We start from the raw sequence: 219,693 nt of genomic DNA on the forward strand, positions 1-219,693 counted from the left end.
AAAAAAACTTCATAACTCATCAGCAGCATCCTTTTTCAATTGTTTTGTAATTTTTGTGCCGTGTCGCCACACGATTAAATTGTGATCCATCTTTCATAAATCTACCGTTTTTTGAAAAAAATACAAAACCGTTTATCTGTTTTCAGCACATTAATTTCGAGGCATTTTTTTGCTACAATAGATGCAATTTTTTATGCATATTCGATCTAAGCTACTATGACTGACGCTCAAACCGCTCAAAATATTGCAACCACATACGATCCAACCGAGATCGAAAAGAAGTGGTACAAAACGTGGGAAGAACAAGGTTACTTTAAACCTTCTGGTCACGGTGAATCATTCTGTATCATGATTCCGCCACCAAACGTCACTGGTAGTTTGCACATGGGCCATGGTTTTAACAATGCCATTATGGATGCCCTCACCCGTTATAACCGCATGATGGGTAAAAACACGTTGTGGCAACCAGGTACAGACCATGCTGGTATTGCAACTCAAATGGTTGTTGAGCGTCAACTTGGCTTACAAGGTGTAACTCGTCACGACTTAGGCCGTGATAAGTTCATCGAAAAAGTTTGGGAATGGAAAGAACAATCTGGCGGCACAATTACGAAACAAATTCGTCGCTTAGGTTCTTCGGTAGATTGGTCACGTGAACGCTTCACGATGGACGAAGGTTTATCAAACGCAGTTAAAGAAGTATTCGTTCGTTTGCACGAAGACGGTTTAATTTACCGCGGTAAGCGCCTAGTAAACTGGGACCCTAAACTTCAAACAGCACTTTCTGACCTTGAAGTAGAAAGCAAAGAAGAAAAAGGCTCACTTTGGCACTTTAAATATTTCTTTGAAGACAAATCAGTTAAAACTCAAGACGGCAAAGACTATTTAGTCGTTGCAACAACTCGTCCTGAAACTTTACTTGGTGATACTGCTGTTGCTGTTCACCCTGAAGATGATCGTTATGCGCACCTTGTTGGTAAAAATATTGTATTACCAATTACTGGTCGTTTAATTCCGATCGTTGCAGATGACTACGTTGAAAAAGACTTCGGTACTGGCTGTGTAAAAATCACGCCTGCTCACGACTTCAATGACTATGACCTAGGTAAACGCAATAGCTTACCAATCATTAATATCTTCAACAAAAATGCCGAAGTTTTAGGTGAGTTTGAATATATTGCAAAAGCTGGCGAACAAATTTCTAAAACGATTACTGCACCTGCGGAATACGCTGGTTTAGAGCGTTTTGAAGCACGTAAAAAATTAGTTGCTCAAGCTGAAGCTGAAGGCTGGTTAGATCAAATCCAACCGTATGACTTAAAAGCGCCACGTGGAGACCGTTCAGGCGTGATCATTGAGCCGTTACTGACTGACCAATGGTATGTAAAAATTGCTCCACTTGCTGAACCTGCAATTGAAGCAGTTCAAGATGGCCGTATTAAGTTTGTTCCAGAGCAGTACAGCAACATGTACATGGCGTGGATGCGTGATATTCAAGACTGGTGTATTTCACGTCAGCTTTGGTGGGGTCACCGTATTCCAGCTTGGTACGATGCAAATGGCAACATCTATGTTGGCCGTAACGAAGAAGAAGTACGCGCGAAAAACAACATCGCGGCTGACGTTGAACTTAAACAAGACGAAGACGTTCTTGATACATGGTTCTCATCTGCACTTTGGACATTCTCAACTTTAGGTTGGACTGGCGATGCACAAAAAGATGCAGCAAATGATTTCTTAAAAACTTTCCACCCTACAGATGTGTTGGTGACTGGTTTTGACATCATTTTCTTCTGGGTTGCCCGCATGATCATGATGACCCTACACTTCATGAAAAATGAAGATGGTTCATCTCAAGTTCCATTTAAGACTGTTTACGTTCACGGCTTGGTACGTGATGGTGAAGGTCAAAAAATGTCGAAGTCTAAAGGTAACGTACTTGACCCATTAGACTTGATTGACGGTATTGATTTAGAAAGCTTAGTTGCAAAACGTACAACTGGCCTAATGAACCCGAAAGATGCAGCGAAGATTGAAAAATCAACGCGCAAAGAGTTCCCAGAAGGCATTAATGCTTACGGTACTGACGCAGTTCGTTTCACATTCTGTGCCCTTGCAAACACTGGTCGTGACATCAAGTTCGACTTAAAACGTGTTGAAGGCTACCGTAACTTCTGTAACAAAATCTGGAACGCAACTCGTTTCGTTCTCATGAATGTTGAAGGTCAAACTGTTGGTCAACAAGCTCGCCCTGATCTATGGGAACTTCCAGAACAATGGATTATCAGCCGTCTGCAAAAAGCTGAAGCTGCTGTACATCAAGCGTTCGCAACTTACCGTTTAGACCTTGCTGCTCAAGCAATTTACGACTTTATCTGGAATGAATACTGTGACTGGTACGTTGAGTTAACTAAACCAGTTCTGAACGATGCAGAAGTTTCAGAAGAGCGTAAAGCTGAAGTACGTCGTGTATTACTTGCAGTCATGGAAGCTTCTTTACGCTTGGCTCATCCGTTAATGCCGTATTTGACAGAAGAAATCTGGCAGACTCTTGCACCAATGCTTGGTCAAGGTGGCCCAACCATTATGACTGCTCAATACCCTATTCCTGAGCAAGCAAAAATCAATGAACAAGCTGAAGCAGACATGCAATGGCTTCAAGGTTTGATTGGTGCAGTACGTAACATTCGTGGTGAGTTGGGCTTAGGTAATGCACGCTTGTTGCCAGTATTACTTCAAAACACTTCTGATGCTGAACGTGAACAAATTATTCGTATTGAAGCGTTGTTCAAAGCATTGGCTAAAGTTGAAAGCATTGAGTTCTTGAATAAAGACCAAGAACCACCTTTGTCTTGCTCTAGTGTTGTTAGCCATGCATCGGTATTTGTACCAATGAAAGGCTTAATTGACCCTAAAGCTGAGCTTGCTCGTTTGCAAAAAGACTTGGATAAAATCCAAAAGCAACACGACCAAATCGCGGGCAAACTTGCAAATGAAGGCTTTGTTTCTAAAGCACCAGCAGCTGTTGTTGAAGGTGAAAAAGCCAAGCTTGCTGAGTTTGCTGCTCAATTAGAGAAAGTTAAAGCGAACATGGAGCAAATTGCTGCGCTTTAAGCTTTTTTAGTCGAATACACCCAGAATCTGTGCAAGCAGGTTCTGGGTTTTTCTATATTTAGAAATTACTTTTTTTGTAGAATCAGCATATGAAGATGCCATGATTTTATATAACCACTCAGCAAAGGTAATTTTTCATCAATTTCTTTATGAAACAATAAATTAAAATCGCATAAAAACAAATCGCCTATATCTTGGTACGTAAAACCTATAAATTTTTTAGGTTCTCTAATAACCCATTCATCTTGAGTCCCCAATAAATCAACTACCAGAATTCCGCCATCAGGAAGTGCATTTATAATTCGTTTAATTACACTATAAAAATAGCTTGGCTCACAAAAGAATAGACTTGATGAAGCAATAATTAAGCTTGCAGACGGGAAATTAAAGTCTTCAAAAGATTCATGATAGAAAGTAAATTTAGAGTCATCTTTGAATCGCTCAGCACAGACTTTTTGTGCATCAATTGAAATATCAAAAGCATGAACATTAAATCCCTTTGAGAGTAGATAAGCAGATTCATTGCCAGCGCCACAGCCGCAATCTATAGCAATTAAAGGTAAGTTAGGAAAATGACCTAAAGCCTTCTCTAAAATAGGTCTATGTTTAAGTTCTCTTGATAATTGAATAAATTTTTCATTCATAAATCCGATCTTTTAATTTTTATAATTCCCACACTATATTTTATAAAAAATCCAATCTCAACGATTTCTTATTTCAGAAGCTACTCTCTCACAACCTCATCACTAGTATGGTTATGGCAGCAAATAAAGTATAAATCTAATTATTGCTGCCATAAGTTGAATACGCCAATAGGCTTATCAAAGATAATTAAAGCGCCCCATGCCCCAACAACATCTCTAACCCACTCACCTTTTTCATATGCTTTAAACGCTCTTTTTCCCACTTCAACTGTTGTTTTAACTCAGCACAATCAGCATCGACAGCTTTATAAACATCACTGATATGCACATGCTCTGCTTTTACATTCTTGGCTAACTGAAAAGAATCTAAAATCTCAGCTATTTGACTTTCAAGCTGCTGACTTTGTGCATCTAAAGCCAGTTTATAAAACCTCAATTGCTCGGCAGATAAGTCTTTAGCACCTAGCCCTTTATTCTGTTCAAGCTGTAACTGGAGTTTGAGTAAATAAAACAAATCCTGCTTTTCATAGGCCTGACTGGCTTGTTGAAACAGCTCGGTTTTTTCTAATTTTTTAGTTTCATCTTGCTCACGGTCTGGGTGAATCATCGCGGCAATTTTTAAATAAACTGTTTTGAGTGACTGCGCTGCCATTTGCTCAGCTTGTTCACGTTTCTGTTGCTGTTTTTGCCGTTTGGCTTGTTCACGCGCTTGTTGTTGCTCAGCCGCATACCGTTCAAAGTCTTCTTCTAAATCTGCACTTTGATCAGCACTTTCTTCGTATTCAAATTTTATTAACTGAACTTTTTTATTCTTTTTTGCCGACTCCCCCGCATGTTGCTGATAAAAAGTATCAATCTGCTTCACCAACTCTAACTGTTCAGCAGATAGCATTTTGGAGCGCTTCAACGTTTGTGCAAGTTGGGCAATTTTTTCATCTAGTTGTTGCATATCTGCTTTAGAAAACTCATGGCTATGCAACATATTCCAAAGTTGGTCCAACTGCTGAAATAAGACCTCATGCAAATCGCTATACACAGGCATCAGTTTTTGCCGAATGTGCTGTTGAATCTCGGCTTGTGCATTTTGCCATGTGCTCAGGCTAACTTTTTGCTGTTCTATTTTATCAATCAGGCGGTTCAGTTTTTTCTGCTGTGCAGATGGCTCAGACCTTTGCTGCAAGCTCACTTTGAGATCAAAGGACATACTCATCCACCTGTAAAAGAAAAAAGTGTAGCAATAATCAGATGAGGAAGGTAGCAAAGCATTCTTTAAATACGAGTCAGTCTAAAGATTTATATCTTAAGAAATCCACCAAATCACTAGTGGCAAAGTCACGGCAGCACATAAGGTTTGAAAGCTAATTACAGCTGCCATGAGCTGACTATCTCCACCCAAAACTTTGGTTAAAATGTATGAAGCAGAAGCCGTCGGCAACGCAAAGAAAATAACTAAAATTTGTGTTTGTAAGCTTGGTAAACCAAACCACGTACAGACCGCGTAAGCCAAAGCAGGTACTGCTAAAAGTCGAGCAAACGTGTCTGCTGCCAATACCACAATGTCTTTTTTAATTTGCATAAACTGTAAAGCTGCGCCAACACATAATAAACCTAACGGCAAACTCGACACTGAAAAAAGCTTAATAAACTGAGTAAAGCCTTCCCAAGTCGGGATTTGAAGTGCATTGACTGCTGCCCCGACCGCACAAGATACAATTAAAGGATTTTTAAGAAGTGCAATTAAAATAGGTTTAATTGCCATGTGTTCTTTAGATGTTAAAGCAAGCACCGAAATAACGTTCACAAGTGGAATGCAAAGCGCCAATAAAATTGCCAGTATTGCCATCCCTTCGCTTTTAAAAAGCGAAGTCACTAATGCCAAACCAATATAGGTATTAAAGCGAACCATACTTTGTACATGTACACCAAAACGTGCAGGTGGTATGTGGCAAAACATTCGGAGGATATATAAAAATGCAGTTACTGCTAAAACCACAACCAACATCGCAATGATGGCTGTACTCAAGCTTTGTAAGTCAATTTTTGCGGTCGATAATGTACTGAAAAGCAAAGCAGGAAATAAAATATAGTAATTCAGCTTTTCTGCCCCAGCCCAAAACTCATCGCTAAAAAAACGATATTTTTTAAATAAGTATCCCGATGCAATTAATGCAACTAAAGGAAAAAGAGATAAAACAATATTATTCATTTCTTTACTCGAGTTTTGTTAGGGCTTGCTGTTTGGCAACTACCTTGGCTTACTCATATATTAAAGATAATAAAAACTCATGATAAAATGAGTTTTTACTCATAATAAATACAACATGACCTTTACCCAACTTGAAATTTTCGCACTCATTGCCGAACTGAAAAGCTTTACAGCTACCGCAGAAAAATTGGGAATTTCTCAGTCAGCAGTTTCTCATGCGCTTAAATCATTAGAACAACAATGGGGCATTAACCTCATTTCACGAACTCAAAGCGATATTGAGCTGACTACGACAGGTCAGCAGTTATTGACTCATGTAAAAGAGCTATTGAGTATTTCCGATACATTAGAAAAAGAAGTGGCTGCTATCCACGGTTTAAATGAAGGCACATTACGTATTGGTTCGTTTGGGGCGTCATCCTCTATTTATTTACTGCCTGAAATTTTAGAAACCTTTCGGCAGCGTTACCCCAAAATCGAAATTTTTATCGATGAAGGTGAAGATAAAGAAGTTGCTCAGTGGTTATTGGAACGGCGCATAGAGGTTGGTTTTTTGATTATGCCAGATGAGCGTTTTGATACATTCCGATTAATTGAAGATCGTTTTGTTGCCTTAATTCCCAATCAATTTCCACTCGCACAACAACTCTATATTGATCCAGCCCAGCTAGAAAATTGCCCTTTTATTATGACAATGGCGGGTAGTCGACATCAGGTCGAATTAATTTTAAAAAACTTTAATGTGAAACCAGACATCAAATTTTATGTTTCACAAATTCTAAGTATCGTTAGCATGGTTCACAATCAATTAGGGATTTCAATTGTCTCTGATATGGTGCTCACCAAAGAGTTACTCTCACTCTATCCAAATGTAGTTAAACGTCCTTTTAAACCGAACCTTAAACGTTCTATTGGCCTCGCAGTCAAAAATAAAAAGCACATGAGCCCCGCTGCGAAAGCTTTTATTGAAGTCGCGCAATCGGTTTGGTCTGATCATTAATTGAATATAGATAATTTTTAAAAAATTTAATAACGATCTCTTTCAGGACAATTTATAAGCGTATTAGATGACTTGTAACGTAAAAAGCGCCAAAACTGCTCCTCTTTAACCAAATCAACGCACCATTTATCGCCAAAAACCCCTTACTTAATCCAAATTGGTGCGCTTATTGCATATTCACTTTTATGCAATTGAGTTTGTTTCGACAAACTTAGGTTTTTAGATTCCTTAAATCTATTTTGGTGCAATTTACAGACCCAGATTTGTTCCAAAATGGAATTTAGCACTTTTTTCGAGCATGCTATGCAAAATGTAGATCTATTTTTCTTATTACTTGGTGCAGTTTTGGTTCTTGCCATGCACGCAGGTTTTGCATTCTTGGAACTTGGTACGGTTCGCCATAAAAATCAGGTGAACGCACTTAGTAAAATTCTGACTGACTTTGCCCTTTCTGCAATCGCATATTTCTTTGTTGGCTACTACATCTCTTATGGCCAGCACTTCTTCCATGATGGTACGGTTTTATCAAGTGATCATGGCTATAACCTTATGCGTTGCTTCTTTTTACTCACTTTTGCTGCGGCAATTCCTGCCATTATTTCGGGTGGTATTGCTGAACGCGCAAAAATGCGTTCACAAGCAATTGCCACACTCGCTTTAGTTGCGCTGGTATATCCATTTTTCGAAGGTATGGTCTGGAATGGTAACTACGGTCTGCAAAAGTGGTTAGAAACAACCTTTGGCGCAGCTTTTCACGACTTTGCGGGTTCAGTCGTAGTTCATGCCATGGGCGGTTGGATTGCACTTGCTGCTGTCATTTTATTGGGGGCGCGTTCTGGTCGTTATAAGAAAGATGGTCGTGTAAGTGCTCATCCCCCTTCTTCTATTCCATTTTTGGCGCTTGGTTCATGGATTTTGATTGTAGGCTGGTTTGGCTTTAACGTCATGAGTGCTCAGCGTGTTGATGCAATTTCTGGCTTAGTTGCCATTAACTCACTTATGGCTATGGTTGGCGGTACGATTACAGCTAATGCGATTGGGAAAAATGACCCTGGTTTCTTACACAACGGTCCACTTGCAGGTTTAGTCGCAATCTGTGCAGGCTCTGACATTGTTCATCCAATCAGTGCACTTGTTATTGGTGGTGCAGCTGGGGCTATGTTTGTATATCTATTCACTTATACTCAAAACAAACTTAAAGTTGACGATGTGTTAGGTGTATGGCCTTTACACGGCGTATGTGGCGCATTTGGTGGTATTGCAGTAGGTTTATTTGGTCAACAATGGCTGGGTGGCTTAGGCGGCGTATCTTTTGCCTCACAACTCATCGGGACAGCGCTCGCGATCGCTATAGCGCTTGCTGGCGGCTTTATTGTTTACGGTTTACTTAAAGCGACCATTGGCATTCGTTTATCTCAAGAAGACGAGTTTCGTGGTGCAGATTTGTCTATTCATAAAATTTCGGCAAACTCTGAAGAGGGTATGTTTTAATACTTTCTAAAGTGCTCAGGGCGACGATACCTCTCGTCGCTTTTTTATTTTTAAGGAAAATTGAACTTATTTCTTCAGTATAGTTTAAGAGCAATTTAAGTTTTATTTTATGTAATGCCTTTACTCACAATCTAATTGATGTTGCATGGCATGAATCAACAAAAACAATTTTTCCAGATTAATATCATTCTTCTGTTTTTCAGTTTTTTCCTGCTTTTAATCGTTTTTCCAGTGGGTGGGAAAATTGATATGTACCTCATCCAGCCTTGGATTGATTCAACAGGTCATTTTTTCAATCGAGACAATTGGTATCTAGAAAGACTTAATCATGAAATTGTAAAACAGATCATTACTGGTATTTATGTCATCTTTTTTGGCCTATGGCTTGCGTCATTTAAAATTGAGAAATTAAAGCTTTATCGCTGGCAATATGGTTATATGTTTTTTGTGAGCATGATTGGTAGCGCACTGGTTGGTCTCTTAAAATCACAATCTGCTCATGCGTGTCCTTGGAATATGATTCATCCTAACAGCTTAGGTGGCTATATTTGGGACTTTACTGCGAAACATGGGCATTGCTTTCCGGGTGGACATGCAAGCGCTGGCTTTATTTTAATGACAGGTTATTTTGTTTATCGTCTTGAGCAACCGAAACGTGCCTATTTTTATCTCATTTCAGGCATTTTATTAGGCTTTATGATGGGATGGGCACAAATGATGCGTGGAGCACATTTCCTGAGTCATAATTTATGGACTGGTTGGGTCATTTGGGCGGTAAATATCTTATTTTATGCCGTTTGTATTCACCGCTTTGAGTTTGAAAAACGAATCAAACAAGAACTTGTCTAACTCAAGTCCTTGTTTCGTGAACATGTAAAATCTTCGGAAGCTTAACCAAAACCGAAAGTCCACCAAGCTCTAAACTTCTGTCTAGTGTCAAAGTCCCACCTAAACGTTGAGTTGCTCGGTCAACAATGGATAGACCTAAACCACTCCCCACTTCAAGATGATGATGTACACGATAAAAACGCTTTAGGACTTTATCATAATGTTCTGGGTCGATCCCCGCGCCGCTATCTTCAATTTGTATACACGCATCGCCATCTGTAGCAGTGAAAACAGAAATATTAATCATCCCCTCATGAGGCGTATATTTGATAGCGTTATCAATTAAGTTAAAAATAATTGAATGAACTGTTGGCTCAACACTATGCATTTCAATTGGCTCGTTACGAACAAAGCCCAAGTCGATTTCTTTTTGCATAGCTAAATTGACAAGCTGCTCAACACAATTCAAAGCGACATCATTAAGCTGAAAAGCCCTCGTCGGTTCAATCACACTTAAAGAAACATCCTGCTTAGCCAGCGCTAAAAGCTGTGTCACCAAATGCTGAATACGTGCTAATCCTTTACTCAAATTTTGCAGCGATTCCTGCTCAGGAAATTGGCTAATTAAAATTTTAGTTTGTAAATTCAGAGCAGTCACAGGAGTTCGAAGTTCATGGGCTGCATCTGCAATAAACTGTTTCTGCTCGTTTTGTGCCTTAGAAATGCGCTCAAAAAGTCGGTTCATTTCATCAATTGTGGGTAACAATTCTTGAGGATAATCTACAACTTCAATAGGTGTTAGTTCTTCTGAATCACGATGAGTCAGTTCATTTTTAAAGTCATCGATCGGCTTCAGCCCACGACGAATAATTGCAGCTAAAGCAAAAATCGCAAATGGTAAGATAATCAAATATGGAATAAACATACTGCCCGCAAGCTCCCAAGCAAAAGCTTCACGGACTTTTTCTTGTTGGCTAATCTGGATTTGATAATCCTTTAATGGCAAAACATAGGTACGGATTAAACCTTGACTAGTTTTATGCGAATAAAAACCTGCTTGTGTAACGGGTGGAACCAATAAATGGAGGTGATGAGATAAATGAGCTTGGTCTTTATAAGCCCAAATATCTACAAATAGATCCTCTTCATGATAAGTTTTATGAAAATCAAACTCACTGCTTACCGTTTTCAATGGATATTCAGCTGTTCGCTCAGCTAAATAACGCATTTGGGTATCTAAAATTTCATCAACTTCTTGCAGTGCAACTTTATACGCACTAAAAATTAATATACAACCTAAGATGACACTGAAAATTGAGGTGCCCCAAATCAGTCGTTTTTTTAATGAATAATGCACTGTTATGAAGTTCCAAAATTAAGTTACGATTGCCCTAAACGGTAACCCAATCCTCGAATCGTTCGGATAAAGTCTTTCCCGAGTTTAGCTCTCAGGTGATGCACATATACTTCAATCGTATTACTGGTTACATCACTATCGAAATCATATAACTTATCTTCAAGATTTGCTTTAGAAAAGATTTTATTTGGGTGACTCATTAAAGGAATCAGAATTGCCCATTCACGATTAGACAAATCAATACGCTGTCCTTTAAACGTTGCAATATGTTGTTCAACATTTAAAACCAGATCACCACTTTGTAATAGTTGCTCATGGTTCGCAAGCTGAGCCTCTACGCCACTACGGCGTAATAGCGCATGAATACGAGCAAGTAACTCATCAAACTCGTATGGTTTGATCAAGTAATCATCTGCACCATGGTTTAAGCCATCAACACGGTTTTGTAACTGATCTCGCGCTGAAATAATTAAAACGGGAGTTGCTGCTCTTTGGCGAATTTGCTTTAAGACCTGCATGCCATCCATCATAGGTAGCCCTAAGTCCAAAAGAATTAAATCGAATTTATTTTTAGCCAACTGAGCCAGACCGTCTAAGCCATTATTGACCCACTCCACTTCAAATTGATGATATTGCAGCAACGTTATTGTTGACTCTGCAATCATAAAATCATCTTCAATCATCAAGATTTTTGTCATGTTCTAGGCTCGCTTTAATTCACATGGGCACAAGAGTGCAGCATATCCAGTTGAGGGTTGATGACCTGAGTTTTTACACCTAACAAACTCAGTAAGCTTGGGAATAAATTATCCTGACTTAACTTTTCTTTAGTTTGTTGGCCTAAACAACTCACTTGTGCAAGGTTGTGTTGTTTCCAGCTATCAGAAAACCACATCATCATTGGTACATGCGTTTGTTGGGTCGGTGCAATTGCATATGGTGAACCATGTAAATATAAACCATGTTCACCCGTTGATTCACCATGATCAGATAAATACCATAAACCTGTTTGATATTTCGATAATTCTTTTAGGTTATTAATGATCTGACTTAACACATGGTCTGTATATACAATAGTGTCATCATAACTATTTAATAACTCTGTTTGAGAACAACCCTGTATCGCATTAGTATCACAAGTCGGTTTAAACGGTTGATATTGGGCAGGTGCACGCTTGTAATAGGCTGGACCATGACTTCCGACTTGGTGTAAAACAATTAGACGCGGACGAGTATCTTCTTTAGGAATAGTCGCTAAATAATCATTTAAGCTATCGATTAAAATATCGTCATAGCATTCGCCATCTTTACACCATTTTTGCTTTAACTTTTCAGGTATTTTGTACTGTTCAACACGATCACAAGTGCCCTTACAGCCAGAGTTATTATCAATCCAAGTTACTTGGTAACCCGCACGTTTAGCAATGTCCAATAGACCTTCACGATGGCTTGCTAGTTGTTCATCATAGTCAACGCGAGGCATTCCAGAGAACATACATGGAACCGACACAGCAGTTGCTGTACCACATGAGCTGACTTGGGAAAAATTCAAAATATCTTTTTTAGAAAGTTCCGGATTCGTATTTTTCGAATAACCATTTAATGCAAAACTTTCCGCACGAGCTGTCTCACCAACAACGAGAACCATTAATTTAGGCAAGTTGCTTTGTACTTGCTGAACTTGATGAGCATCTTCTCCATAATGTATAAGTGGCAAGTTCTTCTTAGGCGCCATTTTGTGATAATAAGACATTAAAGATGAAATACTATTTTGTGGTGAGATCATACCTTTCAAATCACGATGCTCACGAAAAATAGATGCAAAATCAACATAATAAACAAATAGTAAAACACCCACGATTGCACATGAGGCTACAATCGAACCAAGCTTTTTCATCAATAGATAAGATACTTTTTCTCGTTTAAGCTTTACCTGAGTAATTAAAATAATAGGCAAAACAACAAAGAAAACTGTCCAAAGCCCGAAACGTAATGAAATTAAATCAGAAACTTCAGATACATCAGTTTGTATCATATTTTGAATCTGATCAGGTGAGATAATTACACCTAATGTATTGACGAAATAAGAGCTAAAACCACCAATCACGACCAGTAAAATTGCAAAAATTTTAGCGGTCCATTTCCAGTTTAAAATCTGTAAAACCGCATAATAAGCAGCAACCACAATAACTACAGTAGCAGCTAAAAATAGAATAGCCTTTATTCCAAAATATGGAGTTAAAATATGGACTTGGTGATAAAAACCAATATTTAGAATTGCCCCTAACCAAATGGCTATAATCAAATTAAACATAAACAGTGAAATCTGTTTATGTTTTAAAGTAGAAAAAAAATTCAGCATCTTGGGTGACTACAATCTTTTTATGATGCTCTAATGTAGAAATTGAAACTTAAAAATGACTTAAATAAAAAATGATCTAATTCTGAAGCTTTAAAGCAAGCTAATTCTTTTAATTTATATAAAAAAAGACGAGATTAGATTTAACCTCGTCTTTTGAGCTTTTAACTAAATATTGTTTTTAGAAACTATATTTAGCCATTAAACCAACACGGTTGTCTTTGTAAGACTTACCATCAAATGTATCACGTTTACCGTTAACGTATTCAACGCCTAAATCAATTGGTTTAACTGGTGTATAGATGAAGTTAATCCATGCTTGCTGAACTTTTTCATTCCCTGCTGCATATGCTTTAGCATAATCAGTACCATCATCAGAGAACTGAGCACCGTACGCTAATGTAGAACGTAAGTTAGGCAAAATCTTATACGTTCCACCCACTTGTACAGCTACAAATTCATTTTGTTCAATATCACCATCTACGATTGTATAGGCCTTATTACTACCGTATAGATAGTTACTATTACCTACCACATAAGATGCATCAGCAAATAGTTTTAAAGGATCAGATACTTTAAAGTCGGTACCAACAGCAACACCCCAACCAGTTTGGTTGTCACCACCAGCTTTTGATTTATAGTTTTCAACTAATGCACGAGCTGAAGCATTACCTTTTCCATCAGCATAACCTTGAGTTACTTTGGCAGTTAAGACTGGTAGGCTATATTTAATACTGTCATTTACCCAAGCACCATCTTCATCTTTTTTACCAGTAAGGCCAGTGCTATCGCCCTCTTCAGCCGCTACAAACAATTGAGTTGTTGGTCCAAGTTTATAGTTATAACGTACTTGTGGAACACGCGTTGTACCACCACCAATGTTTGTCGAGAAGTCGATCATTTCTGGTGCATGGTTAGACAAGAAGTTTGAAGTTGTTTGACCGAATAACCAATTGTTATAAGTTAAGAAAGCATGACGAATACGTAATCCATCATTCGTACCCGCAAAGTCAACTTCGATTTTACCGCCAACTTTGGCATCATTTACTGGAGCAGTAAAATCTAAACCAAGACGAGTTGTTTTAGGTGTTGCACGAATTTTATCAGTCGCCTCACCTTTTGATTCAGCTACTTTACCAAAGTCGTTATCCGCACCTTCGATAATATAGTTAGCATCGCCACGAACAAAACCATAGAGGTTCACATCAGCACCCGCTTTAGATTTTAATGATGCTAAAGGTGAAACTGGCGCAGCAGCTTGGGGTTGTGCCTTAACTTCTGCTAACTGCACTTGCTGTTGTTGCTGTACTTGCTGTTGTTGTTGCTGAACTTGACGTTGTTCTTGAATTAAAGCTTTTAACGCTTCAACTTCTTTACGAAGCTGTTGAATTTCCGCTTTGTCGGAAGTCGCAGCATGTGCCCCACTCATCATTAAAGCTGTAACTGTAAGAGCTAAACTTTTAATAACGAAAGATTTACGATTAAGGAATAGATCCATCAAAAACTCCTAAAAATATATTTTATGTTGCCTATCCATGCCAAGTTGATTTACGCCATTAAATTAGGGGCTAAAAAATCAACTCTCCTCCACATTGGTTACATTAATTTTATTACCGCAACCAAAACCAATTTCAACGTTGTGCAAGACTAAAACCTATAAACAAAGACATAAAAAACATACTTTGATTTACAGATTTTTACCTTAACTTCATGTTGTAACGAATCCTACACAACTCTCTTATCTTATAGAATGATTAAATCGTTATTTCATTATTCTTTTTTAGACTTTAGGCTAATAACCAATCTAATTGAACATTTTTCTGCCCATTTTGATTGATTCACATGATTTTTCTTGTTATCCAAATCCATTTTTTCTCCATTTAGCTTCCATTTGCTACCCACACAAGATGGCACAATTAATTGAGCATTTAAATAGCTAAAAATATACATTTTTAAAAACATAGACAAAGGTAGTAGATAAAGCTTAGATCACTGCTTGAGCAATATTAAAGTTCTTTATTTCATTTAGTTAACATTATTTTTCCTGTAGTTTCTTATGTTTCCAGAGGAAAATAGGCAGTAAACTGATCACTGCAATAATGACAATAGCTATCAAATAATGGAAATAACCGAGTACATCTCCAATCACACCGCTAAAACTATAAAGAAGACCGCTAACAGTCGCCATGACTGAAACCTGAAAGGTAAAATCTGTCCCCGCATATTCTTTTCGACTGTAATGCATGACTAGAGTCAACATAGCTACCAATAGCATTGCCGAGAATGCATCTTCTAAAGCATTGACTGTATATATAACCCAGACATTCAACTGAATTTTTTGTTCATAGGCATAGGCTAAATAAGTATAGGCTCCTAGACTCATAATTTTAAAAATTGAAAAGCCAATTAATGCTGCTGGTCTTGAAAAGTATTTAAGCACTCCTCCTGCTATTGCCGCCCCAGCGAGTGCTGCTACTGCACCGAGCATCGTGATGTAAACACCAATTTGAGTAAAACTTAATCCTATATCCACCATTAAAGGTTTAAGTAATGGTCCAGCTAAGCCGTCTGCTACTTTAAAAGTGATCAGTACCATTAACCAAGAGCGGAGTTCTTTATTTTGAGAGAAATATCTTAGGTAAGCTTTAATTTTTAGGACTAAATTTTGCTGATCAAGCTTGAGTTCGCGACTCGCATGAGAAGTATGTTGAGGCTCTTTAAATAACCAAACTGGTAGAGTATTTAAAAATACTATGGTCGCTAATAGCAAAAAAGTGGGTTGCCATGTTAACCAGTCTAAGCACCAAAGTACGGCACCTCCCCCAACAATAAAACCTAACCGCGAACCAATGACCTGAAATGTATTGCCCCAATGCTGCTGATCATGTTTTAACAAGTTGACTGCTAAAGCATCGGTAGCAATGTCTTGTGTTGCTCCAGTTAAGTTCATAAAAAGAAGTGAAATAAAAAAGGCAAATAAATAAATAGGTTGATCTAAAGCTTGAACTGGGAAAAAAGACAAAATACACAGTACACCTACCGTCAAAAACTGAGTAGGTAATATCCAACTACTATAATGTCCTAAACGGGAAAGTGCGTGTCGGTCGACCCACGGCGCCCAAAAAATCTTGATTGACCAAGGCAACATTAATAAGCCAAAACCACCAATATGGGCGAGTGACACACCTTGTGCCCTTAAAATCACGGGTAAAGCATGGGTCATAAACCCGACAGGCAGTCCTTGTGCCCAATATAGAGAAAATAGCAGAAGATAAAGATTTTGCTGCCGCAACATAGAAACCTACTTTTTATTTGTTTAATGAGGAATAACATCAAATGTCATGTTGTTCTTACATTTTGCCAATGAAGCATATATTTCAAAAGATTAAGATAAAACTAGGACAAGTTAAAATTTAAAAAAATATGGATCAACATTTCCCTAATTTACCTGATTTAGTACCTCAACGCGGTACTGCTTTAAGCCGAGCGCTATTTAAAAAACTTTTTTTAGCGCAAGGTTGGACAATTGAAGGTGAAGTTCCTAATTTGCCAAAAGCAGTGGCGATTATTTCCCCCCATACTTCCAATATTGATGGATGGTATGGATTTCTTGCGATTTTCGGATTAGGTATCCAAATTACGGTGTTAGGTAAAGATGCTCTTTTTAAACCACCATTTAAACGAGCTTTAGATTGGGCTGGGGTCATTCCAGTTAAACGTGACACAGCCAATGGACTTACTGAGCAAGTCGTTGCAACCATTCAAAAATATGACAAGATCTGGATTGGAATGGCGCCCGAAGGTACACGTAAGAAAGCAAAAAAAATGAAAAGTGGTTTTTACCATATTGCTGCAAAAGCTCATATTCCCATTGTCATGTTTTCTTTTGATTATGATCATAAGACGATTCACTGTTTAGGTCACCTAAATCCAAGTGGCAATTACGATGAAGATCTCACCAAGATTTTTGAGCGTTATGAAGGAAAAATTTCACCTAAAAATCGTAATTGGCTTGCTGAACCTTTACAAAATCTAGTGAAAAAAACCTAGCAAAAATTGAGCAAATCTGGTCTCATGAGCCCTCTTAATTTATCTCGACGTAGATTATTTTTAAAGATGAAAATTGCTCAATTTGCCAGTATTGGATTTATCTCTCTAGCACTATTTGGCTGTGATAAATTTAGCAAAACACCAACACCGACAACCTCAATGAAAGCCCGTGAACCTGTGATTGCACTTGCTTTAGGTGGCGGTGGAGCAAAAGGATTTTCACATATTGGTGTAATTAAGGTTTTAGAGTCTCACGGAATTAAACCTAAAATTGTCACAGGTACCAGTGCCGGTAGCTTTGTTGGAAGTATCTACGCAAGTGGACAAACGCCTTATCAATTGCAAAGTCTGGCTCTAAAGTTACAAGAGTCAGATATCCGCGATTTAACACTTAATCGTCAGGGTATTATTCTTGGACAAAAGTTACAGGACTACGTGAACCGTAATGTAGGCAATAAACCGATTGAGAAGTTCCCAATCCGTTTTGCTGCCGTGGCAACACGCCTTGATAATGGTCAAAAAGCTGACTTCATTAAAGGTAATGCAGGCCAAGCCGTACGTGCATCTTGTAGTATTCCAAATGTGTTTGTACCAGCGACAATTGGCAAGCAGAAATATGTAGATGGTGGATTGGTTAGCCCAATTCCTGTTAAAACTGCTCGTGATATGGGTGCGGATATTGTGATTGCAGTCGATATTTCTGCGCGTCCAGCAGGAAATCGCCCAGCAAATATGTGGGGATTACTTGATCAAACCATTAATATCATGGGTCAACAAAGTATTAATGAAGAGCTCAAGCAGGCCAATGTTGTCATTCAACCTAAAGTTGGTCATCTAGGTACTCTTGATCTCAAATCAAGTAACCAAGCAATTTTGGAAGGCGAAAAAGCAGCTCAAGCGCAAATACGCCAAGTTGAAACTGCAATTGCAAACTTCAAAAAATCTCCAGCTGCGTTTAAGCCTGCACCACGCCCTAAATTCTAATTGAGGTGGTTTTTTTCTATCCACACTCCCCATCATCTGCTACAGTGGTAAAAGTGATATTGAGTCACTTTTACCCATCATAAAGATATATAAAAGAGCAGATCTATGGAGTTTGTTATACAACCTTGGCACTGGTTTGTATTGGGTATCTTACTTATTCTTTCTGAACTGATTCTACCCGCCTTTGCCGCGCTTTGGTTTGGTATTGCCGCCATTATGGTGTGCTTTCTCTACTGGTTATTTCCAGATATTAGCCTCACAACGCAAATTGTATTGTGGATAGTTCTGTCAGTGCTATGCACCATTCTTTGGTTCAAATTTATTAAACCATTATCAATTGATAAAACAAAAGCGGGATTACCCCGTGAAGCGACTATTGGTCAAATTGGTATGGTGATCCAAACCGGTCTCGACCATGATCAAATTATCGTTCGCTTTCCAATGCCCATTTTAGGGGCCGATGAGTGGAACTGTCGAAGCACCACACCAGTCAGAGTTGGTGATCGGGTTAGAGTTATTGATATTTCGGGTAACGACTTAATTGTCCAGTCCCATGGTACTTCATAAACATTAAAGATAAAGAGAGGGTATTTTCATGCCAGTCGGTACTATTATTGTTTTAGCCTTTTTGGCTTTTGTGGCTGTCACCATTTTTAAAGGGGTTCGTATTGTTCCTCAGGGTTATAAGTGGATTGTTCAACGTTTAGGGAAATATCATTCTACCCTTAATCCCGGGCTTAATTTTGTGATTCCCTATGTTGATGAAGTGGCTTATAAAGTTACCACTAAAGATATTGTGTTAGATATCCCATCTCAAGAAGTGATTACGCGCGACAATGCTGTATTACTTATGAATGCTGTGGCATATATTAATTTAACCACACCAGAGAAAGCGGTCTATGGTATTGAAAACTATACATGGGCAATTCAAAACCTTGTACAAACTTCACTGCGTTCTATTGTCGGTGAAATGGATCTAGATGATGCTTTGTCTTCACGAGATCATATTAAAGCGAAGCTCAAAGCTGCGATTTCTGATGATATTTCAGATTGGGGCATCACTTTAAAAACTGTTGAAATTCAAGACATTCAGCCCTCTTCCACCATGCAAGCTGCCATGGAAGCTCAAGCTGCCGCAGAACGTCAACGCCGTGCTACAGTAACGAGAGCTGATGGTGAAAAACAAGCTGCAATTTTAGAAGCTGATGGTCGCTTAGAAGCATCTCGCCGTGATGCAGAAGCACAAGTTGTTTTGGCTGAAGCTTCGCAAAAAGCCATTGAGATGGTGACAAGTGCAGTGGGTGATAAAGAAACGCCAGTTGCCTACCTATTAGGTGAACAGTATGTCAAAGCAATGCAAGATATGGCGAAATCAAGCAATGCTAAAACTGTGGTTTTACCTGCCGATGTTTTAAATACAATTCGCGGAATTATGGGAAAACATAATTAATTTAGTTACTTTCAATACGTAATTGAAATCAAAACGGCGACTACTATGTCGCCGTTTTATTATGTTTTATATTATTGGTTTTTTAATTTTTTCTGATCTTTCAAAGGGAGTTTTTTTACAACCAAATCATAAGAGTCGCTAATTAAATCTTGAAGTAAATCGGTTGTTAAGTTCTTATGCGGTGTAATCGAAACCCAGTGTTTTTTATTCATGTGATATCCCGGAACAATAAATGAATAGAGTTCTTGATATTCCTGACTTTTATAAGGATCACATTTGATATTAATCATTTTGACGCCAGCTACTTCTGCGGTCAGCATGAATATTTTTTCTAAAATTTTAAAAACTTCATAGTCTGGACCAAAAGGATGGGACTGTTGACTAAAGGGAAGATTGCGAGCGATTTCAATTGCAGCTTGATGAAGCTGAGCACCATTCATTCTTTTCTCCCTTATTCATTGAATATGAATAGAAGTTATGAATATTGATTTAATATTATTAATTAGTACGCGCTAAAAGGAATTGTGAGATATCTACTAATTCTTTTGCATCATCACCAAAATGAGCTAAAGCCTCAAAAGCTTGATCATGCAACTCTTTAGCATACGACTTTGCTTGTTCGAGCCCCATTAAGGCTGGGTACGTCGATTTTTGTACTTGTTCATCCTTACCTGCAGTTTTACCCAAGGTTTCAGTACTCGAAGTAATATCGAGAATATCGTCTAATACCTGAAAAGCCAAACCAATGGTCTGCCCATATTGACGCAACTTTGGAATTGCTTGATCTGTTCCAGAGAAAATGGTCACGGCACCCATCATAATGGCAGCCTGAATGAGCGCACCAGTTTTATTGCGATGGATATTTTCAAGTTCGTCTTGAGTAATTTGCTTACCTTCAGCTTGCAAATCTAATACCTGTCCAGAGACCATTTTGGAGCTGGCAGTTGCTAAAATCTGCATTTGTTTTAATACAATCGCGGCATCGGTACCCTGCCCTTGTTCATCGAACAAACGGCTCCCTAAAACCTCAAAAGCCATTGATTGTAAAATGTCGCCTGCAAGCAAAGCCGTATCTTCACCAAACGCAACATGACAAGTCGGCTGACCACGACGCAGTAAATCATTATCCATACAAGGCAAGTCATCATGCGCTAGTGAGTAACAATGAATAAGTTCAACTGCAACCGCAGCACGGCGAGCCGCAGCAAAATTCGGATTTGGCTGTAAAGAAGCCGTGGCATAACATAAAGCTGGACGCACACGTTTTCCACCAAGCATGACTGCATGGTGTACTGCACTTTTTAAAGGTTCTGGAATTGAAAATGCGGCCAGTGTCGTCAATAAATCTTGTTGAATACGTTGTTGAGCTTGTTTTAAAACATCCGCATTAACTTGAGAGAGTGATGACACAGTCGCCTCGATAAAATCAGTAGAGAAATTTTATTGAATGTCATGAAGCATTCATGCGCTACATCATACACGATTCACTATGAAAAGTGCGTGATGAGTTTTCGAAGGCCCATGTAAAAAAGCCTCTACAAAATGGAGAGGCTTTTTTCATTTTTAAGTGACTTTTAGAAACTGTCACCTGGAACGCGTACCCAACCTTCCATTAACACACGTGCACTACGACTCATAATCGCCTTTTTAACAATCCACTGGCCATTTGTGAGTTCAGCTTGAGCACCAACACGTAATGTCCCAGATGGATGACCAAAGCGTACTGCTTCACGTTCACCACCGCCAGCTGCTAAATTTACTAATGTACCCGGAATGGCAGCTGCCGTACCAATCGCTACTGCTGCTGTTCCCATCATTGCATGGTGTAATTTACCCATCGACAAAGCACGAACCAGTAAATCAACATCACTCTCTGAAACGTTTTTACCGCTTGATGCCGTATAGCTCTTCGGTTTAGAAACAAAAGCAATTTTGGGTGTGTGCTGACGCGCAGCCGCTTCTGAAATATCTTTAATCAAACCCATCTGTACCGCACCATAGGCACGGATTTTTTCAAAACGTGCTAGTGCTGCTGCATCACTATTAATATGATCTTGTAGCTCTGTACCTTGGTAACCCAAATCTTCTGCATTTAAGAAAATAGTTGGAATACCTGCATTAATGAATGTCGCTTGGAAACGGCCAATATCAGGAACATCTAATTGGTCAACAACATTCCCTGTTGGGAACATATCACCGCCTTCTTCACCATCATCGGCAGGATCTAAGAACTCAATTTGAACTTCAGCAGCAGGAAACGTCACCCCATCCAGTTCAAAGTCTCCAGTTTCTTGAACCTGTCCATTGGTAATAGGCACATGCGCAATAATCGTTTTTTGAATATTTTTTTGCCAGATTCGAACCGTACATAGGCCATTTTCTGGAATACGATCTGCATCTACTAAACCATTTGAAATCGCAAAAGAACCAACAGCCGCAGTCAAATTACCGCAGTTACCACTCCAATCTACAAAAGCTTGATCAATTGAAACCTGACCAAATAAATAATCGACATCATGATCTGGCTGAGTGCTTTTAGCGAGAATAACAGTTTTGCTGGTACTCGAAGTGGCTCCACCCATTCCATCAATTTGTTTCCCATAGGGGTCTGGGCTACCGATGACACGTAGTAAGAGCTGATCTCTTGCTTGTCCTGCAACTTGGGCTTTTTCCGGCAAATCATCAAGCTTAAAAAAGACACCTTTACTCGTTCCACCACGCATATAAGTTGCTGGAATTTTAATTTGCGGTACTGAGCTCATATCAACTGTTATCCTTACTATTATGTTCTTCTATATCAAAACAAGCATTCTTGTTTTACCCTTCTCTTCATCTTAAATTGTTTTAAGGTCAAGAGATAGCGATCTGCTTTATACATCAATCGTATTGACGTGAGCATATTTTGTGAATTTAACAATGCTCTTGCAATGACTTAATCTAAGCAAAATCTAAGAAAAAAAGTCTATCCGAAATTATATTTTTTAGAGTACTTTTCACTCGAAATAGAAATATTAAAAGCAAGATTATGATTTTAAATAGTTTTTACAATTACTTTTCAGTCACTGCTTATTAATTTGTAGTCTAGGCTAAAATAACTCCATCTATTAGAATAATTTACTTATTCATAGTGAGTGAAGACCTTTGACCAACGAATCTTCTACACTTCAACGAGGACTAAAAAATCGACATATCCAATTAATTGCTATGGGTGGAGCAATTGGTACCGGATTATTTTTAGGCTCGGCACAAGTGATTCAATCTGCGGGACCATCCATTATTTTAGGATATGCCATTGGTGGCTTAATTGCTTTTTTAATTATGCGCCACCTGGGAGAAATGATTGTTGAAGAACCTGTTGCAGGATCGTTCAGCCATTTTGCGTATAAATACTGGGGGAAATTTCCTGGATTTTTAACTGGATGGAATTATTGGATACTCTACGTTCTGGTTGCGATGAGCGAACTCACCGCAGTGGCCAAATATATTAATTATTGGTGGCCTCATATTCCAGCGTGGACGTCTGTCTTATTTTTCTTTGTCGTGATTACGGCAATTAACCTAACAAACGTCAAATTTTATGGTGAGTCCGAATTCTGGCTCGCTATTATTAAAGTTGCTGCGGTCATCTCTATGATTGTTTTTGGGCTTTATTTGCTATTTACAGCAGATGTAGGCTCAAATATTTCATTTAGTAACCTTTGGTCTCATGGTGGATTTTTTCCAAATGGCTTTAGCGGCCTCTTCTATATGTTGGCTTTCTTGATGTTCGCCTTTGGTGGTATTGAACTGATTGGTATGGCCGCAGCAGAAGCAAAAGATCCGAAAAAAACGATTCCAAAAGCAATTAACCAAGTCGTTTTCCGTATTTTGATTTTCTATATCGGTTCACTAGCGATCTTACTTTCATTAGTGCCATGGAACCAATTAGATCTTGGCGGTCTCGACAAAAGTCCATTTGTTATGATTTTTAGCCAAATGGGAATTGGTTGGGCTGCACACTTACTGAACTTTATTATTTTAACTGCTGCTCTATCTGTTTATAACAGTGGGATGTTTGCAAATAGCCGTATGCTATACAGTCTCGCTCAACAAGGGAATGCACCAAAAGTTTTTGCAAAAACCAATAAACAGGGGGTTCCTATTCCCGCTGTTCTGCTTTCTGCTTTATTAATCTTTGGTTGCGTTCTTTTAAATTACTTTGTACCTGAAGATGCTCTTGGACATCTTATGTACGTTGTGGTTGGCGCACTTGTTCTAAACTGGGCAATGATATCAATTACACATTTGAAGTATAGACGCTTTGTTAAGCACGCGAATATTAAGACATCTTTTCCAGCGTTATGGTCACCTTTTAGTAATTACTTAGTTTTAGCGTTTATTGCTGTGGTTCTCTATATTATGTGGACTCAAGGCTTCAAAGAGTCAGTAATGATGATCCCTATTTGGATTACGGCAATGCTTATACTTTTTGACTATTTAAATCCTAAAAAACTAGATTCCATTGAGAATCCTGAAGAATAAATAAATCTAAAAAGCCATTGTCTAGACAATGGCTTTTTTTATTCATCATTAGAAAATTACGCGTTGTAAGTATTAAAATTTCATCGACAATAAAATTAGAAGTTATGCATATTTATACTGACGAGAACAGTAAGCTCGTTCAACCTCTGGTGAACGTAATTGCTGATGCTTAGTTTTACGCCCTGCCATACGTTTACGCCAAAGTTTAAAACTATTGGTTTTTAGGTTGTATCTCATTAAACGAATAACTTCGCTTTCGCTTAAGCCATACTCTCGCTCAATTGCTTCAAATGGAGTGCGATCTTCCCATGCCATTTCAATAATTCTAGATAAGTCCTGTTCATCAATTTTTTTCATGCTCTGCCCTTTTGAATTATAGGTAGCTAAATCTGATTTTTAACAAACAACCTTTCGGGAATAGTTTCATCTACTGAATTGCTTGTCTTAAACCTTTTCGTGTTTTACTTCAGATCATAGAAAGATCAACATGAAGTTTTTGTGATTTTTTAGCTTTATAAACTGTTTTTCTACAGACATAAGTGTTCGAAACCGTTGAATGGTTCAACTTTATCTTTATTGGCCACTCTGGCAAAAGTTTTAATAACTAAAACGTAAAAAAGCCATTGCCTTCGCAATAGCTTTTTTGTTTATAATCATAAAATTATGCGCCCTTAGCTTAACTGGATAGAGCAGTTGCCTCCTAAGCGACCGACGTGGGTTCGAGTCCCGCAGGGCGCACATACTTAATACGTTAATCCTTCACTTCAGCCAACAATGTTTCAGCTGCAAGTTTTCCTAAATTATTAGAAGCAAGCGGACTATCGCCAGTTAGCAATTTACGGTCTCTATGACATTGGCCTGTAATGCCCTTATTTAAAATTTCGACACCGAGCTTTTCAAGGTTTTCACCCACTAGCCAAGGTAAAGCCCCCGGCATATAACCAATATCAATATTTGCTCCCTTATCTAAGGAATCAGGGAATACACAAATTTGATAATCTTTAAAAATATAGTTTTCTGGCTGTTCATCTACTGCGGCAGCCAGTAACGAAGCTGGACCATGACATAACGTAATAATAAATTTATCTTGTTCAACCGCCCATTTAAGAACTTTTTTCACCTCAAGGCTATGTGGAATCTTAGCTAATGCGCCATGCCCACCTGGAATAAATACAGCCGCATATGGTGAGTTTTCCCCCACTGCGTTTTCTAAAATATCAGCCAGCTTTAATGGATTTTTTAATTTATCTGCATATTTCTGAAAAGTGTCTAATACCACTTGTTCTTGTTTTGGCATTGCCCACATTTCAAGCTTGGTTGGATTACCTGAAAGTGTCGCAATATCAATTTCGAAGCCTGCATTATCTAAATGAAACATCGGTAAAAGCATTTCTACAGGATGGTTACCTGTTGAAAAGAACTTACCGTTTTGCATCTGAATATAACGTTCATCAGTTGCAATCATTAAAACTTTTTTATTGCCCGCATACGGCGTTGAATAAGTCGTGCCATCGTAATCGGTTTTAGGAGCAGTATATTGACTTAGTGAATAAGGTGATGGGAAAAAGGCATTATCTTCAGCCAAATCTGGAGTAGGATTTTTATCATCAATATTTGCGGTATTCATTGTTACTATCCTTTTTCATCAGTATGGAAAGAAATAATAAGGTAAGAACCCATTTTTATTTCTTACTCAATTTATAGGTGAAGTTATGGAACTGGTGCAATCTGCCAATAGAATTTGGCAATTTTTATAGAGAAATAGGCAGAATCTAGAATTATAAAATTCAGTTTAGGCGAATCTGTCGTTCGCCCAAACTTCAATGATTACAGTGTTACGCATTCATTTCTAAAACGATCTTTCCAATATGATCACCTTGTTCCATACATGCGTGAGCACTTTGTACATCTGAAAAAGCATACGTTTTATAGATTTGCGGTAAACATTTACCTTGAGCCAATAATGGCCACACATGCTCATGCAAAGATTGGGCAATCTGGGCTTTTTCTTGGCTATTACGTGCTCGCATCGTTGAGCCCGTAATTGTGGCACGCTTTAAAATCAGTTTTTGTAAATCAAATTCTTTTGCGATTCGTCCACCCATAAAACCAATAATGACCAGTCGGCCATCACGTTTTAATAGATTTAAATTTTTTGTGAAATAAGAACCGCCCACAATGTCCAAAATAACATCAACACCTTGATCTTGAGTATGTTTCAAAATTTCTTGCTCAAAATCTTGGGTTTTATAGTTAATTGCTGTCGTTAAACTTGAGAGCGCTTCAACTTTATCTTCACTACCAACCGTAGCAAAAGTTTTAATCCCCAAAGCATGGCAAATGGCTAAAGCTGTGGTCCCAATACCACTTGCCCCACCATGAATCAGTGCGGTTTCATCTTTCTTTAAACGGCCAATATCAAATAGATTTGCCCAAACTGTAAAAAATGTTTCCGGAATCGCAGCAGCTTGAGTAAATGATAAATTTTCAGGTATTGGTAATACTTGAGTTGCGGTTACCGCACAATATTCTGCATAACCGCCGCCATTTGTTAGGGCGCAAACTTTATCGCCAACCTTGAATTGATCTACTTGTTCACCTACAGCAACCACAACACCAGCGACTTCAAGTCCGGGTATTTGAGTAACACCTTTAGGCATTGGATATAAACCCATACGCTGCAATACATCAGGGCGGTTAATTCCAGCAGCCTTTACCTCAATTAAGACTTCATCTGCTTGAGGTTTTGGAATATTAGCATCTTGAACTTTTAGAACCTCAGGTCCACCAGGAGCCGTAATTTCAATAATTTTCATGGTTGTTGGAAGGGTCATAAAATGCTCCATGTTTGATTTATATTTCAAATACTAATCTACGTTAAATAATTGAGGACTTGGGTGGAACGCCAAACAGTCGTTTAAATTCTCGGCTAAATTGTGAAGCACTAACATATCCAACTTCATAGGCGGCTTCTGCGACTCCCATTTTATTGTTCATGATTAACTCACGTGCCTTATGTAACCGAGTAATTTTGATGTACTGTAAGGGCGAATAATTCGTCACCTTTTTAAAAGTTTGATGAAAAAGCGAGATGCTCATGCCTGCTTGTTTCGCCAACTCTTGAACCGTTAAGTTATGATAATAATCACGCTGAATAATTTCACAAATGGTGTAAATCACGCCATTTCGACTTGCCATAGCAGATAAGCTTTCGACTAGATTGCCACCTGAAGCCTGCACCACACGATAAACTAATTCTCTTTTAACTTGCTCACCCAATATGAAAGTATCTTGTTTAGAACGAAGTAAATTGAGTAATCTGAAAGCAACCTCTGAAATAGTCTCATTCATGTCAATCACTCTAAGCCCGCAGCTTAATTTTAAATCTTCTGAATGAGCATCTTCAGTAACCACTTGTTGCTGTTTATCCATTTTAGTAATGAGATCAGTCATCATTTGTGGTTCAAATTTTATGGCTATCGCTAGCATTGGTTCATTATTTTCAACCACAGTATCGCAATCAAACGGTATTGCAATTGAGATAAATAAACACTGACCTTGTTGAAACTGAAAGATTTCTTTACCAATATATCCACGCTTTAACCCCTGTATCACTAAAACAATTGAGGGTTCTTGCAGCACGGCAACAGGTGGTGTGGAATGATCTACCCGCATTAAGGTGATGTTAGAAATAAAAGTAGGATAGAGGCCTTCTGCTGGAGCCAAGTGCAAAAATGCATCGACCAAATGTTCTGTAAGATGATTTTGCGGCATAGTTTTATTGTGAGAGGTAATCTAATAATCAATATAACAATGAACCTAAAATGAAAACATCTGTCTTACGTTTACTTTGTATAAATAGGCAATTCAAATCAATTTTTAGGCATAAAAAAACCTAGAGCATTCTAGGTTTTTCACTTTATTAGGCTATTTAAGCCGATAAATTAAAGAACATTGCTGCAATCAAAATGATTACACCGAGTGCAATTCGGTACCAAGCAAATACACGTAACGTGTGACGTTCTACAAACAGTACCAATGCTTTTACAACAAACAGCGCAGCAATAAAAGCAGCAACGAAACCTACCCCAATATTAACCATATTGTCTGAGGTAAGTACGTCAGCATTTTTAATCAAGTCAAAAGTCGCAGCCCCCAACATGGTCGGCATAGCAAGGAAGAAAGAAAATTCTGTAGCAGCTTTACGTGATAAACCTGCAAACATTCCGCCTACAATTGTTGCGCCTGAACGTGAAGTTCCCGGAATCATCGCCACACACTGAGCAAGACCTACTAAAAGCGCTTGTTTAAAAGTAATTTTAGTCGCATCGAGTGTCTTATGTTCAAACTGTCTAGATTCCACCCAGAAAATAATAAGAGCACCGACAATCAAAGCAATCGCAACCACAATTGGGCTAAATAGAACACTTTTAATAAAGTCGACAGCTAGAACACCAATAATGACTGCTGGAAAGAATGCAATAAGCACACTGATCGCAAAATGACGTGACTCCACATCACCGCTAAAAAATCCCTTAATCAAGTTAATAATTTTTTGTCGGTATAACCAGCACACTGCCAAAATAGCACCTAACTGGATTACGACCTCAAATACACGACCGCCGTCTGAGTGGAAATCGATAATATGACCAAATAAAATTAAATGGCCTGTACTCGAGATGGGTAAAAATTCAGTTAAGCCTTCGACAAAGCCTAAAAACAGTGCTTTTATAACTTCAAAATTTTCCATAACTTGCTCAAAGAAAGTTAATCATTAGAACGACCTAAAATTTGTTTTATCGAAATTGGTAAGTCCCAAATTAGACTTAACACAAGTTCAATATCAGATCATTTCTAACGTTTGTGGTTATTGCCCCTAGTTAAAGGCAGTTTATTTAAAGTGCGATAATGTATCACATCATGATGACAAACTTGGGTTAACTATCGTAAAAAGATAAAACTTGGTTAAGAACTGCCAAAGTTTTTCTTGTTATAGACAAAGCTTTTTACCTTTACTTACTCTACAAAATGATCTTAAAAAGTCCTTAAAAAAACATGATATTATTCTGATCAAATGCAGGTCATCTCAAAAATTCAATCTGAATGAAAAATACCAAAATTAATGCACGCCATCTCATTATCGATTTATTTCTTTCCTCTGCTTACCCTCAGCTCACGATTAGACAAATATTAATTGCTGCTAAACTTTTTAATATGAGTGACAACGGTATACGTGTGGCTACGACTCGGCTATTAAATGAAGGGATGATAGAAAGTGTAGAACGCGGTATTTATCAACTTTCGCCATCAACCAAAGAATGGGCAAAAGTCATTTTGAATCGTAAAAATGGCATTAAGCAGACTAAAGAATGGCAACAACACTATCTGGCAGTATTTACGGGGACATTAGGTCGTATTGATCGAACCGCTTTAAAAAAGAGAGAACACGCTTTACGTCAATTTGGTTTTAGAGAACTCGAAACTGGAATTTATATACGTCCAGATAATTTAGCGTATAGCTTTGAAAAAACATGTGAAGAGCTCATTTTAGCGGGTCTTGAAAATGAAGCTAAAATTTCTATTATTCAAAAATTTGACGCAAAAACAGTTTCGTTAATTCCTTCTTTGTGGGATACCAAACAGCTTGAAAAGAACTATGAAATGTATAGTCAAGATATTCAAGAATGGCTTTTGAACTATAAAAATCTATCCTTAAATGAGACTGCTACCCAAGCTTTGTTATTAGGACGTGAAACAATTACCTTACTCATGAATGATCCTCTACTGCCTTCTCCATTTGTTGATGAACATGCCCGCAATCAGTTTGCTCAAAATGTACAACAGCTCGATTCGATTGGACAAAAGCTATGGCAGAAACTTTATGAAAATGAATTAGCCCACTAAAGGGCGATTTATTTTTTTACAAACAAATATTTCACTTTTTAAAATTTTATGATTATATTTGTAATATAAGATATGGATACCAAAATCTGATTGGGAGAATAAAAATGAATGCACAAGTGAGTGTGACCGATCTATTTAGCAGAGAAGAAATACAAGAACTCACACAACCCTCAGACATATACGGTGCTTGGGCTGTTGCAAGTACGTGGGCTGTTATTGGCGGAACATTTGCAAGCTTAATCATGATGTGGGATTACTTACCTAGCTGGGGCAAATTACTTGCTTGTATGCTAGCTTTGGCCATATTGGCGGGTCGCCAGTTATGCCTTGCAATTTTGATGCATGATGCATCTCATAAAAGCTTGTTCAAAAATAAGAAAATAAATGACTTTGTAGGTGAATGGCTATGCGCCCGTCCAATCTGGAATGATTTACAAAAATACCGCGTACATCATGTCCGTCATCATGCAAAAACCTCTACTCCAGATGACCCCGATCTTTCGTTAGTTTCTGGTTTTCCTGTAAATAAAAAATCGCTTACTCGTAAATTTTTACGCGACTTAACAGGTATGACAGGATTAAAGTTTAGCTTTGGTCGAGTGTTAATGGATCTAGATCTAATGAAATGGACTGTTGCCAATGATCAGGTCTGGTTAGATCGAAGCAATAAAGATTTCGTTGACTATGCCAAAAGTCTTATAAAAAACAGTAGTGGTGCCATTGCAACCAATGTAGCTCTTTATGGTGTTTTAAAAGCTTTTGGTCAACAACGGTTTTATTGGTTATGGCCCCTAGCTTATTTAACACCGTTTCCATTATTTTTAAGAATTCGCTCAATGGCCGAACATGCAGGTATGCAAACGAGTAATACGGCTTTAACCAATACACGAACAACACGTGCAGGTTGGATTGCTAGAAGTTTTGTGGCGCCTATTCATGTCAATTACCACATGGAACACCATTTAATGGCTTCGGTGCCCTACTTCAAACTGCCGCGTATGCATCGTCTATTGAGAGCGCGCGGCCATGTTCCAGCACCACCTAGCTATTTTGAAGTGATTGATTCACTCTCATCTAAGCCAGAACAATCTAATTAATTGACTCAAATCATAAATGAAAGGCCATGAAATTAAATTTGTGGCCTTTTAACTTAAATCATCCATCTTATGTTTGGTTTGGAAATATTTAGGCGTCACTCCCATCCAGCGCTTAAACGCACGAGTGAAGTGAGAAGTCTCGGCATAACCTAGCATTAAAGCCACTTTTTCAACCGACATATTATTTTGAGTTAAAAGTTTCTGGGCATACTCCTTTTTCAGTGAGTCTACCAAGAGCGTAAAGCTAGTATCATCAAGAGCTAAATAGCGTTGCAAAGTTCGCTCTGACATATTCATGATATGAGCCACTTGCCCAACTTTTAATGCGTTAATATTCCCATTTAAAAGCAATTTTTCGGCAACTTGTTTGACCTGGCCTTTCCAACCACTTTTTAAGTTTAATTTCTCTATATCCCGCTTACATTGCGCATTTAATAACGGCGCTAGCATTGGGTCTGCCGTTAATACAGGTTGTGCTAAATACTCTTTTGGAAATATCCAACGATTACGCTTTTGGTTAAATAAACAAGTTACAGCCAGTTGATGACTGATTTGGCCAAAACCTATCGGCTCTGGCATTGGTAATTCAACTTTTCCCAAATGAGAAAGCCCTGTTAATTTTTTGGCAATTTGAACAAAACCGACTAACAAAAAAATGTTGGCATTTGGGCTCAGCTGAAATGCATTGACAGGCTGATGAATTGACCAATATGCATCATTATTTTCTTGTTTTAATTCCGGTTTAAAAACCTTACAACGTGAACCAATGAATTGTTCAAGTATTTTCAGTGCTTCTCCTAAATTTGGAGAAACTATGGCAGCCATTCCGACTGAACCATAACATGAAGCCGTCATGCTTAAAGCTAAATACCCTGCTAGTGCTGGCTCTTTGCATAACTCGATCGCCCGTTCAATAAGCTGATTTAAGATGTTGAATTCAACATACCAGTAAGGCTTTTCTAATTGGTCTAAAGTTATTCCGCTTCCATTTAAAAGCTGCTCACCAGAGACACCCCACCGCTTAACAGTCTCGACGATTAAATTAATATAAGTTCCGGGTAATTCTGGATTCATGAGCAACCCATATGAGCAAAATAAAATGGCGCGAAATGGTAAAAACTGTCAGTTCATGAACTATGCCATGCTTTTAAATTGATGCATAGTTATTCAAAACAAAATCCGCTGAATTGCACTAGACAGCACAATTTATAAAAAAGAATACAGGTCCTCCCCTATGAACATTCTGATTGTCCATGCTCATCCAGAACCCCAGTCTTTCACCACTGCTCTAAAAAGTACAGCTAAGCAAACCTTAGAAGAATTGGGGCACAGCGTAGAAATTTCAGATTTATATGCGATGCAATTTAACCCGGTTGCATCCAAAGAAGATTTTTTAGAGCTTAACCAACCTGATTATTTTAACTATGCACTTGAACAAAGAAATGCCAGCAAAAATCAGCTTCTAGCTCCAGATATTCAAGCAGAAATTGAAAAGATAAAAAAAGCTGATCTCGTCATTTTAAATTTCCCACTTTATTGGACATCTGTTCCAGCAATTTTAAAGGGCTGGATTGATCGTGTGTTTGTATCTGGACTTTTTTATGGGGGTAAACGGTTTTACAATCATGGTGGCATGGCAGGAAAAAAAGCGATGTTGTGTTTAACACTCGGTGGTAGAACACACATGTTTGGAGAAAACTCAATTCACGGACCAATCGAAAATTATTTATCCCCGATTCAACGTGGTACTTTGGCATATGCTGGTTTTGAAGTCTTACCTCCATTCATTGCTTATCATGTGCCGTATATTAGCCAAGAAGCACGACAAACCCTTCTTGAAGACTATGTAATCTACCTTACTCATCTGGACCAGCTCGAGTCATTAAAATTTCCCAAACTTGAGCAATTTGATGAAAAACTCTATCCACTCTAATACTCTGTTTTAGCTCTTAAAATTGAATAACCGAATTTAGATCATTATTTTCGGTTTTTTATTACACATAACTTTCAAATATAGAATCCAAATTTGCTCAAAAAATAGATCAAATGGTAAAAAAATTAAGGTAAACTTTTTCATAAAATGAATAATATAAAATTTAATCAATAATATACAGGTGTAGAGAAACTAGACTTATCAACTAAAAATGACTACCAATACTCATTTCATAATCACTTAATTCATATTTTTACAAAAAAATCTTTGACCATTTTTCTTGGATTTGTGACAAAAATGTCATAAAAACAAAGGCCACCACTAATAGATAAAAAATATAAATATCAATTAATTAAATTAATTTAACAACGCAAATATTCCTTCATATTTCATCCATTATTGGCATTATTTGTATAAAAAGTGAGTACTCCTCAGTTCATATAACAGATTTACTCTTATTGTAATTATGCTATTTTTGTTACATGGAGTTATCAAAGCTTCTATTACTTGTAATTAGGAGCTTTGAAGGCAACACAGTTTAAACGGTTTAACTCTGTTACTTTTAAAAAAATGTCTTGAAGTTCAAGGAAAGATTAAAATGAAATTAAAACATCTGAGCACTGCAATGATTTTAGCAACGCTGCCTGCAACTGGGGTTTTTGCAGCAGCATTGGATCGCTCTGGACAGTCAATGTCTGCATTCTTACAACCTGGTAACTACTTTGAAGCTGGTATTTCTATTCTAGACCCAGATGTAGCAGGTAAAGAAGCAGGATCAAGCACAACAAGTCGTAACATTGGCGATATGGCTGATGATTATTTTTTCCCAAGCGCAGCCTTAAAACTACAACTTAACGATAAATTCTCTTTTGGTTTACTTTATGACCAACCATTTGGTTCTGATGCTGAATACTCAGGTAATAATGCATTTGTTTCAAACCCAGGGTCTGACTCAGTTTTATCAGCTGGTGCAATTGACGGGATTGTTACTAAAAAAGCAAAAGAAGCTTTAGAAGCTAAAGGATTGCCTGTAAATGATCAAACTTTAGCAATAGCAAAAGGCCAAGTTTTAGCAAGTCCTCAATTTCAACAACTTGCTGGTGCTCTTGCTGTAGCCAATAATTATTTAGGTACTGGCGGAACTAAAGTAGAGGTAGATACACAAAACTTATCTTTTGTTTTTGGCTTCCAACCAAACCAAAACTTTAACTTCTATGCTGGTCCAGTATTACAAACAGTTAAAGGTAATGTAAGTCTTCGAGGTCAAGCTTATAGCCTTTACAATGGTTATGATGCGAATATTAAAGAAACTACTGGTGTAGGTTGGTTAGCAGGTGCAGCTTATCAAATTCCAGAAATTGCGCTTAAAGCATCTTTAACTTATCGTTCTGAAATCGACCATAAAACCAATATTAATGAAGACTTATCTTTATTAAATTTCCCTGGTCTTACTTCTGTGCTCGCTGGTTTAGATGTTCCTGCATCTAAGCTTCAAGCTATTAATTCAGAAGGCAAAACTACAATTACTACCCCTCAATCTGTAAACCTTGATTTCCAAACAGGTATCATGGCAAATACAGTGGCATTCGCGAATGTACGATGGGTAAACTGGAAAGACTTCTCTATCCAACCATATAAATTCGGCAAAGTATCGGAAGCTGTAGGTGGGCTTGTTGGGCGTCCAAATGGTTTTAACTTAGTTGAATACTCTGATGACCAATGGTCTGTTAATGCCGGTGTTGGCCGTAAACTTAGTGACAAGTGGGCGGGTAACGTTTCTGTGGGCTGGGACTCTGGCGCGGGTAATCCTGTAACAACCTTAGGCCCAACTGAAGGTTACTGGAACGTAGGCTTAGGTCTTCAATATAGTCCTACTCCACAAACTTTCCTTGCTGGCGGTGTAAAATACTTCTGGTTGGGTGATGCTAAAGCTCAAACTGGCGCACAAGCTGGTAGTGATCAATATGTTGCAGACTTCTCTGACAACAATGCCATCGCTTATGGTTTAAAACTTGGTTATAAATTCTAAGTTTTAAAACTGATTTATATAAAGAAGGCGCTTAAAGCGCCTTCTTTATTCTTAAGCTGGGATTGTACGCTGTGAAACTGAACGGATTGCTTCTTTTAATGCATCATATCCGTGAATAGCTGGAAACTGAGGAAACTCAGCAATCACATTTGCAGGCGCATCAAATAAGAAACCATGGTCCGCTTCACCAAGCATGGTTGTATCGTTATACGAATCACCTGCAGCGATTACACGGAAATTCAAGCCATGCAGTGCTTTAACAGACTCACGTTTTTGATCTGGTTGACGTAGTTTATAAGCGGTAATCATACCTTCTTCATCTGTCTCTAACTTATGACAGAAAATTGTTGGCCACCCTAATTGCTTCATTAAAGGATGGGCAAACTCATAGAAGGTATCTGATAAGATCACGAGTTGGAAATGCGTACTCACCCATTCAACAAACTCTTTTGCCCCCGGTAATGGCCCCATCTCAGCAATGACTTCTTGAATATCATTTAAGCCTAAACCGTGTTGTTTTAAGATATTAAGGCGCTGAGTCATTAAAACATCATAATCCGGAATATCACGAGTTGTTGCTTCGAGTTCTTTAATCCCTGTTTTTTTAGCGAAATTGATCCAGATTTCAGGAACTAAAACCCCTTCAAGATCTAGGCATACGATTTCCATGAATGCTTCCAACGTTGGTTAAAAATTGCTGTATCATACCATTAAGATTTTCAGTTTTGCGTTGTTATTGATCAAATCAATTTTATTCATAAGGATCGAAATTAAAGTGCTAAGCACTTTATCAACTATCCTTTAGAATATTTTTCATAACTCAATGCGCCCAAGCCTTTTGCCAGGAACACACATGACCGTTATTCCGACTATTGATATCGTAGATGCTCTTGCTGCTGAATATGCAACCAAAAGCCCTCGAGAAATTTTAGAACTTGCCTTAAGCCAACAAGGTGAAATTGCAATTTCGTTTTCGGGAGCAGAAGATGTTGTGTTAATTGATATTGCTTCACGCTTAGGCAAACCTTTCCGTGTATTTAGTCTCGACACAGGCCGCCTGCATGCCGAAACTTATCAATTTATTGAAACTGTCCGTAAACACTACAATATCAATATCGAAATTTGTTTCCCTGAATCTGAAGCTGTTCAAAACATGGTAAACGAAAAAGGTTTATTCAGCTTTTTTACAGATGGGCATCAAGAATGTTGCGGTATTCGAAAAGTTCAGCCTTTACGTAAAAAACTTGCGACTTTAGATGGCTGGATTACGGGTCAACGTAAAGATCAAAGTCCTGGTACACGTACAGAAATTCCGGTAGTACAAGCTGATGCAGGTTTCTCGGGTCCAGGTAAGCAACTTATTAAATATAATCCTCTAGCGAACTGGACAAGTGCTGAGGTATGGAGCTACATCCGTATGATGGAAATTCCATATAATCCTCTTCATGAGCGCGGTTTTGTTTCTATTGGCTGTGAACCATGTACGCGACCTGTATTACCAAATCAACATGAGCGTGAAGGACGCTGGTGGTGGGAAGAAGCCACTCAAAAAGAGTGTGGCTTACACGCTGGTAATATGAAAAAGTAATTGGATATCAAAAAACCACTGGCAAATCAGTGGTTTTTTTTATGTCATGTTCCGTACACAAAGTCATATTTTCTCTACTCTAAACGCTATATACTTAATTTTACGGTTCTATAATTCTAATAAGAGCTCATATAAGGGCTTCTTAGAAAAATGCATGAGGCACAATGATTTATGCGTCCATTACACCCAATTGATTTCATTTTTCTGTCACTCGAAAAAAGACAGCAACCCATGCATGTCGGTGGATTATTTTTATTTGAAATTCCTGAAAATGCACCAGAAACCTTTGTACATGATTTAGTAGAAGATATTAAACGCTCAAAGAGCATTCCTATTCCGCCCTTCAATAACCGTTTAAGTGGTTTATTTTGGGATGAAGATGAAGAGTTCGATATCGATCATCACTTTCGCCACATTGCTTTGCCTCATCCTGGCCGTATTCGTGAACTTCTGGTGTATATTTCACAGCAGCATAGCTCACTAATTGATCGCGCAAAGCCACTTTGGACTTGTGACATTATTGAAGGAATCGAAGGCAATCGTTTTGCCATGTATTTTAAAATCCATCATGCAATGGTAGATGGTGTTGCTGGTATGCGTTTGATCGAGAAATCTCTGTCAAAAACGCCGGAAGAGAAACATGTTGTTCCTTTATGGTGTGTTGAGAGTAAAAGAGCTAAGCGTCTAAAAGTACCAACTCCAAGTACTAGTAAAATTAAGAGTATTTTAGGCGGTATTAAATCTCAACTCGACATAGCTCCAAAAGTTATGCACGAGCTATCTCAAACAATATTCAAGGAAATGGGTAAAAATCCTGATTATGTTTCTACTTTTCAGGCACCAGTTTCTATTTTGAACCAAAGAGTTAGTGCTTCACGTCGTTTTGCGGCCCAATCATTTGAATTAAGCCGCCTTAGAAAAATTTCAAAAGCATTAGGCGTAACGATTAATGATGTTGTGCTGGCTGTATGTTCAGGCGCTTTACGTGAATATTTGATTAGCCAAAACAGCTTACCAAAAAAGCCACTGATTGCCATGGTTCCAGCTTCATTACGTACAGATGATTCTGACATGAGTAACCGAATTACCATGATTTTGGCAAATTTAGGGACGCATAAAGATCAACCGTTAGAACGCCTAGAAATCATTCGTCGTAGCATGCAAAATTCAAAGCAACGCTTTAGCCGTATGACAGCGAATGAAATTTTAAACTATAGTGCGGTAGTTTATGGTCCGGCAGGATTAAACATCATGTCAGGAATGCTTCCTAAGCGTCAGGCGTTCAATTTAGTGATTTCCAATGTACCAGGACCACGTGAGCCACTTTATTGGAATGGCGCGAAATTAGATGCGCTCTACCCTGCTTCGATTGTCATGGATGGACAAGCTCTAAACATTACCATGACCAGTTATTTAGATAAGCTTGAAGTTGGATTAACAGCTTGTCGAAATGCTTTGCCAAAAATGCAAAACCTTTTGACTCATTTAGAAGATGAGATTCAACGTTTTGAAGAAATTATTGCAGAGAAACAACTGAAACATCATTCAGCAAGTTAAAAAAAGTTAAGGGGCTTTGAATTGGCCCCTTATTTTTTGATTGTGCGGCACTGGTTAAGCAACTGATGACATACTGAACGAATCATTGCAGTTGTGATTGGTACTTCTTTACCTTGGTCATTCAACATATAGCAGCTATTTACTGGCGTGCTTTCTAAAACATGTTTAAGACCGTTGCTAATTAAGTTTTCACTTACATTCATGGGTTATACCTCTTATTGTTTGCTAAGACGTTTAATAGGGAGAACGTCTAGGGCTACTGTATGTAAGTAGTATTTAAAATTCATGAATGAAAGTAAAATTTCAGTTGTAACAAGGATTAAGCGATATCTTGTTACAACTTTAACTTAAAATGATATCGTATTGCTCTTGCGTATATAAATTTTCGACCTGAAATTTAATAACGCGGTTAATAAAATGCTCTAAATCGGCTACTGCTGGTGCTTCTGCTGTTAATAATCGGTCAATCACAGAAGGATGCGCAACAACAGTAAAGCCACTCGTTGACTCAAATGCACGGGTATAACGCAATATCTCACGAAATATTTCGTAACACACTGTCTCCGCTGTTTTGACAAAACCACGCCCTTGGCATGTTGGACATGATTCACATAACAAGTGTTCTAATGATTCACGAGTTCGTTTACGCGTCATTTCGACCAGACCAAGTTCTGACACTTGAGTAATTTTGGTCTTCGCGTGATCTCGCTCAAGCATTTTCTCAAACTGACGCATCACCTCTTCACGGTGAGTTGCTTCTTGCATGTCAATAAAATCAATAATGAGAATACCCCCCAAATTACGCAGTCTAAGTTGACGCGCGATAACTTGAGTCGCCTCCATATTGGTTTTAAAAACCGTATCCTCAAGACTACGACCACCTACATATGAACCTGTATTAACGTCAATCGTTGTCATGGCTTCAGTCTGGTCAATCATCAGATAACCGCCCGACTTCAAAGCTACGCGAGTTTGTAAGGCTTTTTGAATATCTTCTTCAACATTATAAAGATCAAATAGTGGCCGCTCACCCGGATAATGGATGAGGCGACTCTTCATATTCGGGACAAATTCATCTACAAACTCAAGCAGTTTTGCATGAATCTCTCGCGAATCTACATAAATCTTTGCAGTTTCTTCGCTTGCTAAGTCGCGAATAATACGTTGAGGTAATGGAAGTTCTTCAAAAATTAAAGAAGGAACAGCAACGTCAGTCTGCTTACGCTGGATGTACTCCCACAATTTGCTCAGATAACACATGTCCTGTGCAATTTCTGCCTCATCCACACCTTCTGCAGCCGTACGGACAATCACGCTACCGGGTAAATTATGCTCAGATTGAATACCTTCAATAATATTACGCAGTCGATCTCGCTCTTCTTCAGACTCAATACGCTGCGAAACACCAATATGGTTGCCATACGGCATTAAAACCAAATAGCGAGAAGGGATTGAAAGATCTGTACTTAGACGTGCACCTTTTGTGCCCAACATATCTTTCATTACTTGGACAGTAAGGGTTTGCCCAGGATGTAATAGCTCAAAGACATTTGGGGTAGGCTGCGAACGAGGCCAAACCATATCATTGATATGTAAAAAGGCTGTTCGAGACAAACCAATATCAACAAAGGCAGCTTGCATGCCCGGAAGCACTCGTACAACTTTACCCTTGTAGATATTGCCGACTAGACCACGTTTAACTGTACGCTCGACATACAGTTCATTAACAGTTCCATTTTCGATTAATGCCACCCGACACTCCATAGGCGTGACATTAATAAGTAGTTCTTCTGACATACATAAACTCAAAGCATTATAAAATTTTTTATTAAAGAGTCAGAGAAGCTGTTAACTTTAACGTTGTCTAATGTTCATCGACAATGCTATTCAATGAAGAATGATAACAACCCCTTATGTCTTTACTCTTTTGAATAACTGTGCAAATTCGTATAAAGGAAGTCCTACCACATTACTATAACTTCCTTGAATTTGGGGAATATATTGCGAGGCAATTCCTTGAATTGCATAACCACCCGCTTTTCCAACAGGCTCACCCGTGGTCCAATAATCTTCCATATCCTGTGTAGTCAGGCGCTGAAACTCAACTTGTGTTTGCACTACCTGACTTAACATCTGTTGTTGAGTCGCAACGCACAGTCCAGAAAACACATCATGCCAACGTCCAGATAATTGTTTCCAGATTTCAAAGGCATGATTTTTCGATTCAGGCTTACCAATAATTTGACCATCAAGTCCCAGACTTGTATCGGCAGCAATAACAATTGCTTCTGGAAAAAGCTTCAATACAGTCTGAGCTTTTTCTCTAGCCAACCGTTCAACATAATGATGAACCAGCTCATTTTCATGAACAGACTCATCAATGTCAGGACTATAGATTTCAAAATCTAAGCCTAGCTGTTGTAACAGCTCCTTCCGACGAGGAGAGCTAGATGCTAAAACTATATGCGCCATTTTGCCAAACAATAATAGACGACTGGCCACGTAATGATACTTGTCATCAAAGGTTGCCAATGTCTAGCAATCGAAAAATGAATTCCGCCCATCGTCTGTGTTACCCACATAAATGCTAAATGGGCAATAATGACTAGCGTTGCTATCGTCCATAAATTAACAAAAGTTAAAATACGGCGTTCCCGAATTAAAAAACGGGTAAGAAAAGTCACTATTACAAAACTTAAGGCATTGAGTCCTAAAGGCGCATCAAGCAGTAAGTCTGTAAAAATCCCCATCCCGAATGCAAACCAGACCCCACACCATGTTGGCTGACATACCACCCAAAATAGCATGATCATTAACATGAACAGTGGCCGCCATCCTGAAATATCATAGGATAGCGGATAAACCATAAGTACAGAACCGACAATAACGGAGAGAATAATTCCCCATAATGGATCTTTACGCTTTTCTCGTTTAAGTTTAGCGATCGGCATATGGCTGCTCCTTCGCTAATGATTCAGAGAACAGTACAACTACATGATGGCCTGTTGCCAATTGTGCTGATGGTGTTACATCAATTTCAGCAAATTCACCTGAATTATGGCGTTTTATTTTGGCAACTGTACCCACTGCGTAACCTGCTGGGAAATGTTCACCCAAGCCTGAGCTAAACACTTTATCACCCACCTGAATATTCGCACTGGTCGGGACATATTCCATTTTTAAACGGCCCAAATCACCTATACCAGAAACAATCGCCCGCATTCCTGTACGTTCAAGACGTACCGACAGTGAATGTTCTTTATCTGATAACAACATCACACGTGAGCTATGAGGATATACATTAATAATCTGCCCCATAATCCCCTTATCATCCAGAACCGTTTGACCGACCTTTAGATGGTCCGTAGAGCCTCGGTTAATAATGATGATATGACGTAATGGATCTGCATCTGTCCCAATCACTTCGGCAATTTCCATACGACCATCAATAATTAATGGTGTATCAAGAAGTCCTCGTAAACGGGTATTTTCAGCTGACAGTTCAGAAAGTTTCTGTAAGCGGACTTGAGCTTGTAAAAGCTCAGCCTGCATCGCGGTATTTTCACGACGCAGTTGTGCTTCAGATTTTGTTTGTTGATTCAGCCATTCTCTCGACAGTACCGGATAACTAGCCAATGCATAAATTGGGTTATATGCAGCGTACAAGACATCCCTTGCTGGCTGAATTACATAAGGCATGCGCCAATCAAAGAACAGCACAACCAAACATGTAATGACCGCAATAATGAACGAGCGGAAAGATGGCGGCTGTCTTGAAAAAATATTCGGTTGCACCGCCTAATCCTTAAACTTAACCGACGAAAAGCATGTCATGGTTCGGGTTGTCGAAGAATTCTAATACTTTACCACCACCACGGGTTACGCAAGTAAGAGGATCTTCAGCAACAACAACTGGTAAACCAGTTTCTTGAGCCAATAACTTGTCAAGGTTACGAAGTAGCGCACCACCACCTGTCAACACAATACCGCGCTCAGCAATATCAGAAGAAAGTTCAGGAGGAGTTTGCTCAAGAGCAGATTTCACAGCGCTTACAATGCTTTGTAACGGATCAGAAATGGCTTGAGTAATTTCGTCAGAAGTTACGGTAATTGCACGAGGCACACCTTCTGCAAGGTTACGGCCACGTACTTCGATTTCTAATGTTGTACCATCAGAAACAGCCATACCTACTTCTTTTTTAATAATTTCAGCAGTGGTTTCACCAATCACACAACCGTGAGCTTTACGAACATAATTGATGATTTGCTCATCAAAAACATCGCCGCCGATGCGTAAAGAGTCAGCATAGACACAACCTTGCAATGAAATAATTGCAATTTCTGTTGTACCGCCACCAACATCCACAACCATAGAACCACATGCTTGTTCAACTGGCATACCTGCGCCAATTGCTGCTGCCATAGGCTCTTCAATCAAACGAACATCACGGGCACCAGCATTAAATACTGCTTCGCGAATCGCACGACGCTCGACCAAAGTTGATTTACATGGTACACATACAACTACACGAGGTGCAGGTGGGAACAAACGTTTTTCGTGAACTTTACCAATAAACTGATTCAACATGGTTTCAGTCACTTCAAAATCCGCAATTACACCGTCTTTCATTGGACGAATTGCAGAAATATTCGCAGGCGTACGGCCCAGCATTTGCTTAGCATCTAGACCTACAGCAGCAACAATTTTTTGTGAACCACTGTGACGAATTGCCACAACTGTTGGTTCATTTAATATAATGCCGCGGCCTGGTGCATAAATAAGTGTATTTGCTGTACCTAAATCAATGGCTAGATCCGGCGAAAACAAGCCAATTAGTCGTTTTAGAATCACGGTTCGTTCTCAGTTAAACTTTCATGTGGATGCAAGGTGGCAACTTTAAACTAAATGTGATGATTTGAACAAGTCAATCGCTTATTATAACGCACGATATTTTGAAAATTTTTAATACTGATTAGGTGATGTTATGTCTACATCGGATGCACAGCATTCAGCAGATTTAAATGCACAAACAGTTTCAGCAATCGCCAATCTTGCTCGATTGTCGCTCAATGATACGCAATCTGCTGAATATGCTCAAAGTCTAAATAAAATTTTAGGCATGATGGAAACCTTAAAAGGCATTGATACGGAAGGCGTAGAACCTTTGAAAAGTCCTTTTGACAATCCTCAACCTTTACGTGCTGATGTGGTAACTGAAAGCAATCATCGAGATGAATACCAAGCAGTTGCGCCTGCAACTCAAGATGGTTTGTATCTTGTTCCTCGCGTGATTGAATAACTTTTACTCAATTAACCCATCTTCCCTATTTTGAATGTAAAGAAATTTTACTCATGACTGATTTACATCGCTTATCAATTCGTGAACTTGCTGAGGGCTTAAGCCAAGCGAAGTTTTCATCTCGCGAACTGACTGAACACTATTTAAAACGTATTGCTAAAATTGACCCACTGGTAAAAAGCTACGTGACGGTTACGCCTGAACAAGCGCTTGCTGAAGCCGACGCTGCCGATGCTGCATTAAAAGCAGGTAATGCAACCGCTTTAACGGGTATTCCTCTTGCGCATAAAGATATCTTTTGTACCAAAGGCATTAAAACAACTGCCGGTTCAAAAATACTAGACAACTTCATCTCTCCATACGACGCAACTGTTGTTGAAAAAACTAAAGCAGCTGGTCTGGTCACTTTAGGTAAAGTGAACATGGACGAGTTTGCAATGGGTTCAACTTCAGAAAGCTCGTATGTTGGTGCAACAAGTAACCCATGGGCACTCGACCACGTTCCTGGTGGCTCATCAGGTGGTTCTGCTGCGGCTGTAGCGGCTGATCTTGCCCCTTTTGCTACAGGTACTGATACAGGCGGCTCAATTCGCCAACCTGCGTCATTCTGCGGTTTAACAGGCTTAAAACCAACCTATGGTCGTGTGTCTCGTTTCGGCATCATCGCTTATGCATCATCTTTAGACCAAGCGGGTCCAATGGCACGCTCTGCTGAAGACTGTGCCTACCTCATGAATGTAATTGCAGGTCATGATGCAAAAGACTCGACTTCGGTTAAAAAAGAAGTTGATGACTACGTTGCAAACTTAAACAACACATCTGTAAAAGGTTTACGCATTGGTATTCCTAAACAGTACTTTAACGTTGCAGGTTTAGATGCCGACGTAAAAGCTCGTGTTGAAGAATCATTGAAAAAGCTTGAAGAAATGGGTGCAACGCTTGTTGAGATCGACCTCAACATGACTGAAGCCTATGTTCCAACGTATTACCTCATCGCGCCAGCAGAAGCATCTTCTAACTTGTCACGTTATGATGGTGTTCGTTACGGCTACCGCTGTGAAAACCCTGCTGATTTGATGGATCTTTACAAGCGCTCTCGTTCAGAAGGTTTTGGTCCAGAAGTTCAACGTCGTATTCTCATTGGTACTTACGCGCTTTCTGCGGGTTACTACGATGCTTACTATGTGAAAGCACAAAAAGTACGTCGTTTAATTCAACAAGACTTCTTAAAAGCATTTGAAAATGTAGATGTGATTGCTGCTCCTGCTGCGCCAACAACTGCATATAAAATTGGTGCGAACTTAAGCCCAACAGAAATGTATTTAGGCGATATTTATACACTTGCAGTGAACTTGGCAGGCTTACCAGCGATTAATGCTCCTGTTGGTTTTGATAAAGACAGCTTACCTGTAGGCTTACAGTTGATTGGTAACTATTGGTCAGAATCACAATTATTGTCGATTGTTCATCAATACCAACAAAACACCGATTTCCATACTCAACGTGCGGCAATTGCTGAGGAGAATGCATAATGGCTGAAGCTCAAAAGTTGAAATTGATTGACGGTTGGGAAGTCGTTATTGGTATCGAGATTCACACTCAGCTTGCAACCAATTCTAAAATTTTCTCTGGTTCATCGACTGAATTTGGTCAAGACCCAAACACGCAAGCGAGCCTTGTAGACTTGGCAATGCCGGGTGTACTCCCAGTTTTGAATGAAAAAGTAGTTGATCTTGCAATTCGCTTTGGTTTGGGTATCGATGCATACATCGACCAAGCTTCAGTATTTGCGCGTAAAAACTACTTCTACCCAGACTCTCCAAAAGGCTACCAAATTAGCCAAATGGATAACCCAATTGTGGGCTTGGGTCACATCGACATTCAACTTGAAGATGGTACGACTAAACGTATTGGTGTAACTCGTGCTCACCTTGAAGAAGATGCGGGTAAATCTGTACATGACCAATTTGAAGGTATGTCTGGCATTGACTTAAACCGTGCTGGTACCCCTTTGCTTGAAATCGTTTCTGAACCTGACATGCGTTCGGTTGAAGAAGCGGTTGCTTACATTAAAGCGATTCACACATTAGTACGTTGGTTAGGTATTTCTGACGGTAACATGGCAGAAGGTTCATTTCGTGCGGACTGTAACGTATCTTTACGTCGTCCGGACCAACCTTTTGGTACGCGCTGTGAACTTAAAAACCTCAATTCATTCCGTTTCATTGAGCAAGCGATCAATGTTGAAATTGAACGCCAAATGGAAATTTTGGAATACGGCGGAAGTATCGACCAAGAAACTCGTTTGTTCGATCCAAACAAAATGGAAACGCGCTCTATGCGTTCTAAAGAAGAAGCGAATGACTACCGCTACTTCCCCGATCCAGATTTGTTACCTGTGATTATTGCTGATGAGCAAATTGAAGCTGCTCGCGCTGCACTTCCAGAGCTCCCTGCTGCTCGCCGTGCGCGCTTTATCGCAGACTTTGGTGTAACTGAGTACGATGCACATGTACTTACGCTCTCACGCGAAATGGCAGACTTCTATGAAGCTGTTGTGGCTGCTGCTGGCGGTGCGAAGCAAGGTAAAGTATCAGCAAACTGGGTAATGGGTGAATTCTCAGGTGCGTTAAACAAAGCTGGCCTAGACTTAGCAGACTCTCCTGTTTCTGCTGAACAACTTGGCGGCATGATTGCACGCATTATTGACAACACCATTAGCGGTAAGATTGCTAAACAAGTCTTTGGCTTTATGTGGGAATCGGAAGGTAAATCTGCCGATGACATTATTGCGGAAAAAGGCTTAAAGCAAGAAACTGACACTGGTGCAATTGAAGCGATCATTAAAGAAGTACTTGCAGCCAATGAAAAAATGGTTGAAGAGTACAAGTCTGGTAAAGAAAAAGCCTTTAATGGTCTTGTTGGTCAAGTTATGAAAGCTTCGAAGGGTAAAGCCAACCCTGCTCAAGTAAATGAATTAATGAAAAAGTTGATTGGTTAATTTCATTAGCTAACTCAACAAAAAAGCCTCGATTTATCGGGGCTTTTTTATATCCTTTTAAAGCACATTTCGACTAAAGAATGCGCTTTTTCTGAAAAATGACATACCGACTATGCTAATTTAAATTAAGAATTTAGATAAATTACATTTAAAAAAGAGAGATAAATCATGTCTAAAAAGATTCTAATGTTGGTCGGTGACTATGCCGAAGACTATGAAACTATGGTTCCTTTTCAGTTCTTAACAGGTTTAGGTTATACCGTGCATGCTGTTTGCCCAAATAAAAAGAACGGTGATCATATTGCGACGGCTATTCATGATTTTGAAGGCGAACAAACTTATAGTGAAAAACGTGGCCACAACTTTGCCATTAATTATGATTTTGATGCCATTAATACCGAAGACTATGTAGGTCTAGTGATTCCTGGTGGCCGTGCACCAGAGTATTTACGCATGAATGAACGTATTATCGAAATTGTGCGTGAGTTTGATCGAGTGAAAAAACCAATAGCAGCCGTATGCCATGGCGCTCAGTTACTCGCAGCGGCAGATGTATTACAAGGTCGCCTCTGCTCCGCTTATCCAGCATGTGCTGCCGAAGTAAAATTGGCAGGTGGGCAATATGCAGATATTGCTGTGACTGAAGCAGTTACAGATGGTCATTTAGTGACTGCCCCAGCTTGGCCTGCACATCCAGCTTGGTTAGCTCAATTTGTGAAAGTTTTAGGGGCTACAATTACGATCTAAAGAGATCTCTTTATCCCAAATACAATAAAGCCTGCTGTTAGATAGCAGGCTTTATTACTAAAATAGAAAACTAGATTTTTATCTTGTAATCCCTAATTTATTCCAAATTTCTGGTGTTAAAAACGTCGTCACTAATTTATTTAAATCGATATAACGCAATGTACCTTGTAACTGCTGTTTAACAGCTGGGTCCTTAACAATATCTTCACCCGCACTTTGACCTAACTGTTGAAATGCCTCTCCAACAGCCTTCACACCTTCTGCTTGAATTACAGCTTTGGTCTGAGCAGAACATTGCTCCACAATCACACGTTGTAAAACCTGAGCCAGTTTTTGGTCTAACTGATCTTTTTGCTCAGGCGTTACATTACTAAATGCTTTTAAATCTGGATGAGCAGCTAAAGCCGTAAATGTCCATTGAAGTACAGTAGTTTTGTCTGAAGCCGTTGTAGCCTTAACTAAACAATCACTGAGCTGATCAACCGTTGGTCCAGCCATCGCAATTTGAGTAGTCCCCAACACAGCAGCAGCCACACATATTGAACGGCTCAGGTGTGAAAACTTACGGCGAACAATAGCGTAAAGATGATGTGACATAGGTCTGGCTCCAATAAACAATCTGTTCTTTTTATCACAGAGTCACTAAAGTTACCTGTTATGACTCTGTAACCACAAAATACTTATTTCACCACAGACTCTATTCGATCAAGCTCCCACACTCCACCCGCTGCCAAGCCTTTACACATACCCGTCCACATATCCTTAGTATGTACAAAACTCTTACCATCCCACACCCATTCTTCACTTGCCCAGCAGTCTCCAATGCCTCTTCCCTTTTGAGCACTACTGATAATACCGCTATCAAAATCTGAAGCGGACTCAGTCACAAATGTTGCCTTACCATTTAAAGACTCATCTAACACCCAAGCACCATATCCTTCGTTATAAGCCCCTATCCAGCATAACGTAGTCGCCAGAACTTTCTTATTGGTTAGTTTATATAGCTCAATTTTCTGTGGTTCAGCCCCATTGCTATTAGCGCCATAAACGCCTTCACAAAAGTCATCTTCTTTCGGATTCGGTTTAGCAGCCATCAAACTACGGTGTATTGCTTGGTACTGTTTACTTTTAGGCTGTAAAGTTAAATAAGGTTTGTTTGAAGTCTTAATACGTTTAACAAGTAGTTTTGGCTCAGGCATAAGCACTTTGGTTTCATTGGTGCTGCCCTTTTTAACCAAAGCACCAACAGTTCCGATACGCTTCTGAAAATCATCCATTTTTAATAACACAGCGGTCATTCCAGCATCAGAAATTTTCCATTCATTGTGCGCATTTTTAAATAAAATTTCAGTCTTCTGTTTGGACTGTTGTAGTAAAGCATTGACTTGCGAGCTGTTGAGTTTACCCATAAGTGGTAACTCAGTACTATTTACAGTCACAACGCCTAAGTCTTTTCCATTTATATAAAAATGGATATTTTTAAGCTGGTTTGCTGGCATGCTTTGTTCATAGTCAGACAAAGCAAATTCAGTCTGCACAGATTGTTTTGGGCCTGCTTTACGTGTTAATAAAATTGAAGCTGGATTGTCACCATTTTCCTCGTTTTGATAACCTGCTGCCTTACAGGTGCCTGTATTACTGCAAGAGATTTCCCACTCTTGGTGAGAAAATGAAATACCTTTTATATCTTGAGCAAAACTATAAGAACTTATTACTGCCAAACAACCAATTGAAAGTATATTTTTCATTTTTTCATGTCTCTACACGTCTGTTTTATTATGAAGTTAACAATAGCGTTAAATTTTGAGTTACCGTCTAGTTTAAAAGAATATGTTAGATTTATATAAGATTTAAATTGATTACTTTCTAAAAATGAAAAAACTGAATTTTTTATTATTTACTGCATTTACCTGTCTAACCTCATCTGCTTATGCAGAAGTAAAAAGCTTTACTCCCCATTTCCCCAAATTTTATAGCTCTGCTGCAACCCGCAAAGCAGACAATCAGTTCTACACTCTAGGAGAGGCAAAATTTTTAAACGGCGTTACAGTTCCGTTTTATGGTGTTACTGCACAGAACCCAATGGAGGATGGTTTACTTAAAGATTTTGAAAAATGCACGCCTAAAAGCTGCCGTTTTAATTTTCAACTCGATGCTCAACATGCCAAGCAACTCAAGCTTCTTGCATTACCTGAAACAGGTTTAGTGCTCGTTCCAAGAAACTGGCAAGATGTGCAAGCAAATGCAGGTGCGAATGGAACTGGTTTTGCTCTAATAATGAGTCCAGATCAGAAGCAAGCAATAGAACTTTACGACTCTTCATTTTGCGTTGGATGTGGCTTACCCAATGCAACGCTTTACTTTCCCCAGCTATTAAAAGAAAGTCTGGAAAATGAATTTGGCGGATTTAAATATCCTAAAAAACTCATCCATATTGTTCACCCTTCTAAAAAAGTGGCTTTTTTTAGTTATCAAATTCCACAAGTGAACAATAAAACCCATGGTATTGCTAAATATTATGATGAAGACACTTTTAACTATAAAGAGATTCAAGTCACTTTAGATAAATCGCAGCAGTCTTTAGTTGGCTCTATCCTTAATTTTTATAATGCAACGCACTAATCCAATACTTATAAAAAAACCCGCTTTCGCGGGTTTTCTTAATCACCAAATAGTTACCCGCTTCTCTGGTGGTAAATACATCTGATCATCTTCGTTTATTTTAAAAGCCTCATAAAATGGTTTTTGATTCATTAAAGCTCCATTGCCACGTACTTTATCAGGAGAGTGAGGATCTGTTTTTAAATAGATAATCGCTTGAGCTTCGCGGGTTTTCGCACGCCAAACTTGAGCCCATCCCATATAAAAACGTTGCTCACCAGTCCGTCCATCAATTACAGGGGCTGGCTTACCATCTAATGCAATTTGATAAGCCTTATAGGCAATTGCCAACCCGGAGTTATCTGCAATATTTTCCCCTAATGTTAATTCACCATTAACATGATAACCAGCAATCGGTTCGTAACGGTTATATTGTTCAATCAATGCTTGTGTTTTAGCTTTAAAACGCTGGTGATCTTCAGCATTCCACCAGTTTCTCATATTGCCCAATTCATCAAACTGACTCCCCTGATCATCAAAGCCATGACTAATTTCATGGCCAATCACAGCACCTATACCACCATAGTTCACTGCATCATCTGCGTTTATATTAAAAAAAGGTGGTTGTAATATCGCTGCTGGAAATACAATTTCATTCAATGATGGATTGTAATAAGCATTCACCGTTTGTGGTTTCATATACCATTCATCACGATCAACCGGCTTACCCAATTTATTAAGTTCATATTGGTATCTAAACTCACTTGCGCGAATTATATTTCCAACTAAATCATTTTTAGCGATGTGCAGACCAGAATAATTACGCCACTTTTTTGGATAACCGATCTTTATTGACATGTGAGAAAGCTTTTTACGAGCTTGTATTTTCGTCGCAGGACTCATCCAGTCCAATTCTGTAATGCTTTGGTCATAAGCACGAATCAGATTTTGAACCAATAATTCCATCCGTTGTTTTTTCTCAGCAGGAAAGTATTTTTCAACATACAGTTTGCCAATACCATCTCCTAGAATCTTATCAACAAGCTGTACACCCCGCTTCCAACGTGTTTCTTGTTCAGTAATATCTCGAAGTGTCTTGTTATAAAAATCAAATTTATTATCTACAAAAGCGCTATTTAATAATGGAGAAAAATTATTTATCAAATGCAATTTAAAATAAGCTTTCCATATATCTAAGGGTGTATCTTGAATAATTGTATTTAAGCCCTGAAAGTAGTCTGGCTGATTTACCTGAATAGTATCAATTTTTCCTTTTAATTCAGTTGCAGTTAGATAACCTTGCCAATCAAATGCAGGGGTCAATTTATACAAATCTGCGAGTTTATATTTATTGTAGCGTTTTGCAAGATCGCGGTTTTGAACGTTGCTCCACTGTATTCGTGCTAACTGAGTTTCAAGTTTTAAGATTTCCTGAGCATGTTGCGCGGCTTGCGAGTCTCCAGCAAGTGTTAAAGTTTTTTCAATATACTTTAAATACTGTGCACGAGTTTCAATAAATTTTTTATCATCTTTCAAATAATAATCACGGTCAGGTAGACCCAAACCACTTTGCTCCAACCCAGCCACCATTTCAGTAGATTGTTTCATATCCTGTTCAATGCTTAGACGGATTGGGCTATTGACATCAATACGAGCAAAATGTGCCATTAAAATTGCAATTTGATTCTTATTTTTTAATTTATCAATTTGATTTATCTCATTTTTTAGAGAACTAACACCTTGCTTCTCAATACTTTTTTCATCCATAAAGCTAGCATATAGAGTAGCTATTTTCTGCTCTAAACTACCATCCACCCACTTTTGACCAGATAGCTCTTCTACAATTCCATGTACTTGGGTGATTGATAACTCACGGAGCTGATTAAAAGCTCCCCAACTTGCTTTATCAGCTGGGATTTCAGTATTTTTTAACCAAATACCATTTACATGTGAATAAAAATCGTTCTTTTCATTAATAGAGTAATCAATATATTGTTGATCTATACCTGATATTTTTTTGATTTGAGAATTTGTTACTAATTCCGCACGTACTAAATTAGCAGAAGTCATAAGTGCAATAGTAAAAGCACTTTTAAGTAAAATAGATTTCAAAGACTTAACCTCATATTTAAATATTTAATGATCTAAAACAATAGCTTAAAGTGATTATTTTTTATTAATTAAGCGAATGGCAAAATTAAAACCAATATAGAAGCAAGTTTTATACCGCGAAAATATAATATTTTCAAAAATATATTTTTATATAAATCAAAATTATAAACGAAGAAACTTACCAAATCTTTTATTCTACTAAATACTTAATATTCTAAAGATGCCATGGCTTGAACCAAGGCATCTTTCAGAGATATGATTACTTTTTAATCTAAAATTTTCTCAAATATTCTTAAACGCTTATAAATTGAAAGCAGTTCAATAATCGTTTTCCATGAACTAATTAAATATTGGAATGATTCACGGACTTTATCAAAAACATTACCTATTTGCGTAATTAAACCCAATGTCATTTTACCTGCGGCAATAGAAGGGAATAAAACAACTAGACTATATAAAATATCTAATTGGATATACCAAATACTAACTAAATTAAAATAAGAGTAATGCAGATATAAACGGAAATAATTCAGCCTAACACTTGAGAACAATTCTCTTAATGTTTTTGGCTGTGCACGCTCCTCATGATCCTCACCATAGACAAGTTCTTTACGATAGGCAGCTTCTACTTTTTGATTATTAAACTGTAAACCAGGTAATTTAATACCAACCACCATTAATAGAACAGTACCAAAAACAGCCCATACAATTGCAGCCCAGACCAATGAATGATCAATTTCACCTACAATAGGCAGTACTCTAACTTGTTTAGAAAGTTCAAAAAGAATAGGTAAAAAGGCAATTAAAACCATTATAGCCTTAACAAAATTTACTCCGAGGTCTTCTAAAACAGAGGCGAAACGCATGGTATCTTCTTGAACACGCTGTGAAGCCCCCTCGATATGACGAAGCTTTTCCCAATGCTCTGTGTAATATTCATTCATTGCTGTACGCCAGCGGAATACATAATGACTAGCAAAAAAAGCATTAATAACAGCTAAAGTCACACCGACCATCGCAATTAAAAGAAATGTAACTGTTCCCATATAAAGTTTATTAATATCACCACCACCGTGATCCAACATACTTTGAATGAGATTATAAAAAGGCCCATACCATGCATTAACAGCTACACTAACCTGAACACTAAACCAGATATTGAATAAAATAAACGCCGAGCCCCACACAGACCAACGTTGCCAAGGGTTATTCGATATAGTCCTCCAGAAACCAGCAAAAAGCGCAGTAGAGACTAAAAACCAAACATAAAACCATAAGAAAGTGGGAGACCAAAAACGGCTCACACCTAATGGTGGTTGAACATCATGGTAGCCCTTAGCAAAGCCGATAAAAGTTCCCCATGTGTTCCCACCTGAGTACCAGAGCACCATATTGAGCGCGATCCAAATGACCGCAGATATAAAGAAATACCTTGGTGATGGAAAAAATGATTTGAACATTGAGCGTGGATATCCCTATATTTCTTCAAATTTACAATGAAAGGAATACTAAAACCTAAACCTTAAAATTGTGAAGGGTAAAGTTTAGAGAATTGTCAGTTTTTCCTGTTCCATTGAAGGATTTGATCGTTTTTTTGTAAATTAATCCCTTTTTTGGCAATTTAATCCATTTAAATTACCTTGTATATGACTCTTGATAGAGCCATATACAGCTTTTATAACACAGTGATATCAGAGATTAAATCTCTTCTTTACGAACAATATAGCCTTCCAATTGCATTGCTTGAATGAGCAAATCTAGGTCTGAGGCACTCTTTAACTCTACATCAACGCTCACAGCGCTTTCTTTGGCACGGCTTGTTGCCGCAAAGCGTTCATGACGCAGCTCATAAATATTACCCCCCTGCTCAGCAATAATGGCCGTCAAACGAGCTAAAGCACCCGGATTATCTGGTAATTCAACTCGAATACGAACCATACGGCCAGTACGGGTCAAGTGACGCTGCAATACTGAAACCATTACACGTGTATCAATATTTCCACCAGATAACACCACGCCAACTTTATGACCTAAAAATAGATCTGGTCGAGACATAATTGCAGCAATTCCAGTCGCGCCAGCCCCCTCACATACTGTTTTTTCAATATTGAGTAATAGTGCAATAGCCTCTTCAATCATGTCTTCAGTGACAACGACAATGTCATCAACATATTCTTTAGCAACTTGGGTCGTAAGCTCACCTGGAGTTTTTACCGCAATACCCTCAGCAACAGTAGAGCCCATTGAAACCGCATGTTGATAATTACAAAGTAGTTTTGCCATACTTGGGTATACAACTGATTGCACCCCAATAATTTTAATTTTTGGATTGATCACTTTAGCAGCAATTGCAATACCAGAAATTAAACCTCCACCACCAATTGGCACAACCAAAATATCCAGATCAGGCACAGCCGCAAGCATTTCAAGTGCAATAGTTCCTTGACCAGCAATAATTTCAGCATCATCAAATGGGTGGATAATCGTTAAAGATTCTTCTTGTGCAACACGGTGCATTTCAGCAGCAGCTTCTGAAAAGTCCTGCCCATGCAAAATAACACGCGCACCGTACTCACGTACTCGTTGCACCTTAACGTTTGGCGTAGATTTCGGCATTACAATAGTTGCAGTCACACCTGTCCGCTGAGCATGGTAGGCTACACCTTGGGCGTGGTTGCCTGCCGAAGCTGCAATAACACCATGTTGCTTTTCTTGCTCAGATAAACACAACAGTTTATTTAGAGCCCCCCGCTCTTTAAATGAAGCTGTAAATTGTAAGTTTTCAAATTTCAACCACATCTCAGCCCCTAAGGTTTTAGAAATGGTTTCTGAGAAAACAAAGGGAGTTTTTACAACTAAACCTTCCAAACGCTCTGCGGCAGCATGAACATCATCTAATGTTGGAAAGCCATTTTTAACCTGTTGCTGTATCATTTATCCAGTCAGCCTCAATACACTACAAATCAATTATTTTAAAAAAAACGGCAACAATATTTCATATTAACCATTAGAGTTTTCAGCATATCCAACATGTCTCTAATATACAAAAAATTTTATTCCAAAAATTGAAGATTTAGACTTCCATAAAAAAAGCCCTTTGTGGGCTTTTTATTTAATTTTCAGAATATTAACGTTTATTTATTGGCTTTGAGCACTCAAACCTTCCGTAGACATATTTTGTTCAGCTATTTTTTCATCAATAGCAAACTGAATATCAGAAAGCTTGGCATTAGCTGCATCTATACCAGATTTCATAGTAGCTTCACGGCCTTTGACATCAAAAATATGTGCTTTTTCTCTTAAATCTGGCTGAATAACAACATCTGCATATTGCAATTCTTCTGCTGCCAAACGCCCTTGCATGATATTAATATTCTGGTTAAACAGCCCCCAGACATTCGAAGTTTCTGTGTAAATAGGTTGAGCTAGAATATCAACTGCAATAATGACATCAGCACCTAAATCACGAGCCACTTCAACTGGCACAGGACTCACCAAGCCGCCATCAACATATTCAGATTTACCAATTTTAGTTGGCACAAACATACTCGGAATCGAAGCAGAAGCTCTCACGGCTTGCCCAGTATTGCCATAGTTAAATACGGGCTTAGTCCCATGCTTTAGTTCAGTTGCCACCACATACATCGGAATCTTCATTTTTTCGAGTGGCATGTTATTTACTTGCTGGTTAACGTAATTCTCTACTTTTTTGCCATCAAAAAAACCTTTTAGACCGATACTAATGTCACGGACATCGCCAGCTTTCATTTTTAAAGCAGTATCACGCAGCTCAGCAGGTGTTTTACCACTCGCATAAATTGCCCCAACAATACTACCCGCACTCGTACCCACAATAAAATCCGGGCGAATACCATGTTGTTCTAAAACTTCAATCACCCCAATATGAGCATAGCCTCGTGCCCCACCGCTACCCAATACAAGCGCAACAACAGGACGTTTTTGCATTTTTTTAATTCTTGCAAAAGGTTGATCGACAGGACGAGCATAAGCTTCTGTCGTTTGCGGTTTTAGAGCAGCAGACAAGTGTGTGGTGGTCTGGCATCCCACCAGCACCATAGAGAGTCCGAGAACCCACAATTTAAGCTGTTTCATGGCCCATCTTCGTACTATGAGGTTTAAGTTCGGATTGCAATTTTAGTTGCTACTTTAGTGAAAAGCTGTAGTGAATTTATTTAATTTGTCATGTTTAAAATTTAGACTCAAGTATTTTATTTATCCCCTATATGAAAAAGGCCCCTTATGTATAAGAGGCCTTTTGAAACTTACCAGATATCTGAATCAACTTTTTTCTTCAATTCCGGATACTTGTCAATTTTAAACTCAGGCTCTTTAATGCCTCGTTTCAATTGCTCACGGTAATCTTTTAACAAAGTACGTGCCATTGGCGTTAATAGTAAAATTGCAATCAAGTTAATGGTTGCCATGATACCCATAAATAAATCAGCCATTGACCAAACGAGTGGAACACTACCGATTGCACCGAAGTACACCATCACCAATACGAAAATACGGAAGATGAACATGACTTTCGGGTTGTTATTAATAAACTGTACATTACCTTCTGCATAAGCATAGTTACCTAATACAGCTGAATAACAGAATAAGAATAATAGAACCGCTAGGAAATCAGATCCCCAATGTCCAACTTGAGTTTCTAAGGCACGTTGTGTTAATTCAACACCAACAAAACCTGCGTCTTGGTAAACGCCAGAAACTAAGATGATGATTGCCGTACTTGTACATACAATGAACGTATCTACGAATACACCAAGCATCTGTACTAAACCTTGGTTTACAGGATGTTTTACATCAGATGCAGCAGCTGCGTTTGGCGCAGACCCCATACCTGCTTCGTTTGAGAACAAACCACGCTTAATACCTTGCATCATTGCCATTGACACTGCCGCACCGAAGAAACCACCTGCCGCAGCATTGAAGTGGAAAGCTTCAGTCACAATCAGCTTTAAAATATCAGGCAAAATTGCATAGTTACTTAATGCGATATAGAGAGCAACAGATAAGTAAAGACCAGCTTTTAAAGGTACAAACATCTCTGCAAATTTAGCGATACGTTTAATACCACCAAAAATTGCCAATGCAACCATAACAACAAGCGCAAGGCCAACCCATGAAATTTCTAGATCAACACCACCTAAATGAGCAACAAGATTAGCTTTGTCCCAACCCCAAGCATGTGAAGAAGCATTAGCAATCGCATTAATTTGGACTGAGTTGAATACGAAACCGTAGGTAAAAATGAGTGCTAGTGCGAAAACCACACCAAAGGTTTTACTGCGTAAACCTTGGGTAATATAGTAAGCTGGTCCACCGCGGAACTGTTTAGTCTTGTTATCTCGAACTTTAAAAAGCTGAGCAAGTGTAGACTCAATAAAAGCAGAGCTCATACCAAGTACAGCAGTTACCCACATCCAGAACACAGCGCCAGGGCCACCAATTGCAATCGCAATTGCCACACCTGCAATGTTACCCACCCCAACACGGCTCGCAAGACCCGTTACAAAAGCTTGGAAAGGTGTAAGTCCATGCTCATCTTCGCCTTCTGTACGGCTGCTTTTCATGACACGGATACTTTGCAAGAACATGCGGATCTGCACTGCCCCTGTTAAGACCGTATAAAAAATACCGACAGCCAGCAAGAAAATAACCAGAAAATCCCATAAAGGATCATTAAAAAATTGTACCCACGACATCAGTGTGGCATTGAGTTGTTCATTCATACTCGGTCCGCTTACGTTCTTGCTAATGTGCTAATAGCACAAGCCAAAATACTGCAATAAACAAAAAAGCCCCTCAAAATAGGGACTTCTTCAGTACATTTAAGGAAAAACTTTTAATGTCACTTGAATAGCAATTAACGTCACAAGTTTAAGCAACATAATGCCCAGCACTAAGCCTTTGAAGGTCGCATGAGAGAAAGCACCCTTCAGATAAAATGAATTCATCGCACCACTGAACATATTCCCATTTGGGTGAACAGAATGCATCGACTCGGCTACAAACTTGGAAACTAACAAATGACCACCGCTAAATCAGCTCGTTTAATGATTCCCATCAATTAATCGAGTTATAAAAATCTGGATTTAAGCCAATAAGCATATTTACATATACTTGAGAGCGAATGTCTAAAATGGATATGAATTTCAAAGACTGTAACGAGCCATCGCCATAACGCGGCTATCTGCGCCCTTTTCCCTCTGATTGGAGAAGAGTGCATTTAGATCTGTACCAAGCTGTTGTATTTCTTGTGGCTCAGTAGTTGCGTGAGTTACGTTCATTTTCATGGTTGCAATGGTAATCGCCAATCCTTGTTTCATGAACTGCTTGTTGATGAGCGGTAAACTCATGTAAAGCTCCTTATTCCTCGTGTATTTCTCCATTTCTACATTCAAATCCTTTTTGTAAAGGGATTTTGTATGCAGCCATTTCTTTCCTAACATGAGTATGGAGAAATCATACCTGCGTAAAAAAGTCGGTATTATGCAGAAATTTAAAATTTTGTGTATGTTTTTCATTAAAAATTTATGTTATTTCTGATTATTTTTTATCCAAAACCATCTGTTTTGTACTGTTTTTAAACATATTATACCTTTTTTTCAATTGAGTGATTTTTAATCCAACTGATGCTATAAATTTATTTTTATAGTCAAAAACATCATACTTTTTTGTCTATTTAGATCTAAAATGGCATATTCACATTAGAGTTAATTAGACATTATATCCAAACTAAACACATCATCATATCTTTAAGGATATCCCTTTTCTAATATTTTTTGCTTATAAATGAAGTACTTTCAAAACATGAAATTAAACTTCAAAAAAGTATTAAGTATTTAAGAAAAGATATAGGAGTACGCATGAATCTGGAACAAGTTCGTCTCGTTGATGAAGCTATCACTTCTCGACATTCTGTCCGCGCTTTTTTAAATACTCCAATTGAGCCAGAAGTCATTAAAGATATATTACGAGTCGCAAGTCGAGCACCTTCTGGAACGAACACCCAACCATGGAAAGTCTATGTGGTCACAGGTAAAAAGCGTGATGAAATGGTTGAACGTGTCTGTGCTGCACAAATTGAAGTTTCAAAAAATCCTGAACTAGCAGAACAATATAAAGAAACTTTTGCCTATTACCCTGAAAAATGGATATCCCCTTTTATTGACCGCCGCCGCGAGAATGGTTGGGGACTCTACGGTTTACTCGAAATCAAAAAGGGCGAAAAAGAAAAAATGGCTGAACAGCAGCTACGTAATTTTAAATTGTTCGATGCACCAGTCGGCCTTTTCTTTACCGTAAATAAAACGATGGGAATCGGCTCTAAAATGGATATCGCAATGATGATCCAAAACGTGATGGTCGCTGCCAAGGCACGTGGTTTAGATACATGCCCACAAGCAGCTTGGAATCATTTTCACCCTATTGTTTTAGATATAGTAGGTGCATCAGATGACGAAGAACTGGTATGTGCAATTGCATTAGGTCATGCTGACCCTGATCATATTGTAAATACCTTTATTACGCCTAGAGAACCTGTTGAAAATTTCACAGTTTTTCTAGACGAATAAGCTATAAGTTGCCATTCTCGTCAAGTTATGAGAATGGCTTGGTTTTGACCTGTTGTGTCGCTTTCAAGACGACAATAAAACCACTTAGTGTAAATAACACCATCATCACGCCCATATTGAGCGATGCAGACCAAATCAGGAAGTTAAGAAGCACGCCACCTAAAAGGCCACAAGCGAATTGCATACTGCCCATAATTGCACTTGCTGTTCCAGCGCGAGCACCTTGTTTGGACATTGCTAACGCCATTGCATTTGGGCCTGTTAAACCAATGCCCGAAATAGCTAAAAATACCCCTACCATAACTAGCCATAAAGGCGCCGCAGGAATTAAACCCGCAATAAATACAATGAGGGCTCCAGTCACTTGCACAAGTGAACCCGATTTTAAGCGTTTGGTAATTTCAACACGTGTTGTTAAATGCTTGTTTAAAGAAGACATCAACATAATGCCAAAAGCATTTAGTCCAAATACGTAAGCAAACTCTTGCTGATTAAGTCCGTACTGATCCATAAACACGGCAGGTGCTGAGCTGATATAGCAAAATAATGCTGCCCCCGTTAAACAGCCTGCAAACATAGGTAAGCGGAAACTCGCATCTTTGAAAATAGCTCCATATAAAGTCACCACTTGATAGAGCGATAGCTTAAGCCTTTTATCATTTGCCAAAGTTTCTTTAAAAAAGAAATGTACGCACAGCCAACACAGCGCACCCACAATTGAAAGCGCAATAAAAATAGCCTGCCACGGAAACCAAATTAAAATCCATGCTCCGATCATAGGAGCCAAAATTGGTGCAAGTCCCATGACAATCATCATGCTTGAGAAAGCTTGTGCAGAGCCTTGAACATCCAATTTATCGCGTATTGCTGCACGAGCCATGACTACGCCAACACAACCACCTAAAGCTTGTAAAATACGGGCCGCAATCAAGCTCCATTCATTAGTAGCCATTACACAAAATAAGCTTGCGACTGCATAAAGCGCGAGGCCAAAGTAAAGTGGTTTCTTTCTACCGATACGATCGCTTAAAGGACCATAAACCAACTGCCCAATGGCTAAACCAAAAAAATAAGCTGGTAGTGTATTTGCCACCATTTGCGTACTTACCCCAAAATCATGGGCCATTTGTGGTAGCGCAGGTAAGTACATATCAATGGATAACGGCCCTAAAGCCGTAAGTAAAGCGAGCAACATAATCCAGCCAATAGAGTATTGACGCTGGGCTGTTTGTTCAGACATAACGATATTTCATTTTTCACTCATTTGCATACAGACAAGCTTACACTGTCTATCGTATGATTTGTGCAACATTGGTGTAGAAATACACAAATCCTTTATCACTCAGGTTGATCAGCAAGGACTTCATTTGAAATCTTGGTTTAAACGCCTAAAAAGAGCGACTTATAACACCACATTTATGTATAACGTGCGAATGCTGATAGCCTTTTCAGGAACTGCTTTCGTGCCTTATTTTTTAGGCTATCAATTAGCAACTATTCCACTCACTTTAGGTGTAGTCGCAGCAGGTTTGAGTGATATTGATGATCGCTTTTCCGTGCGAATCATGAACCTAATTTATACTTATATTGGGTTCTTCGTTACCGCAGCTTCTGTACAACTACTTTTCCCCTACCCAATGGCTTTTGCCTTAGGGTTGATTGCTTCATGTATTGGCTGGATTTTACTAGGTTCGTTAGGACGTCGTTACGCCACCATTTCTTATGGCTGTTTGGTTGTTTCGGTCTATACCATGTTGGGTGTTCACCTTTTCGATCACTGGTATATTCAACCGGCTCTTTTAGTTGCAGGTGCTGCGTGGTATGGCCTCATTGCAACGATTAGTTTTTTATTATTTCCGGTTCGCCAACTTCAAGACAAACTCGCAGCGTCTTATGCCTCTCTAGGTGATTTTCTATTTGCAAAATCAAACTTATTTGATGTAGATATGACTCCTGCCAGCTATCAGCAAAGTATGATTGAGCTGTCATTAGAAAATGGTAAGTTAATTACGATTTTTAATGACTTAAAAACAGCTTTATTGACTCGTTTAAAAGGAGACCGTGGGCAAAAAGATACACGCCGAAGCTTACATTATTATTTTGTCGCTCAAGACATTCATGAGCGTGCTGACTCAGCCCATATCGACTATCAAAAGTTAGCCAAAATTTTTCAGCACAGTGATATTTTATTTAGATTTCAACGAATTTTGGCGGTTCAAGGCAAAGCTTGCCAAGAGTTAAACGAATGTATTTTACAACGTAAACCTTATAACCATAACAAACGTTTCAAGCAGAGTTTTGAGAACTTAAGATTATCTTTAGAGAAGCTAAGACGTGATCAGCATTATGATCTGTTATGGGTAAATGCTCTCTTCGCTTTATACCAAAACTTAAAATCTATCGACTCTCAGTTACTCAACTTAGAAACGGAACAACACATTCAATCCGATAAAGTAAAACAAGCTGAAAATCAGCTTAAAGACGATGATTTACAAGGATGGAATGATATTGTCATCCGAATAAAACAAAATCTAACTCCTGAATCTGTACTTTTCCGCCATGCAATTCGCGTCTCAATTGTTCTTTTTATTGGGTATGTGCTGATTCAAATGACCAATATCGAGTACGGGTATTGGATTATGCTTACAGCCCTATTTGTAAGCCAGCCTAACTTCAACGCAACCAAACGTCGCTTACGCTTACGAATTGTCGGAACATTAGTCGGAATTATTGTTGGTCTTACCATTGTATTTCTCGTACCTTCTGTCGAAGGACAACTATTAATGTTAATCCTAAGCGGGGTATTGTTTTTTGAGTTACGCAGTAAGCAATATGCTCAAGCAACCGCTTTTATTACAATTTTGGCATTAATTAACTTTAATCTAGATGGTTCGGCAATGGCTGCTGCTATTCCGCGATTTGTAGATACTTTAATTGGATGTGCCCTAGCTTGGTTTGGAGTGACATTTATTTGGCCTGACTGGAAATTCCGACGCTTACCTCGCAACATCAGACGTTCATTACAAGCTCAATGCAATTATTTAGCTGAAGTTGTTAAACAATATCATGAAGGTCGCAATCATGCGCTAAATTATCGTATTGTAAGACGTGCTGCCCATAACACTGATGCCGAGGTTGCTTCACTTATTTCAACTTTAGCAACAGAGCCAGACTTTGACCCTACCCGCAAATCCGATATCTTTGAATTTTTATGTTTAAACCATACATTTTTAAGTTATATCGCAGCACTTGGAGCACATCGAGAAAGCATTCAAGATCAAGCTGTTCTTAAACTCTTAGATCAAGCACTGGATGATATTCAGGGGGCTTTATTGAGAGATGAGATGCCTGATCTTACAGCACAAAATATGCTCCAGACGATACGTCAACGTTTGAGCCAAAATAATGAAGAGGATCAAAAATCACTCATCATTTTACAGCAGCTATCACTCATGCTTGGTGTATTGAACCGTTTTAGTATGCTAAAACAACGCCTAAGTCATGATCTTGATAATGATGCCAGCGAGCTTGCATCGTTATAAATTTGAGTCGGAAATTAGTATGAAATTGGCATAATATCCTTTCCTGACTTATGCCAATTAATGCTAAACTTAAAACAGTTTACAATTTGTTATTTGCACTATGACCGCGAAAACTTTATACGCTTATACGCTTCAGCCTGTTCCCTACGATGTGTCAGAAGCTGAACAACGTAATGCACAGCTTCTTATCTGGCGCAGCACCAATAAAATCAGCACAAAAATTTGGGCAATTATGGGTGTGGTTTTAGCCCTAGCTATATTAGGTCTTATTTTTATTAAGAACTACTCTACTGTTTTTTGCTGGGTTGCTATTGTTGCTGTAGTACTTTACTACCTAGGTCGTAAATACGGATTAGAGTGGTACGTTAAACGCAAAATGAATGAATTTCCGGTACAGGAAATCAAAGGTATTCGTTTAGGTGTGCAGCCTCATGGTATTGTGATGCGTCAACAAATGGGCTTACAAGAAGGCGTAGGTACTATTGGATGGAAAAATATCTACGAATGGTACAATACACCTGATTTTATTTTGGTCAATTTCAAAGTAAAAGATCCAAAAGGCCAAGAACAACAAGGTGCTTATATCCTACCTAAGCGCATGGATTCTAAAAACTTCTCGTTCAACACAATTCGCACACACTTAAAAGAATCTGTAGGCGAACCAAAAACCTTGTAATTCCAGATTCTATAAAAAGCCTCCTCATGGAGGTTTTTTATTAAGCTAAAAATAAATGATAATGAAAATTAATATTATCTCCAAAATCCATATTATCTCCCCAATCTTCGGCTATACTTCGTTACAAGATCTCCATCATATTTACATTTTCGACCATGTTTAAAAAAATTTTATTTCAAATTCATTGGTTTCTGGGTATTACTGCTGGCCTAATCTTATCCATTATGGGTGTTACAGGTGCAATTTATTCTTATGACCAACAAATTTTAAAATGGGTGAATTCTGATAGTTATGTTGTTCAAGCTGAAAACACTCCAAAATTAACTCCTGCTCAGCTTTACCAGCATTTCAATACAACCCAACCTGAAATCAAAATTAATAGCATTACGATCGCCAAGGACCCCACCTCTTCTTCTGTGGTGAATATTGAAAAAGAAGGTGAACGCCGTGGCTATAATATGATGGTGAACCCTTATAACGCTGAGATTCTTCCAGATGTTAAAGGCCGAAAGTTGTTGTTACTCATACAACAAATTCATCGTAATTTAACAGCAGGTGAAGTTGGTAAACAAATTACTGGTGCCTGCGCACTCATGCTAATTTACTTCGTACTCAGTGGCTTATATTTACGTTGGCCTAAAAAGCATTCTGCTCGTCAATGGTTGGCTGTTAAACCGAAACTCAAAGGCCGGAATTTTATTTGGGATCTACATGCTGTTGTCGGTACATGGGTCATTGTTTTTTATCTTCTTTTCGCATGTACAGGACTATATTGGTCTTATGATTGGTGGCGTAGTGGCATGTTCAAAGTGATGGGAGTTGAACAACCTAAACGACAAGATCATGGCGCTACTCCTCAAAATCAAAATCGTGGAATACAGCAAGGTAAACAATCTGACAGTAATACTAATAAACAATCAGATCCTCAATTAGATAATACTCAACTCATTACAGCACTTAATCAAACATGGAGTGGCTTCAATAGTCAGGTTGGACGTGATTATTCGACTCTAACATTAAGCTTACCGAAAAAAGATGATGGAAAAATTGAGTTAAGCTTTGTCGATGCTACTCCACAACATGAACGGGCACGTAACCAAGCCATCTATAATTATCAAACTGGCAACATCGAAAAGATGGAGCTTTACGAAGACAAAAAGCTTAATCAAAAGATTATGAGCAGCATGTTACCCGTACACCGCGGTAGCTTCTTTGGACCAATTTATCAATTCGTTGCGATGCTTGCTTCTCTAGCAATGCCTTTGTTCTTAGTTACTGGGTGGATGCTTTACCTTAAACGCCGTAAACAGAAAAAATTAACACAGGCGGCTCGTCAGTCTTTAGCAGGACAATACATTGATCCAAATGCAAAGCCTTGGCTTATTACTTATGCAACTCAAACAGGCGTAGCTGAACAACTCGCTTGGAGTACGACAACAAGTTTACAAGAGGCTCATCAACCTGTTCAGGTAAAACCTGTACAGCAGCTAACACAAACTGATTTAGAGCAACATCAGCAGGTTTTATTTGTGATCAGTACTTATGGTACTGGTGATGCTCCTGATCTCGCGACAAGCTTTGCTAAGAAACTTTTAAAATTGAATGTGGATCTTAAGCACATCAACTATGCTGTTCTAGCGCTAGGCTCTAAAGAATATCCAGACACTTACTGTAGTTTTGGCCATGCCGTGGATGCTTGGCTTAAAGCAAATGGTGCTCATGCTCTCTTCAATACAATTGAAGTTGATAATGCAAACCCATCGGATATTCAAAATTGGAATCAATCTCTCGCTAAAGCAACCAAATTAGATTTACATGCTGTAAATCTGGAAAAAGTATTTGATAGTTGGACATTACAACAACGTGATTTACTCAACCCAAATAGCTTAGGTCAGCCTGCTTATAATATTGAACTTAAAGCAAATCATGAGGCGATATGGCAAGCGGGTGATATTGCTGAAATCCAGCCTAGTAATAGTCCTGAACGTATTCATGCTTTTTTGCAAAAGCATCATATTCTTAAAAATTCAAAAGTTGATTCACTACAGATTTCAATCGAAAAAGCGCTTTGGAATAAAGATTTAACTGGTGAAATTGAACCATTTGCTAATCTGGATCATTTATTAGAGCAGCTCCCTACTCTACCAACGCGAGAGTATTCGATTGCGAGCATTCCGTCTCAGCAAATCCTTCGCTTAGTTGTTCGTCAACAATATGATGCGTCTGGTAACTTAGGTTTAGGTTCGGGTTGGCTGACTCAACATACGCAAGTTAATAATGAAGTTGCTTTGCGTATTCGTACCAATGAATCATTCCATCTTATTGATGATAACCGCCCTATTATTTGTATTGGTAATGGAACAGGTATTGCTGGCTTAATGAGCCTATTACACACCCGTACGCGTCATGATTACACGGAAAACTGGTTAATCTTTGGTGAACGTCAAAGAGCATGTGATTTCTTCTATGAATCAACTATTGAGGCATGGAAAACCACAGGAATGTTAAAACGCCTCGATTTAGCATTTTCGAGAGATCAAGAACAACGCATGTATGTTCAAGATGTAATCCGTCAGAATGCAGCAGAATTAGTAAGCTGGGTAGAACGGGGTGCTGTTCTGTATGTATGCGGTAGTATTGATGGTATGGCAAGTGGAGTCGATCAAGCACTTATCGAAATTCTGGGTGAAGAACAGGTAGATGATTTAAGACAACAAGGCCGTTACCGCCGTGATGTTTATTAAAGATCAATAAAAACTAAAACCGAGTAATAGCTTAAATGCTTTACTCGGTTTTTTATTGCATTCAGAATGATTTTGCATACACTGTCTGCAATTTAAATTGCAACTCTAAGCACAATGCAAGTCAGTAAGTGGATCCGTATTTTCCTAGCAATCATTGGTTCGATTTTATTTCTAGATGGATTAGTTTTAATTTGTCTCAATAAAATTAATGTAGGCACCGTTATTCCTTTAATTTTAGGTGCTTTCCTCTGCCTATATTCCTTATTTTATTATCATTTAGAACGCTTTTTCTTCTATCACTATCGCTTACACACACTTTGGCGTTTTGGATGGTTATGCTTCTGGATATGGCTAATTGGCTTAGGCTATTTTTTTAGCTTTATTAAAGAAAATAAAGATACTTCAAATAATATTCCTCCAGTAAAAGCAATTATTGTCTTAGGAAGCGGTGTTGAGAATGGTCAGCCATCTACAATTCTTGCAAAACGTTTAGATACGGCCGCTCCTCTAGCCCTAAAACAGCAGCAAGCACAGATTGTTCTAACAGGTGGTCTTGATTTTTCAGAAAAAGAAAGCGAAGCATTGGTTATGTCTCGTTATCTTGAACAAAAGTATCATATCGCAAGAGATCAAATGATCCTTGAAGATAAAAGCACTAGCACAGAGCTTAACTTAAAAAATAGTAAACCCTTATTAGAACAGCACCACATTACCTTAGAGCAGCCAATCGCTATTGTGACAAGTGATTTTCATATTCCTAGAGCAATAGCAATTGCAAAGAAACAGGGCTATACCCAAGTTTATGGGGTAGCGGCAGAAACACCATTAGCTACTCGTTACAATGCATGGTTACGTGAATATTTCGCATATGCAAGTGGATGGATTTTAAACGAATATTAAAAAATAATTTAATCGGAAAACTGCTATTTAAAAAAATAGCAGTTTTTTTTGTGAAAATATTAGTGATCGGTACAAATACAAAGTTGATATTAGCTAGAACTAGTAATTACAGGCTAGATACTTATCTTTAACCACTAGTAACGCAATTTAATGAGGTTGAGGAATCCCATCAAAAGCATGAAGAAACACCAATGCTAAAAAATTAAAAAACTAGCGATCAATAAAAAGAATAACTTAAAGATATAAGGACTTTAATTTTAGAATAGAAAAGTTGTATCTACACTGAGTCACATAGTAAATAAATTTACATGTAAGTATAAGATATTTATAGATGAGTATAAATTTAGGGAATTTTAAATTTCTGATAGAAATTATGGTGGGCGCTGACGGGATCGAACCGCCGACATTCTGCTTGTAAGGCAGACGCTCTACCAACTGAGCTAAGCGCCCTTAATGAGAAAAGATAACGAATGTATCTTCATACTCTACATTCTCTAGACAAGGGAATCAAGAGAATGGCGCAGCGGACGGGGCTCGAACCCGCGACCCCCGGCGTGACAGGCCGGTATTCTAACCAACTGAACTACCGCTGCACTACAATACTTTAAAATAAAGTATGGTCACATATATGGTGGGCGCTGACGGGATCGAACCGCCGACATTCTGCTTGTAAGGCAGACGCTCTACCAACTGAGCTAAGCGCCCCAAGAAGAAAAAACTAATAAATTATTAATTTTTCGATTTAAAACTTTTACATCTCAAATCTTCTTCCAAACACAACCCGAACTGAAAAGTGGCGCAGCGGACGGGGCTCGAACCCGCGACCCCCGGCGTGACAGGCCGGTATTCTAACCAACTGAACTACCGCTGCACTTTCACAATGTCGAAATTGTGGGGTAAACGATGTTAAGTCTTAAGTGGCGCAGCGGACGGGGCTCGAACCCGCGACCCCCGGCGTGACAGGCCGGTATTCTAACCAACTGAACTACCGCTGCACTTTCACAATGTCGAAATTGTGGGGTAAACGATGTTAAGTCTTAAGTGGCGCAGCGGACGGGGCTCGAACCCGCGACCCCCGGCGTGACAGGCCGGTATTCTAACCAACTGAACTACCGCTGCACTTGAGAGCTTAACGTAAAGGCTTGGTGGGCGCTGACGGGATCGAACCGCCGACATTCTGCTTGTAAGGCAGACGCTCTACCAACTGAGCTAAGCGCCCTTAACGTCTTCATCGTTTGTGAGGTGCATTATAGAGAATCTTTAACAGGTGTCAAACGCTTTTCGACAACTTTTCAAAAAAATGCGAATGAATGATTAAAAATAAGTCATTATTAAGTAAAAAACAATTTTTTGTATTTTATTTAAGCACTTATTTTAATATTTTGATCATTCAGCTAATTAAATAAAAATTTTTAAAATCTTATTTTAGGTTAAAGATTGCTCAGACAAATAAACCAATGCATCTTCAGCGACTAAATCAAACAGTTCAATGATTTCTTCATTACGCATTCGAATACAGCCATGTGACATGGGAACGCCCATCGGTTCTTTATCAGGAGTGCCATGAATATAGATATAACGCTGCATGGTGTCATGACCTTCGCCTTTATTAAAGCCTTCTTCTAAGCCATCTAACCAAAGAATACGTGACAATATCCAATCTCTTTCAGGGAATTGTGCTGCTAGTTCACTACTATAGACCTCCCCTGTTGGCTTACGTGCAATAAAAACCGCATTTTGAGGAGATTGTGCACCTATTTTTTTTGCAACCCTATGCCATCCACGTGGAGTCCTACCAGTATTCTCTTGCTCACCGATTCCGTTCTTTCCGGTAGAAATGACATAAAACTTATTATGTTTAGGCAAAGTTAATGTTTGATTTGCTAAATCGATGAGGACGTCTGCTTCTTCGAGCTTAAATTGAGACATTGAACTTATTCTCTTATATCAACTCAAATACCTTGAGTTTAAGTAAAAATTTATATGAAGAACTTGTCTTGAGCCAAAATTAAAAGATTATCAATCTTTTAATTTTGGCTCAGGGCGTAGCCATAACCAAAGTGCAACGATGAACATGGTAGTATCAGTAAAAACCTTGACCCAAAGCGGTGCTGAAGTAAATAGCATTATAAGGCCACTGATTGCCATCATTATGCTTGCAATCCATTTGGCTTTACGTGGTACTGTACCATTGGCTCGCCAATCACGTAATGTTGGGCCGTATTTGGGATGGTTTAATAACCAATCATCCATTTGTGGCCATCCTTTTGAAGCTGCCCATGCAGCTAGAATCAAAAACACTGTTGTGGGCATACCTGGTAAAATTGCTCCAATAATGCCTAGCGTGATAAAAATCACGACCAAAGAGCGCCAGAACAATGTTCGCATATATAAACCTTAACCTGCTGTTAGCGTTAGTATAAAGTGTTTTTCTAATATTGTTTGTTGATCCCTTATGAAATTAGGATGAATTACTTCGAGTATTAAATATATGAATATTGCCTCAGTGAAAACTTCCTATTTCGAACCATGGCTTCAATTTCAACATCCTATAGTGCGACAGCTGGCTTTTTGTATTGCTAGTCCAAATTTACTTTGCCAATTACCAAAAAGTTTTTCTATACAACACGACTTTAAGCTGCACCCAACCGAAGTATGGGAAGAGCATTTACAAAATTATTTACCACGGTTAAAAGAGCTCGATCAGTCACCAGAGCCTTTAATCCAGTTTTTATCTCAACTTAAAAGTACACGCTTAGGTTTACGCTTTGAGAATTTACTTTGGTTCTGGCTACAAGAGGATAATTATCATCCTTACCAACTATTAGGTCATAGTATTCAAAAAATTGATGGGGCAAAAACTTTAGGTGAGATAGATTTTTTAATTTTAAATAAAGAAACTCAACAAATTGAACATTGGGAGGTCGCGTTAAAATACTATTTGGGCGAGGCAGACTTACATTTAGAACAATGGATTGGATTGAATCGTCAAGATACTTTAAGCAAGAAACTTTATCATTTTACGAATAAGCAATTTCAATTTTCTGAAGCATTAAATTTTAAGATTCAACAACGTTTTGCGGTTTTAAAAGGACAACTCTCCCTGCCACTTCAGTTAAATTCTCAAAAATCGCTACCAGACTGGATAAATTTAAAGCGTCGTTTGGGATATTGGGGGACTACCATTCCCCATTCTTCTTTTTATCGATTGCAAAGACACGAATGGTTGTGTCCAAATAAAGAGCAGACTTCAAATCGGGCACATTGGTGGACAGACGGTTTATATTGTAAAAATAGTGAAGAGGTTTTGTTTTATATGTTTAGACATCCTTCGTACTTAAACATTAAGCCTCACCTGCAAAAATTAAGCTAATTAACAATAAGTTTTAAGCTTGTAGAAACATTTTATAACGTTTTTACTATTAAACAGTCATGTTTCTTTTTCCGTTTGTTTTTTAATCTAAATTTACTTCATTATTAAATTTAAACGGAGAAAATGATGAAAAAAGTTTTAGCTGCGTCTGTAATGGTTGCTGTTATTTTAACAGGGTGTAATACGTTTAAAGGTTTTGGGCAAGATGTTTCTAAAGCAGGTGATGCTGTAACAAATACTGCTGAAAAAACACAAGATAAAATGTAAGTTAGAGTTGTTACTTCAAAAACCTTATCATTCCGATAAGGTTTTTTTATTTTTACGTACCCATCCCCTAGAGATTCGCCTATTATATCGGACTATATTTCACCTGATCAGCACGCAATTTTCGGTATGAACCATTCAGACACTCTCTCGCTTAGCTTAGAACTGTTACAACAACCTTCTGTTACTCCTATTGATCATACATGCCAAACCATCATGGCAGACCGTTTAGCCAAAATTGGTTTTCATATTGAACCGATGCGTTTTGGTGAAGTTGACAATCTTTGGGCGCGTCGCGGAACTGAAGAACCTGTATTTTGTTTTGCCGGTCATACTGACGTAGTTCCGACAGGCAAGTTAGAAGCATGGAATTCAGATCCGTTTGCACCTGAAATTCGCGATGGAAAATTATATGGTCGTGGTTCGGCCGATATGAAAACAGCACTTGCAGCTATGGTCGTTGCATCTGAACGTTTTGTCGCAAAACATCCTGATCACAAGGGTTCGATTGCTTTTCTAATTACTTCTGATGAAGAAGGACCTGCTATTAACGGTACGGTTAAAGTGATTGAGACTCTTGAAAAACGTAACGAAAAGATGACATGGTGTTTGGTAGGCGAACCTTCTAGTACTCATAAATTGGGTGATATTGTTAAAAATGGTCGTCGTGGTTCACTTAATGCCGTATTAAAAGTTCAAGGTAAGCAAGGTCATGTGGCTTACCCACATTTGGCGCGTAATCCGATTCATGAAGCATCACCAGCTTTAGCAGAACTGTGCCAAACTGTTTGGGATAATGGAAATGAATATTTCCCAGCAACATCATTTCAGATTTCAAATATTCATGCTGGCACTGGCGCAACAAATGTCATTCCTGGTGTACTAGAAGTTACTTTTAACTTCCGTTATTCAACAGAAGTAACAGCAGAACAACTTAAACAACGTGTGCATGAGATTTTAGATAAACACGGTTTACAGTACGAAATCGTTTGGAATCTTTCTGGTTTACCATTCCTAACACCTGTGGGTGAACTCGTTAATGCAGCGCAAACTGCTATTTTGAACGTAACGGGTACTGAAACTGAGCTTTCAACGAGTGGCGGTACTTCTGATGGCCGTTTTATTGCTCCAACAGGCGCACAGGTATTGGAATTAGGTGTTCTAAACGCAACAATTCATCAAATTAACGAACATGTTGATGTACAAGACCTTGATCCACTAACTGATATTTATGAGCAAATTTTGGAAAATTTGTTAGCTAAGTAAAAGTTAAGATCTAACGAATTGAAAAAGCGCCCTTTTGGGGGCGTTTTTTATATTTAAAGTATCAATACATTCTTTTAAAATTTTAAAGATTATTTATATTCAATAAACTAGAAAATTAGTTTTAATAGAAATAGCTTAAAAAGCTGCTTTTGAATTCTTATCTATCCATTGCAATATAGTTGGCCAGACTTCTTTAGCAGCATTTTGGCTAAGTACAATTCGACTATGAGAATAATTTTCCAAGTTACTATTGGAATAGCCAAATTCTCGAAATATATTATTTTCATTTTCAAAAGCTTGCAAATATTTATAGCATCCTTTAGCAGGGGCAATAAATTTATCGCCAGTCCCGCAAATAGAATATATTGGAACTCTAATAGAGCTCATAAATTTTTTATAATCTATATCTTTAAATTCACTTATAAAATTTTCCTTTAAGTTCCAATTAAACCATGGACGCATCGTGTAATAAGTTTCATTTATTCGCCCCAACTTAAATTTATTAGCAGGAATCTGACCTAGACCTTTTACAACTAATTTTGCAGAAAACAATTTAATAAAATCAAAGGAATTATTTACTGCTCCAAATGCTTGGCAAGCAACAAAAGTAATACTTTGAATATTTTTTAAATATTCAGGATAATTAATTAAGAACATGGTTAAGCATAGCCCTCCACCACTGTGTGTTACACAGTGCAAGGAGGTTATATTAAAATGATGGTGAATATAATTAAATGCAGTTTTATATTCATATAATGCAATAGTTTCAAAATTAAATGGTATATCTGTTTTTGGGCTAGTACCATGCCCTCGCCACTCTAAAATAAAACAAATATAACCATGATTTGCCAAATAATCTGCAATTCCTATACAAATAGTTTTATCCGAAAATGCACCATGAGATAAGAAAATTGCTTCTTTTTTTATTAGAGAATTATTTCTTTTAGAAATTTCCCATAAAGCAAATTCACCATGATCATCTGTTTTTAAAATATGTAGCTCTTTATGAATTGACATTTATTTTCTACTGTTACAAAGATTTTATTCTAGGTTGACTTAACAATGCCTGAATAAGTGGAGTATAAAACTCACCTTCATTAATAAGTTTAATATATTCATCATTATGCTCTACCCAACCTTCTTCGGCTAATACATCCCAAATAGGCTTATAATCGAGTTTAATATCACTATTAAAAATTTTCTCGTACTTTTTGGTATTAATTTTCATTTCCTGTAATGCTTGAAATATCCAAATTAACTTTACGTCTTCAGTATCATGAACAAACATACGTTCAACAGGAAGTTTATTTAAAGATATTGCATTGTAGTATTCAGTTAGGTTTCGATGATTCATTGCTGAAACAGATTTAATGCTTGATGAGTTAGGTTGTAGTCTCATATTAACTGCTGCATAACCCAATCCACTCATTGTGGTCATTTTACTTTGCCCATTGGCATCTAAGCAGTCTCTAAGGTTATCTTCATATAAATATTTCTCTGAAATTGATTGGTTGTTATCTTCTTTTTCCCAATCATATACTGTTTTTTGTTTATAGCCTTTGCTTATTAAGAACTGTTTAGCAATGTTATACATTTCAATTTTCTTCTCAATAGAAGGCGTATTTTGCTTTTGTTTTGTCGCAAAGTCAGAACGACCAGCGATATTAAGCTCATAGTGAGTAATATGTTTTATTCCTGATTGAACAATACTTTCCAAGTCTCCTAGCATTGCCTCAACTGTTTGATTTGGCCAGCCATAGATCAAATCGACGTTACAAGATAAAGAATACTTATGGAACAATTCAATTGCATCAAAAACCTGCTTTCTCGTTTGTTTTCGACCGCTTGTAGCGATTAACTCATCATTAACCTGTTGTACTCCCATACTGACACGGTTAAAACCTGCATCTTTAATTGCTCTTATTTTATCTTCATTAAAAAGTTGAGGTATACCTTCTAATGTCATTTCTATAGGGCTAGATATACCAGCATCGGGAAAAAGAGAAGATACAACCTTAGTCAGTTTTATATAATCATTAGGCTGAAGTAAATTAGGTGTACCTCCCCCTACATACAAACTTTCAAGCTTAGCTCCTTGATAAAATTCTTTATATAAGTAGGCTTCCCTACTTAAAAAACCCAGATAATAGTCCATTTCCCGCTTACCTTTATAGTCTTGTGTTGGGAAAAGACAAAATCCACAATGAGGTGGATCAGTAGGAATACAATATGGAATACCTAAATACAAATTTATAGACTTATATTGAGCATCTGTATTTAATAAAAAGTAATTATTTTCTTCTTCCTTTAAATCTGTTTTCCACATTTTAGGTGAGGGATGGGTATGTAAAACTTTATTTGATAAATGTCTTACTTTATTTTTTTTGATGAAATTTTTAATTGAAGCAATATCCATAGTCACTATATATTTACTTATATACCAATAAATATATTGTATTTAAATATAATAAATTACGCAAATTAATTTAATTCTTCCAACCATAATAATTTTTATTTTATCAATTTAATCTAGAGCATAAATTTAGATATTTTTAAAAATACAAATTCATCTTTTAGTATTGTTAATATATTATTTAGTCATCATAAAAAAAGGAACTCATTTGAGTTCCTTTTTTCTTTATAAACCTAGCGTTTTTTCAATATATTCTAGATTCGGTATATGGTAGCGTTGATTGTCCATACGAACATATTTAAATACTGTTGGGTGCTTCAAAGACTCTTGTATATCTTCATTTTCATCTACGACTTCCGAAATACGCAGACGAACTGAAACTGGCATCGATTTACACATAAGTGCAAAACGTTGACTAATGTCTTCGCTTTCAATGACTAAAGCTACTGCTCGAGAATCTATTTCGTTGTGAACCAAATAAACAGGGAGTTTTACATCATGCCATTCAATATGCTTGATACCATTTTTAACATCCATAGCAGATAACACTATATTTTGTGGCAATAGCATCGGCACTTGCTGATGGCATTCAATAATATATGCATCAATAAAACCAGTTGAGACAGTAATTAAATGCTGAAGCTCTTGCTGGTCCATTTCATTAATTAAGGATGTACTTATATTACTTTTCATTAGGCAAGTCCCCCTTCAAATGTCATGAATAACGCATCAATATTGTGAAGTAAGTCTTCTTCTTGGAAAGGTTTACCCATGTATTGGTTCACACCTAAAGTAAATGCTCGTTCACGGTGTTTTTCACCAGTTCGTGATGTAATCATAATCACTGGCATATCTTGATGTAGATCATGATGTCGAACGAGGTTAAGTACCTCAAAGCCATCCATTCGTGGCATTTCAATATCAAGTAACATGAGATCTGGTTTAATATTTTCCAATTGCTCAATGGCGTCAACCCCATCTTTAGCTGTGACTACATCATAGCCCTGACGTTCAAGTAAGCGAGACGTCACCTTACGTACAGTTACCGAGTCATCTACAATCATGATAAGACGTCGTTCGTCAGACTCGCGTTGTCTATAGATAGTTTCATTAAGCGATTTATGTCGGCGAGTAGATTGAATTTGGCGAGCAATATTTTGTCCATCTAAAATTAGACAAACTTGGCCATCACCTAAAATAGTTGCTCCTGCAATCGCACCAATGCTAGAGAATTGTTGTCCTATTGGCTTAACTACAATCTGTGCGCGTGAGCCAATTAGTTGGTCAACTAATAATGCGACGGTTTGTCCATTATTTGCCTTAATCATTAATACTGGTAATGAATACATCATTCCACTTAAGCGCGGAATTGGTTGATTACCAACAAACTCAGATAAATAACGTAATGGATAACGCTTATTTTCAAATTCAAAGAGCTCTTGTGCACTTCCGAAATATTGTTCTAATGATGCTGGTGATACTCGTACAATTCGATCAATCTGAGCCAGTGGGATTGCAAATTGCTGATCAGCAACTTTAACCATTAAAGCATCACTAACAGCTACTGTCGTTGGAACACGTATGGTAAAGACAGTTCCCTGCCCATATACAGAGTCGACACTCACATGGCCACCTAAGGCCTTAATATCACTTTGCACTACATCCAGCCCTACGCCACGACCTGAGATCTGAGTGACTTGATCGGCTGTACTTAAACCAGGGTGGAAAATCAGCTGTAAAATATCTTGATGTTCTAATACTTGCTCTGGATTAATCAAACCAGACATTAACGCCTTTTGACGAACCTTCTCGATATCAATACCTTGCCCATCATCCTTAAATGTAACTACAACATCTGTACCTTGACGATGAATATTGAGTTCAATGCGTCCCGTTTCTGGTTTTTTAGCTTGTTCACGTTGCGCACGGTCTTCTAGTCCATGGTCAATTGCATTTCTAAGCATGTGCTCAAGTGGCGTAACCAAACGTTCTAACATTGTCCGGTCCAGCTCGCCTTCTGTATTATTAACAAAAAGCTCTGCTGGTCGATTTAACGCGGTAGAAGTCTGCCTCACAATTCTTTGCAGACGAGGCAACAATCGAGAAAATGGTACTAAGCGTGTTCGCATAAGACCTTCTTGAATTTCAGCCTGAATACGCGATTGCTGTACCAATAAACCTTCAGTGTCTCTGATCTTTTCAGATAATGTATTTTTAAAATCTACTAAATCCGATGCAGACTCGGCAAGAGACTTTGATAACTGATTTAATGAAGAATATTGGTCCATCTCTAAAGGATCAAATTCCGTATAACGTGAGTTCTCAATACCGTGTTTTGCAATAATTTGGGTTTCTAATTCGCCTTCCATTCGACGCAACTGATCTGCAAGTCGCTGAATAGCCAATTCCATTTCCGCTAAGGTATGACCAAATTGGCTTAAATCCATTTCAATTCGCGAACGGTTAATCGAATTTTCACCAGACAGATCAATCATTTTTTCAATTAAATCTGCCGAGACTCGAATCATCTCATTATTTTGATCAAGGCGTTGTGCTTGTTCCCATTCACCCATCATTGGCGGTGGTTCTGTACCGTCACCTTGCACAAAACTCATTACAGGTTCCGTGCTGAATAGATCAGTTCTAGTTAACTTACTAGGAATTTGAATTGCTGTTTCAATGAACTGGATATTTTCCAGACTTTGTTGTAAACCATCGAAGTGTTGATAATTTTGTTTAAAAATTGCCTCTTTTAACCAGACAATTGCACTCTCTAATAAGTTGTCATAAATATTTGAGCTGAAATGATGAAGCGCAAATTGTTCAAAAGCATTCTCAAGTTGATAAGCAATCGCTTGCACGGTTTCAAGTCCCAACATACGGGAACCGCCTTTCAAGCTGTGCACTGCCCTTTGTAGTTGAAGCAAGATACTACGGTTAGTACGTTGTTCGAACCATTGTTTTAATAGATGATCGGCCATTTCTAATAGTTCGGCCGCTTCCTCCATAAACGTCTGCTCGACAACAGTATTAATATCTTGATCTGGGATACTCTCTGTATGATTGTGATCAGCATAAAGAACTTGTAATTCGGTTTGCTCAACAAGTTGATTATTAGACTTAGCAATCTGCTCAGAACCAGAAGTTAACTCACTGAGGTTTGACGCCGTATTATTTATCGCTTCTTGTTGTAATACTTCAAAATTTAATTCAGGTATAACATACGTTTCAGGTTCTGTTTTGCTCTCTTTAATATGAGAATCAAATACCTGACCTGCATTTTTAAGTGCTTGAATAGTATGAGAAGCAGCATAATCTAGGTGCTGTTCACGCACTATTTGAAGACGGTCAGCCAAGTCATCTTGAACTAGTCGAATAAAATCAATGAGAGCAGACGAAGCTATCAACTGTTTTTGAATTAAACGCTCATAAATACTTTCTAACTCATGTGCAATTAAACCAATATAAGTTGCCTGAATCATATTTGCCCCACCTTTTAAGGTATGCAAATAACGCATCAGATTATTGAGAGCGGCAAAGTTTTCTTGATCATTAACCCAAATATTAAGATCTGTATCTATTCCTTCAAGCAACTCATCGGCTTCTTCAAGAAAAATATCTAAAAGATCTGGATCAAAATGACGGTTTACATGCTCAGACGAAATGAATTGTCGATCTAGTTGTACACTCTGCCCTATGGTGACCTGATCAGTGAATACATTTTCTATCAGAGGTTCATTCGCCGTTTGTTCAACTTCAGCATTAAACAATGGTTCAAAAACGTCTTGATGAGTTTCTAATGATTCGGAATTAAGATTTGGAATATATTGAGTATATAGTTTTAGCTCGTCCAAGACATTTTGGTGTTGCTCAATGATACTTACTCTTTGTCCTGCGGCTAATGCATCAAATAACTGAATTAATTGTTGGTGCGCTTTTTGATAAATTTCAAAAACATAATCTGATTGCAATAAATCAGGTCGATCAAGCAATATGTCGTAGCTTTCTTTCAACTGGTTAGTATATTCATATAAACCAATCATTGCCTGCGACTGAGTGTGTTGCAGCAAAACATCTGCTTGTTCACATAAACGTTCAAGATAATGAGGAAACTCTGTACGTATTCCCTTCTCAAAGTCTAATTCCGCATCAAGTAATTCAGCAACATTTAGCTGTAATAGCTGAGACACTAAACCATGTGGAGGCATAAGTGGGCTTGAATGCTCACCATGCTGCTCCATGTAAGTATCCCAAACCTGATTAAATTTCTGTAAATCAGATTCCAATTGCTCAGTAGAGCAATGTGCAGCCAATAGATCTAAACTATTTCGAATAAACTGACGATAATCACGGAGTAATGAAATTTCTTCAGAGTGAGAAGAAAGCTCTTCTTGTAATAGTATTTTAAATAAATGCTCAACTTTGGTACTGGCTTCAAAGATTGGTTCTACATGAGCCATGGCAGAGCTGCCACGTAATGTATGTAACGCACGTATTAGAGCATTATAACTTTCATGCTGATGTATTTCTTTTTCCAAAAACTGATCAATTGTCGCTAAGTGCTCTTCTGCTTCCTCCATAAATAAAATTAAGGTTTCAGCAAGAGTCTGTTCAGTTTCTATAGCAACTTCTGGAGTCGAAATAGCTAAAACTTCTGTTGATTCTGGTTCTAAGTCATTCGCTTCTAAACCAGTTTGAGTTTCAGCAGTAAGAATATCTGATAATAATAAAAGTTCGTCTAACGCGGGTTCTACACTTTGCTGTTGTTGTAATTGTTGTCCCAATAAAATTAGGGGGCTAAAGTCTAAGGTATGATCTTTTTTAGATTTGAAGTCATCTACTAACTTAAAGAAATAGAACTTAAATACCAACTGAACATATTGTTGGATGTCAGGAGTTAATCCGAGACTCTGATTGATTACCCGATTAAGCGTATCTTCTACAGTCCAAGCAAGCTCAGCAGAAGATTTGGCACCAATCATTCGCCCAGAACCTTTCAATGTATGAAAATGACGGCGGATTTCAGTAAGCGTAGCAATATTTTTAGATTGCATCCATTCGTGAATCAAAGATTGTAATTCAACAAAAATTTCTTCAATTTCTTCGACAAATATTTCAAGAAATTCATCGTCTTGTTGAGAGTAGCTATCTTCCGGTAGCATCATTGCTTCAGTTAAAGTTTTTAATATTTCTTTCATAGCAAAGGCTTCTTTTGCTTGTCTCCAAAATGGAGAAAAACGACAGAGTCAACACCAGAAAAATAGCTGTTTCCCCAATATTTATCTGGTGTTGTTAATACTTTTTAGAAGAATAGCGGTACAGAAACAGCTATTCTCATCCCCAATTTAATCAGGTAATTTAAAGTCCGTTACCGATTCACGTAATGACTCTGCCATGTTTGCTAGTTCAGAAACAGAGCGTGCTGTATCAAAAGTTGCAGTTGTCGTTTGTGAAGTAATTTCTTGTACGACTGTCATGGTGGTAGCAATGTGGCTGGCAGATGCAGATTGAAGTTTTGCTGCATCAGAAATGCTGGCAATTAAGTTTGCCAAATCACCCGATACTTTTTGAATTTCATCCAAGGCAATACCCGCGTCTTTTGCCAAGTTTGCACCACGCACAACTTCAGTGGTGGTTTGTTCCATCGAAATAACAGCTTCATTTGTATCGGTCTGAATTGTTTTAACCAGAGTTTCGATCTGTTTAGTTGCCGATGCAGAACGCTCTGCAAGACGCTGTACTTCATCAGCAACTACGGCGAAACCACGACCTGCTTCACCAGCCATAGATGCTTGAATTGCTGCGTTTAATGCAAGAATGTTAGTTTGGTCGGCAATATCGTTAATGAGTGATACGATGTTACCAATTTCTTGTGAAGACTCACCCAATCGCTTAATACGTTTAGATGTTTCTTGAATCTGTTCACGGATTGTGTCCATACCTTCAATTGAACGGTTTACCACTTGTGCACCATTAGAGGCAATTTGTACCGAACGCTCAGCTACCTCAGCAGACTCAGATGCATTTGAAGATACTTGGTCAATCGATTGCGCCATTTCATTCATTGCTGTTGATGCACCAGCAATTTCTTGAGCCTGATGCTCAGACGCCTCTGCTAATTGGTTCGTAATACTCTGCGTATCTTGCGTATAGCGAGCAACTTCTTGAGAGGTTTCATGAATACGGGATACAAGGTCACGTAGTTGGTCAATCGCAAAGTTAATCGAGTCGGCAATCGCTCCCGTAAAATCCTCAGATACGGTTGCATATGAACGTAAGTCACCATCTGCAAGATCGGCAATTTCATCAAGTAAACGTAAAATCGCGTTTTGGTTACGGTCATACTCGTCTTGTAATCGAGTAACACGTTGCTTATCCATCACACTACGTAATGTGATCAATTTAAATACAGAGAAGATTAAGCCTGCTAAAGAACTGATTAGCACCGCACCTAACAATAAAGTAAGCCAGTTCTTTCTTGCTACATCAGATAAATGCCCCAAGTTATCTAACATCACATCTGATTTAGAGAAGATCTGAGAAGATGCCTGACGAACATTGACAATCTGGTTACCATTTTTTAATACCGTGGCAGCAGCAGATTTTAAGACTTTGTCATATTCAGATTTAATACTTTCTAATGATTCACGTAAAGCCGGATCAGCAATACGATCAACACCCAATTCAGCATTACCATTAAGTTCAGCATTTAAATACGTACCAAACGTATCAATGTCTACACCAAAATCGCTAGTCGATACATTACCATCAGTACCACTTAATACCGAGTTAATAGAACGTAAAATACGTTCGGCAATAAACACCTGGTTTTTAGCAATAATTACCTGACTACTTGGCAAACCTTGACGCGCCATTTGGTCAACCATCAAGTTATATTCTGCCTGAATCTCAGGAACGGTTTCGCTAATAGAGATGTTGGTGTCATATAGCTGGTTAAGGACTTTTTGATGTGCTGAAATCAAATCGATGTTTTTTGACAGTTCAGTCCACATAACTTGAACTTTTTGATATTCATCAGTCGACTTACCGTGAATATTTTCAATCTCAAGTAAGTTTTCATTAAAGTCTTTTTGAGACTGCTGTAGCTTGGTGATTGCCTCTTGAGAGCCAGACTCAGTTGCTTCAGTTGCTTGTTTAGAAATCGTTTGAGATAACAAACGTAACTCACCGAGACTTCGAATTAACTGGTTATGACGTGGAACGTTATAGAACAGATAGGCTAGAGAAACTAATGCAAGCACAAAACATAAAAGTGCTGCATATAGGATTGGCTTGGACTTTTCACTTTCCCCAAATAAACTGGCAAATTGCTCAATTTTTGACTGGATTGTTGCAATAAAATTGACACCCGATTTTTCGGACGCAACTCGACTACTGCCTTTCTTTTTAAGCTTAAAGCCCATAGCTTTTCCCCAGAAAAATACTCTGTTTTCACAGCGTAAAAATTAGTTTATAAATTTTGTCGATGCATTCATGTAATGTGAGTTTTGCAATAAACGACTAAATAAAAAGACATGCCAATGCTGGTTATGTTGATGAAAATAACCTTGGCAATATTCTTTTAGATTTTCCTCTAAGTCTAAGCTTTGAGAAAAAAAGCTTTTTTTATTAAAGTGCTGAATCCCCAAAACCTGATCCACGACCAACCCCACATACTGGTCGCGATGGCTAATACACAATACTTTTTGAGTTGACGAAAATGAACTTCGTTGCCCTAAAATAAAATGCGCCAAATCAGACACTGAAAGTAGTCTTCCTCGAATATTTGCCAATCCCTTTACCCAACTTTGGGTATTTGGAACTGGTGTATATTTTGGTGGATAGATTACTTCTGACACTTCCCCAAGTGGTGCGACGAAGTATTGCCCTCTCATTTCAAAAGCAATTCCTGACCATCGCTGTGCTTCATTTTGAACTGAAGCGTAATTCTTATTACCCCGTTTAGACAAACGAAGTAACTCGATAAATCCATTCGCTGCCATACTCGATCCTATAAAACGGGTACAAAATGCCCGTTATTTATGTTTTTATGGATGGATGAGTTAATTTAGAAATTGTTTAATTACATCAATCAATTGATTTTCTTCGATTGGCTTAATCAAATAATCGATTGCACCTTGACGCTTGCCCCATACACGGTCAGTTGCCTGATCTTTAGTACTCACAATCACAACAGGGATATGCTTAGTGTCTTCATCACGAGTAATCTGACGTGTTGCCTGAAAACCATTTACACCCGGCATTACAACATCCATCAATACAAGATCTGGTTGCTCTGCTTTTGCAAGAGTTACACCATCTGCACCATTTGATGCTTCAAGCACGTCATAACCATGTTTAGTTAGGATTTCTTTAAAACGAAAAGTTTCTGTTGGTGAATCATCTACAATGAGAATACGTGCCATTTTTTTGCCCTCAAATTATTGTTTATGAACTTACATGATTACGAATCGCGTTTAACAATTCATCTTTGCTAAAAGGTTTCGTCAAGTATTCATCTGAACCTACCACACGCCCTTTTGCCTGATCAAATAAACCATCTTTACTAGAGAGCATGATAACGGGAATGTTCTGATAATTTTGAGAGTTTTTTATCAAAGCACAAGTTTGATAACCATCTAAACGAGGCATCATGATATCGACAAAAACAATATCCGGATTTGCTTCTGCAATTTTGGACAAAGCTTCAAACCCATCCACAGCAGTAATGACTTCACAGCCTTCACGCTGTAATAAGGTTTCTGCTGTACGGCGAATGGTTTTTGAGTCATCAATCACCATTACTTTCAGATTTTGGAATGCATCTTCCATTTAATCTTCCATCCCCATAAAAATAAAATATAAATGCAATTTAACTTAAATTTGTTTTTACACATTTATACGCATTTTTAACATATCTCATGTTCTATTTTCAATGAGGCATTTTTGTCTACTTTCTCATTTATAAACAATAACTTTTAACCTCATCACACTTTAATTAAAATTATCATTTTTTTTATAATGACTATATTTTTATTCAGCTAAATAATAATTAATATAATGAAGATTAAATATTTAAAAATAAGCGACTTAGCTATCTTTTTTGGGGATTTTCAATGAATGACAGGATGAAATATGCCTTTTACAGGAACTGTTTGTCTGTATCTATAGGCATTATTTCCTTCGGATCACTCTTTTTCTTACCCTCTGGTGTTGCTATTGCCGATACGCCTAAAGCGGTTTGGTATCGTTATTATGATCAACATGGTATTGCCAATATTAGTACATCGGTCACACCCGCTCATATTCGTTATGGCTATGAAGCTCTAGATCGTAATATGCAAGTGATAAAAAGAAACCATTCTTATAATGCTGAAGCTGATTTAAATCAATCAAGTCAACGGGCATTATTGGCGCGACATAAAGAACAAGATATCAAATTAAAAAAAGCTTATAGCAATAGTAAGACAGCTTCGATTAAAAGAGATCAGGCATTAGTGTCTATAAAAAAGCAAATTAATTATCAGCAGGAACAACTTAATCAATTACAACAAGACAAAATTTTATTTAAGCGTCAGGAAATGGAGTATTTCAGAAAAGGAGAACCGATTCCTGAGCGTCATAAGGCTTTGATTGAAAACAATCTAAATAATATTAATCGGGTTAAACAAACACTTGAAACACTTTCCAAGACCTATAACCGAACCAACAATGAGTATGAAAATATTATCGATCGTTTAAAAAAGCTTGAATAACTGCAAAGGTTTATCAAGAATAGGGGCAAAATAAAATTTGAATTATAGGATGATGCTGTATGCACAGGATGCATCTCACCCCTTCTACTTTTTTTAAACTGAGTATTATTAGTTTATGTTTAATTTTAGCTGCATGTAATCAGCAGGAAACAACCAAAACTACTGAATCAGCTCCTGTCAAAATTGAGCTTATTCCTCAAGACCTTATTGCAGTTAAACAAGGAGCACTTGACTCTCAAACTGCATTTACAGGAACTATTCGAGCGGTTCAGCAAAGTTCCATTCAGGCACAAGTGAGTGCAACGGCGACGAATGTCACTGCAAATGTGGGTCAACAGGTACAAAAAGGCCAAGTTCTAGTCAGATTAAATAATCAGGACAATGTTGCACGATTAGCACAAGCACGAGCTAACCTTGCATCAGCTCAGTCACAAGCTGAACTTGCTCGTAATTTGATGAACCGAAAACAAAGATTATTTAATCAAGGTTTTATTGCTCGTGTCGAGTTTGAACAAAGTCAGGTTGACTATAAAGGCCAGCTTGAAAGTGTAAAAGCACAACAAGCCAATGTTGATATTGCTAAAAAAGCGGATCAAGACGGAATTATTACTAGTCCAATTTCAGGTGTGATTACTAAACGCCAAGTTGAACCCGGCCAAACTGTTTCAGTTGGACAAACACTATTTGAAATCGTAAATCCAGATCAACTTGAAATACAGGCCAAGTTGCCAATTGAACAGCAAGCTGCACTTAAGGTCGGTAGTAACATTCAATATCAAATTCAGGGCAATTCAAAACAATTAAATGCAACGCTAACTCGCATTTCACCTGTTGCAGATCAAGATAGTCGACAAATTGAGTTCTTTGCTGCTCCTAAAGAAAAAATTGATTCGTTAAGCATTGGAGCTTTCATTAATGGAAACATTCTGCGCAATGACACTCATCAAGGCCAAACGATTCCTTTAGATAGCATTCAAAATATGCAACATGACCCGTTTGTATGGGTGATACGCAATCACACTATTCAAAAAGTTAAAATTCGGGTGGTTGAACAGCGTTATAACGACAATATTGCTTTAGTCGAAGGTTTACAAAGCACAGATCTGGTCAGCCGTATTCAATTTGAAGATTCCGACATTAATAAAAAAGTGACAGTTACAACCGACAAAAATAAATAAGGTAGCAAATAGCGTATGTGGTTTACTCGAATCAGTGTGAAATACCCCGTTTTTACCATTATGATGATGCTCAGCTTAATGGTACTCGGGTTGGCCTCTTGGAAACGTATGACTGTCGAAGAGTTTCCAAATATAGATTTCCCATTCGTAGTGGTCACTACGCAATATGCGGGTGCGTCGCCTGAAGCGGTTGAGTCAGATATTACAAAAAAACTTGAAGATCAAATCAATACAATTTCAGGAATTAAACAGATTACCTCACGCTCAAGTGAAGGCCTTTCAATGGTGATTGCCGAGTTTAATCTTGATACTTCTTCGGCGATTGCTGCTCAGGATGTTCGTGACAAAATTGCACCCGTCACAGCGCAGTTCCGTGATGAAATTGATACACCGATTGTGCAACGCTATGACCCCTCTTCTAGCCCAATCATGTCAGTCGTATTTGAATCAAACAGCATGAGTTTGGCGCAATTAAGTTCGTATGTAGATAAAAAAATCGTACCTCAGCTTAAAACGGTTTCGGGTGTCGGTAATGTGAATTTATTGGGCGACGCTAAACGGCAAATACGAATAAAGGTTATTCCTGCACAATTGCAAAGCTACGGCATTGGTATTGATCAGGTCATTAACACGCTAAAAAATGAAAATATTGAAGTGCCTGCAGGGACCTTACAGCAAAAAAATTCTGAACTGGTTGTACAGATTCAATCAAAAGTTATTCATCCCCTTGCATTTGGTGATTTGGTCATTGCCAATAAAAATGGTTCACCCATTTTTTTAAAGCAAGTGGCAACTGTTGAGGACACACAAGCCGAACTACAATCGAGTGCCTTTTATAATGGAAGAACTGCGGTCTCAGTCGATATCTTAAAAAGTTCCGATGCCAATGTAATTAAAGTCGTCGATCAGACTTATCAAACGTTAGAGAAATTAAAAGATCAAATGCCTGCGGGTTTAGATTACAAAGTCGTAGCTGATAGCTCTAAAGGTATTCGCGCTTCAATCAAAGATGTTGTTCGAACCATTATTGAAGGTGCTGCTTTAGCAGTTCTCATTGTTTTACTCTTTTTAGGCTCTTTCCGCTCTACAGTTATTACTGGTTTAACCTTACCGATTACTTTGCTCGGAACCTTAACTTTTATTTGGGCATTTGGGTTTAGCATTAACATGATGACGCTGTTAGCTTTATCACTCAGTATTGGTTTACTCATTGATGACGCAATTGTAGTTCGCGAAAATATCGTCCGACATACTGAACTGGGCAAAGACCATGTGACCGCTGCTCTTGAAGGGACAAAAGAAATTGGTTTAGCTGTACTCGCAACCACGCTTACTATTGTCGCAGTCTTTCTACCCGTAGCCTTTATGGGTGGTCTGATTGGACGCTTCTTTTATCAATTTGGTGTAACTGTCAGTACGGCTGTTTTAATTTCAATGTTTATTAGCTTTACGCTTGATCCAATGCTTTCAGCTCATTGGAAAGATCCTGTAAAGAAAAAAGATAATTGGCTACAACGTTTTTTTAACCATATTTCTAATTTGCTAGATCGGCTTACTCATGTTTATGAAAAGCTATTAAAGCTTGCTCTACGCTTTCGTTTTATTACCGTCATCGTTGCAATCGCTTCATTATTTGCTGCATTAGGACTATCTAAACTCATCGGTACCGAATTTGTACCTACACCAGATAAAGGTGAAGTCCGTATCCAGTTCGAGACTCCTGTAGATTCTTCTTTAGAATATACCCAAGCCAAATTACATCAGGTCGATCAAATTATTAGACAATTCCCCGATGTGGTTTCTACTTATGGCGTGGTTAACAGTGAAGTAGACTCTGGTAAAAATCATGCTGGTTTAGGGGTGACCTTAAAACCGAAACAAGAACGTAGCTCAGATCTGAATACTCTCAACAATGAGTTCCGTGATCGTTTGCAAACTGTAGCGGGTATTCGAGTGACCTCTGTTGCCGCAGCACAAGACTCTGTCTCTGGCGGACAAAAGCCAATCATGATTTCTATTAAAGGATCTGACCTAAATGAACTACAGAAAATTTCAGATCGCTTTATTGCTGAAATGGAAAAAATTAAAGGCGTAGTTGATTTAGAAAGCTCATTGAAAGAACCTAAACCGACTTTAGGTGTTCATATTAATCGCGTGCTAGCAAGTGATTTGGGCTTATCTGTTTCCCAAATTGCGAATGCCATTAGACCATTAATTGCGGGCGATAATGTCACCACTTGGGAAGACCGCGACGGCGAAACTTATGATGTAAATTTACGTTTAAATGAAAATAAACGTATGCTTCCGCAAGATGTTCAAAATTTATATATCAACTCTAATAAAACCAATGCAGCTGGACAAAATATATTAGTTCCATTGAGTGCCGTCGCAACGACCGAAGAAAAGCTTGGGGCTTCGCAAATTAACAGACGTGATCTTGAACGTGAGGTTCTTATTGAAGCAAATACCTCAGGTCGCCCGAGTGGAGATATTGGTCAAGACATCGACAAAATGCAAAAGGCGTTTAAGCTACCTGCAGGCTATACATTTGATACTCAAGGAGCAAACGCCGATATGGCTGAATCTGCGGGATACGCATTAACAGCCATTACCCTATCGATTGTATTTATTTATATCGTGTTAGGTTCTCAGTTTAATAGCTTTATTCATCCCGCAGCAATTATGGCGTCTTTACCTTTGTCATTGATTGGTGTTTTTCTTGCCCTATTCTTGTTCCAAAGCACCCTAAATCTGTTTTCGATTATTGGTATTATCATGCTGATGGGACTTGTCACTAAAAATGCGATTTTGCTGATCGATTTTATTAAGAAAGCGATGGATCAGGGTGTGAGCCGTTATGACGCTATTTTACAAGCTGGTAAGACCCGTTTACGTCCAATTTTGATGACCACAAGTGCTATGGTGATGGGGATGGTTCCCTTAGCTTTAGGTCTCGGCGAAGGCGGTGAGCAAAGCGCACCAATGGCTCATGCGGTTATTGGTGGTGTGATAACCTCTACTCTGTTGACTCTTGTGGTTGTACCCGTCATTTTCACTTATCTGGATGACTTGAAAAACTTTATGCTGCGTCAAACACGACGATTCATGTCATAATGCAGCGATTATCGTATAATCTGCGTTTTTATAACGCTTAACTTTTAGGACTTTTTCCATGCGCGCAAGCCGCTTTTTATTTGCAACGTTGAGAGAAACCCCAAATGATGCTGAAGTGATTTCACACCAGCTCATGTTACGTGCGGGGATGATTCGTAAATTGGCATCTGGTTTATATACATGGCTGCCGATGGGAACACGTGTGCTTAAAAAAGTAGATGCGATTGTTCGTGAAGAAATGAACCGTTCAGGCGCAATGGAAGTATTCATGCCCGTGACTCAACCCGCAAGTCTTTGGGAAGAATCAGGTCGATATGAACAATATGGCCCTGAGTTATTACGTTTTAAAGATCGTCATACGAACCCATTTGTACTTGGGCCAACGCATGAAGAAGTTATTACTGATATGGCGCGTAACGAATTAAAAAGTTATAAGCAGCTTCCTGTAAATTTCTATCAAATTCAAACTAAATTCCGTGATGAAATCCGTCCACGTTTTGGTGTAATGCGTTCACGTGAGTTCATCATGAAAGATGCTTATTCTTTCCATGCAACTCAAGAATCATTACAAGAAACTTATGATGTGATGTACGACACTTATAGCCGTATTTTCACTCGTTTAGGTTTAGATTTCCGTCCTGTACAAGCTGATACAGGTTCTATCGGTGGTTCAGCTTCCCACGAATTCCACGTATTGGCTGCTAGTGGTGAAGATGACATCGCATTTTCAACTGAATCTGATTATGCAGCAAACGTTGAAATGGCTGAGGCTGTTTTGGTGGGTGAACGCGCAGCACCGACACAAGAATTTAAATTGGTTGAAACGCCAAACCAAAAAACGATTGATGATGTCTGCCAATTCTTAAATGCTGATCCAAAGCAATCTGTTAAAGCATTATTGGTTCAAGGCATTGCTGATGAAAAAGGTAATGTTCCTGTCGTTGCTCTATTTGTACGTGGTGACCACGAACTTAATGAGATTAAAGCTGAGAAGCATCCTTTAGTTGCTGCGCCTCTTACTTTTGCAACTGAAGAACAACTTCAAGCATTTGGTTTAACTGCTGGCTTTACAGGTCCACAAGGTTTAGTCGAAAAAGGCTTAACCGTAATTGTTGACCGTGCTGCATCGGTTCTTTCTGACTTCGTTGCTGGTGCAAATGAAGCGGACAAACATGCGGTTGGCGTAAACTGGGAACGTGATGCGCAAATTAGCGAAATTTTTGACTTACGTAATGTGGTTGAAGGCGATCCATCTCCAGATGGCAAAGGTACACTACAAATTAAACGTGGTATCGAAGTAGGTCATATTTTCCAGCTAGGTACTAAATACTCTGAAGCTTTAGGCTGTAAAGTTCTAGGTGAAGATGGCAAACCATTTACAGTAACTATGGGATGCTACGGTATTGGTGTAACTCGTGTTGTTGCAGCTGCAATTGAACAAAACTACGACGACAAAGGTATTATCTGGCCTCAAGCCATTGCACCTTTTGAAATTGCAATTGTTCCAATGAATGCGCACAAATCACCACGTACTCTTGAAGCAGCAGAGTCTCTGTATGCAGAACTTCAAGCTCAAGGTTTTGATGTATTACTTGATGATCGTAACGAACGCCCAGGCGTTAAATTCTCTGACCTTGAATTAATGGGTATTCCGCACCGTATTGTGATTGGTGAAAAAGGTCTTGATGCGGGTACTTTTGAATATAAAGGCCGTCGCGATGCTGAAGCGAGCAATTTAACTAAAGAAGAACTTTTAGTTAAGTTAGCGCGTTAATAAATACCTAAATAAAAAAGCAGCTTTTCGAAGCTGCTTTTTTTAACTCAATTTTTATGCCTGAACCGTTAAGTCCTTAACAGTCGTTGATGAACCATTGTTTTTAACCGACTCAATTCCTTTATCTCGTGAAGCTTCACTCGCATAAAACTGACTCGTACCAATAATCTGATGATTTGCAGCTTTCAAATTGAAATAAGGTTTCCCATTCTTTGCAGTTAAACGCTCATATCGGGCGTCATCACCACTGTTTTTCTGAATTGACTCAATACCATTTACAGCAGAGGCTTTTGCCTTATATAGCTCGCTATTTAAAATAGGCTCACCATTTCCTGCCTTTAAGATAAAGCGATATTGTCCATCCCTCGCTTGTGAAATTTCGTACCATCCTGCCATAAAAACCTCATTTTTTTGTTGGTGTGGGTATGACTTTCGTTATTATTCTGGACGAAAGTTATTTGTTATTAATGACAATATAAAGGCGTAAATATCCCTTGAACAGTCCATTTTTTATACTTTTTCGTAATAAAATTATAATGATGTTAGGAATTTAAAAAGCAGAGATATAAACGTATATCTCTGCTGAAATGTAATAATAATTAACAGTTTAAGCTTTTTTTACAAATTCAGATTTAAGTTTCATCTGACCAATACCATCAATTTTGCAATCAATATTGTGGCCATCACTTGCATCTGGAACTAAACGAATCGTTTTTACCTTTGTCCCTACTTTAACGACTGAAGAAGAGCCTTTAATTTTTAAGTCTTTAATTACAGTGACGCTATCACCGTCTGCCAAGACATTTCCATTTGCATCTTTAATAATTTCTTGTTCTTCAGTTGCTGATGCTTCTCCTTCTTTCCACTCATGTGAACATTCAGGACAAATCAATAAGTCGCCATCTTGGTAAGTATATTCTGATTGGCATTTTGGGCAGTTTGGCAATGACATGAAAAAAATCTCAAAAAGTATATTATGCGAGATATGACTCATTTTTTAAAGTTTTAAATAATAGACTTTTACCAAAAAAAAATTTATATATTCATTTTAAGTTTTTACTTAATAAATATTCTTTCAAAATAATTGCATGGTTATTTTCAACATCTTTTGCTGAATATAAAAGCGTAACTGTATGTTTTGCTATGATGTGTTGTAGCTCTTCAACGGCGGAATTGGTTTCAAGCTCTTTTAAATAACGCTGTTTAAACTCTTGCCAATGATCTGGCGTTGCAGCATGAAACCATTTTCTAAGTTCTGTCGAGGGTGCTATTTCTTTTAGCCACAAATCCAAATGAGCATTTTCCTTACTAATTCCCCTACTCCATAAACGGTCAACCAAAATTCGCTTTCCATCACTGGGCTCAGCAGTTTCATAAATTCTTTTAATATGTATATCCATTTCTGACACCTACTCAGCTCAATCTAAATATCATTGGCTTAATCATCACATTGATTTGCCTTCCTCTACAATCTAAATCTTTTGTGCTAAATATTGTCTCAATTTGCCATTACTGATTAATTCAGGCATATAAATTGCTTTTGAATTTTTCATTATTTTATCAAATGGTAAAAAATGAAATATTATATTTATCCGTGTTCATCTCAAAAAGATGCCCCTTATTTGATTTTCTCATCTGGGTTAGGTGGTCATGCTAGTTTTTGGAGCCCACAACTTGAATCGTTGAGTACGCATTTCAACATTGTGACTTATGACCAAGAAGGCTGTCATCAAGACAGTGCTTTATTACCTTCACATTACCATATGTGTGACATGGCCAATCAAGTACTACATTTATTAGAACATCTTCAAATTCATGAATTCCATATGATCGGGCATGCTTTGGGTGGCATCATCGGAATGGAACTCGCAAAGCAACTACAATCTAGCTCAATTACCATGCTCAGCCTGACACTGATTAATGCGTGGGATGAGCTAGATGCCCATACACAAAAATGTTTTGATGCCCGTATCGCATTATTAGCGTCAGCAGGTGCTGAAGCCTATGTGCGTGCACAGGCATTATTTTTGTATCCTCCAGCATGGATTTCTCAGAATCATAGCCACATTAAAAGTACCGAAGATATTCAGCTCCAAGGTTTTCCGCCCAAGACAAATGTATTTGCACGACTCAAAGCATTGATGCGCTTTCAATTACAATCAGAGCACGTACAAGCACTACAAGACACTGCAATTCATATCGTTGCCAATCAAGATGATTTTTTAGTTCCAGCACATAAATCACAAGATCTTTTTACCAAACTTGGTCATGGTCAACTCTGCATTTTACCCTCTGGTGCCCATGCTTCCACAGTGATCGAATCTCAACAACTAAATCAAACTTTCATTCAATTTTTCCATAGCATTAAGGCCTTATCATGAATGCAAAAACATTAAATATGTTAGATCAACTCTTTTTAGAAGCTAGAACCCACAGCACGTGGTTAGATAAAGCCGTCAGCCCCGAGCAAATTCAACAAATTTATGATCTGGTCAAAATGGCACCGACTTCTGCCAACTGTAGTCCTGCTCGTTTTGTATTTTTAACAACCCCTGAAGCTAAACAAAAACTCAAGCCAGCATTGTCGTCTGGCAATGTAGAAAAGACGATAACAGCTCCTGTCACTGTTTTGGTTGCAACCGATGCAAGATTTTATGACAAACTGCCAGAACTATTTCCGTATGCCGATGCAAAATCATGGTTTACATCAAGTGATGCCGTAGCACATGAAACTGCCTTTCGTAATAGTTCATTGCAAGCTGCATATTTAATTATGGCATGCCGTAGTTTAGGTTTAGATACGGGTCCAATGTCTGGTTTTGATGCGAAACAAGTTGATGAGCTATTTTTTGCAGGGACAAATCATCATATTAATCTCATCATTAACATCGGCTATGGCGACCCTCAGAAAGTTTATACACGCCTTCCTCGTTTAAATTTTGAAGAGGCTTGTCGAGTGGAATGAGTTAAGTCCATAACACCCTCTTCAATCTCAAAAGAGAAATACTTTAGTCCTACACGGCGACTTCAATGTCGCCTTTTTTTGTTCTGCTGTTTTATAAAATTGGATGTAATACACACTCCAAAAGTAAAATTGATCAAATGATGCACAATGAAGCAAGTTAGTTCCTCCTTGGTGCACAATCGCATTATTTTTTACCATTTGATAAAAATTATACCAAACAATAAACTCAATACATTGATAAATATATAAATATTAAAGTTGGCACGCGCTATGCATTATTAAAAATACAAACAAATACTGAAAATTATATCGTTTATAGCTTTCAGTTCGACTTCCTAAACTCACGATGGGGAATCAAGATGAAGATCGGCGTTTTTTGTCCAATTGGAAATAATGGCTGGCTGCTTTCAGAAAATGCACCGCAATATAAACCTACCTTTGAATTAAACAAACAAATTGTACAGCGTGCTGAACACTACGGTTTTGACTTTGCCCTTTCCATGATTAAGTTACGTGGTTTTGGCGGAAAAACTGAGTTTTGGGACTATAACCTGGAAACATTTACCCTCATGGCAGGTCTCGCCGCTGTCACCAGTAAAATCCAAATTTATGCAACCGCTGCAACACTAGTCATGCCTCCTGCAATTGTGGCACGTATGGCATCGACCATAGATTCGATTTCCAACGGTCGCTTTGGACTAAACGTCGTGACGGGATGGCAAATGCCTGAATATTCCCAAATGGGTATGTGGCCTGGCGATGAATATTTTGCTAAGCGCTATGACTACTTATCTGAGTATGTCGAAGTTTTGCGTGAACTTTGGGCAACCGGAAAATCAGACCTAAAAGGCGAGTTCTTCCAGATGAATGATTGTCAGGTCAAACCACAGCCTCAAGCTGATATGAAAATTATCTGTGCAGGACAATCAGATGCTGGTTTAGCTTTTTCCGCAAAATATGCTGACTACAACTTTGTTTTCGGAAAAGGTTTAAACACACCGACAGCGTATGCCGAAATTAATGATCGTTTAAAAGCTCAAACTGACAAAACTGGACGCAATGTACAGACCTATGTGTTGTTTATGGTAATTACTGCCGAAACAGATGAAGCTGCAATGCAGAAGTGGCAACACTATAACGACGGTGCGGACATGGAAGCTATCCGTTGGTTACAAGACCAAGGTGCAAAAGATAAAGTGTCTGGCACTGACACCAATATTCGCCACATGGCCTCTAGCGTTTCTCCCGTCAATATCAATATGGGCACCATTGTTGGCTCTTTTAAAAATGTCGCAAAAATGCTCGATCAAATTTCCGAGATTAAAGGGACAGAGGGAATTTTGTTGACCTTTGATGACTTTTTACAAGGCGTAGAAGATTTTGGTCAACGCATTCAACCGCTCATGAAATGTCGTGAAAGTGTCGTTACCGAACTGGCAGAGCAAGCCGAACCAACTGTTTTGGAGAAAAGCGCATGAATGAAATGTCTAATATTGTATGTGCAGAATTCACGGCACAGATTGGTACAGGCAAAGTGTTGAAAGCCGAACCTGAACATATTCAATTAGCACCAGAACAAACTGCGCTTATTGTGATTGATATGCAAAATGCCTACACCTCTTTAGGTGGGTATTTAGATTTAGCAGGTTTTGATGTCTCAAAGACTAAACCCGTAGTCGAAAATATTAAAAAGGCGATTGATGCTGCACACAGTGCAGGGATTCAGGTCATCTATTTTCAAAATGGCTGGGATAAAAACTACGTCGAAGCTGGTGGTCTAGGCTCACCAAATTTTCATAAATCCAATGCCTTAAAAACCATGCGTAAATGCCCCGAATTACAAGGCCAACTTTTATCTAAAGGCGGTTGGGACTTTGCTTTAATTGATGAGTTACAACCTCTTCCACAAGACATCATTATTGAAAAGCCACGTTATAGCGGTTTCTTTAACACAGCGCTCGACAGCATTTTACGTGCTCGTGGCATTCGTAATTTGGTCTTTGTAGGCATTGCCACCAATGTCTGTGTCGAGTCGACCTTACGTGATGGTTTCTTTTTGGAATATTTCGGTGTTGCACTTAAAGATGCTTGCTATCAAGCCGGACCTCAAGAGGCTCATGACGCAGCCCTATATAACATTAAAACTTTTTTTGGCTGGGTATCTGACACCAATAGTTTTATTGAAACCTTTAGTTCGGCATCAACATTGCTACAGCAATCTGCCTAATTCATACATTTAATTTTATCTAAATTTTTTGATTTGGAGCATCTTATGTCTAAACAAGTTGTTATTCCTGAAGGAACATCGGCACCACTTGCACCCTATGTTCCTGCAACCAAAGCAGACAATATTGTGTATGTCTCAGGCACATTGGCTTTTGATGAAAATAATAATGTGGTCTGTATTGGTGATGCCGCAGGACAGACTCGCCATATTTTAGAAACGATCAAAAAAGTGATTGAAACTGCGGGCGGTACCATGGGTGACGTAACGTTCAATTCCATTTTCATTAAAGATTGGGCGGACTATAGCGCAGTAAATACGGTATATGCAGAATATTTTCCGGGTGACAAACCTGCTCGCTTTTGTATCCAGTGCGGCTTGGTAAAACCCGATGCCTTAATTGAAATTGCATCGATTGCCCATGTGGGATAAACGATGTCACTGATAAAAACCTTCAGCATCATAACTGATGTGATGTTTTAGCCTCGATTCATTGTAATGATCATGCATTGGGGTTGGAGAGCAATCATGCAAAAAAGAGAAGAGAAACAGGTTTTAACTCCATCTGCTATTCAGCAGGCTCAAACATGCTCAACACACTTAGAAGTAGATCAGCATACTTTTAGACAAGGCATGACCAATCTTGGAGCAGCAGTGAATGTCATCACGACAGATGGACCTGCGGGACAGGCTGGCTTTACAGCCTCCGCTGTATGTAGCGTAACCGATACACCACCGACACTATTGGTTTGTCTCAATCGCTCAGCATCTGTGTTTAATACTTTTAAACAAAACGAGGTGCTTTGTGTCAATACTTTAGCTGCCCATCAAAGTACGCTATCTACAATATTCGGCGGAAAAACACCAATGTCAGAACGCTTTGCTCATGGGGAATGGAGCAAGCTAATCACTGGTTCTCCGATTTTGAATGAGGCCTTGGTGTCATTTGATTGTGAAATTGTACAAAGCATGAGTATCGGTAGTCATGATGTCTTGTTTTGTGCGGTCAAAGCAATGAAACACCAAAGTGGACTTAATGCACTTATGTACTTCAACCGCAATTATTGCGAATTACAAACAGCATGCTAATGCAGATAAAAAATGAAAAAGAGGATCTGTTATGCGAACAAAAGAATCTTGGTTTCCTAAATTTAAGCCGCACACAGGTAATTTAGAAACTCCCGTACAAATTGATGAATATCTCCCTCCCGGTAAAAGTATTGTTTTGGGGTTACAACATGCTTTTGCTATGTTCGGAGCAACTGTTTTAGCTCCGTTACTCATGGGCTTTGATCCGAACCTCACCATTTTTATTACTGGTATTGGCACCATCTTGTTCTTTTTAATTACAGGTGGGCGTATGCCTAGCTATCTCGGATCAAGCTTCGCCTTTATTGGCGCAGTCGCAGCAGCAACAGGCTATGCAGGGGTCGGATCAAATCCAAATTTAGCTGTGGCGCTGGGCGGTACAATCATTTGCGGTTTGATTTATGCATGCATCGGTTTAATTGTAATGAAAACTGGAACTGCATGGATTGAAAAACTCATGCCCCCCGTGGTCACTGGTGCAATTGTCATGATTATTGGTTTAAACCTTGCACCTGTAACAATTAAAAGTGTTTCGACAAATAGCTTTGACACGTGGATGGCAGTCATTACCATTTTATGCATTAGTGCCGTTGCTGTTTTTACAAGAGGTATGATTCGCCGCCTTTTATTACTCATCGGGCTCATCAGTGCTTATTTTATTTATTTTCTACTCACCAATATCTTAGGGTTAGGCAAACCCATCGATTTTAATGCAATCAGTCAAGCTGCATGGTTTGGCCTACCCACTTTTCACTCACCTGTTTTTAATGCCAAAGCTATTTTATTGATTGCACCTGTTGCGCTTATTTTAGTCGCTGAAAACTTGGGACATTTTAAAGCGGTTTCTGCCATGACAGAACGTAATTTATCGCCATATATGGGGCGTGCTTTTTTTGCAGATGGTATCTGTACAAGTTTATCAGCTTCTGTTGGTGGTACAGGGATGACGACTTATGCTGAAAATATTGGAGTAATGGCTGTAACTAAAGTCTATTCAACGACTATTTTTGTGATTGCGGGACTATTTGCAATTCTACTCGGTCTATCTCCTAAATTTGGAGCAATCATTAGTACCATCCCTGTTGCTCTATTAGGCGGTGCGTCCATTGTTGTCTTTGGCTTAATTACTGTAGCTGGAGCAAAAATTTGGATCGATAACAAAGTTGATTTCACCAAAAATAGTACTTTAATCATTGCAGCAGTCAGCCTGATTATGGGTGCTGGTAATTTAAGTCTACATATTGGGCCATTTGACCTAGGGGGTATTGGAACTGCGACACTTGCAGCAATTGTGCTTAACCTATTACTCAACAGAACGGAAAAATCCGAAAGCCAATCTATTGAAAAATCAGTAGAACCGCTTAATTCTGTCCCACATCTCTAGTTCTGGAGAAACTCCTTGATTCAAAGTGTTTCATTTATCGGTTTAGGTGCAATGGGATGGCACATGGCTTCCCATTTAACCCAAGTATGCAGCCAAGTCTATGTTTGGAATCGTACTTTTGCTAAAGCAAAGCAACATGAACAAACCTTTGGTACGCAGGCTGTAGACCTGACACAAGCTCTACAAGCAGATATTATCTTTTCATGCCTACCGACTAGCCAAGATGTAGAAAATTTAATTGCGGATTCTCAACTAAAACAAGGCTGTATTTGGGTGGATTGCACTAGCGGTGTGCCAGAGACTGCAAGAAAACTCAGCCAACAGCTCAAAGTAAATGGAGTTGATTATTTAGATGCACCAGTTTCAGGACAAACGATTGGAGCTGAACGAGGAACTCTCACGGTAATGGTCGGAGGTGACGAGTCTGCTTTTAAAAGAGCAAAACCAATCATTCAAGCATTTGCTAATTTAGTTGAATATGTCGGCGAAAGTGGTGCTGCCTTTGCAGTAAAAGCCATCAATAACACATTAATGGCAACACATCTTTGGGCGTTGGCAGAGGGATTAAGTATCCTTAAATCTCAAGGCGTAAATTTACACTCCGCAATGAACTGTATTAACCACTCTAGTGGCAAAAGTAATGTTTCAGAACACATCATGATGCAACGTGTTTTAAACCGCAAATTTGAAAAAACTTTTGCATTAGATTTATTACAAAAGGATATTGGAATTGCACTAAATCTCGTTACTCAAAATAATTTGGAACTTCCAGCTTTTAGTCTTATTCAGCAACAGTTTAATCAGGTTTCCAAACCCGATGCACAACAAGTCGATTTTTCAGCCATAGTTAAGCTATTGGAACAACAAAACCAATTAGAACTATGTTAAGAGTAGGTCATACGACCTACTCTTTTTTATAAGAAAAGCAGAGTAACTTTATTGATCTGGAATTTCAGCTTCAATCAATAAGGTAAGCAAAGATAGGGATTCTTGCCACCCTAAATAACAAGCTTCTACAGGAATAACTTCCGGTATTCCTTCTTGCGTAATATGCACTTCTGTACCTACCAATACGCTTTTTAATGTAATAGTAACCTGCATAGTCCCAGGTAAATTTGGATCATCGAATTGATCGTTGTAGCGAATTAGTTCATTTGGAACTAATTCCACATATGTTCCGCCAAAAGCATGGGTTGAACCTGTTGAAAAATTGGTAAAACTCATTTTGTATAAGCCACCAACATTTGCATCAAAACTATGAACTTTCGCAGTAAAACCGTGGGGCGGTAACCACTTGACTAAAGCATCTGGATCTAAAAATGCACGATAGACTCGCTCGGCTGGTGCCTTAAATACGCGATGAAATTTCACTGTACCTGTTGCCATCATATTCTCCTTATTTTAATTTCCTTAAAATTATTGAAATTATGGCTATTAGCTTAAACCTTCCGATTTATCCGAACGTATATTTTTGGTGTTTTTTTAAACAAAAAAGCCAACTTAAGGACAAAATCAAATTACGAAAACTATGGCTGATTTTTTAGTAAAAATGGAGCAAAATAGTCAGCAATCATAAAGAAACATATTGAATTTGAGATTAATCATGAGTCTGCTCGCTTTCTCCTCATATGCTTTAAACGGTGTAGATGCACAAAAGTTTTTACAAGGCCAAGTTACTGTAGATACTGAACGTTTAGCTGAAAATGAAACTCGCTATACAGCTATTTGTGATCTTAAAGGTCGTATTCACTTTGGCTTATGGCTAAAGAAGATTAATCCTGAAAGTTTTGAAATTGTAGTTACTCAAGATCAAGCTGAAGAGTTTGCCAAACATATTAAAAAGTATGGTGCCTTTTCAAAAATGACCTTAAGTGAACAAGGCATTGTGTTCCCAAAAGTTGTGAATCATCAAACTGAATTCACTACTGTTGAAACTGATATTTCAGAATGGCAAAAACAAGCTATTATGACTGGTCAAGCTTGGATTACACAGGCAACTGAACATGAATTCCAGCCACAAGAATTACGTTTACATCAACGTGAAGGTGTAAATTACGATAAAGGTTGTTACTTAGGTCAGGAAATTGTGGCGCGTCTTTGGTTTAAAGCAAAACCAAAACACTGGTTACATCTCGTACAAGGTACAGGTGAAGCACCTGCGTCAGCAACTCAATTAAATAACGATGTTGAAGTCGTTAATAGTATTGCAAATGATCAAGGTTATCTTGCTTTAGTTGTTGCGAAACCTGCTTCTCTACAAGAGTTAGGGCTTCAAGTTCTTGAGTTACCTGAAGCTTTAAGTGGCGACGTTGCAAGACCACAATAATAATTTTTATTAGTCCAAACTGCCCACTGCTAAGTTAGTGGGCTTTTTTATAGATACAAAACACTAATGATTTCATTAGATTAGAACGTCAATTTTTTAAGCTTTATATGCCATCATTAGCCCTGTTGAAATTAAAGAGAAAAAAGATGAAAACTAAACTTGCTACGCTCATGTTGAGTCTGGCTATTTTCGGTTCTGCTCATGCTGATGTTAAAACACTTGAACAAAATCTTAAGACGAATTATCCGGATTTGCCTATAAAAGGTGTTTATCAATCGCCTGTGCAAGGTATTTATGAAGTCTATACAAGCGGCCGCATTGTTTATACTAATCAAGATGCGAAGTACTTTTTTGTTGGTAATTTAGTCGACATCAAACAACAAAAAAACATGACTGAAGAACGTATTGCCGAATTGGGCAAGATTGACGTTAAAAGTTTGCCATTAAATCAGGCGATTAAATATGTAAAAGGTAAAGGCGAACGTACGCTCTATGTCTTTAGTGACCCAGATTGCCCATATTGCCAGCGCCTAGAACAAAATATGGTTGGGGTTGATAACGTAACCGTATATGTGTTCCTTTATCCTCTTACTAGTTTGCATCCAAATGCTGAAAAAGTTTCAAATCAAATCTGGTGTTCAAAAAATCCGGCAGAAGCTTGGACAAACTATATGCTTAATCGCAAATTGCCGACTAATAGCAAAAGTTGCTCAAGCCCAATTCAGAAAAATATTGCTTTAGGTCAAAAATTAAATATCGATGGAACACCTACCCTGTTTTTGCAAGATGGCCAAAGACTCTCTGGTGTACCAAGTGATGCCAAGCAAATCGAAGCATTACTTCAGTCAGCAAAATAATAATATTACCCACTGCATTATATGAATGTGAGTGGGTATTTTTTCTCCACAATTTGCCCAAAGTGCAGTGCTTTATATACAAATCGGCTGTTTACTTTCAGCAATCAATATTTATGATGAGAAATTGAAACTCTTTCATGCATCAATGGATTGATGTAGCTACGAAGTAAAAGGTTAAAAAGAAATGAAGAAATTACTAATCGCAAGCCTAATCACCCTTTCAAGTGCATCAATTTTTGCAGCTGATAACACAGCGACTGCTGCTAAAACCGATGTTTTTAAACAAGCTGAACAACTCTACGCAGCAAAAAACTACTCCGCTGCATTTCAAGAAATGCAACGCCTCGCCCAAACAGGTAATGCCCAAGCTATCTATAACTTAGGCTATATGACTCAAATGGGCCAAGGTACAGCAAAAGACTCTTCTAAAGCTCTTAAATATTATGAGGATGCTTCAAATAAGGGTTATGCTCAAGCGAGTTACACACTTGCACAAATTTATGAGACTGGTGAATTAGGGGTTGCCAAAGACAGCAACAAATTCAGTCAATATGTTCAAAAGGCATCGGCTCAAGGTTCTGATGATGCAACTGTGAAAATTGCGACAATTTTATTTGCTCAGAAAAAACCGCAGTCACATCAAATTGCCCTTCAAAAATTGGCGCCTTTAATTCGAAAAGGTAACTACCCTGCTATTCAGGTCAAAGCACTCTATGACATTAGCCAAGGTGTGGAAAATAAAAATCCTTTAATGAAACGCCAAGGTATCGAAGCTTTACAGTCAATTGCGCAAAAAGGCTATGCGCCTGCGTCGATGGCTTTAGCAACCATGATGGCGAATGGCAATATCATTCCGCAAAACCTACCGCAGGCTAAAAAGATCTTTACTGAACTTGCCAATCAAAATGTGCCTAACGCTAAAGAATCGTTAGCTTCGGTTGATAAAATTATTGCAGAAAAGAGCAAACAGGCTGCAAATGCTCCCGCACAGCCAGCGCCTAAAAAATAGTAAGTAATTAGCCCCTTATGGGGCTTTTCTTTTACCACCACAAAGCAATAAGCCAGCTCACACCAATAAAACCAACAATTGTACTAATCATAAGTGGTGTTAACGCCTTTTCATTTAAGCCATAGGCTTGTCCAAAAATGCCGAAAGCAATCGGCATCGGTAAAGCAGCGATTAATGTTCCTGCGTAAAGCATTTCACGGCTTACATTTGGAGTTATTAAAAAAAGTGTAAAAATAACAGATGGCATTAGTACAACTTTAAAGGTCGCTAACAAAACACTTTCTATATTTACCGTTGTTATTCCAATACCTACTAAACTTCCGCCAATTGCAAACAAGGCCAAAGGCGAAGCTGTACGCCCAAGTAACTCTAAAGATTGGTCAAGCGTTGCAGGAAGATTAACATCTAAAAGAATGCATCCCATCCCAACCAAAATAGCGATAATGACAGGGTTCTTGAGTAAGTTTAAAAAAGTCTGTTTTAACAGCGGTAAAAGATTTTGCTGTTGATGTAAACCAGCTTCGGCCAAAATGAGCATCAGCGCCACAATCAATAAATTCTCAATGATGAGTGTTAAAGAAATATAGATCGCAGCGTGATTACCTATCAACATGGTTAGAATAGCTGTTCCCATAAATCCAGTATTCGACATAGATGCCCCCATCGATATGACGGCGCTATGGGTTAAGCTATTTTTAAAATATTTTCTATAGAGAATAAAAGCAAAGAAAAATAAAATTAAAGCCCCGCCACCATAAGCAAGAAAATAAGCTGGGTGCCAAATGTCTTGTAAGTTTTTATTTGCCAATGAGTGAATTAAAAAAGCCGGTAAGGAAATTTTAATTACAAATGCGCTAAGAGCCCTGATCTGTTCAGGTGTTACCAATTTGATGAGGACACAGACATAGCCCATCAATAGCAATATCAAGATAGGTAAAATAACCTGAAAAACCACTGACCGTCCTCACTTCACGAAAGAAAAATGGGCAAAGATAACTTTGCCCAATACAATTAAAAAGAGTTAAAAAGCTGTTTTAATCCATGAGGTTGGCAACGTAAATACTGAGGTGAAATTTTAACTTCTGCCCCTAAAGCCGCTGCTGCATGCCAAGGCCATCTTGGGTCATATAACATTGCACGAGCAAGACCAATAGCATCAGCTTGCTGGTTTTCCAGAATTTGTTCAGCATGTTCTGGCTCAGTAATTAGCCCTACAGCAATGACTGGAATAGACACATGCTTTTTAACTTGTTCAGCAAATGGAACTTGGTAACCAGCCCCAATCGTAATAGATTGGTGCTCATGCAAACCGCCACTAGACACATGCACATAGGCTGCGCCCAATTGCTCTAAAGCTTTTGATAAGCCCACTGTAGATTCAACGTCCCAATGCTCAATGCTCTCCAACCAATCGGTCGCAGATAACCTAACACCTACAGGATAACCTTCTGGTACAGCGAGTTTAATTGCCTGAAGAACCTCAAGAGTCATACGCATACGGTTTTCTAAAGAACCGCCATATTCATCAGTACGCTGATTGGCAATTGGCGATAAGAATTGATGTAGTAAATAACCATGCGCAGCATGAACTTCAATCAACTCAAACCCAGCTTCTACAGCACGTTTTGCAGCCGCTGCAAAGTCTTGTTGAACTTGTTTAATCTCAGCAATGGTCAAAGCATGTGGTGCAGCATCATGCACTGAAAAGGTACTTTCACTTGGAGCAACCGTTTGCCAACCATGAGGCTGATCTTTTGCAATCTGACCTTTACCTAACCACGGCTTTTCAGTAGATGCTTTACGTCCTGCATGTGCTAACTGAATCCCAAATGGCATTGGTGAAAGTGTATGAACCTTAGCTAACAACGCTTTGATTTGGTCACGTTGCTGATCATTCCAAAGCCCAAGGTCAGCATAGCTAATCCGACCTTCAGGTTGTACAGCAGTCGCCTCTACAATACAAAGTCCTGCACCAGATAATGCATAATTTGCCCATTGCTGTTCATGCCAATAGGTAATTTCACCATCATCTGTTGCCGAATATTGGCACATCGGAGCAATTACAATTCTATTGACCAGTTGTAGTGAACCAAAGTTAACCGTTTCAAATAATTTTGCCATTTTCAATTCCTAGAATTGCTTAATTACACGTAAACCTGCACTCCAGTTACGTCCATCCGCTGGTTCAAAGTAACGTCCATTACCATCATTTACGATCACTGAACCTGCATAGTTTTTATCAAATAGGTTATCTACACGGGCAAAGCTATTCACTTTCCAGTCACCCATTACCCATGCATAACCCACATTAGCTGAGGTTACACTGTAGCTTGGTGCTGCGTCACTGTTGGTATCATTCACGTATACTTTATCCATATACTGTACATCTACACCGCCATATAGACCGTGTGATGGCTGCCAAGCTAAAGAAGCATAAGCTTGGTTTTTAGCAATTCCAGGAATAGCATTGCCTGATGGGATTTGAGCAATACTTCCTAAAGCTGGAATATCAGCATCAAAAGTTGCATCTAAATATGTATAGCTAGCAGTCGCTGTTAAATCTCGCCACAACTTTTTATTCCATGCAAACTCTAAGCCTTCACGTAAGGTTTTATCTGCATTGCGGAAGGTTGATCGGCCATTTGAGTTACCTGCAGAAACGATGTCATCTTTGGTTTTAGTCTGGAATACTGCCAAAGTAAAATCACCTAATTGGTTTTGTGATTTTAAGCCTGTTTCATAGGTATCGCTTGTAGAGGCAGTTAAATCAAAATTAAAACCACTTTCTCCATCTGGGCGATATGCCATTTCAGTAAAAGTTGGCGTTTCAAAACCTTTTGCATAACTCACATAAGCCATAAGCTCAGGTACAATTTGCCAGCTTAAAGCAGCCGAAGGCAAAACTTTACTGTAATCAGTCTTACCACTATCGTCGCCATTACTTAAATAGTTATCTTTAGATTTGTAATGGACATTGCTATAGCGTACGCCTGTATCTAAACGCCACGTTGGTAAGAACTGCCATGACGCTTGTAAATAGGGATCGATATTCCACAAAGTATTATCTTCATCACGGCGCAAATTACCTTTGACACCATAAGAAGGTTGACCATTTACCAAATTAAAGTTTTCAAAACCTTTACGATCTTCATCCATTGCATCTAATGCAACACCAACACTTACAGTGGTATTTGGAAGTAACTCCTTGCCCGTCCAACGGAAATCAGCGCCATAATAATCACGCTCAAAATCAATCACCCCGCCTGCATGATTGATGCTGGCATCTTGTGTGGATTTAGGAATAGATTGATATTGAGTAACTTGGCGATTACCTAAATATGCCATGGCATAGAGTTCATTTTTATCATTAATCGGTTTAGACCACGTCACACCCGTTTGAGTTTGTTCAATATCTTTACGGACATTAAATTGCTTTAAAAATGGAACTTGTTGCTTTGGATTTGCATTCCACTGGTCACGGGTTAAACCCTGCGGATCGTCTGCATGGATTTTGACATAGTTGGTTACCCAATTGATTTTACTTCCATCATCAAGACTCCAACTGAGCTTTGCATTATTTAGTACTTTTTCTGCACCGCTATGTTCTCGGTAACCATCAGTATCGAAATACGATGAACTAATAACATAGCTTGGTTCATTCGCACCCTTTGCTCCACCTTGTAGCACGAGCCCTGCTCGGCTTTTATCGTGACTGCCTCCCGAATAGCTCAGCTCAATTGAATCTTTGCCTTGCCCTTCTTTAGTAGAAGTTAAAATTGTCCCACCCGATGAGTTTCCATAAAGTGAAGAAAAAGGTCCTGTTAGAACTTCAACATGGTCCAGACTACTTAAATCGATATTAGACGTTTGGCCTTGTCCATCCGGCATTGTTGCAGGAATCCCGTCTACATAAAGGCGAATACCACGGACACCAAAAGTAGAACGTGCACCAAAACCACGCATAGAGAGCTGTAAATCTTGTGCATAATTTTCACGATTGCGAAGCTGTAAACTCGGTATACCCTTTACAACTTCGGTTAAATTTACTTGTGAAGAAGTATCAACTTGAGGTGCATCTATTCTAAAAACCGAGGCCGGTGTCTGCAAATAGGTTGTATCGGTACGGGTTGCTTCCACATGTAATGTTGGCAATACAGTTACGTCTTGTGTTAAATCTTCTGCCCAAACAAGTGGGCTAGAAATACAGCCCATACTCATCAAAATACAGTAATGAAGTCGGTCTAAGCGTAATAAGGACATGCTTATTTCCTTTATTTATATTGTAGTTATGATAACAAAAAGCGGTGTCTTGTCTGGATATTGAATTCGATCTGCATTGTTGTAAATCTGGAACACTCTTCCTCGATATCTAAAAACTGATTTCCAGATTAAAATTATCGACTCAAAGATGGATGATCTTTCCAGCAATATCGTTCAGGCCAATGTTTTGCTTCTTCGGCATAATCAATTCCAATCCGTGGCGTTAGAACTACTTCTGGTTGCGTTGATGCCGCTTCAACCCATAGTCCAGATTCCTCTCCCAAGGTTTGTCCTTTTAAAGTCCGATCAATCCCTAAATAGCGTGTCAATTTGCCGGGTCCAGCTAAAAGCTTATAGTCTTTTTTAGTTGAAGCACCATTTAAAAATGCAGAACGAATCATTACCCCTTCAGGCACACCTTCTGTCTGAGTAATAAGATTGAGCATTTCATACATGCCATAAATTAAATAGACGTAAATTGTGCCACCAGGGCAATACATTACCTCTGTTCGAGCGGTGCGTTTGTTATTGTAACTATGGCAAGCTTTATCACGAACGCCCAAATAAGCTTCAGTTTCACTAATTGTACAGCGGATCACTTGGCCATCAGGTTGTCGCTTACACAATACGCAGCCGATTAAATCATAAGCTACTTCTGAGGTTTCTCGTTGAAACCAGCTTAATGGTAAAATATCTGACATAGTAATCTCTGAAATATTACATACCACACGTTATACTTGATTAATCCAGTATATCTGTTAATTCTGCGAGTTGGCATGCCTGAGTTACCCGAAGTCGAAACCACCAAAACCAGTTTATTTCCCTTATTGAATCAAAAAGTTCTAAGTGTTGAAGTACGCAATCCTAGCTTACGCTGGCCTATACCAGATGATGTTCAGAAACTTGTTGGGCAACGTCTCATTGGGTTAAATCGACGTTCAAAATATATTTTGGCAGAGTTTGAACAAGATCAAATGCTTTGGCATTTAGGCATGTCAGGAAGCTTTCGTCTAACCGAGCCAAATGACGAACTGAGAAAGCATGACCATCTAATTATTCAATTTGAAGATCAGCAATTACGTTACCATGACCCTCGCCGTTTTGGTTGTATTCTTTGGCTTAATCCCGAGACTCAAGGCAAACTCATAGATACTTTAGGGCCTGAACCTTTAAGTACTGATTTTCATGCAGAATATTTAGCTTCTAAGCTCAAGAATAAGTCTGTCGGCATAAAAATTGCACTCATGGATAATCATGTAGTGGTTGGTGTAGGCAATATCTATGCAACTGAAAGCTTATTTAACGTAGGCATTCACCCAGCTCAGCCTGCTGGCGATTTGACTATGCAACAAATTGAAAAACTCGTTGTCGAGATTAAACGCATTTTAAAGTCGGCAATTGATTTAGGTGGCTCGACATTACGAGACTACAGCAATGCCATGGGAGAAAATGGTTATTTTCAGCAAACATTGCTCGCGTATGGTCGTGCTGGAGAAATGTGTGTTAACTGTGAAACCACATTAGAAAACTTAAAACTTGGTCAGCGTGCCAGCGTATTTTGCCCACAGTGCCAACCGCTTAAAAAGCTGAGAAAGCCTTAATTTTTTGGAGGAAGACAACATGCAAACAGCAATTGTCCGACATATTTTAGTCAAAGATAAAGACTTAGCTGAGCAGCTAAAAAAGAAGCTTCAAAGTGGCGCTGACTTTGCCAAACTTGCCAAGCAATACTCTACCTGTAATTCGGCAAAACGTGGTGGTGAACTTGGTGAAGTCAAAAAAGGGCAATTGGTGCCCGTCATCGACAAAGTTGTTTTTACAGCTGCTGAACGTGTGTTACAAGGTCCGATCAAAAGTCAGTTTGGCTATCATCTTTTAGAAGTTAAATTCAGAATGGGGAGCTTAAGATAAGCCCCCTCACAAGTTAATTTAAATTCATAAACAATAGCGCAGTTACTCAATAAAAGAGGTCATTACCGACCTCTTTTATTTTTTAAATTTACCACCAATATTCTAGTTGCATACCAAAATTTGACCCATGTCCTGTGTTATAAAAATCACTATCAGGATATAAATTGTCTCTCAAATTCTGTTCATCCTTGTTCCAAAAGGCATAGGTGTAATACAAGCGAAGTTCAGGTCTGTCGTAATATCCCATTCCTTTTAGTGACCAAGTTGGTGCAATAGTCAATTTTGTTAGGCTTCGATTTTGATCATTGCTATCTATCCGGTCATAGCCAATTTCAGTCGATATTTTAAAATGGTCTTGTACAACATAAGCCATTCTGGAGCCTATCGAAAACCATTCGCTATCATTCTGATTCTTAAATTTATCTTTTTGATATATAAATTGAGCCTGTCCATTGAAAACTTTATTTTCAGATTCCCAATCTAAAACTTCAATGAATCTTAAAGAAGAATTATCTCGGTCCAACTCAGGGTTGCCAGTATAACTTAGCCCCATACCTGCTCCTTCGCCATATTGCAAAGCAACTGTATTCTTACCATTTAAGACATCGGAAGTTATATTCTGCAATGTTAAGGCCCAACCTGTATGATCTGCATCAATAATAGATAAGCCTGTATTGAGTTTATTTGTATCGTTTAGCTGAATGTCTTTTATGGTAAGGTCATGTCTATTAATATATTTTTTCTGAAATACATTATCTTTTCTAGAAAAAACATAACTTAATGACAGGTCATTAATTTTATAATTATCGATCCCGAACCCTGTTCCGCTTTGGTTCCAATAGAATAAATCAGACATATGAATATCATTTCGATTATAAAATCTTCTTCCAAACCAAAGATTTGCTCCATTTAAATAAGAAATATTTTTCCAGTCTAGATAGATCTGGTTTAAGCGCGTATAGCCATCGTCACCACTAAAATTTAAACTTTGACCATACTGGTTATAAAATTGAAGCATTCCATTGATACTAATCTCAGAATTATCATTCAATTTTAGAAGATTCTGTTTGGCAAATAGCTCCGCATATTGTTCACATTCATTTCCAAGACGATATTTTGAAGGTGCGCCAGTGAGCTGAAAACATTCTTGTAATTCCCTGCTCTCTGTAACTCCTATACCTGTACGTACATATCCTCCAATTTCAGTAGCGAAAGTAATTTGCGATATGGCATAAAACGTAGTTCCAATAATCCAAGGAGACTTCTTCATTTAAAATTCCTTTTTAAGTGTGAGTTTTCCACACTCACTTATATTCCAAGCAAGGTTGGATAAAAGGACTAATGGTTATTAGAAAGAAAACGAAGACTATTTGATTGATTTGAAAAGGCTCAAACAAGAGCCTCTATATATTATTTTTAAAATTAGATCTAAAAGAGAAAAATTGAGTTCGTGAAGTCAGCTTTTGTATTTAAATATTTTTAGCATGGGCATTCATTTGATATGTCCAAGCTTTAACAGCCTCCCCTGATTCAAGCATTACATCTACTATAACTCGTTCATATTGAAAGCCTTCAAAATCATCAAGCATCTGCCAGTTTTCAGTAAGTTTTTCTGTGCTAAATAGATAGCCTTCTACCCACTCTGCCTGAGGATCTAACACAATTGCTTTTAAGCCTTGATCTGGTCCCCAATCTAAAATATGTATGATTCCTCTTACCGAAGCTTTGGTCCACGTCCCTCCAATCTGTTCGAGAATATGAGCATTTGCTTTATTTGGACATAATGTTCCATACACAAAAAGCTGATTCATTCATCTATCCCTTTTTCAATATTCATAGTTGGTCTGATCTGCGATCTTGCAATTTTATCAATATCTTGATTCCAATATAAAATATGAAGTAATAAAAAACGGCACTCAAGGTACCGTTTTTATTTCAAATCTTATTAGGCTTGCTTTTTCAACTCATCACGAATTTCACGTAATAATTGAATATCTTCAGGAGTTGCAGCTGGAGCTTCTGGTTCATTTTTATCACGGCGAAGTCTATTTAATAATTTCACCATTAAGAACACAACCCAAGCCAAAATAATGAAGTTAATTAAAATGGTGAGGAAATTACCATAAGTTAAGACATTAACACCTGCTTTTTGCAAAGCATCTAAAGATTGTAAATTGTTAGGGTTTGCACCTAATACAATGAATTTTTGTGAAAAATCAACACCACCACCAGTAATCACACTGATAAGTGGCATGATAATATCTTTTACTAAAGAGTCTACGATTTTGCCAAAAGCACCACCAATAATCACACCGATGGCTAAATCCATCATATTGCCTTTAATGGCAAATTCTTTAAATTCTTGAATAATACTCATCTAAACATCTCCAGATGTCGGGGGGCCGAAACACGTCATATTTTTCTTTTTCATTGGCATCTTATCGAATTAGATAGTACTCGCCATGATATTGATAATTTAATATTTTTATCAAAAAAAGAAAGTTATTTCACACTTTAACAACATATTCTCTTACAACAAAAATATGATTTTAAGCTCACTTTAATTTCAAATATAACGATTAAAAAAACCGCTAAATTAATTTAGCGGTTTTTTCTTTTTCATTTAAGAAAAATTATTTATCACGGTTACGTTTACGTTCATTTTCAGTCAAATAACGCTTACGGATACGGATTGATTTAGGTGTTACTTCTACTAACTCATCATCTTCAATGAATTCAAGCGCTTGTTCAAGCGTATATTCAATTGCAGGTACTAAAGTTAAAGCATCATCTGTACCAGACGCACGAACGTTAGTTAATTGTTTCGCTTTAGTCGGGTTTACAACCATATCGTCTGAACGAGAGTTAATACCCACGATCATACCTTCGTAAACTTCTAACTGTGGTTTAGCGAACAAACGACCACGGTCTTGTAAACTGAACAATGCATAGCCCAAGCAAGTACCTTGAACCATAGAGATCAACACACCGTTTTGACGTTTCGCAACAGTACCTTGTTTAACAGGACCATAATGCGAGAAGCTTGAAGTCATGATCCCTGTACCAGAAGTCATGGTCAAGAATTCAGAACGGAAACCAATCAAACCACGTGAAGGTACAGTTGCTTCAATACGGATACGGCCTTTACCGTCAACTTCCATATTGGTCATCTCGCCTTTACGGTGACCCATTTGTTCCATTACAGCACCTTGATGCTGTTCTTCAACGTCAAAAGTTACGTTTTCATAAGGCTCTTGTCTTTCACCATCAATTTCTTTGATGATTACTTGTGGACGAGAGACGCCCATTTCGAAGCCTTCACGACGCATGTTTTCAATTAAAACTGAAAGATGAAGTTCACCACGGCCAGATACCTTGAAACGGTCTGGACTGTCAGTGTCTTCAACACGTAAAGCTACGTTATGAATTAATTCACGATCAAGACGTTCACGGATATTACGTGAAGTTACAAACTTACCTTCTTTACCAGCAAACGGAGAGTTGTTTACTTGGAAAGTCATAGATACTGTAGGTTCATCTACAGATAAAGCCGGTAATGCTTCAACATTTTTCGGATCACAAATGGTATCAGAAATGTTAAGTGCGTCGATACCAGTAATACATACGATATCACCAGCAGATGCTGATTCAACATCAATACGCTCTAAACCATGGTAACCCATGATTTTTAAGATACGACCGTTACGTGTATTGCCTTCTTTGTCAATTACAGTAACAGGAGTATTTAATTTTACTGAACCACGTTGAATACGACCAACACCGATAACACCTACGAAGCTGTTATAGTCAAGTGATGAAATCTGCATTTGGAATGGACCATCAACGTCAACTGCTGGTGGTTCAACGATGTCTACAATCGTTTCGAACAACGGAGTCATGTCTTCTGCAAGTTCTTCTGGAGCAGGACCCGCTACACCACGTAAACCTGATGCATAAACGATTGGGAAATCTAATTGCTCATCAGTTGCACCAAGGTTATCAAATAAATCAAATACTTGATCAATAACCCAATCTGGACGTGCACTTGGTTTGTCAACTTTGTTAATAATAACAATTGGTTTTAAACCACGAGCAAAGGCTTTTTGTGTCACAAAGCGAGTTTGTGGCATTGGGCCTTCTTGAGAGTCAACTAAAAGTAATACGCAGTCAACCATCGACATTACACGTTCTACTTCACCACCGAAGTCGGCGTGTCCCGGGGTATCCACGATGTTGATACGGTAAGTTGTATCAGTACGTTTATCTAACCAAGTAATAGAAGTGTTCTTTGCAAGAATGGTAATACCACGTTCACTTTCAAGCGCATTTGAGTCCATGACACGCTCAATCTCGCCTGCTCGTTCACCGAGAGCACCAGATTGCTGAAGTAGTTTATCGACAAGTGTGGTTTTCCCGTGGTCGACGTGCGCAATAATTGCGATATTACGGAGATTTTTGATATCTGACATGAAAATTCGAAACGCCTGAAATTTGAGGGCAAATTATACAGAAAAACACTACTCTTGAGTAGTGACAGTTTATTGACATTGACAAAAAAAATTTCCAATAGCCTGTATTTCGTTTTGTAAAGATAGGTATCTCGATTAGAATAGCGCCAATTTGCAAAATTGCGGCGGACCTACACCCATGTCCAATCAACACTCTCAAGACCATCTTGACCTCGTTTATGGCTTAGATGATCGACCAAAACCTCTGATCGCTTTTTTAGCAGCTTTCCAGCATTTGCTTGCGATTATTGTACCAATTGTTACACCAGGGCTTTTAATTTGTTTAGCTTTAGGTGTGTCACGTACCGAAACCAACATGATTTTATCGATGTCTTTGGTGATTTCGGGTATTGCTACATTTCTTCAATGTAAAAAAGTCGGCCCATTTGGTGCTGGCCTTCTGATTGTACAAGGCACAAGCTTTAACTTTATTGGCCCAATTATTGGTATTGGTAGTGCAATGGTGGCTGCTGGAACGCCAGTAAACCAAGTTATGGCTGCAATTTTTGGTGTAGTAATTGCTGGTTCCTTTATTGAAATGGGTGTTTCGCAAATTCTTCCATGGGTAAAAAGATTAATTACTCCCTTGGTGACTGGTATTGTTGTTCTATTAATTGGCTTAACGCTTATTAAGGAAGGCTTGATTAGTATGGGTGGTGGCTACCAAGCCATGCAAGACCATACTTTTGCAAGTGCAGACAACCTGATTATGTCATGTACCGTACTTGCGATTATTATTGTGCTAAACCGCATTCGGGTGGTGTGGATTAAAAGTTCAGCCATTTTAATTGCTTTAGTGATTGGTTACATTCTTGCAGGATTTATGGGTTACCTAGATTTCTCAGGTATTAAAGATGCGCCTCTTGTACAGATTCCAACACCGATGCACTTTGGTTTAAGCTTTTCTTGGGGCTTATTCATTCCAATGGCTTTTATTTATTTAGTCACATCTTTAGAAGCGATTGGTGACGTGACTGCAACGAGTAAACTTTCAAACCAACCCGTTAATGGTCCAGAATGGATGAAACGCATTAAAGGTGGTGTTTTAGTGAATGGTGCAAACTCTTTACTTGCAGGCTTATTTAATACTTTCCCTAGTTCTGTTTTTGCTCAAAATAATGGTGTAATCCAACTCACTGGGGTTGCAAGTCGTTATGTGGGTATCTGGATTGCTGCTTTACTTATTTTATTAGGTTTATTTCCAGCAGTAGCTGGTGTAATACAAGCCGTACCACAGGCGGTATTAGGTGGTGCTGTGATGGTAATGTTCGGTGCCGTAGCTGCATCAGGTATTAACATTCTCTCATCTATTCACCTTGATCGCCGAGCACTTTTAATTATCGCAATTTCACTTGCATTAGGTTTGGGTGTTGCTCAAGTTCCTCAAATTTTGGAACACCTTCCAGCATTATTTAAAAATATTTTTAGCTCTGGCGTAGCGACAGGTGGTATAGCAGCATTAATTTTAAATGTTGTACTTCCTGAAACACATAAATAACTATTTTTTAATTTTGATTATTGCCCAGTTCCCACTGGGCATTCTTCTTCATGAGAGATGTACATGGATCCTAGAAGTGAAGTGGTATTAAGACAGCAAGACTATTTAAAAGGTAGAATCTTGTTCATTAATGCACCGAATGATGCCTTAGTTAGTCAACTACCAGCTGATATTGATGCGTCAGTCTGGACATGGAACCATGCTGACTATCAGAGCTTTATAAATAGTGGAACAAATGCGCATTTCTCAGTTGAGTTTCCATTACAAGAATTCGATCAAGCCGTCATTTTTGTTCCCAAATCTAAAGAACTATTAAATTACATACTGCATGTCGTAATGAGCAATCTTAAAACTGCTCAGTCTGTTTTTTTAGTAGGTGAAAAAAAAGGTGGTGTTGAACGCGCTGCCAAACAACTACAAAGCTTCGGCAAAGTACTTAAACTCGATAGTGCACGCCACTGTCAGCTATGGCACTTAAAGATTGAAAAAACAGAACAAATTAAACCTCTCGAAAGGTGGCTTAAAACTTACACTGTTCATGTTAATGAACAAGAGCTTACGATTTGTGCCCTTCCCGGTGTATTTAGCCAAAATCATCTAGATGTCGGAACTGCTGTTTTACTCCCTTATCTTAATCAGGTGAAATCAGGTAGAATTGCCGACTTCGGGTGTGGTGCTGGAATTATCAGTTGCTATTTGGCAAAAATAAATTCAAGTAATATTATTCATGCCCTAGATATTGATGCTTTCGCTTTACGGTCAACGGAAATGACTTTTAGTCGAAATGGAATAGGTTCAGACCAGTTGAGATTGCAGCCTGTTACAGGAATTGCAGACGCTCCAACAGAACTCGATGCCATTGTCAGTAATCCCCCTTTCCATCAAGGTATTCATACCAACTATGATGCAAGTGAAGGACTCTGCCAGAACGCTAAAAAACATTTAAAGGCATCAGGTGAGCTATGGATTGTAGCAAACCGTTTTTTAAACTATCCGATCTTAATTGAGAAGCACTTTGGTCAGTGCCAGATTAAAACTGATCATCAAGGCTTTAAGGTGTTATATGCCTGTGCATAACAAACTATGTAAGGAATCTCCATGAGCGAAACACATGCTCCTGAAAAACTCCAGCGTAAGCTTGGGGCTCGTCATCTGAATATGATCGCCATTGGTGGTTCCATTGGTACAGGCCTCTTCCTTGCTTCTGGATCAACCATTGCAAACGCTGGCCCTGGTGGAGCGCTACTCGCCTACTCACTCATTGGCATTATGATTTACTTCTTAATGACCAGCTTAGGTGAGCTTGCAACTCATACACCAACATCCGGCGCCTTTTTTACTTACGGCAGTCGTTATGTCGAAGAAGGCTTTGGTTTCGCTCTAGGCTGGAACTATTGGTATAACTGGGCAATTACGGTTGCATTCGAACTTGTTGCGGTTCAGTTTATTATGAAGTTCTGGTTCCCTGATATTCCAGGATTCTATTGGAGTGCCCTGTTCCTTATCGTTATCTTTCTGATCAATGCCATGACAGTAAAGGGATTTGGGGAAAGCGAATTCTGGTTTTCGATGGTTAAAGTAATTGCGATTGTTGCATTTATTATTATTGGCTTAGCCATGATCATCAAGATTATGCTAACTCCAGGTGTTGCAACCTTTGGGAACTGGACCTATAAAGAGGCACCTTTTGTAGGCGGTTTACAAGCCATGATTGGTGTAGCAATGATTGCTGGATTCTCTTTCCAAGGAACTGAAATGGTTGGAGTTGCTGCTGGCGAATCAAAAGATCCAAAGAAGACAATTCCACTTGCAATCAAACAGATTTTCTGGCGAATCTTATTATTCTATATCCTATGTATTTTCATTATCGGCACTCTGATTGCCTATGATGACCCGAATTTACTGCAAGCAGCTGCCACTGAAGATATCGCACTATCTCCATTTACATTGCTTTATGAAAGAGTAGGTTTTGCTTTTGCTGCGAGTTTAATGAATGCTGTCATTCTTACTGCTATTTTATCAGCAGGTAATTCAGGCATGTATTCCTCAACTCGTATGTTGTTTAAAATGGCTCAAGAAGGCCGTGCACCAAAGTGGTTTGCAAAACTTGATGGTCGTGGCGTTCCAATGAACGCGCTATATGCAACGACGTTTATTGCTGCATTCTGTTTCTTAACGACATTTATTGGTGAAAAACAAGTATTTAACTGGCTACTCAATATGTCTGGTATGTGCGGTTTTATTGTTTGGTTAGGAATCGCGATTTCACACTATCGTTTCCGTAAAGGATACATTGCTCAAGGCTATAAATTAGAAGATTTAGCATATCGTGCCAAATTTTTCCCATTTGCACCTTGGTTTGCATTTATTCTCTGTTCAATCATTATCTTAGGACAGAACTACCAAGCCATTTTAGGTGGAAAAATTGATTGGTTAGGCTTACTTTCAACTTATATTAGCTTGCCACTGTTCTTGATCATTTGGTTAGGTTATAAGTGGAAAAATAAAACCAAATTGATCTCTTACGATCAAATGAACGTCAAACCTGAGCAAGATTAAAACTGGTCATTAAAGTAAATCAAAGATCAAAAGCTTGATCTTTGATTTAAAAAGCGTAAAATGCCGTTCAGATTTTCAACGGCACTTTTAAATAAGGAGGACATCATGCCAACAGTACAAGGTAAAACAGATTAAATAATTTGGCACGATGTCAGCTCACGGACAAGTGTACAAATTCACACTACTTGTCCGAATGCTTAAATTTAAAACCTAGCATTCGCTAGGTTTTTTTATGCCTGCTCGGACAAAAATAAGAGAAAAAATTATGGGCATACAAAAAATATTAAACAAGGAGGCACTCTATGGTGTCCCTGTTAAAATTTTCACTCAAGACATAGATAGTGAAAGTATCGAACAACTCAAGAAAATGGCACAACTGCAATTCATCTATTCTCATATTGCTGTTATGCCCGATGTTCACCTAGGAAAAGGTGCAACTGTAGGTAGTGTTATTCCAACTAAACACGCCATTATTCCTGCTGCTGTAGGAGTTGACATTGGATGTGGAATGAATGCAATTCGCTTGAGTTTAAAGGCTTCACAATTACCTGACAACTTAAGCCGTTTGCGTGATGCGATCGAACGTAAAGTACCGGTTGGCTTTGCTTTGCATAAACAAGTCAAAGCGAAAGCTTCTAGCATTATTCCACTCGAAAAATGCTTAGAACCAATTATCAAAAAGCATCCTGGTCTTGTCCGAATGCTTCGGCAATTTGATGCAACATGGCAAAAACAACTTGGGACCTTGGGTGGTGGTAATCACTTTATAGAGTTATGTATTGATGAGAATCAAGATGTATGGGTAATGCTACACTCAGGTAGCAGAGGGCTCGGCAATGTTATTGGTACTTACTTTATTGAGTTAGCCAAAAAAGAAGCTCAGCATCGCTTTGGCCATGTACCAGATAAAGACTTAAGTTATTTTGCTGAAGGCTCAAAAAGTTTTGATGATTATGTAGAAGCTGTAGAGTGGGCACAAGAATATGCTTTTGAAAATCGTAAAGAGATGATGCGATTAATTTTAGAAGCGATCCGCCCTCTTCTACCTTCTTTTCAAATGACAAAAGAAGCGATTAATTGTCATCATAATTATGTAAGCCGTGAAATGCATTTTGGTGAAAATCTATTGATTACCCGAAAAGGTGCAATTAGAGCAGGTTTAGATGAGCTAGGTATTATTCCAGGTTCAATGGGAGCACGATCTTATATTGTTAAAGGCAAAGCAAATCCTGAATCATTTTGTTCTTGTTCTCATGGAGCTGGGCGTAAGATGAGCAGAAGTAAAGCAAAAGTTCTTTTTAATCAGCAAGATCTTATTGAACAAACCCAAGGTATTGAATGCCGTAAAGACAGTGGCGTTGTCGATGAAATTCCAAGCGCCTATAAAGACATTGATGAAGTCATGGCGAATCAGTCAGACCTCATTAAAGTCGTTCATACTCTAAAACAAGTTTTATGTATTAAAGGTTAAAGCATGAAAATTAAAGAAATGCCAAAGATCAAACTCCGTAATCAAGTAGCTCTATCCCCTTTACTCCACAAAGGTGGTATGCACGAAACGGAAAAACCTCGCGCTCAACATCGTAGAGATAGACAAGATGCTAAACAGCAATTGAGAAAAGGTAATTGGTAACTAATTTAATCCAAGATCGAAAGTAATTATTAAGGAGACACAGAAATGACTAAATATTTTAAAAATCGCCATAAAAAAAGCGACTCTAACGAGTCGCTTTTTTACTGTTCAAGAACTCAAATTATTGAGCTGCTGCAGGAGCTGCCGCTTCTTGACCAGGTTGAACAACTACAGTACGGCTACCAGTGATTGTCGCGAATACACGACGGTTCATAGCACGACCTTCTTTAGTTTTGTTGTCAGCAATCGGTTGATCCCAAGCGAAACCTTGAGTAGACAAACGAGATGCATCAACGTTGTATTCGTTTACAAGAGCTGATTTAACAGAGTTAGCACGAGCTAAAGATAAACGTTCGTTCAACTTACGTGGACCAGTGTTATCTGTGTGACCTTCGATACGTGCAGTAGCGTTAGGGTATTCAGTTAACTTCTCAGCAACTTTAGCGATTTCTGGCTTGTATTGGTCTTTGATGTTTGATTTGTTAGTATCAAAGAACACACGAAGTTCCATGTTAAGGTCTTCAGTTAACTCTTGTGGTTGTGGAGCAACTGGAGTTGGTTCAACTGGAGCAACTTCTACTACAGGAGCAGCAGGCTTCAAGTGACCACCAAGAACTACGTTTAAACCAGCAAGAGCTGTATAACGCCAGTATTTTTCGTCAAAATCATAAGTACCACGAGCTTCTGTACGAAGTGATAGTGCGTCGTTCAAACGGTAGAAAGCACCAACACCGGCATTACCGATAGTGTCTTTCTTGTCTTCATAGATACCATCAAACTCAGTTTTAGTTTGACCTGCACCTAATAATACATACGGCTTGAATTTGCTGTCGTAGTTCTTAGTGATTAAGTCTGAAGTTGCGTAGAAGTTACCAGCAATAGTTTTTTGCTTATATTCAGAACCAGCTACGCCAGTACCTTCAAGATCGCCTTTAACTTGGTTATATTCAGCTTCAAAACCTAACCAAGGAGTTAACTCAACACCTAGTGCAGCACCAACGAATAAATCATCTTGTAATTCAGCATGACTTGTTAATTTATCGTTGTTGTGGTCACTATCCTGCCAAGTATAACCTACTAGTAAAGGAGTAACAGTTACGCCCGCATTAGCAGCAGCTAATGGAGCAGCGACAAGCATAGCAAGTGCAATACGACTCAATTTCATGGATATCCTCCAGAGATAACAATTGTTGTTCAAGCTCAGCCTAAATTTATTGGCCCCTGAGATATTTTCACCCCAGTATTATTTTTAAGCTATTCACATTTGAATCATACAAACACTTGATAGACTTTCCAAGTGCTTGATAATTTTAATCAAGTAAATTATTGACAAAATTACTTACAATTTCCGTTGTAATTCGGTAATTTTTCACTCAACTAGCAAATATGAACAACTTCTTTCTTTCGCTTACGGTGATTTTACCAGTATTCTAGCATCCTGATAACCTTTATTTAATTTTGTGTTTCCTCACTATAAAAATCATTATAAATCATTGATAGAAAGCATAAAATCAAAATATTTCTTTATATATTAAGGAATTTTAATGTTTAAATCTCCCGGTTTCACGTTGTTGGAACTCACTATAACGCTCGCAATTCTTATGATTATGGTCACTATAGCGCTTCCTTTATATCATCAATTTATGGCTTCTGTAGAATTAAAAAATTCGTCTCGACTACTCACAATTCATATACAAAAAGCCAAATACGACGCAATTCTACGACATAAGAGTGTCGTACTTTGCCCAAGTGTTGATTTGTCTACATGTAATAGTAACTGGGATACAAGTCTTATAAGCTTTGTAGACACAAATCAGAATCTACAAAGAGAAAACAATGAAGAAGTATTAACCAATGTTGAACTTGCTCATCGCTACGGTTCTTTAAAATTTCAAAAGTTTGGAAAAAAACTAAATAGTATCGTATTTCAGGGAGATACCGGACTTCCGCGTGAGTCTAACGGCAGTTTTACTTATTGTTCTTATAACCAGCTTAAAAACTTTAAATTAGTCCTCAGCAAAATGGGACACACCCGTTTAGAAGAACTTCAAAATTGTTAGAACTCTACAGTCTAATACAGAATCCAAGCCATCCCCAATTTTGCAATATACTGCTTAAGTTTTAATGTTTTCTTAATTTGAGATAAAGAACAATCGGAGATTACAACAATGACTGATATCGTAATTGTTAATGGTGCTCGTACTGCCATGGGTGGTTTTCAAGGATCACTATCAGGACTTACAGCGCCTGAATTAGGTGCTGTAACGATTAAAGAAGCAATCGCACGAGCAGGTTTACAATCTACTGATGTCGAAGAAGTCATTATGGGTTGTGTTCTTCCTGCTGGCTTAAAACAAGGTCCAGCACGTCAAGCGATGCGTAAAGCTGGCTTACCTGATTCTACAGGTGCTGTGACGATTAATAAGCTTTGTGGCTCTGGTATGAAAGCCGTGATGCAAGCAACCGACATGATTAAAGCAAGGAGTGCTGAAATTGTTGTTGCCGGCGGCATGGAGTCTATGACAAATGCACCTTATGTTTTACCAAAAGCACGTGCTGGCTATCGTATGGGCCATGGTGAAATTAAGGATCATATGTTTCTTGATGGACTTGAAGATGCTGAAACTGGTCGCTTAATGGGTTCTTTTGCTCAAGATATGGCCAATACTCGTGGCTATACACGCGAGCAAATGGATGACTTTGCGATTCGCTCTTTGAAACGTGCTCAAACAGCAATTACCGAAGGTTATTTCAAAGATGAAATTGTTTCGGTTACCGTGCCTAGTCGCAAAGGTGATGTTATTGTTGATCAAGATGAACAACCTTTAAATGCAAAGATCGACAAAATTCCTTCACTTAAACCAGCTTTTGCAAAAGACGGTACAATTACCGCAGCAAACGCAAGCTCTATTTCAGATGGCGCATCTGCATTAGTATTAACCTCAAGTGAGGTTGCTACTCAACGTGGTTTACAGCCACTGGCAAAAATTATTGCAACAGCTTCAAACTCTCAGCATCCTTCAGAATTTACAATTGCCCCTGTTGGTGCTATTGAAAAAGTTCTTAAAAAAGCGGGCTGGAATGCTCAAGATGTTGACCTGTGGGAAATTAACGAAGCTTTTGCCATGGTTACCATGTGCCCAATTGATGATTTCAAACTTGATGCTGAAAAAGTCAATATTAATGGTGGTGCTTGTGCCCTAGGTCATCCAGTAGGTTCTACAGGTTCTCGTATTATTCTTACGCTGATTCATGCACTAAAACGTACTGGCGGTAAAAAAGGTATTGCTGCACTCTGTATTGGTGGTGGTGAGGCAACAGCAGTTGCAATTGAACTCATTTAATCCAAATTCATTATTTTAAAATCCCACTTCGGTGGGATTTTTTATGAAAAAACTACAAAAAATGACCCACAACATCACTTTTAAGTTTTAACTTATTCCTTTAAACGAAAACAACAATGGACAATAACAATGCAACTCAATCACTATCTCAATTTCCAAGGTCAAGCAGAACAAGCCTTTAACTTTTATAAATCAGTATTTGGCGGTGAATTCGGTATGTTAAGCCGTTATGGTGATATGCCAGCGCCTGAAGGTGTGACGTTATCGGAAGCCGACAAAAATCTGGTTCTACATGTTTCTTTACCAATTAATGAGTACACTGTGCTTATGGCTTCAGATACAAATGATCAGTTCTGTGCCCCAAACAGCGTTTTTACCCAAGGAAATAATCACTACATCTCGATCAACCTTGAAAAAGATGAGCAAGAAAAAGCAAAACAACTTTTTGATGCTTTATCTGTGAATGGTCAAATTGAAATGCCTTTAGAGAAAACGTTCTGGGGTGCATTGTACGGCGCATTTACCGATCAGTTCGGTATAAAGTGGATGGTTAACTGCCAGCTCGATACCTAATATTTTCAATATTTAGCCCTTATAGAGATACCTACTATTTCTATAAGGGCTTTAAACATCGATATTGGAATATTGCGCAATAATCATCAAACCTACAGTAATAAAACCAATTCCCACCCATCCTGCCACATCAATATTCTGACCAAGAAAAATCTTTGCCAAAAAAGCTGTTGCTAATACACCTATCCCAGACCAAAGCACATATAAGATTCCAGCTTGCATATATTTCAAAGCAATAGCAGCGCATGCAAAAGAAATAATATACAAAACCAGAGCAATGCCCTGAGCTGTTTTATTGACTAAGCCATTCCCCTTAGCAGAATAAAATGTTGAGAGTACATCTGTCGCAATAGCAAAAAGTAGCCACCAAGCACCAGGATTTATTTTTGAAATTAAACCTAACATTGTTGTTCTTCAGTTGAGTCATTTAAAAATTATTCATAAAAAAAGCTGAACCTGAGTTCAGCCTTTATATTTAAAAACTATTTAAGCACCAGTTTGATAACTTGCTTGCGGTACGGCTGTTGAAGCTTGGTACGGGTTGGTAAAGTCTTGCAAACCAGCTGCCGCTTCTTGCACATCTTTACCTTCTTTAATCACAAAACTATCAAAACCTGAACGTTTTAAGTAGTTTAAGACATCCTTAAACACATCACCAGTTGCACGCAATTCACCTTGGAAACCTTGACGACGTAGTAGTGCAGCGAATGAATAACCACGACCATCGCCAAAGCCTGCAAACTCAATGAAGATTGCATCAAGTTCATTTAATGGAAATGTGTGCTCTTCAGGTGAATCATTTACGGTCACATACAAAGCTTTTTTGCCTTGAACGTTAGCTAATTGATCCAGTTGAGCTGTTGTTACAACAACATCACCTTGGGGAATAGCACCATCTTCAGCAATGATTTGATAAGTATTATCTGCAATCGTGCCATCTTTATAAAGCACTGGTAGAGCTGTATTAAGCATATGCACGCTCCTTAAATGGTTGAATTCCTACACGGCGATATGTATCAACAAAACGCTCACCTTCAGTACGTAAATCAAGATAAGTATTCAATACTTCTTCAATGACATCTGGCACCGCATCTGCTGCAAATGAAGGCCCTAAGATGTCACCGATTGATGCATCATGGTCAGAATTACCACCTAATGTAATTTGGTAAAATTCAGCGCCTTTCTTATCTACACCTAAAATACCGATGTTACCTACGTGGTGGTGACCACAAGCATTCATACAACCAGAAATATTTAGATCTAAATGACCAAGATCATAAACTTTGTCTAAGTCATCAAAACGACGTGTAATCGCTTCAGCAATTGGAATTGATTTCGCATTTGCAAGTGAACAAAAATCACCGCCTGGGCAACTAATCATATCGGTAATAAAGCCGATATGTGCACGCGCCATATTTTGTTGTTCAAGCGCTTGCCATACATCGAACAAGTCTTTTTGAGGCACATCTGCCAAAGCAATGTTTTGTTCGTGAGTCGTGCGAAGTTCACCAAACGTATATTTATCAGCAAGGTCTGCAATAAAATTCATTTCTTCAGTGGTCATATCACCCGGCGCAATACCTGCGCGTTTTAGAGAAATCGTAACAATACGATAGCCCTTCACTTTATGCGCATGCGTGTTGATATTGAACCATTGTTTGAATTTTGGATGCTCAGCAAATAAAGCTGTGAAATCTTCATCTTCTAAATCTTGATAATCAAACGGTGTGAATTCTTCATCCAGTTTTTTCAAGATTTCTGGCTGAATTTTCAGTGCTTCACGTGTATGTTCAAATTCAGCTTCAACTTTCTGTGCAAATACTTCAGGTGTTAATGCTTTAACTAGAATCTTGATACGCGCTTTATATTTGTTATCACGACGGCCATGCAAGTTATAAACACGTAAAACCGCTTCTAAGTAAGCAATTAAATCTTCACGTGGTAAAAACTCACGAATCACACTACCGATGATTGGGGTACGGCCTAAACCACCCCCAGCCATAATTTTGTAGCCGATCTCGCCTGCTTCATTACGCACGATATAAACACCAATATCGTGGAATGCAGTTGCCGCACGATCTTTTTCTTCAAGTGCAGAAACAGCGATTTTGAACTTACGTGGCAAGAATGCAAATTCTGGGTGGAATGTACTCCACTGACGAATCAACTCACATGTTGGACGTGGGTCTGCAATTTCACCAGCAACCACACCTGCATATTGGTCAGTTGTGGTGTTACGAATACAGTTACCACTGGTTTGAATGGCATGCATTTGTACAGTTGCAAGTTCAGCCAAAATATCTGGCACATCTTCAAGCGCAGGCCAGTTCAACTGGATGTTCTGACGTGTAGATACATGTGCATAACCACGGTCATAAGCAGTTGAAACTTCAGCAACTTTACGTAATTGTTTAGAATTCATTAAGCCATACGGCACAGCAATACGCAGCATAGGCGCATAACGTTGCACATATAAACCATTTTGCAAACGTAATGGACGATATTCGTCTTCAGAAAGTTTGCCAGCTAAATAGCGTTCTGTTTGATCACGGAACTGAGCAACTCGTTCATTAACCAGCTGCTGGTCGAAATCGGTATATAAATACATGGCGTATGGCTAGTAGATTCATTATTAAGGCGGATAGCATAGCGAGCTTTTATTCATCAATAAAATGCTTTTTTTGCATATTTAATAACGGTTTTATTGATAAGCTTTAATATAAATCGACATAAAAAAAGCCCGGATAAATCCAGGCCCTTTCTATAAAAGCTTTTTATTTGTTATCTGGTAAGGCATAAGCCACTAAATAGTCGCCCATTTTCGTACCAAATGAACCATGACCACCAGCCATGATCACAACATATTGCTTACCATTGATTTCATAAGTCATTGGTGTTGCTTGTCCACCTGCTGGTAAACGCGCTTCCCAAAGTTTCTTACCGTTAGTAACGTTAAACGCACGTAAGTAGTTATCTTGAGTTGCACCAACAAACATGACATTACCGGCAGTAGAAATTGAACCACCTAAACCAGGCACACCAATTTTCACAGCTGGTAACTGGAACAAGTTCGGCAAGCTATCACGGATTGTACCAATACGTTTTTTCCATACCACTTCATGAGTTTTCAAATCAACGCCAGCTACATAGCCCCAAGCCGGTTGTTTACAAGGTAAACCAAGCGGAGATAAGAATGCGCTAATTTCAACACCATACGGTACGCCGTACATCGGTTGTACGCCCTGCTCAGTTCCCGCACCTTTTGCAGTTTGTGCACGGTTTGGATCAGCAGGAATTAACCGACTTACGAATGGCAGACCAATCGGGTTCATTACAGCAACCTGACGATCAGGGTTAACTGACATACCGCCCCATTCAAATACACCCAAGTTACCAGGGAAAACTAAAGTACCGTTTTCAGATGGTGGAGTATAAATACCATCGTAATTTAGACGTTTGAAAGATACACGACACATGAGCTGATCAAGCATAGTGGCACCCCACATGTCTTTATCAGTCAATTTATCTTGTGGTGCCAAGTTCAAGTCAGAGAATGGCTGAGTTTTTGAATAGAACTCACCTTTAGTTTGTGGTCCACGTTTAACTGTTTGTGGAACCGGTTTCTCAGTTACAGGAACAATCGGTTGACCATTACGGCGATCAAGCACAAAGGCATTACCTGTTTTCGTCAATACATAGATTGCAGGAACAGTTTGGCCGGCTTTGTTTTTGATATCAGCTAAAGATGGTTGTGATGGTACGTCCATATCCCATAAATCGTGATGGGTTGTCTGGAAGTTCCACACTAATTTACCAGTAGAAGCATTAATCGCTAACATTGAGTTTGCATAACGCTCTTTCAGCTCGGTACGGTCACCACCCCAGATATCTGGTGTACCTACACCTGTTGGTACATAAACGATATCAAGTTTGGCATCGTATGCTAAAGGTGCCCACGCATTTGGTGAGTTATGAACAAAAGTAGTACCTTCGCCCGGCATTGCATTTGGATCTGCTGCGCCAGTATCAAATACCCAAAGAAGTTTACCAGTGTTAACATCGTATCCACGAATCACACCAGATGGCTCTTTATTGGAGTAGTTATCTGTTACAGAACCAGCAATAACAACAGTTGAACCAGTCACGATACCAGGAGATGTCGGGTTATAACCGCCTGGATAAGCATATGGCATGAACTCTTGTAAGTTCACTTGACCATTTTGACCAAAGTCAGTACATGCTTTACCAGTGTCAGCATTTACAGCCACTAAACGGCCATCATTGACTGGTACAAATACCTTACGTGGACATTGTGTAGAGCTAGATTTCTTGCTTTGAAGACTCGTTGCAAACTCAGTTGTATTGTTTGCATCGTAGTACATCACACCACGACAAGTTAAATGCTGGAACGATTTATCCGTTTTAAGTTTCGGATCAAAACGCCATTTTTCTTTACCTGTAGCAGGATCAATCGCAATTAACTGCTGGTGAGCTGTACAGATAAACATGTTATTACCGATTTTAATCGGTGTAACCTGATTGGTCGTTTCACCAGAATCGTTATCTGTCTTAAGATCGCCAGTACGTAAAGTCCAAGCAACTTTCAAGTCTTTTACGTTTTGGTCATTAATCTGTTTCAATGGAGAATAACGCACACCTGCTTGAGTACGGCCATAAGCTGGCCAATCACTTTCAGCAACACCAGGCACGGCTTGGGCTGTTTCTGGTTGAGGTGTTTTGATTTCACCATTAATTTCTTGCGGATCATTGAAGATAGAATAAACCATCAACACGATTGCAATTGCTAAAGTTGAAGATAAGGCAACTTTACTTGATCCAAGGTTGTTGATTCCACGAGTTACAGCCGGAACCAATAACCATAAACCAAGAATACCTAAAATATCTAAACGTGGTGCAAGCGCCCAAAAGTCTGTTCCAACTTCCCAGACACTCCAGATAATAGTTCCTAGCATTAATGCAGCATAAACCCACAAAGCAGTAGAAGCACGCTTGTAGAGTTGCCATGCAACAATGAGGAGTAATACTCCAGCTATAATGTAGTAAATTGAACCGCCTAGTGTAGCGAGCCAAATACCTCCAATTAACAGGAATAACGCCAGTAACCCAATAATAATTACGGTAAAAGTCGTTAAACCTGATCTTGAAGTAGGTTGATTCATAAACCACCTCTTATCAATCATCATTTTTATAGGAAAGATGTGCCAAGAACCTTATAGAAAAATGGCATCACCAATACATCTAAAACAAATTCAGGCATCAAGAAAAAACGGAAGGTCAGGTTAATTCAATCAATGATTTAGCCCTCGACAATCCGTTTTTCGGAGTAATTACGCTTAGAATGCAGTTGAGAATTTAATACCGCCAACCCAAGTGTTATCACCATTTTTTAATGCACCAACATGACGAACATATTGCACATTTGGACGAATAGTTAACCAGTTAGTGGCATGAATACCGTAGTAAAGCTCGGTATTGTATTCAGTGTCATATTCTTTAGTTTGAACATCGTTCCAATCATCATTGATATGGATACGAGCCACACCGAGTGCCAACTCATCTTGAGGACGTTGATTGAGCAAACCTTTATAGACCAACCCTACATTTTGCATGTTATCAATTTTGTTGGTATCAGAGTCGTGGAAAGTCAGGTTCACAAAACCTGTCAAACCGCGATCTGTTTGATCAGCAGGCTGGAATAATTTTTGTTTTGCAGTTACCCACACCCCTTGTTTATGAGATGTTTGGGCCTTATTCGTAATTTCTTCAGCGTCAGCAGTGCTGTAGTAATAACCTAAACGGTATTCACCAGCCATACTTTGAGCGCCTAATTTAGGTGACCAAACTACTTCGGCAGGAATAATTGCACCGTGAGAACCATCAGTACTTAAGTTAAAACCTTTGCCTCGATCCAGATTTTCTGGGTTGTATTCATATACACCAATTTGGGTATATAAGTCAGGTTGCAAGTTATATTTAACACGCATTGCCCATTGGCTTACTGGCCAGTTATACCACTGATCACCCACCCAGTTACCGACTTGTGAACCACAAAGCGCTAAATTCTGGAAATCACAGTCAAAACTGTTAAAGTCTTCACCTTCACCAAAACGACCGACTTTCACATCTAACTTCTGATCAAGGAATTTCTTCTTGATCCACAAATCTGTTAAACGCCAAGTTTGCTCACGCCCCCACACTTCTTGCACCGAGCTTAAGTGCCCTGCTAAAGCTGGTGAATGTTCAGAAAGCGACTGCCCATCACGATATGTTAATGTGATTTGAGCTTCCGTATCTTGCCAACCTAAAATTTTATTTAGGTCAAAATGAGTTCCTAGTGCAAGTTGCCCCGTATAAGCACTACCATGCGTAGACGTATTTTTTGAATCTAAAATACCGGCATATTCGCCGGTATATCCAAAAGAAAAATCATAACCTTGTGCTTGTAACGCGGTGCGTTGACCGTTCCAATCACCCAACATCCAAGGACTATTTGGGTCGAATGCAGCAGCAGCTTGTGCATGCTGTATAAAAAGAGTAATTGATAAAACGGATAAACAGGAAGCCATCAAGGATTTATGTGTTTTCATGTTTACATACCTTTTATGTCTTTGTTTATAAAGGGTACGCTAATTTTATGTAAAGAAATTATTCAAAATGTTAATCGATTGATTAATCTAATAATAATCTTAATACACATTGTATGAAAAATGGCCCCAGCTCTTTACCACTGCCCTTCACCAAGTTTTTGACCTATAAAGGAATATCTCATTTTCGATCTTGAAAACTTAATTGGACAAGCCAATTGTGGTTCTGTATCCGCTGTATTATTTTGCAAAGGTACATCCACAATCCATCCACGTTCTTGTGCTAAAGGCGAGTTTAAGGACTCTGTTAGGCTTAAAACAGGTTCTACACACACATCAAGATTTGCAAAAATTTCATGCCATTCTTTAAATGATTTCGTTTTAATTTTCTCTTGAATAGCTTGTTTAACTTCCTGTCGGTCTTCGACATCTAAGGAAGCACCTTTTTGTAATAATAAAGGCAAATCAAGCGCCACTGATAAACCAGACATAAATTGTGGCTCAAGACTACCTATTGAAAGATAACGACCATCTTGAGTCATATAATAGTCATAAAAAATACCGCCATTGAGCATGCCATGCTCTGGAGCCTGTTCAACTTGTGCCGCAAGTGTAGCGGATGCGGCCATACTATTGAGGCTAGCAACACAATCGGTCATGGAAATATCAATATATTGTCCCATTCCACTACATCCACGTTCGACAACCGCCGCTAAAATTGCAATGACAGCATGAAGTGAACCACCTGCAATGTCTGCAACTTGAATACCGAGCGGTGGAGGACCACTGTCTTGTCGGCCACTATATCCAGCAATACCAGCTAAAGCTAAATAGTTAATGTCGTGTCCAGCCCTGTCTTTATAACTTCCTGTTTGTCCATAACCTGTAATTGAACAATAAATGAGACGTGGGTTAATTTCGGCAAGTGTCGCGTAGTCTAATCCGAGACGACGCATGACATCAGGTCGGAACTGCTCTATAACAATATCAAACTCAGAAATTTTGGCTTTAATCAGATCAATACTCGTCTTATCCTTTAAATCGAGAACAATCGACTGTTTATTTCGGTTTAGATAACTATGTGCCGTTGCTTGACCATTTGCGTATGGTGGCATGATTCGGATTAAATCAGGACGTGATGGAGATTCGATATGGATGACTTCTGCTCCCATATCAGCCAAATACATTGTGGCAAAAGGGCCAGGTAAGAGCGTCGAGAAATCGAGAACTTTAAGTCCATTTAATGCTGTCGTCATCGTATTTTTAACCACTATTATTCGAATTTTCTTTTATATTAGTTAAGCAAATATACTAAAACAATGTCATGTTCAGCCATTTACCTTGATCATTTCGGCAATTTAACATGTAAAAAGTGCTTTTACTCTGTTGTAAATCGCCAATTTATTTTTTTAGACGGTCATTTAGGTCAATTTAAAGTGAACATCAAAGAGACTGAAGGATTCAATATGAGTCGCGATACGATTAGCATCCACTTCGTGAATGCGGCTTTGACAGGCGTAAAACGCCTTGGCATGGATGTTGAAATGCTCCTTTCACATGTGGGTATTGAAGCGGAATTATTACGTCAACCTAAAGCTCGAATCTCACCAGAACAATACACTCGATTTATAAAAATGTTGTGGATGGTCACACAGGATGAACACGTTGGATTTGACGTACAACCGCGTCGTCTGGGCACTTTTGCCATTATGTGTCAGTTGATTATTCACGCAAAAACATTGGGCCAAGCCCTTGAACTGTCATCTCAATTCTACAAATTATTTGGCGATGAATGGTCAGTAACTCTAGAGCGTGACAAACATGAAGCACGTCTAGTTCCTCTCATTCCGAAAACTTTAGATCCAGACCATTTCATTACTGAAAGTATGCTGATGATTTGGCACGGTCTAGCATCATGGTTGATTGAACGTCGTTTGCCATTAGAGCGCGTTCATTTTAGCTATCCACGTCCTGCACATGCAGATGAATATGATGCATTATTTTTTGCACCAGTCATGCAATTTGATGCACCACGTACTGAAATTACCTTTGCAGCTGATTATCTTGATTTACCAATCCGCCAAGATGAAAAAACGCTAGAAGAATTCTTAAAAGCAGCTCCTGCCCAGCTTTTAGTGAAATTCAAAAACACCAACTCGCTAACTTCTCGTATTCGTGAAGTACTCAAAAGCCAAATTGGTGAAGAAATGCCAACGCTTAATGACGTTGCATCAATGTTATATTTATCTCCTCAAACCTTACGCCGCCGCTTGGCTGCTGAAGGTAAAAGCTATCAAGGCGTAAAAGATGCTTTACGCCGAGATGCTGCAATTCACTTGTTACTCAACCCTGAGTTAACACTTGAAGATGTTGCTCAACAAGTTGGTTTTAGTGAAACCAGTACCTTCCACCGCGCATTTAAAAAGTGGACGGGTGTAACACCTGGCCTATATCGCCAGCTACATGGTTATCACTAATTCTTAAATCTATTTAAGTTTCACATTTAGCCCAAGTTCAACTTGGGCTTTTTTGTATTTCTATTGGCAAAAATCATCACCTGACTGGTGCGCTTATCGTCATTGCGTTGCCTTTTAAAACCAGTACACTCAAAACACAACAAAGTTTAAGTAATAAAAAAGGAACTGTTATGAGCGAGGCTTATATTATTGATGCCATTCGCACCCCACGCGGAAAAGGAAAAAAAGATGGCTCTCTTTACGAAGTAAAACCAATTACATTATTGACCACCTTATTAAATGAATTACAACAACGCCATCAACTCGATACGTCTAAAGTCGATGACATTGTTTTGGGCTGCGTAACACCAATTGGCGATCAAGGTGGCGATATTGCCAAAACAGCAGCGATTGCAGCAGGTTGGAATGATGATGTTGCTGGGGTGCAAATCAATCGCTTTTGTGCATCAGGTTTAGAAGCAGTCAACATGGCAGCCATGAAAGTCCGCTCTGGTTGGGAAGATTTAGTAGTTGCTGGTGGCGTTGAATCAATGTCACGCATTCCAATGGGCTCGGATGGCGGACCGTGGGCGTTAGACCCTGAAACAAACCTTAAGTCATCATTTGTTCCGCAAGGCATTGGAGCCGACCTCATTGCAACCTTAGATGGCTATAGCCGTGAAGATGTTGATAATTTCGCTGTGAAATCACAACAAAAAGCTGCGGCAGCACAATCAAATGGTTATTTCGACCAATCAGTTGTACCGGTAAAAGATCATGCAGGTGTGGTGATTTTAGAGAAAGATGAATTTATTAAAGGCAATACCACACTCGAAGGTCTAACGAAGCTCAACCCAAGTTTTGAAATGATGGGACAAATGGGCTTTGATGCTGTTGCTTTACAAAAATATCCAGAAGCACAAAAAATCAATCATGTTCACCATGCAGGTAACTCATCAGGCATTGTCGATGGAGCAGCTGTAGTTTTATTAGCTTCTGAAAAAGCGGTAAAAGAACAAAACTTAAAACCACGCGCTAAAGTTTTAGCGACTGCACTGGTTGGTACCGACCCAACCATCATGCTGACTGGCCCTGCTCCTGCTGCACGTAAAGCTTTAGAAAAAGCTGGGCTGACGATTGATGATATTGACCTGTTTGAAGTCAATGAAGCATTCGCGGCAGTTGTTATGCGTTTTATTAATGAACTCAACGTCCCAGCTGAGAAAGTCAACGTAAATGGCGGTGCGATTGCTTTAGGTCATCCATTAGGAGCAACAGGTGCCATGATTTTAGGCACTTTGCTTGATGAGCTTGAACGACAAGATAAAAAGCGCGGTTTAGCGACGCTCTGTGTTGGCGGTGGAATGGGTATTGCCACCATTATTGAACGCGTATAAAAATTAGGGATATCAAAGATGAGTGCAATTCAATACGAAAAGAATGCCGACAATATTGTCATTTTAACGCTTGATTCAACTGGTCAATCTGCGAACACCATGAATGCCGAGTTTCGTGACTCGCTCGATGAAGCGACTCAGAAACTTAAAGCAGAAACAGAACTTTCAGGGGTTATTTTCCGCTCGGCTAAAAAAACTTTCTTTGCAGGCGGTGATCTAGATGAACTAATTCAGGTTCAGCCTGAACACGCAACTGACTTTTTCAACATGGTTGAAAAGCTAAAAGGTCATTTACGTACAATTGAAACGCTTGGTATTCCAGTCGTTGCAGCATTAAATGGCACAGCACTTGGCGGTGGTTGGGAAATCGCATTAAGTTGCCATCACCGTATTGCAATCAATGACCCGAAAAGCAAATTTGGTCTCCCAGAAGTCACTTTAGGTTTACTACCAGGCGGCGGTGGTATTGTACGTATGGTACGTTTGCTTGGGCTTCAAAATGCGTTCCCATTTTTAATGGAAGGCAAACAGTTCGGTGTTGATAAAGCAAAATCTTTAGGCTTAATTCATGACACTGCCGAAAATGAGCAAGAACTTTTAGATAAAGCAATTGCTTGGATCAAGGCCAATCCAAAATCTCAGCAGCCTTTTGATGTGAAGGGTTATAAAATTCCAGGCGGTGATCCAAAAACTCCAGCAGTTGCACAAGTTCTTGCAATTGCACCAGCCATGTTAAAAGACAAAACCAAAGGTTGTTACCCTGCCCCTGAAGCAATTATGGCTGCCGCAGTTGAAGGTGCTCAAGTCGATGTCGATACTGCTCTGCGTATTGAGTCTCGCTACTTTACTCAGCTTACCACAGGCCAAATTTCTAAAAATATGATCGGCACTTTCTGGCATGGTCTAAATGCAATTAAGTCTGGTGCGAGCCGCCCTGCCGACGTTGCAAAATGGCAAGCCACGAAAGTGGGTGTTTTGGGTGCAGGCATGATGGGTGCAGGGATTGCATATTCAACAGCCATAAAAGGCATTCCAGTTGTACTTAAAGATGTATCTGTTGAAAATGCTGAGAAAGGCAAAGCATATTCACAAAAGCTCTTAGATAAACGTGTATCACAAGGCCGCATGACCGCAGAAAAACGTGATCAGGTTTTATCGCTCATTACGGCTACAGCTTCTGCCGAAGACTTACAAGGTTGTGATTTAATTATTGAAGCCGTATTTGAGAATCAAGAACTTAAAGCTAAAGTCACTCAAGAAGCCGAGCAATATCTAGCGCCTAACGGTGTGATGGCATCAAACACCTCAACCCTGCCAATTACAGGTTTAGCGCAAGCAAGTAAGGATGATAAAGCTTTTATCGGTCTGCATTTCTTTAGCCCTGTCGACAAAATGCAGTTGGTTGAAATTATCAAAGGTAAAAACACCTCCGCAGAGACACTTGCCAAAGCTTATGACTTTGTACAACAAATTGGAAAAACACCGATTGTTGTTAATGATAGCCGTGGTTTCTTTACCAGTCGTGTGTTTGGTACGTTCATTCAAGAAGGTATGCGCTTGCTTGCCGAAGGTGTCCACCCAGCGCGTATTGAAATGGTAGCACTGAAAGCTGGTATGCCAGTTGGCCCCCTCGCTATTCAAGATGAAGTATCTTTAACATTAACCGAACATGTTGCTAGTGAAGCACGCAAAGCTCTACAAGCCGAAGGAAAAGATTTACCTAAAACTTCTGTAGATGAAGTGGTGCACACCATGATTCATGAGTTAAACCGTAAAGGTAAAGCTGCTGGAGCTGGTTTTTATGAATACCCAGAAAATGGCAAAAAGCATCTATGGGAAGGCTTAAACCGCTGGAACAAAGATCATGATATTTCTGAACAAGATATGATTGATCGCATTCTGTTTGTACAGGCCTTAGATACTTTACGTTGTTATGAAGAAGGCGTATTGGAGTCTGTAATTGATGCCAATGTCGGTTCTATCTTTGGGATTGGTTATGCACCTTGGACTGGAGGAGCAATTCAATTCCTAAATCAGTATGGTACTGATAAAGCACAAAAACGTGCCGAAGAATTAGCTGCCAAATATGGTGAACGTTTCACACCGCCAGCTTTACTAAAAACCAAAGCTGAGCAGAAACAAAATATTCAGTAATTTAGTCTTATTGAATATTTAAAAAACTGCATAAACCTTACCCATATAAATATATTTTATTTATATGGGTTTTTCTTTATGACCTTTAAGATTTCAGCCCCCTGCCTAAATATGCTATAAATAGACTTCATTTTTGTGCTTCTACAGCACATTCGAGAAATTCTTATGTCCGATAAAAATTCTTCCGAGTCAGCAGTTCTAGGCTGGAAATTTGTTCTGATCGTTGGTGTTTTAAGTGCGATTTTCCTTGGCTTTTTCTATTTAGCAATGAGTAATGAACCTGACTATATGCCAGGTGCACAGCGCAAAGCACAACAAGAGCAAATGCAGCAAAAGGCTGAGCACTCTACAGAGCAACACGCTCAACATAGTGACAACATGCCTGAAATGGATATGCAAGAACATAAGCAATCAACTCAGTAATCAGATATTTTTCAAATGACAGATTTTTCCCGCAACGCACTGGTTGTAGAGGGTGGAGGCATGCGTGGTGCCTTTACCAGTGGTGTACTTGACGCGTTTTTACAACAACAGTTCAACCCATTCGATTTATATGTTGGTGTATCGTCTGGTTCAACTAATGTCGCCAACTACCTAGCAGGCCAGCAAGGCCGCACTTTAACATTTTATATTGATCATTCACTGCGTCCTGAATTTATCGATTACAAGCGCTTTTTTAAGGGCGGCGATTTACTTGATTTAAAATGGATGTGGGAAATTGGTGAGCAAGAGCATCCTCTTGATCAACAGAGTCTTTTTGCCAAAAATCCTGATTTTTATATGGTGTTGACGCATGCCAAAACAGGTCATGCAGAATATCTTCGTGCGGGTAAAGACAATTTACTCAATGCGCTTCGTGCTTCTAGCTCAATTCCAGTTTTAACGCGTCATCCCGTCGATATTATGGGTGAACCTTATTTTGATGGTGGTGTTGCAGATGCCCTACCCGTTCGCTGGACGGCTCAGCAAAGCGGCGTCAAAAAACTGTTAGTTTTACGTACTCGTCCGAAAAACTATTTCAAAGCAAGTAGTCGAGGTGATCAATTCCTCGCAAAATATGCGTTTAAACATCATTATGGTTTCGCTAGTAGCTTGCGTAGCCGCTGTGCTCGTTATAACGCTTCGGTCGATTTTGTTCGTGGTGAAAATCCAGACCAGCAAATTTTAGAAGTGTGTCCACCGCCTCTTAAAAATATGGCTGGCCGTTTAACTACCAATCCAAAAAAGCTTCGCTACAGTTATGAAGTCGGTTTAGAAACAGGTCTACAGGCAATTGAAAGTTGGAATGCAATGAAATAAATTAAAATTGAGATTTCTAAAAAGAAGTCTCAATTTAACTTCAAAACCATATCAATATGTGGAATGCCACAGTCTTCGTAAACTTCACCTTGTACTTTAAAGCCTAAAGCTTCGTAAAAAGCTGTCACATAGGTTTGCGCTGAAAGCTTTAAGTAAGGCAGTTTATGACGACGTGCATAGTCAATAATATGCTGCATTAAAATTTTACCTATACCCTGCTTTCGATAAGGCATTAAAACAGCAACACGCCCTACGCTATGCTGCGGCAACAAACGTGCTGTAGCGATAGGCTGCTCTTTGTCATAGACAATAAAATGTAGAACTGTGGCATCCAAGTCGTCCCATTCATCTTCAGGTGCAATTCCCTGTTCTTGGATAAAGACTTGTTCACGGATGTATTTGGCATCTTGCTCAAGCTGTTCCCAACCACCCTCTACAATTTTATACATCCATTCACCTTCCTAGCACTTACAGCCGATATTTTCGATCGGCAACTGATCTTGCAATAATAATTCCAACGATTGTTTTTTAATTCCGTACATTTCTTTCAATGCTTGGATTTGAGCCATAATCTTCGCATCAGGTTGTGAAACGTTTTTGCGTTTTGTCGCCAAAATCATTTTATTTTTGCTGGTATGTTCAAGCGATACAAACTCAAAAACTTTGGTTTCATAACCATAAGCTTTTAAAAGTAACGCACGTAAGGTATCGGTCAACATCTCGGCTTGTTGTCCCGCATGAATACCAAACTGTAGCATGGGTTGTAAAACTTCAGGACTATGTAATTGTGGACGCAACTCTTTGTGACAGCATGGCGCGCACATAATCATCGAAGCATTTAAGCGAATTCCAGTATGGATAGCAAAGTCAGTCGCAATATCACAAGCATGTAAAGCAATCATAACGTCCAGCTTTTCCGGCTGATAACTACGAACGTCACCTTCAAAAAAGTCTAAATGATTAAAATGTACTTTTTCTGCAACGTTCTGGCAAAACTCCACTAAGTTACGGCGCAGCTCTACACCAGTAATGAGCGGAACCTTTTGTTGTTCTTGTAAATAATCATACAAGGCAAAAGTTAAATAACCTTTTCCTGAACCAAAATCGACAATATTTAACTCTTTTTGCTCAGCATCAATTTGTTCGTATGCACTCGCAAAAATTTCGATAAATTTATTAATCTGCTTCCATTTACGAGCCATGCTTGGAATGATTTGAGCTTTCTCATCGGTAATGCCAAGCTCTTTTAAAAATGCACTACCCTGCTGTACATAACGCTGTTTCTCACGATCATGTGCTTGTACAGTTGGAGCGGTAGTCACGCTGTGTTTTTTACCCATATTAAGCATGGCTTTTTTCTTATTTTTTTTAAGCTGGATTTCTTGATGAGTGGAAAATAAATTCGCTTGTTTACATTGCGTAATCAGCACTGCAATCTGTTCTAAGCCATCTTCGAATGAATAATTTTTAGTCACATCTTGGGTGGTATGATGATATAGCGCGGAAAGTTGTTTTTTTCCATGTAGCTCCACAACACGGAAAGTAATTTTTTCCAGCTGTGTCAACTCTCCTTTATATTGGCTCAAAATCAAACGCTCAAAAGTCTGCTGATCAAGCATTTGTTTGATTTCATGAAAAAATTGCTGTTCTTGCTCAAAGGAGAAAACCGACACTGATATACCTAAAAAATGGTGACTCATATAAAGTGAAAGTTTAAAGGGTATAGGATTAAAAATAAAATAACTTTACGGCTGTTTTGTATTTCTATACATTTGTATTTTTAATCAAAAAATAAACTTATGAGTAAATCGGTGTTAGAAACCTACGACCCAAAAGAAGAACTTTTTAATGCCTACAGCCATGGCGCTGGTGTGGTTATGGCAGTAATTGCCTCTGTCTTTTTAATTATAAAAGGATCTTATCTTTCCACTGCCCAGTGGATAGGTTTATGGGTATATGCTTTTAGCTTAATTCTCGTGTTTACTAGTTCGACTCTCTATCATTTTGCACAAACACAAAATTTACGTTACTGGTATAAAAAACTCGATCACACGGCTATTTATTATTTAATTGCTGGAACATATACCCCGTTCTTAAGCATTGCTATACCTACACAAAAAGCTCATATTTTACTTATTGCGCTCTGGAGCATTGCTGCAATTGGTACACTTTTCAAGTTAGTTTTTATTCACCGTTTTCAGAAAATTTCGCTACTTGCTTATGTCCTTATGGGTTGGCTTGCCGTTTTTGTAATGGATGATATGCGAACCTATTTAAGCAAAGATACTTTGATGTTATTGATTACTGGAGGTTTAGCTTACACCGTTGGAGCATTGTTTTACGCGTTAAAAAAGGTAAGATATACCCATGCGATATGGCATATTTTTGTGCTTTTAGGTGCAGGTGCACACTTTCTTGCTATCTATTGGTACGTTGTTTAGTCCATTTTTCACTCATATTCAGTGATCCTGAAAGAGTCATGGATGATGTTCTTTCACGCTATTCTTTTAAGAAAAATATGCCTTTAAAGAGAATAGTAAATTAAAAATAAATTTTAACTGATATAAGGACTTATATGGAGTCAACCTCTGCGACTGCTGCTCCTGTAGTAGCCACCAATTCGAAAACACGGGTTTTGTTTGCAAGTTTAGTCGGTACAACCATTGAGTTCTTCGACTTTTATATCTATGCAACTGCTGCCGTTATCATTTTTCCACACCTATTTTTCCCTGCCAGTAGTGGTAGTGCCGCAGTCTTACAATCACTTGCAACTTTTGCAATCGCCTTTATTGCCCGTCCTATCGGTGCAGCACTATTTGGGCATTTAGGAGATCGTATAGGTCGTAAAGCAACATTGGTGGCAGCATTGCTCACTATGGGTATCTCAACCGTATGTATTGGCTTATTACCAACCTATGCTCAGATTGGAATTGTCGCGCCTTTATTGCTCGCCTTATGTCGTTTAGGACAAGGCTTAGGCTTAGGTGGTGAATGGAGTGGCGCAGTATTATTAGCGACTGAAAATGCCCCAGAAGGTAAAAGAGCATGGTACGGCATGTTTCCGCAGCTAGGTGCTCCAATCGGCTTTATTCTGGCAACAGGTTCATTCTTATTATTGAGTGCAGTTATTCCTGAGCAAGCATTCATGCAATGGGGTTGGCGTATTCCATTCATTGCCAGTGCTGTATTAGTTATTGTTGGCTTATATATCCGTTTAAAACTTCATGAAACTCCAGCTTTCCAGAAAGTCTTAGATAAGCAAAAAGAAGTTAACATTCCATTTAAAGAAGTTTTAACCAAACATACAGGTAAGCTTATTCTTGGTACAGTTGCAGCCATTTGTACCTTTGTCGTGTTCTATCTTACTACCGTATTTGCTTTAAACTGGGGAACCACAAAGCTTGGATATGCGCGTGGTGAATTCTTAGAACTTCAACTCTTTGCCACACTTTGCTTCGCCGCATTCATTCCTTTATCGGCTATTTTTGCAGAAAAATTTGGTCGAAAAACAACTTCTATTGGTGTCTGTATCGCTGCTGCGATTTTCGGCTTGTTCTTCTCTAGTATGTTAGAGTCTGGAAATACTTTAATCGTTTTCCTTTTCTTATGTACTGGCTTGGCGATTATGGGATTGACCTACGGTCCGATCGGTACAGTTCTTTCTGAACTTTTCCCAACTTCAGTTCGATATACAGGTTCAGCATTAACTTTTAACTTGGCTGGTATTTTTGGTGCATCTTTTGCCCCACTCATTGCGACTAAGCTTGCTGAAACTTATGGTTTATATGCGGTTGGTTATTATCTTACTGCTGCATCACTTTTATCATTAGTTGCCTTCTTACTTATTCGTGAAACAAAAAATGATGATGTAAATAATCAGATTTAAAGTTTTAAAGACACCCCCATAAAAAAGCCAGTTCAATTTGAACTGGCTTTTTTATACGTATATGAATTAATTCATTGATGCAGGATTTGCTGGAGCAACACTATTTGTTGCAGCTGGCGCTGTTACATTGCTTGCTGCAACTGCTGCTGGTCCTGCTACAGCTGCTTCACCGATTAAAGCAACTTTTGCTTTTTCTTGGCTTTTTGCAGAAAGAGCTGGGTTACTTGCCACAATACGATTAATGTTTGCTGAGTTTGCTGGAGCAATCGCAGTAGTTTGTAAAATAATTGGGCGATTACCTGTGTTACCCAAGGTATAGCGAATACCGGTACGTGGACTAATCACTGTAGTATTTTCTTGCTTCACTACAGCTTGAGCCGAAGTTGGGCCTTTTGCTGCAAGAACTTTGTCAACCGTTGTCGTTTGAGGGGCTGAAGCTGCTTCTGCTGCAAAAACAAAACTTGGTACAGCAAGAACAGTTAAAAATAAAGGTTGTAATACTTTTTTCATTGTCTTTCCAACATACACTCTGGATGAGAAGTAAATAGCATTTAATGCTTAAAACTGCAAACATTATTCACAGGCTTACTACAAACATAAAAAAAGCAGAACAATTGTTCTGCTTTTTTTGTGAAGGCAGATTAGATCTTACCGTGACATTGCTTATATTTTAGTCCCGAACCACATGGGCATGGGGCATTACGGCTTTCTGGAACAGGGAAAGCTTGCTGTTCAGCAGACTCGTTCATGGTTTCTTGAGAAAGTGTAACTTCACCAGTTAAACCATCTACATCATCATGTTCAAAAGAAAGCTTCATTGATTCAGCTTGCTGCTGCTGTTGAGCTTCCATTTCTGCAAGTTCTTCTGGTGTTGGGATATGTACACGAGACAAATCAGTTACAACATCAGTTTTAATAATACCCAACATGTTTACGAACAAGTTGAAGGCTTCTTTCTTATATTCCTGCTCAGGGTTCTTTTGCGCATAGCCACGTAAGTGAATACCTTGACGCAAATAATCCATTGCAGCCAAGTGATCTTTCCAATGGCGATCAAGAGAGTTTAAAACGAAATGGCGCTCAAGCATTGCTGCTGATTCATCACCCATTTGAGCACGGCGCTGACGATAACGCTCAATCACTTCATCACTAATACGCTCAACCAAACCTTCTTCATCTAAACGACGATCTTGGTCTAACCATTCTTGAATTGGCAGCTCAATACCTAAATCAATACGTAAAGCATTTTCTAAACCTTCCACATCCCACTGGTCATGAATTGACTCTGGTGGAATAAAGTTGGCAATCATGCCTTGCATCACTTCACGATGCATTTCTTCAACGTAGTCTTTTAAGGTGTTTTCAGCTAATACTTCATCACGTTGTGAGTAAATGATCTTACGCTGTTCGTTATTCACGTCATCGTATTTCAATAAGTTCTTACGAATATCGAAGTTACGCGCTTCAACTTTACGTTGAGCATTCTCAATCGAACGGCTCACCATTTTATGTTCAATCGCTTCGTCTTCTTTCAAACCCATCGCGCGCATCATACCAACAACACGGTCGCCTGCGAAAATACGCATAAGGTCATCTTCAAGAGATAAATAGAAACGAGAAACACCAGGGTCACCCTGACGACCGGCACGACCACGTAACTGGTTGTCAATACGACGTGATTCATGGCGTTCGGAACCAATGATGTGCAAACCACCGGCTTGCAGGACATCTTCGTGGTCTTGTTCCCATTGTGCTTTTAGACGTGCTTCATCTTCTGCAGTTGGGTTTTCAAGTTTGGCAAGTTTCGCTTTCCAGTTACCACCCAAGATAATATCCGTACCACGACCGGCCATGTTGGTTGCAATCGTTACTGCATTCGGACTACCCGCTTGAGCAATAATGTCTGCTTCACGCTCATGCTGCTTTGCATTCAACACTTCATGATGAATACCAGCTTGCATTAACTTAGAAGATAAAATTTCGCTGGCTTCAATGGTTGCTGTACCAATCAGAATTGGAGCAACACCCTGCCCACGAATATTCATAATCTCTTGAATAATCGCGTTATATTTACCGTTACGGTTTAAATAAATTAAATCGTTTTGGTCGTTACGAATCATTGGACGGTGAGTTGGAATAATCACAACATCAAGACCGTAAATTTCTTTCATTTCCGCAGCTTCAGTATCAGCAGTACCTGTCATACCTGAAAGCTTTTTATAGAGACGGAAATAGTTCTGGAATGTTGTTGTCGCTAAAGTTTGGTTTTCAGGCTGAATTTCCAAGCCTTCTTTTGCTTCAACAGCTTGATGCAAACCTTCTGACCAACGACGACCCGGCATCGTACGACCCGTATGTTCATCGACAATAACCACTTCACCATCATGAATAATATAGTGAACATCACGTTGAAATAGGAAATGCGCACGAATGGCAGCAGATACATGGTGAACAAGGTTTAGGTTTGTTGCTGAATATAAGCTTTCGCCTTCAGCCAACAAGCCCATTTGAATAAGTTCTTGTTCAACAGTTTCATAACCAACTTCGGTCATTTCAACTGAACGCTGCTTTTCATCAATCCAGAAATGGCCGCCATCTGCAACTTTTTCTTCTTTTTGCGGATGTAATTTAGGAGGAATCGTATTGATTGCAGAATACAGATGCGAAGAGTCTTCACTTTGACCAGAAATAATTAATGGTGTACGAGCCTCATCAATTAAGATGGAGTCAACTTCATCGATAATGGCATAGTGCAAACCACGTTGTTTCTTTTCTGCTAAAGAAAACACCATGTTGTCACGTAAGTAGTCAAAACCGAATTCGTTATTGGTACCGTAAGTAATATCTGCAAGATAAGCTTCCGCTTTTTCTGACGGACCTTGCATTGAATAAATCGTACCAATTGATAGACCCAAAAATTCAAATAATGGGCGGTTCAACTCGGCATCACGCTGTGCCAAATAATCGTTCACAGTAATGACATGTACACCTTGGCCACTCAAAGCGTTTAAATAACACGCCAGAGTACCCATAAGGGTTTTACCTTCACCAGTACGCATCTCGGCAATCTTACCTTCATGTAAGGTAATACCACCAATTAACTGAACGTCATAGTGACGCATACCCATCACACGCTTAGCAGCTTCACGACAAACCGCAAACGCTTCTGGAAGTAATTTATCTAAACTTTCGCCATTATTATAACGTTGTTTGAATTCTGGAGTTTTTGCAGATAAGTCTGCATCGCTTAAAGCTGATATCGTCGGCTCGAGCGCATTGATTTGCTCAACAATTTTGCGCATGCGTTTGAGTTCACGCTCATTTTTTGTACCGAAGATACCTCCGATCAGACTTGCCAACATGGATAAACTCTCTAAATCTTGCTTGGTCAAATGAATAAACTTTTTCTCAGTCGTTTATTATGGTGCCAGAAATTTGAAGTACAAGGGGTTTGCACAAAACCCCTAAAAAAAATCTGATAGTTAGACGAATGGTTTTTCATTCATCTAATCTCCCCTTAATGTGCCGAGCACCAAAAACACACCATTAACGCTCATCGATTAAGCATAACTTCCGAGAAATCTAATTTAGCAAATTTACCTTAAAGTTACATTGATTAAGCACTTAAAATAATGAGTTTTAGTCATATATATTTACACTTATATAAAAAGTTCATAATAAAATACAAAAACAATAATTTTAATCATAAAGTAAATGCTGCATATTCATTCAATCGAATAACAAATTATGCGCAATTGAGGAAAGATCATGACACTACGATTAGGAGATACTGCTCCCGATTTTCAACAAGAATCGAGTGAAGGCACAATTAATTTTTATGATTTTTTAGGGGATAGTTGGGGAATCTTATTTTCACATCCAGCCGACTATACTCCCGTATGTACAACTGAATTAGGTTATACAGCAAAATTAAAAGATGAATTTACGAAGCGGAATGTTAAAGCGATTGCTTTGTCTGTAGACGATGTAGAATCACACAAAGGCTGGATCAATGATATTAATGAAACACAAAATACAACTGTAAACTTTCCAATCATTGCAGATAAAGATCGTAAAGTATCTGAGCTCTATGGCTTCATTCACCCTAATGCCAGTGAAACTCTAACAGTGCGCTCATTAGTGATTATTGATCCTAACAAAAAAGTTCGCTTAATCATTACCTACCCTGCTTCGACGGGCCGAAATTTTAACGAAGTCTTACGTGTTGTGGATTCATTACAATTAACAGACAAGCATAAAGTCGCTACACCTGCGAACTGGCAGCAAGGTGAAGATGTCGTTATTGTGCCATCACTTAAAGATGAAGAAGAAATTAAACAACGTTTCCCTAAAGGTTATACGGCTGTTAAACCTTATTTACGCCTCACGCCACAGCCTGAAAGCAATAAAACCGACTAAAGGTTTTATTGCTTGCAAGACAAGAGAAGCGCGTAGGCACACTTAGATTAAATATCACACCCGAAAAAGTCATCCGTAGTGATGGCTTTTTTATTTATGTATTGAATACTCATGGTTTTTATTGTTCAGATCAGTTATAACTCGAAACGATTCGGTAAAAAAATAAAAATCATGATCTATAAAATTCATCATTTAAAGTGTGGCAGCATGTGCCCAGTCTGTGCACCCTTATTTGGACAAAAAGGCTTCCGAGCTGAAGTAATCTGTCATTGTCTTTTAGTTGAAACTGATCGAGGCTTAGTGCTTATCGATACTGGCTTTGGCTTGCAAGATTACTTACATATGAAGCAGCGCCTAGGCTCATTAGTTAAACGCTTAGGCAATATTGAGCATAATCTTGAATTTAGTGCGATCCAACAAATCCAAAAGCTCGGGTTTAGTCCCAAAGATGTACAGCATATTTTTGTCACTCATCTTGATTTCGACCATGCTGGTGGTATCTCAGATTTTCCTCATGCCACAGTTCATGTTTTAGCAGCAGAATACAACGCTGCCCAACTTCCAAATTTTAAAGGCAAACTTCGCTATAGAATCAATCAATATAAAGATCATCGGTATTGGAACTTCGTTGAATATCAAAAAGGTGAAGCATGGTTCAACCTCGAAAAAGTTAAAGGTTTTCCGCTGTTTCAAGATGAAATTTTAATGATACCGCTGTTAGGACATACAGCTGGACATTGCGGGATTGCCATAAAGCAACAAAATCAATGGGTATTATTTTGTGGAGATGCCTACTACTCACACCTAGAGTTAAACCCTAAAAATAAATTAAGATCACTTGATCTGGTGGAAAAAACATTTGCAGAAGACAATCAAAAGCGTCTTTTTAATCTCAAGCGTTTACAGCATTTAGCTCAACATGAACCCACGATTGAAATAATTTGTGCTCACGACCCTGATGAGCTTAAACGGTATCAAACATGAAGAAATTATCGCTCCTTACACTTGTCATCTGTATAAGTTTACAAGGATGTATGCAGCACGAAAGTATCGCCCATGAGCATCGACCACAAGATTGGGGAAGCTTAGTTTCTCAGACTCATAACTTTTATCAAATTAGTAATGATGTTTATCGCAGTGAACAACCTGATACAGCAATGATTTCTGAATTAAAGAATCATCAAATTGGAACGATCATTAATTTAAGAGCCAAAGACGCAGATAGTTTAGTTTTTAAAAATGAAAATTTTAATCTTGTACATATTCCTATCAACACTTGGGCAATTGACCGACAAGATCTCTTAGAAGTCATGCAACAAATCAAAATTGCCAAGCAGAATGATCAGCGCGTTTTATTGCACTGCTACCATGGTTCAGATCGTACAGGGGCCAGCGTTGCCATGTATCGCATTATTTTTGAAAATTGGGCAATTGATGATGCGGTTAAGGAAATGAAACAAGGGGGTTACGGTTATCATATTATTTGGAAGAACATTGACCGATTATTTACACCTGAAAATGTAAAATGGATTCAACAGCAACTGTCGAATCCATCTTAGTGACATCTTGAGTGGAATTTTTAATTTGGTTAACGTTGGTCTAACGGTACCCAGTCAATCACCCACGCTGATTTCATGTTTAAACTTGAATCAGAAGTAATTTTCTTACGAGCAGCATCTGCTGTATCACGGTCTTTTGCAGGTCCAACCATAATACGAATACCCTTACTGGTTGGGCTTGTAGTGACCTTATAGCCTTTAGCTCGTAATTTAGAAACAACTGCATCTGCATTGGCTTGGTTAGCAGCCAAAGCGACTTGAACCATCCACTTTTTATCGCCATTTTCAAGCAGTTCACGTGCTTTTTCAGCTTCAGCTTTTTTCTCAGCTTCAGCTTTTCGTTTAGCATCAGAGGCTTTTTTATCAGCTTCTGCTTGTCGTTTGGCTTCAGCAGCTTTCTTGTCTGCTTCTGCTTGGCGTTTTGCTTCAGCAGCTTTTTTATCTGCTTCTACCTGTCGTTTAGCTTCAGCTGCTTTCTTGTCTGCTTCTGCTTGGCGTTTTGCTTCAGTTGCTTTTTTGTCTGCTTCTGCCTGTCGTTTAGCTTCAACTGCTTTCTTGTCTGCTTCTGCTTGGCGTTTTGCTTCAGCAGCTTTTTTGTCTGCATCTATTTTTGAAGTATCAGTTGTTTTATTCACCGTATTGGTTTGCTGGTTTTTAGCTTTCGCCTCACCCACTAACTCCGGTGGAATATTATCTGAACTTTCTTGAGCCGCTGTACGGCGCGCATTAATAGCAGCGTACTCTGCTGCAGCTTTACGAGCAGCATCAGCTTCAGCTTGCTGCTGCATTGCTAAGAACTCAGCTGCACGTGCTTCTTGTTCAGCAACGGCCTTTTCACGTGCACGACGCTGTTCTTCTAGCAAACGTTTTTCAGTCTCAACATCAACCGCAAGCGGTTGTAGTTGTACCATTTGCCCTTCAGTTGTCTGTTTTGGTTTAGTTTGAGTTTTTGGCGATGTGGATGCGGATGGTTGAGCTTCAACCTGTTTTATTTCCTCATTTCCTTTTAGAAGTAATGCTGCCAATAAAACACCACCTCCTAGTAAAACAACGCCACCCATCCAGCGTTGTTTGTTATTCATTGACATTCTTCCAAATACTCCCAAATCGCTTCTAAAGTATGAAACGAACCACAGGCCAAAATCAGCTGATTGTTATTTGTTTGCTCAAGCGCTGATTTAAAAGCCTCTTTGATATTGCCATATTGTTGTACTGTCTGGCCTTGCAAGGCATCATTGAGTTGCTGAATCGGTGCAGCACGCGGCACATTCAATTCAGCAATTTTCCAATGTAAAACAGTAGGTTTCAATAAATCGACTACTGATTTTATATCTTTATCTGCCAGCATTGAAAATACTGCGACAACTTCTGTGTACTGTTTATTGTATTCTAAGAAATTTCGCAATTGCTTTAACAAAAATTCAACACCATGTGGATTGTGCCCAGCATCAAAAATTACCGTTTTCCCGTCCACTTGGCGCTGTTCAAAACGCCCTGCTAAGCGAGCAGATTGAATACCTTTTTCTAATGCTGACTGAGAAATCTCAAGTCCGCTATTTAAAATGGCCGCAACTGCTCCTGCAATATTTTCAATCGCTAATGTACCTAAAGAAAGTTTTAAAGTGGTTCCTTCCGAAGCAAAGTACCAGTTTTGTCCATCTTCTGCGAGCTTATAAAAATAATCACGATTAACGGTATATAAGTCTGCTTGTGAACTTTGTGCTTTATCTTGAATTGCTTGCGGCAATGGTTGCTCACCCGCGAAGATAACCGGAATATATGGACGAATAATGCCTGCTTTTTCAAAAGCAATTTTTTCGATGGTATCGCCTAGCCAATCTGTGTGATCTAGGCCAATATTAGTAATTACTGCAATGTCGGGGTCAATCACATTGACGACATCTAAGCGCCCGCCCAGACCAACTTCAAGCACCCATACATCACATTGTTGTTTAAAAATAACAAAAGCAGCCAAAGTGGTTGCTTCAAAAAAAGATAAGCTTAAATCACAATCGCGACGAGCCTGATCAACTTGAACAAAAGCATCAATCAGACTTTGATCATCGACTTCAACTCCACCTAACTTAACTCGCTCATTAAAGCGATAGATATGCGGTGACTGATATAACCCAACTTTATAACCCTGTGCGTTTAATATCGCAGCCAGTGTGGTTGTGGTTGAGCCTTTACCATTCGTTCCGGCTACTGTAAAAACTTTAGCATTAGGCTGAGTTACACCCAGCTTTTCTGCAACAGGAATTACACGTTCCAGACCAAGATCTATCCCTGTAACGTGAACATGGCTCCAATAATTGAGCCATGTATCTAAAGAGTCTATTGAAAGTGGAGCTTGTTGGTTCAAGGTAAGTTCATCAATTTCGATACAAGTCGAGATACAGTATCACGTAAAGCATGACGATGAACAATCTGATCGATTACACCATGATCAAGCAAATATTCAGCACGTTGGAACGGTTCTTCAAGAGTTTCACGTACAGTCTGCTCAATTACACGCTTACCAGCAAAGCCAATCATCGCTTTAGGTTCAGCAATATGAATATCACCCAACATTGCTAAAGAAGCTGTTACACCACCATACACAGGATGTGTTAACACAACGATATATGGTAAGCCAGCATCTTTTAATTTTTGAATCGCGGCAGAAGTACGCGCCATTTGCATAAGCGACAACATACCTTCTTGCATACGCGCGCCGCCAGAAGCTGCGAAACAGATTAATGGCTGACGTTTTTCAATTGCAAGCTCGGCAGCCTTTACAAAACGGTCACCTACAACTGTACCCATTGAGCCGCCCATAAAGTCGAACTCAAAAGCACATGCAATCATATCTACGCCATTTAAGTTACCTTGCATGGCAATTAACGCTTCCGTTTCACCAGTTTTGCTTTGCGCTTCACGCATACGATCTGGATACGGTTTAGAGTCAACAAACTTTAATGGATCTTTTGCAGTAAATTCTTGACCCAATTCAGTTACAACATTATCGAAGAACCAGTTCAAGCGGTCACGAGCTTTCATTCGTAAGTGTTCATCACATTGCGGACAAACATATGCATTGAAAGAAATTGCTGTACGTGTCACTAGTGCATGACATTCAGGACATTCAATCGTTGGCTCAGTAAATGTTGCTTTGAGAATTTGTTGCTCATCTGCGACTTCAATACCTGGAACCGGACGTTTTGTCCATGGTGTCGAAGGGCTAAGAACTTTCCCTGGTTTCACTTCTTGATTCATACTAACTCATCGAGCGCTGCTCGAAGCTCCTTGACTTTACTCACCGTCTGTTCAACAGCGTCATCCGCTGCCAACGTTGCAAAATTTTTAACGAAAGCACTACCTACAATCACGGCATCAGCAACATTACCCATTGCTTTTGCTGAAGCGGCATCACTAATACCAAAACCAACACCCACTGGAATATTAGTGGCATTTTTGATTTTTTGAATACGCGCAGCAGCTTCTGCCGTATCAAGTGTTGCTGCTCCAGTTACACCCTTAAGTGAAACATAGTAAATAAAACCACTTGCCTGATTTGTCACATGTTGAATGCGTTGATCTGTAGAAGTTGGCGCAAGTAAGAAAATTTGGTCCATATCATGTTGTTTCAACACAGCACCAAATTCTTTTGACTCTTCTGGTGGTAAATCCACAAGTAATAAGCCATCTACACCACATTGTTTCGCATGAGAAACAAACTTCTCGTAACCAATAACTTCAACCGGATTCAGATAACCCATTAAAACAACAGGTGTTTCCTGATCCTGCTCACGGAACTCTTTTACCATGTTGAGTGCATCCAACGTGTTAGTCCCTGCTGCAAGCGCACGTTCAGCTGCAAGCGCAATTACCGGACCATCAGCCATTGGATCTGAAAATGGTAAACCAAGCTCAATGACATCTACTCCTGCCGCAACCATTTTATGCAGTAACGGAACCGTTACTTGTGGCTGTGGATCACCCGCCATAACATAAGATACAAGCGCTTTACGTTGTTGGGACTTAAGCTTTTCAAAACGGGTGGCAAGACGTGACATAGGGTTGTGCTTTCCTTGAATTATTTAAAATTGAGGAGTTGTTTGTAGAAATACAAGAACATCGCATTTTAACGCTATTTTTTGTCCATTGAACAGGTCTAACGTTATGGCGATATTCGATTGTATGATTCATACAACCCATGGTGTACATTTATCAATATTTTGAAACTTTTCTCAATGATCAAAGCTTCCTATTTTCGAGCCATTATTAGATCGCCATCCGATCAAAAAACAATCATGCAAAACTTATTTCTCAATATTTTTATTGGCGAGTTGTAATTCCCTTTTCCGCATGAGTAAAGTTTGTCCTGTCAAATTTTTATGAGCCCGTGCAAGTGCTGACTGATCCGAATATCCCAACTGCTCAGCAATTGTGGTGAGGCTTTCATTTTGGTGAAGTAATATTTCACAGCGTTTCATGCGTTCAGTATCTAAAATTAATTTAAATGAAGTATTTAATGACTGTAATTGACGCTGCAAGCTTCGTACTGAAATATTCAACTCGATGGCAATATCCTCTATTTTAGGGGCTTGTTGCTTATGTTTAAAATATTCATGAACAATCCAATGTATTTGCTGGGCTAAATCTGTATGTATTTTCCGCTGAGCTAATGCCTCTTCTGCTTGTTTCACCAAAAGTTGCATTAAGCTGGGGTCCGCATGTCGAGGACGAACATTCAATCCCTCACTTGCAAAAGTTAATGCATAGTAAGGTTGCTCAAATGATAATTTACATTGAAAGAAACGCTGATAGTGAACTAAGGGACCACGTGAGCGGTGCACAAACTCAACATGCTGCAAGAGAAAATCATGGAAAGGAGCAATTTGTTTAGCAAGCTGAACCATAGCAGCTAAAGTCAGCTCACAAAGTATGATATTACTGGCATCAACTAGCGGCCAATACAGACGAATGTTAGAAGCATCTTGTTCAACTTGCATAGGCACGACTTGCTCACCGTCAATCACGAGACGATGAAATTTCATGACATATTCAAGAACCTCTGCAAAGCTGCCACTCCGAGAAGCCATATATCCCAGTACACCAAAATTGGCAGGTGTAATACAAGTTGCCATTTCTAGGGCTAAATTAGAAACTTGTAGACGAGACTCTGTCAGCTCTAAAAGTTCAAGAAAAAAGTTTAAAGAAGATTGAGCATCAATAGATGAAGCTAAAATATTTTGAACTTGACGGGCCTGAACATCTGTAAGGTTTAATGCCTGCCAATCGATTCCTTTCTCTTTTAGATAAGTATTCCACAGATAAAAGTAGCCATTTGAAATCGTAAAATCCTGCATGGCTCATCCTTTTTTTAATGCCATCTTGTCGCAAACTGTATAAAAATTGGCAATAACTGTCAAAACAAAGCCGACTATTAGCGACATACTAATGAACATGTTAGATGCGAGAAATAAAAATATGAACGCACATGTTTCTTATCAGGTCGAGCCAGTAGTTCGTAAAGATCTAGATTTTCATTTAAACGAAGCGCCTCGCTTTTGGTTTAATAATGATCCTTTTTTGACTCGTATGTTTGATGCGCTCAGCTTAACCTTTCCGGATGGAGAGCGTTATTTTATTGAATGTGTCCGTATGTTCCGAGACAAAATTGATGATCCTGAACTACAAAAACGGGTTGCAGACTTTATTAAACAAGAAGCTCAACACGGTATTGCACATGACAAAATGAATCAGCTCATGAAAGAGCAAGGCATGCCTGTTGACCAGTTCACAGCCACACTTAAAAGAATTTTTCGTTTTGAACTCACCAAACGCTCACCACAATACAATATTGCGATGACAGCGGCAGCGGAACATTTAACAGCGCTAATGGCAGAAACGTTTTATAGCCATAAAAAAACTTTAGAAAATGCTCACCCCTATGTTCGAGCGCTGTTTGCTTGGCATGCCATTGAAGAGATGGAGCACCGCGATGTTGCTTTTGATGTCATGAAACAAGTAGGTGAAGTTCCTGAGTCGACTCGTCGTTTTGTATTGGTTCTTACGACAGTACTAATGTTTGGCTTTACACTCTATCGCACCAACATCATGTTGAAATGTGATGGCTTTAGTCCAAGAGAAAGACTCTTGATGAACCTTAAAGGTTTACCTTGGTTCTTCAGCAAAAATGGCACATTAACTGCCATGAAAAGCCAATATTTAGATTGGTTTAAAAAAGACTTTCATCCAAGTCAGCATCCAGTCATTCGTCAATATCCTGTTTGGATTGAAACACTCGAAAAGACAAATGATCCTATTGCAGCTGGTGAGGCATTCTGGCAAGCAGGTTTATAACCTGCTTGTTACCATTTCGCATAATGTTGTTCTAGTAAACCATATTGTTCGTAGCAATTGATGATATCGGTTGCCTCATGCTCAATCGTGCCGCTAATTTTAGCTTGCCACTGATTGAACTGGCTGCCGATCATTCTTAAGTTTATATTTTCGTATCGGCACCAACCAATATAGACTTGCAGATTAAGCTTTTGATCTAAAGAGCTAATTTGCCAAAATTCATCATTTACTTTTTCAAATAAAACATCAGTCAGTGGAAATAAAACTCCGTTAATCCATAAGCAGTTTTCATTACCAAAGCTTTCATTAACCCCTGAAGCTAAATTTAAACCGATACGCCGCCCTTGCTCATCCCAAAAATTACATGAAAGCCAGAACCAAGCCGTTTCAGGTCGCAAAAAACCGCAGGTATCATCTAAAGAGGCAAATGTCTTTTCATCAAATTGTACGACTTGGTTTTGCTTATTAATAAACATTCCCTCTACAGCCAATGTGGTCTGCTTTTGGGTATAAGTCCAACCATTGATGCCAGTTGGTGTACACAAACTTAATATATCGGTTCCAGCACAAAAAATACGAGCGCTAAGTTGAATCTCACCATATTTAGTGACTCGAATGTACCGCACCCCATTGGCATGCTGGATATCAAACTGATAAGGCGATTTAGAAAAATAACTTTGATTAAATAAGGGTTGTTCATCAAGATAGGTTTTATGCCCCAAAGGCTGAATGGCATTCCACTCGATGACTTGCTGAGTTTCATGGTCATAAATATAGAAAAAGCCATGCCCAACCCAGCCAATATCTGCAATTGCCAGACCAATACTATAGTGTTTATGTTGAATGCCGCAGAATTTAAATTTTTTATATTTTAATTGCTTACGCCAGCCTTTAAGGACCTTACCATAAGGGGTTTTATAAATATAATGTTGTACGTGAATGGTTGACGGTACAGATTCAAAACGCCCGTAGCGAGGCTGTCCATTTTCTTGAATTAAATCCATTTACCCACTTCCATATGAATATTAGATTTCAAATGACCTATACCACAGTCAAATACGTATTTTCCCAAATTGTTTCAGCAAAATCGCCTTTTATTAAATGAATATAGCGCTCTGCTACACAATCTATTGCTAAGCAGTCATCAATATCAATGACTCGATCTGTATGTGCTTTTTGCCACTGCCGATCTATAAATTGTTTACCTAATTGTTTGGCAGCTACCGCATTCGGTGCAACCACAAACTCATAACGGTGAAGTTCACCGAATTCACTTGCATTATATCCACCTAGATTAATTAAATATAATTTTAAATCATCTGGTTGTGGAGCAGCATCTGTAAAGTGAATTTGATAATTTTGCCCTTGAGAGCTAACACCAGAGAGCTTGGCCCAAGCATCAATATGTAATCCTTGAGCCTCACCAAACCAAGCCTGTTTAAGTTGAGGATAAATTTCTTCCAAAGTATCTCCTACAGCCATGACTACATCATGAACTTCTGTATTAGCGCGTGCATGACGCCCGCCTAACATCACCATAAACAAACTTGGCATTATATCCTCTTACATCTCGACCATTTCTACGCCATCAATACGTGCAACTGTCATTAAATCTTTATCACCACGACCTGAAACAGTCGCAATAATAATCTGATCTTTAGACATCGTCGGTGCAAGCTTAGAGACATAAGCCATCGCATGCGAGCTTTCAAGCGCAGGAATAATCCCTTCAATTTTAGTTAAATCACGGAAACCTTGTAGAGCTTCTGTATCATTAATCGGCACGTACTCTACACGCTTCATATCTTTCAAGAAGCTATGTTCAGGGCCAACACCCGGATAATCAAGGCCCGCCGAGATACTATGTGTCTCAATAATCTGGCCCTGTTCATCACTCATTAAATAAGTACGATTACCATGTAATACACCCACATGACCTGCATTTAACGGCGCAGAGTGTTTACCAGTTTCAATACCAAAACCAGCTGCTTCAACACCATACATTTTCACGTTGGCATCGTTTAAGAATGGATAGAACAAGCCCATTGCATTTGAACCGCCACCTACACAGGCAACTAATGCATCTGGTAAGCGACCTGCTTGTTCCAAAATCTGTTTACGCGCTTCACGACCAATAATTGACTGGAAGTCACGAACCAATTGAGGATATGGATGCGGACCTGCAACTGTACCAATCACATAGTATGTCGTATCAACATTAGTTACCCAGTCACGCATCGCTTCGTTCATGGCATCTTTCAGCGTTTTAGAGCCGCTTTGTACAGGAACAACTGTAGCACCCAACAAACGCATACGATAAACGTTCATCGCTTGACGCTTAACGTCTTCAGCACCCATATAAACAACACATTCAAGACCTAAACGTGCTGCAATTGTTGCTGTTGCTACACCATGCTGCCCAGCACCAGTTTCGGCAATAATACGTTTTTTACCAGAAAGCTTTGCCAATAACGCCTGACCAATCGTGTTGTTTACCTTGTGTGAGCCTGTATGGTTCAAGTCTTCACGTTTAAGGTAAATTTGCGCACCACCTAACTCTTTTGACCATCGCTCAGCATAATAAAGTGGACTAGGACGACCTACATAGTAGGCGAGGTCACGGTCGAATTCTGCCAAAAACTGTTCATCATTTTTCATGCGGGAATAGAGATTTTCTAAATCTTCTAATGCCGCCATTAGAGTTTCTGACACAAAACGTCCGCCATGGATACCGAAATGCCCTGCAGCATCTGGGTACTGTGTATAGTCAATCACATTGTTTTGCTGATCCACGTTGGACTCCTTGCATAAATCGTTCAATGAGTTGTTGGTCTTTTATACCTTTTGCGGACTCTACGCCTCCGCTCACATCTACTGCAAAAGCACCGGTAGTATGAATAGCGTCAATGACATTGTCAGGGGTTAAACCACCTGCCAAGATTAATGGAATATCAAGTTTTGGGAATTTAGACCAGTCAAACTGATGTCCTGTGCCCCCTTTGAGCTCAGGATGCCACGCATCGAGCAATACAGCACTGGCACCAGCTGCCTGATATTTTTGAATTTCAGCAACTACATCCAGATCAGGTTTAACCTGAATCGCTTTATACCAGCGACGTTTACAATGGCGAGCAATTTCCTGACATTGTTCTGGAGTTTCATCGCCATGTAGTTGTAATACATCTAGGGGAACACAATCAAGTACATCCTGAATTTCAGTAGCACTCGCATTTACAAACAAACCTACCATTTGTACATAAGGTGGAATTACTTTTGCTAATTCTTGGGCCTGTTCAACTGTTACATGTCTTGGACTTGGCGGAAAAAAAACAAAACCAATCGCATCCGCTCCAGCAGCAACAACTGCCTGAACATCTTGAATGCGAGTAATTCCACAGATTTTTGCTCGTGTACGTTTTTGGTTTGATGGGCTCATGATCTGCCTAAACTACAACCATTTCTTAAAATAAGCGCCATTGTAATGCAATTTTTGTCCCTTGCGTAAAAGTTCTCTGGGAATTGCTCCAAATGACATTGTATGAAGTAAATCGCCACTTTATACTGCGTAAAATTGGAAGCAAGTGTAAGCAATTCATGCTTTAGGGAAGCTGGTGAAAGTCCGGCACTGCCCCCGCAACGGTAACAATGTAAAGCATATTTTTTAAGTCGAGAGCGACTTACACCACTGCAGTAATGTGGGAAGGTGAATATGTCCATAACATAAATATGGCGCTGAAGTCCGGAGACCTACTTGTTTCATCTATCTACCCGATCATTCACGTGGGGTGAATGTATGGAGCATGTTATGTCTAAGTCTTTTCAACCTACTCGTCTGGTAGGGGCTATCGCTATTGCGATGGGGTTTTCACCTGTTATTTTTGCTGAAGATACAATGAATGTAACTCAGCTTGATCCAATTGTAGTGACTGCTTCCAAAAGTGCTGAAAAAGCAAGTGAAGTTCCGGCACGTATTAATATTATTGAACCAAAAGTTCTCGAACAATCTCCTATCGCTTCTTTACCACAATTATTACAAACCGATGCTTCCATCAATATGGTGCAAAGTGGTGGTATGGGACAACTTGCAGAGATTTATTTAAGAGGTACAGAATCTGATCATACTCTCGTGCTACGAGATGGAATTCGACTAAATAATGCATCCTCAGGAACAGCAAGTCTTGCATTTATTGACACAACAGATATTAAACAAATTGAGGTATTGAAAGGGCCTGCCTCTGTTCTCTATGGTACTGATGCCATTGGCGGAGTAATTCAGCTCGTTTCAAAAACACCTGAAAAGAATAGAGCTTTTATCACAGGTGAAATTGGTGAGAATAAAACTTATAAATCAGTTATTGGTGCTGATTTATATGAAGATGGTTTTTATGCCCAAATTCGTGGACAACGCTTAGAGTCTGATGCAACTAAAGTAACTAACCAAAAAACTAACTCATCGGATACAGCATCATTTGATCAAAAAGGTTTTAGTACAAAGTTTGGTGTTGAGCAGAAAGATTACGGTATTTCTGTCGACTATAGCCATAATGAAGGTTCAAGTCTTTATGATGCTTATACATTTAATGGTGCATTGCTTAAACAAGACTTCGAAAATGAGATTATCAATTTACGTAGCCGTTTAAATGTAACAGATAACTTAGAATTAAATACTCGTTTATCACAATTCAAAGATGAAGTTAATCAAAAAGACTCTACTGATTTTGTTCATAGCAAAACTCAGGAAGTAGAGCTATATAGCAAATGGAAGTTTTTACCACAACAAACACTCTTAGTTGGTGCCACCCACCGTACATTGGATGGAGATATTCTATCTTATGGAGCACCATACAATGAAAACGTAGACTCGACAGGGTATTATCTTCAACATCAATTCAATGGTGATAGATTAAACACTCAAGCCGGTGTTCGTATAGAAGATAATGAAAAATATGGCTCACATACTGTTGGTCAGATTGCTGCACGTTACCAACTTTTAGATAAAACAAGTATCTATACTAATATTGGTACTGCTTTTAAATCACCAACGCTTAATGAACTTTTCAACTCATGGAACGGCAACCCAGATTTAAAACCAGAAGAAAGTACATCTTATGAAATTGGTATAGATCAAACTCTACCAGCAGGTTTTAAAACAGGTTTATCTGCTTACTATACTGAAGTTGAAGATCTTATCGGTTCAGTGAATTTTGGTAAATTAACTAATATTAATAAAGCAACTTACCAAGGTGGTGAATTTTATGTTGGTTGGCAGAAAGATGATCTATTTGCAAAAGCAACTTATAGCTATGTCAAACCTGAGAATGAAGAGACTCATCAGGATTTAAACCGCCGCCCTCGTCAAGGATTAACCTTAACAACAGGCCTGCAAAATGAAGTTTATGGTATTAGTGCTTCGCTTGTTGCAAAATCAAAGTCGAAAGACTGGGATAGTAATTACAAGAATCCAGGTTACGCAACTGTAGATATTAATGCTTATTGGAATATGAATCCGCATATTAAATTGTTTACTAATATCCAAAATATTGGAGACGTGGATTATAAAACAGCTTATCAAGACCAAGGATACTACTATGTAAATGGTGGCCGCCTTGCGTCAGCTGGTGTGACCTTAAGCTACTAAGTAAAACTTTATTATAAAAATATTTTCTTAACTCCAGTTTCGGGGTAATGTTCTGACCGACATTATCCCTTTTTTATGTTCAGGATATCCATCATGGGACACCGTTTAAGCAAAATCTATACACGCACAGGCGACTCAGGTACCACAGGTTTAGGCGATGGTTCTCGTGTTGCCAAGGATGATTTACGAATTACGGCACTTGGTGATGTTGATGAACTCAACGCCATTATTGGGGTACTTCGTGCTCAAATCACAGATAGTCAAGTAACTAATAAGGCTGATTGGGATAAAAGCTTAAGTCTGATTCAACATTGGCTTTTTGATTTAGGTGGAGAGGTTTGTATTCCAAATTACAACCTACTCCAGCCCGTTTGTATTGAGTTTCTTGAAAAAGAAATTGACCGTATGAATGAAGATTTGCCTATGCTTAAAGAATTCATTCTACCGTCTGGTTCTTTATCTTGTAGTTATGCTCATCAAGCCCGTGCCGTTTGCCGCCGTGCAGAACGATCGCTCATGTCAGTACAAACTCGTGATCAAAATATTCAAGCTACAGCACTCCAACTTTTAAACCGTCTATCTGACTGGTTATTTGTCGCATCGCGTGCTTTACAGCGTGCCGAAGGCGGACAAGAAGTACTTTGGCAAAAAAATATTAATGAGATTATTTAAAAATAGATTAGATTAAACATGGTCTCTACTCATTTTAAAGAGACCATAGTTAAAATATTTCATAGAAGAAAATTATGCGCGTTATTGGTCATCGTGGTGCACGCCGAGAAGCTCCTGAAAATACACTTGGTGGGTTTCAGCATATAAAAAATTTAGGTATTCGTGGTGTCGAATTTGATATTCGTCAGCTTCAAGACCAAGAGTTAGTTGTTATTCATGATGACAATTTTTTGCGTACAGCTGGAGTCGATCAAATTGTAGAGCAATCGACTTTGGCTCAAGCGTTGTTATTCGATCATCGGCAAGGCTGGCCCAATTGGCCAACTTCTGAATCAACACCGACCCTTACAGGTGTTTTAAACTTACTTGATAATTTCGATCATATTGAAGTTGAAGTTAAAGCTGTAAGAGATATGGCGTTGGCCGAAAAGCTCGTTCAAAAGCTTGAGACGGAATTACAGGGCTTTGAAAAAGTTGTAACCATCACAAGTTTTGATCTTCAAATTCTAACCGCCTTACGCGATATAAACTCTCAATTTAAACGCGGATTGTTAGTTGAACTTCCTGTTGGGGCAACGGCAATTGAACTCGCGCATCAATATGGGTGCTGTCATATTGGTTGGCATGATCAGCTGGCAACAGATGAAATGATTCAATTATCACATCAAGCCGGTTTGAACATTAGTGTGTGGACAGTCAATGATGTAGAAAGAGCAAAAAGGCTGTGTGATTTAGAGATTCAGGGCTTAATTACAGATATTCCAACTACGATGTTACAAGCCCTATAAAGATAAAAAAGGTGGTAAAAACCACCTTTTATTTCTTTTGTGCCTGAATGAGGCGCTGACCACTCTGGTCAAGTAGATATAGCGTATTACCTACGAGTTGGAAGCGTTGAATACGTTGCAAAGCATCTACCAGCTCTGCTTCTTGAGCCAAAGCACCATCACAGCTTGAATGACCTGCATTTACTTGCATATCAAGTTTTTGCTGGCTGAAATTAAAGGTGTAACGGCCAAAAACAGCATTACAGCCAGTATGTCCCGATACTGTTTTGACTGCTGAGTTCAGTGAAAGAGTTGGCCATTGGTTAAAGAATTTTGCCTTATGACCACTGATCTGAGTGATCTGCCAATCAATATCTTGAATACCATCTGGACTCACTCTCTTTTTTACAACAGGTGCCTGAGTCTGATGAACTGTTCTTTTTGTTTGAACTTTTTTCGTAGTTTGTTCGGGTGCACTTTGACATGCGGCTAATACAAGACTGATTGTGGCCAAGACACACTTCAATGATAATTTTCTTGAAATATCAATGCTGTTCTTTTTTTTCAATCGTTGTACGTTCATTAAACAACTTCTCCTGCTTGAAAAACTCTTTGACATAGTTTAATTCTGTTACGGTTCTTTCAATACATCTGTACAATAATGCTAGTGATTCTCACTAAGCACGTGCTAATATGAAGGATAGAATAGCAATATATCTTGATGATTGGTTTTGCTATGTCGTTTTGTCTTTGTACCTTGTTTCACAAGGATTCTAGGAGCGCTGCCGGATATGACTTCCGCCCCACTCAAAGCCCCAATTAACTGGACCGCTAGCATTACCTTAATTGGTTTACCAATTCTTGCCGCAATCATAATCCCGATTTATGCGTATTTTTATGATTTTAGTGTAAGCGCATGGGTAAGCTTATTTTTTCTTTTAGCTCTAAGTAGTATGGGGATTACTGCTGGTTACCATCGCCTTTGGGCTCACCGAGCTTATGAAGCGTCGTTACCACTTAAAATTCTTTTAATGATCGGTGGAACATTTGCCGTACAAAATAGTATTTTGTTCTGGGCATCTGGTCACCGTACTCACCATCGACATGTTGATGATGTTGATGAAGATCCGTATTCGATTGAGCGTGGTTTTTGGTATGCCCATATGGGTTGGATGATCCGCGATCATTCACCATCTGAGCCAGACTTTAAAAATGCACCAGACCTACTCAATGATAAATTGGTCATGTTCCAGCATAAATATTACGCACTACTTGTAGTCGCAGTTCATGTTGGTATTTTAGGTTTAATCGGTTGGGCAACAGGTGATCTATGGGGTGTAGTCCTCCTAGGTGGTCTCTTACGTTTAATCATTAGCCATCAAGTTACATTCTTTATTAACTCGCTTTGCCATATGTTTGGTAAACGTCCTTATACGGACGAAAACTCAGCACGTGATAATTTCTGGTTAGCCATTGCCACTTGGGGCGAGGGTTACCACAACTATCACCATATCTTCCAATACGACTATCGTAATGGTGTGAAATGGTGGCAATATGACCCAACAAAATGGTTGATCTGGTCATGTTCTAAAATTGGTTTAGCTAAAAATTTACGTCGTATTCCAAGCTTTAATATTAAAAAAGCAGAACTGGCGATGAAATTTAAATACGCTGAACAAGACCTCGCTATTTATGGTCATGATGTAAATGCAGACATTACTCAAATGAAGCAACGTATTGCACAAGAGTACGAAGCATTTACACATACATTAAATGATTGGGCAAAACTTAAAGAACAAGAGTTACAAGCTAAAAAAGCAGCAATGGCTGAAAAGATTCATAGAATGGATCATAAGCTTAAAGTTGATTTCCAATTGCTTGAACACCGTTTAAGTCATCACCGCGAGTGCTTAGAAACACTTATGCGTAGTGTTAAAAAGAATACCAACGTGGTGTCAGACTAAAATAAATTCTGATCTAAAATAGCTCTTTCGGGAGCTATTTTTATGCCTGCTTTTTAACTGTGTTATAGTGAAATCCGCTCTCTCTATTTTGCTAAGCCTATGCAGTTTAATCCGCTCTACCCTTCACTTCCGTCTAAATTATTTCATGTTCAGCAACCATCACCTTTACGTGGTGCAAAAGCAGGACATTTTAACAGTGCTTTGGCTGATGAACTGCAATGGTCAGAAGACGATAAAAATGCATGGGTTGAGATCTGTAGTGGACAGCGTACATTCCCTGAATTTCCGTCTCTTGCGATGGTCTATGCTGGCCACCAATTCGGACAATGGGCAGGACAACTCGGCGATGGACGTGGCTTACTGATTGCGCAAATACTGAATACAAAGGGTCAAACCATTGACCTACATCTCAAAGGTGCAGGTCCTACGCCTTTTTCAAGAATGGGAGATGGGCGAGCAGTATTACGTTCTGTGGTCCGTGAATATTTAGCAGGACATGCTCTAAATGCTTTAGGCGTCGCATCTAGTCATGCAGTCGGTTTTACAACCTCGACTCAAGGTGTACAGCGTGAAAAACTAGAGTTAGGCGCAATGCTACTTAGAACATCTGAATGTCATATTCGTTTAGGACACTTCGAATGGATTAATCAATATGCGCCTGAATTGCTGTCAGAATTCACTCAAAAATGTATTGAATGGCATTATCCAGAATGCTTAGAAACTGAAAATCCAATTTTATCCTTTGCAAAAAAGGTAGTTGAACGTACTGCAATTATGATTGCGAAATGGCAATTGGTTGGGTTTGCTCATGGCGTTATGAATACCGATAACTTAAATATTACAGGTTCAACACTCGATTTTGGGCCATATGGTTTTATGGAGCGCTTCCGCCCCAACTGGATCAACAATCACTCAGACTACCAAGGCCGTTATACTTATCAAAATCAACCGAGTATAGGTCATTGGAACTTATGGACTTGGCTAAACAACTTAATCCCTCTCGCTGAGCCTGAACAAAAAGATGAGTTCAAAGAAGAATTAGCACGTTGCTTAGCACAATTTGAACCAATCTTTTTAGAACACTATGGACAAGGTTTATGTCAAAAAATGGGACTTCCCCATTTCCACAAAGACAGCCTTGATTGTAGTTTTGCGTTTTTAAGAATCTTACAAACTGAACAACTCGATTACACTCAAAGTTTTATTCGTCTTCAAAATAAAGAATACAAAGCTTTACGAGATGATTGTCTTGATATTCGACAGTTTGATGAGTTTCTTAGCCAATATGAAAGCATTCGTGAACATCAAGATACTGATGAACTTGATGCAAACATGCAGCAAGCAAATCCGATTTATATTTTACGGAATCACATGGCGCAGCGTGCTATTGAAGCAGCGGAAAGAGATGATTTTAGCGAAGTAGATCGTTTATTTAAGCTACTTAATCATCCATACACAAGACAACCAGAGCTTGAGCAACCACAAGATTTAGGGCCATTACCAAGTGATGTTCCAGATGTAGCAGTGAGTTGTTCATCTTAATTTTTTATCCACATTTTCTGTGGATAACATTGTGGTTATCCACAGAATAACTTTTATGAAGACTTACTCCTCAGGATATTCGAAGCGATAACCTACACCATAAACTGCTTGAATCCACTCATGGCGGTTACCAGTTTCTGCTGCTTCACTAATTTTTCGGCGCAAGTTTTTGATATGGCTGTCAATCACACGATCGGCAACATCAAAGCTATCTGGATTAATATGATCCAATAATTGTGCACGTGAATAAACTTGCCCCACATGCTCTAAAAATAGCTCAAGTAAGCGAAATTCGGTTGGCGTTAAACTTAATGATTTTTGTTGATACCAAATTCTTTGTTGTGCTTTATCAATTCGGAAAGAATCATTTTGCTCAGGCTCTGCTTTACGCTCTAAACGGCGTAGCACAGCTTGTACACGAGCAACTAACTCTTTTGGACTAAATGGTTTACATACGTAATCATCAGCGCCCATGTTAAGACCTAATACTCGGTCAATTTCTTCGGTACGGGCAGTGACCATAATAATCGGTAAATCTGACTGTTCACGAACTTTACGGCAAATCGTTAAACCATCCATTCGTGGAACCATTAGGTCCAGAATCATCAAATTTGGTTTACGTTGCTGGAAACTCGCATAGGCGTCTTGACCATCATGAAACATACTTACTTCAAAACCGGCAGCTTCAAGATAATCACGCACCAAATGCGCCAATTCGACTTCATCTTCAACCAACATCACATGTTTCATGAGATATTTTTCCTTTTATATTTAACTCTGCTTTTTAAAAGTAAGTACACAACGTAAACCACCTAATGGTGAATGTTCAAAACTGAGTGTACCACCAAGCGCCTGCGCAATCTTACAAGACAAAGCTAAGCCCAGCCCTGTTCCACCTGTACTACGCGTACGCGAATCATCTACGCGATAGAAACGTTCACCTAAACGGGATAACTGCTCATCACTTAAACCATAAGGACTATCATCGACATACAAAGTCCACTCTTGAGGATTCTGACTTGTATGAATATGAATTTTGCCACCTGTTTCTGTGTAACGAATACTATTACTAATTAAATTAACAATAATCTGTTTAAACCGGTCACGGTCTAATAATAGCGGAGAACTTGTTCCTTCAACTTGAATTTCGAGACCAGCCTGCTCAAGTTTGGGTTTAAAGTTTTCAACTTCTTGTAGTACCACTTCCCATGGATTTACAGAGCTCAAATAACACTTAAGCTGCTGAGCATCTGCCTGCGCCAAGTCTGCAAGGTCTTGGGTCAATTTTTTCAAGCTTGAAACCTGACGCATCATTGCATCTAAATGTTCAGGAGTTGCTTTTCGAATCCCGTCTTGCATCGCTTCAATTTGTGCTTGCAATACAGCCAAAGGCGTTTTTAATTCATGAGAAGTATCTGCCACCCATTGACGTCGTGACTCTTCATGCTGATGTAAAATCTCTGCCAAATGGTTCAATTGAGTTGATAAATCACCTAACTCATCATTTCGCTTAATAACTACTTGGTGTTGATAATTTCCTTTGGTTAATTCATTGGTTGCATTTAATAAACGCTGAATTGGCTTTTTAAAATAAGTCGCCATTAACAGTGCTGCAACTAAACTTGATAGTAAGGTTAAAGCATAAATTAATAGTAAATAACGCTTTTGATTACTAAAGAAATTAATACTCAAAGCGTCTTCTTTATCTAAAACAGGCTTTAAACCTAAATATCCCACGACTTTATTATTTAAAATAATTGGGCGAAATGACATCTGATCTGATGAAGGGGGTTCACCTACCACAAACTGGTGCTGTGCATCATATAGAGATAAACGCGAACTCAATCCTAAACGGTCTGGTAAAGCAATAAAACGTTTCTTACCATTTTGAGTTTCAATATCTTTTAAGCTTCCCTTCTTTGATTTATTTTTATCATCACTTGGACGAAACTGGTTTGCACTTAAAGGGAAACGTAATCCTTCAAAAGGTTGATACTGTGAAGGTAAATTTTGCTCGAGTGCTCTTAACTCTTCATCACTAAAAATAGTATTTTTATTTGTCGGTGCAACTTGCGGTGAAATATTGATGAGCGCGTGTTCATCAAAAGAATGCTGCTGTATGGCAATATCATATTGGCGACGAAGCCACCACTGTGAGAGACGATCATAGTCATCAGGAGCCGCGGTGCCTTCGATTTGTAAAATCTGTGCCTGAATCGCATTTCCCCAATCATGGTATACCGTATAAACATCACCCAGATTGGTAATGAGGCGGTCTAGTTTCTGCATTTCAACGTCAGCCACATATTTGGCAAAGTTCTTTTGCATTGTCCAGTGCAAAACGCTCAAGCTTGCAGTCGCAATAAGCAATGTGGTGAGCAAGACTGTCAAAAATAACCGTAATGCAATGGGAACACGTAGAACGTTCAAAAGCACTCTCTCATTTTTACCCTATATTTTGCATTGTAACCAACAACGAAAAGAAAAACTCTCCATTGTTTCTACATCTTTATTATCTAATCTTTAAGCCATCAGAAAACACAACATTAAAGGTCTTTAAATATGAAAATGACGGCAAAAATTGCATTATTCAGTGCGGCAATTGTAACAATGGGAAGTTTGGCTGCGTGTCAATCGACAACTCAACCACCTAAACAAGAGCATGGAATGATGCAAGATGGCCCACGTGAGGGTCACCACCGTATGAAGCACCGTGAATTCACTCCAGAACAAAAAGCTGCATGGGAACAGCACCGCGCAGAACGTCAAGCTCGCTTTGAACAAATCCAAAAAGCATGTGATGGTAAGGCCAATGGACAACCCGTAAGTGTTCAAATTGGGGATAAGACACTTGAAGGGACTTGTAACCTTCGTTTTGAACCTAAACGCCCTCAACCACCTGTTAATGCCCCTGCTCCTGCACCAGTTCAAGCAAAATAATTCTAAAAATCATAAAACAAAAGGCGCCTATAGGCGCCTTTTGTTTATAGATAAGTGTTTACGATTTTGACTATTTGTATCATATAAACATAACCAAAAGTATTTACACTCAAAGCACTTACATAGTTTCAGCATTTTTTTCTTGACTTTGCAGTCACAAAGTAAAGGTCCTGAGGTGCTTGTACAGTTATGCAAGTTGTTGCACGATGTAATAGTCCAAGGTGCCTCATGGCACATTATCATAGATTAAGATTATAACTCTGGTTTCACCAGTATTGAGGAACCCGATATGCCACAATACAAAGCGCCCTTACGTGATATGCAATTCGTTTTGCATGAATTATTAAATGCTGAAGAACACTATGCAAAATTACCTGATTTCCAAGGTAACGTAAGCCGTGAATTGGTTGATCAATATTTAGAAGCTGCGGCGGACTTCTGTGAAAATGAACTTTCTCCTCTAAACCAAGTGGGCGACCGTGAAGGTTGTACTTGGAATGATGGCGTAGTCACTACTCCAACAGGTTTTAAAGAAGCTTATCAAAAATATATTGAACTTGGCTTTCCGTCTTTATCAGCAGAAGAACAATACGGTGGTCAGGCCTTACCTAACTCTTTAGGTATCGCAATTTCTGAAATGGTAGGTAGCTCTAACTGGGCATGGGGCATGTACCCAGGCTTGTCTCACGGAGCTGTACGTACGTTAGAACACCACGGTTCTGATGAACAAAAAAATACTTATTTACCAAACCTTGTTTCAGGTGTTTGGACAGGTACGATGTGCTTAACTGAGTCTCATGCAGGTTCAGACTTGGGTATTATCCGTACTAAAGCAGAACCAAATGCTGATGGTAGCTATGCAATCTCTGGCGAGAAAATCTTTATCTCTGCTGGTGAACATGACATGGCTGAGAACATCATCCATATCGTTCTTGCTCGCCTACCTGGTGCACCAAAAGGTACTAAAGGTATCTCATTATTCATCGTTCCTAAATTCAATGTAAATGCAGATGGATCTATTGGCGAACGTAATGCGGTACGTTGTGGTTCTATCGAACACAAAATGGGTATTCATGGTAACGCGACTTGTGTCATTAACTTTGACCAAGCTAAAGGTTACTTGATTGGACCTGAAAACCGTGGTTTGAACTGTATGTTCACCTTCATGAACACAGCACGTATTGGTACTGCTGTTCAAGGTTTAGCAGCGTCTGAATCATCTTTCCAAGGTGCGTTGACTTACGCGAAAGAACGTTTAGCTATGCGTTCACTTTCTGGTCCTAAAGCTCCAGAAAAAGAAGCAGATCCAATTATCGTTCACCCTGCTGTTCGTAACATGCTTTTAACTCAAAAAGCGTTTGCTGAAGGCGGCCGTGCACTTGTTTACTTACTTGCTCAATACGCAGATATCGTTGAAAAAGGCGAAACTGAAGAAGAGCGTAAGTTTGCTGACAACATCTTGTCTTTATTGACTCCAATTGCAAAAGCATTCTTAACTGAAACAGGTTCTGAATCTGCTAAGCACGGTGTACAAGTCTTCGGTGGTCATGGCTTTATTTCTGAGCATGGCATGGAGCAAATCGTACGTGATACACGTATTGCTTGCTTATACGAAGGTACAACTGAAATTCAAGCACTTGATTTGTTAGGTCGTAAAGTATTGCAAACTCAAGGTGCAATGCTACGTGACTTCACTAAGATCATCCATAAATTTGTAGAAGCAAACAAAGACAACGCTGCTATGAAAGAATTTGTTGAACCGCTTGCGGCACTTAACAAAGAATGGGGCGATCTTACTATGCAAATCGGTATGCGTGCGATGCAAAACCCAGATGAAGTCGGTGCTGCTGCTGTAGATTACCTATACTTCGCAGGTTATATTACTTTAGCTTACCTATGGGCTCGTATGGCGCTTGTAGCACAAGAGAAATTAGCAGAAGGTACAACCGATGTTGACTTCTACAATGCGAAAGTAACTACTGCTCGTTTCTACTTCAAGAAAATCTTGCCACGTGTACGTTCTCACGTAGACGTGATCGCTGGTGGTCTAGATCCATTAATGTCATTAGACGCTGAACATTTCGCTTTCTAACCATAGTTAGTTGCGATATGCAATGTTAAAAAACAAAAAAGGACTGCTCAGTTTTGACGGTCCTTTTTTTATAAAATCAATGATAAATTTACACTTTAAATTCCATATCCATTTCGTTTTACAGGATATCTAGCACAGGCCAATGTGCACAAAAAAGGTGAACGATTATGCCAATTTACAATGCTCCTTTAGCTGATATGAAATTCATCTTAAATGATGTATTTAAAGCAGAACAATTTTGGCAGTCTAATGAGAAACTCGCTCATGTAGATGCTGCAACAGCTGAAGCAATTTTAGAAGAAATGGCTAAATTTGCTCAGAACGTGACTCATCCATTAAACCGTACCGGTGACGAAGAAGGTGCTCGCTATGAAAACGGCGAAGTATTCACACCAGCTGGTTTTAAAGATGCATTTCGTCAATATGCAGAAGGTGGTTGGATTGGATTAGGTGCCGATGAAGAATGGGGCGGTCAAGGCATGCCAAAAATGCTCACCGTTCTTTCTGATGAAATGTTATTTGCGACTAACCCATCTTTCATGCTTTACCCGCTACTTTCAGTAGGTGCTGGTATGGCTTTAAGCAGCTACGCATCTCAAGAACAAAAAGAAACTTATTTACCTAAGATTTATTCAGGTGAATGGTCAGGTACCATGTGCTTAACCGAGCCACATGCAGGTACTGACTTAGGTATTATCAAAACTAAAGCAGAACGTAATGAAGACGGTACTTATAACATTACAGGTACTAAAATTTTCATTACTGGCGGTGACAACGATTTAGCGGAAAACATCATTCACTTAGTACTTGCTAAAACTCCAGATGCCCCTGCTGGTTCACGTGGTATCTCGTTATTTATCGTACCGAAATACCTTGTAAATGAAGATGGTTCTTTAGGCGACCGTAACCATGTTGGCCCAGGTTCTATTGAACATAAGATGGGTATCAAAGCATCTGCAACTTGTGTGATGAACTTTGATGGAGCTAAAGGTTACCTCGTTGGTAAAGAAAACGAAGGCCTTGCTGCAATGTTCGTGATGATGAACTACGAACGTTTATCAATGGGTATTCAAGGTTTAGGTGCATCTGAATTTGCTTATCAAAATGCTGCTCAATACGCGACTGACCGTTTACAAGGCCGCAGTGCAGCTGGTGTTCAATCACCAAATAAACCTGCTGACAGCATTTTAGTGCATGGTGATGTACGTCGTATGTTGTTAAATGTACGTGCCAATAATGAAGCATCTCGTGCATTTGCAGTCTATGTAGGTCAACAACTCGATATTACTAAATTCTCAACTGATGCAGCAGCAGTGAAAAAAGCCAATGACCGTGTTGCGCTTTTAACTCCAATTGCAAAAGCTTACCTCACAGATACAGCCTTCCAAGCAACTTTAGATGCTCAAATGGTATTTGGTGGTCACGGTTACATCCGCGAATGGGGTATGGAACAATGTATTCGTGACCTTCGTATTGCTCAAATCTACGAAGGAACCAACGGCGTTCAATCTCAAGATTTAATTGGTCGTAAAACCATTAAATGTGGCGGTGCATTCATTGCTGAATACATCACTGAAATCCGTGACTTTGCAAATGACCTAGACACTGACTTGAACTTCATTAAAGATGCAACTTTAGATGCTGCAACTGAAATTGAAGCAATCACTCAGTTTATTATTGAGCAAGCTGCTGAAAATGTAGAGTTCCCGAACTCAGCTGCGGTTGATTATTTACATGCGGTTGGTTTACTCAGCTTCTCATACATGTTTGCAAAAATTGCTGCCGCTGCTAAAGATAAGTCTGGTGATTTCTACCAAAACAAACTTGCTTTGGCTCAGTACTTTGTTGAACGTATCTTGCCGGATATTGATGCACGTATTGCTAAAATCAAAGCTGGTTCTGACTTAATTATGGGCTTTAGTGAAGATTACTTTACAAATCAAGCTTAATTAAGTTCTTTATAAAAAAACGCCTGAATAATCAGGCGTTTTTTATTTCTAATCATAAAAGATAGATAACTTTTAAGTTTTTAATTTCTCGACCAAGAAGTCAGCAGTAATATTAACACTGGGTAAAAGCCCTCGTCTTGTCAACATCAATAAACTTGTCGTTACGCTACCAGCAGACCAGTCTGGCAAAACATGAATTAAGCTACCCTCAGATAGTTCATTCATACAAAAAGTTTCAGGTAAAAGCGTAATACCCAATCCCCTTTTTGCAGCCCCCTTTAAGATCTCCGACTCATTTGCTACAAAGCGGATGTTTGGACGTACTATCTCTTTCTGACCATTTATATTTTGAAAATGCCATGGATTCATTTGCAATTCAGGCCATATACCTTCATGTTTAAGCAAATCTTCTGGTGTATGTATAGGAGCCGATTTCATTAAGTAGGTAGGCGCTGCAACAGCAATGATTTTATCATTTTTAAGCACACGTTGAATTAATCCAGAATCCGGCAATGGTTGAAAATGACTACGGATCACAATATCAAAGTTTTCACTCATAACATCAACGTAACGATCAGTTACCTCTACTTGTAATAACAGCTTAGGATAACGTTCTGCAAGTTCAGGCAAACAATCAGATAGAAGATACTGAGCAATGGGTACAGAAGCACTGAGCCTGACTACACCACTTGGCTCTTGTTGTTGTATTAATAAATTTTCTTCTGCGTAACGAAACTCATCTACTGCATTTTTGGCATGTTGATAAAACAGTTTTCCTGATTCGCTTAAGACAAAACTACGTGAACTACGATGAATTAACGTTAAGCCCAGCTTATTTTCTAATATTGCAACACGCTTACTAATAGTTGATTTAGGTAAATTGAGCTGTTTAGCTGCGGCAGAAAATCCTTGATGCTCTACAGCAACAACAAAGAGATAAACATCATTCAAGTTTTGTCTAAGTAGCATTATTCAATGTCCATATATGTAGACAATAAGTTTCATAATACATGACTACTAGAAACTTTTCTGTCGACTTATGATGATTTTACATATCAAAAAAGAGTAATCATCATGTCAACTTTCACTTTATTTTATGGCGTACCTTCTGGATGCTCATTTGGTTCAATTGTTGCCTTGGAATGGTCAGGTTTACCTTATCAACTCTGTAGAATTGAGATGCCGGCTCAGTGTAATACCGAGGAATACCGCCAAATTAATCCAGTCGGTGAAACACCTGCACTGCTCTACGATAATGGTAAAGTTTTAACGGAAAGCATGGCTATCTTGAACCATATCATGGCAAAAAGCCTGAATGCGGCTTTTCATTATGAACAAGGAACAGAACAATTTAATCTCTTTAATCAGAAACTAGCTTTTTTGAATACGACTTTATTCAATGCATTTAGCCCACTCTGGTATAGTCTTGAACACTCTTCATCAGAAAGTAATAAACAAGCATTACGTGAATATGGAGCAGTCCAAGTTAAAAAAGCATTTACCGCTTTAGAAAATAGTCTGATAAATCAAACTTGGCTAATGGGCGATCAATTGTCTTTTGTAGACGGATACTACGCAGGTATCGCACGATGGTTGGAATATCATAATGTTATTGATATTGATCAATTTCCAAACTGCAAACGACTTTATGAACAATTACAAAATGAGGCGGCGGTTAAATTTGCGCATGCAATTGAACAAGAACAATCCGTAAAGAGTACAGGTAACTTTTTAGGCCATATTGTATTTGAAGATGTCATTCAACAATATAAAAACTTGAAATAGACTTTGTATTTATAGTGGATATCACCTTACTACCTGAGTTGAATTAAATCTTCATAAAAACGCCTGAATAATCAGGCGTTTTTTATTTTGTATTTACTATTTCCATTGGGACAAAATTTGTTTAATTTCTAAACATTACGAAGTGAACAAAAGATCTTATTATGCCTGATCCTAAAAAATACGAACGAATACTCGACCGTTTCGGACATTACGCCGTAGAAGCCTTCCATTATTTAGCCTTATTTATTATCGGGTGTATGGTGGCATGGTCGGCAGCCAATACGGTTTTTGAAATTCTGACCGTCAAAAAGTATGCTTCAATTGATGATATTTTATTATTATTTATTTACTTAGAGCTTGGAGCAATGGTTGGAATTTACTTTAAAACCAATCATATGCCTGTGCGTTTTCTTATTTATGTCGCGATTACGGCCTTAACCCGTCTACTCATTTCAGATATTCAACATGATCATAAAGCGGATATCGATCAAGTCATTATTACGGGCTCAATTTTGATTTTAGCTTTATCTATTTTAGTCGTTCGATTTGCTTCATGGCACTACCCATCAGTGATGAAAGAGAAACATGCAAAAACTTCTAATAATTTGAAAACCCCTCAACCGCAAGATGACGAGTTAGCATAGAAAAAGGCCTCACTATTGAGGCCTTTTTATTTTTACATTTAACGAACTCGGTAAATGTTGTGTCTTGAGTCTACTAATAAGTATTGATTAGGGGTTTTAATCCAATGGTATCCACGTGGTGGCGCATATAAACGGTGCGCTCTCCAGTCCGAAACATAATAACGGCTATGGCGATATTGAGTAGGAATACGTTCACCACGTTTAAAAGCAACATAGTTACCATAATGCTTACCACGATCAGCATTTGACCAAACTGGCGCTCGGTGATCATTACGATAATCATGACGGCGGTCATCACGATGCTCATATCGAGCATAGTTTTTACCATGGTCATTGTTCCAACGGTGTCCAGAATCGGCCATCGCGGTAGCTGATATACCTAACATTAATGTCGAAAGTACAAGAACGATTGGCTTTTTCATGGCCTATTTCCTTTTAATCTTGATATGAAGCTAGATTAAAAGAGACTCAAGGAGAAACCATGAATAAAACCGCTTTGATTGCTAAACTTTGTAATGACTATAAAGAAAATATGAAGAATCTGTATCTGTGCTACCATTAGCATTTTTCAAACTAGGTCAATTGCTGTGTCTGAAATCAGTTTTGAGCGTCTTCATCAATTTTTTTGCAAAGTTCCAAGTGTACAAGAAGCCCGTATTATGGCTCATGGAGCAGATGGCGAACATGCTTGGTGGTTTAAGTTCAGTATTGACGTAGAGCATGCACTTGCATGGCAAACAGTTCAAGAATTAGGTCATGTTTTAAATTATCTATCGACAAATGAACGCCTACCCACATTATTCTTTCCTGTTTCACCACCACCTTATATGAACGGTGAAGCAAAAGACTTTTTATCATGGATTATTCAATGTAATCATCCTGAATTCTCTCCGGATGTGGTTTGTGATTGGCTTGAAGCGCGTTTGCCGAATCCTGTTGACGATGAGTCGCAGTGGAAAATTAAGACGGATTTGAGTGAAATAGAAAAGTTAGATGATAAAGCGTTGGATCAATTGATTCCGCCAGCGCCTTAAAATATTCAAAGTTTTATTTTCTATTTTTAATTAGCACGACAGGGTCTTACCGCTTTAATTTCTATTTGTAGTAGCTAATTCGTTACTTTGGTTTCGCCCAAAGTAACCAAAAGCATTTGTCATCCACAAAACCTGTTCACTGTTTTCGCTTATCTAATTTTATTGCAAAAACAATTTAATCTCAGATTTTGGGCAGGTTGTGGATGACTCTAGGCACAAGCCATTTTTGGAAAACTCCAAAGATAGTGATTAAAAAGTCGATAACCCTGACCATTCCATAAAACGATAAATCCAATACTTCACTTTAGATTCATCTGCATACTTCGCGTAATCCACGCTCATCTGTCTATCTTTTAGGTTTGACCACGAGGTATTGAAGTAATCTTGCGCATCTTTAAAGACTTGATCTTGAACTTTGCCAATGACCAACATATCCGTTTCAAGGTTATAATTTTTTAAATTACGGGCTGTAAAGTTGGCAGATCCTACGATCAACTCAGCGTGTTGGGCATTATATTTCAAGATCATTTTGCTATGGTTCTGCTCGCCATGAGTATCACACCAACGGATTGGAATACCGGCAGCATGTAACTCTGAAGCCACCTGACGGTTTGGAATACCATTTTTTTGTCGACCAAACGCATCTTTATTTGGATCGAGTAAAACACGAACAACAACACCTCGTTCTTGAGCATTTTTTAGGGCTTTAATAATCTTGCGTTCAGATAAATAGAACATACTTAAATCAAGATGCTCTTTCGGCTTCGCTGAGTTAATTAATTTCAATACAGATTGATAAATTGCACCTTCAGTTAAAACTTGCACTTGAGGTTTGGTTATGTCTTTTTCAAAGTCACCTAAAATAAGCGATGGAGAGCTACTACCTGACATTTGTGCAACTGCAGCTTCAGTTTGAAGAACATCAGCAGCTGTTGCCCCTGTTACAACCAACGCGACATTAGAGTGTCTAGAGCTGCCATCGTGTGGATTTGCTGAGGTCACTAATGACTTCCAACCAGCATCGGTATCAACGACAACAGTTTTACGGTGATTTGCCTTAAAGTTAAATAAGTTTAGATAGCTGCGCAGTGTAATTTTTTCATCACCGAATGGATTCGGTAACCAGCCCTTTTCAGGGTTATTGCCAATATTTTGACAGCAGATGTACCAGAACCCAGACCAAAACGGGTTAGAAGCACGCAAAGGGGCTAAATTCGTTTCAATCACATCAACACCTGCTTGACGTAACTGACGGTAGTGTTCAGGGCTGATACCACCGTATACCGAGTTAATCGGGTCGGTAATCATAACGATCTGAATTTGGCGATTTTGTCTTTTCTTACTTACTAATGCATCGGTTAACTCTTGCATTAACGGTCTTTGCTTGATTTTCGAGTCACCCACTTCTGAATTAAACAAGAACATATCCACCACAATCGTGGTTTTTGCCTCATCAATCATTTTCAAGATTTCATCAAAAATATGCTGGTCAACCTGCTGTTGCCCTTTTGCATCAAGATAAGTTTTATCCGCTAAAAATTTGACATCGGCATGTCTAAGCTTGCCACTAAAGTTAATCCCTTGTGGTAATGGTTTTACTGTGTGGTAAATCGCCGATGCAAGATATGCAATAGCAACAACGCAAAGTAATACCGCCATATAACGACGCCCTGACCAATTTATTTTTTGATGAATTCGTTGAAAAATACGCATAAAAAAGACCTAACTTGATGCTTTCAAATTAGGTCTTTTGGATTGATTTTTCAAGTTTAGTTTCGTGTTAAAGCCTTAAAAACTAAAATCAACACCCACCGTAAAATTACGTCCAACTTGTGGAATATTTGATAAGAATGAAGCATGTTGATAAACCGTGTCATCTAACAGGTTGTTCGCTTTCATATAAACACGATAATCTGTTTTTGCACCATACTGCCCAGAATATGCCACACCAAGATTGAGCATGTTATAGCCTTCAGTTTCGGTCTCGTAAGCTGCGATCTTATCTTGGTTAAAGACATGGTAGTACTCGGCAGAACCACTAAAGCCATCGCCAAAGTCTGCATCAACTTTAGTACCTAAACGTCCTGCTGGAATACGTGGAGCATTACCTTCTGCATCAATTTTACCGCGCACATAATCACCAAAAGCACTGATCTTGTACATTGGGGTAATTTGATAACCAATTTCACCCTCTGCACCATAGAAGCGTGCTTTATCTTGAGTATATTGAACTAAACGGAAATCTTTATAACGGTCAAGAGTTTGTGCATAGATGTAATCATCAAACCAGTTATGGTAAACATGAAGATGGTAATCAAGTTTGTTATTATCAAAATGCAAACCTAACTCAACATTATTCGATTTTTCCTTACTGAGTTGATCATTTCCTAACTCATAAGTATTCGTCGCAAAATGTCCACCATTTGCATATAACTCTTGAGCTAAAGGCAAACGCTCTTGATGTGAAGCGACAAAAGAAAGTTTATAGTTCGGTGCAAACTCCCAATTCGCAGCACCTGCGTAAGAGAATGCCGAACCATCAAAATCCTGTTTAGAGTTGTCGTCTACATCAATTTCTTGCTGATCTGCACGGGCAGAAAGCTCAAAATGTACGTCTTTCCATTGTTTATGTTCTAAAGCAAATAAACTCCACTTTTTGGTAGTGGTCGGGGCCATAAATGCTTCTTCGCCAGTTAAATCTAATTTCTGTTGACCTAACTGTGCGCCAATTACCCCTTCCCAACTTGCAATCGGGTTATGTACTAACTCAATACGACCATCATAGCCTTTGTTTTGGAATCGGGTCGCAATTGTTCCCTCTTCAATTTCATCATGCTGATAGTCAGTATAGCTCGCTTGCGCACGTAACTTTTGGAAGCCTGCAAATGGATCATTTAACTCGGTTTTAAAATCGTAACGCTCAGATTTTAAATCAATCCATGGGCCGCCATGTTCGTGTTCATGTTCTTCATGCTCATGATCGTGACCTTCTTCACCCTCTTCATGTTCATGGTCTCCACAATGCAAATGCGGTCTTCCACCTAGATGAGCGCTACAACTTTCGTATTCATGGCTATGCCCCGGTAAGCCATACTGGTCTCTGCGGTTGCTATAAGAAATACCCGTATAACCACGGTCATAAATCCAAGACAAACCAACATTAACCGAGTCACCCTGCGCAAAAGTATTGTCTACACGGCGCTCTTTTTCACCTTCATGAATATAATTGGGCGCAATATAATTATTCGCATCACGAGTTAACCCCTCAACACGTAAAGCAACTTGGCTGCCCAAGCCAACAGTTACGCCAGCGCTCGCCAGTTTTTCATCACTTCCAGTGTTGTAACGTAAGCCAACTTGTCCTTCATAACCATTTTCAGGCATTTGCGTAGGGATCTTGTTATCAATGACGTTGACTAAACCACCGACAGTCCCCGCACCAAACAGTAAAGTTGAAGGGCCGCGAATTACTTCGACTTGTTTCGCAAGCACAGGATCTACAGTAACAGCATGGTCAGGAGACAACGTCGAGACATCAATATTTTCTGATGAATTTTGAAGTACTTTAACGCGTGGTCCATCTTGTCCACGGATGACCGGGCGACTCGAACCAGCCCCAAACTGATTCGCGTAAATTCCCACTTCACTACTGAGTGCATCCCCAATGGTAGCAGCGCCTTGCGACAGATGCTTTTGATCAACAACAGTATCTGCCACAGCAAAATCTTGTGAAGTTTGCTCAAGTGGATGAGCCTTAATTCGGATAGTTTCTAGCTTTTCAACATTTTCACTTTCTGCTGCAAACGAAGGTACGGATATGACAGCTAAAATGGATAAGGTCAAAATATTTTTATAGAACAACATGAGGTGATTCTCTGATCGCTACGCCTTTTGTTTTGTTATATTATAACATTTCAGTCTTTTTGCAATAAAAAACATTTCCAATCGGCTGATTCGTTAGACTGGGCAATTAAATGATGTGAGTAATCTCTGTTTTATAATGCCTTTTACAATCTCTCATGCCGTTATAGCGCCTCCTCTTTCAAAGCTTAGCCGAAACACTTTACCAGTTGCAGCTCTAGCAATTGGAAGTATGACACCCGATCTTTACCGCTTATTTACAATGCAGTCAGGGATGTTGACACATCAATGGAAAGGACTTTTCTACCCAAATCTTGCATTAGGATTATTATTCTGTGCTATTTGGTACTTTCTATATCGACCTGTAATTTACCGTTTTTTCGGTATTCAGCATGATCTTGGCCTCAACTCTTTAAAACGTATTTTTTTATTTTTGGTTGGAACATTACTCGCACTTACTTTAGGAATTGCAACACACTTAATCTGGGATGGTCTAACACACTCAGACTTTCGGACTTTTGTATTTAAAGATGTATTAGCAACAAATATTCATCTTTTAGGGCACCCTTATCCATTACATCGTCTTTTGCAGCTAGGCTCCTCTGCTCTTGCGCTACCTTTTATTGTTTGGATGTGTGTTCACTATTATCAGCGCTATAAACAACACTGGAAAGTAAGTAAAAAAATTAAAATTTTTGCATGGTGTCTGTTGATTTTATCTACATGGTTAGGCCTATTTTCTTTTTGGGATTATGCCCGCTACATTCCTCATGAAGTTTGGCATGCCGATACGTATTATTTCACGGGCCGCTCTATTAATGAATTTATGCAAGGTTGGTTAAGTACTTTTAGCTTAGGATGCTTACTATTCTTGATTTTAGATCGACAACAAAGAATGGGATGAATAACTAAAATCGCTGCCAAATTGCTCATTTTCAGGTTAATTTCTGCGGTTTTTTGATCTAGTTCTTGTGACAAACCATCCAACAAGGCATAATCGAAAACTTACTTTTTTGACGGTGCGCGGTTTACGCATCCGTCCTTTCAGCCAATATAGTTTGGATAATCTTCATCATGATGCGAACTCATTACTGTGGCTCTTTAACTGAAGCCCAAATCGACCAGACCGTTACACTATGCGGTTGGGTACATCGTCGCCGTGACCATGGCGGTGTTATTTTCCTTGATATGCGTGACCGTGATGGTCTCGTTCAAGTGGTTATTGACCCAGATACTCCAGAAGCATTTGCAACAGCAGATAAAGCACGTTCTGAATATGTATTAAAAATTACAGGTCGTGTTCGTCGCCGTTATGAAGGTACTGAAAACCAAAATATGGTGAGTGGTCAAATCGAAGTTTTAGGCAAAGAAATCGAAGTTCTTGCTGCTTCTGAAACTCCGCCATTCCCGTTAAATGATGACACGATTAACGTGTCAGAAGAACACCGTTTAAAATATCGTTTCTTGGACATCCGTCGTCCAGAAATGTTAGATCGCTTACGTTTCCGTTCTAAAGTAACTAACTTGATCCGTAATTATTTAGACGATCACGGTTTCTTAGACGTTGAAACTCCGATTTTAACTCGTGCAACTCCTGAAGGTGCACGTGACTATTTAGTACCAAGTCGTGTACAAAATGGTAGCTTCTACGCACTTCCACAATCACCGCAATTGTTTAAACAATTATTGATGGTGGGTGGTATTGATCGTTACTACCAAATCGCGAAATGTTTCCGTGATGAAGACTTACGTGCTGACCGTCAGCCAGAATTCACTCAAATCGACATTGAAACATCGTTCTTAAACGACGATGAAATCATGGATTTGATGGAAGGCATGACTGTTAAATTATTTAACGACTTGCTTGGCGTAAAATTTGAAAAATTCCGCCGTATGCCATATAGCGAAGCAATGCGTGACTATGCATCTGACAAACCAGATTTACGTATTCCGTTGAAACTCGTTGACGTTGCAGACTTAATGCAAGAAGTAGAGTTCAAAGTATTCGCTGGTCCTGCAAAAGATCCTAAAGGCCGTATTGTTGCTTTACGTGTTCCTGGTGCAGCATCATTGCCACGTAGTGCAATTGATGAATACACCAAATTCGTTGGCATCTATGGTGCTAAAGGTTTAGCGTACATTAAAGTTAATGAACTCGCTAAAGGAATTGAAGGTCTTCAATCTCCAATCGTGAAATTCATTGAACCGATTGTACTTGAGCTGCTGGAACGTGTTGGCGCGCAAGATGGCGATATCGTATTCTTCGGTGCTGATAAAGCTAAAGTTGTAAATGACGCAATGGGTGCGCTTCGTGTCAAGATTGGTCACGACTTGAACCTTTCAACTTGTGAGTGGGCTCCACTTTGGGTTGTTGACTTCCCAATGTTTGAAGAAACTGACGATGGTAAATGGACTTCTGTTCACCACCCGTTCACGCTACCTAAATCTAGCGTAGAAGACGTGAAGAGCAATCCAGGTGAAGCACTTTCTGTTGCTTACGACATGGTATTGAATGGTACTGAAGTTGGTGGTGGTTCACTTCGTATTTACACATTAGAAATGCAAAAAGCGATTTTTGAAGCGCTTGGTATTTCTGATGAAGAAGCAGAAGAGAAATTCAGCTTCTTACTTAACGCGCTTCGTTATGGTGCTCCTCCTCACGGTGGTTTGGCATTTGGTCTTGACCGTTTAGTTATGCTTATGACTGGCGCGACTTCAATTCGTGACGTTATTGCGTTCCCGAAAACTAAGACTGCTGAATGTCCACTTACTCAAGCACCTGCTCCTGTTGAAGCAAACCAGCTTCGTGACTTGGGTATCCGCTTACGTGAAAAGCCAAAAGCTGAAGAATCTAAATAATTTTTTAGATCTTCAAATTAAAAAACCCTGCTTATGCAGGGTTTTTTATTGAGAAAAATTTAATGAGACATTTCTTTTTCAAAACTTGAAAGCGTATTAAATTTTTGTTCAAAAATTTGAATAACTTCTGTTTTTAGTTTTTCAAAATCGACCACTTGTTCATCGTCATTTAGACAAATTTGTGGAAGCCGTTCATTTTTAATAATTTGATTAATTTCGGGAAGGTTTTGCAGTCTTAAATTAAAATTTTGGCCACGCTCAAATATATTTACAGGATAAAAACGGGATGAACATAACTGCCATAACCTAAACAAATATTGGTTAACGTCTAAAGGCTGTCTAAAACGATGACTTGATACTTCTTTTAAATAAGTCTCTTCAGTTTGCCAAACTTCTTCAAACACTGATTTCAAAAATGGTTGAGGCAAATGAGTACTATAAAAGCTCGAAAATTTTCGATTATATAAACTTAAAAAATTCCCCCAATTATTACTCATAGAATAGCGATGATTAAAAAGTGCATAGGGATTGTTATGAAATAATTTCCGCTTATCAAAATACTTATTAATGATTGCGACATCAGTCAATGCAACTGCGCCTAAAAAGTTCTCTTCTCCCACGACCATTAAAGGTTGTAGCTGAATACCATCACAAGGTAAACCGTTTTTAAAAAAGAACTCTGGCTCTAAAGGGCTATTAATAAAGGTGTCATCATTAAAATAGACAAATTGTTCTGCTAAGCCTTCTATTTTATGAATATTGATTTCGATGGCATGTGAGTTAAAGGTCGGTAAACAGGCTGGCTCTATAATTTGATCATGGGTAACTAGATTTAACTTGGGATGATTCTTGACTAAAAATTCTGGGAAATGACCACAGGTCACAAGATGAATTTTTCTAACCCAAGGACAAAATTTTTCAACAGATCTAAACCAAAAATGAAGATTATTCCAATCGCGATAGCGACATTGGTCAGCGAGTTCATCAATCTTAGTTTTAGTTTCTTTGGATTTATAATATAGATATTGTTGCTGCCATTTCGTATCGGTTGAGTCCACCCAAATCATTACAAAATCTATAGGCTGCATCAAACATATATCCAAATAAATTCAGCAATTTACTAGATAAAATTCGATAAAAATCGGATACCAAGTTTATTAATGTTAATAAAACTTCATAATTTATCCATAATTTTACTTTTTCTACAGAATTTGCTTAATTAAGACTCTATTGAGATGGTAGTAGGCAAATGGCATAATACCCCCACTCTTTCTTTTCTCCCTTGGTAATTCATTATGGCAATGCGTCCTGACGTTCGTCGACATGCTTTAGTCGTGATTGTATTCTCTCTCGCACAATGGTTTTTCATGCGCTATATTCTTGCAAATGAATTATTCAACATGACTACAAATCAAAGAATTTTATTTTTCTGTGTAAGTAGCTTGGTTGGTGCATTGCTTATATTTGTTGCATTGATTTATATGGTTTTAAAAGGAAATGCGGATAAAAATTAATATCCGCATCCCACATAAAATATAGAAAATCTTAAATTTATTTCCCAATATAATTATCACATAATTGAATCAGTTCCGGATGTCTGTCATGTTGATGGACAATAGGAATGATTTCTTGATTGCGATTGATAATAAATCCCTGGTCATTAACTGCAATTTGATCTATTGGGTATAACCCTAGGGTTACAATAATTGATTCAAATGGCTGACAGCGTGTTACATCAGCTAAATTATTAGTAATTAATAATTTATTATGCATAGCTTGATCATAAATTCTTTCAGACATTTTTTGATATGGCTGTTTGCAGAATTCTTCGATCATCTTATTGATATAGACTTTAATTGATTCATGATCACCAATAGTGACACCTGAACAAGAAACTTGCTCATCTTTTGCAAGATTATAAAAGCCCTCTCCGTATGCATCCAAGATCCATTTTTGATTATATTGCTCAGTACCTATGGTGAAATCTGGATTTTCCATCCCAACCAATAGTCCTTTACCAAGATTTTTGAAAGGGTTACTTTGGAAAAAAACATCTCGAACATCGCTAAGCAATACATGTGATGCATCAGAATGGTTTTCTACAATTTGCTTATATTCAAAGAAACGGCTTACATGCGGATAACCTGTAATTTTAAGTGCTTTTATTTTTGAATCAGCGTTTTCTTCATTTACAGTTAAGCCAATAATTTTCTTAAGAATATTTTTTACAAACTTGAATTTATAAATACCTGAATATTTTGACTTTGATTTAAATTTTCCAATAGTTGAAACTTTAAATTCAATTTTAAAATTTTTGATATCTGAAAATGCATTAACAAACTCTGTCATTTGCTCTTTATATATAATTAAAGCCAATATGCCATCAAAGTTTGCTTTTTCCAAAGAATATACAAAAGAAGAAATGAGGTCAGCATCATATCCAGTAGCTGACCCGATAATAATATTTTTTTGCTTAATCATAAAATTATCAATAAAACCCATAAAAATGACTAAATTATATATTTATTAAGTATATATTTCTTTAGTTTAACTCTTAAGTAACGTAATAAATCACTATCATCTTGAGAAAGAGGCGTCACTAGACTCCTTTCCTTTTCTAAGTAACTTAATGCATCATTATTTTCAATAATTGGGTGATCGAATAAAAAGCTGACATAGAAACTAAAATCCCCTCGCCCAACAAGGTCCTGCCAATGATCATAAATTTTTATCGGTTGATGATAATCAACTAACATTTGAGCCATTTTACGATCTACAACATAAGCATAAGCATAGGCAAGTTTTTCAAGATAGTCGTAATCAACTTTTAAAACTTTTTGGTTATACAATTCTTCCGGTAAAAATTTTCCACGAACACGATTGCATATTTTCATTTGAATACCGCCCAAGCTTAAGAAAAAGCAAGGACCTAAATTCAAAGAATGAATGTGTTTTTCTAAATCTTGGAAATCAATTTCAAAACGTTCGATCACATCATCTTCAAAAATAATTGCATATTCTTCATCAGAGCTTAACAAATCTTTTAATGCAGCTATATGTGATATTGCACAACCAAGCTCACCTGGTGTCATCGGTTTCTTCTTACCTGCTACACCCTGTTGAAAATACTCACTAACACTTAAATTTTTTCCTATAACCCCAAATTGCTTAAATTCATCGCGATATTTGTAAAATGTTGCTTGAGAGTACAACTTTTTTAAACGTTCACTATTAGCAGATTCAATACTGATTAAATATTTTTTCATTTCATTCAAATGTTAAAATGAGTCAGGGATAGTCTATCTAATTATAGTTATATCGAGTGTAAAATTTAATGCTAAATCGCCTGATTCAAAAAAAATGGTACAAGTACCAACAAGCAAAAAAAGCGAAAACTTTTGACTCCCATTGGTATATGCGTTTTGGCTGGTTAGAGCAACCTTTTACTACACTCGAGCAATTAGATTCACTCTTTGAGATCCACTCTCCTAGAAAGTTTACATTTGCAGATAGCTTTTATGCTTATGAAAATGGCCGTCATTTCATTTTTTTTGAAGAAGTCGATGACCAGCATCCGGTAGGCTTTCTTTCGGTTTTAGAAATCTTTAAGGATGGCACTTACACCCCGCCTGAAACCATTTTAAAACTCGATTACCATCTCTCATACCCTTGCGTATTTAAAATAGATAACACTTGGTATATGGTCCCAGAAACATCAGCCAATAAAACCATCGAACTTTGGAAATGTACTGAGTTTCCGCTGAAATGGGAAAAGCATTCTAATCTGATTGAGAATATCGAAGCAGTCGACAGCACCCCTTTCCATCATGAAGGCTTATGGTATCTTTTTACTTCAACGCGTCGTGATTGTAAGAAATTTGGTGATCGTTTAGATCTATTCTTTACCGAAGATATTTTAAATCCGAACTGGCAAGAGCACCCAATGAATCCAGTGTGCCGAGGCAGTCAACAGTTCCGTATGGCAGGCAAACCTTTTATTTATAAAGGGCAACTGATTCGACCAAGCCAAGATTCTTTAAAGCGGTATGGCGGCAATATCGAATTAAAAGCAATTACTCAGCTTAGCCCAACAGCTTATGAAGAAAAATTACTAGAAGTAGTTTTACCAGACTGGAATCAAGCAGATGACGGTTGCCATACTATTAATGTCGAAGATAACTTCGTAGTACTTGATGCCATCCGCCTTACACCAAAAAATAATTAAGTGTTCAGCAAACATTTATAAATATTAAGCGTCTGCTCAGCCATGGCTGGTACAGTCAGTTCAGCCTTGGCTTTTGCATATAGCGGGCTAAAGTCGTTTTGAGCCTCAAGTTGCAGTGCATCTTCAATCGCTTTTGCTAAACCTTGTGCATCTCCAATTGCGGCTAGATATTGCTCTGGCAACCACTCAACCACACCGTTTACTTTGGTTGAAGCCATTGCTTTATCAGCCTGTAAAGCTTCGACCATAACAAGTGGAAAACCTTCACGGTCTGACGATAAAACTACAATATCAGCCAGTTGCACCAGATCACGCGCATCAGTTCTAAACCCAAGAAAAGCGACCCGATTTTGCATGTTCAATTCGCTGACTTGCTTTTCCAAACTTGCTCGAAGTGAACCGTCACCAACAATCCATAAATTAGCATCAATCTGTTGCATCGATTCAATCAGTAAACTGATATTTTTTACTGGTTCTAAACGCCCAATACACATAACAACTTTTTTGCTTGTGTCTAGCTCAGCAAAATCTTTTTGAATCGATTGAAGTAACTTTTCTTTATTTTCCGCTGTAAGTACGGGTTGAGGATATACACCGTTATAAACCACGTGTGCTTTAGACTCAGGAATACCTTGCGTTAGTGCTTGGCTCACTGCAATAACCGCATCACCAGCTAAATAAGCGGATTTATTCTTTTTAGTGCCGTGTACTGTTGTCACAAATTTTGGGCCAGATAAAAATGGCTTAATGCGGGCAATCAGCTCAGCAGCCTTTCCAGCTTGTGCATGAACAATAGCGGGTTGGATCTGCTGAATAAGATTTTTAAGTTGCCAAAGTAAAAAAATATTCCAACGGCTACGCGCAAAATCGACAGCATGAAAATGTACTTGTTGGCTAAACTTGTCTACATAGCAAGGATGTGCAATCACATGTACTTCATGGTTTAAAGCAAGCTCATTAACAAGGTTAAAAGTATGCTGCTCTAAACCACCCACTCCACCACTCGTTGCCAATACCTGAACAATTTTCATAACTTGCCTACTTATTTTTTATCTTTATTCATGGTCTCTTCAAATAGTTTGGCTTCTTTTAGAAAAGCATAAAACGCGTTAATCATACTATTTACGAAACCACGCCAACCATTTAAGAAACTACGGCGAATAAAATAAGACTTCATGAAAGTTACTGGCATTACCAAAACCAATTTTGCAACGCTTGGAGACTTTCCTTTTTGGTATTTCTCTAGTGCTTTGAGGTTGGAATATTGGTTATTTTTTTCGACCTTAACGAAAATACTCGACTCACCATAATGATAAATATCATGTTGAGCACGCTGAGATTCACCGTCTACAATCACATTTTCATGGACCTTATTGGCAAGGTCATAATGCCCTTTAGACTTGCGAAAAAAGCGCACCTTTGCATGTTTTTTAGTATGTTTACTGTTGGGAACGCCTAAGAACACATCATTAATAGGTGTGATTAAAGCATCAAGTTTATTCTGCTGAATGGTCTCAAAAATTTCTTGTTTTAACTCATTAGATAAGACTTCATCACCATCTAAATTGAGTACCCAATCATTTCGGCATTTTGCTAAAGCTAAACTTTTTTGCCCAGCGTAACCTTGCCAGTCTTGATGAGAAATTTGCGTATTTTCAAAGCGCTGAGCAATTTCATAAGTATTATCAGTACTGCCAGAGTCTAAAATAATGACTTCATCAAACTCACTGACACTTTGCAAAGTCCGCTCTAACCAAGCGCCACAGTTTAAAGTAACAATATAGACACTACATGGAATTTTATTCATAACTTATAACGTCCTTTAGCAAGGGCGATACGCATCTGTAAAGCATTCATGGCACCATGCGTGCTGACACGTGGAATATTAAATTGATTAGCTGCTTCATACGCTTCGATTTTTTTACGAGTCGATACTGCGTTTTTAAAGCCAATCTTTTGAGCCATTTTCTGGTGCTTTTCATTAAATCGACCAAATGGATAAGCAAAGCTCGGACATTTTCCAACTAATGCTTCAACATCACGCTTAGACTGAAGCATCTCATCGTAAGCAGTTTGGTCATCAAGTTTAAGTAAGTTCACATGATGTTGAGTATGCGCACCAAATTCAATTAAACCAGAGTTGGCCATTTCATGGATTTGATCATGAGTAAGCTTTTCGATGCCTTCAATTTGAGTTGCCAAATAAATCGTTGCTTTTGCGTTATATTTTTTAAGTAATGGATAAGCATAGAGATAATTATCCATAAATCCATCATCAAAACTTAAAGCAACGACATTCTTTTGATTACGATATTGTTCAAGCTCAGAAACAAAGCAAAAAGTAGTCCCCTTCCGCGTCAACAACTGTAAGAGTTGTTCAAACTTTTCAGGTGGCATATTCATGCCAGAGGCTGCATCTTTAGGGGTAACCTGATGCAACATCACAATGCGTGGTAGTTTGTTCGAACGGAACGGAAGCCAGAATGTATAATTACCCAGCACATATAACAGTGCAGCAAGTACTAATAGGCCCACCGCAACGTACAAAAACCACATCATGCATAAACCTCATGTGACCATTCATAATCTTCTGAAAGGGGCTGCTTAAATGTCACCTCAACCATAAACTGGGTGATGCGTTTAGCATTGAAAGACCTACGTGTTTTCTCCCAACCCTCTTTCGCTATTTTTTCAGCCTGCTCTGGATTTTGATCAAAGAATTGGATCTTCTTGGCCAAGTCAAACTGATCATCAAAGTAAACAACTTCTTGCTCAGTGTAGAGTTTCTCAAAACCCGGAATTCTTGGGCTAAAGGTGAGTAAACCATTACCAGTCAGCTGTACAATACGGTCAGAACTATACAAGGTTACATCATTACGACGTGAGTAATTAAGTCCCATTTTTGTTTCAGACAGAACTTTATAATACGCTTTACCATAAACACCAGGTTGTTCAAAACAACCATAATATTGATAGTTCACATGGCCTTGTTGTAAAGCATCTGCCAAGTCCTTTAAGAACTTCTCACGCTCAGGTTCTTTATAAACCACTCCACAAAAAATAAAGGTCTTATCCGTATTAGCATTTGAAAATTGCTGTAGTGTTTCTACATTACGATGACCGACATTTGGCAAATAGGCCACACTTAAATGGGGTTGCTTTAACTTTTGTAAATATTCACCACCTGTTGTACAGAAAATAGCATCTAAATACGGAGAGAATGCTTTAACAAAGTCGAGTTTGTTTTCAAGATAAAGCGGATCAACATACCAAAATGCAATTTTAGTATTTGGATAAGATTCTTTAATTTGTCTTAGAACATCTGGACTCATTAAGTCACTATGTCCAATCAGTACCAAGTCAGGTTCAATATTATTGACGACCTTTAGTACTTCTTTATTAGCCCAATTGGCACCCAGTTTTTTTGTTTTAAAAATGGTCCCCATTGGAGCCATATCGCGAAAACTAAAATCATAAACGAAATGGCCATTTTCAATTAATCCGGCAGAAATTTTACGGTCTGTGCAGTAAAAATGGGCGCCTTGTTTATTAAAGCCAAAATTTGCAATATGCAATATTTTCATTTATTTACTCAAAATAAAAAATTTAATTTTTTGATAAAAGATATGTTGCCACACGGTCTGCTTCTTTAAAAGCATAAGGTTGTGGTAACTGTACAACACAAGTCTGCTGTGAAATTAATTTTGATTCTAACATTTGATCAACTGAGTGCGTAATCCGGTCGTCTTTCAAACGATCCATTGCCATCACCCCGACTCGACAACCCGCAGTAAGTGCCTCAAAAATCATAGAGACGCTGTCTTCTGTCACCCAAACTGCTTCTGCTTTTTGCATTTCTTCGAAAATCCAGCCTTGGGGTGTTTGATCAACTGGAAATATGTGTAAATGCTGGGCAAAACTTTGTTGCCTTAAAATATCGACAAACTCTGCTGGGGTTCGACGTGAAGTGGTCAGAATAATTTCAGCGTCTGGATTATTCTCAACAATTTTTTGAACACTGGTTAATACTTTATTCTGGTTCCATTGATGTCGTTTAGATGAACCACCTAAAGCGATTAAAATTCTCGCGGTTTGATGGCGGTTTTCATTACGAATGGGATTTAATGCACCACGCGTGACAATCACATGGTTATCGGCGTGAATACCGTCATGTTCCGGAATAACAGCATAATCAAAGCAACCAATAGGTAAACTTGGCTTCATTAAAATAATAGTTTTGGCCTTTTTGAAAATTCTACCGAGTAACCAAACACGAAAATGTGTGTGGCTTCCCACGCCAAATACAAAGTCAGGCACTTGTTTAAATAAGGATTTTTTTGAAGAGAAAAGTGCCTGAATTAAAGAAATAATAGGTAACTCAGAAATTAGGACCTCTTCAAAAGTTGTTTCTGGCTGTTGTCTTTGCATTGCCTGAAACAAGCCTAATGCTTGTGAGCGGTGCCCTGCCTTACCATCAGACACATAGACAATATGCATAGAAGCTCCCTAAGCCAAAAAATAAAAAAGGCGAAACTTATGTTCGCCTTTTTATGTTAACGGATTAACTTATTTTACGTAAGTTAACCAGTGTTCATATTTCGGATTTCTACCTTGAACCGCATCAAAGTAAGTTTTTTGGATTTCAGTGGTAATTGGGCCACGAGTACCCGAACCGATTGGACGGTCATCGTATTCACGAATTGGTGTTACTTCAGCAGCAGTACCTGTGAAGAATGCTTCGTCTGCAATATAGAATTCGTCACGTGTAATACGGCGCTCAACAACTTGGTAACCAAGATCTCTAGCGATTGTCATCACAGTTTGACGTGTAATACCGTCAAGCGCACCACCAGCAATATCTGGAGTGTGTAAAACGCCATCTTTAATCAAGAATACATTTTCACCTGAACCTTGGCATACATAACCTTGTGGGTCCATTAACATTGCTTCATCGTAACCAGAATGTGCAACTTCTTGGTGAGCAAGAATTGACAACGTGTAGTTACCAGATGCTTTTGCTTTACACATCGTCACGTTTGGATGATGGTGAGTAAATGATGAAGTTTTAACGCGAATACCTTTCGCCATCGCTTCATCACCAAGGTATGCACCCCACGCCCACGCAGCAACAGCGGCATGAATCGTGTTATTTGTTGCTGCAATACCTAGTTTCTCTGAACCGATCCAGATCAACGGGCGTAAATAGCAAGAAGCTAGTTTATTTTCACGAACAACATCGATTTGTGCTTGTTCAAGCGTTGCTTGATCATACGGCACTTTCATTTGATAAATTTTTGCTGAATTTAACAAACGTTTTGTGTGGTCTTGAAGACGAAAAATCGCTGTACCTTTAGGAGTTTCATAAGCACGAACACCCTCAAATACGCCCATACTGTAGTGTAAAGTATGGGTTAAAACGTGAATCTTTGCATCACGCCAATCAATTAATTTTCCATCTTGCCAAATAAAACCATCACGATCAGCCAAATTCATGGAACACTCCAAATTGTTATAAAATCATTCACTATCCAACTCAACCGAAGCGGTTGGGTCTATTAATCTTTGCCATAAATTGCAAACGACCGCACGGGTACTACGCCAGTCCGCTGCGCTGACTTGCATGGATTGATTTGCAAGGGCTAAACGGTGGCTTTCGGCACGTTCACTAAGATAGGCTCGAATTAATGCTGTGGCATCTTCACTGGATAAGCAGTCTGCTTTAGCAGCATCTTCTAATATTCTTACATTATCAGAATAATGGGCGAGATCGGGTTTCGTCCCGCTCCATGCAAGTACAGCATACTGTGCCATAAATTCGATATCGACGATACCACCTGCGTCCTGTTTTAAATGAAAAATACCATGTTTTTTTTGTTCAGAAGACGAACCTAGGTGGTCTTTCATTTTCTGACGCATTTTCAACACTTCCTCACGAACATAAGCCTCATCTCTAGATTGAGTCAATATCTCGCGTCGAAATATTTCAAATTTCTGGCAAAGCACCTCATCACCTGCAATAGAGCGCGCACGTACTAATGCCTGATGTTCCCAAAGCCATGCACTTTTCAACTGATAGTGTTCATAGGCTTTCATGCTTGTTACCAATAAACCTGCTTCACCTGAAGGTCTTAAGCGTGTATCAATTTCATAGACACGACCATCTAGCGTTTGCGTAGTCATCAAAGACATAAACTTTTGAGCAACACGCATAGCAAATTCAAAGCCACTAATTGACTTGGTTCCATCCGTATCAGCTTGTTCATCTAGGTAATGAATAAAGACAAGGTCTAAGTCAGAACCATAGCCCAGCTCAATACCACCCACTTTGCCATAACCAATGACAGCAAAAGCTTTGTAGTCTAGAGAGCAGCGTTTTCCATCAACATCACATGGGTAACCATGACGCTTCGCCACGGTCTGATAAGCTAAATGGAGAGTTGCATTTACACTGACTTCAGCAATATCAGTTAATGCATCGGAAACCTTCATAAGAGGGCTTTCAGCTAAGACATCACTTGCAGCAACAGTTAACACATTGCTCTTTTTAAACAGGCGAAGTGCTCGCATTTGGTCTTCGACCTGATCAATCTCAATACGGAGTAACTGCTGACGTAATGAGTCTTCTAAGTCCTTACGCTTTGGTAACTCAAAGTCCATCGATAAGAACTCATCCAACAGTACTGGATACTGTGTCAGTTCTTCACAAATCCACGGACTCACCGTCGCCATTTTCACTAAGCGTTGCAAAGCGCCTTTACTTTCAATCAACATCACCAAATACACGGTTCGGCGCATGACTGATTCAATCAGTGGCATTAAACGCAACAGTGCAGTTTGTGGTTGTTCAGACTGTAAGATCGCTTCAATTAAATGAGGCCAAAACGCTTTTAAACGCTGCACAGCATTTGAAGGAAGTTTTTTAAGTGCATGACCATGCCAAAACTCATGAATCAGATTTTTCGCATTATCGTCCAGCACTTCATCTAACTGCTGCTCTAACTGCCCAAAATTTTCAGTTGCGGCATTAGAGCTGGTATCTTCAATCAGTTGCTTAAATTGAACTTTTACCTTTTGACGTTTTTCATTAAGAACATCGAGAAACTCATTCCAGCTCGTAAAACCTAAGGTATCTATAATGCGTTGCCTTAAGTCCAATTCTTCTGGTAATAATTGGGTTTGTTGATCATTTAGAGCTTGAATCGCGTGTTCAACACGGCGTAAAAATAGGTAAGCATCTTCAAGCTCTAATACAGCTTGTTTTTCTAATAAGCCAGCTTCCCCAATGTGCTCAAGACTGACTAAACATTGACGGTCTTGTAACTCACGTTTAGAACCGCCGTAAATAAGCTGAAAGACCTGAACAATAAACTCAATTTCGCGAATACCACCCGCCCCAAGTTTAATATCATCCTCAATATGACGACGTAACACTTCGCGCTCAATCATGGCTTTCATATCGCGCATCGCGGCAAAAGCGGTGTAGTCGACATAACGGCGGAACACAAAAGGACGTGTCATTTCTAACAAGTCTTGCCCTTCTTTACCTCCAGTCACAACACGCGCTTTAATCCACGCATAGCGTTCCCACTCACGACCATGCTGACTTAAATATTTTTCTAAAGCGGCATGACTAATCGCTAATGCCGAGCCATCCCCCCAAGGGCGCAAGCGCATGTCGACTCGAAACACAAAACCATCTGCGGTAATGTGCTCAAGTAAATAAATGAGTTTTTGTCCCCACAAAATACAGAACTGCTGTACATCAATACATTTGCGGCCATTGGTTTCCCCTTGCTCATCAAAGGCAAAAATCAAATCGATATCACTCGACAAGTTAAGCTCTTGGGCACCAAGTTTACCCATGGCAACCACAATTAAATCTTGAACTTTACCAGAGTAACTTATCGGTTCCCCATGTTTCGCCACAAGTGCGACACGCGCAAAATCTTTTGCAGCACAGATACTAGCATCTGCAAAATCAGAAAGTTCGCGAGTGAGTGTGACCACATCGGTCAGTTGATTGGCATCCTGCCAAATCCAGCGGAACATTAAACGGCTACGTAAAATGCGCATTCCGCGCATCCAAAGCGTTTCATCACCAATCCCATCTAGCGTGGTCTGTACAAATTGGTAAATCTGTTCGGTCGAGAGCGGTGCAGTAAATTGATCTATTTGATAATCTTGTTCTAAAACAGCTTGATTCAAACCTAAAACTTGTTCTGCGTACTGACTGGCACGCAATGTTTTTTGTAACTGCTCCGCATTCATATAAAAAGCTCTTTTCCTCGTACTCTGTTTTTAGTTATAGCAGTTCGAGTAGTGTTAGGAAAAGGGATTAGACTAATTTTGCTTCTGATGAAGAATGATGTTCGGTATGCACCTCATGACTTTCTTGAGCTGAAGGTAATAGAACCTTAAATATCGTTCCAACCCCTTCTTTAGAGCTAACAGTAATTTGCCCCTGATTAATCTCGACAAAACGCTTGCAAAGACTCAAACCTAAGCCAGCACCTTTTTCCCCTGCAGTGCCTTTAAAGCTAGCAGTAATACGTGGATGGAATAAATTTGCCATTTGTTGCTCGGTCATGCCCAGACCTGTGTCTCGAACAGTAATTTCTACATTTGTATCCGCTTGCCTGGCTTCAATAAAGACTTTGCCTGATCCATCAACGTCGGTAAATTTCAGCGCATTTGACACCAAGTTTTGAATCACGGAAGTCATCATATTGATATCGGCGTAGATGTTTAAATCATCTGGAACACCATTAACCAGTTCAATATTTTTCTTTAAAGCTAAAGTATGCAGTACATCGCAAACGATATTGCTGACTTGTCTAAGTTTAAAATTAATTGGGTGATAGACAAAACGCCCTCCCTCGGCCATCGCCCATGTCAGTAAGCTTTCAAGTAAGTTATAGGTCGATTGTGAGGTGTCGTATAAATAATCTGCAATGTTTTGAATACTAGATTCATCTAAGGTTTCACGCTCTTTGGCAAGTACTTCAGAAAATCCAAGCAATCCATGAAACGGTGCACGTAAGTCATGTGAGATAATCGAGAAAAATTTTGTCTTACTCGAATTAATTGCAACTTGTTGTTCATAGAGCTCGTTTAACTCTTCATAGTTAAACTTCAACTCGACTTGCTGCATAAAAGTAGAACAATAATCGAGCAACAATTGAATATCGTCATCTTCGAACCTTGCCGCATCGTCATCAAAAAAGACAGCAAAACCCATCGAGGTTTTATCAGGGTGTAAAAGATGCACGGCCAGTGCCCTGCTGCACTCGATGTTTAATTCTTTTAAATAGTTGATTAAATTTTGATATGAGGGATGTAAGTGATTAATGGTCTGTTGTTTGGCAAAGCACTGTTTTAAATGCTTCGATGGTTTAAATGAAATGGCGGTCATGCCTTCAGGGCAACGGTGCCAAAAGTAAGGTTCCTGATTAAAAGTCAATAAGGCTTTTTTACAATTCAAAAGACGAAGACTAAACCGGAAAAATTGCTCGATGTAGTTCTGCTCGGCATTTAATCCAAGCAACAGAGATATCCTACAAGCACTTAACTGCTCAACCTGATTTAGTTCTAAACGTTGGAATGTCATTGCCCGCCTCACAGATTATGTCGTTTTTGGTCGGAACCGCTCTCAAGAAATGTACTTATAATCATTATGATCTACTACAAACTTTAACACAGTACATTAAAAGAGCAACGTTCTTTTCAAAATAGAAATGTGAAGTTTCAATTAAAGGTTTTCAGATACATAAAGTGGGTATGCTTGAGGAAAATACAACAAATGTTTGAAGGTAAAGAGTTGTAAGATGTTAGAAATACGAGTTCAGAATACTCGTAAAAGATGGTCAAAAAATATTATTTTGAATAAGAGCTTAGATTCTTACTCAGTTTCGCTTTTATCAAAGATGTTTGGTATTTAAACAAGAACTTCTTGAGCTAAAAAAATGAAAGATTTTTATAAGCTCTAAATTTATAGCTAGAAATTCGAGTCCGACCCTCGGGATCAAATAATAATTTCTTAAGCTCTATCCACTTTTTTATACCCAACAAAAAACCCCTAAACCGTTAGCTTAGGGGTTTTCGTAGAATCTTGCGATTCTAAATATGGTCCCGAGGGTCGGACTCGAACCGACACGTCATCTCTGACAGCGGATTTTGAGTCCGCCGCGTCTACCAATTTCACCACCTCGGGAGAGGAAGTATGTTTGTGTTGCGTATATTAGCGCGTTTGTAAAACTTGTCAAACCCTAAGTGAATATTATCGTTCACTTTTAGATCATTTAAACATTTTTCATGATTTAGGTCAGAAGCACAGCCATAAAAAAGCGAAAAAGTTTATACTAGGCCCAATTTTTGTGGTGTTTTTTCTCAAATATGCAACTGTCTGACTTTTCCTTTGAATTACCTGATGAACTCATTGCCCGTTACCCTCTCGAATCACGTAGTGCTTCGCGGTTGTTGCACCTAGATTCAAAGGGTCAATATCATGATCACATGTTCACAGACATTATCGATCTGTTCGAAGAAGGTGATTTGTTGGTGCTTAATGACACCAAGGTCATGAAAGCTCGACTTAAAGGAAAACGCTCTACAGGCGGTGCTATTGAGATTTTGGTTGAGCGTATGCTAAACCACACCACAGCGTATTGTCATATCAAATCTAGCAACTCACCTAAAGCGGGTGCAGAGCTTTTTGTTGGTGCAGATAATATTCCTGTGATTGTACGTGGCCGTCACGAAAATTTATTTGTGGTTGAGTTTTCACAGCCGATCTTGCCTGTTCTTGAGCAATATGGCCAGTTACCTATTCCACCTTACTTTAACCGTGAAGCAGAAGAAATTGACACTGAACGCTATCAAACGGTTTTCCATAATCCTGAAAAAATTGCCAGTGTTGCCGCTCCTACTGCGAGCTTGCACTTTGACGAAGAGTTACTAGCAAAGTTAGAGCAAAAAAATGTTCAAAAATCTTTTGTGACTTTACACGTCGGTGCTGGCACATTTATGCCTGTTCGTACTGATGACATTACCAATCATGTCATGCACAGTGAATGGTGTGATGTTCCTCAAGAAACCATTGATTTAATTTTGGCGACTAAAGCACGTGGTAATAAAGTGATTGCCATTGGTACAACTGCGACACGTGCTTTAGAAAGTGCAGCTCAAGCTCATGGCGGTAAAATTGCAGCTTGGACGGGCGACACACAAATCTTTATCTATCCAGGTTATGAGTTCTGCATCGTAGACCGTTTAATTACTAACTTCCATTTACCAGAGTCTACCCTGCTCATGTTGGTATCAGCGCTATCAAATAGAGACAACATTTTAGCTGCTTACGAACATGCAGTTAAAGGCCGCTATCGCTTCTTTAGTTATGGCGATGCAATGCTGATTGATAAATTAGAAGTTTAAAAATTTAAGCTGGGTTAAATTTTATAAGCTCATTTAAAGTTTAATCCAGCTGACCCAACTACAATTTTGACTAATAATAAAATTTATGAAACTGTTTTTTCAAAAAATTCAAAGTGCTTTTGACAATCAAAATACACATAACAAAATTACTTTAAAAAATATTGAGGCATTAAGAAATTTACTTAATCAGCAATTACCTCCAGAAATACTTATTCATTCATTAAAAAATTGGACAGGCACCCAACAACTTGATATTCGAAATTATATTTTTTGGAATGCTACAATTTTCGCCTTAGTTTGTATGGCATTAGGCTTTTTAATCTCGATTTACTTCTTCCCTTTTGCCATTCTTGCAATCTTTTACGGTTTTTATCATAGAGCATCAACTGCCGAACTGATTTGCCTACTTCAAGATATCCAAGTTTATTATTATGAACATAAATATAATTTCAAATTTGCAACTGAAGATAACCTACCTAAAGAAGGAACATCCGCTTCAGACTTTCCTTTGTTTAAGTTAGGCAATCAACAAAATTCAGTTTTAACTGCAATACACGGCAAGTGGCAAGTAAGAGAAACAATTCACCCCTATAAAATCTTTAGATACCATTATGTCAATCGAGAGATGGCCTATAATTCAAAAGGTAAATGGGAACTAAAAGATGTTAGCTATAATTTATACGGCGTCATTTTGGAGAATTTTCCAGTTCGCGGAGTTAGTATTTCAAGTAAACAGAAAAAGGTTTGTCGCTTAGGAGTAGCTTGGGAATCAAGTGATATCCGTTTTAATCAAAAGTACCAACAAAGCGGAATTAATGAGTTGGATTTAGTAAAATTTCTAAGCCCAGACCGTTTGTTATTATTAGAAAAAATGTTGGAAGATTTTCCAGGGGATTTCTATGTACACCCTGAAACATCTGCATTATGTTGGCTCTGTAATGTAAATCTTTTACGCCAACAAAGTTTATATGGCGCTAGTGTACGCGAGCTTGCTGAATGCCTTGAAACTCTTTCAATGCCAGAGTTTGAGCAATTTTCAAATACATTGCAGCATTTCATTAATGAAACTCAAATGCCGAAATTATAAAAGTAATTATTTATTTAGGAATTATTTCTATTTATCTCGTTCAATTTAAAAGATAATCTAAAAATAGTACTTTATGATAATGACCTCATTACTTCCATGCCAATTGATACCTTACAAGAAGCTCTGCATATAAGACGTAAGAAAAATACACAGGTTTTGCGCAATATTGCTCGACTTTGGGATGCTGGAAAAAAGTCACAAACAGATCAAGAGCTTTTAAATGCGTTACATCCATGGCGTGAAGATCCTAACCTTCGTTTTGTTAATGTATTGCCATATTTGTTAGGTATTTGCAGTATTACGACTTTATTATTTGGATACTTTTTTCATCCTCATATTCAATATATTTTGAGCCTCTTATGGGCATTTTTAACTGGTTTTCTGACCTATTTGCTCTATGAACCGCAAAAACCTCTAAACGAAGTCATTCACTATTTAGAAGAACGTATCACCACTTTACGTTATAGATTACGGTTACAACAGTTACCGGCCTATCTTCCTATTCAATCTCAACCAATTTTAGTCTTAAGCAAATTAAAGCAACATTTTCCACTGTTTAATCGGGGTAATGAATCTAACGAAATTACTCAGTTTGCTTCGACTACGTGGGATGATGGAATTACAGAACATCAAGTTCTGCTGTTCAAATATCACTATGTAAATAATTTACCCATTCTTCAAAATCAGGATAGTGACAAAAAAATAGTTAAAGAGATCCATAGAGATCTATGGGGCGCTTATATATTTCAAATGCCTGCATTGGGTATTGCTGTAAGTAACCAACGTTCTCGCTTTTTTGCACCTTATTTAACTGAATGGCAAAGCACTGACATCCTGATTAACCAAAAGCTCAATATTTTTGGTACTGCCCAACACCAATTAGCTAAAGAAGTTAGCCCAAGCATAACTTTAAAACTTCATGATTTTTTTCAACACTTTAAAGGTGATTTAATTTATCATCATGAAGAGCAAATTTTGTGTTATCTCGGTGAACAAGATCTTTTTCAGACCACCAGCAAGCAAAGTGAAATACAGGATATTTCAGCATTACGTGGACATTTGCGTACCATGACTATGCCGCAATATGAAAAATTTCAGCAATTAATGCTTAATTTAATTAAATAAATCTCTCGTAGCGCTGAACTGGCAACTTATCAAAAAATAAGAAGTTAAAAGGCTCAATGAGGCAACAAAAATAAGAGGAGTGAAAATGACAGGTTTATTTATTTTCTTGGGGATTTTCGTCGTCCTGATTGTCTGGGGCGTTCACATCCGTAACACCATCGTACGTTACTTTAATGCGACTAAAAGAGCTTGGGCTGAAGTTGCCAATTTCGAGCGTCAAAAAGTAAAGACCTTGGAATCCCTCGAATCAACACTCAATCAATATACTCAATTTGAAAAATCGACATTAGAAAAGGTTACTCAATTACGTCAACAAATTCTTAATTTAAATGTGAATAACACTGATATTTCTCAGCTACAACAGATCGAGAAAATGAGCCAAGAACTTATTCGAAGCTTAAACGTTGTTGTTGAAAATTATCCAGAGCTTAAAGCTGATTCGCTGTATAGCAAAATGATGGATGATATTCAGGAACAAAATGAAAATGTTGGTGCAGCAATTAGCATTTTTAACCGTAATGTCGAGCTATTCAATAACCAGATTGAAGTATTCCCTAATAATCTCATTAACACCTTAACTTTATCCAAGAAAGCGATTCGCCCTTTTAGAGATAATCTTGTTAATGAAAATTTTGACTATAAACCTAATTTTTAATAGGAAGAAAAATAGTATCTAAACTATCGGAAATTTATCTATTTTATAACCAGCTACATTTAGTAGTAGAACTACGTCGCAGAATCAAGGAAAATAGCCCTCTTTTTAGCAGCGAACTGTTTCTTCGCCTCTGCTCGTGTTCAGGATTTTTAGATGAAGTTTGAAAAATTAGGTCAGTCGGGGCGCGCCCGTCGTGGTCGTTTAACTTTAGAACATGGTGTTGTTGAAACACCTGTTTTTATGCCAGTGGGGACTTACGGCACAGTCAAAGGCATGTTACCTCGTGACATCGAAGACATTCAGGCACAAATTATTTTAGGAAATACATTCCATTTATATTTGCGTCCGGGTCTTGAAGTGATTAAAGAACACGGTGGTTTACATGACTTTATTAAATGGAATAAGCCAATTTTGACTGACTCTGGCGGTTTCCAGGTTTTTAGTCTTGGCGCAATGCGCAAAATCAAAGAGGAAGGTGTTACTTTCCGCTCACCGATTGATGGTTCAAAAGTATTTTTATCACCTGAAATTTCTATGGAAATTCAGCAGGTCTTGAACTCTGACATCGTGATGATTTTTGATGAATGTACACCTTACCCTGCGACACATGAAGAAGCTCAAAAATCATTGCAGCTTTCTTTACGCTGGGCAAAACGTTGTAAAACCCATCATCATGATGAGCTCAAAAATCACAATGCGTTATTTGGCATTATTCAAGGTGGCATGTATGAAGACTTACGCGATGAGTCTTTAAATGGCCTTTTAGAAATCGGCTTTGACGGTTACGCAATTGGCGGTTTATCTGTAGGTGAACCTAAAGAAGAGATGATCAAAGTTTTAGATTATCTACCGAATAAAATGCCGCATGACAAACCCCGTTATTTGATGGGCGTTGGTAAACCAGAAGATATCGTTGAAGCGGTGCGCCGTGGTGTCGATATGTTTGACTGTGTAATGCCGACTCGTAATGCGCGAAACGGTCATTATTTTGTCACTGATGGTCTGGTACGTATTCGTAATAGTAAATATCGCCATGACCAGAGTCCACTCGATCCACATTGCGATTGCTACACTTGTAAGAACTTTACCCGTGCTTATCTATTCCACCTTGAAAAATGTGGAGAAATGTTGGCATCTATGCTCGGTACTATTCATAACTTACGTTATTACCAACGTTTAACTGAAGGTATGCGTGATGCATTAGACAATGGCACATTTGATGAATTTGTTCAGGACTTTTATACCCGTCGTGGTTTAGAAGTTCCACCATGTCCGGTTGATGAATAAGTCAGATTTGCGCTCAACCTCAAGACAAGGTAAATTGCAAAACGAATTAGGATTATGTCAGTTATCTGACTCATATTTTTAACTTTAGGAAATCAAAATGAGCTTTTTAATTTCTGCTGCTCATGCAGCACCGGCAGCTGGCCCAACTAATGGTATTTTGCCAAACATCTTGATGATTGTCGTATTCGTTGCAATCTTTTATTTCTTAATTTGGCGCCCTCAAGCAAAACGTGCTAAAGAACACCGTTCTTTGATCGAGAGCTTAGGTGTTGGTAGTGAAGTTGTTTTCGCTGGCGGTTTAATGGGCAAAGTAACCAAAATTGAAGGTGACTATGCAGTTGTTGAACTTAGCCGTGGTGTAGAAGTAAAAATTCAGCGTGCCAGCGTAATTTCAGTATTACCTGAAGGCACTCTAAATAACCTTTAATCATAAAACAGTCGTGCTTTAGCACGGCTTTTTCATTTAAGAAGAAAGCGAATGCGTTACCCTGCATGGAAATATTTACTGATTCTGGTTGTTCTGGTAATCAGTACATTATACGCACTGCCTAGTCTATATCCGGATGAGCCCGCTGTTCAAATTTCCGGTGCCAAAGCTGGTACCCAAATTGATCAAAGTGTGGTGAAAAAAGCAGAGCAAATTTTAAAAACAGCAAATATTGCGAGCCATGACAATACTTTTACAAATAATGCTGCCCTATTGCGTGTCAGTTCATCTGAAGCGCAGTTAAAGGCAAAAGAAGTATTACGTCGTGACTTAGGTGATGAATATGTTGTCGCCCTAAACCTTGCACCAACCACACCGGAATGGCTGCAAAAGATTGGGGCAAAACCAATGAAACTTGGTTTGGACTTACGTGGTGGTGTCCACTTCTTGCTTGAAGTAGATATGGACAAAGCCGTTGCCCAACGTATGGAAACCTCTGCTACCGATTTGCGTCGTCAGTTCCGTGAAAACAAGATCAAATTTAACAGTCTTGCATTAACGAATAATGTGATCACTGTTCAATTTGCTGACAATGCTGACCGTGATGCAGCAATGGATTTTTTACGTCGTAATGGGAATGAATATACCCAACAGGCATTAGCAAGCTCTACAGGTTCTACTTTAAAGCTTACTTATACCGATGTACGTCGCCAAGAAATTCAGTCATATGCGGTAAATCAGAACTTAACAACATTACGTAATCGTATTAACGAACTTGGTGTTGCAGAAGCATTGGTACAAAGTCAGGGTAGCAACCGTATTGTTGTTGAATTACCGGGTGTACAAGATACAGCTGAAGCTAAACGTGTTTTAGGGCGTACTGCGAACCTCGAATTCCGTTTAGTTTCTGACTTAAATGATCAATATATCGATCCATATACGGGTAAATATAATGGTCAACCTTTACCTCCGGGCACAGAAGTTTTTGCTTATGAGTCTTTAGATAGCGGTCGTCAACTCTTGTTGCAACGTAACCGAATCTTGACTGGTGAGCGTGTTCAAAATGCAAGCTCTGGCTTTAGTCAGGACTCTGGCGGTGCCGAAGTAAATATCACGCTCGACAGCGCTGGCGGTAAGCTAATGTCCGATGCAACCCGTAATGCGGTTGGTAAACGCATGGCGGTATTGTTCATCGAGAACAAGCAAAAAATTAACTATGTCACAGATCCAAAAACTGGTGCACAAACAGAAGTTCGTACGCCATATACTGAGTCTGTAGTCATTAACGCTGCAACAGTTCAAGCTGTTTTAGGTTCGACTTTCCGTATTACCGGTTTAAGTTCTCCTCAAGAAGCATCTGAACTTGCATTAATGCTTCGTGCTGGTGCTTTGGCTGCGCCAATGTACTTTGTTGAAGAGCGTGTAGTAGGTCCAAGCCTTGGTCAAGAAAACATTGATAAAGGTGTATTGTCTACTCAAATCGGCTTCTTGCTCGTTGCAATCTGGATGGTGGTTTTCTTCCGTGTATTCGGTTTAATAGCGAACTTTGCTCTTGTGTTTAACTTGGCAATGATTTTAACCGTGATGTCATGGATTGGAGCTTCCCTCACCTTACCGGGTATTGCCGGTATCGTTATTACCATTGGTATGGCGGTCGATGCGAACGTATTGATATGTGAGCGTATCCGAGAAGAAATGCTCTGGGGGGCCTCACCCAAACAGGCCATTGTGGCCGGTTATGATCGAGCCTATAACACCATTTTTGACTCGAACTTAACCACGTTCCTTGTTGCATTCATCCTGTTTGCAATTGGTACAGGCCCAATCAAAGGTTTCGCCGTGACATTAATGATCGGTATTATTTGTTCGATGTTTACTGCAATTACAGTAACTCGTGCAATCGTACAAATCATTTATGGCAAACGTCGTAATTTGAAAAAGTTGAGCATTTAAGGAGATCGATGATGACTAAAGTGACTCAACAAGATTCAAAACAATATGGTCGTCCGGATGATGCAAAAATCATCCCGTTCATGAAGATTGCCAAACCTGCAGCGATCTTCTCGATCCTTATTACTTTGGCAAGTATTTTCTTTATTGCGACTAAAGGTCTTAACCTCGGTTTGGACTTTACAGGTGGTGTTTCAGCTGAGCTTAACTATGCTCAACCAGCCAATCAGTCTGAAGTTATTCAGGCACTCGATAAAGCTGGTTTTAAAGATGCTGTAGTACAAACCTTAGGCAGTAATAAAGACTTACTTGTGCGCATGCCAGTACAAGAAGTTAAGGTTGAAGATCTTAATAACGCGATCACTAAGGCTGTACAATTACCAAATAATGCTGCCGAAGTTCATAAAGTGGACTCTGTAGGTGGCCAAGTTGGTAACGAGTTATATATTCGTTCTGCTGGTGCCGTTGCACTTGCACTTATCTTAATGTTGATCTACGTAACCATCCGTTTTGAGTTCAAACTCGCGATGGGTGCCGTAATGTCTTTATTCCATGACATCATCATTATTATTGGTGCTTTTGCATTATTCCAATGGCCATTTGACCTTACAGTGTTAGCTGCGGTACTTGCTGTTATTGGTTTCTCGCTTAACGATAACATTGTAGTGTCAGACCGTATCCGTGAAAATTTCCGTAAGATTCGCGGTGCGACTCCTCGTGAAATCGTCGATATTGCGTTAACTGAGACTTTACGTCGTACGATTCATACCTCAATGACGTTATTGCTGGTTGTACTAGCAATGATGTTCTTAGGTGGCGATGGTCTACACTGGTTCTCTGTGGCAATGTTTGTTGGTGTATTTGTTGGTACTTATTCTTCAATTTATATCGGTACTGCATTTGCATTGTGGCGTGGTCTTAACCGCCAAGACTTCATCGTTCAGGTTAAACCTGAATTTGAGGATGAAATTCCTTAAGCTGTCTAAAAAAAGACAAATAAAAAACCGCGATTCATTCGCGGTTTTTTATTTGATTCAAAAATTATTTACGGCGTAATGCATCCGAAATAGCTTCAACCAATTGTTGAGAAATTTCCTGTTTAGATGCTTTCTCCAACTCACGCTTTTTCATGTGATAGCTTTCAGCAAAGAAAACTGTCATCGCATTCTCATCAGAAGCAAACCCAATATCAGCACGTGATACATCGTTACACGCAATCATGTCTAATTTTTTAGCAACAAGTTTACCTGCCGCATATTCTTCAACATTTTGCGTTTCGGCTGCAAAGCCCACCATAAATGGACGTTTTTCCTGACCTGCGATTGTTGCCACAATATCTGGATTTTTGACAAGGGAAACATTCAACTCATCCCCTGCTTTTTTAATTTTATGCTCAGCAACTTCTGCTACGCGATAGTCTGCAACTGCCGCAGTCGCAATAAAAATATCGCAGCCTGTTTCTAGTGAACTCATACTGACATCGAGCATTTGTCGTGCTGAGGCAACATTTACACGTTGAACACCATTAGGCGTATCTAAACTTACAGGTCCCGCAATCAGAGTCACTTGCGCGCCAGCAGCATAACAAGCAGCGGCTAAAGCAAAGCCCATTTTTCCAGTACTATGGTTTGAGATATAACGGACAGGGTCAATCGCTTCACGTGTTGGCCCAGCAGTAATAACTACTCGCTTACCTGCCAACAGCCCAAATTTCTCAGCGATGGCACGTTGAGCTTGATGGAAATAGCCAGCGACTTGGCGAGCAATTTCTTCTGGCTCAGGCATACGGCCTAAGCCAACATCACCACAAGCCTGCTCACCCGCATCCGGCATGATCACATGCACGCCATCTTCGACCAAGGTTTGCAAATTACGTTGTGTAGCTTTAGCAGCCCACATTTGCTGGTTCATCGCCGGAGCTACCCAGACAGGAGATTTTGTTGCCAAAAAAACTGTACTGAGCAAGTCATCTGCCAAACCATTCGCAAATTTAGCCAATGTGTCACAGCTTGCAGGTGCGACTAGTAATAAATCAGCCCAACGTGCTAATTCAATATGTCCCATACCCGCTTCAGCCGCAGGGTCTAGAAGTTCAGTATGAACAGGATTACCAGAAAGAGCCTGAAAAGTTAGTGGTGTAATAAATGCCTGAGCACCATGTGTCATCACCACTCGCACGTCAAAGCCATAATCTTTGAGGCGGCGGACTAAGATAGCACTTTTATAGGCAGCAATTCCGCCAGTAACAGCTAAAACAATGTTTTTATGAGGAATAACACTTAGATCAAAGCTCACGAACAGGATACCTTTCTGTTGCAGTGGCGCTCACAATAGCATTAAATACGCGCAGACCCAAGATTGATTGGGCAAACAAAATAAAATTTTAAGCGAATAATGCTGGGGAATATGAATACTTCTATTAAAAATTGGCCTGAACAAGAACGGCCAAGAGAACGGTTATTACAACAAGGTCCACAAAGTTTATCAGATGCTGAGCTACTCGCGATTTTTCTTCGCTCAGGTTCAAGGCAACATTCAGCAGTCGAGTTATCTCGTTTACTCATTCAGCACTTCGGTAATCTTAATGCCGTGTTTGATGCCTCATTTAGTGAGTTAACTCAATTTAATGGCATTGGGGCAACGAAATATTCACAATTACTGGCAGTCAAAGAACTTGGACGGCGTTATCTCGATCATCACTTCCAGACAAATAATATCAGCCTTCATTCATCAGATTTAGTTTTGGATTATCTGCGTTATGAATTAAAAGGCGAAAAACAAGAAGTCTTTGCTGTTTTGTGCCTAGATCCCGAATTAAGAAAGCTTCATTTTAAAAAGCTATTCTTTGGTTCAGTTCAGCATTGCGCAGTCTCGGTCAATCAAACCCTACGCTACGCCTTACAGCAACATGCTTGCCAGCTCGTTATTGCACACAATCATCCATTTGGTTCAGCGCAGCCTTCTTCCGAAGATATTGCCTTAACTCAGCAACTTGAACAGGCTTGTCAGCTTGTCGAAATTCGTTTGCTTGACCATTTTATTATCTCACCAGAAGGGAGCTTTTCCTTTGCTGAACAACAACTGCTCAACTCAGCAACAATATCATTTCAATGATATTGACAAAGTACCACTAAGCCTAGAAGATCAAAACAAAAATAGCGACGTTTAAAATAAAATGATTGTTCGGGAACAGCCTAGTATTTTCAAAGTTTTATTCTCTTGGCGAGGCACAATTTTACCCAAAATTTTGCCATCCCTAGGCGTTGTGATGCTGATCTCGGCAATCATTGGTGGAGTGGAGTACATCAATCTTTATCGCTTTCCAGAGATTCCTTTGGTTGGCTTCACGCTCATTGGTGTCGTACTTTCAATTTTCCTAGGATTTAAAAATACTGCGTGTTATGACCGTTGGTGGGAGGCCCGAAAATTATGGGGTGTTCTAATTGCAACTTCACGCCATTTTGACCGTGACTGCCGTATTTTAACTCAAGCTCGCCGCGAGCGCGTTATTCAACATGTGATTGTTTTTGCTAATGTATTGCGTGACCGTTTACGTCGTCAGACGGCAAACCCAACTGAGTTGATTCAAACCAGTGGTATGAGTCAGCAAGCACTCACTCAACTCTACCAACAAAATAATGCCCCTCAGTACACGCTCAGTCTGATTCACTGGGAATTGTTGCAGGCACTTAAAGAAGGTGAAATTTCTGACATCATTTATGCACAAATGAATAAGAATGTTGCCGACTTAAGCGTCGTACAAACTGGCTGTGACCGAATTGCCAATACACCCATTCCATTTGCCTATTCGGTTTTGCTTAACCGTACAGTTTATTTTTTCTGTTTTATGTTGCCGTTTAGTCTGGGTTCATTGCTTGGATTAGCAACACCTTTACTCGTCGGAATTTTGGCATACACATTTTTGGGTCTGGATGCTCTAAGCTCTGAAATTGAAGAGCCTTTCGGTACGCAAAGTAATGATTTACCGCTAGATGCAATGGTACGTAGTATCGAGATTGAATTATTAGGGACTCTCGGTAAACCAACACCTCCTCCAATTCAAGCTCAAGATAACAACTTACTCTGAGCTCGATTAAAGAAAACGTTCCCAAATCCCATGCTGCTTATCAGTGGGTTTAGGCGTATTTCCCAGTTTAATCCATGGCATATTTCCACCATGAAAATCACTGCCAATTGAAACTGCCAACTGATATTGTTCAATCATTCGATCAATCATCTGGCGAGTAGATAGAGGTTCCATTGGTGGAGGTAACTCAATTGCGTCTCCACCTGATGTCGCAAATAATTCAATTAAATAACGAACGTTAGTTGCAGATAAATCATAACGGGTCGGGTGTGCTAATACTGCGAAACCTTTACTTTGATGAATCACATCAATGGTTTCTTTTAAGCCTAGTCCTTCAAACTTTACAAAAGCACGTTTTCCTTCTTTTAAGAAACGATCAAATGCTTGTTGAGGACGAGTCACGACATTTTTCTCGACCAATGTTTTAGCAATGTGAGTTCTTGTTACCCTATCCGGCTGATTTTCTACTTTGGCAAGAACATCATCATAAATCTGAAAACCAATACATTTTTCTAATAGCTCACAAATCACTTTAGCTCTTTGCGCCCTAATTCTTTTTTGTTGTTCTAATGCTTCTAAAATTGGTGCTTCATCTTGCATATTTAAAGCAACAATATGTACACCATAACTCTTCTTAGTGGTTGGGCGCGACCACTGGCTAGAAATCTCTGCGCCAGAAATAATATTTAAATCATGACCTTGTGCAGCATTTTTTGCACGCTGCAACCCATCCATTGTATCGTGGTCAGTCAAAGCCAACGTATGCAAGTTCACATCTATAGCAGCTTGCACCAGCAATTCTGGAGACAAAGTTCCATCAGAAATATTGCTATGTGTATGTAAATCTATGCCTTGCATCTTTTATACTATGCCATTCGCCAAACCTGATCAGATACTCTAACATGAAAGCACTTCTGGACTTTGTTCCATTAATTATTTTCTTCTATTTATATAAAACAGTTGATCCAACTGACACCCAGCATCCTTTACTCAAACTGATCGGGTCTGCTGGTGGTGCCGATAATAATAATATTCTTGTAGCGACGACTGGCTTAATTATTTCAATGCTTGTGGTATATGGTGCCTTATTCGTTTTCCAAAAATTCCGTCTTGATAAACAACAGTGGTTTGTATTGTTTATGACTGTCATTTTTGGTGGTATCACCCTCATGTTAAGTGACGATTTCTATATTCGTCTCAAAGCTGCGATTTTAAATTTAGTTTTCGCAGGCGCATTCTTGGTTTCACCTTGGTTTGGTAAAGACCGTAAACCGCTCATTCAACGCTTATTTGACCCTATTTTAGATTTGAGTGAAAAAGGTTGGAAAAATCTCAATTTCGCTTGGGCTGCGATGTTTGTCGTGATGTCTTGTCTGCATGTATTCTTCGCATTTTTATTTCACGGTGGAAAATATTGGGGTGAATTTACTGCATTTGGTGACATGATCGTGATGTTTTCATTTATCATTATTCAGTTCATTATTTTACGCAAACATTTTAAGTCACCAGACGCTTAAAGTGCTTCCAGATTGATTATAGAGATACGATTACATGCCTTTTTTTGTTCTAAGCTGTACCGATAACGAAGGAACTTTAGAAAAACGCTTGGCAGTACGCCCTCAGCATATCGAACGTCTACAAAAACTCGATGATGAAGGCCGCCTTGTTACAGCGGGTGCTATGCCAAAAGATCCTAATGATCCGCAAGCAGGCTTTTTTGGTAGCACCATGATTGTTGAATTCGACAGTCGCGAAGCATTAGATGAATGGTTAAAAGAAGAACCATTTCTTAAAGAAGGCATTTATGCTCACGTTGATGTAAAACCGTTTAATAAAGCATTTCCAAAAGGGTAATCGCATGCAGCTTGCAATCAAAAGCTTTCTTGGCTTGTGTTTGATATGTTCAACTGCTGGAGCAGTTGAACCTGCTGCGACACCAGCAACTCCTTCCCCAAGTGCGCCTTCAACTCAAGCCGCTAAACCAGCTCCAACATCGGCAACTGGAGCCAAAACTGCAGCGACGACAGCACCAACTGCAACACAACCACTTACAGCAGAACAGCTCGCAAAGAACAAACAACAGCAAGACGCAAAAATCAAAGCCTTAGTTCAAGATCAAGCATCTCGCTTAAAACAGCTAGAACATGCCAACCTTGAAGCATTGGCCCAGAACCAAGAGTTACAGCTAAAAAATGATAATCTCTCTGTTCAGGTTCAAGTCTTACAAAGTGAACGAAGTGCGCAAATGTTTTTATATGGCGCTGTTACCTTAGCGGGTGGTGTATTGCTAGGTTTCTTTATTGCTAGTTATATTCATACAAAACGTCGACGCCAGTGGTAATACCAAGCGATCTATTAAATTCAATGAACGTATCAAACCGTATCCAAACAGCAGAGCTGGACTGGGAATTTGTCGATGGTATCGAGATTCCCATTTCTAAACAATTTGGTGATGTCTACTTTTCTAAAGATAATGGCCTACTTGAAACACGACATGTTTTTCTAAATGGTAATGACTTATCAGAACGATTAGCCAATTTAAAAGATTTTGAATATTTCAGTGTAGGGGAAACCGGTTTTGGTACAGGTTTAAATATTCTTGCACTCTGGCAACTTTGGCGGCAAGTTCGTCCTGATAATCAAAGCCATTTACATGCAATTAGCGTGGAAAAATTTCCATTAAGTAAAGCTGATCTTATTCGCGCTTTAAATGTCTGGGATGAACTTAAACCACTTGCAGAGCAGTTAATTGAACAATATCCCCTGCCTATTGCTGGATGTCATCGTTTAACTTTTCCTAAAGAACGTTTTAGCATCGATTTATGGCTTGGAGACGCGCAAGAAATTTTCCCAAGCATGGCTAAAACTAAAGCTGTGAATGCCTGGTTTTTAGATGGCTTTGCACCATCTTGTAACCCAGACATGTGGGAACAAAATGTTTTAAATAATATTGTCCGTCTTTCAGGTTATGGCACTACATTTGCCTCTTTTAGTGTTGCTGGCATTCTAAAACGTGGACTCAAAGCACATGGTATTGATATTTCTCGTCCACGTGGTTTTGGCCATAAACGAGAAATGCTCAAAGCAGTCTGGAATCTGCCTGAATCTGATAAAGGTTCCTTAGAATTAGGGCAAACTCACGCATTGCCTACAGAGCAACAGCATATTGCGGTTATAGGGGCTGGTGTAGCAGGTTTAAGCACGGCGTGGGCATTTGCAACACGTGGCCACCAAGTGACCTTATACGAGCAAAACAATGCATTATCAGGTGCCTCTGGAAACCCTTTGGCATTACTTAATCCGAAACTATGCCCAATTGAACAAAGTCATGAACATCTCATGACCTTAAGTTGGCAACATGCTTTAAATTTTTATAAAAATTTTAATGCATTCCGTCCACTTCAAATTCAACAAATTGCATTGAAAAATGCAGAAGAACTTCTCGATTTGGTAAATCAGTATCCAGCAGAAGTTGTTACCCACTCAACGAACTTACTTGAAACTGATTATTCAAGCATATTACTAACTGAGGCTGGTTCCGTTTCACCACATCAATTACGTGATGAAATTTTGCAGCATCCATATATCAATCTCAAAATTGCCCATGTCACAGCACTTGTTTCTTGTGAAAATAAAGTTCAATTGCAAACCAATAATCAAATTATTGCAGAAGCAGATCATGTCGTTGTGTGCTGTGCTCGAGAAAGTGCTGCCTTATTTGACAGCTATCCGCAGTTAAAACCAATACGTGGACAAGTGAGCTGGGTTGATAATACGTTTGCTCCTCTGCCTTTAAATGAAGCTTATAGCTATGGCGGCTATTGCATGCAACTTGATGCCTCACAGATGATTTTAGGCGCGTCTTTCTACCCAAATCGTGAAGATCAAGATGTACTTCCCGAAGACCATGTGCATAACTTTGAATTAATCCACAGTGTATTCCCTGAATATGCTGAAAAGTTACCATCACCTTCGGCATGGCAAGGGCGTGCATCTATACGGGCACAAAGCTTGGATTATTTTCCTCTAGTTGGAAAAATACAGGACAATAGCCGAGTTGCTACTTTTGCTGGGCTTGGCTCTAAAGGCTTCTTATTTGCCCCGCTGTGCAGTGAAATCTTAGTTGCTCAAATGTTAGGAGAAGCTTGTGCAGTACCAGACCGCTTATTACAAAAATTGAATCCTCAACGGTTCCAAAAGAAAGTGAAACCTAAAAAGCCTTATTTTAAACCGCAATAATTCATTTCAATAAAAAAGCACCCGAAGGTGCTTTTTTTATGCGCCCTGCTCTAGAGGCAAGCCGGCATCACGAGCTGCACGTGTCCCGCCCATCAGCACGACATATTCACGCGAGGCATCCAATCCTTCTAGTTTCTCAGCTGCACGAGGAGCTTTGCTACCACCACCACATAAAATATAAATCGGCTGACCCGCAGAGACCTGGTTCAAAATATCAGCATTCAAATCATTAATTGGGCGATTCACCGCACCTTTAACATGCCCTTCTGCATAAGCATTAGTATCACGGACATCCCAGATAACAGCATTTTCTGGGAATTCAAATGTTGTAATTTCTTGTTTACGGATCATTGTGCACTCCTTTGATGTAAACAACACTTGGCAAATGAAGAAAACCCTCTTAGCATCTCAAATATTCTTTCACTTTGTAAAGGTCTAAACTATGCCTTCTTTCGATATTGTCTCTGAATTAGAGTTATTTGAAGTTAATCATGCTGTACAAAACACACAAAAAGAGATTGCAACACGCTTTGACTTCCGTGGTCACGATGTTTCTATCGAATTAAATGAAAAAAATAAAGAAATCAAAATCAGTACTGAAAGTGATTTCCAGTGTGAACAAGTTTATAACATGTTAGAAAATCATTTTTATAAACGTAAAATTGATGTTCAAGCACTTGATCCACAAAAAGCTGCGGCTTCTGGCAAAAACTTTGTACAAGTCATTAAACTTAAAGATGGTCTTGACTCTGATACTGCAAAAAAAATTAATAAAGCCATTAAAGAAAGTGGCGTTAAAGTGCAATCTTCTATTCAAGGCGACAAAATTCGTGTGACTGATAAGAAGCGTGACACCTTACAACAAGTCATGACTTTTTTACGTGAACAACAATTCGGTGTGCCATTACAGTTTAATAACTTTAAAGATTAATATCTTGTCGGCCATTTAAAGCTAAGGTAATCCCATGTCTCAATCCAACCGTCTATCAAAACTGGTAAAAGCAACTTCAAAATTCCCTAAAGGCATTCGGAGCACGCTTTGGAGCAAGGCGTTTGGTCGTATCGTGCCGATGGTGGGTACAGCAAATATCCGCTATCTAGAAGTAGACTCAAACCACGTTACTGTCCGTTTAGATAACCAAAAAAATATGCAAAATCATATTAAAGGAGTGCATGCCGCGGCTATGGCTCTTTTAGCAGAAACTGCAACAGGTTTTCTAACTGGTTTACATATTCCTGATAATCGAATTTTATTAATCAAATCATTACATGTAGATTATTTAAAAGTGGTTGAAGGCGGTTTGACTGCTACAGCAACATTGTCTGCTGAACAACAAAAGTTTATTGCAGATAATGAGAGAGGCGAACTTGTGATTCCTGTTACTGTGATTGATGACGCAGGCAATGAACCAATTCAATGCCAAATGCTCTGGGCATGGTTACCTAAACGTAAGAAATAATAACTAATCTAAAGTATTTTTAGACGGTTATTTACCTCAAGATATAAAACTAATATTTTGTATCTTGAGGTTAAAAATGAAAAAAATATTAATTCTTTCCTCTTTATTTACCAGTTTAATATTTACAACAATAACGGCTCACGCGACTGAACCCAGCATTAAAACCAGTAAAGCAACTTCGGCTAAATCAGAAGCTATTGATAAAGTAAGTGCTCAAAACAAAAGAATAGTGACCGACTTTTATGAAGGTGTCTTTTTAAAACATAAAGTCAAAGAATATGCAGACCGCTATATTGGTCAACAATACATTCAGCACAATCCTAATGTTCCAGATGGGAAAGCACCTTTCGTTAATTTCTTCACTGAAAAATTCCAAAAGAATCCGCAAGCTAAAAATGAGATTAAACGTGCGATTGCTGAAGGTAATCTTGTCGTTTTACATGTCCATTCGACTGAAAATGAAAAAGATCGAGGAAGAGCAATTGTTGATATATTCCGTGTTGAAAATGGAAAAATCGTAGAGCATTGGGATGTGATACAAAATATTCCTGAGCAAAGCAAAAATACAAATACGATGTTTTAATTTATAAAAACTAGTTTTTCTTTTGAATAAAATTAAAGCCTGAATACTAATATTCAGGCTTTCTGATTCTTATTGAGTTTCCAAAAACTTCTGTTTCGCTTCTTCAGGTATTTGACGCTTATTACCTTTTACATCTACTGCTACAAAGGTAAAAACTCCTTCAGTAATGCGTATTGGTTCACGAGAGTCATCATGACTATCCCAAACTTCAATTTGCATCTGAATAGAAGTATTTCCAACTTTTAAGATCTTGGTATAGCAGCTAATGACAAAGCCAACTTTTACCGGAACCAAAAAGGTCATTTGATTAATAGAAATCGTAGCACAGCGACCACGACTGAATCGTTCTGCGTGAATTGCTCCAGCCAAGTCCATTTGTGACACAATCCATCCACCAAATACATCACCACTCCAGTTTGTATCTGCTGGCATGGCAATCGTTTGTAAGGATAAAATTCCTTCTGGTTTGGTATAAGCTTCTGACACCTTAGCTCCCGAAATTCATTTGAAGTTGTTGATCGAGCCACTGTTGCAATTCAGGCGCACGTAATGCACCGCTAATACGCGCGACCTCTGTCGTTTTATTCATTAAGACAAGTGTCGGAATACTTCTCACATGAAAAGCTTGGCTCAAGCGAGGAGATTCTTCGGTATCAATCTTGGCAAAGATAACGCCTGGATTCTGTTTTGCGACCTGCGCAAAATGTGGAGCCATCATTTTACAAGGTCCGCACCATTCTGCCCATAAGTCTATAAGAATAGGTAGATCACTATTCGTGATGTAGTTACTAAAATTTTGCTCATTTAGCTCAATAGGTGCAAGCGGTAGTAATGGCTGATGACATTGCCCACAGCTTGGTTGCTCTGGAAGTTTTTCTTCAGGAACTCGGTTTTTAGCACCACACGATGCACATACAATAATCATTTACATCACTCCTATATGCTGATGTAAAAATTCTAATTGGGTTATCACTGCTTTTTCAAACCATGAACCGTGATAGATATCAAAATGTTTCATATCCCATTCATGATAACTCACAAAAGGCGCAATATTTGTCGCAGCTTCACGGCTTGACTCAATAGGAATAAGCGAATCTTTTTGAGCAGCAATAAATAAAACAGGAATATTAATCTGGCGCACAACTTGGATTGGACGATATCGCATCAGATTAAAAAAGACACGAGCAGGAACTTCCCCACTCCAATAATAGTCAGGATTTACAATCGATAAATAGCCATAATAACTATCTGCGGTAGGCATAAAGCATAGGTTATGTTGATCAACAACAGGTAATCGCTTTGGATTAAGCCCCATCTTTGATCCCATATAATCCTGACTCGATAGCTTTAATGCTTGGGGATAACGCTGTAAAGGATAGAGCTTGGCAGTTTCAGCGCCATCTACATATGGAATTTGTACTAAAACTGCTTGAATATTCTTTAACTCAGAAGCTAGGCTTAGCGCATATCCCCCACTTAAAGAAGTTCCCCAAAGCACAATCCTTCGGTTATCTACGAGTTTACAAGTCGAAGCATACTGAATCACTGTCTTCCAATCTTCTAATTGTGAATTGATTGAGACCATTTCTCTAGGCTTGCCAGTACTACCACCCCAATATCTGTAATCAAATAAAATAACAGCGTAACCTGCTTGAGCAAATCGCTGGGCATACTGAATGAGTTTAAATTGACGCAATCCAGCAAAACCATGCGCCATGATAATTACCGCAGATTTATTATTTGTTTTTGGAATATAAAAGTCAGCTGCGATCATTTCCTGATCACATGGAACATATAAAGGCTCAACCGTATAAGCGTGCATATGTGCTCCGTGGCATTATGGTCGAAGTAATGAATTTACAAAAAACATCCTGATCGCCTTTTAAAAATCTAGAGCTGTTCTATGACATAAGTTTTATCTATGTAGGAACAACGTTTTAGTGTCTTGTATCTCAGGTTAAGCTTAATGCTATGATACAGCATAAGAGGTTTTGTTAAATTTTGGAGTGACGAAATGTCAGATAATGTTGGTTTCGCAGGTCAAATTGGTCCAGAACACGTTGGCCAAGTTGTAGAAAAAGGATTTAAATCTATTATTAATAACCGACCAGATATGGAAGGCGGCCCAGAACAACCTACAAGTGCTCAGATTGAAGAAGCAGCACGTCAAGTAGGCTTAGACTATGTTTATCAACCTGTTGTAGCTGGACAAATTACTGAACTAGATGTACGTACTTTTGCTAATCATTATAATGAATTGCCAAAACCTGTGCTGATGTTCTGCCGCACAGGAAACCGTTCAAACAACCTATATCAATTAGCAAAACAAATGGATTTGTTAGACGATTAAATTATTGAATGAGCCAACGAGAAGCTCTATTTTTCCTAAAAAGTAGAGCTTTTATTAATAAAAAGAAAATATACAACTGTATCAATTCAACAGATATATAAATAATTTTCAGCTAAAGTATTCAAATCACATTAAATTTCTCAGTTCTCTTATGAATAAACTTATATTTTTATTGGTCAGTTGTCTTATTCTTAATGCATGTTCATCTATGCAGGTCCGACCTACCGTAGGTGTTAGTATGGGAACACAACTCTAAAAAAGAAGCAGCTTAAATGCTGCTTCTTTTTATATTAATTACGATTTGAACAATTTGGATCTATTCCATATGGGCTTTCTATATTTGGCCCATTAAGATCAGTAAGATTAACATCTTTCGATAAATAACCTAAAGTTAAAGATGTAGATCCTTTAATTAAACTTCCCGAAACTGTAGATTTAGCAGTTAACTGAACAGTTAACCATGATGCATAAATTTTAGGATATTGAATTTTAAGATCAAAACGCCCATTTGCATCTGTCGTATATTTATTATTGGTTGCAGCGGTACCTGCACTATTGATATACGATACAACTTGGACTGTAGAATTTTCTTTAAGCGGCTTTAATTGATTAATAACGTCCCCATTCACATTTACAGCTTGGACTGGTGATGTACAGGCTGTTCTAATAACAGGAAGATATTCATCTGGTTTACCATCAGTTGGATTAGAAGTATCAACAAAACCATATCGACCCTTATAATACGCAAGAGCATTAACGCCCATGACTACATCTTGATTAGATATCGGTTTACCATCCACATCAGTCACTTGTACTGAAATATTTTTATAGTAGTAGACTCCATCACTTGAATCTTCCATTGTGGTCGGATTATATGCTACGGCAATAGCGCCTACTGCTACTGGTACATCAGAATTAACCACATCAATTTTATAAGTATAAATTTTTGTAGATTGGCCAAAGTTTGCTTCTAAAACAAGATCATCTGTTACGAACTGAGCAGCACTATATGATGAAGTTCTTTGATTTTCACTAAAAGATAAAGTATAGGTGATCTGACCATTTGCATCAGTTTGTGTCGCATTAGGAGTAAATTTGACACCATTTAAAACTGAATTTCTAACTTTAAGTGTAATCGCTTGGTTTGCTAAAGTTGCACCATTTGCATCTACAGCTGTTAATGTGACGGTTGTTTGATCACCTCTAACATTTAGAGAGGTTTTTGTAGCATCAAACAATACAATACTCGTAGTATCAGCTTCGACAGTACTGTTGCTACCTGTTACTGTCACTGTCTGTTCTTGAGTAAGCGTACCATTATTCGTAGAGACTTTTAATTTAAAACCATTTTTCACCAACTCATTTATCGAACTCGATGTTTTTGGTGTTTTTATAATGTATATAGCATTACCTGCCGCATCAGTAGTTTGAGTAGATACGCCTTCTATAGATACGTTATTTGTTGGATCATCTAATTCCAAAGTGACATTAGCACCAGCAACACCGCCTTTATTCTTATCTAAAGCTCTAACAGTAACAGTTAAAGTATCATTCGTTGCAGCAACTGATAATTTATCTAGTTCTATCTTTAAAGCTGTAGCAGTCGCTTGCTGAGATCCGCTATTATTACTTCCAGATGATGAGTTACTATTTGATGAACCATTTTGGTAATAGCCATCCCCGCCCCCCCCGCCACAACTTGCTAACATAATTGACACAGCAATAGCCGACAACTTTAAGGTAAGTTGTTTTTTATACATACTTTTCATTTCCCCAATCTTTCCTAAAGGTATAAGATTTTTTAATTATTTATATTATTAGTGTAATCATATTCACCATACTCTGTAAACATAAATTACATTGTGTTTTATTATGTAACTTATTAAGTGAAAAACTTATAGATATTGGAATTTATAATGTTCGATATTATTATCATTGGCGCAGGTACTGCTGGTATTAGCGCATACAAAGAAGCCGTTAAACATACCAACAATATTTTAATTATAAATGATGGACCATGGGATACCACTTGTGCCCGTGTAGGCTGTATGCCAAGTAAAGTTCTCATCTCTACAGCAAACCGTATGTTTGACATTCAAAATGCTCAAGAGGTTGCTTTAGATGTATCTGCAAATATTAATACTGATCAAGTGATGCAGCATGTACAAACTTTACGTAACAGATTTACACAAGCAACTTTAAAAGATGTAGATCAATGGCCGACTGAGCATAAAATTTCTGGCAAAGCATATTTTATTGATGCACAAACTGTAGAAGTTAACGGAAAACGGTATAAATCAAAAAGTTTTATTCTGGCTGTTGGTTCAACTCCTAATTATGATCAAATTTGGAAGCAAGAATTAGGAAACCGGCTTATAACAACAGACCAAATATTTGAGTTAAAAACACTTCCTAAATCTATTGCTGTAATTGGTAGTGGTGTGATCGCTCTTGAGATCGCACAAGCTATGCATCGTCTAGGTGTAGAAACAACAATCTTCGCTCGCAGTAAACGAATTGGAATCCTAACTAGTTCTAGACTTCAACAGCTTGCTCAAAAAGAGCTAGGAAAAGAATTAACAATTCTATTCGAGACTTTACCGAGTGAAGTTAAATGCAGTCAGGAAAACGCTGTATTAACTTACCAATTTGATGAAACAGAGAAAACTCTCGAAGTTGAATATGTTTTAGCTGCAACCGGCCGTACAAGTTTAATTGATACTTTAAAACTAGAAAATATTGATAATTCATTCAAAGATATTAAGTTATTACCTGTAAATGCTAAAACTAAGCAGCTAGATACATATCCAATTTTTGTTGTCGGTGACGCTTACACCTCAACACCACTACAACATGAAGCAGCTCATGAAGGTAAAAAAGTTGTTTATAACTGCTTAAATTATCCGCAGGTAAACTCAGTTAAGACACTTACTCCATTAGGAATTGTCTTTAGTCATCCTGAAATGGCGATCGTAGGTCAAAGTTATAAGCAGTTAAAAGATGAAGGTATAGATTTTATTACAGGCGAAGCCTCTTATGAACGACAAGGAAGAGCTATAGTTCTTGGAAAAAATAAAGGTGCTATTGAAGTTTATATAGAACGAAAAAGCCAAAAGCTTCTAGGTGCTGAGCTATTTACAGAAGCAACTGAACATATGGCCCATTTATTAAGCTGGATAATCGGTGAAGAATTAACGCTAAATGATATTCTAGAGAAACCCTTTTATCATCCGACTTTAGAAGAAGGTCTTCGCACTGCTCTAAAGCATGCGCGTAGACAACTGAAATAATCGATTTTAGAAGAGCTCTTTATTAATAAAAATTGGCTCTTCTCTACTTCACATTGCTTTAATTAATTCATTTGATGGGAAATAACCGCAACTAATGAAGCATTCTTTTCAGATGAACTAGTATATATCCATGTTTCTAAAGCCTTCCCATTTTTAGAAATAATATAATTTGTTGTGGTCAAATTCTTATCTTTATATACTTCTTTTTTATAAGTTAGGCCCGTAGATTCTGGAGGTAGCCAACTTTCTAAATTCTTCTGAATTTCAGTTGAATTTCCTTTATTTATAAAGAATGAACATACGCCATTATCGAGTTGAATAATAACAAATTTTCCTTCAGAGGAACTTATCATCCATGCATGACCATTATAATCTTTTAAAAAATGTGCAGCATATTCATTAGGCATTTGGATAAATCCCATATTTTTTGCTTGTTTATTTATTAATTCAGGATTTCCTCTAGAACTTACACAAATATTTAAAAAGGCTTTTGTACTATACAAACTTTTCACAGTTTCATTAGCATATATAGAACTACAACTGAGTGTTATAGCCAATATAAAGGAAAATATTTTAAATTCTGAAAATTTCATTATTAATACTCTTGTTATCATTTTAAATAATGTGATTTATATCATAATTCATTCTAAAGTTAGTCGGGGATTTAGATTTTTTTATCGCAATAAAAAACACCCCCATTCATTAGAATGGGGGTGTTTAGAATAATGAGCTGGCGATGACTTACTCTCACATGGGTAACCCCACACTACCATCAGCGCTAAGAGGTTTCACTTCTGAGTTCGGGAAGGGATCAGGTGGTTCACTCTTGCTATGGTCGCCAGCACAACTGGTATGGATACTTGCTTCGTTTTATTCACTGTGTGATACGTTGCGTTTTCCAAATCTTTACAGATGGGCTGATTGGTCTGATTTTTCGTTGTTCATTTTAGCTAAGTGTTTAACTAAATCAAGTTGCTTTGCATGTTTATGAATCGATTGATGCTTCATATAC

The 219,693-nt window shown here is 38.7% G+C and carries 203 protein-coding genes, 9 tRNA genes, 1 rRNA gene and 1 riboswitch (1 of these 214 cut by a window edge); of the genes, 100 read left to right on the plus strand and 113 right to left on the minus strand.

From position 1 onward, the window contains the following. Positions 1-20 carry the 5' end (the start) of a hypothetical protein gene (locus tag J580_RS19425; protein WP_032005364.1) on the minus strand. It extends 652 nt beyond the left edge of the window, so only the first 20 of its 672 coding nucleotides appear in the window; the start codon lies at positions 18-20; its stop codon lies beyond the left edge, outside the window. A 196-nt stretch (positions 21-216) separates the two neighbouring features. On the opposite strand from J580_RS19425, the gene J580_RS19430 reads away from it, so the two are divergent. Further along, positions 217-3,114 carry a valine--tRNA ligase gene (locus J580_RS19430; RefSeq protein WP_032005366.1) on the plus strand — a complete coding sequence of 966 codons (2,898 nt, stop codon included), beginning with the start codon at positions 217-219 and terminating at the stop codon, positions 3,112-3,114. 65 nt (positions 3,115-3,179) lie between these two features. On the opposite strand, the gene J580_RS19435 is transcribed toward J580_RS19430, so the two are convergent. From J580_RS19435 to J580_RS19445, 3 genes are all read right to left on the minus strand, one after another. Further along, positions 3,180-3,758, minus strand: a complete 579-nt coding sequence (locus J580_RS19435) for a class I SAM-dependent methyltransferase (protein ID WP_032005368.1) — start codon at positions 3,756-3,758, stop codon at positions 3,180-3,182. 187 nt (positions 3,759-3,945) lie between these two features. Continuing rightward, positions 3,946-4,962: a hypothetical protein gene (locus tag J580_RS19440; protein ID WP_032005370.1), complete on the minus strand. Its 1,017-nt coding sequence runs from the start codon at positions 4,960-4,962 to the stop codon at positions 3,946-3,948. A gap of 96 nt (positions 4,963-5,058) precedes the next feature. Continuing rightward, a complete protein-coding gene (locus tag J580_RS19445) occupies positions 5,059-5,964 on the minus strand; it encodes an AEC family transporter (RefSeq protein ID WP_032005372.1) in 906 nt (301 codons plus the stop codon). Positions 5,965-6,079: 115 nt separating this feature from the next. Between J580_RS19445 and J580_RS19450 the strand changes: the two genes are divergently transcribed. The 3 genes from J580_RS19450 to J580_RS19460 all read left to right on the plus strand — a co-directional run bounded on the left by J580_RS19450 (position 6,080) and on the right by J580_RS19460 (position 9,304). Continuing rightward, positions 6,080-6,964: a LysR family transcriptional regulator gene (locus tag J580_RS19450; protein ID WP_032005374.1), complete on the plus strand. Its 885-nt coding sequence runs from the start codon at positions 6,080-6,082 to the stop codon at positions 6,962-6,964. 303 nt (positions 6,965-7,267) lie between these two features. Beyond that, positions 7,268-8,455 (plus strand): ammonium transporter, encoded by a 1,188-nt coding sequence (locus tag J580_RS19455; protein ID WP_025466615.1) that lies wholly within the window; start codon positions 7,268-7,270, stop codon positions 8,453-8,455. A 138-nt stretch (positions 8,456-8,593) separates the two neighbouring features. After that, positions 8,594-9,304, plus strand: coding sequence for a phosphatase PAP2 family protein (locus J580_RS19460; RefSeq protein ID WP_081403723.1), 711 nt, complete (start codon positions 8,594-8,596; stop codon positions 9,302-9,304). Between the two features lies 1 nt (position 9,305). Here the strand turns inward: J580_RS19460 and J580_RS19465 are convergent, their stop codons facing one another. The 6 genes from J580_RS19465 to J580_RS19490 form a co-directional block, all read right to left on the minus strand. Further along, complete coding sequence (locus tag J580_RS19465; protein ID WP_032005378.1) at positions 9,306-10,640, minus strand: two-component system sensor histidine kinase PmrB; 1,335 nt, start codon at positions 10,638-10,640, stop codon at positions 9,306-9,308. 23 nt (positions 10,641-10,663) lie between these two features. Further along, the gene (locus J580_RS19470; RefSeq protein ID WP_002116411.1) at positions 10,664-11,338 is read right to left on the minus strand and encodes a DNA-binding response regulator PmrA; all 675 of its coding nucleotides are present in this window, start codon (positions 11,336-11,338) and stop codon (positions 10,664-10,666) included. Between the two features lie 14 nt (positions 11,339-11,352). After that, positions 11,353-13,002 (minus strand): phosphoethanolamine transferase, encoded by a 1,650-nt coding sequence (locus tag J580_RS19475; RefSeq protein WP_032005379.1) that lies wholly within the window; start codon positions 13,000-13,002, stop codon positions 11,353-11,355. 178 nt (positions 13,003-13,180) lie between these two features. Then, positions 13,181-14,497, minus strand: coding sequence for a DcaP family trimeric outer membrane transporter (locus J580_RS19480; RefSeq protein ID WP_032005382.1), 1,317 nt, complete (start codon positions 14,495-14,497; stop codon positions 13,181-13,183). Positions 14,498-14,769: 272 nt separating this feature from the next. Next, the gene (locus J580_RS19485; protein ID WP_014207513.1) at positions 14,770-14,961 is read right to left on the minus strand and encodes a hypothetical protein; all 192 of its coding nucleotides are present in this window, start codon (positions 14,959-14,961) and stop codon (positions 14,770-14,772) included. A 73-nt stretch (positions 14,962-15,034) separates the two neighbouring features. After that, complete coding sequence (locus tag J580_RS19490; RefSeq protein ID WP_032005383.1) at positions 15,035-16,294, minus strand: MFS transporter; 1,260 nt, start codon at positions 16,292-16,294, stop codon at positions 15,035-15,037. 128 nt (positions 16,295-16,422) lie between these two features. Between J580_RS19490 and J580_RS19495 the strand changes: the two genes are divergently transcribed. From J580_RS19495 to J580_RS19510, 4 genes are all read left to right on the plus strand, one after another. Next, positions 16,423-17,049: a lysophospholipid acyltransferase family protein gene (locus J580_RS19495; protein ID WP_032005385.1), complete on the plus strand. Its 627-nt coding sequence runs from the start codon at positions 16,423-16,425 to the stop codon at positions 17,047-17,049. A gap of 66 nt (positions 17,050-17,115) precedes the next feature. Then, positions 17,116-18,033, plus strand: a complete 918-nt coding sequence (locus J580_RS19500) for a patatin-like phospholipase family protein (RefSeq protein WP_014207516.1) — start codon at positions 17,116-17,118, stop codon at positions 18,031-18,033. A 105-nt stretch (positions 18,034-18,138) separates the two neighbouring features. Next, positions 18,139-18,600 carry an NfeD family protein gene (locus J580_RS19505; protein WP_032005387.1) on the plus strand — a complete coding sequence of 154 codons (462 nt, stop codon included), beginning with the start codon at positions 18,139-18,141 and terminating at the stop codon, positions 18,598-18,600. A gap of 28 nt (positions 18,601-18,628) precedes the next feature. Further along, complete coding sequence (locus tag J580_RS19510; RefSeq protein ID WP_002116544.1) at positions 18,629-19,483, plus strand: SPFH domain-containing protein; 855 nt, start codon at positions 18,629-18,631, stop codon at positions 19,481-19,483. 71 nt (positions 19,484-19,554) lie between these two features. Here J580_RS19510 and J580_RS19515 read toward each other — a convergent pair whose 3' ends face one another. The 3 genes from J580_RS19515 to prpF form a co-directional block, all read right to left on the minus strand. Further along, positions 19,555-19,923, minus strand: coding sequence for an MmcQ/YjbR family DNA-binding protein (locus J580_RS19515; RefSeq protein WP_032005389.1), 369 nt, complete (start codon positions 19,921-19,923; stop codon positions 19,555-19,557). Between the two features lie 58 nt (positions 19,924-19,981). Next, positions 19,982-20,893 carry a polyprenyl synthetase family protein gene (locus tag J580_RS19520; RefSeq protein WP_014207519.1) on the minus strand — a complete coding sequence of 304 codons (912 nt, stop codon included), beginning with the start codon at positions 20,891-20,893 and terminating at the stop codon, positions 19,982-19,984. Between the two features lie 164 nt (positions 20,894-21,057). Beyond that, complete coding sequence (gene prpF, locus J580_RS19525; protein ID WP_032005392.1) at positions 21,058-22,245, minus strand: 2-methylaconitate cis-trans isomerase PrpF; 1,188 nt, start codon at positions 22,243-22,245, stop codon at positions 21,058-21,060. A 379-nt stretch (positions 22,246-22,624) separates the two neighbouring features. Here prpF and J580_RS19530 point away from each other — a divergent pair, with 379 nt between their 5' ends. Next, a complete protein-coding gene (locus J580_RS19530; protein ID WP_031945084.1) occupies positions 22,625-24,004 on the plus strand; it encodes an amino acid permease in 1,380 nt (459 codons plus the stop codon). Positions 24,005-24,106: 102 nt separating this feature from the next. Here the strand turns inward: J580_RS19530 and J580_RS19535 are convergent, their stop codons facing one another. Then, positions 24,107-24,361 carry a TIGR03643 family protein gene (locus J580_RS19535; RefSeq protein ID WP_002116175.1) on the minus strand — a complete coding sequence of 85 codons (255 nt, stop codon included), beginning with the start codon at positions 24,359-24,361 and terminating at the stop codon, positions 24,107-24,109. A gap of 308 nt (positions 24,362-24,669) precedes the next feature. On the opposite strand from J580_RS19535, the gene J580_RS19540 reads away from it, so the two are divergent. Further along, a tRNA-Arg gene (locus tag J580_RS19540) sits at positions 24,670-24,742 on the plus strand. Positions 24,743-24,755: 13 nt separating this feature from the next. Here the strand turns inward: J580_RS19540 and hchA are convergent. The 4 genes from hchA to J580_RS19560 all read right to left on the minus strand — a co-directional run bounded on the left by hchA (position 24,756) and on the right by J580_RS19560 (position 28,754). Continuing rightward, positions 24,756-25,631, minus strand: coding sequence for a glyoxalase III HchA (gene hchA / locus J580_RS19545; protein WP_032005394.1), 876 nt, complete (start codon positions 25,629-25,631; stop codon positions 24,756-24,758). Between the two features lie 208 nt (positions 25,632-25,839). Continuing rightward, on the minus strand, positions 25,840-26,850 hold the full coding sequence (locus J580_RS19550; RefSeq protein WP_081403724.1) for an NAD(P)H-quinone oxidoreductase: 1,011 nt from the start codon (positions 26,848-26,850) through the stop codon (positions 25,840-25,842). A 31-nt stretch (positions 26,851-26,881) separates the two neighbouring features. Beyond that, positions 26,882-27,778, minus strand: coding sequence for an AraC family transcriptional regulator (locus J580_RS19555; RefSeq protein WP_032005398.1), 897 nt, complete (start codon positions 27,776-27,778; stop codon positions 26,882-26,884). Between the two features lie 157 nt (positions 27,779-27,935). Beyond that, a complete protein-coding gene (locus tag J580_RS19560) occupies positions 27,936-28,754 on the minus strand; it encodes an undecaprenyl-diphosphate phosphatase (RefSeq protein WP_017402622.1) in 819 nt (272 codons plus the stop codon). Between the two features lie 353 nt (positions 28,755-29,107). Between J580_RS19560 and J580_RS19565 the strand changes: the two genes are divergently transcribed. Together J580_RS19565 and J580_RS19570 are read left to right on the plus strand one after the other, a co-directional pair. Beyond that, positions 29,108-29,908: a PaaX family transcriptional regulator C-terminal domain-containing protein gene (locus J580_RS19565; protein WP_032005400.1), complete on the plus strand. Its 801-nt coding sequence runs from the start codon at positions 29,108-29,110 to the stop codon at positions 29,906-29,908. 104 nt (positions 29,909-30,012) lie between these two features. Then, the gene (locus tag J580_RS19570) at positions 30,013-31,005 is read left to right on the plus strand and encodes a fatty acid desaturase family protein (RefSeq protein ID WP_017402624.1); all 993 of its coding nucleotides are present in this window, start codon (positions 30,013-30,015) and stop codon (positions 31,003-31,005) included. Between the two features lie 48 nt (positions 31,006-31,053). Here the strand turns inward: J580_RS19570 and J580_RS19575 are convergent, their stop codons facing one another. Beyond that, positions 31,054-32,079 (minus strand): AraC family transcriptional regulator, encoded by a 1,026-nt coding sequence (locus tag J580_RS19575; protein WP_017402625.1) that lies wholly within the window; start codon positions 32,077-32,079, stop codon positions 31,054-31,056. A 160-nt stretch (positions 32,080-32,239) separates the two neighbouring features. Between J580_RS19575 and J580_RS19580 the strand changes: the two genes are divergently transcribed. Both J580_RS19580 and J580_RS19585 read left to right on the plus strand, forming a co-directional pair. Continuing rightward, positions 32,240-32,938 (plus strand): NAD(P)H-dependent oxidoreductase, encoded by a 699-nt coding sequence (locus J580_RS19580; RefSeq protein ID WP_017402626.1) that lies wholly within the window; start codon positions 32,240-32,242, stop codon positions 32,936-32,938. A gap of 598 nt (positions 32,939-33,536) precedes the next feature. After that, entirely contained in the window at positions 33,537-34,967 is a 1,431-nt protein-coding gene (locus tag J580_RS19585) for an OmpP1/FadL family transporter (protein WP_014207529.1), read from the plus strand. Positions 34,968-35,018: 51 nt separating this feature from the next. Here J580_RS19585 and thrH read toward each other — a convergent pair whose 3' ends face one another. Next, the gene (thrH, locus tag J580_RS19590) at positions 35,019-35,636 is read right to left on the minus strand and encodes a bifunctional phosphoserine phosphatase/homoserine phosphotransferase ThrH (RefSeq protein WP_002116438.1); all 618 of its coding nucleotides are present in this window, start codon (positions 35,634-35,636) and stop codon (positions 35,019-35,021) included. Between the two features lie 184 nt (positions 35,637-35,820). On the opposite strand from thrH, the gene J580_RS19595 reads away from it, so the two are divergent. Next, entirely contained in the window at positions 35,821-36,555 is a 735-nt protein-coding gene (locus J580_RS19595; RefSeq protein WP_005064416.1) for a phosphoadenylyl-sulfate reductase, read from the plus strand. A gap of 171 nt (positions 36,556-36,726) precedes the next feature. Continuing rightward, the gene (locus tag J580_RS19600) at positions 36,727-38,112 is read left to right on the plus strand and encodes a WS/DGAT/MGAT family O-acyltransferase (protein ID WP_005064414.1); all 1,386 of its coding nucleotides are present in this window, start codon (positions 36,727-36,729) and stop codon (positions 38,110-38,112) included. 29 nt (positions 38,113-38,141) lie between these two features. On the opposite strand, the gene J580_RS23355 is transcribed toward J580_RS19600, so the two are convergent. From J580_RS23355 to J580_RS19630, 6 genes are all read right to left on the minus strand, one after another. After that, entirely contained in the window at positions 38,142-38,315 is a 174-nt protein-coding gene (locus J580_RS23355; RefSeq protein ID WP_002116397.1) for a PA1571 family protein, read from the minus strand. 139 nt (positions 38,316-38,454) lie between these two features. Next, positions 38,455-39,909: a ribonuclease G gene (gene rng / locus J580_RS19610; protein WP_005064412.1), complete on the minus strand. Its 1,455-nt coding sequence runs from the start codon at positions 39,907-39,909 to the stop codon at positions 38,455-38,457. A 114-nt stretch (positions 39,910-40,023) separates the two neighbouring features. Then, a complete protein-coding gene (locus J580_RS19615; protein ID WP_025465969.1) occupies positions 40,024-40,584 on the minus strand; it encodes a Maf-like protein in 561 nt (186 codons plus the stop codon). After that, entirely contained in the window at positions 40,572-41,063 is a 492-nt protein-coding gene (gene mreD / locus J580_RS19620) for a rod shape-determining protein MreD (protein WP_002116279.1), read from the minus strand. The genes J580_RS19615 and mreD overlap by 13 nt, the downstream gene beginning before the upstream one ends. Then, the gene (gene mreC, locus J580_RS19625; RefSeq protein ID WP_032005402.1) at positions 41,050-41,907 is read right to left on the minus strand and encodes a rod shape-determining protein MreC; all 858 of its coding nucleotides are present in this window, start codon (positions 41,905-41,907) and stop codon (positions 41,050-41,052) included. The genes mreD and mreC overlap by 14 nt, the downstream gene beginning before the upstream one ends. Positions 41,908-41,923: 16 nt before the next feature. Beyond that, positions 41,924-42,964 carry a rod shape-determining protein gene (locus J580_RS19630; protein ID WP_000601379.1) on the minus strand — a complete coding sequence of 347 codons (1,041 nt, stop codon included), beginning with the start codon at positions 42,962-42,964 and terminating at the stop codon, positions 41,924-41,926. Between the two features lie 133 nt (positions 42,965-43,097). On the opposite strand from J580_RS19630, the gene gatC reads away from it, so the two are divergent. The 4 genes from gatC to J580_RS19650 all read left to right on the plus strand — a co-directional run bounded on the left by gatC (position 43,098) and on the right by J580_RS19650 (position 47,160). Further along, the gene (gene gatC / locus J580_RS19635) at positions 43,098-43,412 is read left to right on the plus strand and encodes an Asp-tRNA(Asn)/Glu-tRNA(Gln) amidotransferase subunit GatC (protein ID WP_000107699.1); all 315 of its coding nucleotides are present in this window, start codon (positions 43,098-43,100) and stop codon (positions 43,410-43,412) included. A 53-nt stretch (positions 43,413-43,465) separates the two neighbouring features. Then, positions 43,466-44,944 carry an Asp-tRNA(Asn)/Glu-tRNA(Gln) amidotransferase subunit GatA gene (gene gatA, locus J580_RS19640; protein WP_005072830.1) on the plus strand — a complete coding sequence of 493 codons (1,479 nt, stop codon included), beginning with the start codon at positions 43,466-43,468 and terminating at the stop codon, positions 44,942-44,944. After that, positions 44,944-46,413, plus strand: a complete 1,470-nt coding sequence (gene gatB / locus J580_RS19645) for an Asp-tRNA(Asn)/Glu-tRNA(Gln) amidotransferase subunit GatB (RefSeq protein WP_032005404.1) — start codon at positions 44,944-44,946, stop codon at positions 46,411-46,413. The genes gatA and gatB overlap by 1 nt, the downstream gene beginning before the upstream one ends. A 168-nt stretch (positions 46,414-46,581) precedes the next feature. Continuing rightward, positions 46,582-47,160 (plus strand): DJ-1/PfpI family protein, encoded by a 579-nt coding sequence (locus J580_RS19650; protein WP_032005406.1) that lies wholly within the window; start codon positions 46,582-46,584, stop codon positions 47,158-47,160. A gap of 78 nt (positions 47,161-47,238) precedes the next feature. On the opposite strand, the gene J580_RS19655 is transcribed toward J580_RS19650, so the two are convergent. Together J580_RS19655 and J580_RS19660 are read right to left on the minus strand one after the other, a co-directional pair. Then, positions 47,239-47,757 carry a hypothetical protein gene (locus tag J580_RS19655; RefSeq protein WP_032005407.1) on the minus strand — a complete coding sequence of 173 codons (519 nt, stop codon included), beginning with the start codon at positions 47,755-47,757 and terminating at the stop codon, positions 47,239-47,241. An 83-nt stretch (positions 47,758-47,840) separates the two neighbouring features. Next, on the minus strand, positions 47,841-48,908 hold the full coding sequence (locus J580_RS19660; RefSeq protein ID WP_032005409.1) for a DUF1176 domain-containing protein: 1,068 nt from the start codon (positions 48,906-48,908) through the stop codon (positions 47,841-47,843). Between the two features lie 124 nt (positions 48,909-49,032). Here J580_RS19660 and J580_RS19665 point away from each other — a divergent pair, with 124 nt between their 5' ends. Then, the gene (locus tag J580_RS19665) at positions 49,033-49,782 is read left to right on the plus strand and encodes a DUF4850 domain-containing protein (RefSeq protein WP_032005410.1); all 750 of its coding nucleotides are present in this window, start codon (positions 49,033-49,035) and stop codon (positions 49,780-49,782) included. Between the two features lie 42 nt (positions 49,783-49,824). On the opposite strand, the gene J580_RS19670 is transcribed toward J580_RS19665, so the two are convergent. From J580_RS19670 to J580_RS19695, 7 genes are all read right to left on the minus strand, one after another. Then, positions 49,825-51,873 carry a M13 family metallopeptidase gene (locus tag J580_RS19670; RefSeq protein WP_032005412.1) on the minus strand — a complete coding sequence of 683 codons (2,049 nt, stop codon included), beginning with the start codon at positions 51,871-51,873 and terminating at the stop codon, positions 49,825-49,827. A gap of 266 nt (positions 51,874-52,139) precedes the next feature. Next, entirely contained in the window at positions 52,140-53,333 is a 1,194-nt protein-coding gene (gene sbmA / locus J580_RS19675) for a peptide antibiotic transporter SbmA (protein ID WP_032005414.1), read from the minus strand. A gap of 238 nt (positions 53,334-53,571) precedes the next feature. Then, entirely contained in the window at positions 53,572-54,807 is a 1,236-nt protein-coding gene (locus J580_RS19680) for a threonine ammonia-lyase (RefSeq protein WP_032005415.1), read from the minus strand. Positions 54,808-55,011: 204 nt separating this feature from the next. After that, the gene (locus J580_RS19685; RefSeq protein WP_032005417.1) at positions 55,012-55,986 is read right to left on the minus strand and encodes a patatin-like phospholipase family protein; all 975 of its coding nucleotides are present in this window, start codon (positions 55,984-55,986) and stop codon (positions 55,012-55,014) included. Between the two features lie 170 nt (positions 55,987-56,156). Then, positions 56,157-57,632: an alanine/glycine:cation symporter family protein gene (locus tag J580_RS19690; protein WP_032005418.1), complete on the minus strand. Its 1,476-nt coding sequence runs from the start codon at positions 57,630-57,632 to the stop codon at positions 56,157-56,159. Positions 57,633-57,731: 99 nt separating this feature from the next. Then, positions 57,732-57,872 (minus strand): hypothetical protein, encoded by a 141-nt coding sequence (locus tag J580_RS23360; RefSeq protein ID WP_014207545.1) that lies wholly within the window; start codon positions 57,870-57,872, stop codon positions 57,732-57,734. 183 nt (positions 57,873-58,055) lie between these two features. Continuing rightward, positions 58,056-58,259, minus strand: a complete 204-nt coding sequence (locus J580_RS19695) for a hypothetical protein (RefSeq protein ID WP_005064392.1) — start codon at positions 58,257-58,259, stop codon at positions 58,056-58,058. Positions 58,260-58,769: 510 nt separating this feature from the next. On the opposite strand from J580_RS19695, the gene J580_RS19700 reads away from it, so the two are divergent. Next, the gene (locus J580_RS19700) at positions 58,770-59,477 is read left to right on the plus strand and encodes a nitroreductase (RefSeq protein WP_032005420.1); all 708 of its coding nucleotides are present in this window, start codon (positions 58,770-58,772) and stop codon (positions 59,475-59,477) included. A gap of 25 nt (positions 59,478-59,502) precedes the next feature. On the opposite strand, the gene J580_RS19705 is transcribed toward J580_RS19700, so the two are convergent. Then, complete coding sequence (locus tag J580_RS19705; protein ID WP_032005421.1) at positions 59,503-60,717, minus strand: multidrug effflux MFS transporter; 1,215 nt, start codon at positions 60,715-60,717, stop codon at positions 59,503-59,505. A gap of 127 nt (positions 60,718-60,844) precedes the next feature. On the opposite strand from J580_RS19705, the gene yccS reads away from it, so the two are divergent. From yccS to J580_RS19725, 4 genes are all read left to right on the plus strand, one after another. After that, positions 60,845-63,019 carry a YccS family putative transporter gene (gene yccS / locus J580_RS19710; protein WP_017400237.1) on the plus strand — a complete coding sequence of 725 codons (2,175 nt, stop codon included), beginning with the start codon at positions 60,845-60,847 and terminating at the stop codon, positions 63,017-63,019. 100 nt (positions 63,020-63,119) lie between these two features. Further along, positions 63,120-63,695, plus strand: a complete 576-nt coding sequence (locus J580_RS19715; RefSeq protein ID WP_002116136.1) for an SdpI family protein — start codon at positions 63,120-63,122, stop codon at positions 63,693-63,695. 155 nt (positions 63,696-63,850) lie between these two features. After that, a complete protein-coding gene (locus tag J580_RS19720) occupies positions 63,851-66,439 on the plus strand; it encodes a PepSY domain-containing protein (protein WP_032005426.1) in 2,589 nt (862 codons plus the stop codon). A gap of 114 nt (positions 66,440-66,553) precedes the next feature. Further along, on the plus strand, positions 66,554-67,339 hold the full coding sequence (locus J580_RS19725) for a YdcF family protein (protein ID WP_032005428.1): 786 nt from the start codon (positions 66,554-66,556) through the stop codon (positions 67,337-67,339). Between the two features lie 374 nt (positions 67,340-67,713). On the opposite strand, the gene J580_RS19730 is transcribed toward J580_RS19725, so the two are convergent. The 9 genes from J580_RS19730 to J580_RS19770 form a co-directional block, all read right to left on the minus strand. Beyond that, positions 67,714-67,789, minus strand: a tRNA-Val gene (locus J580_RS19730). A gap of 66 nt (positions 67,790-67,855) precedes the next feature. Next, positions 67,856-67,932: transfer RNA gene (locus J580_RS19735), tRNA-Asp, on the minus strand. A 36-nt stretch (positions 67,933-67,968) separates the two neighbouring features. Beyond that, a tRNA-Val gene (locus tag J580_RS19740) sits at positions 67,969-68,044 on the minus strand. A gap of 89 nt (positions 68,045-68,133) precedes the next feature. Further along, positions 68,134-68,210: transfer RNA gene (locus J580_RS19745), tRNA-Asp, on the minus strand. Positions 68,211-68,257: 47 nt separating this feature from the next. Continuing rightward, positions 68,258-68,334: transfer RNA gene (locus J580_RS19750), tRNA-Asp, on the minus strand. Between the two features lie 47 nt (positions 68,335-68,381). Further along, positions 68,382-68,458, minus strand: a tRNA-Asp gene (locus tag J580_RS19755). A 24-nt stretch (positions 68,459-68,482) separates the two neighbouring features. Next, positions 68,483-68,558 (minus strand) — tRNA-Val (locus tag J580_RS19760). A gap of 206 nt (positions 68,559-68,764) precedes the next feature. After that, on the minus strand, positions 68,765-69,268 hold the full coding sequence (gene elsL, locus J580_RS19765) for a cell wall-recycling L,D-carboxypeptidase ElsL (protein WP_032005430.1): 504 nt from the start codon (positions 69,266-69,268) through the stop codon (positions 68,765-68,767). Between the two features lie 90 nt (positions 69,269-69,358). After that, a complete protein-coding gene (locus J580_RS19770) occupies positions 69,359-69,727 on the minus strand; it encodes a YbaN family protein (RefSeq protein WP_032005432.1) in 369 nt (122 codons plus the stop codon). A gap of 103 nt (positions 69,728-69,830) precedes the next feature. Between J580_RS19770 and J580_RS19775 the strand changes: the two genes are divergently transcribed. From J580_RS19775 to dapE, 3 genes are all read left to right on the plus strand, one after another. Continuing rightward, positions 69,831-70,712 (plus strand): DUF1853 family protein, encoded by an 882-nt coding sequence (locus tag J580_RS19775; protein ID WP_032005434.1) that lies wholly within the window; start codon positions 69,831-69,833, stop codon positions 70,710-70,712. Positions 70,713-70,835: 123 nt separating this feature from the next. Then, positions 70,836-70,979 carry an entericidin A/B family lipoprotein gene (locus tag J580_RS19780; protein ID WP_014207555.1) on the plus strand — a complete coding sequence of 48 codons (144 nt, stop codon included), beginning with the start codon at positions 70,836-70,838 and terminating at the stop codon, positions 70,977-70,979. 126 nt (positions 70,980-71,105) lie between these two features. Continuing rightward, entirely contained in the window at positions 71,106-72,242 is a 1,137-nt protein-coding gene (gene dapE, locus J580_RS19785) for a succinyl-diaminopimelate desuccinylase (protein ID WP_032005436.1), read from the plus strand. 135 nt (positions 72,243-72,377) lie between these two features. On the opposite strand, the gene J580_RS19790 is transcribed toward dapE, so the two are convergent. The 8 genes from J580_RS19790 to pilG form a co-directional block, all read right to left on the minus strand. Beyond that, entirely contained in the window at positions 72,378-73,259 is an 882-nt protein-coding gene (locus tag J580_RS19790; RefSeq protein WP_032005438.1) for an alpha/beta fold hydrolase, read from the minus strand. Positions 73,260-73,272: 13 nt separating this feature from the next. Further along, entirely contained in the window at positions 73,273-74,658 is a 1,386-nt protein-coding gene (locus J580_RS19795; RefSeq protein WP_032005439.1) for a coproporphyrinogen-III oxidase family protein, read from the minus strand. Between the two features lie 222 nt (positions 74,659-74,880). Next, positions 74,881-75,348: a hypothetical protein gene (locus J580_RS19800; protein WP_032005442.1), complete on the minus strand. Its 468-nt coding sequence runs from the start codon at positions 75,346-75,348 to the stop codon at positions 74,881-74,883. Beyond that, positions 75,348-79,853, minus strand: a complete 4,506-nt coding sequence (locus J580_RS19805) for a hybrid sensor histidine kinase/response regulator (protein WP_032005443.1) — start codon at positions 79,851-79,853, stop codon at positions 75,348-75,350. Before J580_RS19805 ends, J580_RS19800 begins: the two co-directional genes overlap by 1 nt. Positions 79,854-80,000: 147 nt before the next feature. After that, a complete protein-coding gene (locus tag J580_RS19810) occupies positions 80,001-82,079 on the minus strand; it encodes a methyl-accepting chemotaxis protein (RefSeq protein ID WP_005072794.1) in 2,079 nt (692 codons plus the stop codon). Positions 82,080-82,121: 42 nt separating this feature from the next. Beyond that, positions 82,122-82,658 (minus strand): chemotaxis protein CheW, encoded by a 537-nt coding sequence (locus J580_RS19815; RefSeq protein ID WP_032005445.1) that lies wholly within the window; start codon positions 82,656-82,658, stop codon positions 82,122-82,124. Positions 82,659-82,718: 60 nt separating this feature from the next. Then, entirely contained in the window at positions 82,719-83,081 is a 363-nt protein-coding gene (locus tag J580_RS19820) for a response regulator (RefSeq protein WP_002116220.1), read from the minus strand. A 22-nt stretch (positions 83,082-83,103) separates the two neighbouring features. Further along, positions 83,104-83,487 carry a twitching motility response regulator PilG gene (pilG, locus tag J580_RS19825; RefSeq protein ID WP_000389061.1) on the minus strand — a complete coding sequence of 128 codons (384 nt, stop codon included), beginning with the start codon at positions 83,485-83,487 and terminating at the stop codon, positions 83,104-83,106. 284 nt (positions 83,488-83,771) lie between these two features. Here pilG and J580_RS19830 point away from each other — a divergent pair, with 284 nt between their 5' ends. From J580_RS19830 to J580_RS19845, 4 genes are all read left to right on the plus strand, one after another. Beyond that, positions 83,772-84,410: a hypothetical protein gene (locus J580_RS19830; protein WP_017385895.1), complete on the plus strand. Its 639-nt coding sequence runs from the start codon at positions 83,772-83,774 to the stop codon at positions 84,408-84,410. Between the two features lie 68 nt (positions 84,411-84,478). Further along, positions 84,479-85,588 carry an efflux RND transporter periplasmic adaptor subunit gene (locus J580_RS19835; RefSeq protein WP_081403725.1) on the plus strand — a complete coding sequence of 370 codons (1,110 nt, stop codon included), beginning with the start codon at positions 84,479-84,481 and terminating at the stop codon, positions 85,586-85,588. A gap of 15 nt (positions 85,589-85,603) precedes the next feature. Then, positions 85,604-88,702 (plus strand): efflux RND transporter permease subunit, encoded by a 3,099-nt coding sequence (locus J580_RS19840; protein ID WP_002116481.1) that lies wholly within the window; start codon positions 85,604-85,606, stop codon positions 88,700-88,702. Between the two features lie 58 nt (positions 88,703-88,760). Further along, positions 88,761-90,476, plus strand: a complete 1,716-nt coding sequence (locus tag J580_RS19845) for a proline--tRNA ligase (RefSeq protein WP_032005450.1) — start codon at positions 88,761-88,763, stop codon at positions 90,474-90,476. Positions 90,477-90,530: 54 nt separating this feature from the next. Here J580_RS19845 and J580_RS19850 read toward each other — a convergent pair whose 3' ends face one another. From J580_RS19850 to J580_RS19860, 3 genes are all read right to left on the minus strand, one after another. Beyond that, entirely contained in the window at positions 90,531-90,872 is a 342-nt protein-coding gene (locus J580_RS19850) for a YegP family protein (protein ID WP_032005452.1), read from the minus strand. A gap of 211 nt (positions 90,873-91,083) precedes the next feature. Beyond that, entirely contained in the window at positions 91,084-91,428 is a 345-nt protein-coding gene (locus J580_RS19855; RefSeq protein WP_002116259.1) for a zinc ribbon domain-containing protein YjdM, read from the minus strand. Between the two features lie 91 nt (positions 91,429-91,519). Then, positions 91,520-91,876: a DUF488 domain-containing protein gene (locus J580_RS19860; RefSeq protein WP_032005454.1), complete on the minus strand. Its 357-nt coding sequence runs from the start codon at positions 91,874-91,876 to the stop codon at positions 91,520-91,522. A gap of 174 nt (positions 91,877-92,050) precedes the next feature. Between J580_RS19860 and rutD the strand changes: the two genes are divergently transcribed. The 8 genes from rutD (at position 92,051) to J580_RS19900 (ending at position 99,026) form a co-directional block, all read left to right on the plus strand. Beyond that, complete coding sequence (gene rutD, locus J580_RS19865; RefSeq protein WP_032005456.1) at positions 92,051-92,857, plus strand: pyrimidine utilization protein D; 807 nt, start codon at positions 92,051-92,053, stop codon at positions 92,855-92,857. Then, positions 92,854-93,441 carry a malonic semialdehyde reductase gene (locus J580_RS19870; RefSeq protein WP_032005458.1) on the plus strand — a complete coding sequence of 196 codons (588 nt, stop codon included), beginning with the start codon at positions 92,854-92,856 and terminating at the stop codon, positions 93,439-93,441. The genes rutD and J580_RS19870 overlap by 4 nt, the downstream gene beginning before the upstream one ends. Before the next feature lie 359 nt (positions 93,442-93,800). Beyond that, on the plus strand, positions 93,801-94,919 hold the full coding sequence (gene rutA / locus J580_RS19875; protein ID WP_032005460.1) for a pyrimidine utilization protein A: 1,119 nt from the start codon (positions 93,801-93,803) through the stop codon (positions 94,917-94,919). Beyond that, positions 94,916-95,668: a pyrimidine utilization protein B gene (rutB, locus tag J580_RS19880; RefSeq protein WP_032005462.1), complete on the plus strand. Its 753-nt coding sequence runs from the start codon at positions 94,916-94,918 to the stop codon at positions 95,666-95,668. The genes rutA and rutB overlap by 4 nt, the downstream gene beginning before the upstream one ends. A 45-nt stretch (positions 95,669-95,713) precedes the next feature. Further along, positions 95,714-96,097 (plus strand): pyrimidine utilization protein C, encoded by a 384-nt coding sequence (gene rutC / locus J580_RS19885; RefSeq protein WP_017400256.1) that lies wholly within the window; start codon positions 95,714-95,716, stop codon positions 96,095-96,097. A gap of 66 nt (positions 96,098-96,163) precedes the next feature. Continuing rightward, positions 96,164-96,754 (plus strand): NADH-dependent FMN reductase RutF, encoded by a 591-nt coding sequence (rutF, locus tag J580_RS19890; protein WP_081403726.1) that lies wholly within the window; start codon positions 96,164-96,166, stop codon positions 96,752-96,754. A gap of 31 nt (positions 96,755-96,785) precedes the next feature. After that, the gene (gene rutG, locus J580_RS19895) at positions 96,786-98,138 is read left to right on the plus strand and encodes a pyrimidine utilization transport protein G (RefSeq protein WP_032005466.1); all 1,353 of its coding nucleotides are present in this window, start codon (positions 96,786-96,788) and stop codon (positions 98,136-98,138) included. 15 nt (positions 98,139-98,153) lie between these two features. Next, positions 98,154-99,026 carry an NAD(P)-dependent oxidoreductase gene (locus tag J580_RS19900; protein WP_081403727.1) on the plus strand — a complete coding sequence of 291 codons (873 nt, stop codon included), beginning with the start codon at positions 98,154-98,156 and terminating at the stop codon, positions 99,024-99,026. Between the two features lie 48 nt (positions 99,027-99,074). On the opposite strand, the gene J580_RS19905 is transcribed toward J580_RS19900, so the two are convergent. Further along, positions 99,075-99,527 carry an SRPBCC family protein gene (locus tag J580_RS19905; RefSeq protein ID WP_081403728.1) on the minus strand — a complete coding sequence of 151 codons (453 nt, stop codon included), beginning with the start codon at positions 99,525-99,527 and terminating at the stop codon, positions 99,075-99,077. Between the two features lie 38 nt (positions 99,528-99,565). Here J580_RS19905 and J580_RS23370 point away from each other — a divergent pair, with 38 nt between their 5' ends. The 4 genes from J580_RS23370 (at position 99,566) to J580_RS19920 (ending at position 102,330) form a co-directional block, all read left to right on the plus strand. After that, entirely contained in the window at positions 99,566-99,682 is a 117-nt protein-coding gene (locus J580_RS23370) for a hypothetical protein (protein ID WP_081403729.1), read from the plus strand. A gap of 59 nt (positions 99,683-99,741) precedes the next feature. Further along, positions 99,742-100,464 carry a YgfZ/GcvT domain-containing protein gene (locus J580_RS19910; protein ID WP_032005472.1) on the plus strand — a complete coding sequence of 241 codons (723 nt, stop codon included), beginning with the start codon at positions 99,742-99,744 and terminating at the stop codon, positions 100,462-100,464. A 146-nt stretch (positions 100,465-100,610) separates the two neighbouring features. Next, entirely contained in the window at positions 100,611-101,321 is a 711-nt protein-coding gene (locus tag J580_RS19915; protein WP_032005474.1) for a DsbC family protein, read from the plus strand. 184 nt (positions 101,322-101,505) lie between these two features. After that, on the plus strand, positions 101,506-102,330 hold the full coding sequence (locus J580_RS19920; protein WP_002116390.1) for a tetratricopeptide repeat protein: 825 nt from the start codon (positions 101,506-101,508) through the stop codon (positions 102,328-102,330). Between the two features lie 31 nt (positions 102,331-102,361). Here the strand turns inward: J580_RS19920 and J580_RS19925 are convergent, their stop codons facing one another. The 4 genes from J580_RS19925 to J580_RS19940 all read right to left on the minus strand — a co-directional run bounded on the left by J580_RS19925 (position 102,362) and on the right by J580_RS19940 (position 107,291). Further along, positions 102,362-103,285 (minus strand): AEC family transporter, encoded by a 924-nt coding sequence (locus tag J580_RS19925; protein ID WP_032005476.1) that lies wholly within the window; start codon positions 103,283-103,285, stop codon positions 102,362-102,364. A 56-nt stretch (positions 103,286-103,341) separates the two neighbouring features. Next, positions 103,342-104,451, minus strand: coding sequence for an NADH:flavin oxidoreductase/NADH oxidase (locus tag J580_RS19930; RefSeq protein WP_032005479.1), 1,110 nt, complete (start codon positions 104,449-104,451; stop codon positions 103,342-103,344). 9 nt (positions 104,452-104,460) lie between these two features. Next, positions 104,461-106,590 (minus strand): TonB-dependent receptor family protein, encoded by a 2,130-nt coding sequence (locus J580_RS19935; RefSeq protein ID WP_032005481.1) that lies wholly within the window; start codon positions 106,588-106,590, stop codon positions 104,461-104,463. Positions 106,591-106,724: 134 nt separating this feature from the next. Further along, positions 106,725-107,291, minus strand: coding sequence for a DNA-3-methyladenine glycosylase (locus J580_RS19940; RefSeq protein ID WP_032005484.1), 567 nt, complete (start codon positions 107,289-107,291; stop codon positions 106,725-106,727). Positions 107,292-107,366: 75 nt separating this feature from the next. Between J580_RS19940 and mutM the strand changes: the two genes are divergently transcribed. Together mutM and J580_RS19950 are read left to right on the plus strand one after the other, a co-directional pair. Continuing rightward, a complete protein-coding gene (gene mutM, locus J580_RS19945) occupies positions 107,367-108,191 on the plus strand; it encodes a bifunctional DNA-formamidopyrimidine glycosylase/DNA-(apurinic or apyrimidinic site) lyase (protein WP_032005485.1) in 825 nt (274 codons plus the stop codon). A gap of 19 nt (positions 108,192-108,210) precedes the next feature. Then, positions 108,211-108,501 (plus strand): peptidylprolyl isomerase, encoded by a 291-nt coding sequence (locus tag J580_RS19950; RefSeq protein ID WP_002051379.1) that lies wholly within the window; start codon positions 108,211-108,213, stop codon positions 108,499-108,501. Positions 108,502-108,589: 88 nt separating this feature from the next. On the opposite strand, the gene J580_RS19955 is transcribed toward J580_RS19950, so the two are convergent. From J580_RS19955 to typA, 4 genes are all read right to left on the minus strand, one after another. Next, positions 108,590-109,771 carry a maltoporin gene (locus J580_RS19955; RefSeq protein ID WP_032005487.1) on the minus strand — a complete coding sequence of 394 codons (1,182 nt, stop codon included), beginning with the start codon at positions 109,769-109,771 and terminating at the stop codon, positions 108,590-108,592. 199 nt (positions 109,772-109,970) lie between these two features. Next, on the minus strand, positions 109,971-110,312 hold the full coding sequence (locus J580_RS19960) for a gamma-glutamylcyclotransferase family protein (protein WP_032005489.1): 342 nt from the start codon (positions 110,310-110,312) through the stop codon (positions 109,971-109,973). Positions 110,313-110,446: 134 nt separating this feature from the next. Then, positions 110,447-110,878 (minus strand): large conductance mechanosensitive channel protein MscL, encoded by a 432-nt coding sequence (gene mscL, locus J580_RS19965; RefSeq protein ID WP_017385595.1) that lies wholly within the window; start codon positions 110,876-110,878, stop codon positions 110,447-110,449. Positions 110,879-111,134: 256 nt separating this feature from the next. Then, entirely contained in the window at positions 111,135-112,970 is a 1,836-nt protein-coding gene (typA, locus tag J580_RS19970) for a translational GTPase TypA (protein WP_002116501.1), read from the minus strand. Positions 112,971-113,148: 178 nt separating this feature from the next. Here typA and J580_RS19975 point away from each other — a divergent pair, with 178 nt between their 5' ends. The 5 genes from J580_RS19975 to J580_RS23645 all read left to right on the plus strand — a co-directional run bounded on the left by J580_RS19975 (position 113,149) and on the right by J580_RS23645 (position 118,699). Next, the gene (locus J580_RS19975; protein ID WP_032005491.1) at positions 113,149-114,507 is read left to right on the plus strand and encodes a uracil-xanthine permease family protein; all 1,359 of its coding nucleotides are present in this window, start codon (positions 113,149-113,151) and stop codon (positions 114,505-114,507) included. Positions 114,508-114,570: 63 nt separating this feature from the next. After that, entirely contained in the window at positions 114,571-115,584 is a 1,014-nt protein-coding gene (locus J580_RS19980; protein WP_032005493.1) for a methyltransferase, read from the plus strand. Positions 115,585-115,605: 21 nt separating this feature from the next. Then, positions 115,606-117,066: an amino acid permease gene (locus tag J580_RS19985; protein WP_014207587.1), complete on the plus strand. Its 1,461-nt coding sequence runs from the start codon at positions 115,606-115,608 to the stop codon at positions 117,064-117,066. Between the two features lie 265 nt (positions 117,067-117,331). Further along, positions 117,332-118,537 carry an RtcB family protein gene (locus J580_RS19990; protein ID WP_032005495.1) on the plus strand — a complete coding sequence of 402 codons (1,206 nt, stop codon included), beginning with the start codon at positions 117,332-117,334 and terminating at the stop codon, positions 118,535-118,537. Between the two features lie 3 nt (positions 118,538-118,540). Next, a complete protein-coding gene (locus J580_RS23645) occupies positions 118,541-118,699 on the plus strand; it encodes a hypothetical protein (RefSeq protein WP_032005497.1) in 159 nt (52 codons plus the stop codon). Positions 118,700-118,820: 121 nt separating this feature from the next. Here J580_RS23645 and omp38 read toward each other — a convergent pair whose 3' ends face one another. Further along, positions 118,821-119,864 (minus strand): outer membrane protein Omp38, encoded by a 1,044-nt coding sequence (gene omp38, locus J580_RS20000; RefSeq protein WP_014207589.1) that lies wholly within the window; start codon positions 119,862-119,864, stop codon positions 118,821-118,823. A 379-nt stretch (positions 119,865-120,243) separates the two neighbouring features. Here omp38 and J580_RS20005 point away from each other — a divergent pair, with 379 nt between their 5' ends. The 3 genes from J580_RS20005 to J580_RS20015 all read left to right on the plus strand — a co-directional run bounded on the left by J580_RS20005 (position 120,244) and on the right by J580_RS20015 (position 122,616). Then, entirely contained in the window at positions 120,244-120,759 is a 516-nt protein-coding gene (locus tag J580_RS20005; protein WP_032005498.1) for a GspH/FimT family pseudopilin, read from the plus strand. Positions 120,760-120,867: 108 nt separating this feature from the next. Beyond that, positions 120,868-122,043: a thiolase family protein gene (locus tag J580_RS20010; RefSeq protein WP_032005500.1), complete on the plus strand. Its 1,176-nt coding sequence runs from the start codon at positions 120,868-120,870 to the stop codon at positions 122,041-122,043. A gap of 129 nt (positions 122,044-122,172) precedes the next feature. Continuing rightward, on the plus strand, positions 122,173-122,616 hold the full coding sequence (locus J580_RS20015; RefSeq protein ID WP_005072758.1) for a VOC family protein: 444 nt from the start codon (positions 122,173-122,175) through the stop codon (positions 122,614-122,616). Positions 122,617-122,667: 51 nt separating this feature from the next. Here J580_RS20015 and J580_RS20020 read toward each other — a convergent pair whose 3' ends face one another. The 6 genes from J580_RS20020 to J580_RS20045 form a co-directional block, all read right to left on the minus strand. Beyond that, on the minus strand, positions 122,668-123,021 hold the full coding sequence (locus tag J580_RS20020) for a DMT family transporter (protein WP_002116446.1): 354 nt from the start codon (positions 123,019-123,021) through the stop codon (positions 122,668-122,670). 81 nt (positions 123,022-123,102) lie between these two features. Continuing rightward, positions 123,103-123,588: a DUF934 domain-containing protein gene (locus J580_RS20025; protein ID WP_032005502.1), complete on the minus strand. Its 486-nt coding sequence runs from the start codon at positions 123,586-123,588 to the stop codon at positions 123,103-123,105. Next, the gene (locus tag J580_RS20030) at positions 123,581-125,224 is read right to left on the minus strand and encodes a nitrite/sulfite reductase (protein ID WP_032005503.1); all 1,644 of its coding nucleotides are present in this window, start codon (positions 125,222-125,224) and stop codon (positions 123,581-123,583) included. The genes J580_RS20025 and J580_RS20030 overlap by 8 nt, the downstream gene beginning before the upstream one ends. A gap of 166 nt (positions 125,225-125,390) precedes the next feature. Beyond that, a complete protein-coding gene (locus J580_RS20035) occupies positions 125,391-127,796 on the minus strand; it encodes a glucose/quinate/shikimate family membrane-bound PQQ-dependent dehydrogenase (RefSeq protein WP_005064285.1) in 2,406 nt (801 codons plus the stop codon). A 174-nt stretch (positions 127,797-127,970) separates the two neighbouring features. Further along, complete coding sequence (locus tag J580_RS20040) at positions 127,971-129,203, minus strand: carbohydrate porin (protein ID WP_075383779.1); 1,233 nt, start codon at positions 129,201-129,203, stop codon at positions 127,971-127,973. Positions 129,204-129,358: 155 nt separating this feature from the next. Next, positions 129,359-130,477, minus strand: coding sequence for a CaiB/BaiF CoA transferase family protein (locus J580_RS20045; protein ID WP_032005506.1), 1,119 nt, complete (start codon positions 130,475-130,477; stop codon positions 129,359-129,361). Between the two features lie 210 nt (positions 130,478-130,687). Between J580_RS20045 and J580_RS20050 the strand changes: the two genes are divergently transcribed. The 5 genes from J580_RS20050 (at position 130,688) to J580_RS20070 (ending at position 136,527) form a co-directional block, all read left to right on the plus strand. Beyond that, positions 130,688-131,698 carry an AraC family transcriptional regulator gene (locus J580_RS20050; protein WP_002116561.1) on the plus strand — a complete coding sequence of 337 codons (1,011 nt, stop codon included), beginning with the start codon at positions 130,688-130,690 and terminating at the stop codon, positions 131,696-131,698. A gap of 170 nt (positions 131,699-131,868) precedes the next feature. Further along, on the plus strand, positions 131,869-133,074 hold the full coding sequence (locus J580_RS20055) for an acetyl-CoA C-acetyltransferase (protein WP_005064279.1): 1,206 nt from the start codon (positions 131,869-131,871) through the stop codon (positions 133,072-133,074). Positions 133,075-133,092: 18 nt separating this feature from the next. Continuing rightward, positions 133,093-135,228, plus strand: coding sequence for a 3-hydroxyacyl-CoA dehydrogenase NAD-binding domain-containing protein (locus J580_RS20060; RefSeq protein WP_032005508.1), 2,136 nt, complete (start codon positions 133,093-133,095; stop codon positions 135,226-135,228). A 165-nt stretch (positions 135,229-135,393) separates the two neighbouring features. Continuing rightward, positions 135,394-135,651 carry a hypothetical protein gene (locus J580_RS20065; RefSeq protein ID WP_005072746.1) on the plus strand — a complete coding sequence of 86 codons (258 nt, stop codon included), beginning with the start codon at positions 135,394-135,396 and terminating at the stop codon, positions 135,649-135,651. Between the two features lie 15 nt (positions 135,652-135,666). Continuing rightward, entirely contained in the window at positions 135,667-136,527 is an 861-nt protein-coding gene (locus J580_RS20070) for a patatin-like phospholipase family protein (RefSeq protein WP_032005510.1), read from the plus strand. Between the two features lie 29 nt (positions 136,528-136,556). Here J580_RS20070 and J580_RS20075 read toward each other — a convergent pair whose 3' ends face one another. Further along, entirely contained in the window at positions 136,557-136,976 is a 420-nt protein-coding gene (locus J580_RS20075) for a GNAT family N-acetyltransferase (RefSeq protein WP_032005512.1), read from the minus strand. Between the two features lie 12 nt (positions 136,977-136,988). Beyond that, on the minus strand, positions 136,989-138,200 hold the full coding sequence (locus J580_RS20080; RefSeq protein WP_032005514.1) for a class I SAM-dependent methyltransferase: 1,212 nt from the start codon (positions 138,198-138,200) through the stop codon (positions 136,989-136,991). Positions 138,201-138,326: 126 nt separating this feature from the next. On the opposite strand from J580_RS20080, the gene trhA reads away from it, so the two are divergent. Beyond that, entirely contained in the window at positions 138,327-138,968 is a 642-nt protein-coding gene (trhA, locus tag J580_RS20085) for a PAQR family membrane homeostasis protein TrhA (protein WP_001984806.1), read from the plus strand. Positions 138,969-139,102: 134 nt separating this feature from the next. Further along, positions 139,103-140,413, plus strand: a complete 1,311-nt coding sequence (locus J580_RS20090; protein ID WP_032005516.1) for an MFS transporter — start codon at positions 139,103-139,105, stop codon at positions 140,411-140,413. Positions 140,414-140,479: 66 nt separating this feature from the next. On the opposite strand, the gene J580_RS20095 is transcribed toward J580_RS20090, so the two are convergent. Both J580_RS20095 and secA read right to left on the minus strand, forming a co-directional pair. Continuing rightward, positions 140,480-140,923 (minus strand): hypothetical protein, encoded by a 444-nt coding sequence (locus J580_RS20095; RefSeq protein ID WP_002116535.1) that lies wholly within the window; start codon positions 140,921-140,923, stop codon positions 140,480-140,482. A 131-nt stretch (positions 140,924-141,054) separates the two neighbouring features. Next, the gene (gene secA, locus J580_RS20100; protein WP_032005519.1) at positions 141,055-143,775 is read right to left on the minus strand and encodes a preprotein translocase subunit SecA; all 2,721 of its coding nucleotides are present in this window, start codon (positions 143,773-143,775) and stop codon (positions 141,055-141,057) included. Positions 143,776-144,181: 406 nt separating this feature from the next. Between secA and J580_RS20105 the strand changes: the two genes are divergently transcribed. The 3 genes from J580_RS20105 (at position 144,182) to J580_RS20115 (ending at position 146,391) form a co-directional block, all read left to right on the plus strand. Next, the gene (locus J580_RS20105) at positions 144,182-144,832 is read left to right on the plus strand and encodes a peroxiredoxin (protein ID WP_005050084.1); all 651 of its coding nucleotides are present in this window, start codon (positions 144,182-144,184) and stop codon (positions 144,830-144,832) included. Between the two features lie 171 nt (positions 144,833-145,003). Beyond that, positions 145,004-145,816, plus strand: coding sequence for an MBL fold metallo-hydrolase (locus J580_RS20110; RefSeq protein WP_212750318.1), 813 nt, complete (start codon positions 145,004-145,006; stop codon positions 145,814-145,816). Next, positions 145,813-146,391 carry a dual specificity protein phosphatase family protein gene (locus J580_RS20115; RefSeq protein WP_032005523.1) on the plus strand — a complete coding sequence of 193 codons (579 nt, stop codon included), beginning with the start codon at positions 145,813-145,815 and terminating at the stop codon, positions 146,389-146,391. The genes J580_RS20110 and J580_RS20115 overlap by 4 nt, the downstream gene beginning before the upstream one ends. A gap of 29 nt (positions 146,392-146,420) precedes the next feature. On the opposite strand, the gene J580_RS20120 is transcribed toward J580_RS20115, so the two are convergent. From J580_RS20120 to J580_RS20140, 5 genes are all read right to left on the minus strand, one after another. Beyond that, positions 146,421-147,479, minus strand: a complete 1,059-nt coding sequence (locus J580_RS20120; protein ID WP_032005525.1) for an SPOR domain-containing protein — start codon at positions 147,477-147,479, stop codon at positions 146,421-146,423. Next, entirely contained in the window at positions 147,470-148,753 is a 1,284-nt protein-coding gene (gene folC / locus J580_RS20125) for a bifunctional tetrahydrofolate synthase/dihydrofolate synthase (protein ID WP_032005527.1), read from the minus strand. The genes J580_RS20120 and folC overlap by 10 nt, the downstream gene beginning before the upstream one ends. Next, positions 148,750-149,646, minus strand: a complete 897-nt coding sequence (accD, locus tag J580_RS20130) for an acetyl-CoA carboxylase, carboxyltransferase subunit beta (protein WP_002116475.1) — start codon at positions 149,644-149,646, stop codon at positions 148,750-148,752. Before accD ends, folC begins: the two co-directional genes overlap by 4 nt. Then, positions 149,643-150,446, minus strand: coding sequence for a tryptophan synthase subunit alpha (gene trpA / locus J580_RS20135; protein ID WP_002116163.1), 804 nt, complete (start codon positions 150,444-150,446; stop codon positions 149,643-149,645). The genes accD and trpA overlap by 4 nt, the downstream gene beginning before the upstream one ends. A 246-nt stretch (positions 150,447-150,692) precedes the next feature. Further along, positions 150,693-151,742 (minus strand): AraC family transcriptional regulator, encoded by a 1,050-nt coding sequence (locus J580_RS20140; RefSeq protein ID WP_005072716.1) that lies wholly within the window; start codon positions 151,740-151,742, stop codon positions 150,693-150,695. A gap of 121 nt (positions 151,743-151,863) precedes the next feature. Between J580_RS20140 and J580_RS20145 the strand changes: the two genes are divergently transcribed. Continuing rightward, positions 151,864-152,739, plus strand: coding sequence for a metal-dependent hydrolase (locus tag J580_RS20145; protein WP_032005530.1), 876 nt, complete (start codon positions 151,864-151,866; stop codon positions 152,737-152,739). 8 nt (positions 152,740-152,747) lie between these two features. Here J580_RS20145 and J580_RS20150 read toward each other — a convergent pair whose 3' ends face one another. Genes J580_RS20150 through J580_RS20165 form a run of 4 tightly spaced genes read right to left on the minus strand, consistent with a single transcriptional unit; the run spans position 152,748 to position 156,175 of the window. Continuing rightward, on the minus strand, positions 152,748-153,743 hold the full coding sequence (locus J580_RS20150; RefSeq protein WP_032005532.1) for a DUF2804 domain-containing protein: 996 nt from the start codon (positions 153,741-153,743) through the stop codon (positions 152,748-152,750). A 37-nt stretch (positions 153,744-153,780) separates the two neighbouring features. Then, on the minus strand, positions 153,781-154,293 hold the full coding sequence (locus J580_RS20155) for a DUF1543 domain-containing protein (RefSeq protein ID WP_032005533.1): 513 nt from the start codon (positions 154,291-154,293) through the stop codon (positions 153,781-153,783). 9 nt (positions 154,294-154,302) lie between these two features. Beyond that, positions 154,303-155,532, minus strand: coding sequence for a tryptophan synthase subunit beta (gene trpB / locus J580_RS20160; RefSeq protein ID WP_002116129.1), 1,230 nt, complete (start codon positions 155,530-155,532; stop codon positions 154,303-154,305). Then, positions 155,507-156,175 carry a phosphoribosylanthranilate isomerase gene (locus J580_RS20165; RefSeq protein ID WP_032005535.1) on the minus strand — a complete coding sequence of 223 codons (669 nt, stop codon included), beginning with the start codon at positions 156,173-156,175 and terminating at the stop codon, positions 155,507-155,509. Before J580_RS20165 ends, trpB begins: the two co-directional genes overlap by 26 nt. 126 nt (positions 156,176-156,301) lie before the next feature. Next, positions 156,302-156,509: riboswitch (cobalamin riboswitch) on the plus strand. A gap of 35 nt (positions 156,510-156,544) precedes the next feature. Here J580_RS20165 and J580_RS20170 point away from each other — a divergent pair. From J580_RS20170 to J580_RS20180, 3 genes are all read left to right on the plus strand, one after another. Further along, entirely contained in the window at positions 156,545-158,377 is a 1,833-nt protein-coding gene (locus J580_RS20170) for a TonB-dependent receptor plug domain-containing protein (protein WP_032005537.1), read from the plus strand. 93 nt (positions 158,378-158,470) lie between these two features. Next, positions 158,471-159,049, plus strand: coding sequence for a cob(I)yrinic acid a,c-diamide adenosyltransferase (locus tag J580_RS20175; protein ID WP_032005538.1), 579 nt, complete (start codon positions 158,471-158,473; stop codon positions 159,047-159,049). 74 nt (positions 159,050-159,123) lie between these two features. Then, positions 159,124-159,837: a glycerophosphodiester phosphodiesterase gene (locus tag J580_RS20180; protein ID WP_032005539.1), complete on the plus strand. Its 714-nt coding sequence runs from the start codon at positions 159,124-159,126 to the stop codon at positions 159,835-159,837. 28 nt (positions 159,838-159,865) lie between these two features. Here the strand turns inward: J580_RS20180 and J580_RS20185 are convergent, their stop codons facing one another. Further along, complete coding sequence (locus J580_RS20185; RefSeq protein ID WP_032005540.1) at positions 159,866-160,399, minus strand: META domain-containing protein; 534 nt, start codon at positions 160,397-160,399, stop codon at positions 159,866-159,868. 208 nt (positions 160,400-160,607) lie between these two features. Between J580_RS20185 and J580_RS20190 the strand changes: the two genes are divergently transcribed. Further along, a complete protein-coding gene (locus J580_RS20190) occupies positions 160,608-161,780 on the plus strand; it encodes an acyl-CoA desaturase (protein ID WP_017385625.1) in 1,173 nt (390 codons plus the stop codon). Between the two features lie 99 nt (positions 161,781-161,879). Next, entirely contained in the window at positions 161,880-163,322 is a 1,443-nt protein-coding gene (locus tag J580_RS20195; RefSeq protein ID WP_032005541.1) for a protein adenylyltransferase SelO, read from the plus strand. A 63-nt stretch (positions 163,323-163,385) separates the two neighbouring features. Here the strand turns inward: J580_RS20195 and J580_RS20200 are convergent, their stop codons facing one another. After that, a complete protein-coding gene (locus J580_RS20200; RefSeq protein ID WP_002116101.1) occupies positions 163,386-164,072 on the minus strand; it encodes a response regulator in 687 nt (228 codons plus the stop codon). Between the two features lie 21 nt (positions 164,073-164,093). Beyond that, on the minus strand, positions 164,094-165,752 hold the full coding sequence (baeS, locus tag J580_RS20205) for a sensor histidine kinase efflux regulator BaeS (protein WP_032005542.1): 1,659 nt from the start codon (positions 165,750-165,752) through the stop codon (positions 164,094-164,096). Positions 165,753-165,884: 132 nt separating this feature from the next. Between baeS and J580_RS20210 the strand changes: the two genes are divergently transcribed. From J580_RS20210 to J580_RS20220, 3 genes are all read left to right on the plus strand, one after another. Beyond that, positions 165,885-166,262, plus strand: coding sequence for a hypothetical protein (locus J580_RS20210; protein ID WP_032005543.1), 378 nt, complete (start codon positions 165,885-165,887; stop codon positions 166,260-166,262). A gap of 289 nt (positions 166,263-166,551) precedes the next feature. After that, on the plus strand, positions 166,552-168,354 hold the full coding sequence (locus tag J580_RS20215; RefSeq protein WP_005804712.1) for an acyl-CoA dehydrogenase C-terminal domain-containing protein: 1,803 nt from the start codon (positions 166,552-166,554) through the stop codon (positions 168,352-168,354). 167 nt (positions 168,355-168,521) lie between these two features. Then, entirely contained in the window at positions 168,522-170,303 is a 1,782-nt protein-coding gene (locus J580_RS20220; protein ID WP_002116088.1) for an acyl-CoA dehydrogenase C-terminal domain-containing protein, read from the plus strand. A gap of 72 nt (positions 170,304-170,375) precedes the next feature. Here J580_RS20220 and J580_RS20225 read toward each other — a convergent pair whose 3' ends face one another. After that, complete coding sequence (locus J580_RS20225; protein ID WP_081403740.1) at positions 170,376-171,254, minus strand: LysR substrate-binding domain-containing protein; 879 nt, start codon at positions 171,252-171,254, stop codon at positions 170,376-170,378. A gap of 123 nt (positions 171,255-171,377) precedes the next feature. On the opposite strand from J580_RS20225, the gene J580_RS20230 reads away from it, so the two are divergent. Together J580_RS20230 and J580_RS20235 are read left to right on the plus strand one after the other, a co-directional pair. Further along, entirely contained in the window at positions 171,378-172,088 is a 711-nt protein-coding gene (locus J580_RS20230; protein WP_032005545.1) for a glutathione S-transferase family protein, read from the plus strand. 161 nt (positions 172,089-172,249) lie between these two features. After that, positions 172,250-172,732, plus strand: a complete 483-nt coding sequence (locus J580_RS20235; protein WP_002116490.1) for a phosphate-starvation-inducible protein PsiE — start codon at positions 172,250-172,252, stop codon at positions 172,730-172,732. Positions 172,733-172,770: 38 nt separating this feature from the next. On the opposite strand, the gene J580_RS20240 is transcribed toward J580_RS20235, so the two are convergent. Further along, positions 172,771-173,154, minus strand: coding sequence for an RcnB family protein (locus J580_RS20240; RefSeq protein ID WP_032005546.1), 384 nt, complete (start codon positions 173,152-173,154; stop codon positions 172,771-172,773). A gap of 165 nt (positions 173,155-173,319) precedes the next feature. On the opposite strand from J580_RS20240, the gene J580_RS20245 reads away from it, so the two are divergent. Next, a complete protein-coding gene (locus J580_RS20245; protein WP_002116392.1) occupies positions 173,320-173,766 on the plus strand; it encodes a hypothetical protein in 447 nt (148 codons plus the stop codon). Positions 173,767-174,015: 249 nt separating this feature from the next. Here J580_RS20245 and J580_RS20250 read toward each other — a convergent pair whose 3' ends face one another. Together J580_RS20250 and znuD are read right to left on the minus strand one after the other, a co-directional pair. Beyond that, positions 174,016-175,479, minus strand: a complete 1,464-nt coding sequence (locus J580_RS20250; RefSeq protein ID WP_032005547.1) for a phospholipase D family protein — start codon at positions 175,477-175,479, stop codon at positions 174,016-174,018. Positions 175,480-175,554: 75 nt separating this feature from the next. Further along, a complete protein-coding gene (gene znuD / locus J580_RS20255; RefSeq protein ID WP_032005548.1) occupies positions 175,555-177,630 on the minus strand; it encodes a zinc piracy TonB-dependent receptor ZnuD in 2,076 nt (691 codons plus the stop codon). Positions 177,631-177,766: 136 nt separating this feature from the next. Between znuD and J580_RS20260 the strand changes: the two genes are divergently transcribed. Then, complete coding sequence (locus J580_RS20260) at positions 177,767-178,531, plus strand: DUF4184 family protein (protein ID WP_032005549.1); 765 nt, start codon at positions 177,767-177,769, stop codon at positions 178,529-178,531. A 170-nt stretch (positions 178,532-178,701) separates the two neighbouring features. Further along, positions 178,702-180,486 (plus strand): aspartate--tRNA ligase, encoded by a 1,785-nt coding sequence (aspS, locus tag J580_RS20265; RefSeq protein ID WP_005064200.1) that lies wholly within the window; start codon positions 178,702-178,704, stop codon positions 180,484-180,486. 59 nt (positions 180,487-180,545) lie between these two features. On the opposite strand, the gene J580_RS20270 is transcribed toward aspS, so the two are convergent. Then, the gene (locus J580_RS20270) at positions 180,546-181,574 is read right to left on the minus strand and encodes a stealth conserved region 3 domain-containing protein (RefSeq protein WP_032005550.1); all 1,029 of its coding nucleotides are present in this window, start codon (positions 181,572-181,574) and stop codon (positions 180,546-180,548) included. Between the two features lie 207 nt (positions 181,575-181,781). On the opposite strand from J580_RS20270, the gene J580_RS20275 reads away from it, so the two are divergent. Next, the gene (locus tag J580_RS20275; protein WP_014207632.1) at positions 181,782-182,000 is read left to right on the plus strand and encodes a hypothetical protein; all 219 of its coding nucleotides are present in this window, start codon (positions 181,782-181,784) and stop codon (positions 181,998-182,000) included. A 37-nt stretch (positions 182,001-182,037) separates the two neighbouring features. Here the strand turns inward: J580_RS20275 and J580_RS20280 are convergent, their stop codons facing one another. Further along, positions 182,038-182,988 carry a lipooligosaccharide outer core biosynthesis glycosyltransferase GtrOC6 gene (locus tag J580_RS20280; protein WP_081403732.1) on the minus strand — a complete coding sequence of 317 codons (951 nt, stop codon included), beginning with the start codon at positions 182,986-182,988 and terminating at the stop codon, positions 182,038-182,040. An 8-nt stretch (positions 182,989-182,996) separates the two neighbouring features. After that, complete coding sequence (locus tag J580_RS20285; protein WP_032005552.1) at positions 182,997-183,752, minus strand: glycosyltransferase family 25 protein; 756 nt, start codon at positions 183,750-183,752, stop codon at positions 182,997-182,999. Between the two features lie 68 nt (positions 183,753-183,820). Between J580_RS20285 and ghy the strand changes: the two genes are divergently transcribed. Beyond that, the gene (gene ghy, locus J580_RS20290) at positions 183,821-184,711 is read left to right on the plus strand and encodes a glycosyl hydrolase Ghy (RefSeq protein ID WP_032005553.1); all 891 of its coding nucleotides are present in this window, start codon (positions 183,821-183,823) and stop codon (positions 184,709-184,711) included. Here the strand turns inward: ghy and J580_RS20295 are convergent. The 9 genes from J580_RS20295 to J580_RS20335 all read right to left on the minus strand — a co-directional run bounded on the left by J580_RS20295 (position 184,708) and on the right by J580_RS20335 (position 194,921). Further along, positions 184,708-185,742 carry a glycosyltransferase gene (locus J580_RS20295; RefSeq protein WP_032005555.1) on the minus strand — a complete coding sequence of 345 codons (1,035 nt, stop codon included), beginning with the start codon at positions 185,740-185,742 and terminating at the stop codon, positions 184,708-184,710. The genes ghy and J580_RS20295 overlap by 4 nt on opposite strands. An 11-nt stretch (positions 185,743-185,753) precedes the next feature. Beyond that, positions 185,754-186,518, minus strand: coding sequence for a glycosyltransferase family 2 protein (locus J580_RS20300; RefSeq protein WP_032005557.1), 765 nt, complete (start codon positions 186,516-186,518; stop codon positions 185,754-185,756). After that, positions 186,515-187,270: a polysaccharide deacetylase family protein gene (locus J580_RS20305; protein WP_032005559.1), complete on the minus strand. Its 756-nt coding sequence runs from the start codon at positions 187,268-187,270 to the stop codon at positions 186,515-186,517. The genes J580_RS20300 and J580_RS20305 overlap by 4 nt, the downstream gene beginning before the upstream one ends. Then, positions 187,267-188,295, minus strand: a complete 1,029-nt coding sequence (locus J580_RS20310; protein ID WP_032005560.1) for a glycosyltransferase — start codon at positions 188,293-188,295, stop codon at positions 187,267-187,269. The genes J580_RS20305 and J580_RS20310 overlap by 4 nt, the downstream gene beginning before the upstream one ends. Before the next feature lie 22 nt (positions 188,296-188,317). Next, on the minus strand, positions 188,318-189,208 hold the full coding sequence (locus J580_RS20315; protein ID WP_032005561.1) for a mitochondrial fission ELM1 family protein: 891 nt from the start codon (positions 189,206-189,208) through the stop codon (positions 188,318-188,320). A 69-nt stretch (positions 189,209-189,277) separates the two neighbouring features. Next, positions 189,278-190,204, minus strand: a complete 927-nt coding sequence (locus J580_RS20320) for a branched-chain amino acid transaminase (protein ID WP_004705670.1) — start codon at positions 190,202-190,204, stop codon at positions 189,278-189,280. 24 nt (positions 190,205-190,228) lie between these two features. Then, the gene (glnE, locus tag J580_RS20325; protein ID WP_032005564.1) at positions 190,229-192,979 is read right to left on the minus strand and encodes a bifunctional [glutamate--ammonia ligase]-adenylyl-L-tyrosine phosphorylase/[glutamate--ammonia-ligase] adenylyltransferase; all 2,751 of its coding nucleotides are present in this window, start codon (positions 192,977-192,979) and stop codon (positions 190,229-190,231) included. A 67-nt stretch (positions 192,980-193,046) separates the two neighbouring features. Continuing rightward, positions 193,047-194,318, minus strand: a complete 1,272-nt coding sequence (locus J580_RS20330) for a sensor histidine kinase (RefSeq protein ID WP_032005566.1) — start codon at positions 194,316-194,318, stop codon at positions 193,047-193,049. A 516-nt stretch (positions 194,319-194,834) separates the two neighbouring features. Then, a tRNA-Leu gene (locus J580_RS20335) sits at positions 194,835-194,921 on the minus strand. Positions 194,922-195,103: 182 nt separating this feature from the next. Here J580_RS20335 and queA point away from each other — a divergent pair. From queA to secF, 8 genes are all read left to right on the plus strand, one after another. Continuing rightward, the gene (gene queA / locus J580_RS20340; protein ID WP_032005568.1) at positions 195,104-196,141 is read left to right on the plus strand and encodes a tRNA preQ1(34) S-adenosylmethionine ribosyltransferase-isomerase QueA; all 1,038 of its coding nucleotides are present in this window, start codon (positions 195,104-195,106) and stop codon (positions 196,139-196,141) included. 85 nt (positions 196,142-196,226) lie between these two features. Beyond that, positions 196,227-197,228 carry a hypothetical protein gene (locus tag J580_RS20345; protein WP_032005570.1) on the plus strand — a complete coding sequence of 334 codons (1,002 nt, stop codon included), beginning with the start codon at positions 196,227-196,229 and terminating at the stop codon, positions 197,226-197,228. 96 nt (positions 197,229-197,324) lie between these two features. Further along, the gene (locus J580_RS20350) at positions 197,325-198,353 is read left to right on the plus strand and encodes a hypothetical protein (RefSeq protein WP_032005572.1); all 1,029 of its coding nucleotides are present in this window, start codon (positions 197,325-197,327) and stop codon (positions 198,351-198,353) included. Between the two features lie 85 nt (positions 198,354-198,438). After that, complete coding sequence (locus tag J580_RS20355) at positions 198,439-199,008, plus strand: LemA family protein (protein WP_017385650.1); 570 nt, start codon at positions 198,439-198,441, stop codon at positions 199,006-199,008. Positions 199,009-199,161: 153 nt separating this feature from the next. Beyond that, on the plus strand, positions 199,162-200,295 hold the full coding sequence (gene tgt, locus J580_RS20360) for a tRNA guanosine(34) transglycosylase Tgt (RefSeq protein ID WP_005804726.1): 1,134 nt from the start codon (positions 199,162-199,164) through the stop codon (positions 200,293-200,295). 97 nt (positions 200,296-200,392) lie between these two features. Then, positions 200,393-200,722 carry a preprotein translocase subunit YajC gene (gene yajC / locus J580_RS20365; protein WP_002116168.1) on the plus strand — a complete coding sequence of 110 codons (330 nt, stop codon included), beginning with the start codon at positions 200,393-200,395 and terminating at the stop codon, positions 200,720-200,722. A 51-nt stretch (positions 200,723-200,773) separates the two neighbouring features. Then, complete coding sequence (gene secD, locus J580_RS20370; protein WP_002116237.1) at positions 200,774-202,675, plus strand: protein translocase subunit SecD; 1,902 nt, start codon at positions 200,774-200,776, stop codon at positions 202,673-202,675. A gap of 8 nt (positions 202,676-202,683) precedes the next feature. After that, positions 202,684-203,649, plus strand: coding sequence for a protein translocase subunit SecF (gene secF / locus J580_RS20375; RefSeq protein ID WP_016802533.1), 966 nt, complete (start codon positions 202,684-202,686; stop codon positions 203,647-203,649). 64 nt (positions 203,650-203,713) lie between these two features. Here the strand turns inward: secF and coaBC are convergent, their stop codons facing one another. Beyond that, positions 203,714-204,967, minus strand: coding sequence for a bifunctional phosphopantothenoylcysteine decarboxylase/phosphopantothenate--cysteine ligase CoaBC (gene coaBC / locus J580_RS20380; protein ID WP_002116235.1), 1,254 nt, complete (start codon positions 204,965-204,967; stop codon positions 203,714-203,716). Positions 204,968-205,066: 99 nt separating this feature from the next. Between coaBC and radC the strand changes: the two genes are divergently transcribed. Together radC and J580_RS20390 are read left to right on the plus strand one after the other, a co-directional pair. Then, complete coding sequence (gene radC / locus J580_RS20385) at positions 205,067-205,786, plus strand: RadC family protein (protein ID WP_081274247.1); 720 nt, start codon at positions 205,067-205,069, stop codon at positions 205,784-205,786. Positions 205,787-205,847: 61 nt separating this feature from the next. Further along, a complete protein-coding gene (locus tag J580_RS20390) occupies positions 205,848-206,759 on the plus strand; it encodes a bestrophin family protein (RefSeq protein ID WP_005064169.1) in 912 nt (303 codons plus the stop codon). Positions 206,760-206,765: 6 nt separating this feature from the next. Here J580_RS20390 and J580_RS20395 read toward each other — a convergent pair whose 3' ends face one another. Next, complete coding sequence (locus J580_RS20395; RefSeq protein WP_032005576.1) at positions 206,766-207,617, minus strand: PHP domain-containing protein; 852 nt, start codon at positions 207,615-207,617, stop codon at positions 206,766-206,768. A 44-nt stretch (positions 207,618-207,661) separates the two neighbouring features. Here J580_RS20395 and J580_RS20400 point away from each other — a divergent pair, with 44 nt between their 5' ends. From J580_RS20400 to mnmC, 4 genes are read left to right on the plus strand one after another with little or no spacing between them, the layout of a single operon-like run. Then, the gene (locus J580_RS20400; protein WP_005064166.1) at positions 207,662-208,276 is read left to right on the plus strand and encodes a septation protein IspZ; all 615 of its coding nucleotides are present in this window, start codon (positions 207,662-207,664) and stop codon (positions 208,274-208,276) included. Between the two features lie 34 nt (positions 208,277-208,310). Then, positions 208,311-208,613, plus strand: a complete 303-nt coding sequence (locus J580_RS20405; RefSeq protein ID WP_032005578.1) for a YciI family protein — start codon at positions 208,311-208,313, stop codon at positions 208,611-208,613. Positions 208,614-208,617: 4 nt separating this feature from the next. Further along, on the plus strand, positions 208,618-209,100 hold the full coding sequence (locus tag J580_RS20410; protein WP_032005579.1) for a hypothetical protein: 483 nt from the start codon (positions 208,618-208,620) through the stop codon (positions 209,098-209,100). Positions 209,101-209,123: 23 nt separating this feature from the next. Next, complete coding sequence (gene mnmC / locus J580_RS20415) at positions 209,124-210,998, plus strand: FAD-dependent 5-carboxymethylaminomethyl-2-thiouridine(34) oxidoreductase MnmC (RefSeq protein WP_032005581.1); 1,875 nt, start codon at positions 209,124-209,126, stop codon at positions 210,996-210,998. Positions 210,999-211,034: 36 nt separating this feature from the next. Here the strand turns inward: mnmC and J580_RS20420 are convergent, their stop codons facing one another. Next, positions 211,035-211,349 carry a rhodanese-like domain-containing protein gene (locus tag J580_RS20420; RefSeq protein WP_002116171.1) on the minus strand — a complete coding sequence of 105 codons (315 nt, stop codon included), beginning with the start codon at positions 211,347-211,349 and terminating at the stop codon, positions 211,035-211,037. Positions 211,350-211,440: 91 nt separating this feature from the next. On the opposite strand from J580_RS20420, the gene J580_RS20425 reads away from it, so the two are divergent. The 3 genes from J580_RS20425 to J580_RS20435 all read left to right on the plus strand — a co-directional run bounded on the left by J580_RS20425 (position 211,441) and on the right by J580_RS20435 (position 213,041). Then, the gene (locus J580_RS20425; protein WP_002051423.1) at positions 211,441-211,929 is read left to right on the plus strand and encodes a YajQ family cyclic di-GMP-binding protein; all 489 of its coding nucleotides are present in this window, start codon (positions 211,441-211,443) and stop codon (positions 211,927-211,929) included. A 34-nt stretch (positions 211,930-211,963) separates the two neighbouring features. Further along, the gene (locus J580_RS20430; protein ID WP_032005584.1) at positions 211,964-212,458 is read left to right on the plus strand and encodes a DUF4442 domain-containing protein; all 495 of its coding nucleotides are present in this window, start codon (positions 211,964-211,966) and stop codon (positions 212,456-212,458) included. Positions 212,459-212,534: 76 nt separating this feature from the next. Beyond that, complete coding sequence (locus tag J580_RS20435) at positions 212,535-213,041, plus strand: ester cyclase (RefSeq protein WP_017400288.1); 507 nt, start codon at positions 212,535-212,537, stop codon at positions 213,039-213,041. A 69-nt stretch (positions 213,042-213,110) separates the two neighbouring features. Here J580_RS20435 and J580_RS20440 read toward each other — a convergent pair whose 3' ends face one another. Genes J580_RS20440 through J580_RS20450 form a run of 3 tightly spaced genes read right to left on the minus strand, consistent with a single transcriptional unit; the run spans position 213,111 to position 214,863 of the window. Beyond that, positions 213,111-213,527, minus strand: a complete 417-nt coding sequence (locus J580_RS20440) for an acyl-CoA thioesterase (protein ID WP_002116010.1) — start codon at positions 213,525-213,527, stop codon at positions 213,111-213,113. Between the two features lies 1 nt (position 213,528). Then, complete coding sequence (gene trxC, locus J580_RS20445) at positions 213,529-213,966, minus strand: thioredoxin TrxC (RefSeq protein WP_017385658.1); 438 nt, start codon at positions 213,964-213,966, stop codon at positions 213,529-213,531. Then, the gene (locus J580_RS20450; protein WP_032005586.1) at positions 213,967-214,863 is read right to left on the minus strand and encodes an alpha/beta hydrolase; all 897 of its coding nucleotides are present in this window, start codon (positions 214,861-214,863) and stop codon (positions 213,967-213,969) included. 192 nt (positions 214,864-215,055) lie between these two features. Between J580_RS20450 and J580_RS20455 the strand changes: the two genes are divergently transcribed. Beyond that, on the plus strand, positions 215,056-215,391 hold the full coding sequence (locus J580_RS20455) for a TIGR01244 family sulfur transferase (RefSeq protein WP_002116083.1): 336 nt from the start codon (positions 215,056-215,058) through the stop codon (positions 215,389-215,391). A 290-nt stretch (positions 215,392-215,681) separates the two neighbouring features. Here the strand turns inward: J580_RS20455 and J580_RS20460 are convergent, their stop codons facing one another. After that, entirely contained in the window at positions 215,682-217,160 is a 1,479-nt protein-coding gene (locus tag J580_RS20460; protein ID WP_032005588.1) for an Ig-like domain-containing protein, read from the minus strand. Positions 217,161-217,307: 147 nt separating this feature from the next. On the opposite strand from J580_RS20460, the gene J580_RS20465 reads away from it, so the two are divergent. Beyond that, a complete protein-coding gene (locus J580_RS20465) occupies positions 217,308-218,681 on the plus strand; it encodes a dihydrolipoyl dehydrogenase (protein WP_032005590.1) in 1,374 nt (457 codons plus the stop codon). A 62-nt stretch (positions 218,682-218,743) separates the two neighbouring features. On the opposite strand, the gene J580_RS24000 is transcribed toward J580_RS20465, so the two are convergent. Both J580_RS24000 and rrf read right to left on the minus strand, forming a co-directional pair. Then, complete coding sequence (locus J580_RS24000; RefSeq protein ID WP_032005593.1) at positions 218,744-219,274, minus strand: NMCC_0638 family (lipo)protein; 531 nt, start codon at positions 219,272-219,274, stop codon at positions 218,744-218,746. 135 nt (positions 219,275-219,409) lie between these two features. Then, a 5S ribosomal RNA gene (rrf, locus tag J580_RS20475) occupies positions 219,410-219,524 on the minus strand. Positions 219,525-219,693: the final 169 nt, after the last annotated feature.

The sequence above is a fragment of the Acinetobacter sp. 1542444 genome, assembly GCF_000581835.1.
Lineage (GTDB): Bacteria > Pseudomonadota > Gammaproteobacteria > Pseudomonadales > Moraxellaceae > Acinetobacter > Acinetobacter pittii.

What these genes read in the sequence shown, in the direction of transcription:
- J580_RS20055 (WP_005064279.1), top strand. Translation starts at nt 131,869, where the DNA reads ATGAGCGAGGCTTATATTATTGATGCCATTCGCACCCCACGCGGAAAA.
- J580_RS23645 (WP_032005497.1), top strand. Translation starts at nt 118,541, where the DNA reads ATGAAAATTAAAGAAATGCCAAAGATCAAACTCCGTAATCAAGTAGCT.
- J580_RS20200 (WP_002116101.1), bottom strand. Translation starts at nt 164,072, where the DNA reads ATGAAACATGTGATGTTGGTTGAAGATGAAGTCGAATTGGCGCATTTG.
- J580_RS19860 (WP_032005454.1), bottom strand. Translation starts at nt 91,876, where the DNA reads ATGGATATACATATTAAAAGAATTTATGAAACTGCTGAGCCCAGTGAT.
- J580_RS20220 (WP_002116088.1), top strand. Translation starts at nt 168,522, where the DNA reads ATGCCAATTTACAATGCTCCTTTAGCTGATATGAAATTCATCTTAAAT.
- J580_RS20065 (WP_005072746.1), top strand. Translation starts at nt 135,394, where the DNA reads ATGTCCGATAAAAATTCTTCCGAGTCAGCAGTTCTAGGCTGGAAATTT.
- queA (WP_032005568.1), top strand. Translation starts at nt 195,104, where the DNA reads ATGCAACTGTCTGACTTTTCCTTTGAATTACCTGATGAACTCATTGCC.
- J580_RS19915 (WP_032005474.1), top strand. Translation starts at nt 100,611, where the DNA reads ATGAAAACTAAACTTGCTACGCTCATGTTGAGTCTGGCTATTTTCGGT.
- J580_RS20420 (WP_002116171.1), bottom strand. Translation starts at nt 211,349, where the DNA reads ATGATCCGTAAACAAGAAATTACAACATTTGAATTCCCAGAAAATGCT.
- mscL (WP_017385595.1), bottom strand. Translation starts at nt 110,878, where the DNA reads ATGAGTATTATTCAAGAATTTAAAGAATTTGCCATTAAAGGCAATATG.
- J580_RS20390 (WP_005064169.1), top strand. Translation starts at nt 205,848, where the DNA reads ATGATTGTTCGGGAACAGCCTAGTATTTTCAAAGTTTTATTCTCTTGG.
- J580_RS19800 (WP_032005442.1), bottom strand. Translation starts at nt 75,348, where the DNA reads ATGAAAAGTAATATAAGTACATCCTTAATTAATGAAATGGACCAGCAA.
- J580_RS19485 (WP_014207513.1), bottom strand. Translation starts at nt 14,961, where the DNA reads ATGTTTTTAAAAATGTATATTTTTAGCTATTTAAATGCTCAATTAATT.
- J580_RS19430 (WP_032005366.1), top strand. Translation starts at nt 217, where the DNA reads ATGACTGACGCTCAAACCGCTCAAAATATTGCAACCACATACGATCCA.
- J580_RS20350 (WP_032005572.1), top strand. Translation starts at nt 197,325, where the DNA reads ATGCCAATTGATACCTTACAAGAAGCTCTGCATATAAGACGTAAGAAA.
- J580_RS20110 (WP_212750318.1), top strand. Translation starts at nt 145,004, where the DNA reads ATGATCTATAAAATTCATCATTTAAAGTGTGGCAGCATGTGCCCAGTC.
- J580_RS20240 (WP_032005546.1), bottom strand. Translation starts at nt 173,154, where the DNA reads ATGAAAAAGCCAATCGTTCTTGTACTTTCGACATTAATGTTAGGTATA.
- J580_RS20140 (WP_005072716.1), bottom strand. Translation starts at nt 151,742, where the DNA reads ATGCAGGATTTTACGATTTCAAATGGCTACTTTTATCTGTGGAATACT.
- J580_RS19510 (WP_002116544.1), top strand. Translation starts at nt 18,629, where the DNA reads ATGCCAGTCGGTACTATTATTGTTTTAGCCTTTTTGGCTTTTGTGGCT.
- J580_RS20020 (WP_002116446.1), bottom strand. Translation starts at nt 123,021, where the DNA reads ATGTTAGGTTTAATTTCAAAAATAAATCCTGGTGCTTGGTGGCTACTT.
- J580_RS20120 (WP_032005525.1), bottom strand. Translation starts at nt 147,479, where the DNA reads ATGTCAATGAATAACAAACAACGCTGGATGGGTGGCGTTGTTTTACTA.
- J580_RS19435 (WP_032005368.1), bottom strand. Translation starts at nt 3,758, where the DNA reads ATGAATGAAAAATTTATTCAATTATCAAGAGAACTTAAACATAGACCT.
- J580_RS19705 (WP_032005421.1), bottom strand. Translation starts at nt 60,717, where the DNA reads ATGTCTGAACAAACAGCCCAGCGTCAATACTCTATTGGCTGGATTATG.
- J580_RS19795 (WP_032005439.1), bottom strand. Translation starts at nt 74,658, where the DNA reads ATGGATATTGCTTCAATTAAAAATTTCATCAAAAAAAATAAAGTAAGA.
- J580_RS20355 (WP_017385650.1), top strand. Translation starts at nt 198,439, where the DNA reads ATGACAGGTTTATTTATTTTCTTGGGGATTTTCGTCGTCCTGATTGTC.
- J580_RS19475 (WP_032005379.1), bottom strand. Translation starts at nt 13,002, where the DNA reads ATGCTGAATTTTTTTTCTACTTTAAAACATAAACAGATTTCACTGTTT.
- dapE (WP_032005436.1), top strand. Translation starts at nt 71,106, where the DNA reads ATGAACCATTCAGACACTCTCTCGCTTAGCTTAGAACTGTTACAACAA.
- J580_RS19575 (WP_017402625.1), bottom strand. Translation starts at nt 32,079, where the DNA reads ATGAATCCAGAATTACCCGGAACTTATATTAATTTAATCGTCGAGACT.
- J580_RS23355 (WP_002116397.1), bottom strand. Translation starts at nt 38,315, where the DNA reads ATGAATGTAAGTGAAAACTTAATTAGCAACGGTCTTAAACATGTTTTA.
- J580_RS20190 (WP_017385625.1), top strand. Translation starts at nt 160,608, where the DNA reads ATGACTTCCGCCCCACTCAAAGCCCCAATTAACTGGACCGCTAGCATT.
- J580_RS19805 (WP_032005443.1), bottom strand. Translation starts at nt 79,853, where the DNA reads ATGAAAGAAATATTAAAAACTTTAACTGAAGCAATGATGCTACCGGAA.
- trhA (WP_001984806.1), top strand. Translation starts at nt 138,327, where the DNA reads ATGAGTAAATCGGTGTTAGAAACCTACGACCCAAAAGAAGAACTTTTT.
- J580_RS20435 (WP_017400288.1), top strand. Translation starts at nt 212,535, where the DNA reads ATGAAAAAAATATTAATTCTTTCCTCTTTATTTACCAGTTTAATATTT.
- J580_RS19855 (WP_002116259.1), bottom strand. Translation starts at nt 91,428, where the DNA reads ATGTCATTGCCAAACTGCCCAAAATGCCAATCAGAATATACTTACCAA.
- J580_RS19840 (WP_002116481.1), top strand. Translation starts at nt 85,604, where the DNA reads ATGTGGTTTACTCGAATCAGTGTGAAATACCCCGTTTTTACCATTATG.
- J580_RS20210 (WP_032005543.1), top strand. Translation starts at nt 165,885, where the DNA reads ATGAAAATGACGGCAAAAATTGCATTATTCAGTGCGGCAATTGTAACA.
- J580_RS19780 (WP_014207555.1), top strand. Translation starts at nt 70,836, where the DNA reads ATGATGAAAAAAGTTTTAGCTGCGTCTGTAATGGTTGCTGTTATTTTA.
- J580_RS20060 (WP_032005508.1), top strand. Translation starts at nt 133,093, where the DNA reads ATGAGTGCAATTCAATACGAAAAGAATGCCGACAATATTGTCATTTTA.
- J580_RS19455 (WP_025466615.1), top strand. Translation starts at nt 7,268, where the DNA reads ATGCAAAATGTAGATCTATTTTTCTTATTACTTGGTGCAGTTTTGGTT.
- J580_RS20070 (WP_032005510.1), top strand. Translation starts at nt 135,667, where the DNA reads ATGACAGATTTTTCCCGCAACGCACTGGTTGTAGAGGGTGGAGGCATG.
- J580_RS19950 (WP_002051379.1), top strand. Translation starts at nt 108,211, where the DNA reads ATGCAAACAGCAATTGTCCGACATATTTTAGTCAAAGATAAAGACTTA.
- J580_RS19725 (WP_032005428.1), top strand. Translation starts at nt 66,554, where the DNA reads ATGCAAGTCAGTAAGTGGATCCGTATTTTCCTAGCAATCATTGGTTCG.
- J580_RS19500 (WP_014207516.1), top strand. Translation starts at nt 17,116, where the DNA reads ATGAAAATTGCTCAATTTGCCAGTATTGGATTTATCTCTCTAGCACTA.
- mutM (WP_032005485.1), top strand. Translation starts at nt 107,367, where the DNA reads ATGCCTGAGTTACCCGAAGTCGAAACCACCAAAACCAGTTTATTTCCC.
- J580_RS20105 (WP_005050084.1), top strand. Translation starts at nt 144,182, where the DNA reads ATGACACTACGATTAGGAGATACTGCTCCCGATTTTCAACAAGAATCG.
- J580_RS19940 (WP_032005484.1), bottom strand. Translation starts at nt 107,291, where the DNA reads ATGTCAGATATTTTACCATTAAGCTGGTTTCAACGAGAAACCTCAGAA.
- omp38 (WP_014207589.1), bottom strand. Translation starts at nt 119,864, where the DNA reads ATGAAATTGAGTCGTATTGCACTTGCTATGCTTGTCGCTGCTCCATTA.
- J580_RS20035 (WP_005064285.1), bottom strand. Translation starts at nt 127,796, where the DNA reads ATGAATCAACCTACTTCAAGATCAGGTTTAACGACTTTTACCGTAATT.
- J580_RS19775 (WP_032005434.1), top strand. Translation starts at nt 69,831, where the DNA reads ATGAATATTGCCTCAGTGAAAACTTCCTATTTCGAACCATGGCTTCAA.
- J580_RS20170 (WP_032005537.1), top strand. Translation starts at nt 156,545, where the DNA reads ATGTCTAAGTCTTTTCAACCTACTCGTCTGGTAGGGGCTATCGCTATT.
- J580_RS19820 (WP_002116220.1), bottom strand. Translation starts at nt 83,081, where the DNA reads ATGGCACGTATTCTCATTGTAGATGATTCACCAACAGAAACTTTTCGT.
- J580_RS19770 (WP_032005432.1), bottom strand. Translation starts at nt 69,727, where the DNA reads ATGCGAACATTGTTCTGGCGCTCTTTGGTCGTGATTTTTATCACGCTA.
- J580_RS20010 (WP_032005500.1), top strand. Translation starts at nt 120,868, where the DNA reads ATGACTGATATCGTAATTGTTAATGGTGCTCGTACTGCCATGGGTGGT.
- J580_RS19615 (WP_025465969.1), bottom strand. Translation starts at nt 40,584, where the DNA reads ATGGCGCATATAGTTTTAGCATCTAGCTCTCCTCGTCGGAAGGAGCTG.
- J580_RS19870 (WP_032005458.1), top strand. Translation starts at nt 92,854, where the DNA reads ATGAATGCAAAAACATTAAATATGTTAGATCAACTCTTTTTAGAAGCT.
- accD (WP_002116475.1), bottom strand. Translation starts at nt 149,646, where the DNA reads ATGAATCAAGAAGTGAAACCAGGGAAAGTTCTTAGCCCTTCGACACCA.
- J580_RS20005 (WP_032005498.1), top strand. Translation starts at nt 120,244, where the DNA reads ATGTTTAAATCTCCCGGTTTCACGTTGTTGGAACTCACTATAACGCTC.
- J580_RS20405 (WP_032005578.1), top strand. Translation starts at nt 208,311, where the DNA reads ATGCCTTTTTTTGTTCTAAGCTGTACCGATAACGAAGGAACTTTAGAA.
- J580_RS19815 (WP_032005445.1), bottom strand. Translation starts at nt 82,658, where the DNA reads ATGGCAGCGAATGGATTTATCGAGTTACTTCGTTTGTCTAAACGGGGT.
- J580_RS20045 (WP_032005506.1), bottom strand. Translation starts at nt 130,477, where the DNA reads ATGACGACAGCATTAAATGGACTTAAAGTTCTCGATTTCTCGACGCTC.
- J580_RS19685 (WP_032005417.1), bottom strand. Translation starts at nt 55,986, where the DNA reads ATGAAACAGCTTAAATTGTGGGTTCTCGGACTCTCTATGGTGCTGGTG.
- J580_RS20235 (WP_002116490.1), top strand. Translation starts at nt 172,250, where the DNA reads ATGCCTGATCCTAAAAAATACGAACGAATACTCGACCGTTTCGGACAT.
- J580_RS19720 (WP_032005426.1), top strand. Translation starts at nt 63,851, where the DNA reads ATGTTTAAAAAAATTTTATTTCAAATTCATTGGTTTCTGGGTATTACT.
- J580_RS19445 (WP_032005372.1), bottom strand. Translation starts at nt 5,964, where the DNA reads ATGAATAATATTGTTTTATCTCTTTTTCCTTTAGTTGCATTAATTGCA.
- J580_RS20275 (WP_014207632.1), top strand. Translation starts at nt 181,782, where the DNA reads ATGGCAATGCGTCCTGACGTTCGTCGACATGCTTTAGTCGTGATTGTA.
- J580_RS23360 (WP_014207545.1), bottom strand. Translation starts at nt 57,872, where the DNA reads ATGTTCAGTGGTGCGATGAATTCATTTTATCTGAAGGGTGCTTTCTCT.
- secA (WP_032005519.1), bottom strand. Translation starts at nt 143,775, where the DNA reads ATGTTGGCAAGTCTGATCGGAGGTATCTTCGGTACAAAAAATGAGCGT.
- J580_RS20175 (WP_032005538.1), top strand. Translation starts at nt 158,471, where the DNA reads ATGGGACACCGTTTAAGCAAAATCTATACACGCACAGGCGACTCAGGT.
- J580_RS19595 (WP_005064416.1), top strand. Translation starts at nt 35,821, where the DNA reads ATGACCGTTATTCCGACTATTGATATCGTAGATGCTCTTGCTGCTGAA.
- trxC (WP_017385658.1), bottom strand. Translation starts at nt 213,966, where the DNA reads ATGATTATTGTATGTGCATCGTGTGGTGCTAAAAACCGAGTTCCTGAA.
- rutD (WP_032005456.1), top strand. Translation starts at nt 92,051, where the DNA reads ATGAAATATTATATTTATCCGTGTTCATCTCAAAAAGATGCCCCTTAT.
- J580_RS19910 (WP_032005472.1), top strand. Translation starts at nt 99,742, where the DNA reads ATGAGTCTGCTCGCTTTCTCCTCATATGCTTTAAACGGTGTAGATGCA.
- J580_RS19790 (WP_032005438.1), bottom strand. Translation starts at nt 73,259, where the DNA reads ATGTCAATTCATAAAGAGCTACATATTTTAAAAACAGATGATCATGGT.
- J580_RS20030 (WP_032005503.1), bottom strand. Translation starts at nt 125,224, where the DNA reads ATGTATTTATATACCGATTTCGACCAGCAGCTGGTTAATGAACGAGTT.
- rutG (WP_032005466.1), top strand. Translation starts at nt 96,786, where the DNA reads ATGCGAACAAAAGAATCTTGGTTTCCTAAATTTAAGCCGCACACAGGT.
- J580_RS23370 (WP_081403729.1), top strand. Translation starts at nt 99,566, where the DNA reads ATGGCTATTAGCTTAAACCTTCCGATTTATCCGAACGTATATTTTTGG.
- J580_RS20025 (WP_032005502.1), bottom strand. Translation starts at nt 123,588, where the DNA reads ATGCTTAATACAGCTCTACCAGTGCTTTATAAAGATGGCACGATTGCA.
- J580_RS20450 (WP_032005586.1), bottom strand. Translation starts at nt 214,863, where the DNA reads ATGCACGCTTATACGGTTGAGCCTTTATATGTTCCATGTGATCAGGAA.
- J580_RS19955 (WP_032005487.1), bottom strand. Translation starts at nt 109,771, where the DNA reads ATGAAGAAGTCTCCTTGGATTATTGGAACTACGTTTTATGCCATATCG.
- J580_RS19655 (WP_032005407.1), bottom strand. Translation starts at nt 47,757, where the DNA reads ATGTCACATCATCTTTACGCTATTGTTCGCCGTAAGTTTTCACACCTG.
- J580_RS19560 (WP_017402622.1), bottom strand. Translation starts at nt 28,754, where the DNA reads ATGGAAAATTTTGAAGTTATAAAAGCACTGTTTTTAGGCTTTGTCGAA.
- J580_RS20150 (WP_032005532.1), bottom strand. Translation starts at nt 153,743, where the DNA reads ATGGATTTAATTCAAGAAAATGGACAGCCTCGCTACGGGCGTTTTGAA.
- J580_RS19810 (WP_005072794.1), bottom strand. Translation starts at nt 82,079, where the DNA reads ATGGGCTTTAAGCTTAAAAAGAAAGGCAGTAGTCGAGTTGCGTCCGAA.
- J580_RS20425 (WP_002051423.1), top strand. Translation starts at nt 211,441, where the DNA reads ATGCCTTCTTTCGATATTGTCTCTGAATTAGAGTTATTTGAAGTTAAT.
- J580_RS20250 (WP_032005547.1), bottom strand. Translation starts at nt 175,479, where the DNA reads ATGCGTATTTTTCAACGAATTCATCAAAAAATAAATTGGTCAGGGCGT.
- J580_RS19490 (WP_032005383.1), bottom strand. Translation starts at nt 16,294, where the DNA reads ATGTTGCGGCAGCAAAATCTTTATCTTCTGCTATTTTCTCTATATTGG.
- J580_RS20095 (WP_002116535.1), bottom strand. Translation starts at nt 140,923, where the DNA reads ATGAAAAAAGTATTACAACCTTTATTTTTAACTGTTCTTGCTGTACCA.
- J580_RS19460 (WP_081403723.1), top strand. Translation starts at nt 8,594, where the DNA reads ATGTTGCATGGCATGAATCAACAAAAACAATTTTTCCAGATTAATATC.
- J580_RS19535 (WP_002116175.1), bottom strand. Translation starts at nt 24,361, where the DNA reads ATGAAAAAAATTGATGAACAGGACTTATCTAGAATTATTGAAATGGCA.
- znuD (WP_032005548.1), bottom strand. Translation starts at nt 177,630, where the DNA reads ATGTTGTTCTATAAAAATATTTTGACCTTATCCATTTTAGCTGTCATA.
- J580_RS20285 (WP_032005552.1), bottom strand. Translation starts at nt 183,752, where the DNA reads ATGAAAAAATATTTAATCAGTATTGAATCTGCTAATAGTGAACGTTTA.
- J580_RS19930 (WP_032005479.1), bottom strand. Translation starts at nt 104,451, where the DNA reads ATGGCAAAATTATTTGAAACGGTTAACTTTGGTTCACTACAACTGGTC.
- mnmC (WP_032005581.1), top strand. Translation starts at nt 209,124, where the DNA reads ATGAACGTATCAAACCGTATCCAAACAGCAGAGCTGGACTGGGAATTT.
- ghy (WP_032005553.1), top strand. Translation starts at nt 183,821, where the DNA reads ATGCTAAATCGCCTGATTCAAAAAAAATGGTACAAGTACCAACAAGCA.
- mreD (WP_002116279.1), bottom strand. Translation starts at nt 41,063, where the DNA reads ATGCCGATCGCTAAACTTAAACGAGAAAAGCGTAAAGATCCATTATGG.
- J580_RS19695 (WP_005064392.1), bottom strand. Translation starts at nt 58,259, where the DNA reads ATGAGTTTACCGCTCATCAACAAGCAGTTCATGAAACAAGGATTGGCG.
- J580_RS20400 (WP_005064166.1), top strand. Translation starts at nt 207,662, where the DNA reads ATGAAAGCACTTCTGGACTTTGTTCCATTAATTATTTTCTTCTATTTA.
- J580_RS20455 (WP_002116083.1), top strand. Translation starts at nt 215,056, where the DNA reads ATGTCAGATAATGTTGGTTTCGCAGGTCAAATTGGTCCAGAACACGTT.
- J580_RS20345 (WP_032005570.1), top strand. Translation starts at nt 196,227, where the DNA reads ATGAAACTGTTTTTTCAAAAAATTCAAAGTGCTTTTGACAATCAAAAT.
- J580_RS19960 (WP_032005489.1), bottom strand. Translation starts at nt 110,312, where the DNA reads ATGAATCAGCTTTTTGTGTATGGAACATTATGTCCAAATAAAGCAAAT.
- gatA (WP_005072830.1), top strand. Translation starts at nt 43,466, where the DNA reads ATGACTGATTTACATCGCTTATCAATTCGTGAACTTGCTGAGGGCTTA.
- J580_RS19440 (WP_032005370.1), bottom strand. Translation starts at nt 4,962, where the DNA reads ATGTCCTTTGATCTCAAAGTGAGCTTGCAGCAAAGGTCTGAGCCATCT.
- hchA (WP_032005394.1), bottom strand. Translation starts at nt 25,631, where the DNA reads ATGAATACCGCAAATATTGATGATAAAAATCCTACTCCAGATTTGGCT.
- J580_RS19555 (WP_032005398.1), bottom strand. Translation starts at nt 27,778, where the DNA reads ATGCCGCAAAATCATCTTACAGAACATTTGGTCGATGCATTTTTGCAC.
- J580_RS19450 (WP_032005374.1), top strand. Translation starts at nt 6,080, where the DNA reads ATGACCTTTACCCAACTTGAAATTTTCGCACTCATTGCCGAACTGAAA.
- J580_RS20465 (WP_032005590.1), top strand. Translation starts at nt 217,308, where the DNA reads ATGTTCGATATTATTATCATTGGCGCAGGTACTGCTGGTATTAGCGCA.
- J580_RS20155 (WP_032005533.1), bottom strand. Translation starts at nt 154,293, where the DNA reads ATGCCAAGTTTGTTTATGGTGATGTTAGGCGGGCGTCATGCACGCGCT.
- J580_RS19660 (WP_032005409.1), bottom strand. Translation starts at nt 48,908, where the DNA reads ATGAAAAATATACTTTCAATTGGTTGTTTGGCAGTAATAAGTTCTTAT.
- rutB (WP_032005462.1), top strand. Translation starts at nt 94,916, where the DNA reads ATGAATGAAATGTCTAATATTGTATGTGCAGAATTCACGGCACAGATT.
- J580_RS20040 (WP_075383779.1), bottom strand. Translation starts at nt 129,203, where the DNA reads ATGGCTTCCTGTTTATCCGTTTTATCAATTACTCTTTTTATACAGCAT.
- rutC (WP_017400256.1), top strand. Translation starts at nt 95,714, where the DNA reads ATGTCTAAACAAGTTGTTATTCCTGAAGGAACATCGGCACCACTTGCA.
- J580_RS19480 (WP_032005382.1), bottom strand. Translation starts at nt 14,497, where the DNA reads ATGGATCTATTCCTTAATCGTAAATCTTTCGTTATTAAAAGTTTAGCT.
- J580_RS19550 (WP_081403724.1), bottom strand. Translation starts at nt 26,850, where the DNA reads ATGGAGCATTTTATGACCCTTCCAACAACCATGAAAATTATTGAAATT.
- rutA (WP_032005460.1), top strand. Translation starts at nt 93,801, where the DNA reads ATGAAGATCGGCGTTTTTTGTCCAATTGGAAATAATGGCTGGCTGCTT.
- secD (WP_002116237.1), top strand. Translation starts at nt 200,774, where the DNA reads ATGCGTTACCCTGCATGGAAATATTTACTGATTCTGGTTGTTCTGGTA.
- J580_RS19690 (WP_032005418.1), bottom strand. Translation starts at nt 57,632, where the DNA reads ATGAATGAACAACTCAATGCCACACTGATGTCGTGGGTACAATTTTTT.
- trpA (WP_002116163.1), bottom strand. Translation starts at nt 150,446, where the DNA reads ATGTCACGTCTTGCCACCCGTTTTGAAAAGCTTAAGTCCCAACAACGT.
- pilG (WP_000389061.1), bottom strand. Translation starts at nt 83,487, where the DNA reads ATGGAAGATGCATTCCAAAATCTGAAAGTAATGGTGATTGATGACTCA.
- J580_RS20075 (WP_032005512.1), bottom strand. Translation starts at nt 136,976, where the DNA reads ATGTATAAAATTGTAGAGGGTGGTTGGGAACAGCTTGAGCAAGATGCC.
- J580_RS20315 (WP_032005561.1), bottom strand. Translation starts at nt 189,208, where the DNA reads ATGCATATTGTCTATGTGTCTGATGGTAAGGCAGGGCACCGCTCACAA.
- J580_RS19495 (WP_032005385.1), top strand. Translation starts at nt 16,423, where the DNA reads ATGGATCAACATTTCCCTAATTTACCTGATTTAGTACCTCAACGCGGT.
- J580_RS19700 (WP_032005420.1), top strand. Translation starts at nt 58,770, where the DNA reads ATGAATCTGGAACAAGTTCGTCTCGTTGATGAAGCTATCACTTCTCGA.
- gatB (WP_032005404.1), top strand. Translation starts at nt 44,944, where the DNA reads ATGGCTGAAGCTCAAAAGTTGAAATTGATTGACGGTTGGGAAGTCGTT.
- J580_RS19565 (WP_032005400.1), top strand. Translation starts at nt 29,108, where the DNA reads ATGAAAAATACCAAAATTAATGCACGCCATCTCATTATCGATTTATTT.
- J580_RS19975 (WP_032005491.1), top strand. Translation starts at nt 113,149, where the DNA reads ATGTCCAATCAACACTCTCAAGACCATCTTGACCTCGTTTATGGCTTA.
- J580_RS20310 (WP_032005560.1), bottom strand. Translation starts at nt 188,295, where the DNA reads ATGAAAATATTGCATATTGCAAATTTTGGCTTTAATAAACAAGGCGCC.
- J580_RS19830 (WP_017385895.1), top strand. Translation starts at nt 83,772, where the DNA reads ATGAATGACAGGATGAAATATGCCTTTTACAGGAACTGTTTGTCTGTA.
- J580_RS20165 (WP_032005535.1), bottom strand. Translation starts at nt 156,175, where the DNA reads ATGAGCCCATCAAACCAAAAACGTACACGAGCAAAAATCTGTGGAATT.
- J580_RS20295 (WP_032005555.1), bottom strand. Translation starts at nt 185,742, where the DNA reads ATGAAAATTGTTCAGGTATTGGCAACGAGTGGTGGAGTGGGTGGTTTA.
- J580_RS19920 (WP_002116390.1), top strand. Translation starts at nt 101,506, where the DNA reads ATGAAGAAATTACTAATCGCAAGCCTAATCACCCTTTCAAGTGCATCA.
- J580_RS19600 (WP_005064414.1), top strand. Translation starts at nt 36,727, where the DNA reads ATGCGTCCATTACACCCAATTGATTTCATTTTTCTGTCACTCGAAAAA.
- J580_RS19990 (WP_032005495.1), top strand. Translation starts at nt 117,332, where the DNA reads ATGGGCATACAAAAAATATTAAACAAGGAGGCACTCTATGGTGTCCCT.
- J580_RS19580 (WP_017402626.1), top strand. Translation starts at nt 32,240, where the DNA reads ATGAACATTCTGATTGTCCATGCTCATCCAGAACCCCAGTCTTTCACC.
- J580_RS20185 (WP_032005540.1), bottom strand. Translation starts at nt 160,399, where the DNA reads ATGAACGTACAACGATTGAAAAAAAAGAACAGCATTGATATTTCAAGA.
- J580_RS20115 (WP_032005523.1), top strand. Translation starts at nt 145,813, where the DNA reads ATGAAGAAATTATCGCTCCTTACACTTGTCATCTGTATAAGTTTACAA.
- J580_RS19715 (WP_002116136.1), top strand. Translation starts at nt 63,120, where the DNA reads ATGACCGCGAAAACTTTATACGCTTATACGCTTCAGCCTGTTCCCTAC.
- J580_RS19845 (WP_032005450.1), top strand. Translation starts at nt 88,761, where the DNA reads ATGCGCGCAAGCCGCTTTTTATTTGCAACGTTGAGAGAAACCCCAAAT.
- J580_RS20300 (WP_032005557.1), bottom strand. Translation starts at nt 186,518, where the DNA reads ATGAATAAAATTCCATGTAGTGTCTATATTGTTACTTTAAACTGTGGC.
- radC (WP_081274247.1), top strand. Translation starts at nt 205,067, where the DNA reads ATGCTGGGGAATATGAATACTTCTATTAAAAATTGGCCTGAACAAGAA.
- J580_RS20280 (WP_081403732.1), bottom strand. Translation starts at nt 182,988, where the DNA reads ATGGGTTTTATTGATAATTTTATGATTAAGCAAAAAAATATTATTATC.
- J580_RS20230 (WP_032005545.1), top strand. Translation starts at nt 171,378, where the DNA reads ATGTCAACTTTCACTTTATTTTATGGCGTACCTTCTGGATGCTCATTT.
- J580_RS20215 (WP_005804712.1), top strand. Translation starts at nt 166,552, where the DNA reads ATGCCACAATACAAAGCGCCCTTACGTGATATGCAATTCGTTTTGCAT.
- J580_RS19505 (WP_032005387.1), top strand. Translation starts at nt 18,139, where the DNA reads ATGGAGTTTGTTATACAACCTTGGCACTGGTTTGTATTGGGTATCTTA.
- J580_RS20090 (WP_032005516.1), top strand. Translation starts at nt 139,103, where the DNA reads ATGGAGTCAACCTCTGCGACTGCTGCTCCTGTAGTAGCCACCAATTCG.
- J580_RS20180 (WP_032005539.1), top strand. Translation starts at nt 159,124, where the DNA reads ATGCGCGTTATTGGTCATCGTGGTGCACGCCGAGAAGCTCCTGAAAAT.
- J580_RS20430 (WP_032005584.1), top strand. Translation starts at nt 211,964, where the DNA reads ATGTCTCAATCCAACCGTCTATCAAAACTGGTAAAAGCAACTTCAAAA.
- J580_RS19985 (WP_014207587.1), top strand. Translation starts at nt 115,606, where the DNA reads ATGAGCGAAACACATGCTCCTGAAAAACTCCAGCGTAAGCTTGGGGCT.
- J580_RS19665 (WP_032005410.1), top strand. Translation starts at nt 49,033, where the DNA reads ATGAAAAAACTGAATTTTTTATTATTTACTGCATTTACCTGTCTAACC.
- gatC (WP_000107699.1), top strand. Translation starts at nt 43,098, where the DNA reads ATGTCTACATCGGATGCACAGCATTCAGCAGATTTAAATGCACAAACA.
- J580_RS20195 (WP_032005541.1), top strand. Translation starts at nt 161,880, where the DNA reads ATGCAGTTTAATCCGCTCTACCCTTCACTTCCGTCTAAATTATTTCAT.
- yajC (WP_002116168.1), top strand. Translation starts at nt 200,393, where the DNA reads ATGAGCTTTTTAATTTCTGCTGCTCATGCAGCACCGGCAGCTGGCCCA.
- J580_RS20320 (WP_004705670.1), bottom strand. Translation starts at nt 190,204, where the DNA reads ATGAATTTGGCTGATCGTGATGGTTTTATTTGGCAAGATGGAAAATTA.
- J580_RS20050 (WP_002116561.1), top strand. Translation starts at nt 130,688, where the DNA reads ATGAGTCGCGATACGATTAGCATCCACTTCGTGAATGCGGCTTTGACA.
- J580_RS19680 (WP_032005415.1), bottom strand. Translation starts at nt 54,807, where the DNA reads ATGATACAGCAACAGGTTAAAAATGGCTTTCCAACATTAGATGATGTT.
- J580_RS20460 (WP_032005588.1), bottom strand. Translation starts at nt 217,160, where the DNA reads ATGAAAAGTATGTATAAAAAACAACTTACCTTAAAGTTGTCGGCTATT.
- J580_RS19835 (WP_081403725.1), top strand. Translation starts at nt 84,479, where the DNA reads ATGCATCTCACCCCTTCTACTTTTTTTAAACTGAGTATTATTAGTTTA.
- J580_RS20015 (WP_005072758.1), top strand. Translation starts at nt 122,173, where the DNA reads ATGCAACTCAATCACTATCTCAATTTCCAAGGTCAAGCAGAACAAGCC.
- J580_RS19905 (WP_081403728.1), bottom strand. Translation starts at nt 99,527, where the DNA reads ATGATGGCAACAGGTACAGTGAAATTTCATCGCGTATTTAAGGCACCA.
- prpF (WP_032005392.1), bottom strand. Translation starts at nt 22,245, where the DNA reads ATGAGCTCAGTACCGCAAATTAAAATTCCAGCAACTTATATGCGTGGT.
- J580_RS20145 (WP_032005530.1), top strand. Translation starts at nt 151,864, where the DNA reads ATGAACGCACATGTTTCTTATCAGGTCGAGCCAGTAGTTCGTAAAGAT.
- aspS (WP_005064200.1), top strand. Translation starts at nt 178,702, where the DNA reads ATGATGCGAACTCATTACTGTGGCTCTTTAACTGAAGCCCAAATCGAC.
- J580_RS19470 (WP_002116411.1), bottom strand. Translation starts at nt 11,338, where the DNA reads ATGACAAAAATCTTGATGATTGAAGATGATTTTATGATTGCAGAGTCA.
- J580_RS20305 (WP_032005559.1), bottom strand. Translation starts at nt 187,270, where the DNA reads ATGATGTGGTTTTTGTACGTTGCGGTGGGCCTATTAGTACTTGCTGCA.
- rutF (WP_081403726.1), top strand. Translation starts at nt 96,164, where the DNA reads ATGATCATGCATTGGGGTTGGAGAGCAATCATGCAAAAAAGAGAAGAG.
- J580_RS19570 (WP_017402624.1), top strand. Translation starts at nt 30,013, where the DNA reads ATGAATGCACAAGTGAGTGTGACCGATCTATTTAGCAGAGAAGAAATA.
- sbmA (WP_032005414.1), bottom strand. Translation starts at nt 53,333, where the DNA reads ATGTTCAAATCATTTTTTCCATCACCAAGGTATTTCTTTATATCTGCG.
- J580_RS20410 (WP_032005579.1), top strand. Translation starts at nt 208,618, where the DNA reads ATGCAGCTTGCAATCAAAAGCTTTCTTGGCTTGTGTTTGATATGTTCA.
- J580_RS19980 (WP_032005493.1), top strand. Translation starts at nt 114,571, where the DNA reads ATGGATCCTAGAAGTGAAGTGGTATTAAGACAGCAAGACTATTTAAAA.
- J580_RS19585 (WP_014207529.1), top strand. Translation starts at nt 33,537, where the DNA reads ATGAAATTAAAACATCTGAGCACTGCAATGATTTTAGCAACGCTGCCT.
- J580_RS20260 (WP_032005549.1), top strand. Translation starts at nt 177,767, where the DNA reads ATGCCTTTTACAATCTCTCATGCCGTTATAGCGCCTCCTCTTTCAAAG.
- J580_RS24000 (WP_032005593.1), bottom strand. Translation starts at nt 219,274, where the DNA reads ATGAAATTTTCAGAATTTAAAATATTTTCCTTTATATTGGCTATAACA.
- J580_RS20270 (WP_032005550.1), bottom strand. Translation starts at nt 181,574, where the DNA reads ATGCAGCCTATAGATTTTGTAATGATTTGGGTGGACTCAACCGATACG.
- rng (WP_005064412.1), bottom strand. Translation starts at nt 39,909, where the DNA reads ATGTCAGAAGAACTACTTATTAATGTCACGCCTATGGAGTGTCGGGTG.
- J580_RS19650 (WP_032005406.1), top strand. Translation starts at nt 46,582, where the DNA reads ATGTCTAAAAAGATTCTAATGTTGGTCGGTGACTATGCCGAAGACTAT.
- elsL (WP_032005430.1), bottom strand. Translation starts at nt 69,268, where the DNA reads ATGTCTCAATTTAAGCTCGAAGAAGCAGACGTCCTCATCGATTTAGCA.
- J580_RS20395 (WP_032005576.1), bottom strand. Translation starts at nt 207,617, where the DNA reads ATGCAAGGCATAGATTTACATACACATAGCAATATTTCTGATGGAACT.
- J580_RS20330 (WP_032005566.1), bottom strand. Translation starts at nt 194,318, where the DNA reads ATGACATTCCAACGTTTAGAACTAAATCAGGTTGAGCAGTTAAGTGCT.
- glnE (WP_032005564.1), bottom strand. Translation starts at nt 192,979, where the DNA reads ATGAATGCGGAGCAGTTACAAAAAACATTGCGTGCCAGTCAGTACGCA.
- tgt (WP_005804726.1), top strand. Translation starts at nt 199,162, where the DNA reads ATGAAGTTTGAAAAATTAGGTCAGTCGGGGCGCGCCCGTCGTGGTCGT.
- secF (WP_016802533.1), top strand. Translation starts at nt 202,684, where the DNA reads ATGATGACTAAAGTGACTCAACAAGATTCAAAACAATATGGTCGTCCG.
- J580_RS19515 (WP_032005389.1), bottom strand. Translation starts at nt 19,923, where the DNA reads ATGAATGGTGCTCAGCTTCATCAAGCTGCAATTGAAATCGCTCGCAAT.
- thrH (WP_002116438.1), bottom strand. Translation starts at nt 35,636, where the DNA reads ATGGAAATCGTATGCCTAGATCTTGAAGGGGTTTTAGTTCCTGAAATC.
- J580_RS19935 (WP_032005481.1), bottom strand. Translation starts at nt 106,590, where the DNA reads ATGTCCTTATTACGCTTAGACCGACTTCATTACTGTATTTTGATGAGT.
- typA (WP_002116501.1), bottom strand. Translation starts at nt 112,970, where the DNA reads ATGTCAGATATCAAAAATCTCCGTAATATCGCAATTATTGCGCACGTC.
- J580_RS19850 (WP_032005452.1), bottom strand. Translation starts at nt 90,872, where the DNA reads ATGGCAGGATGGTACGAAATTTCACAAGCGAGGGATGGACAATATCGC.